Genomic DNA, 230,686 nt, shown 5'->3' with positions numbered 1-230,686 from the left:
CAGGGCGTCTCGGTGGGCCGCATGTTCTCGATCTCATGGGCGATCGGTGGGTCGCTGGCGGCACTGGCGGGCGCGCTGCTCGGAGCCAACGGCTCGGTGGTGCAGGCCACCGATGCGCTGTTCGCCCTCGTCGCGCTGCCGGCGATCATCATCGGCGGGCTCGACTCGCTCAAGGGCGCCGTGCTCGGCGGCCTGATCGTGGGTATCGCGATGGCGCTGACCAAGACGTACCAACCGCAGTTCGCCCCCTGGCTGGGCACGAACTTCGACAACGTCGTGCCGTACCTGCTGATGATCATCGTGCTGCTGGTACGCCCCTACGGCATCTACGGCACCAGGGAGGTGCAGCGGGTATGAACCAGTCATCGCGCGGCCAGTCACAGCTCAGCGCCGTGGCGCACCGACTCACCGGCTCGGCACAGGAGTACGACTTCGCCGGCGGCACCGGTCGCGTCTCGCGCGCCGTGCGGCGCGGGCGCCCGTCGCTGTACACCAGCTACACGGCCGATCAGGCGCTGCTGAACACCCCGGTCAAACGCTTCTGGTTCGTCGTGCTGCTGGTGATCGCGGTCGCCGCGCCGTTCCTGATCGCCGCCGACCTCACCTACCTGCTGACCATGGCCGTCGTGTACGCCATCGGCGGCATCGGCCTGAACCTGCTCACCGGCTACGCCGGACAGGTCTCGCTCGGTCACGCGTTCTTCCTGGGGCTCGGCGCGTACACCGCAGCAGTACTGGGCGGCGCCCCGGGCAACACCACGTGGGGGCTGGGGCTCGACCTGGCGATCGTGCTGCCGGCGGCCGCGGTGATCCCCGGCGTGATCGGCCTGATCGTAGCGCCACTGGCAACACGCGTACGCGGGCTGTACCTGGCCGTTCTCACCCTGGGGCTGCTGATCCTCGGCGAGCACCTGTTCAAGATCATGACGCCGATCACCGGTGGGCAGGGCGTCGGCCGCGGCGTGGCGCAGCGCACGCTGTTCGGCGCCGACCTATCGGCCACCTACGCGATCGGCCCCGTGATCGTCACGCCCGCGGCATCCCTCTATCTGCTCTGCCTGGTCTTGCTGGTGGCTCTGGGCTTCGCGGCACGCAACCTGATGCGCGGCCGGTACGGGCGCGCGTTCGCGGCCGTGCGCGATCGCGACATCGCCGCCGAGGTGATGGGAGTGAACCTGCTGCGCACCAAGACGCTCGCCTTCGCCCTGTCGTCGGCGTACGCGGGTGTTGCCGGTGCCCTGTTCTCGATGCTGATCGGACGCATCGCCCCCGAGCAGTGGAACCTGTTCCTGTCGATCGATTTCCTCGCCGTGATCGTCATCGGCGGCATCGCGACCATCTCGGGCACGCTGATCGGCGCCTGCTTCGTCGTACTCGTGCCGCGGCTGCTCGAAGAGCTCACCACCGTCATCCCGTGGATCACCGTCTCGAGCGGCGGCGTGCTGAACGTCTTCCAGCTGCAGACGATCGTGTTCGGTGTGCTGATCATCCTGTTCATCACCCTCGAACCCCGCGGCCTGTTCGGGCTGTGGGTGCGCGTACGCAACTACTTCAAGGCCTGGCCATTCTCGTACTGACCCGGCACCCACAACTGAACACCACACACAATCGAAGGAGCACAGCATGACCATGCGTCGAAGAGGCCGCGCGGCAGTGGCCCTTACCGCGGCAGGGCTTCTCGTCCTGACCGCCTGCACCCAGGTGTCGCCGGACGGCGACACCCCCGACGACACCGCAGACGGCGAGATCACCGTCGGCGCCGGCGTCACCGCCGAACCGTGTCCGGATGCGGTCAACGCCGACAACGGATGCATCTATCTCGGCGTCCTGTCGGATCTCACCGAGGGGCCGTTCGCCGCCCTCGCCGTACCGATCACCGACGCTCAGCGGGCGTTCTGGCAGAAGGTCAACGAGGACGGTGGCATCTCGGGGTACGACATCGATATCGACACGTACACGCGCGACACGAAGTACCAGGCGGCTGAGCACGCGGCCCAGTACCAGCAGATCGCCGGCAATATCGCCGGTATCGCACAGTCGCTCGGTACGGTCAACACCGAGTCGGTACTGCCCGACATGATCGAGCGCAGTCTGGTGACGGTGCCGACGTCGTGGTGGTCGGGCTACGCGTTCGATGACAACGACGGCGGTCTGCTTCTGGAGACCGGCTACTCGTACTGCACCGAGGCACTGGTGGGCCTGGACTGGTTCAGCGAGAACCACGACGCGCCCGCGACCGTGCAGGCCGTCGGCTACCCCGGCGACTACGGCGGGGACTCGGCTGAGGGCGTCAAACGCTGGGCCGAGGTGAACGGTGCGACCGCGCTCGAGGCGATCGGCACCGGCCCGAACCAGGTGGTCGGAAACCAGGATGCCGTCGTGTCGGCCGTGCTGGCCGGCTCGCCCGATGTCGTCGTGCTCGCCATCGGCCCGGCCGAGACGGCCGAGATCGTCGGCAAGCTGGCCGCGGGCGGATTCTCGGGGCGCTTCCTCGGGGCACTGCCCACGTGGAACCCGGCGCTGCTGGACTCGGCGGCCGCGCCCGCGCTGATCGGACTGTTCAACCACATGTCGCCCTATGAGAACTGGGACGGCACGAGCGCTGCGATGGACGAGATCCGCGAGTCGCTCGGTGGCGAGCTGCCCACCAACGGCGGGTACATCATCGGCTGGGGAATCGGGTATCCGCTGAAGGCGGCGCTCGAGGCCGCGGCTGAGGCCGGCGACCTGACGCCCGAGGGCATCGCGGCCGTCGTCGAGGGCCTGACCGTGGACTTCTCGGGTCTTCTGCCCGAACACACCTACGGCGGTGACCCGCAGGCCAACGCCAACCAGGCTGTGAACATCGGCACGCCCGATCCCGAGGTCGACCTCGGCATCCGCACGGTCGACAGCTTCTACACCGGCACGTCGTTCGACCAGACCGACTACTCGGCCGCCTGCGTCGCGACCGGCTGAGCGCGTCGCACCGAGGGGAGGCGGATGCCCGGCATCCGCCTCCCCTTTCCTGTGTCTTCGCGGTATCCGGCCCCGGGGTGCTGCGCACCCCGCAGAATGTTGCTCATGACCGACAACGCCAACGCCCCCACGCAGCTGCGCCTGATCATCGAGACCGACGACTTCGATACCGCACTGCGGTTCTACCGCGATGTGCTGGGGATGCCCGAGCAGCTCGCGTTCGCGACCGAGGGCGACGACCGCGTCGCGATCCTGCACGCCGGCATCGCCACGATCGAGCTCGCCACCTCGGCGCACGCGCGCAACATCGATGCCGTCGAGGGGGCGCCGCACTCCCCCGGCACCCTGCGTCTCGCTCTCGAAGTGGCCGACACCGAACAAGCGGTGGCGGATGCTCGCGACGGTGGCGCCGAGGTGATCGCCGAGCCCGTGCGCACGCCGTTCCAGAGTCTCAACGCGCGCGTGCAGGGTCCTGCCGGCTGGCAGGTGACGTTCTTCCAAGAGCTGGAAACGCTGCAGCAGCGCTCCGAACGAGAGGGCTTCGTCACCGACGACGAGCGTCCGCGATAGGTTGTCGCTCATGACAGACTCTTCTCCCGATCGGCGCAGCTCAGGACCGGATCTGATCGTGACCGGTCGCATCCGCACGATGGATGCCGACCGCCCAGAAGCCGAGGCCATCGCGGTGACCGGCGGCAGGATCACGGCGATCGGGACGACCGACACCATCCGCGCGCTCGCCACCGCCGACACCGAGGTGCTGACCGTCACCGACGGCGTCGTCTACCCCGGGTTCGTCGAACCGCACATGCACTACTGGGCGTCGGCGATGCAGCTCGACTGGGTCGACTGCAGTACGCGCGACGGCGCCACGTTCGACGACGTGCTGGCTCGTCTGCGTGAGGCGAAGCCGGCGCAGGGCGACTGGGTGCTCGGCCGGTTGTACGACCCCGCGCTCGTCGACGGCGAGCGCGAGCTCACGCGCGACGTGCTCGACGAGGTCAGCCCCGACCGCCCGATCATGGTGATGAACGCGTCGCTGCACTTCGCGTACGTGAACTCGGCGGCACTGGCCGCGGCGGGCATCTCTGAAGACGTCGAGGATCCCGAGGGCGGCACGTTCGGCCGCGACGACAGCGGGCGCCTGAACGGCAGCCTGGGCGAGATACCCGCCATGATGGCGATGATGCGGGTCGTGCCCCCGCTGAGCCAGGAGCGACTGCTCGACAACATCGTGCGCATCAATCAGCATGCGGCCGAACGCGGCTACACGCGCACGCACGACGCCGGCACGGGCCTGGCCATCGGCCCGCAAGAGGTCGACCTGCTGCTGCAGCTCGCGCCTCGCTTGGCGGGGCGTGTCACCTTCGCGGTGCACGACTACGCCATGGACGCCGCGATCGCCAACGGCCTGACGCCGTTCACCGGTGACGACATGTGCCGCGCGATCGCCTGGAAGATCATCAGCGACGGATCGAACCAGGGGCGCAGCGGTTTCCAGCGCGAGAACTACCAGGGACGCGACTTCCGCGGCGCACCGAACTACGACCACGCGGCGCTGGTCGACCGCATCCGCACGGCGCACGCGCACGGCTGGCAGGTGATGGTGCACGCCAATGGCGACGCCGCGATCGACGAGACGATCGACGCCTACGAGCAAGCGCTGGACGGGCGCAGCGGCATGGACCATCGCGATCGCATCGAGCACTGCTCGTTCGCGCACGCCGAGCACCTCGACCGGATGGCGGCGCTCGGGCTCAGCCCGAGCTTTCTGATCGGCCACCTGTACTACTGGGGCGATGCGTTCGAGGAGCGCATCGTCGGCGCCGAGAAGGCACAGCTGCTCGATCCGATCGCGGGCGCGCGACGCCGGGGGCTGCGCGTGAGCACCCACAGTGACTACACGGTGACCGACTTCGAGCCGCTGCGCGAGGTGCAGACGCAGGTCACCCGCATCCGCCGTGGCAGCGGGCTGCCGCTCAACGCGGCCGAAGCCGTCGACGTGCACACGGCACTGAAGGCGAAGACGGTCGACGCGGCCTGGCAGGTGCACGCCGACGACACGACCGGCACCATCGAGGTCGGCAAGTTCGCCGACCTGGTGGTGCTCGACGCCGACCCCGCCGCGGTCGACCCGAGCACGATCGCCGACATCACCGTGCAGCGCACGATCGTCGGCGGGCGCACCGTCTATCAGGCGTAAGAAGAGAGGGGCGGGCCCGGTGGGACTTCCGCCGGGGCACCGTTGGCTCTAGTGTGTGGCGATGGACACGCGCGCCGATGACCGCCCGCTCTCCGAACAATCCGACGCGGACTCCTCCCTCGCCCGGGTCGTCCGGTGGGAGGACCTCACCGCGTGGCCGCTGTTCGCCGCTGCGGTGGTGATGCTCGGCGCCTCGACCTGGGTCGTGGCGGTGCAGGACTCGTCGGTGCTGGCGCGTGCGGCCGCCGCACTGGTCGCGGTCCTGCTGTGGCTGGGCTTCATCGCCGACTACCTGGTGCGGCTCGCGATCGCGGGCGCTGCCCGACGGGAGTTCGTGCGTTCCCGAGTCTTCGAGCTGGTGACGCTCGTGCTGCCGTTCATCCGCCCCCTGCTGATCGTCGTCTACGTGTGGCGACTTCCGGTGTTCCGCTACGGCAGCCCCGCCAAGCAGCGCATCCGCTACATGGTCACGCTCACACTGTTCACCCTGATGTTCGTCTACCTCGCCTCGTGGGCCGTGTGGCTGGTCGAACGCAACGCCGCCGGCGCGACCATCCTGAGCTTCGACGATGCTCTCTTCTGGGGGTTCACCACCATCACCACCGTCGGATACGGCAACCTCGTGCCGATCACCGCACTCGGCCGCATCATCGCCGTCGGGCTGATGCTCGGTGGCCTCGTCGTGATCGGCGTGACGAGCGCGACGGTCGTCTCGGCACTCACCGATCGCATCCGCCAGGCCGCATCGCACGAGCCGCCCGCGCGGCCCACGCGGCGGGAGCGCAGCGAGTAGCCGAACCGCACGCGCCCGTTCGCCGGTCTCCATCGCTATCGTGTTGTGCATGCGCGACGCAGAGAAGCCCACGCAGCCGAGCACCAGCCCCTTCCTGAGCGTGCTCCGCCGGCTACCGGCGACCATCGCGTTCGTCGCGATCCTGCTGGCTTGCGGCATCGTCTCGCAGGGGCTCTGGCGACCGTTCGAAGACAGCGCGGCATTCGAAGCCGTGGCCTATGGCCTACCCGCGTTGGAGGCGGGACGCTGGTGGACGCCACTCACCGGAACCTTCTTCGTCGTGCAACCGCTGGTGTACATTCCCACGCTCCTCATCCTGTGGGGCTTCGCGGTGCTCGAGTACCTGCGCGGGTGGAAGGTCGCCGCGGCGTACTTCGCGATCGGCCAGCTCTTCGCGATCTTCACCTCCGCACTGCTGCTGTGGATGTTCGCACTCATTCCGAACTGGGCGTGGGCGGCAGAGCAGGCGGCGACCCTGGATGTGGGCCCCAGCGGCGGAGCGTTCGCCTGCATGGCCGCTGCCGCCGCACTGTTCGCGTCGCCCTGGCGGGTGCGGGTGCTTCTGCTGCTGATCGCCGTGGCCACGATCGGACTGCTGTTCCTGGGCACCGTCGCCGACCTCGAGCACGCGGTCGCGCTCGCTCTGGTCCTGCTGGTCGACCGCTCGCTGCACGTGCAGCGTGCAACCGTACGCGAGCAACGGTTCATCGCCTTCATCGGTGTGCTCGCGTTCGCGGCGATTCAGGTGATCTTCGCCTTCGTGCCCACCGACGGCCCCTTCGGCACCTCCGCACCGCTGGCCGGCCCGTGGTGGACGACAGCGGTCGAGACGTTGGTCGTCGTACTCATCGCCGACGGATTGCGCCGCGCACGTCGCTGGGCGTGGGTCGTCTCCCTCGTGCTGCTGGGCATCAACGCCCTGCTCGGCGTACTGCTGCTTGCGTTGCTCGCGGCCGCAGACCAGGCCGATGTCCACGCGGCGTTCGACGGTGGCGTGGCGCTGACGATCGCCACGGCGGGCGTCGCTCTCGCCGTATTCACCTACCTGGTGTGGGTCCGCGCCGCCTTCCCGCCGCGCCGCAGGCGCACGCTCTCTCCCGGGCACCCCACCGACCACGACGAGACGAAGAAGCTGCTGCGCGCCCATGGTGGCGGCACGCTGTCGTGGATGACGACGTGGGAGGGGATGTCGACGACCCACACCGAGCACGGGTCCGTCGCGTATCAACAGCGCGCCGGTGTCGCGCTGGCCCTCGCCGATCCTCTCGGCCCAGAAGAAAGGCGCGCCGCGTCGGTCGCGGAGTTCATCGACGACGCCGAGCGTGCCGGCCTCGCACCCTGCTTCTTCAGCGCCGGGGAGGCCACCCGCGCTGCCGTTCCTGCGACGTGGCGCAGTCTCGTCGTGGCCGACGACACCATCGTCGACCTGCCCGGCCTGGAGTACACGGGCAAGCGATGGGCATCCATCCGCACCTCGATGAACCGGGCCGGACGCGAAGAGATGACGTTCCGCATGTCGACGCTGCGCGACGAGTCGTGGGGCGTGCGCGCGCAGCTGCATGCGATCTCGGAGATGTGGGTCGGCGACAAGGGGCTTCCCGAGATGGGCTTCACCCTCGGTTCGCTGGAGCAGGCCGAAGACCCCGAAGTGCGAATCGCCCTCGCGCTCGCTCCCAACGGCGACGTCGACGGATTCCTGTCGTGGCTGCCGGTCTACGGCGAGGGTCGGGTGCGCGGGTGGACGCTGGATCTGATGCGTCGCCGCGACGGAGGGTTCCCGCCGGTCATGGAGTACCTCATCGGCATGTCGGCCGCTCACTTCCGCGACGAGGGGGCCGAGATCCTGTCACTGTCGGGTGCGCCGCTGGCGCACGAGTACCCGCCGGATGCCCGAGTGATCGCCGATCTCAGCGACAAGCTCGCCGACATGCTCGAGCCGGTGTACGGGTTCCGGTCGCTGCACCGCTTCAAAGAGAAGTTCCATCCCCGCTACGAGACGCTCTACCTGCTCTACCGCGACGAGGGCGATCTGCCGCGGATTGGACTCGCGCTCACGCGCGCGTTCCTTCCGGATGCCACCGCGCGCCAGTTCGCCAGCGCAGGCCTCGAACTCGTTCAGCGCGGCGGTGAGCATCAGTGAGGCAGATGAAGAGAGCCCCGAGGACCGAAGGTTGAATTCCCTCCGTCTCCGCCAGAAAAGCCCCGGTTGTCCTGCCGTAGTGATTCACTCAGCAACGCGTTCGAGCCACACAGCTTCACTCTCAGGATCGCCCGCATTGGAGCCGGTTGGGAGGACGAAGGCTTCGATGGACTGGACCCCGTCCTTGTCTCGATAGAAGTACAGACTCCAACTACAGCCTTGTTCACTGTCTGTCAGGTAGGCGATGGCCGCGTACGGCATGCCACTAAGTGACTCCCAAACGCCCTCATAATCGACGAGCGTCGAGTAGTCGAAGTCCCCCCAATCCTCGGGACGATCACTTGCACAGAAATCGGGTGACCAGTCCTCCGCAACAAATATCCCATTCGGTTCAAAGCTCAGTTTCGAGGCAACGGGCAGGTTCACAGCAACCCACGCACCCTGAACGTCGCTCGACTGCAGAGTTTCGTCAAACTGCTTCGTTGAAGCGCACCCTGCGAGCAAGACTCCACAGAATGCGAGCACCAAGAAACGTACCGTCGGAGCTTCTCTCACCACGTCACAGTCTCCTGCCACGTGAAATAGGTCGTGACTTCAGAGAATCCTCCGGTGCGACCCGGAATCGCGCTGGCTAGATCACGAATCGGAGAGAGCAACGAGCCCAGGCTTATGACATTCTCTGCCTGGATCTGCACGACGACCGAATTGGCGGTCACACTTTCAACTACCGTTGCGGTGTAGGTATGCGAGCCGATGGCAGCCAATGACCGAGCACTGTCCGTTGCGTTTCCCCAATTGCCCATCGTCTCGATGTCATTTGCAAACAGCGGGTTATCAGCGTTGGGTTTGCCGGCCGCATAGTGCCACCTCTCCGGTGCGTTTCCCACACTCAGATTACTCCGGAGTATGTTTCGGTAGTCTTCTGCTGCTGCGGAGTCACGCAGCCCCTGGGTGATCCTCGAGCCGCCTCCGAACGAAATTTGCTGTGGAAGGCGGCCGGTCGCCCAACTGTAGAGCAGGGCACCCTGTTCTGTGCCGATGATGCTCCCCCCCTTCTTGGCAACGGTCCCTACATCACGAAGAAACTTTCGGGATTCAGGCATCAAAGCCCTGTTCTTCGAAGAAGAAATCATAGATTTACCTCTTCGAACCCATTCTTTCCCGACGCCCATCGCGTGGTTGTAACCCGGGGCCACCACGTATGGCGTCGTTCTGCCGCCGCATCCACAGTCGACCTTGAACGCAAGACCACTCGGGTCGGTGTAGGTGGTGGGGTTGTTGCCGGAGTAGGCGTACCCGGTGTTCTGCTGCGGGAGATTGGAGTCGATGATGGGGTCGACGCTGGTGAACTTGCCCAGCACAGCGTCGTAGACGCGCGCGCCGACGGTGGTGAGCTTGATCGACGGCGTGACCGGCATGTTCATGTATCCGGTGCCATCGCCCCAGTTCTGCGCGGTACCAGTGAGGGGCACCCCGAAGGGATCGCGATAGGACTGCACCGTTGCACCCGAGGTCGCATTCGTGGTCACGTCGACGGTGCCTTCGATGTTCGTGAACAGCCAAGACAGCGTGTTCCCGGGAGTCCCGGTCTTGGCGTTTCGCTGCGCGACGGGCTTGCCGCCGGCAGCAGCGTAGGTCCGATACCCGGCGACGACCGTCGAGCCCTTCGCCTGCGTCAACACAGTATCCCCCAGCAGCAACATCGCACCGCTAGTCGCCGACACACGCAGCAACAGCGTTCCAGATGCGTCGTACACGTTCGACACCGACTCCGCTCCCGCGGTGATCGTGGCTGGCTTCCCGACGTCGTTGAACGTCAGGGTCTGGCCTGGACGCGTGGTCTGGTTGCCGGCGGCGTCGTACCCGTACGATCCCGCGCCGGCGCCGCCGGTGACCGTGAAGACAGCGTGCGGGCGGGCGTCACCAGCAGCGGGGTAGGCGTACGTGCTGGTGGTCGTGGTCCCTGCCGTGGTGGTTGACGTCATCGACGTGCGGTTCCCCGTCTCAGTGTCGTACGTGTAGTCGTGCCAGTACGGTGCCACGCCTCCCAGCGCCCCGGCGGACGGTGTCGCTGTGCATGCCGTCGACGCGTTCGGCGTCCATGCCCGCGTGAGCTGCCGCAGTCCGTCATAGCTGAAGCACGCCTTCTGCGTCTTCGCAGACGGATACGCCGCGGTGCTCGACGAACTCGTCACGTTGCCAGCCAAGTCCCGCGTGTACGCGCGGCTCGCGACATAGTGCCCTGTGTTCGCAAAGACGGCATTATCGAGCACACTCGTCACATCCCCGGTTGCCGGATCATAGCCATATGTCGAGTATCCGCCATTGCCAGACAGGTACCTGTTGAACTGGGAAATCTGTCCGGTGGGCGTGTAGATCGTCGCATTGAGCACCGACGTGACACCACGCACGCTCGAGAGCCTGCCCCACGCGTCGTACCCGTTCCGGACGACCTCGGCCGGCAGCCCGCCTGCGGCCGGCAGGCTCTTCGTCGAGAGCGAACCGTCCGCGAAGTAGGAGTACGAGACCGCATAACTCGTCCCAGCGAATGCGGGCGCCCCGGCCGGGATCGCCGTGGTCGTCTTCGTCGGGTTCCCCATCACGTCGTAGGTGTTCACGGTGGACGTGTACGCCAGGCCGGGGGTACCTGCCGTGGACCCGCTATAGGACGTCGTCGTCGTCACGAAGCCCTTCCGCACCGTGTCATACGTCCATGCTGACAGCTTCGCTCCCGATGCGGTGCCGGCGTACGTCGCCGTCTTCCGATTCAGGTTGTCGTATGTCGTGGTGATGGTCTTTCCCCGCGCATCCGTACTGGTCAGCTGGTTGCCGAGGAGGTCATACGTCGCAGTGGAGTCCCCTGAATCCGGGTCGGACTGAGAGGTCTTCTGCCCGAGGATGTTGAATCCCCACCGCCACTCGTTGCCCGCGGGATCGGTCATCGACGTCATCCGCCCAGCACCGTCGTACGCGTACGTCGTCGCCTGCCCGGTACCCGAGACGGTGCCGTTCAGGTATTGCACGAGCTTCGTCTTCTGGCCGAGGGAGTTCGTGTACACGCTCTGCGCGGTGCCGCCCGTCGGAGGCAGGAAGTCCGTCCGGTCAGCGCCGGGGTAGGAGGTCACAGTCTGCGACGTGTCCGTGCCAGTCGAGCGCAGCACCGCCTTCGTGACACGGCCGATCTGGTCGTAACTGGTGACGACCTGCGACGGAATCGCGTTCGGGTTGTCAGGGACGAAGAACTCCTTGGACGGGTTCACTGAAGCTGTCCAGTACTTGTTGTCGGCCCAATAGGCGCGCCCCAGGGCATCAAAACTCGTCGTGGCCACGGCGGCGCCGCCGCCTTCGACGGATTCCTGCGTCTGCACAGACCGGCCGAGGCCGTCGAACAGCTCGAACGTGGTGACGTTGCCCCCGCCGGTGAGCCTGGTCGTCTGGACGGAGTTCACCGCAGTCTGGGACAGCGTGTACACGTACGACATTGACGGCGCGGTCGGATTGGCCGCCTTCGGCTGAAGCGGCAACCACACCTTGCTGATCCGTCCCAAGGCATCCGTGCTGATGGAGGTCGTGGCACCGTTCTGGTCCACGATCTGCGACTCGGCACCAGTGGACGGGTCATATGTTCTCGTGGTCACCCAGTTGAACGGCGCCGTGTTCTTGACGGTGGATCCAGTCATCGGCAACGCCACCGATGGGGTGTACGCACTCGTACTCGTGCGTCCCATCGCGTCGGTAGCGACCAGCGTCCGGCCCAGCGCGTCGTACGTGCTGGATGTCACCGGCGCCCAGTGCGCCGTCATGCCGTCATATCGGTCGACTTGGGTTGTCAATGTTGGCAGGCCGCGCGTGGCAGCAGCCCCCCACGCGGCACCGTCATAGACCGTCTTCACGTCGCTGACATGGTCACGCGGATACTGCGCGGCGCCGAGGCTGTCGCACGCGACGGCAACCGTGCGCTGCTGACTGGGAAGACCGATCAGCCACGCGGTCGTGTTGGGAGCGGCGTAGCTGGTGGATGTGCACGTCGCCGGGGCATCCGAGGGGTCAGTCGACACCGTCAGCGGATACCCGTAGGTGCTGTCGAAGGTGGTGGCCGTGTCGACCGTGCGGGTCCCGCCGGTCGAGGTGGGTTCGGTGACGACGGATCGGGCATTCCGCACGATCCTCGCTTTCAATGCTCCCGCGCTAGCGGTGACCGGAGAGGCCCACGGTGTGTTCACGTTCGTGCTCACGACCGATCCGCCCACGCCAAGGAGCGTCTGCTGCTTGTAGACCATCCCGCCGAACCAGCGCTCGTCGGCGATGCTGGCACCTGCCACGTTCACGGCTTTCGTGCCACCTGACGCGGCAGCGCGGTCACCGTTCATACCCTGGTAATAGGTACTCTTCGTCACCTTCTGCGCCGCGGGAGCTCCTGAGTCACCTTCTCGAACCTCCACGGTGTCCACACCGGCAAACACATTCCAGGTTCGGCTGGCAGTGGGAACCATGGGGCTGTCGTTGTATCGCCAGCGGGGAGTGCCGTACACGAACTTCGTGTACATCGGCTTGCTCAGCGCGCTACCCGTGGTCGCGTTCACGGTCATATCGGAGACCGGGTACTTGTGGAACAGGTCCGTTTGCGCGGGCAGCGGAGGCGTGATCTCCGGCACCCAGCGTTGCGGGAAACACCACTTCGTGTTGGATTCGGGCGCGGCGAGGATGGTCGATGCCTGCTCCGGTGTGCACTGTGCGCCCTGATAGTTGACGCTGATCACCGCACCGAGTCCGGTCTTGATGGAACTGAGGCGCCACTTCACCAACGGAGCGACACCGTCGTACACCCAGACACGGTTCTGCATCGACGTTCCATAGAACACCGTGGCCGGCTCAGAAATCGCCGCCTGACCACCCGCGGTACCACTGCGCTGCACCTTGGCGAGCCACAGGGCCGGGCTCGTCCCGTCACCCGTTGCCGGAAACGAGTGTGAGAGCGTCCACGTGTTCACCGTCTGGTAGGCGGTGCCGACCTTCACGAGGGACTGCACCGTCGCAAGACGCCCGTTCGTGAAGAACGTGGGTGAGATCTGCGACGTCGTCGAGCAGGATGCGGCCATGCACTGCTGATCCCACGGCACATCCGGATATGCCGACGGCGTCGTCGGTACCGTGGCCGAGCCGGGAGCAGCAACTGTGCAGGTAGCCCCGGAGGTGTCCGAGCAACGCCCCTTGGAGTCGTAGTTGAATTTCACCTGATAGCCGGCAGCGTTCGCGCCGTAGATGTTACTGGCGCGCAGGCCGTAGTCGATTCGTGCCAACACACCACCTCGGACGTATGCGGTCGCTCCGCTACGGTTCTTGGCGTACTTGTTCGCCTCGGTCGTGTAGTACAGGGCTTGCGCGTTGCCGTGCACGTCGACGATGTAGTCGAGGTTCCACCGCCACGCCTGCGTGCAGGACGAAGCAGCGAAGGTGGAGGCGTGGCACGGCTCCCCGGTGTCGTTGCCGAATACCGGCACCGTCCATGTGGAGTTGGTCACCGCGTTTCCCGTTGCCCATCCGGGCAGCCGCTGCTTGCCGAAGTAGTACTGCGTGCCGTCGGTCGTGGTCATCCGCCAACACTCGGACGAATTCGTACCGTTGGTGCATCCACTCCCCCCGCTGAGCAGCTCAAACCGTGTGCCGTCGTCGTTCTGCAGCCGATACACCGCGGACGCGCCGATCTTGACCAGCGGCCCTGAGTGTCCGGCGAACGACACGGTGGCGTTGTCAGACTTCCAGCACAAGTCGCCAGAAGTGTTCACCGACCCCGATGCTCCGTCATCCAAGGAGCATGGCACGTAGGTGCGCTCGATGAACCCGGTCGCAGACAGTTCCCACCCTTCGCCGACGACCGAGGGCTGGTTGTTGCTTGAGCCCGTGAGCCCGTCCACAGCCTGCGAGTTGTATGCCAGACCCAAGTCCGGCACCGGGCCGACGCCCGGATCTGTCACCGCCATGTCGTACGTCCAACTGAACGCGCCGGTCTGTTCCGTGACATCCCAGCTCGACGAGTCTTTAAGGGGCGTGGCGGAGTAGGTCCCCGCACCGTTCGCCGCCGTCGGACCGGATGCAGCAACGAGCATCGTGGGCGCGTCCGAGACCATTGGTGTCAGCACGACGCCGTCCTTCGACTGCACGGAGGCCACCGGAGTCGGTTCTGCCTCGTGGTCCCCGACCGGTACCTGGATCCATTGGATGCGACTGGCGTAGTCGGCGCCGAATTGCCCCAACATCAGCTCGTCCGGAACTCGCACACCGACCGGCGCAGCCGAATCCTCTCCACCGTCTGCTCGAGTGAGCTCAAGCGCGAGCCCCTGCACATCGGCCTTTGCCGATTGTTCTGTGGAGAGGAGCTCCACCGTGACCGACTCCACGGGTGCTTTCGCATCCCCGCTGGTTGCCACCTCGATACCTGTGTCGCCGACGGCCTGCCACATACCAGTCACGGTGGCGCTGGTGGCCCCCTTCGCCCCCTTCGTCTTCGGACCATCGACGGCGTCGTCCGGGGTCTTCACTGTGACGGGCTTGGCACCCTTGAGCGCCTTTGCCTTCGGCGGCTTCACCGAATCAGAGGACTTCGGTTCTGCCCCCTTCCCCAGCGCCGACTGTGACGACCCCGGAACCGGATCTTCGAACTGCGGCTTCGGGTTCGTCGGTACCGCAGCGGCAGACGCAACCATCGGAACGCTGACGAGCACACTAGCCGCCAAGGCTGCACAGGCAAGGACACCGATAGCCCGGGAACGGGGGTTACGCAACATCGCGTCGTCCAATCTCAAGAACGAAAGAATCGAATGGGATGGTGAGTCAGAACGGGGTACCGAATTGGCTCAATTCGTACAGCTGGTTGGACGTGAGCACCGCCGGCACGATTGCCGGATTGGTGATCATCCCGTAGAAGCGGGAGCTGTCGGGATCCGGGGCAAGCTGGAGGGCACTGTTCGCCGTCCAGTCACCACTTCCGACCTTGTGTGGGGTGACTGCCGTCGGAGTCGCCTTGTCGCCAATCACCAGCCGTAGCTGCTGATTTGCAGTGTCCAGAATTCCCGTGAGAAGCACCCACTTCCCGCTCACTGCGGCCGACGCAGCAGTCGCACACCCTGACACGAGCGTGGCATCCTCCCCGGATGCAGCGGTCCCGGTGATACAGAACGCGTACTTTCCACCCGCCAGCTTCAACTGCACGACCCCCGAAGCGGCTGTCCCCTGCGACATGATGACCTGATTGCGTGTTGCGTTGTCGGGCTTGACCCACAGGCTCACCGTGAAGCTGTTCTCCGCGTTGAGAGGCGCCGACCCGGTTCCGATGGTCGAGCCGGCAGCACGACTCTGCGCCTTGATCACGGGAATCGCGCCGAGCTGTGCGTCCACGACATCCGTCACGGACTTGTCCACAGACGCCGGAAGGGACAACGACAAGGCACTTGCACCACCGCCCGGATTCGCGTCCGAGATGGACGTCGGTAGCGGGCTGCTCTCCGACGACAGCGACCACATATGGCCATTGCTCGTTCCCGCACCGACAGCAGCAGGCGTACCGTCCGACACTCGATACAACGGCAACGCCTTGGCGACCGAAACATTGCCCGCGCGGTCATACGCTGACACCCACAATGTGGAGAATGAGTCGGTCGGCGCTACCGTGATGGTCGTCGCCGACTTGCACGCGAAACGCACCGCGCCCGAGCGCTTGTTGCAGTCCGGCATCGCTGCCGTCCGAGCAATCGCCACCGGGCTCGGCTGAGCCGCAGCATTTGAATCGAAAGCGGAGTACTGCACCCAGTACTGGTACCCGAGCACATCCGCAGCGCTCGTCAGGTTGACCGTGACCGGCTTTCCGACTTCGAACGTTGTCGCGCTGGTCGACAGCCCCGGTGCTGCCGGCGCCGTATTATCGACGACGAAGTAGCAGAAGCTCGTGAACCCGCTCTGCAGCCGGGTATCGTTCGCCAGCGCCCGCCACGCGTAGGTCTGCCCCTCTGCCAGGCCCGTGAACGTACCGCTCTGCGTCCCCTGCGCAACCGCCGGCCGCGCCACCTTCTGCACGGGGTTGGACAGATCTGATGACTTGTAGACGTAGAAATCAGTGCCGACGTTGCCCGCGTCAGGGTCGGTGGACTTCACGCTGACTGTGACCTGTGGGCCGGGGACCCCGACTGCGGTCGCGGCAGTCGCGGCGCAAGGCCTCGGCGGTGCGGTCATCGTCTGTGCGGTCGGAACGTTGGGGCGGGAATTGTAGCTGACTTTCAGCGTCGCATCCCTGCTGTAGTGGCGGCGGGAGGGGGCATTCGGGTCGGCGTAGGTGACGGCGAATTGGATCAACGATGCCCCGACTTTCGCTTGCACGCCCTTGGTGACATTCCAGTTCACGTTCAGGGCTGCCGACCCGCAATCCGGTCCGGTCCACGTCGCCTGCAGGGGTCCACTCCACCCGGCCGTGCCCGCGGCGTTCCACGACTGCTCCTGGTTCCAGGTGAACCCGGCGGTCTTCGGACCGAACGTGTGGATGCCGATAGCCTTTGCGCCGCACGCGTTCACGCTCAGCTGTCGGGTGTTCAGATGCGCCGCGATGATCTGCTTGCCCGCCAGGCCGCTGATCGGCACCTGGAAGAACATGTCGGATCGATACTGCTGATAGATCCCCACACGCAACCGGTCAGAGACACCGGCGCTCAGGTAGGACTGGTTCGGATAGGCCGCATCCGTATACCAAGACGCCGATTCACCCGAGGACCAGTCCGGGTCCACGAAGATCGGGTACTGCACGGTCGGCGCCTCCACGCGCTCCTGCACAGCCGCCAGAGACTCGCCGATGTCCATTTTGACGCTGTTCGTCGTGACCTCGTGCTCGACCGGCATCGGCGGAGCTTCCCCACCCGGCTCACGGTACGTTCCCCCTTCGGAAGAGTCCCACCACAACGGCTGACCGGCCACCAGGTCCGCATCATTCGGAGTGGCGGCGCCGGCAGGATCGGCGACGACCGTGCCTGCAGCATCCTTCGTCAGCGTTGCGCCGCCTATGGCAACGTGCAGGCTTTCCAGCGGCGCTGAAAGAGCTGCCTCCTCTGACCACACCACGTAGATCGATGCCATGCCCGTCTTCGTTGCCGCGAGCTTTAGATCGACGCCGGGGAACACGGCCTCGTAGGTCGCCGTATCGCCTTCGACGGTCGGGGTCGGCAGGTCACCATACGGCCATGTTTCTGACACCCAATCGCCCGAGGCCGACTGGACCTGCGCCAGCGCATCCGACCCTCCAGTGGAGAAACGCACCGGCACCGCAGATGCTTCCGGCACCAGCCACTCACCGTCGCGGACGAGATCGGTGTCGACTGGCACCCACGCACCATCCTTCTCCGCGCGCACAGGCCTCGTCGCCACCTCGTACTGCATCGTTCCGTCTGGCATCGCGGAAGTGAGCTCGGTGGGTGAAGTCATCTCGTCAACAACGACCGGCTCACCGGTCGCTTCCGCCTCGGCCTGTGCCGCCGCAATGGCCGCGTCAGGGTCAGCGGTTGCAGTCGCCACTTGACGACCCGCGGCCGTCTGCATGGCACCGGCCGGCGACGCCGTCGCCGCGCCCGCCGAAACCACTGCGCCCGCAACCAGTACGCCAGTGCAGGCGATCCCCAGCACCGCACGCAGACCCCATCGGAGCCGGTCACCGGACCCCATTCCTGAAACAAGACTCATGCGTCGGAACGTACTCGCGCGCCATTCAGCAAACCAAGAACAAACTCTGTGCTGATTCACCGCCCCGACCATGTCCACCCATCCCGGCGAAGCGCATCAAGACGAGAGTGGGCATTACCATCCCCATCGCGACGACGCCTCCTTTGCGACGAGAAGCCGTCAAGATCCCTGCACTTGACGAAGCTTCGCGCGTCCGCATCACTGTGGCGCCGGCATTGCCGCGCTCCACGACCATCACTGCGACCACAAGCCCTACCGGTCCAGATACCTGGAGTTCTCTCTGATTCACGGCGGCCGCGACCACGGCACGAGCGAGCCGATCCGGCCCACTCAGGAAGTTATCCGACAGGGCGGCACCAGCTCTCGCGCCATGCGTTCTCTCCTGCCGGCCTGGCAAATGTGGAACCTTTAGCTCGATGGCGGACATATCGTCATATGAGGGCTATCGACTCCGACACACTTCGCCAGAGATGCCTCGCGTTGGTCGAGGAGCATTATCGTGATGCGCACGTCAGCCCGACGTGGTTGGCCCGCACCTTGTATGTGTCGCGACGCCAACTGGACAGAGCGTTCGTCGAGGGGGCCAGTGTTGCTGAGATCCTCGCGAGACGGCGTCTACGGCAGGTGCTCGTCGTCGCTGCACTGAACGTCCCCGTCCCGATGTCCGACATAGTGACCAGTTGTGGATACTCGACGTACGAGACGTTCCGTGCGCAGTGCCACCGGTACTTGAAGCGCAGTCCGCGTGCGGCGCGTGCTCACTTCACCAGTGTCCTCCGCATCAGTCCCGCGCCGACGCAGGCGGCCTAGGCTCCACTGGCCCCGGTAGCCGCGTACATGCCGCGGCGTTCCAGGGGGGACTACAAGGATCTAGACTTCGTAGGAGTGGTCGGGCTGTCACGCCGGCCGTGAGTTCGAGGTGAGATCGTGCAGGACGCTGCTGCCCAAGGCCCCCAGGGTGACGGAGAACTCCTTTTCCGCCTCTCGCGCGGCGATGAACCGGCATACCGCCTGTTACACGATAGACATCAAGCAACTGTCTTCCGAGCCGCACTTGTTCTCATGCGAACGACTTGGGATGCAGAAGAAGTCGCTGCGACGGCGTTCTTCGAGCTCTGGCGAAAGCGCGACAAGGTCCGAGTCGTCGATGGGTCCGTGCTTCCGTGGCTGCTGGCTACGACCTCCTACGTGGCGAAGAACAGTCTTCGAGCTCGCCGCCGCTACCAGCGCCTCCTGAATCGAATTCCACATGACGAGGACGTATCTGATCATGCGGACAATGTGGCACGGGCGATGGACACGCTAGAGATATCCGCTCAAATACAACAGGCTCTCTTGGAGCTGAACCAGCGGGAGGCCGGCATCGTCATGCTCTGCATCGTTCGCGAGCTGCCAACCTCCGAGGCGGCCGTCGTGCTGGGCATCCCAGAGGGCACAGTGAAGTCGCGTCTGTCACGCGTGAAGGCACGACTGCGCGGCAGACTGGATCACCTCGCGCCGACAGCATCGGAGATGAGAGCATGACCCGCAAGGCAGACGGCATGCCTCACCATGACGTGGTGCAGGACCTTCTCATCGAGCAGATGCGGCGTGATCTCTCGCGCGTCCCTTGGTGGAAGACGCTATGGGGCCGGTTCTCCATTGCCAGCGGGGCACTGCTTATCGTCGGGCTGGGAGTCGCCGCCGTGGTGATCCTCGAAGAGCGCCCTGTCAACGAAACCAGCATTGTGCACTGCATGGAGCGTCCTCGGCTCAACGCCGACGGGACGCTGTCCGGCGCGGCGGTCAGTATTGCCACGCCAGACGGCGTCGTCGCCATCGAGGATGCCGAAGCTGTATGTACTCAGATGTGGGAGTCTGGCGCGTTCGGCGAAACCGATCCGTTGTCACCGAGTCCGGCGCCAGGGGTCGCGCCCCAAGAGTTCACCATCTGCGTCACAGACGACGGCGAGGCCGCTGTGGCCCCGGGGCTTATCGAGTGCTCGGTCCTCAAGCTGCACCCTCATCAACCGAACGTGCCTTTGGGGCGGTAGACGATGGACGAGGTCTTGGCTGCCATCGAACCCAAAGTGGAGCAGTACGGTGCGCAGGTCAGCACAGTTCCGGCATAGTTCGCGCCGTCGTACTGCGATGACCAGCAATTGCTAACACCTTCCGCGGAGCGGATGTTGTTGTTCCAGCTGGACGCGAGACTCGGGAACCCATACGTAACGCCATAGCATCCCGTGCCAGTGCCCCAGTGAATAAGCACCGAACCGGTGCGGGACGTCCCCGTCCACGCCTTGCCGATGGTCACCGTCGCAGCCGCCGCCATCGCGGACTGACCCACAGCCGGCTGAAGCTGCTCGACATCGCCCGGCGCCCCATCCGCGATGAACCGCTCGGCCTCCTCGAGGGTGTCAAAGCAGGACACGACCGTGGGGACGGCCTCTGGCATCATTTCACCTTCGGGCACAGCGACTCCACCAACAGTGCAAGCCACGGGCTCGCCTGTAGCTGACGTCGATGCGAAAGCTGGCGTGGGGATTACTGCTAGCGCTAGAACGAGCGCTGCGGAAGCGGACAAGGTACGCCAGAGCATGGGAAGCTCCTCCGATAGGGATTGGGGTCGTTTCGGTATGTCCAGACTCCATCGAGTAGTTCCTGGCAATAATGCACCGCCCGCGCAGTTCCCCGGAAACACGGGGAACCTCCCACCTCAACTTGGCGCATTCTCTGTAGTTCACGACGCTCAACAACCTACGCTTGGAGGCGTGCATCGTGCAGGGACGGGTCACACCTAGTCTGAATGCTCTGAGGGGACCGGAAAGAGGAAACTGCCGCGCAAGTCTGTCCCCGTCCGACTTCGATGACAAACCTCGTACGCGGCGCGAAACGCCGTCGGCCCGGAGTGGTGACCGCGCCTGCGGAGCCCGCTCCGATGAGGCTGGATCGCGCAAACCGATCGCCAGGGCCGCCTGTCCCGCCTCAGCCGCTTAATGCCATCATGAACACGACCGTCGCGCGGGCGGCGTGACTAGAACTGTCACCTATCCGTGCAGCAGTCCCGCGTAGATCTTGAGCCCGTCGAAGGAACGAGCGCGATAACGGCAATGCTAGCTGTAGTTCCTCGGGAGGTTGTGAACGCGTGACATAGAGAAGACCTCCGGCAAGGATGTGGGTGACCACACTCCAGAATCAGTGCGCCTACGGATAATCGCACTGCGCGACGAACTCACCGCGCGGGGACTGGACGCCGGAGCCGACACCATCGCCGCGCACCTCTCACGCGAGAAGACCCGCCTGTCCCGGACCACGATCTGGCGTATCCTCACCGCCACCGGAAAGGTCAGCCCGCAACCCCAGAAACGACCCCGCTCATCCTGGCGCCGATTCGCCGCCGACCGCCCTAACGAGCTCTGGCAATCCGACTTCACCCACGTCACCCTCACCGATAACGGCGTGGTCTACACCACCCGCCTCGCCCGCGGCGGACGCGGACGCGGAGACGGCGCCGGCAACGGCAACGGCTTCGAAACCCTTCTCGCCGGCCTCGGGATCACCCAGAAGAACGGCAAGCCCTTCAATCCCACCACCCAAGGCAAGATCGAACGCTTCTGGCAGACCCTGAAGAAATACCTCCACGCACATCCCGCCGCGTCCCTGACACAACTGCAAACCACGCTCGACACATTCCGTGACTACTACAACAACACCCGCCCGCACCGCGGCATCGGACGCCGAACACCCGCCTTCGCCTACGAGCTCATCCCGAAAGCGGCCCCCACCCGACCCGCCGACCCAAACATCTGGCGCGTCCGCTACGACACCATCGACAACGACCGAAAAATCACCCTGCGCCGCTCAGGACGACTCCTCCACCTCGGCATCGGACGCGCCCACGCCCGAACCGAGATCATCTGCCTCGTCCACAACAGCAACGCCACCATCATCACCCTGAACACCGGCGAACTCATCGCAGAATTCACCCTCGACCCCACCAAGAACTACCAACGCAAAAACGGCTGAACCCCCGAAAACCGGGGGTTCAGCCGTTCGCGATGTCTGAGACATCACACCGCGGAGACGGAGGGATTTGAACCCTCGGTCCCCTTGCGAGGACTCCACCTTAGCAGGGTGGTGCACTAGGCCTGACTATGCGACGTCTCCGTGCGTCCGTTCCGAAGAGTGGACGCGCCTAGCCATCATAACGGTTCGCCGGGCCAGTCACGAATCGAGCACCGCGGCACTCGACGAACGAGCGATCAGCTCGGGCCGAAAGCGCACACTGCCAGCGCTACCCGGAGCTTCGAGTTCCTTCAGCAGCAGGTCAACGGCGGTCCAGCCGATCAGGCGGGCAGGCTGACGCACCGAACTCAGGGGCACGACGGCAGCCGCAGCGAAGTCGATGTCGTCGTATCCCACCAGGGCGATGTCGTCGGGCACCCGCACCTGCGACCCGAAGCTCAGAGCCTGCAGCAATCCGACCGCGAGCAGGTCGTTCGCCGCGAACATGGCATCCGGCCGATCCGCAGCATCCCGCGCCACGAGCGCCTCTCCAGCAGCGCGCCCCTGCAGCACCGTCAGCGACGGGCGCTCGATCACCTCCAGCACTGCATCGTCGACCTCGGCCACGGCGTCACGCGCACCCTGCAATCGGTCAGCGACCTGCCGCACCGACGACGGTCCGCCGACGAACGCGAGGCGCCGACGGCCGGCGGCGAGCAGATGCGCCGCAGCAAGTCGACCACCCTCGACGTCGTCGACCGACACCGACGGAAATGCGCCACCACGATCCTCACGGTCGACGAGCACGGCCGCCATACCCCCGGCATCGAGGCGGTGCAGCACGGCGAGATCGTCGGATGCCGGCGTCAGCAGCACTCCGTTGACGCGCTGCTCGAGGAACAGGTCGAGGTAGGCGCCCTGTCGCTGATCGCTCTCGTCGCTGTTGCCCAACAGCACGGTCATCCCTGCTTCGGCGGCGCGGTCCTCAGCCCCGCGGGCGACCTCGGCGAAGAACGGGTTGCCGATGTCGGGCACGACGAGGCCGATGCTGCGACTGCGCCCCGCGCGCAACTGGCGTGCCGCGTCGTTGCGAACGAACCCGAGCTCGTCGATGACCCGCTGCACGCGCTCAGCCGTGCGAGGCGAGACCAGCTCGGGCCGATTGAGCACGTTCGAGACGGTCCCCACCGAGACGCCGGCCGCAACGGCAACATCCTTCACGCCCACTGCCATCCGTCTTCCCCCTCCACCGCGGCCTCCCCACACGCTACTCGACAGGCTTTCCACCCGCCGCGCACAACGGTTTTGACTTCCCCGATACGGGCACCTAGAGTGCTCTGAAACGATTCAGACACGCCGGACTCAACGAGGAGATTCACCCATGCCCCGCGTCGCCTTCCAACTGCAGGTGCGCCCTGAACTGCTCGACGAGTACCTCGAGCGCCATTCGCCGGTCTGGCCCGAGATGCTCGCCGAGATCGCCGCATCCGGCCGCCGCAACTACTCGCTCTTCCTCGGCGACGGCGGCCGCCTCTTCGGCTACTACGAGACCGACGACGACGAAGCCGCGCAGGCCTACCTCGCCGATTCCCCCATCGCGACGCGCTGGGAGGCCGAGATGAGCCGGTTCTTCATCGAGCTCGACGGTCGTCCCGACCAGGCCGCGACGCGCCTGCCCGAAGTCTTCAATCTGGACGCCCAGCTCGCCTCGGCATCCGACGTTCCCGCATCCACCCCCGACAACGAAAGCAGTCCATCGTGAGCATCCTCACACCCGACATCCGCTCTCAGCTCGAGCGGCAGTCGATCGAACTCCCCTCGTGGGCGTTCGGCAACTCCGGTACCCGCTTCAAGGTGTTCGGCACGCCCGGCACCCCGCGCGACCCCTTCGAGAAGATCGCGGATGCCGCACAGGTGCACAAGCACACCGCGCTCGCCCCGGTCGTCGCACTGCACATTCCGTGGGACATGTGCGACTTCGACGCCCTGCGCACGCACGCCGAAGACCACGGCGTCGCACTCGGAACCGTCAACTCGAACACCTTCCAGGACGACGACTACAAGTTCGGTGCGCTGACGCACGAAGACGCGGCGATTCGCCAGAAGGCGATCGATCACCACCTCGCATGCATCGATGTGATGGATGCCACCGGCAGCCGCGACCTCAAGATCTGGCTCGCCGACGGGTCGAACTACCCCGGCCAGGCAGACATGCGCGGCCGCCAGGATCGCCTGCAGGACTCCCTCGAGAAGATCTACGCCCGTCTCGGCGCCGAGCAGCGCATGGTTCTGGAGTACAAGTTCTTCGAACCGGCGTTCTATCACACCGATGTTCCCGACTGGGGCACCAGCTACGCGCAGGTCGCCTCTCTCGGCGACAAGGCCATGGTCTGCCTCGACACCGGCCACCACGCGCCCGGCACAAACGTCGAGTTCATCGTCATGCAGCTGCTGCGCCTCGGCAAGCTCGGCTCGTTCGACTTCAACTCGCGCTTCTACGCCGACGACGACCTGATCGTGGGCGCGGCCGACCCGTTCCAGCTGTTCCGCATCCTGTTCGAGGTGGTGCGCGGCGGCGGGCTGAACAACCCCGATGTGGCGTTCATGCTCGACCAGTGCCACAACGTCGAAGACAAGATCCCCGGTCAGATCCGCTCGGTGCTCAACGTGCAAGAGATGACCGCGCGCGCCCTGCTCGTCGACCGCGACGCGCTGAGCAGTGCCCAGAAGAGCGGCGATGTGCTCGCCGCCAACGCCGTCTTCATGGACGCGTTCTACACGGACGTCCGCCCGGCACTGGCCGAGTGGCGTGAGTCGCGGGGACTGGCAGCCGACCCGATGGCCGCGTACGCCGCATCCGGATACCAGCAGAAGATCGCCGCCGATCGCGTCGGCGGAACCCAGGCAGGATGGGGAGCCTGACATGACCACCACCTCCATTCGCCGGCCGCTCACGGCCTGGAAGGCGACCATCGCCGTCGCCATGTCGAACTACATCGAAGCGGGCGCCATCATCGCCCTCGCCACCAGCCTGACGCTGTGGCAGGCCGAGTTCGGCTTCGACAACGCCGCCGTCGGTCTCGTCGCGGCCCTCAGCGCCAACGCGTTCGGCGCCGCGATCGGTGCCGCCATCGGCGGTCCGCTCTGCGACCGCCTCGGCCGCAAGTTCATCTACACTTACGACCTCATCCTGTTCATGGCCGGTGCACTGGTGGTGACGTTCTCGACGAACTTCACCATGCTGCTCATCGGCGTGATCATGATGGGCATCTCGGTCGGTGCGGGCGTGCCCGCTTCGTGGACCTACATCGCCGAAGAGGCCCCCAGCGAGCAGCGCGCCGCACACGTGGGCACGGCCCAGCTGGCCTGGTCGATCGGCCCGGCCGTGGGCTTCCTGCTCGCCGTGATCGTCGGCCCGCTCGGCATCGTCGGCGCGCGTCTGATCTTCTTCCACCTCTTCGTCATCGCCGCGATCACGTGGTGGGTGCGTCGCGGACTCCCCGAGTCGCGCCGTTGGAAGGAGCAGCGCGAGGCCGAACGTGCCAGCGGCCAGAAGGTGTCGCTGTTCTCGGGCATCGGCGGACTGCTGTCGAACAAGAAGAACCTCGGCGCACTGGCCTTCTTGCTCGGCGTGTACGGCCTGTGGAACACCGTCGCCGGGCAGGCCGGTATCTTCCAGCCGCGCGTCTACGAGGCGGCCGGGCTCGAGGATGCCACGCAGCAGAACCTGCTGCAGGTACTCGTCTGGTCGCTGACGGCCGCAGCCACCTACTTCGGCTTCATGCGCTACGGCGACAAGGTCAGCCGTCGCTGGCTGTACTTCGGCGGCGCGCTGCTGGGCGTCATCGCCTGGATCGTGCTGATCTACGCCCCTCCCGGAATGTTCTCGCTGCTGTTCTTCGCCACCGCCTGGGGTATCTCGGCCGGTGTCGGCGCGCAGGCCTTCTACGGCCTGTGGACGGCTGAACTGTTCGCGACCCGCTACCGCGCCAGCGCCCAGGGCATGCTCTTCATGCTCGCCCGCGTCATGGTCGGCCTGCTCAGCCTGGTGTTCCCCGTGCTGCTGGAGTCGATGGGCCTCGGCAAGCTCGGCCTGCTCATCATCGGTCTGCTGGTCGCCGCTCTGCTGATCGGCACGATCTGGGCGCCCAAGACCGAAGGCAAGTCGCTCGACGAGATCGAGCGCGAGCGCTACGGCGAGCCGGTGGCCACCGCACGCTGATCACCACGAGGGGGCGGGCGCCACGCCGCCCCCTCGCCCTCATCCTTCTCACCACCGCATCCTCAAAGGACCCCGCATGACCACCCCCACCCCCGCCGCACTGATCGCACGGTCGAACCGCCTCGGTGCCGATCCGAAGAACACCAACTACGCCGGGGGAAACACCTCGGCCAAGGGCGTCGACACCGACCCGGTCACCGGACAGCCGGTCGAGCTGATGTGGGTGAAGGGGTCCGGGGGCGATCTGGGAACGCTCACCGAACAGGGGCTGGCAGTACTGCGCCTCGACCGCATGCGCGCGCTCGTCGACGTCTACCCCGGCATCGACCGCGAAGACGAGATGGTCGCCGCGTTCGACTTCTGCCTGCACGGCAAGGGCGGTGCAGCGCCGTCGATCGACACGGCCATGCACGGACTGGTCGATGCCGCGCACGTCGACCACCTGCATCCCGACTCGGGCATCGCGATCGCGACCGCGGCCGACGGCGAAGCGCTGACCGCGAAGATCTTCGGCGACAAGGTCGTGTGGGTGCCGTGGCGACGCCCCGGCTTCCAGCTCGGTCTCGACATCGCCGAGATCAAGAAGCAGAACCCGCAGGCGATCGGCACAATCCTCGGCGGGCACGGCATCACCGCCTGGGGCGACACCTCGGACGAGGCCGAGGCGAACTCGCTGTGGATCATCGACACCGCCGCGGCCTACATCGCCGAGCACGGACGCCCCGCCCCGTTCGGTGCAGCGCGCGCCGGTTTCACCGCGCTGCCCGACGCCGAACGCCGCGCCCGCGCCGCTGCCCTCGCCCCCACCATCCGCGGGATCGCCAGCCACGACAAGCCCATGGTCGGTCACTTCACCGACGGTGACGTGGTGCTCGACTTCCTGGCATCCGAGAAGGCCCCGGCGCTGGCCGCCCTTGGCACCAGCTGCCCCGATCACTTCCTGCGCACCAAGGTCAAGCCGCTGATCCTCGACCTGCCGGTGACCGCCACCGTCGATGAGCAGATCGCACGGCTGCACGAGCTGCACGCCGAGTACCGCGCCGACTACCAGGCCTACTACGACGCGCACGCGACCGCTGACTCCCCTGCGATCCGCGGCGCCGACCCGCTGATCGTGCTGATCCCCGGCGTCGGAATGTTCTCATACGGCGCGAACAAGCAGACCGCTCGCGTCGCGGGTGAGTTCTACGTCAACGCCATCAATGTCATGCGCGGCGCCGAGGCGCTCTCGACGTACGCCCCGATCTCGGATGCTGAGAAGTTCCGCATCGAGTACTGGGCGCTCGAAGAGGCCAAGCTGCAGCGGATGCCCAAGCCCAAGAGCCACCAGGGCCGGATCGCCTTCGTCACCGGCGCAGCCTCGGGCATCGGCAAGGCCATCGCCACGCGCCTGGCCGCCGAGGGCGCCTGCGTCGTGATCGCCGACCTCGACCTCGCCAAGGCGCAGGCCGCGGCCGCCGAACTCGGCGGCACCGATGTCGCGATCGGCGTCGCCGCGAACGTCGCCGATGCGGATGCCGTCCAGGCGGCTCTCGATGAGGCCGTGCTCGCGTTCGGTGGCGTCGACCTCGTGGTCAACAACGCCGGCCTGTCACTGTCGAAGCCGCTGCTGGAGACCACCGAGAAGGACTGGGATCTGCAGCACGATGTGATGGCCAAGGGCTCGTTCCTGGTGTCGAAGGCCGCGGCGAAGGCCCTCATCGCTCAGCAGCTCGGCGGCGACATCATCTACATCTCGTCGAAGAACTCCGTCTTCGCCGGCCCCAACAACATCGCCTACTCGGCGACCAAGGCCGACCAGGCGCACCAGGTGCGACTGCTCGCCGTCGAACTCGGCGAGCACGGCATCCGCGTCAACGGCATCAACCCCGACGGCGTCGTTCGCGGGTCGGGCATCTTCGCCTCCGGATGGGGCGCCAACCGCGCTGCCACCTACGGCGTCGCCGAAGAGGACCTCGGCCAGTTCTACGCCAACCGCACCATCCTCAAGCGCGAGGTCGTTCCCGAGAACGTCGCCGACGCCGTGTACGTGCTGACCGGCCCCGAGCTGAGCCGTACGACCGGTCTGCACATCCCCGTCGACTCGGGCGTCGCGGCGGCATTCCTGCGATGACGGCGTCAGCAGCCGTCCGCTCGTTCGCCGCCGTCGACCTCGGCGCGACGAGCGGACGGGTGATGATCGGGCGCGTCGGCACCGACGCGCTCGATCTCGAACTCGTGACGCGTTTTTCGAACGGACCGGTGCAGCGGGCCGACGGCCTGCACTGGGACTTCGGTGCCCTGTACGAGCACGTGCTCGACGGACTCGCCGAGGCCGTGCGGCGTGAGCCCACGATCGAGAGCATCGGCATCGACTCGTGGGCGGTCGACTACGGTCTGCTGCACGATGGCGATCTGCTGGCCGAACCGTTCCACTACCGCGACGATCGCACCGCGCGCGGCGTCGAGGCGGTACACGCGGTCGTCCCCTTCGAAGAGCTCTACCGTCGCAACGGTCTGCAGTTCCTGCCGTTCAACACGCTCTACCAATACCGGGCGGATGCCCCGCTGAGCGACGCCGACACGGCGCTGCTCATGCCCGACCTGCTCGCCTTCCTGCTCACGGGACGACGGGTCGCCGAGCGCACGAACGCCTCGACCACCGGGCTGCTGCGCGTCGACGATGCGCAGTGGGATCTCGAGCTGGCAGAACGCCTCGGCATTCCCGCCGGCGTCCTGCCGAGCCTGGTCGATCCGGGTGAGACGATCGGTCGCGTCCGCCCCGAGCTCGCGGCGCGGATCGGCCGCGACCTTCCCGTCGTCGCCGTCGCCTCGCACGACACCGCTTCGGCCGTCGCCGCGGCCCCCTTGTCAACGCCGCACGCGGCCTACATCTCGTGCGGCACGTGGGGCCTGGTCGGCCTGGAGCTCACCGAACCGGTCGTATCGGACGCCGCCCGCGCCGCGAACTTCACCAATGAGCTCGGCGTCGACGGGCGCATCCGCTTTCTGCACAACGTCACGGGCCTCTGGCTGCTCAGCGAGACGCTGCGCGAGTGGGAGGCATCCGACGGCGCCCCGATCGACCTGCCAACGCTGCTGGCAGAGGCCGCCGCGACCGCCGGCGCGATGCCGCTGTTCGATGCGAACGACCCATCGCTCAGTGCTCCGGGCGACATGCCCGCGCGCATCAGCGCACTGCTCGGCGATGCCGCGCCGTCGTCGCGGGCGGCGTTCGTCCGCACCATCGTCGAATCGATTGCGCAGGCCTTTGCGGATGCCATCGCCGACGCCGCGACCCTGGCCGGTCGCCCGGTCGACAGCATCCATCTCGTCGGCGGCGGTTCCCTCAACCGCCTGCTGTGCCAGGCGACGGCCAACAGATCAGGGGTTCCCGTCATCGCCGGCCCCGTCGAGGCGACGGCGCTCGGCAACGTGCTGGTGCAGGCGCGCGCAGCCGGTGCCGCTCCCGCCGACCTCGCCGGTCTCCGCGCGCTCGTCGCGGCAACGGCGGACGTGCACCGCTACGACCCACGCTGACCCTGGTACGCGAGGCGCGTCACTCCAGGATGCCGCCGAGCAGCGACACCGAGGTGGCCTGCGCCTCGCGGCCGCGTTCGCCACGGTAGGCGATGAACTGCTCGACGAGCTGTTCGAGCACGAGCATCATCGCCGCCCGCGACGTGTGGATGAGTTCGTCCTGGAAGGTGTCGTTGATCGGCGGCACCACCAGGGTCACATCGGCGATCTCGGCGACGGCCGAGCGCGCGAACGATGTGATCGCGACGATGTTGGCGCCACTCGCGCGCGCGGCCCGCATGCCATCGAGCGTGGCCCGGTTCGCCCCGGAGCCCGAGACGACGACGCACAGCGAACCGGCGCCGAGCTGCCGCGCCGAGATCTGCTGCGACAGCGCGTCGGGCAGCATCTCGGCCGGACGCCCGGCCGAGTTCAAGCGCAGCACCAGGTCGATGCCGAGTGCGCCCGAGAGCCCATTGGCGATCACGAGCACGCGCTGCGATCGGTCGAGAAGCTGCAGGAACCGCAGCATGTCGTCTTCGTTGAGCGCCGCAACCGTGTTGCTCAGTCTCGCGGCGAAGCGTCCCACCCCGGCGCGCACCGCGCCGACCATGGTGCCGTCGCCCTCTTCGAGCGGCACGCTCTCGGTCGCGAGTTCCTGAGCGAGCGCGACGCGCAACTGCGGGTACCCCTCGTAGCCGAGTGACTGCGCGGCCCGGATCACCGTGGTGCGGCCGACGCCGACAGCATCCGCCAGGTCCTGCGCCGTGCGCTCGACCGTGCTGTCGCGGTCGGCGAGGATCGCGTCGGCGACCTTTCGCTCCCCCCGTTGCAGCGACGGCAGCAGCGCGGCGATCCGCGCCGATGGTGAGGCGTCAGACGCTCCGTGCCAGCTCACTCGAACGGGCTCCCTCCATGATCCGACGACGCACTGCGCCGGAGATCGCATCGATGGTCATCGTGACGACGACGATGACGATCAGCAGCATGCCGACAGTGTCCCATTCGCGGAACTGCGTGTAGTTGGTGAGCATACTGCCGATGCCACCGGCGCCGACCATTCCGAGGATCGCCGAGGTGCGGATGTTGATCTCGAACCGGTACAGCGCGAACGACATCAGCGCCGGCGAGACCGCCGGCCACAGCGCCCAGCGCGTCACCTCGGCGGTGGTGCCGCCGGCCGCGCGCACCGCCTCGGATGCCCCTTCCTCGGCCGATTCGATCGCCTCGTACACCCACTTCGCCTGCGTACCGATGCCGGCGATCCCCAGCGCCAGCATGCCAGTGAACGGGGTGAGGCCGGTGACCGTGAGCAGGATCAGGGCGATGATCACCTCGGGCACGGCGCGGATGACCGCGAACACGCCACGCAGCGACAGCCGCAGCCACGCGGGCCCCACACCGCGCGCGGCGAGGATGCCGAGCGGGATCGAGATCACGACGCACATGATGGCGCCCAGCCAGGCCATCGAGATCGATCGCCACATCTCCATCAGGGCCCGCGGCAGCTTCTCCCAGTTGGGCGGACCGAACATCAATCCCAGGTACTTGGCGACGTTCTCGGGGATCTTCGGGATGTCCGACCACGAGATCGGCAGCCCTGCCGCGGCGATGAGAATCACGAGCCCCACGAGCACCGCGGCCACCGTCTGCCACAGGCGCGAGGGTCGGGCTGGAACGTTCAGCGCGGTCATGTCAGCTTCTTTCGCAGGAAGTTCGAGAGCAGCTCGATCAGCACGACGACGACGAGGATCTCGAGGATGATCACCGACACGTCACCGTAGGCGTAGAAGCCGCGTCGTTCGTCGAGGATGCGACCGATGCCGCCGGCACCCACGAATCCGAGGATCGCCGAGATGCGCACGTTGAGTTCGAGGGTGTAGAGCCACTGATTCGCGAACAGCGGCAGAGTCTGCGGCAGCGCGGTGACCCGGTTGATCTGGAACTGGGTGCCACCGGCGGCCTTGCCCGCCTCCATGTAGTCATGGTCGGCCGAGTCGATGGCCTCCGAGACCAGCTTCACGATGATGCCGATATCGAACAGCACGAGCGTGATCATGCCGGGCAGCACTCCGACGCCCACCATCGCCACCAGCACCGATGCGTAGACGAGGTCGGGCACCGAGCGGATCACGTTGATCACGGTGCGCACCGCGGTGCGGCCGAACCGGTTGCCGTTGGTGGGCTTGGACGCCCACAGGGTCAGCGGCACCGAGATGCACGCCGCGATGACCGCACCCACGAGTGCCATCTGCAGCGTCTCGAGCATCGGCTCGATCGTGCGCGGCAGGAAGGCGAAGTTGGGCTGCATCAGCTGCGCGAGCTTCTGGGCGCCGTTCTGCCAGTGCTTGGTGATCGATGAGAGGTCGATCTCGACGCCGCCGATCGCCGGGATGCACGTGGCGACGGTGAAGGCGACCAGCACGGTGACGATCAGCACCGTGCGCCGCACGTTGCGCGGGCGCGGTGGCAGCACCGGCGCGACCTTCACTGCTGCGGGCGCCTCGACCACGGGTGCGGGGGCGCTCATCCCGCGGCGCCCAACTGGTCGCGCACCTGGATGGGACGCCCGTAGATCTGCTCGAAGTCGGCGTCGGTCGCCTCGTGCGCCGGTCCGTCGTAGACGATCTCGCCGCCGCGCAGTCCGATCATGCGCGTGGTGTACTCACGGGCGAGGTCCATCAGGTGGATGTTGACCATGACCGTCAGGCCGCGCTCCTGGTTGATGCGGCGCAGATCACTCATCACCGCGTGCGCCGTGGGCGGGTCGAGCGAGGCGACGGGCTCGTCGGCGAGCATGATGCTCGGCTCCTGCGTGAGTGCCCGGGCGATCGCCACGCGCTGCTTCTGCCCGCCCGAGAGCGCACCGCCGCGGGCCCAGGCCTTCTCGAGCATGCCCACCGAGTCGAGGGCTGTGAGAGCGAGTTCGCGGTCGTGTGCCGAGGGCATCCCCAGCAGGTTGCGCCAGGCCGGCGAGTGCGCGAAGCGCCCGACGAGCACGTTCTGGTAGACGCTGGTGCGTTCGGCCAGGTTGAATCCCTGGAAGATCATGCCGACGTGGCCGCGCAGTTCGCGCAGACCGCGTCCGCTCAGGGAGGTGACCTCGTGCGGGCCCACGGCGACAGAGCCGTCGGTGGCCCGCACGAGGCCGTTGATCGTGCGGATCAGGGTGGATTTTCCCGAGCCGGAGAGACCGACGATCGAGACCATCTCACCCGCGTCGATCCGCAAGGACACATCCTTGAGTGCCCGGGTGCCGTTCGGATACGTGACCGAGACACCGTCAAGGGCTACGTGCCAGGAGCTGTTCATGGATGTGTCCTCTGGGTGATCAGTTGGCGAACTTCTGCAGGATCTCGCCGTAGCGGTCGATCTCGTCCTGGTTGGTCTCGGCGGTCCAGTCGGTCAGGCTGACGAGGTCGCTCATAACCTGCTTGGCCTCCTCGGACGAGTCGACGTAACCGTCCATCAGCTCGGTGAGCTGGGCGACGAGGTCGTCGGGCAGCGAGCTGCTGACGGCGACACCACCGTTGGGGATCATGTCGGTGTAGGCGAAGGCGACGACCTTCTCGGCCACGTCGGGGGCCTCCGAGAGCACGCTGGAACGAGCGTCCCAGTAGCCGAAGCTCACCTCGGCGTCACCGTTGTAGACGGCGAGCACGGCGTTGTTGTTGCCCTCGACGGGAACCTGGGTGATGTCCTTGTCGGTGTCGATACCGGCATCCTGCATCGCCACGATCGGGTACTGGTACCCGGCGGGCGAGGTGGCCGCCTGCAGGGCGACCTTGGTGCCCGAGTCGATGCTCTTCAGCGCGTCGAGGCCTGCGGCGCCGGTACCGGTCGCGGCAGCATCCGCCTCTTCGATGCCGTTGCAGTAGCTCAGGGCGACGTCGTTGGCGGCGTACGTGGCCATCACCGGCTCGTCGTCGCAGTACTTGTCGGGGTTGTTCGTGAACGCGACCGAGGCGTACGAGCTGGCGCCGAAGCGCACGTCGCGCAGGACCAGCTTCGCGTCGTACTGGTTGATCGAGTGGTACAGCGAGCCGGCGTCGGTGATGATGACCTGCGCCTGGTCGGCACCGAGCGCCTCGACCGTGGCGGCGTAGTTGTCGGCGACGACACCGTTGACCGTGACCCCGAGCTCGTCGCTCAGGTAGGTGGTCAGCGGCTCGAGCGCCTCGGCGAGGTCGGCGTTCTCGGTCGAGGGCACCAGCGAGATCGTGATCTCTTCGGGCCACGCGGCGTCGCCGCTCGTGCTGTCAGCCGTGCTCTCCGCAGCACCGCAGCCGGTGAGTGCGAGGGTGGCGGCGGCGAGGACGCCGACCGCGGCGATGGACTTGCGCATGCGCAGATACCTTTCAGGAGGGGTGATGGGTGTGTACTGCGGGAGGGTCAAGCTGTGGGGGTGAGCACCGAGGCGGCCCACGCACGAATCGCAGGTGCGATGTCTTCGAGCGTCGTGCCGCGCATGGTCGGCGACTCGGGCGAGGTCTCGGCGGTGGCGCCGACGAGTGCCGTCGCCGCGCCGACGGCCTGGGCGGGCGCGAGATCGAAGGCGAAGATGTCGCCGATCGAGAGCACCGGTCCGTCGGCGAGTGCCGCGCGCAGGATCGGTTCGAGCCCGGCCGGCTTGCCGACCGTGAAATGCAGCGCGGCGAACCGGTCGGCGATGCCCCAGGCATCGAGCAGTTCGCGCACCCCCTGGTCGGGTGCGTTGGTGGCGAGGATGATGCGGATGCCGGGATCGAGCGCATCGAGCAGCTCGAGCAGGCCGGGGGCCGGCGAGACGGGGGCATCCGCCGTTCCCAGCCGGGTGCGACTGTGGGCGTAGGCGGCGTTGAGCGTCTCGTCGTCGACACCGTCGGCGCGGGCGAGGGTTCCGACGACGTCGTAGCCGTCGCGCAGATCGGACTCTCCCCGGGCGTGCCTGTCGAGTTCGACGTGCACGCGGGCCAGGTAGTCATCAGCAGCAGCTTCGGAGGCGTACCGTGCGTATGCGAGGACGGGGCCGTCGCCGACGGCGAGGGTGCCGTCGAAGTCGAAGATGATGCTGGGGGTCACACGCGCTCCTTTGTTTGGACAGTACGTCCAGACTAGACCGCAGTTGTGGACGCACCGTCTACTAGGAGGTGAACATTCGGTTACGCCCCCTCCGATGCGGCCGCATTCCAGCGCAGGCGCGGCTCCGCCACGAACTCCGCGACGACAGCATCCGCGTCGCCGGAGAAAGGGAACGTCGTGATCAGGCGCCAGACCCCCTCGACGCGGATGCCATAGATCAGCGCGTGCACGGACGATGCGTCCGCACGCACAAGCACCACACGGGCGTCCAGGCCGCCAAGGCGCACATCACCACGCGCGACCCCACCGTCGCCGGGCGCTTCGAGATACGGCAGCGCAGCCGCGGTGACCCGCTGCAGAGGCGTCGTCGCGCCGACATCGCTCAGATGAAAGGCATCCGGCGCATGACCGAGGGCGAGCGCCAGCTCGCCGTCCTGCCACCGGTCGCGCTTGCGCCCATAGGGCGTCATCACCTCAGAGAACCAGTAGCCGTACACGTGCAGCACACCCGCATTGCCGACCGGGTAGTGCGCGTCGATGCCGGCCGCGGCGTGCAGCGCATCGAACACATCGACCTCGATGACGGGTCCGCCGGTGTTCTCGTCGATCACCGTCGACAGCCCCCAGGTGGCGAAGCGTCCGTGTCGCGCGTCGGCAGCGATGAAGGCCAGCGCCCGTGCGAGTTCAGGGCGCGACGAAGCAGGGTCCAGCACGGTGATGATCAGCCGCGCACGTTGCCGTTCGAGCAGGTCTGCACGGCCGCGGAGTTGCCCTTGATCGAGTCGGGCAGGGCGACGACGTCCGTCGGCTCGCCGCTCGGCGCAGGCGTCGGCGTCGCGGTGGCGTCACCGCCCTCGACGGGATCCTTCACCACGACACCGTCGCTGGCCGTGTTCTCGTGCGTGATCTGCAGCTGCTTGTTCGCCGAGATGGCGTCCCAGAGAGCCGTCGCCGCCGCAACATCGGGAACAACCTTGTTCGGGTCACTCGGGTCGTCGACGGCGGGGTACTGCACGAACACGATGTCTTCGAACGGCACGCTCTTGACGGCCAGTGCGATCTGCACGATCTTCATCGGGTCTGCCAGCGATGTGGAAGCCTCGACGTTGCTGAGCGCCGTATCGGCCAGTCGAAGCATGACCGGCACATTGCCGAGCACCTCGCCGCTGATCATCTTGCGCGCCAGACTCGACATGTACTGCTGCTGGTTGCCGATGCGACCCAGATCACTGCCGTCGCCGACGCCCTTACGGGTGCGCAGGAACTGCAGGGCCTGAAGACCCTGCACGGTGTGCTCTCCCGCGGCGAGGTCCAGCCCCGTCGCGCTGTCCTTGATCGGGTTCGCGAGGCAGACATCGACGCCGCCGATGGCATCCGTGATCTCGATCACACCGCCGAAGGTGAGCTTCGCGGCGAACTCGATGTCCTCACCCGTCAGCGTGGAGATCGTCTTGGCGACGCAGTTCAGGCCGCCCTTCTCACCACCGTGCTCGTAGGCGGCGTTCAACGGCTGCTTGCTCATGGCAGATCGGGTGGTGCCGTTGGCGTCGGTGCACTCCGGGATCCCGACCATCAGATCACGCGGAAAGCTGACCGCGGTGACCCTGCGAGGCTCGGCCGAGACGTGCACCAGCAGGTTCACATCGTTGAGCGTCGCGTCTCCCGTGCGTTTCTCACAACGCTCGCCGAACAGGTGCGCGTACTTGTCCTCGCACGTGTCGACACCGGTGAGCAGGATGTCGAACCCGCCCTCGTAGGCGGCGATGTCCGGCGGCAGCTCCTTCTGCCCGTCCAGCTCGACGGCATTGGCGCTGACCGATCCGGTCAGACTCGCCGCGACGAAACCGAGCACCCCGACTCCGCTGACGAGCACGACGACGACGGCGATGCCGACCAGCTTCAGCAGCTGGTTGACCGCCGATGGCGAGTTCAGCTGACCGTGGCGCGCGACCGGGCGCCGACGTGTGCTCGACTTGCTCACTCAATGCCTTTCACCGGAGGGCAGGGATACCCGCAATGTAGCGCGCCACCCTGAGAGAAACCCCGTGACCGCGACCGGCCCGCCTCAGTCGGCGAAGGGCACCGGGTATGGGTTGCGGCGGGGAAGGATGGCGCCGACATCGAGCAACCAGGCATCGAGTCCCGCCGCGAGTTCGGCGACGGACTCGGGGTCGGATGCCGCCAGATCGGTCGTTTCGCCCGGGTCGGCGGCGATGTCGAAGAGGCGCTGTGCTCCCGTCTCGAGGTCGCGCACCAGTTTGAGTGCGCCGTGTCTCACGGCGACGGTCGGCTTCCCACCCTGGTTGGCGTAGTGCGGGTAGTGCCAGTACACGGGCGGCGCCACGTGCCCCGGCTCGTCACGCACGACGCGCGCGAGGCTGGTGCCATCGACGTGCTGCGCGGGTAGCGCATCGAGGCCGGCGAGCTCGAGCAGCGTGGGGTAGATATCGGGCGTCGAGGTGATGGCATCCGACGTGCGCCCGCTCCCCTCGACGCGCGGATCGACGACGATCAGGGGCACGCGCGTGCCGCCGTCATGGATCCACCCCTTGCCCTCGCGCAACGGCAGGTTGCACGTCGGCGACCCCTCGGCGGTCGACAGACCGCCGTTGTCGCTCGTGAACACGATGATCGTGTCGTCGGCCTTGCCCGTGCGCCGCAGTGCGTCCATCAGTCGACCGATGTTGTCGTCGAGGTTCTCGATCATCGCCGCATACCCGGTGTCGCTCTGCGCAATGCGACGGCGCACCCGGCGTCCGCGCAGATGCCATGCGGTCATCTCTTCGCCCTCGACGATGTCGCCCGCGACGTCGCGTCCGTTCAGCTTGGCCTCGTACTTGTCGATGAGGGACGGCGGCGACTGGATCGGGGTGTGCACGGCGTAGTGCCACAGATTCAGGAAGAACGGTCGATCATCGGCCGATTCGATCAACGCGATGGCCTCGTCGGTGAGCCGATCGGTGAGGTACTCGCCCTCGGGGCCGTCGGCGAGCCCGCCCAGACCGTAGGGGCTGAAGTACGACGGCGGATGCCCCACGTGAGAGCCCCCGATGTTCAGGTCGAACCCGTGACGGGTGGGCGCACTGCGGCCGTCACCCAAGTGCCACTTGCCGACGTGCCAGGTGCGGTAGCCGGCGTCGCGCAGCGCCCGTGCGACCGAATACTCGTTCTCAGGCAGCGCGTGCAGGTAGGGCACGTCCGCGAGTGCGCCCACCCCGTGGCCGCCGATCCAGTCGGTGATCCCGACGCGGGTCGGATGCTTGCCGGTGAGCATGCTCGCCCGGCTCGGCGAGCACACCGACGACGCCGCATACGCATCGGTGAACCGCACGCCCTGCGCGGCGAGCGCGTCGATGTGCGGCGTCTCGTAGAAGTCGCTCCCCGTGCAACCGAGGTCACGCCACCCGAGGTCATCGATCAGGATCAGCACCAGATTCGGGGTGTTCACGCGGGACTCCTGTCGTCGTGGGCACGGGTGTTCAAGCGTTGTAGATGTTTGCGCCCCCAGAGTACATCTCCCCTGCGACACGCGATCCTCACATCCAGACTTGCAGTTGCATTTCGTGTGTGTTTATCGTTTAACTAATCACAAATGATCACCGTCGATCAGACTCCACATGCGGGAGCAACGTCGCCGGGCTCGACCGACATCAACGTAGAGAACAGGCGGCACCGTGACTCCCACGAGATCGAACGACGCCCCCGGCGTCGCCCCTCGCACGCCCCCGACGGACGATCCGCAGCAGGCGCTCGACGCCCCGGCACCGCAGAAGCGGCGCAAGGCGGGCGGCTTCCTGCGCAGGCGCGCGGGCTTTTACCTGGTCACGGCGTGGGTCGCGATCACGATCAACTTCTTCATCCCGCGCCTGATGCCCGGCGATCCCGCTCAAACACTGGCTTTGCAGATCACCCGCCAGACCGGGGCGAGCCTCACACCCGAGATGATGGCATCGATCCGCAACCTGTACGGAGACCCGAACGCCAACCTGCTCCAGCAGTACATCGACTACCTGACGAGCATCTTCACACTCGACTTCGGGCTGTCGGTGTCGCGCTACCCCGTTCCGGTCCTCGACCTGATCGCCGAAGCGCTGCCCTGGACCCTCTTCCTTGTCGGCGTGTCCACGATCGCCGCGTGGATCATCGGCACCGCACTCGGCATTCTGGTCGGCTTCCGACCCGGTTCACGCCTCGACACCTGGCTCACCCCTGTGTCGCAGTTCTTCTCGTCGACACCGTCGTTCTGGATCGCGCTGATTCTGCTCTGGGTGTTCGCGCTCACGCTCGGCTGGTTCCCCTCATCGGGCGGCTACGACCCCAATGTGCCGTTCCAGATCAACAACTTCTGGTTCGTGCTGTCGATCTTCGAGTACGCCGCGCTGCCGATCCTCACCGGAGTGTTCGTCGGGTTCTCGGGGTGGATGTTCTCGATGCGCAACATGATGGTCACCACCACCAGCGAGGACTTCGTCACGCTGGCACGCGGCAAGGGCCTGTCGAACAGCCGAGTGATCTTCCGCTATGCGGCTCGCAACGCGATGCTGCCGAACGTCACGGGCCTTGCCACCGCCATCGGCGGCATCATCGGCGGCGTCGTACTCACCGAGATCGTCTTCACGTACCCCGGCATGGGATACCTGCTCTACCAGGCGATCACCACCAAGGACTTCCCGCTGATGCAGGCGATCTTCCTGATCATCGTCCTTGCGGTGCTGGTGGCGAACTTCATCGCCGACTCGCTGTACGTGCTGCTCGACCCGCGAACCAAGGAGTCCTGAGATGCCTCGCATCATGCGCAATCCCAAGGTCGCCGTCGGCATCGGCATCCTGGGCTTCTTCGCCCTGCTGGCGGTGCTCGGTCCGTGGTTCGTCGAGAGTGTCCTGGGCATCAACCCCATCGCCGTCGACTACGAGGCCATCGCCTCGCCGCCTTCGTCCGACCACTGGCTCGGCACGAACATGACCGGCCAGGATGTGTTCGCCCAGCTCATCATCGGAGCCCGCGGCTCGGTGGTGGTCGGCGTACTCTCGGGCACCATCGCGACCGTGCTCGCCGTGCTCGTCGGCACCGCATCCGGGTACCTCGGCGGCAACACGGACCGCACCATCAATGCGATCGTCAACATCCTGATGACACTGCCCGGCTTCGCGCTGCTGTTCATCATCGCCGGCTACGTGCAGAACCCCGGATATGTGCTCGTCGCGATGGTCATCGGCCTGCTCGCCTGGCCCGGCGGCGCCCGCGTCATCCGCTCACAGACGCTCAGCCTGCGTAGCCGCGATTTCACTTCGGCGCTACGCACATCCGGCGAGTCGACCTGGCGCATCATCGTCGTCGAGGTGATCCCGCACCTCTACGGCATCATCTCGGCGATGTTCCTGACCGCGCTCGTCGGGGGCATCTTCGCCGAGGCATCGTTGGCGTTCCTCGGGCTCGGCGACACGTCGGGGATCACCTGGGGAACGATGATCGCGCAGGCTCAGTCCTCCGGGGCGATCCTCCGCGGCCAGTGGTGGTACTTCCTGCCGCCCGGGTTGTGCATCGCTCTGATCGGCTTCGCCACCGCGATGATCAACTTCGGTCTCGACGAAGTCACCAACCCTCGCCTGAACGCGACTCTCGCCGCACGCACCCGGGCCTACACCGCCCGCCAGCGGGCCGAGCGCCGCCGCAACAAGGAGGTCACGGCATGACCGACGCACCCATCCCCCTGCTCAGCGTTCGCGACCTCGATGTCATGTACCTCGGGGTGACCGACGACCAGAACGTCAAAGCGTGTTCCGACATCACCCTCGACGTGCACCGCGGAGAGATCCTCGGAATCGCCGGCGAGTCCGCTTCGGGCAAGTCGACCCTGCTCACCGCGATCACCCGCCTGCAGAACCCACCCGCGGTCACCCCCAAGGGCGAAGTGATCCTGTACGACGAGAAGCACCCGAACGGCATCGACCTCGTGCAGGCCGGCGAGCGCGAGATGCGCGCGCTGCGCTGGTCGGACATCTCGATCGTCATGCAGTCGGCAATGGCCTGCCTGAACCCCGTCACGCGGCTCATTGCGCAGTTCGCCGACACACTTCGCGCCCATCAGCCGCGTATCAGCCGCGCGCAGATCCGCACCCGCACCGCCGACCTGCTGCAGATGGTGGGTATCGCGCCCACCGCGATGGACAAGTACGCCCACGAGCTCTCGGGCGGAATGCGCCAGCGCGCGCTCATCGCCCTGGCTCTCGCCTGCGAACCCGACCTGATTGTGATGGACGAGCCGACGACCGCGGTCGACGTCGTCATGCAGCGCCAGATCCTGACGCACATCCTGCGCCTGCAGGAAGAGCTGGGGTTCGCCGTGATCTTCGTGACGCACGACCTCTCGCTTCTGCTGGAGATGGCCGACCGCGTCGCGATCATGTACGCGGGACGGATCGTCGAACTCGCGCCCGCGCGAACGATCGCCGAGAACCCGCAGCACCCGTACACCCAGGGGCTGCGCAACTCGTTCCCCTCGCTGCACGAGCCGCGTCAGGTGCGGCACGGCATCCCCGGCAGCCCGCCCGATCTGCGCGCGCTGCCGAGCGGCTGCCCGTTCCGCGCACGCTGCCGCGAAGCCGTCGAACAGTGCGGCACAACGCGCCCGGAGCTCGTCGATCTCGGAGTCTCCCGCACGGCATGCCATGTGCGGCACGAGGAGTTCGTCGCGGGCACCGCACTCGCCTCGACAGGAGCCACCCGATGAACACCGCAGAGAGCCCCGTTGTGCTGGCGGCCGACGATGTGACGATCACGTTCGATGGCCGTGACGAACAGGGGCGCCGCACAACGGTCAAGGCCTGCGACGGCGTCAGCCTGGCGCTGCACGCGGGCGAGATCGTCGCCCTCGTCGGCGAGTCCGGTTCGGGCAAGACCACCATCGCCCGTGCGCTCGCGCGCATCCTCACTCCCAGCGACGGCGAGATCCGGCTGCACGGCGCTGCGATCACCAAGCGCACGAAGCGCCTGGAGTACGCCAAGCAGGTGCAATTGGTCTACCAGGACCCGTTCGCCTCGCTGAACTCCCTTAAGACGCTCCGCCACATCCTGGGGCGCGTCATTCGCATCCACCACCCGCAGCTCTCGGGCCGTGACGTCGACGCACGCATCCACGAGCTGCTCGAGCTGGTGGCGCTGACCCCGAGCAAGGACTACATCGACCGCTATCCAACCTCGCTCTCGGGCGGGCAGCGCCAACGCGTGTCGATCGCGCGCGCTCTGGCGGTCGAGCCGAGCGTGATCCTCGCCGACGAGCCGACATCGATGCTCGACGTCTCGATCCGCCTCGACGTGCTGAATTTGCTCGACCGCATCCGCCGCGAGCAGGGCGTCAGCATCCTCTACATCACGCACGACATCGCGAGCGCGCGCTACGTCTCGGATCGGATGTGCGTGATGTATCACGGCCGGATGGTCGAGACCGGTCCGACCGAGGAGCTGATCTCGAACCCGCAGCATCCATACACCCGGCTGCTGCTGGATGCCGCCCCCGATCCCTCGCGCGTGAAGCCGACGCGCGATCCGCAGTCCGTCTGACCCCACCACAACCAGGAGATTCAATGAAGAAGAACAGACTCATCGCGACCGCGGGCGTCGCACTCGCGGCCTCGATCGCGCTGACCGGATGCTCGTTCGACGCCGGTGCCACGACCTCCGACGCCGATACGCCGACCGTGATCAACCAGATCGGCTGGGGCGGCACCACCTGGACGCAGAACTTCAACCTGTTCTCGCCCACCGGCGTGGCCGTGACTCCGGGAACCGCGTACGTGTACGAGCCGCTGATCCGCATGAACCGCGTGTCGGCCGGTGAGATCATGCCGCACCTCGCCACCGAGTGGGGGTTCAACGAAGACGGCACCGAGCTGACCTTCACGCTGCGCGACGACGTCACCTGGGCCGACGGCGAGCCGTTCACCGCGGCCGACGTGGCGTTCACCTGGAACCTCGTCCTGGCCGGCGAGACCCCGCAGGCGTACCCCTTCACAAGCGTCGAGGCGACCGACGAGCACACCGTCACCGTCACGTACGACAAGCAGTCCTTCGCCGACCTGGCGTCGTTCGCCACCCGTCAGATCGTTCCCGAGCACATCTGGTCGGAGCAGAACGTCCGCGAGTGGACGAACCCCGAGCCGATCGGCACCGGGCCCGCCGTGCTCGACAAGTTCTCGCCACAGCAGATCTCGTTCACGCTGCGCGACGACTACTGGGGTGGTGAGTCGGCAGGCGTCGAGACCCTGAACATGCACGCGGTGACCGGCGACGCACGCATGAGCCAGCTGATCTCGGGCCAGATGGACTTCGGCACCTTCGGATGGTCGAACGCCGATGAGGAGTTCATCGCCAAGGACCCCGAGAACAACCTCTACGGTTTCTACCCGACCGGCACGTCGGACGGACTGATCTTCAACACCGAGGTCGCACCCTACGACGACCCGCACGTGCGTCGCGCGCTGCGCGCAGCGCTCGATCTGCAGATCGGCGCCGAGATCGCCGCCGTCGGCTACGACGTCCCGACCCAGGCCGGCGTCTCGGATGTCGTCTACGCCGACCAGCTCGCCGAGGGCACCGAGCAGAAGCAGGACGTCGACGCGGCACTCGCGGAGCTCGAAGACGGCGGCTGGAGCGTCGAGGACGGCAAGCTCGTCAAGGATGGCGAGAGCTTCGAGCTGCGCTACGACGTGTACCAGCCCTACGAGGAGTGGGTGCGCACCGGCACGATCATGGCCGACCAGTGGCGGGAGAACCTCGGACTCGACGTCGCGATCAACCAGATGGCGGATGCCCCGTTCACCGAGGCGAGCAGCACCGGCCAGTTCGGGATGCTGTCGGGCTCGCCGATCTTCGGGTCGACTCCGTACGTGGCGTACAGCTCGATGACCGCTCTCGCCTACAAGCCGATCGGTGAGGCCGCGGTCTACAACCAGGGCCGCTGGCAGAACGCCGAGTTCGACGCTGTCGTCGCCGAGCTGGGTGCGATCGCCCCCGGCTCCGACGCGGCGCGCGCTGCAGAGCTGTCGGCTCAGGCCCAGCAGATCATGGCCGACGAGGCGCCGTTCATCGCCACGGCGACCGCGGGTTGGAAGGCTGTCGCGAACCAGACGCGGTGGACCGGATTCCCGGTCCCCGGCGAGGACGACTACGCCCCGAACCCGACGCTGCCGGCCGACGCGATTCTCACCATCATGAATCTCGAACCGCGCGGCTGATGCCCGCACGGTCGATGGCGGGGCGGTCTCGACTGCCCCGCCATCGGCATACCCGCTCTGTTCTTCCCCGTCATCCCCCTGAGAAAGGCCATCATGTTCACCACCTCCGGCACCCGCTTCCTGCGGGACGGCGAGCCGCACCTGATCGTGTCGGGAGCGTTCCACTACAGCCGCGTGCACCCCGATCAGTGGGCCGACCGGCTGCGCCGTCTGCGCGCGATGGGCGCGAACGCCGTCGAGACGTACGTGCCGTGGAACTTCCACGCGCCCGCTCCTGGCGTGTACGACTTCTCGGGGGCGGCCGATCTGGAGCGCTTCCTCGACACCGCTGCCGCCGAGGACCTCGACATCCTGGTGCGCCCCGGCCCGTACGCTTGCGGTGAGTGGGAGAACGGCGGCTTCCCGGGGTGGCTGCTCGCCGACCCCGGCATGCGCCTGCGCACGAGCAACCCGGCGTACCTCGCCGAGGTCGACCGCTGGTTCGACGAGGTGATCCCGCTGATCGCCGCCCGCCAGTATCCGGAGGGCGGACGCGTCATCCTCGTGCAGATTGAGAACGAGTACGGCTCGTTCGGCGACGACCTGCAGTATCTCGAGCACCTGCGCGACGGATTGCTGGCCCGGGGCATCACCGTGCCGCTCGTGACCAGCGACGGCCCCCGGATGAGCTGGTTGCTCGCCGGCACTGTCGAAGGCGCTCTGCCGACGATGAACTTCGGATCGCGCACCGCCGAGCACCTCGAGACCTTCGCCGCGGAGTTCCCCGACACTCCTCCGATGTGCATGGAGTACTGGCACGGCTGGTTCGACCACTGGGGCGAGCAGCACCACACGCGCGCCCCTGAAGAGGCTGCCCATGAGCTGCGCACGATGCTCGCCGGCAACATGAGCACGAACTTCTACATGGCCGTCGGCGGCACCAACTACGGGCTGTGGAACGGGTCGAACCACGACGGTGTAATCCAGCCGACCATCACCTCGTACGACTACGACGCACCGATCGGCGAGGACGGCTCGCTGTCGCCGAAGTTCCACGCGTTCCGCAGCATCATCGCCGAGTACCTTCCGGTGCCCGAGATGCCCGCCGACCTCGCCGTCGCACCGCCGGCGCTGACGCCGCGAGACCTCCCGCTGACGACGTCGGGCGTGCTGACGTGCGACGACCTGCAGGAGCTCTCGCTGGCCACGGCACCGCAGGTGCCAGGGCTGCGCACCGTCACCGAGCCCGTGCCCGAACCGCCCACGTTCGAACAGCTCGGGTTGGAGCGCGGGATGCTGCTGCTGCGCTCCGAGGTCGCCCACGCGGGCGGCACGGTTCCGGTGCGCCTGCACGACCTGCACGACCGTGCGCACGTGTTCATCGACGGGCGGCTGGTGGGCATCGTCAATCGCGATGAGGGCACTCCCGAGACGCTTGAGATCACCGCCGAGCGGGGTGTGCTGCGTATCGACGTGCTCGTCGAGTCTCAGGGACGCATCAACTTCGGGCCGCTGCTGGGCGACCGCAAGGGGATTCTCACCGGCGTGTGGTGGGGCAACCGCTTCATCAACGGCTGGCGCGCGTACCCGCTCGCCCTGGATGTCGTCGGCGCAGCCGTCTCCGCGCTGTGCACGCAGGACCGCCCGGCGCCGCAGGCCGACGGCCTGACCTATCGACAGTATGAGCTGGCGGTAGGTGCCGACGAAGCGGGCACGGATGCCAACATCTCGACGGCGCAGCGCGGTCGCGGGTTCCTGTGGATCGACGACAGCATGCTCGGGCGGTTCTGGCACATCGGCCCGCAGCAGAGCCTGTACTGCCCCGGCCCGCTGCTGGCATCCGCCGGGTCCCACACCGTCACGGTCCTCGAAACCGACCCCTCACCGACGGTCACGGACGGCGGCATGAGCCTGCTGGCGCGCCCCGACCTCGGCGAACCGGCTCAGCCATGACCGGCGGCCGGCGCCCGAACGTCGTCCTGATCGTCGCGGACCAATGGCGCGGAGACGCGCTCTCTGCGGCAGGGCACCCGGTCGTGCGCACCCCCGTGCTGGACGAGCTCGCCGCACGGGGCGTGCGGTTCGACCGGGCGTACTCCGCGACCCCGACATGCGTCCCCGCCCGTGCCGCGCTGCTGACCGGGCAGTCGCAGGAGCGACACGGTCTGGTCGGCTACGTCGAAGGCGTCGACTGCACGCTGGCCCAGCCCGTCACCCTGCCCGGCGTCTTCCGCGATGCGGGCTATCAGACTCAGGCGATCGGCAAGATGCACGTCTGGCCGCAACGCGCGCGTCTGGGCTTCGACGATGTGCAGCTGCACGACGGGTTCCTCCACCACGCACGTCGGGAGCACGGCGGTCACCTGGAGCCGATCGACGATTACGTGCACTGGCTGCGCCGACAGCCTGGGGTGAGCGCCGACGAGGAGTACTTCGACCACGGCGCCGGATGCAACTCGGTGGTGACCCGCCCCTGGGACAAGGCCGAGCACCTGCATCCGACGAACTGGGTGACCTCGACGGCGGGGCGCTTCCTCGAGCGACGCGACCCCACGCAGCCGTTCTTCCTGTACCTGTCGTACCACCGTCCGCACCCTCCCTACGACCCGCCGGCATGGGCTCTGGAGCAGTACCTGGCGGCCGAACCGCACGCCCCGGTGCGCGGCGACTGGAACGGGGTGTGGGACGCGCATCGCAACGATGGCGGGCATCAGACATCGCTGGGCGACATGCCCGACGACGTCATCCGGCGGGCCAGGGCGGGCTACTACGGGGCGATGGCGCACGTCGATCTGCAGATCGGCCGATTCCTCGAACTGCTGGCGCAGGCGGGCGAGGCCGAGAACACCGTGGTGCTGTTCACCAGCGACCACGGCGAGATGCTCGGCGACCACGACATCTACCGCAAGGCGGTTCCCTATGAGGGTTCGGCCCGCGTCCCGCTGATCGTGGCGGATGCTCCCGCGCGCGCCGTCGGCGCGGCGACCAAACGAGTCAGCTCGGCGTTGGGCGAGCTGCGCGACGTCATGCCCACCCTGCTGGAGCTCGCGGGCATCGAGGTACCCGACACCGTCGACGGAGCCTCGCTCGCCAGCATTGTGACGGGCACCGCGGATGACACCGCGCACCGCGACTGGCTCCACGGCGAGCACGTCTACTGGGGCCAGTCGCTGCAATGGGTCACCGACGGGCGCTACAAGTACGTGTGGGCATCCGGTGACGGGGTCGAGCAGCTGTTCGATCTCGTCGAGGACCCCGATGAGACGACGGATCTGTCGCACGACGAGAGCGCGCGCGACGCGCTGCTCCGGTGCCGTGCGCAGTTGATCGCGGCGCTTCAGGGCCGTCCCGAGGGCTTTGTGCGCGACGGGATGCTGCAGACGGGCGTCGCCGTCTCTGCAGTGCTGCCGCATCTGCACGAGGTGCTCGACGCGGGGTGACCGCCTCGCACCGCACCGCCCGATGAATGAGTGAAGCGCCGCCCCACCGGGCGGCGCTTCACTCGTCTTCTGCGGAGGGTGTGGGATTCGAACCCACGGGACATCTCTGCCCACTGGTTTTCAAGACCAGCTCCATCGGCCGCTCGGACAACCCTCCATCGCTCGATTCGCATCGGGCGATCAAGGGTCGAGTCTATCCGTTTCCCGGCGATGCCGATGCCAGACGGTTCAGAGCAACGTGCGCAGGGCGACGGCCAGTCCGCCGTCCTCGACCATGCCGGTCAGCTCTCCCGCGGCGTTCTGCACCTCGTCGACGGCCTGCCCCATCGCGACGGCTCGTCCGCCTCCGGCGAGCGCCCACGAGAACATCCCCAGATCGTTGCGACCGTCACCGGCCACGAGCACGCTGTCGCGGGGCGCCTGAAGCTGTGCGCACACGCGCTCGAGCGCCGTGCCCTTGTCGACGCCCTGCGGGGCGATGTCGAGCCACGAGGTCCAGCCGATGGCGTACGAGACCTCGTTGAGGCCGGCGGCAGCGACGACGCGTTCGAAGTCGGCCTCGTCATGTTGCGGCGAGACCACGACGACGCGCGAGACCGGCTGGGCGCCGAGCTCGTCGAACCCGACCTGGTGGCCGCTGTCGGGCGACCACTCGTCGATGCGCCCGGTGTAGAGCCGCTCGCCCGACGCGAGCTCGACCATGTAGTTCGCCTCGGGCAGGTGCGAGCCGAGCAGCTCGAGAACTGTATTGGGGTCGAACACCTCGACCCGCCAGCGCTGCCATTCACCGTCGACCCGACGCATGATGACGGCACCGTTCGAGCACACCACGTATTCGCTGGTCAGTCCCAGCATCTCGTGCACGTGCTGGGTACCCGACCAGCTGCGACCGGTCGCGAGCATCACCTCGTAGCCGGCTGCACGCACCTCGGCGACGGCGTCGAGCACACCGGGGCTGGGGGTCTCGTCCTGCAGCAGGATGGTGCCGTCGATGTCGAGGCCGACCAGGCCCCGCGGCGTCACGCCTCGCCCTCGTCAGCCGGGGGCGTCCATCCGAGCGGGCGCAGCACGTCGATGCCGCCCAGGTACGGGCGCAGCACCTCGGGTACGGTCACCGAGCCGTCGGCCTGCTGGTGGGTCTCCAGCAACGCCACGATCCACCGGGTGGTGGCGAGCGTGCCGTTCAGGGTGGCGACGTTCGTCGTCTTGACCGTCTCGCCCGCGGCATCCGATGCCGGACGGTAGCGCACGTCGAGGCGACGCGCCTGGTATGTCGTGCAGTTCGAGGTCGACGTGAGCTCGCGGAACGCACCTTGGGTGGGCACCCACGCCTCGATGTCGAACTTGCGGGCCGCGCTCGAGCCGAGGTCGCCCGCGGCGACGTCGATCACGCGGTAGGCCAGCCCGAGTGCGGTGAGCATCTCTTCTTGCAGAGCGACCAGGCGGTCATGCTCGGCCTCGGCCTCACCCGGCGTCGTGTAGACGAACATCTCGAGTTTGTTGAACTGGTGCACGCGGATGATGCCGCGGGTGTCCTTGCCGTGCGAGCCCGCCTCGCTGCGGTAGCAGGTCGACCAGCCGGCATAGCGCAGGGCGCCGTCGCCGTCGCCGAGGTCGAGGATCTCGTCCTTGTGGTAGCCGGCGAGCGGCACCTCGCTGGTGCCGACGAGGTACAGGTCGTCCTTGTCGAGGTGGTAGACCTCGTCGGCGTGCTCACCGAGGAAGCCGGTGCCCTGCATGATCTCGGGGCGCACCAGCGTGGGCACGATCATCGGCGTGAAGCCGTTCTGCAGCGCCTTGTCGAGCGCGAGGTTCATCAGCGCGATCTCGAGGCGCGCACCGATGCCCTTGAGGAAGTAGAAGCGGGCACCAGAGACCTTTGCCCCGCGCTCCATGTCGATCGCCCCGAGCAGTTCTCCCAGCTCGAGGTGATCGCGGGGCTCGAAGTCGAACGCGGGCACGTCGCCGACGCGGCGCAGCTCGACGAAGTCCGCCTCGCCGCCGGCCGGGACACCGTCGATGATCACGTTCTCGATGCGGTCGAGAGCGGATGCCGCGGCCTCGGCGGCCGCACCGGCTGCCTGCTGCGCCTGCTTGACGCGATCAGCGAGCTGCTTGGCCTGAGCGACCAGCGCCGCCTTCTCGTCTTTGGGTGCCTTGGCGACGGTCTTGCCGAAGGCGTTCTGCTCGGCGCGCAGCTCTTCGAACGCGCTGAGCGCGCTGCGGCGCGATCGGTCCGCCTCCAGTGCCGTATCAACCGTCTCAGGCGCGTTTCCGCGGGCGATCTGTGAACGACGGACGAGCTCGGGCTCGTCACGGAGAAGGGCGAGATCGATCATTGTGCAAGTCTAGCGAGCGCGTCCGAGGGGCGTTCCGCCGTAGAGTGGCCGCATGACGGCATCCGGGAGCGAGCAGCGGCACGCGGCTCTCGTGCTCAACCCCATCAAGGTCGACGTCCTCCGCCTGCGCACCTCTCTCGAATCGCGTTCTGCGCTGCACGGCTGGGAGCCGCCGCGGTTCTACGAGACGACCGTCGATGACCCCGGCACCGAGGCTGCCCGCCGCGCCCTGGCCGATGGCGCATCGGCCGTCCTCGTCGCCGGCGGCGACGGCACGGTGCGGGCCGTCGCCGAGGCGATGGCGGGCAGCGACGTGCCGTTCGCGGTGCTGCCCGGAGGAACTGGCAACCTGTTCGCACGCAACATGTCTCTGCCGCTCACCCAGCCCGAGTCGATGATGAATGCCGTCTTCACCGGCTTCACGCATCCGGTCGACATGGGGTGGGCGATGCTCTCCCGCGACGATGGCTCCGAAGACGAGCACGGCTTCGTCGTTCTCGCGGGCATGGGGCGGGACGCCGACATGATCGCCAAGACCAACCCCGACTTGAAGAAGTCGGTCGGCTGGGTGGCCTATCTCGACGGCGCCGCGCGGTCGTTGCCGGGAGCGAAGCCGTTCCGGATCGTCTTTCAGGTCGACGACGGCAAGCTGCATTCGGCGAAGGTGCAGAGCATGCTGTTCGCGAACTGTGGCGCGCTGCCGGCGGGGATCGCACTGATGCCCGACGCCTCGCTGGACGACGGACAGCTCGACATCGCGGTGATCCAGCCGAGTGGCCCGCTCGGCTGGCTGGGCCTGTGGCGCAAGATCTGGTGGGACAACTCGGTGCTGCGCCGCAGCCGCGCCGGCCGACTCGTACTGCAGCGTCGCGGTCGCGACGCCTCGATCCGCTATCTCAACGGAGGCACCGCCGAAGCGGCGATGGTGTCACCGACCTCGATCGAACTCGACGGCGACGAGTTCGGTGCGGCGGTGCGCATGCGCTGCCGGGTGCAGCCCGGCGCACTGAAGATCGTGCTGCCCAGCGGGCACGACACGTCGGGCTTCTGACGGGCGCGACTCTCGCGAGGGCTGGGGCGGATGCCCGTGATCAGTCCTGCACGGGCACCGTGGCGTCGAGGTTGTCGCCGACGAGCGTCAGCTCGAACGGGCCGTCGACGTGCTCCATCGGCAACGTGATCGTCGTCAGGCGCGGCACGAAGTCCATCGTGCACGGGCGGTCGATGGTCTGGAAGGTCACGGTCGCTCCAGCCGACTGCTCGATGTCCTCGATGATCGGCTGGCAGGTCGACGATCCCCACGTCAGCAGCACGATGCCGTCGTCGGCGAACCATCCGGCCGATGGCCCGTTCTCGCTCATACCGTCGGGGGCTTCGGCGAGGCCGTCGAGGTCGGCGTCTTCGGTACCGGTGCCGTAGGCGATCGCGATCTCGACGTCCTGGGTGACATCCACGCCCTCGGGCGCGGCGACGAACGTCGCGCGGGGCACGAGATCGTTGGTGCACGGCTGGTTCTCATCGCCGTCGCTGAGCGCGACCGAGATCATCTGACCGTCCGCCGAGACGTCATCGACGATCGGAACGCAGCTGGACGATCCCCAGGTGACGACACCGATCGCTCGTCCGCCGTCGAGCCAGGCGGCCTCGACATCGTCGCCGATGACGTCGTCATCGGGCGCCGTGGTGGCCGCACCGCCGTCGGTGCTGGTGGGAGCGGGCGACTCGGGCGTTACGGTGCACCCCGCGACGAGCAGCGTCGCCCCGGCGAGGGCCAGAGCCGACAGGACGATTCGCATTCGAGAGGCGGTCATGCGCTCAGAGTACCCGAGCGGTTCCGCGCCGCACTGAACGGGCTCACTGCAGTGCGGAGGTCAGCCGGGCGAGGTTGTCGAGCACCGTCGAGCGCAACGGCTGCTGCATCCACTCGTCGAGCGTCAGCTCGCGACTGAGCGTGCGGTACTCGTCCTCGACGACGCGCATCTCATCGACGAACTCCTCGCCGCGCACGAGCATCGACACCTCCAGATTGAGGCCGAACGAGCGCATGTCCATGTTGCTCGACCCGATCACGGCGACCTGATCGTCGATCGTGAGGCTCTTGGTGTGCAGGATGTACGGCTTGGGGTAGAGCCAGATGCGCACACCGGCGCGCAGCAGGGCCTCGTAGTAGCTGCGCTGCGCGTGATAGACCATCGCCTGGTCGCCCTGTTCCGAGACGAACAGTTCGACCTTCACCCCGCGGTCGACGGCCGCGGTGACCGCCAGCAGAAGTGCCTCATCGGGCACGAAATAGGGACTGACGATCATGATCTTGTCGTTCGCCGCATACAACAGGGCGAGGAACAGTCGCAGGTTGTTCTCGGCCTCGAACCCTGGGCCGGACGGCACGATCTGACAGTCGAGGTCTCCGGTGCCCGGCTCGACCCGGCTGATGTGGATGCCCTCGGGCACCCGATCGGTCTCGGCGTAGTAGTCGCTCAAGAAGACGGCGTTCAGGCTCGAGACGACGGGGCCGTCGACGCGCACCATCAAGTCGATCCAGTGCAGCCCCTGGCGGATGTTCTTGGGGAGGTTGTACGACGAGTCGGTGACGTTCTGCGATCCGAGAAAACCCGACCGTCCGTCGATGACCAGGAGCTTGCGGTGATTGCGCAGGTCAGGGCGCTGAATGTGGCGGCGCAGCGGTTGTACGGGCAGCATCAGGTGCCAGTCGGCACCCATCGCCTCGAGACGCCGCAGGGTCTCTCGATAGCGTGGCTTCCAGCGGTTCGCCCAGTAGTCGAGCAGCACCCGCACGGGGATCCCGCGGGCAGCCACCTCTTCCAACGCCAGGAAGAAGTTGTCGGTGGACTCGTCGCTCTGCAGGATGTAGAACTCGACGTGCACGTACTCCTGCGCCGTGCGGATCTCGGCGGCCATCGCGTCCAGCGACTCCTGGTAGTCACTGATCAGGTGCACGCCGTTGTCGCCCGACAGCGGCAGGGCGCCGAGGTGCTTGTTCATCGCCACCAGCGGCGGGAACCAGTCGGGCGCATCGGGCCGCAAGGTGCCGAAGTTCAGAAAGCTGGCCGCCTCGGCGATGTACGCGTTGATGCGCTCCTGCTTGCGGCGACGGGCACGGGGCAGCTTGGGGTTTCCGATCAGCAGGAACAGCAGGACGCCGATGACCGGAATGAAGAAGATCGCCAGCAGCCAGGCCATCGCCGACGTCGGCTTGCGGTTGCGGGGGACGACGATCACGGCGACGACGCGCACGGTGAGGTCGATAACGAGGTAGATGGTGGTGAGCCACAACGGCCAGGCGCTAGTGTTCACCGACCCTCCCCCGTCGCTCCGCTAGCCATCAGAGTAGCGGGCGCGGAGAGAATACGAGCCAACGCCGCGTCAGCTGCGCGGCGGAAGTCCGCGCGCCGCGCGCTCCTGCGCCTCGATCTCGGCGTGGACGCGACGCTCGGTGCGGTCGAAGCGGAGGATGCCACGGAGCACGATCACGAAGACGATGCTCACGCCGATGGTCGGCAGCAGCGACCAGGCGGCAGCGATCCAGAAGTTGTCCATACCCTCCATCGTACGCGTGGTCACTGATCACTTGCCCTACACAGCCAAGCGAATCCGACGCGTTGTACTCAGCCTCTGGGATTCGCGGGACCTCCACCGCCCGGCGACGCTCACACTCGCTTCATGACCACGATCATCCACGCGACACATCCCGCCGAGTTCCTCGGCCTCGTCCCGGCCCTGGCCGGCTTCACTCCACGGCAGAGCCTGGTGCTGCTGCCGTTCCAGGGCTCGCGCACGCGCGGCGCGATGCGCATCGATCTGCCCGTCGACGGCGCAGACGCCGATGACTTCGCGCACGCCGCGCTACAGGCGCTGCTGCAGGTGCAGAACGTCGACGCGACAGCCCTGGTCGCCTACACAGACACCCCGGCCCAGTCGGTGCCCGACGGGATGCTGCTGCCTCACCTGGCCACCGTCGAGGCTGTGCTCGACGTCGCCACGCAGGCCGGGTTGCGCATCGTCGAGGCGCTGTGCGTGACACCCGACGGATGGAGCGACTACCTCGCCGAGGACCCGGCGCTGCACCCGCTCGACAGCATCCCCCGCCCCGACGGCGTGCCGGGCCTCGGCGATGTCAGCGGCGACCAGACCGCCGGCGCCGATCTGCCGCCCAGCAACCTGGTCGAGCGGGAACAGGTGGGCCGCGCGCTGCGCGAGCTCGAACACATCCTGGAACAGCACCGGCTGGGCCAGGGCCACACGCTCGGCACGCAGAACCCGCTGGCCCTGATCACCGCCGAAGACGTGCTCGATGACCTGCCCGCCTTCGCCGAAGGGCTACTGGAATCGCCCTCAGGGGACGACGCCTACGGCTGCGCGGCGCTGCTGTGGTGTGTGAACCGCCCCGTGCTGCGCGACGCCGTACTGGTGCAGTGGGCCACAGATCTGGCCATGGGCGAGTACGCGCTCGACGCGCAACTGCAGTTCGCGGCCGGCGCGGGCGCGGTTCCCGACGCCGTCGGGCAGATCTTTCTCGGCAAAGGCCCGCGCCCCGATGCCGACCGGCTGGGCTGTGCTCTGCAGGTCGTGCGCTCGGCTGCCGCCCGGGCGCCACGCGGGGCCAAGGTCGGCGCGCTCACCGCGGCCGCCTGGCTGGCGTGGGCTTTGGGCCGGTCGTCGCATGCCGGCGCATACATCGACCAGGCCCTGGCCATCGACCCCGAACACAGCATGGCGTCGCTGATCTCGACCATGCTGTCGGCGGGGATGCTGCCCGAATGGGCCCTGAAGCCTGCTACTTGACCAGCGGGAACAGGATCGTCTCGCGGATGCCGAGGCCGGTGATGGCCATCAGCAGGCGGTCGATGCCCATTCCCATTCCGCCCGACGGCGGCATGCCGTGCTCGAGGGCGCGCAGGAACTCCTCGTCGACCGGCATCGCCTCGACGTCACCGCGCGCGGCCAGCTTGGCCTGCTCGACGAAACGCTCGCGCTGGATGACAGGGTCGACCAGCTCGGAGTAGCCGGTGGCCAGCTCGAAGCCGCGGATGTAGAGGTCCCATTTCTCGACGACGCCGGCGATCGAGCGGTGCTCGCGCACCAGCGGCGACGTGTCGACCGGGAAGTCCATCACGAAGGTCGGACGCACCAGGTCGACCTTCACGAAGTGCTCCCACAGCTCTTCGACGAGCTTGCCGTGCGTGGGGTGCGGCGGGATGTCGACGCCGTTGGCCTCGGCGAAGGCGATGAGGTCCTCGACCGAGTCCTGCGGGGTGACGGTGCGGCCCGACGCCTCGGAGAGCGAGTCGTACATCGACACGCGGTCCCATTCGCCGCCGAGGTCGTACTCGGTGCCGTCGGCCCAGGTGACCGTGGTCGAACCGGCCACGGCGATCGCGGCGTTCTGCACGAGCTCCTGTGTGAGGGCTGCCATCTGGTTGTAGTCGCCGTAGGCCTGGTAGGCCTCGAGCATCGCGAACTCAGGGCTGTGGGTCGAGTCGGCACCCTCGTTGCGGAAGTTGCGGTTGATCTCGTACACCCGCTCGATGCCACCGACGACGGCGCGCTTGAGGTACAGCTCGGGCGCGATGCGCAGGAACAGCTCGGTGTCGAACGCGTTCGAGTGCGTGATGAACGGACGAGCGGATGCCCCACCGTGCTGCACCTGCAGCATGGGCGTCTCGACCTCGAGGTAGTCGTGCCCGGTGAACGTCGCGCGCAGGCTGGCGTTCACGGCCGCACGAGCGCGGACGGTGCTGCGAGCACGGTCGCGCACGATCAGGTCGAGGAAGCGGCTGCGCACACGCGTCTCCTCGTTCAGCTCGCCATACACGTTCGGCAGCGGCAGGATCGCCTTCGACGCGATCTGCCACTGGTCGACCATGATCGACAGCTCGCCGCGACGGCTCGAGATCACCTCGCCGTGCACGAAGACGTGGTCACCGAGGTCGACGAGCTCCTTCCACGCCGCCAGCGACTCGTCGCCGACGTTCGCCAGCGACACCATCGCCTGGATGCGTGAGCCGTCACCGGCCTGCAGCGTGGCGAAGCAGAGCTTGCCGGTGTTGCGGCTGAACACCACGCGCCCCGCGACGCCGACCATCAGACCGGTCTGCGTGTCGGGCTCGAGATCACCGTACTCGGCGCGCAGCGCCGGGATGCCGTGCGTGACGGGCACACCCACCGGGAACGCCCCGCCACCGGCATCCGCACGGTTCTCGATCAGCTTCTCGCGCTTGGCCAGCCGCACCGCCTTCTGTTCGAAGACGTCGTCTTCGAGAGCGGGTGCGGGGGTCGGCGCGGGCGCGTCAGTCATGGGTGGGGCTCCTTGATGAAAAGTCAGCCCCAAGTCTACCGACCCCGCTGTCGCACGCCGGAGTCGGATCGGCCGCGCAGGCTAGCCTCGTTGCATGCGTCGTCTCACCGCCCTGATCGCCGTCGTGCTCGGACTGCTGACCGTGGCGCTGCTGCCCTCTTCCGCCGTCGCGGACGTCGACGACTTCTCGTACTCGTCGTGGGATGTGCGATTCGACGTGTCTCTCGACGACGAGGGTCGCGCGGTCGCCCACGTCACCGAGACTCTGGTGGCGGCGTTCCCCGATTTCGATCAGAACAGGGGGATCGTGCGCGGGTATCCGCAGCGGTACGAGGGCGCGAGCGTGAGCCTCGACATCGTCTCGGTGACGGATGCCGCGGGCCAAGACGTGCCGTACGAGACCGAGGTCGATTCCGACAGCGAAGTGCTGTACGTGCTCACCGGAACGGACGACTACGTCCGCGGCGCGCAAACCTACGTCATCGAGTACACGATGCGCGACGTCATGGTCACCGGTGAGGAGTCCGGCAACGACGAGTTCCACTGGGACATGCTGGCGCTCACGAGCACCCAGGCCGTCAACCGCTTCCACGCGGAGATCGCCTTCTCGCCCGACCTCGCAGCACAGCTCACCGGCGACACGGCCTGCTACGAGGGCTTCGAGCACGACAGGGCACGCTGCACGCTGTCGGGCCCTGTCGCGCAGGACGGCGCCCAGGTGTTCTCGGTGTCATCGGGCGCCCGTGCCGCCGGCGATGGCGTGACCGTCGCGATCGGCTTCGCCCCTGGCACGGTGGCCCAGCCCGCTTCGCGCCAACCGAGCCCGCTCGCCGACCACGGCACCGCCACTGTCGGCGGCCTCTCGGCTCTGGCAGCCGCGGGCGCATGGGTGTCGGTGGCCCGGCTCGCACGACGGCGGCGCACAGCGACGGGAATCATCATCGCCCAGTTCGATGTTCCAGCGGACCTGCCGCCGCTCACGGCCGCAGCGCTGCTGCCGGGATCACAGAACCCCGTTCCGGCACAGCTGGTGCACCTCGCAGTGCACGGCGCCATCCGCCTCGAGGGCGAAGCGGACGACGACCGCCCCGCGGTTCGACTGATCGACCGCGACCTGGCTCCGACGGCGCTTGATCGGACGGCAATCGACGCAGTGTTCGAGGGCGAGCGCGCACCGGGAGCGTTGCGCTTCATCCCGCGCAAGAGCACGGAGTTCGCCAAGCGCATGACGAAACTCACGAAGAAGGGCACCGCCCAGGCGGCCACGCGCGACTTGACGACCAAGGAACGCAGCCGCGCCGCCGTCGTGTTCGGGTGGATCTCGGTGGGACTCTTCGCCGCGGCGCTCGGCCTGTTCATCTGGTCGGCGACGCTCGACCGCGAACTGCTGATCCTGGGAATTCTCGCGATGATCGTCACGTCGGCGGTCGCGTTGGTCTCGGCGTTCGTGGCGTTCTCGAAGCACACGGTGCTCACCCCGGCAGGAGCCGAGATGTACGAGTACCTGCTCGGCGTGAAGGAATTCATCCGCGTCGCCGAGACCGATCGGCTGCGCATGCTGCAGTCGTATCGGGGCGCAGAGCGTCGCAGCGACGGCAGCGTCGACGTCGTGCATCTGTACGAGAAGCTGTTGCCGTACGCGATGCTGCTCGGCGAGGAGAAGACCTGGGGCAAGGTGCTCGACACCGCGTACGAGAACGATGATCGCAGCCCGGGTTGGATCGGCCTCTCGACAGGCATGTCGATCAACTCGCGACTGTCGGACTACTCGTCTTCGGTTCACTCGGCGTCGACCTACACGCCTTCGTCGAGCTCGGCAGGCGGCTCGACCGGAGGCGGGTACTCGGGCAGCGGCGGTGGCGGCGGGTTCTCGGGCGGGCGCTGACGCACCGTTTCAGAGAAGAAGTCGTGCTCGGGCTCGCGCCGTCAGAGCTCGGGCGGCGTGCCCAGCGGGTCGGACTCATCGCGCAGCGCGCGCTCGACCGCCGACGACACCAGCGCCGACAGGTAACCCCCGGGATTGTCTACGCCGATACCGCGCAGCAGGCCCGTCGCCTGCTGCACGATCGAGCGCGAGAACTCGGATGCTGTCGCGATCGCTTCGGCGTAGGCGGCGCGATCGTGTTCGGCGATGATCACCGGTTCGCACCCCATCTCGACGGCGAGCGCCTGCGCGATCGGCAGAACGGCAGCGGGTGCAGTGACACCCGCGAAGGATGCCTGCAGCTGACGCAGGTCGACCGACGTGCCGTTGAAAGTGATGGCGGGGTGCACGGCCAGCGGGATCGCGCCGCGCTCGGCAGCGGGGCCGAGCACATCGGTGCCGTGGGCGGGGTCGGTGTGCAGCACGAGCTGACCGACCTGCCAACCTCCGACGTCGGCGATGCCCTGCACGAGCCCCGGCAGTTCGGCGTGCGGCACGGCGATCACAACGAGCTCGCTGCGGCGCACGATCTCGACCGCGTCGAGCACCGCGACGCCGGGCAGCACCGCGGCGGCACGGTCGTCATCCGATCCGCTGGTGATGCCGGTGATCGCGTGGCCGACCCCCGCGAGCGCGGCCCCGATGACGGGCCCGACACGGCCCGCGCCGATGATGCCGACGCCGAGGCGTCCCGGTGCCGCCATCTCAGTTCTGCTCCGGTGCCGGCGACGTCACCGGCGGGTAGGGCGCGACCGGCGGTGGCAGTGTGACCGGCTGCTGCGATGCGCTCCCCGCCGTATTCTGCTCGCCCCAGCGGTGGCTGTGGTCGCTGGTGACAGCATCCACCGCCGCGCGGGCGACCTCGTCGATCAGCGCCTGCGCGTCGTCGCGTTCCAAGGCCGACAGCGTCGCCGAGACGGGGCCGGTCACCGTGTGGGCCTGCATCGAGGCCACGTTCTGCGCGCGCGAGATCGGTCCCTGCGCCACCGAGATGCCCTGCATGCGGGCGAGGGGGAAGATCGCCAGCTGGCGCCACATCCAGCCCTTGCGCAGCAGCAGCGCGCCGGGAACGACGGCCCAGCCGTGACGCTTCCAGCTGAACGGGTGCCGCCAGGCGGCACGTCGCGGAACGGTGCGAAACGCATCGTCGGATGCTGTGCCGATGACCCCGTGCTCCCACAGGTGCGCGAGTTGCTCAGCAGTGATGTCGGGGAAGATCAGTTCGAGCACCCGCTCGACGTCGGCGCGCTTGCCGACCGGCAACACCACGTTGAACTGTTGGGCACTGCTCGACTGCGCCTGCGACGCCGATTTGCCGGTCATGCGGTTGATGCGCACGGTCCACCAGCCGAACGGACGCCACAACAGTGACTGCGATACCGAGACGGCGAAGATGCGCCCCGGTGGCAGGGTCTCGGTGATCGTCGTGAGCAGACCGAAGGTCAGGCGGATGCCATTACTGGTCGGCGCGATCGAATAGCGCAGCGAGCGCGAGATCTGCGCCCAGGTGATACCGACCACGGCGATGACCAGCGGGATGCCCATACCGAGGGCGATGCCGACCATAGCGATGACGATCTCGACTCCAGTCTCACCATCGGCGGTCATGCCGAAGTAGGCCGCGGCGAGTGTGACAACGAAGATCCCGCCGAAGAAGAGCACCCACAGTGCGGCCGAGATCAGTTGGGATCCGACCAGTCGTCCGGTGGGGATCTTCACGACGCTCTCGGGCGCGACATCGGCCAGGTCGACGCCCTCGATCATGCCGGCGACGCCGGCGTTCATCGACCCCACGAGCTGTTCGCGTACGCCGCCGTGACCCGCCGGCGCGGGCGCCGCCGGGCCTCCGGCGGCCGCCAGGCGTGCCGAGCGCGCGCCCGAGGCGAGACGCAGAATATCGGCCCGCACGGATTCGGCCTTGGCCGTCGCGAGGTATTCCAGGTCGACGTTCGAGTCGGCGCCGGCGCCGACAACCTCGACCTTGGCGAGTCCGATCAGGCGCGCGGGGAACGGGCGGGTGAGGTTGACGCCCTGCACGCGGTCAAGCGGCGCGCGGCGCTGCGAACGGAACAGCATGCCCTTGCGCACCTCGACGTGCGAGCCGGTGATGCGGAACTGGTGAAAGCGCCACACGACCCAGAAGGCGATGATGAAGACCACCACGACCCCAGCGACGATCAGTAGCGCGAGCAGCACGAGGTTGTTCGCCAGCACCCAGTCGACGGGGTCGCCCGGGTAGTCGGTGTAGTCCACTTCGTCGGGCGCGAACCGCTGCACGAAGAAGTTGATGATGCGGTCGCGCATGTTCGAGATGATGATGCCGGCGACGACGATCAGCACCAGCCCGCCCTTGAACAGGGGCGTCAGCGGATGCATGCGATGCCAGGCACCGTCGGCGAGGCTGGAGTCGCCGCCCTCTGGAAGCACGGTGGCAGGTGCCGGCGATGCCTCGGGGCCGGGAGCGGAGGGAGTGCTCACAGGCCGGTCCGCCTCGTCTCGGCGACCTCGATCAGCGTGTCGCGCAGCGTCTCGGCAGCGGCCTGGGTGAGTCCCGGGATCTGCACGCCGGTGGTGGCCGCGGCCGTCACCATCTTCAGCTGCGAGACGCCGAAGGCGCGGTCGAGCGGGCCGTGCGTGATGTCGACCAACTGCAGGCGACCGTAAGGCACGGCGACCATGCGCTGCCAGATGATGCCCCGACGGAAGACGATGTCATCGGCGCGCAGCATGTAACCAACGGCCTTGGCCTGACGCGGCAGGATGACCATGGTGATCAGCGTGATGAGGATCACGATGCCGGCGGGGATCCACGCCCAGGTCTGATGGAATACGAGCACCAGCACGAGCGCGGCGGCTGCGACGCCCACCACGAGCAGCGCGTTCTGCAGCAGCTGCGAGACGACGTAACGCGGCGAGATCTGGTGCCAGGTGCCGTCCAGCGCGAGCGCCGACGCACTGCGCGGCGTGCGCAGCTCGGGGTAGGTGCCGTCGTCGAGACCGGCCGGCACGGCAGGTGCGGCCGGCGCGGCGGGGGCGGCAGGGGGTGCAGGTGCGGCGGGGGCGGATGCCGGTGCCGAGACCTCTGGTGCCGCGGGCGCGGGCGGCACCGTGGGCGCAGCCGGCGGAACCGGTGGTGCGCCGAACGGGTTCGGGTCACTCGGTGTGGGCGTCTGGCTCTCGGTCATCAGGGTCCTTCGGCAGCGTGCAGAACTGTTCCGCGACGAGCGCGACCCCGACCAGCACCAGCGCGCCGACGACGAGGGCGATCATCGCCACCACCGACCCTACCGGCGCGGGGATCGGTCGGGTGAGCAGGAACGTCAGCAGGCCGGTGCCGAATCCGGCCAGAAGTGCGCCGAGCAGGCTCGACGCCCGCGCCAGCGTGGCCGCGCGCACGGCACGGAACGGATCGATACGCGTGCCCCCGCGGGTGCTGCGGCGCACGGGCCAGGCCAGGGCCAGCACGGCTGCAGCGATCAGCACCAACAGCACCGGCAGGAACGGCGAGGGCGTGAACGTGGCACGGCCGGTGATCGTCAGCAGGTGGTCGAAGCCGAAACCGGCGCCCGCGCCGAGCAGGGCGAGCACCGCCAGGACTGCGCCAGACGTGCGCTTCACTGGCCGCCGTCCTTGAGGCGCCTGACCAGTTCGTCGACCCGACCGGCCCCGGGCAGCACGGCCTCGGGGTCGAGGCTGAGCCAGGGTTCGAGCACGAAGAGCCGCTCGGCGGCACGCGGATGCGGCACCATCAGGTGCGCGGCGGTGCTGACGAAGTCGCCGTAGGCGATCAGATCGAGGTCAAGGGTGCGATCGCCCCAGCGCTGCCTGCGCACGCGACCCTGTTCCTCTTCAACGGCGTGCAGCATGCCCAGCAGCACGGATGGCGCGAGTCTCGTCGTCATCAGCGCCGCAGCGTTCAAGTACGGGGGCGCGTCGGGGTCGGGGCCGTCGGGGCGGATGGCGACGGTCTCGATCGGCTCCGACATGCGCAACGCGTCGACCAGGGGCAGGCGCCGCAGACGCTCGGCGGCGCTGCGCAGCATCTCGCCGCGGTCTCCCTCGTTCGAGCCGAGGGCGATGACCGCGACCTCGGGCTCCCTGCCCGGTCGCGGATCGGGCATCCCCTCCAGGTGGGTGAGGCGACGATCCATCAGGCCCTCCCCCGGCGCACGGTCACCGAGACGTCGGTGAATGTCTGGGCGATCGGGGCATGCGGCTTGTGCACGGTGACGGTGACATGCTCGACGCGCGCGTCTTCGAGGGCGGCGTCAGCGATGCGCTGCGCGAGCGTCTCGATGAGGTTGACGGGTTCGCCGGCGACGATCGCGGCGACCCGATCGGCGAGTTCGCCGTAGTGCACGGTGTCGGTGACGTCGTCGGATGCCGCGGCGCCGGCCAACGGCACCCGCAGGGTCAGGTCGATCGTGAAGTCCTGACCATCGCGCCGTTCGTGCTCGAACACCCCGTGCCGACCGAACACGGTCAGTCCGGTGAGCGTGATCTCATCGGCGGTCATGCGTGTCTCCCTCCCAGGCGCGGGCGACGCCGAGCGCATCGCGGGTCGCGGCGACGTCGTGCACGCGCACGGCCCAGGCCCCGGCGCGGGCAGCCAGCGCGCTGGTCACCGCGGTCGCGAGGTCTCGGCGCTGCTCATCGGCATCCACGCCGAGCACCTCACCGAGGAATCGCTTGCGCGAGGTGCCGATCAGCACCCGGTGTCCGAGTGCGGCGATCTCGTCGAGATCGCGCAGCAGCTCCCAGTTCTGCGGGCCCGACTTCGCGAAGCCGACGCCCGGATCGACGATCACTCGGGATGGCGCGATGCCCGCCGCTGCGGCGGCGGTGACGCGCTCGTGCAGTTCGGATGCCACCTCGCGGGCCACCCGGCTGTACTGGGCCCGTGCGTACATGTCGGCCGACGGCCCGCGCCAGTGGCCGAGGGCGACGTCGGCATCGAGGTCGGCGATGGCCGACAGCATCCGCTCGTCGGCGAGGCCGCCGGAGACGTCGTTGACGATGCGCGCGCCCGCGCGCACGGCGGCGACGGCGGTGTCGGCGTTGAGCGTGTCGATCGAGGTCGGCACGCCGGCGTCGGTGAGCGCCTCGATGACCGGCAGCACGCGCGCCTGCTCGACGGCGACCGGCACGCGTTCGGCGCCGGGCCTGGTCGATTCGCCGCCGACGTCGATCACTGCCGCGCCCTGCTCGCGCAGACGGAGAGCATGGGTGACGGCGGCGTCGAGGTCGACGTAGCGTCCGCCGTCGCTGAACGAGTCGGGGGTGGTGTTGAGGATGCCCCAGATGATGGTCACGACGACACCCCGTGGGCGCCGCCCGACCCGATCAGGGCGATCAGCTCTGCCCGGGCGATCGGCTCGGTGTAGGTGCCGCGTGCGGCGATCGTGACGGTGGATGCCACGGGCTGGCGTCCCCCGCGCATGGTCACGCACCCGTGTGAGGCGTCGAGCACGACGAGCACGCCACGGGTGTCGAGGTGCTCGTCGATGGTATCCGCGATCTGCTCGCCCAGGCGCTCCTGCACCTGCGGGCGGGTCGCGAGGGTCTCGACCACCTTGACCAGCGCGCCCAGGCCGACGACCTGCTCACCGGGCAGGTAGGCGAGGTGCGCCACACCCGCGAACGGCAGCAGGTGGTGCTCACACACCGAGCGGAAGCGGATGTCGCGCAGCAGCACGGCACCCGACGGCAGCGTGTCGGGCGCCGGGCCCCGCGAGATGCTGATGGTGCGTTCGAGGTGCGCGGCGGGGTCTTCGCTGACGCCGGCGAAGAACTCGGCGTACAGCTCGGCCATGCGTCCGGGGGTCTGCTTGAGTCCTGGCCGGTCGGGGTCCTCACCGATCGCTTCGAGCAGTTCGCGGGTGAGTCGCTCGATGCGGGGCTTGTCGACGGTCACGTCACGCCGTCGCGGGTCGCGCCTGCCCGCCACCGGCGGGCGCCTCGGATGCGCGCGGGGCGTCGTTGCCGGCGGGGGTCTGCGCGGCGATGCCCTGCTCGGAACGGCGGGGAACCTCGATCGGCGGCACGGTCGATACCGGGCGCTCCTCGCTCGAGAGCCACAGTGGGCGCTCAGGCAGCTTGCGCACCTCGGTGAAGATCTCGGCGATGCGGTTGTGGTCGAGGGTCTCCTCTTCGAGCAGCGCGAGGGCGAGGCGATCGAGGATGTCGCGGTTGGCGCTGATCACCTGGTAGGCCTCGTTGTGCGCCTGCTCGATGAGGGCGCGCACCTGCGCGTCGACGCGCTCGGCGATCGTCTCGGAGTACTCGCGTCCGCGGCCCATGTCACGGCCGGCGAACGGCTCGCCGCCCTCGGAGCCGAGCTTGACCGGGCCGAGCTCGGTGGTCATGCCGTACTCGATGACCATCTTGCGGGCGATGCTGGTGGCCTTCTCGATGTCGTTGGAGGCACCGGTGGTGGGGTCGTGGAAGACGAGTTCTTCGGCGACGCGGCCGCCCATCGCGTAGGTGAGCTGGTCCTGCAGCTCGTTGCGGGTGACCGAGTACTTGTCGTCGAGAGGCATGACCATCGTGTAACCGAGGGCCTTGCCACGGGGCAGGATGGTGATCTTGGTGACCGGGTCGGTGTAGTTCATCGCGGCCGCCGCGAGCGCGTGTCCGCCCTCGTGGTACGCGGTGATCAGCTTCTCTTTGTCCTTCATCACGCGGGTGCGGCGCTGAGGACCGGCGATCACACGGTCGATGGCCTCGTCGAGGGCACGGTTGTCGATCAGCTGCGCGTTCGAGCGTGCGGTCAGCAGCGCGGCCTCGTTGAGCACGTTGGCCAGGTCGGCACCGGTGAAGCCGGGGGTCTTGCGGGCGACGACCTCGAGGTCGACCGACTGCGAGAGCGGCTTGCCCTTGGAGTGCACCTCGAGGATCTGCTGGCGGCCCTTGAGGTCGGGGGCGTCAACGCCGATCTGGCGGTCGAAGCGGCCCGGGCGCAGCAGTGCGGGATCGAGGATGTCGGGGCGGTTGGTCGCCGCGATGACGATCACGTTGGCGTTGGGGTCGAAGCCGTCCATCTCGACGAGCATCTGGTTCAGGGTCTGCTCGCGCTCATCGTTGCCGCCGCCCATGCCGGCGCCGCGGTGACGACCGACGGCGTCGATCTCATCGATGAAGATGATCGCGGGGGCGTTCTCCTTGGCCTGCGTGAACAGGTCGCGCACACGGGAGGCACCGACGCCGACGAACATCTCAACGAAGTCCGAACCCGAGATCGAGTAGAAGGGGGCACCGGCTTCGCCGGCCACGGCGCGGGCCAGCAGGGTCTTTCCGGTGCCGGGAGGGCCGTACAGCAGCACGCCCTTGGGGATGCGCGCGCCGATCGCCTGGAACTTGGCGGGATCCTGCAGGAACTCCTTGATCTCGTGCAGTTCCTCGATGGCCTCGTCAGACCCGGCGACGTCGGCGAAGGTGACGGTCGGCGTCTCTTTGCTGACGAGCTTGGCCTTCGACTTGCCGAACTGCATGACCTTGCTGCCGCCGCCCTGCATCGACGAGAGCAGCCACCAGAACAGCAGACCGAGCAGCACCAGGGGCAGCAGCAGTGACAGGAAGCCGTCGAACCAGGTGGCGCGGGGCACGACGTCGTTGGTGTCGGCGGCCTCGATACCGGCCGCGTCGATCGCCTCGACGACCTGGTCGGCGCGCGCCTGCACGTAGTAGAACTGCACGTTCGTGGCGCCCTCGAACTCTTTCGAGAGGGTGAGGTCGACGCGCTGATCACCGTCGGTGTTGACCACCTGCGTCACCGTCTTGCCGCCGAGCAGGTCGAGGCCCTGTTGCACCGTGATCTGCTTCGGTGCGGACAGGTTCGAGATCAGCAGGAAGCCGGCGAACAGCAGAACGCCGATCAACGCGATGTAGATCAGCGGATTCTTGGAGACCTTCTTGACACCCATGATGGGTTCAGCGTACCGCCCGCGCCATTGGGGGCCGCTGTGCGTTCACCGACGGCGTAGCGTCAGGAGTAGACGTGCGGTGCCAGCACGGCGACGTCGCGCAGGTTGCGGTAGCGCTCGGCGTAGTCCAGGCCGTAGCCGACGACGAACTCGACCGGGATGTCGAAGCCGACGTACTTGCAGTCGATCTCGACCTTGGCCGCCTCGGGCTTGCGCAGCAGGGCAAGCACCTCGATCGACTCGGCGCCGCGCGAGGCGAAGTTGTCGAGCAGCCAGCTGAGCGTCAGCCCCGAGTCGATCACGTCTTCGACGATGAGCACGTGCTTGCCGTTGAGGTCGGTGTCGAGGTCTTTGCGGATCTGCACGACACCGCTCGACTTGGTGCTCGCGCCGTAGCTCGACACGGCCATCCAGTCCATCGGAGCGTGGCAGGGCAGAGCGCGGGCGAAGTCGGCCATCACCATGACGGCCCCCTTGAGCACACCGACGAGCAACAGGTCCTTACCCGCGTAGTCGGCGGCGACCTGCTCGGCCAGCTCGGCCAGCTTCGCCTGGATCTGCTCCTCGGTGACGAGGATCTGGGTGAGGTCGTCCTGAATATCGGCGGCGCGCATGCCTCGAGTCTAAATCGGATGCGCGCCGATTCCTGTCGTCTTCCGCATGCGGGCGGCTACTGTGAGCACGACAGGAGCGGGCGTGCGCCCGTGGGGAAGGTGGAACACATGAACCTCGACGACATCCTCAAGCAGGTGCCGGTCGATGACATCGCCGAGCGCTTCGGCGTGAGCCCCGACGTCGCCCGCCGGGCGGCGGAGGAGGGTGGTGCGGCTCTGCTGGGCGGCCTCGCCAAGAACGCCGAGACCGCCGAGGGCTCTTCGGCGATCGAGAAGGCGCTGAGCCGCCACGAGGGGTTCACCGGGGCATCCTCGGTCGACGACGTTGACGCGGCCGACGGCGAGAAGATCATCGGTCACGTGTTCGGTGGCGACGAGAAGCAGGTCGTCGAGGGCCTCACGGCTTCCGAGAAGACGGCCGGCGGCATCGACTTCGGCAAGCTGCTGCCCGTTCTCGCCCCCATCGTGATGGGGCTGATCGCGAACGCGAACAAGGACAAGTCCGGCGGCGGGGGCATCGGCGATCTGATCGGCGGTCTGCTCGGTGGCGGTCAGAACGGCGGCGGTCAGAACGACGGCGGGCTGGCCGGCAGCATCGGCGATCTGCTGGGTGGGCTGCTCGGCGGACGCAAGTAGGACGTCAGCTTCGTGCGGTGAACACGATGCGCCCGCCGTGGCGGCGCGCCGTGCAGGCGGGCAGGTCGATGGGGCCCTGCCCGCTCCAGTCGGTGGCCAGCCGGGCGACCTCCAGGGTCTGCACCCGGGTGAGGCTCACGCCGAACTCGCTGTCGACGACCAGGCGGATGATGCGGTTGCGCAGTGCGGCCGGGTTGGCAGCGAGCGCGGCAGCGCTGACCGAGATGCCCGCTTCGGCGTGCTCGACGATGTCTTCGATCGTCTCGTGGATCATGTCGTCGAAGGCGGCGGTGTCCTCGCGCAACTGCTCGGCGGTGCGGGCGAGCGCCTCGGCGATGCCGGGTCCGAGTTCGGCTTCGAGCACGGGCAGCACGCGCTGGCGCGCGCGCACCCGCGCGAAGCGTTCGTCGGTGTTGTGCGGGTCGTCCCAGACCGCGATGTCGGATGCTGCGCAGAACGCCCGCGTGGTGGCGCGGCGCACGCCCAGCAGCGGGCGCATCCAGCGCAGCCCGTCGTCGTCGACACGCACCGGGGGCATGCCCTGCAGGCTGGCCGCGCCGGCACCGCGGGCGAGACCCAGCAGCACAGTTTCGGCCTGGTCGTCGAGGGTGTGTCCCAGCAGCACGGCGGCGGCGTTCTCGGCGCGGGCGATCCCGCCGATCGCGGCGTAGCGGGCGTCGCGAGCGGCGGCTTCGGGTCCTGCCCCGGTCGCGGTGGCCTCGACTTTGGTGCTCAGCGCGTTATCGACGTCCAGGTGTTCCGCGGCGACGGCGGCGCTGGCCGCGACCTCACCCGATGTCGGTTGCAGCTGGTGGTCGACGGTGAGGCTGAGCACGGTGATCTCGCGCGCCCTGGCCTCGAACACCGTGGCGGCGGTGAGTGCGAGCGAGTCGGCACCCCCGGACAGCGCGACGACCACGGTCGACCGCTCGGGGAGCTCGGCGATGGCAGTGCGCACCGCACGGCGGATCTCGGCGACGGCGGGATTCAGCGAAGGCACCTTCCCACGCTAGCCGCCCGAACGAGCGCGGCGCTCATCGCGAAGTAGGCTGGTCACCGGCATCCACCGCTTTTTTCATCGTCTTTCAAGGAGAGCACCCATGGGCGCACACGACGCCGTCATCGAGATCCCCCGCGGCAGCCGCGTGAAGTACGAGGTCGACCACGAGACGGGGCGCGTGCACCTCGATCGCGTGCTGTACACGACGTTCGGCTACCCGGCTGACTACGGCTACTTCGACAACACGCTCGGTGAGGACGGCGACCCGCTGGACGTGCTCGTGCTGCTCGACCACGCGATCTACCCGGGCGTCGTCGTGAACGTGCGCCCGGTGGCCGTGCTGAAGATGAGCGACGAGGCCGGTGGCGACGACAAGCTGGTCGCCGTGCTGTCGAAGGACCCGCGCTGGGCGCACATCCAGGACCTCGGTGACCTGGCCGAGTACACGAAGAAGGAGATCGAGCACTTCTTCGAGCACTACAAGGACCTCGAGCCCAACAAGTGGGTCAAGGTCGACGCGTGGGGCGATGCCGCTGAGGCCCAGCGCATCCTCGACGAGGCGATCGAGCGTTTCGGCGCCGAGGGCCACTGATCTTCGCGGGCCGCTGAGCCCGAACGACGAAACCCCCGGCCGAGCGGCCGGGGGTTTCGTCGTTATCGCGGGTGGACGCGATCAGATCGCGCCGCGGGCTCTGAGGAAGTTGTAGGGGTTGGCGGTTCCGCCGCCCGTGTAGACCTCGAAGTGCAGGTGGCACCCCTGCGAGGCGCCCGTGTTGCCGGCGTAGCCGATGAGTTGCCCGGCGCTGACCTGCTGGCCGTAGCGCACAGCGAACCGGCTGAGGTGCGCGTAGCCGGTGGCGACGCCACCGCCGTGCTGGATGCGGATGTAGTTGCCGTAGCCACTGTTGTAGAACGCTGCATCGACGCGCCCGGATGAGGCGGCGTAGATGCCTGCGCCGCATCCGTTTGCGAAGTCGGTTCCGCGGTGGAACGTCGAGCGGCAGACGCCGTTGACGCAGCGCGGGGGGCGCGGGCCGTAGTGCGACGAGATGTAGCCGCCGTGCGGGCGGCGCCAGGCGCCGGAGCCCGATCCGCCGGTGCCACCGCCACCTCCTCCGCCACCGCTGGAACCGCCGCCACCACCGTTGTTGTTGGCGGCCTCTTCCTGCTTGCGACGCTCTTCTTCTTCGCGGCGGCGACGCGCTTCTTCTTCCTTGCGCTTGCGCTCGCCCTCCTGGTAACCGGCGACCGTCGCGGTCGTGGTGTCCTTGAGCGCGGCGAGTTGCGCTTCGAGCGTGAGCAGGTTGTCTTGCTTCTGCTGCAGGGCCGCCTGGGCGGCATCCGCGGCCTGCTGCGCGGCGATCATCTTCTGCTCGGCGACCTTCTGCAGCCGATCGCGTTCGTCGCGCGCCTTGACCGCCTGGTCGGTGAGCGACTGCGCCGAGTCGCGGGCGGCGGCGGCGCGGTCGGCGACTGCACGGTTGTACTCGAGCAGCTTGTCCATGCTGCCGAGGCGTTCCAGCAGATCGTCGGCGCCGTCGCCCGAGTTCGAGAGGAACATCTCGAGAGCGGCGTCGTCTCCGTTGTTGCGGTAGATCTGGTTGGCGACCTGGCCGGCTTTCTGCGCGCTCTCATCAGCGATGGCAGACTGCTCGTCAGCCTGAGCCTGCAGGTCTTCGGCCTTGTCTGCCTGCTCGAAGTACGCCTGCTGGGCGGCGTAGAACTCCTCGCCGGCCTTGCGTGCGGCTTCTTCGGCGGCGGCGGCCTGCTGAGTGAGCTGCTCGATCAGACCCTGGATGCGAGTGATCTCGCCGGCCTTGGCGGCCTCGTTGGCCTTCGCGCGCTGAACGTCATCCCAGCTCGGGTAATCGGCGGCGTGAGCGGTGGGACTGCCGGCAGAGATTCCGAAGGCGGTGACCGCGATGGCGCTGAGTGCACCGACGGTGATCGCGCCGCGGCGCGACACCTTGGCCGAGGGCCAGAGGGAGCGTCGCTCTGCGGATGTGGGCGCGCAGTCGCAGTCATCGGATGCTGCAGGCGCATCCTTCAGCACGTCATCGTTCACACGGCATCGTCCCCCGTTTCACAGTTGCCACACTAACAACATTCGTCACAACTGCAACAGGCCTCGTCGGTCTCGCGCGTGCGCGCGAGGCACCTCCATCCTGCCTCGAAACGCCCGGGATACAAGCCGAACCGCCCTCGATTTCACTTTTGGAGGAAAAACCGCTTATGCTTGAGCGTCGGCAAGGGAACCCCCCGGGGATCTCATCCGGCCCCATCGTTTAGCGGCCTAGGACGCCGCCCTTTCACGGCGGTAGCACGGGTTCGAATCCCGTTGGGGTCACTCTTTCCGATACAATTTAACAAGTATGGCCCTGTAGCGCAGTTGGTTAGCGTGCCGCCCTGTCACGGCGGAGGTCGCGGGTTCAAGTCCCGTCAGGGTCGCTCCAAGCGACGGGCCTTCTTTCGAGAAGGCCTTTCGTATCGGACGCGGCAGTTCCACGAAGTGCCGCGCGGCTCTGTAGCTCAGTTGGTAGAGCGTTCGACTGAAAATCGAAAGGTCACCGGATCGATGCCGGTCGGAGCCACAAGGATCATCATTACAGTGATCCCAGAAACCCTCGCGTAGCTTCTACATCGCGGGGGTTTTGCTTTGCCCCCCGGTCGTTGAGCGAGCGCAGCGAGACGAAACGCCTCCACCCACCCCGGTCGGTGAGCGAGCGCAGCGAGACGAAACGCGCCACCCACCCCGGTCGGTGAGCGAGCGCAGCGAGACGAAACGTGTGCCGCCGGATGCGGAGATGCGTCCGATCTGTGCCACTCGGCCGGTCTGGGGCCGGTGGGCCCTCATTCTTGGTTGCTCCCGGCATCGTCGGTCGGGTCGTCGCCGTCGAGATTCACGCCAAACTGACGAGCCAGCGAGTCGAGCGAATCGCTCTCCACCGAAGCCGTGCGCGCTCTGACTATCGCGGCGATTTCTTCTTCCTCGCGGCGCAGACTCTCGAGCCAAGCATCGATCAGCTTGAACGGGATAGGCGCGAAGTCGAACGCATCGACTCCGACGTGGAACTCGCGGTAGTTGTGCGGGCCGAACTCGTGCTCGTGGGTGTGCCCGTGGATGAGTGGGATGCCGTCGTCAATCGGTCGATGCTTGCTGTGCCGGTCAGCTCCCGTGGTGTCGCCGGAGTACGGATAGTGCGAAGCGAGCAGCCGAACACCGCGTCGGGTGCCGTGCAGGATCTCAGGGAGCACCGTCCACCCTGCATCCTCATACAGCGGGCGGAACCGCTCGACTGCGCGATTCGATTGCATTGCAGGCGAGACGCGATCGTGGTTGCCCGGCACAAGCAGCCGACGTCCGTTGAGCCTGCTCGTAAGTCCGATGCTCGTCTCGATCGGCCCGAGCGCAAGATCGCCGAGATGCAGCACGACGTCGTCGGGCCGGACAAGAGCATTCCAGCGCTCGATCATGGTGACGTTCATCTCGTCGACGGACGTGAACGGCCGACTGGCGAGCTCACTGATCCGAGCATGCCCGAAGTGGTTGTCGCTGGTGACGAAGTCGACGGCGTCGAAGTCGAACTCCAGTTGCCTCATCTGCGCAATGCTCCCGTTCATTTGAGCCTCCGAAACACCGTGGACAAGGTGCTCAGCCTAGTCTTCAAGCCAAGCTCGCTGAGAATCTCAGCAGGTGCATCAGCGATGTTGCGACCCGCCATGGCACTGAGACCGATGCGAACGGCGTGCGCTTGGGCACAGTATTCGACCAGCCGAAACGTGTCGTCCAGGCAGCGCTCGATTGTGCGTCCACGTGTAGCTACCGCGATCTGAAGGTGGAAGCCCCCGATGCCCCACCCTTCATCCGCAATCCAGACGGCGGCGACTTCGCCTTGCTGGGCCAGGTCGGTGCCAAGGTCCTCCATGACTTTCTTGTCGAGATTGAGCTGGTTCGACCGATCAACCTCAAACATCAGCATCTCGCGCATTGTTGTACTCCATCCCATTCGAACGCACGTGCGCTCTCCCATATAGGCCGTCAGGCGTGATGTTCGCGGACAAGCTTCGTCAAGTGAGATTCACGGCCAGCGATAGAAGATGTCACTCAGGGCTTCCGCGAAGCGGATGCTGCGCGGAAAGCAGGTTGCCTCCGCATCGTCGAAGCGACTCTCGCACTTGGCTTCGAGGTCACCGATGTAGTCCCCGAGCGCGCTGACCAGTACCGCATGGCCGTGCGACTCCTTGAGAATCAAGTCGAGGTCCTGCTTCGCGTCCATCACGGGCCCTCCCTCAGGTCGAGCAGCGAGTCTATGGCTGCTGCTGCACGCTTCGCGACATCGGAGCGTGCGCGGCTGTAGCGCTCAGTCATCTGCATCGTCGAGTGGCCGAGCACGGCCTGCACGTCATTGGCAGACGCGCCCGCATCGAAGAGAAGCGTGGCCAAGGTGCGCCGAAGGTCGTGAACCCGAAGGTCTCCTCGACGCATCTTTTTGCGCAGTGCTCCCCAATCGATCGCACGCCGGACGTTCGAGGCGTTGAGCCGGCCACCTCGTGGGCCTGTGAACACCGGCTCTCCACGTTGCTTACCTTCCATGGCCTCCGTCAGCAGTCCAACGAGCGCACTCGGAATCGGCACGTCGCATCCCTTGTGCCCCTTGGGGGTGAGTTCGACGCCGCGACCGTCTAGTCCAACGCCGTAGGCACGGCGCACGTGAATGGTGCGATGCGCCAGATCGACGTCTTCAAAGCGCAGTGCAGCCGCCTCGTGGGCGCGCATACCGGTGTACACGAGCCCAGCGATGTAGCGCCGGTAGTGCGCTCCATCAATCGCTTCGAGCAGGATCGTGGCTTCCGCAGCTGTCAGAGCGCGAAACCGAGGGCCAAGCCCGGACTCGACCCGCGGGCGACGCGCAAGGCGTGCCTGGTTCATCGGGATGATTCCTGCCCTGACTGCTCCATCGAGGAGGCGGCTCAGAATGGAAAGCGCGTCGATACGAGTCGAGGCGCTCCCGTTCCATTCCGACATGGCCGTGTCAATGTCGCCCGCAGTCAGCTTTTCGAGTAGCAAGTGCCCGAGCCATGGCTTCACGCGAAGCCGCCATCCGCAGTCGTACGCCCGGACGGTCGAGGCTCGGATGCTGTTCTCTATCACCGGCCAGTAGCGTTCGTGGGTCAAGTCCCGCGACGCCAGCAAGGAACAGTCGCGCGAAGAGTCGGACAAGCTACGCCGTTCACGCGCCGCCATGCGAAGAGCGACCGGTGAGCTGTGAGAACTTTCTTTACTCGTTCAAGACCGACCTCCGGCCGGCTAGGCGGGCTGAAGCGCCGCACTGCGGTGCGTCCGGTCCTCGGCGGCGCTTCAGCCCTACCTCACATGACCGCTACATTCGGAGTATGGGTGTACTCCAGCTTCGACAGCTCGCTACCAACATCGAGAACGCAGTAGGCCCGCACATTGATGTGTCGGACGCCAAGGGCGATGTTGACATGGTTCGTCGAAGCCGAGGCCTGGCCGCATGGACGCTCATGGAGCGCTGCCGCTTACAGCCCGAAGACGCCGCCACGGCTGTAACCGATGGCTTCAACGATCAAGGCATCGATGCGGCCTGGGTCGATCAGGGAACAAAGACGATCTTCCTCGTACAGTCAAAATGGTCGAGCAAAGGAACCGGCTCGATCAGCGCAGGAGACATGCACAAGTTCTTGCAAGGTGTGCGAAATTTCGTCAACGCGGAGTTTGGCCGCTTCAACGCAAAGTTCCAAGACCAGCGGGAGCATTTTGAGGCCGCGTTGGAGGATCTCGACGTGCACATCACATTGCTCGTCGTGCATTCCGGAGCGGACAAGATTTCGGCCGACGCAAGCGCAGCTGTATCAACCCTGCTGGCGGAAATGAATGATCCGATCGAGACGGTGACTTTTGAGTACCTTTCTCAGAAGGAACTTCATAACATCCTGCGCGCGGCCGCGACCGGCAGAAAGCCCGACGTCGATGCAACGCTCTATGACTGGGGCGCGGTAGAGGATCCTTATCGTGCATTCTACGGCCAGGTATCTGCGCAGGAGGTGGCATCGTGGTACAGGGATCACGGAACAAATCTCCTTGCCAGCAACATCCGACAATTCCTCGGCGATTCCGAGGTAAATGCGTCGATCAGCGACACCTTGCTTGAGGCACCGGAGCATTTTTGGTACCTCAACAACGGCATCACGGTCCTGTGCGACAGTTTCACCAAAGCGGCCGCCCAAGGCGCATCGAGGAAGTCAGGTAGATTTCGGTTCTCCGGTGTCTCAATTGTCAACGGGGCTCAGACAGTTGGATGCCTCGCTACGATGGACGTCGAGCACGCAGAGAAAGTCGCCGATGCACGAGTCACAGTCCGCTTCATCTCACTGGAGGGCTGCCCGCCTGGCTTTGCGCAAAGCGTGACTCGAGGCACAAACACCCAGAATCGGGTCGAGCGTCGTGATTTTGTCTCCCTGGATCCGCTTCAGGATTCACTGGCGGTCGAGCTTAATTTGTCTGGCATTCGATATGTGATCAAGAGCGGTGCCGAGACACCAGCACCCGTCAAGGGCTTCACTATCACCGATGCGACTGTTGCACTCGCATGCGCCAACGAGAACGTCGATCTTTCAACCCAAGCCAAGCGCGAAGTTGGACGCCTGTGGATCGGCGCCGAGTCCGAGGACACTTCCTCGCAGTATCGGCGACTCTTTGACTCCACACTCTCCGCACAACGACTCTGGCGCTCAGTTCAGTTGCTTCGAGCTATCGACGGTCGCCTTGCGAACCTAAGAAGCGAGAACACAGGACGCTCTAACCTCGTCGCGGTGCATGGCAACCGATTGATCGCCCACGTTGTGTACTCTCAGCTCGACCCTTGTTGGCCGACAATCGAAGAGGACTCGTTTGCGGCATCCGTGGATTCCGCCAAGGCACTCACGTCGTCAATCTACAAAGAGCTCGTGGCGCTCGTCGACAGCAAGTACGAGGGCAACTACCTCGCCAGCCTCTTCAAGAACGCGACGAAATGCCGTCATCTGGCCGAGGAGATCCAAACACGTCTCAACCACCAATGATGGCGGGAGTGTGCCGGTGCCGTGCCGGTAGCTCCGCTGAAACCACCCTCAAGCAGCCGCGACTAACCATGACGACTTCCGCGGGATCACGCGGCAAACGGCGACCAACAAGCGCCCGCTGGCCCGCCGAATCTAACTGAATATCGAAAGGTCACCGGATCGATGCCGGTCGGAGCCACAAGGATCATCATTACAGTGATCCCAGAAACCCTCGCGTAGCTTCTACATCGCGGGGGTTTTGCTTTGCCCTCCCCCGGTCGTTGAGCGAGCAAAGCGAGACAACACGCGCCACCCACCCCGGTCGTTGAGCGAGCGAAGCGAGATGAAACGCGCTGTCCGTGAGGCTGTACGCGCTGTTGCTGGAGGGGTTGACCGATGCCCCCGGGCTCAGCCTTGAGTCGGCAACCCCTTGACCATTTCGGTCTGGATGCGCCGATCGAGATCGTCGAGCTCAGCCAGAAGCTCAGACGCCACCCAGACCCGGTCGCGCTTGCGTCCTGTGATCTCGCGGATGAAGCCGGCATCCTCAAGCCGGTCAATCGCCGTGTAGGTCGCCTGCGTAGAGGCTCCGGAGTACCGTTCGATCTCCGAGACCGTCATCACCGGATTGTCATAGAAGGCGGGGATGAGAGCAGCGGCCGCAGAGCCCGTGCGTGGCTGGACCTCTGCCATCCACTCCCCCGGGAGCGCCTTGATACGCGCGATGGACACGCGAGAGCACGTCGCCGCCGCGCGAGCGGAACGTGCGAACAGCTCGACCAACGGAGCGGGGTTGCCGAGGCGATATGCCCCGAGGGCTGCGAAGTAGCTATCGCGTTCGGCGAGCAGACCGCTGGCCAGCGGAACGACAGCGTTTCGCGTCACACCTCGCCGACGAAAGACAGCGGAGACCAAGGCTCGGCCGATACGGCCATTGCCATCGGTGAAGGCATGGATCGACTCGAACTGGGCGTGCACGATCGCCGCCTGCGTCAGCACGGGCACATCATCGCGGTTCAGATAGGCGAGCAGGTCGTCCATCAGTGCGGGGACACGCTCGGATGCGGGCGGCACGTGCAGCGCATCTCGAGGCGAGTAGTCGCTTCCGCCGATCCAGTTCTGCATGTCACGCAGGCGGCCGGCGTAGGACGCTTCCTGCGGGTCGTCCTTCATGAGCGCGTGGTGTGCGGCGAGGACGTCGTCCAGTTCGAATCGACCACGATCTCCGGTCACGGTGACGAGCTCGTGCAACGCTGTGCTGGCCGCCACCATGCTCGACGCGGAAATGTTCGAGCGGTTGCCGGCCAGAGCTTTGGCGTAGTCGACCGCATCGGCCGTGATCCGCTCGATCTTGGACGAGGCAACCGATTCCGTACGCATCATGAAGCGGCTCATCGCCGCAGAATGCCCCTCAGCATCCGTGTCTGCCTGAGCAACGGCCAGCAACGCGTGCTCGGATGCCACGATGACCGGCATCGGAGGAAGATACTCCGCGTGCTCGATCATCGGAGGGATCGTCGCCTGTACGACAGTCAGCATCCGGTCGGCGCGGGTTCCTCCACGCACCTGCTGACGCCAAGGCAACACCTCCACCTCGTGGGGCGGCCACTGATGCCCGGTGAACTGTGACGCGTGCATGCTTGATTATGGCAGGTAATACTCAAGAATATGCCATATAAACTGGAATAAGCGCGAGAGTACTTCAGACCACCGTGGCGGTCAACCATGCGCGAGTGTCCCCACCCCCTCCTACGATTAACTGTGCGCTGCCACCCGAGCAGCGCGTTGCACCCCGAGGCACGGGGTCAGTATCCGATCGTGCGCCCGGCGCACCTGATCGCCGGCCTTCCATGCGCGGTGCGCGTGCAGCGGTGCGCCGGCAGAGCGGTGAACATGATGGCAAGCGCGCGCACGGCATCGAAGAAGCTCCTCCGACGGGGCCGCACGACGCTCAGCCTGGTGGCGCTCGGCGTGGCCGTGCTGCTCATCGGCAGCCTCGCCAACGTCGTGTTCGGCGACGATATCGGGCATCCGCCGTCTCTCACCGCCACCCCGACGCCGACCGAACCAACCACCGCACCGTCGCCAGACGCTCCCGCAGGCACACCCGACGACCTCCAGAACGTCACCGCGCTGCAGACACTCGACACCCTGACCGTCAAAGGCCGTGCACCCAAGACCGGCTACTCCCGCGAACAGTTCGGCCCCCGCTGGCAGGATGTCGACCGCAACGGCTGCGACACCCGCAACGACATCCTCGCCCGCGACCTCACCGACATCACCCGCACAGGCACCTGCCGCGTCACCACGGGCACACTCGACGACCCCTTCACCGGGCAGAGGATCGACTTCATCCGAGGTCAAGGAACCAGCGAACTCGTGCAGATCGACCACGTCGTCGCCCTGTCGGATGCCTGGCAGAAAGGCGCCCAACAGCTCAGCTCCGACCAGCGCGCATCGTTCGCCAACGACCCCCTCAACCTGCTCGCCGTCGACGGCTCAGCCAACGCGCAGAAGGGCGACGGCGACGCCGCCACCTGGCTGCCCAAGAACCGCGCCTTCCGGTGCGACTACGTCGCACGCCAGGTCGCCGTGAAGGCCGCCTACAACCTGTGGGTCACGCCCGCCGAACACGACGCGATCACACGAGTGCTCAACACCTGCCCCGACCAGCCGCTACCGACGTCGACGTTCTCGGTTCCGTCTTCCTGACCACGCACCACAGCAGCCGAACCAACCGCCGTGGGCACAGAAATCGGCCCGGACCCCGCCTCTCCGAGGGGAGGAGACGCAGGATCCGGGCCGATTGGACTCAGCCGCGATTCGGGTTACGCAGCGAGCCAGAGGGCTGCGCCCTCGCGCCACCCGAGGCCCGCAGGCCCGGCAGGCAGCAGAACTTCGTGACGCGGGGCCACGACACGCAGACGGCGCCCGGCCAGCTCGACGACGTACACGACATCCGCACCGCGGTACACCGAGGTGACGATCTCGACCGGCACCGGTGCGTCAGCATCCACCGCCGCACGCACGTGCAGGTCTTCCTGACGCAACATCACCTGGCCGTCTTCACCGTCGACCGTTGCGACGGGGGCGGCGCCCCCGATCGTCACCGCGACGTCACTGCCCTGCAGGTAGGCGGTGGCGCCGGAGCGCGTCGCGGGCAGCAGGTTCGCCGAGCCGATGAAGTCGGCCGCGAACGACGAACGCGGCGCGCCGTACAGGTCGGTGGGCGCGCCCTCCTGCTCGATCACTCCCCCGTTCATCAGCACGACGCGGTCCGACAGGCTCATCGCCTCTTCCTGGTCGTGCGTGACGAAGATCGTGGTGAGGCCGAGCGTGCGGTGCAGCTCCTTCAGCTCGATCTGCATGTCTTCGCGCAGACGGGCATCCAGGTTCGACAGGGGCTCATCCAGTAGCAGCACACGCGGCTCGAACGCGATCGCCCGCGCCAGCGCCACGCGCTGCTGCTGTCCGCCCGAAAGCTGCGCCGGATGCCGGTCGGCGAGGTGCCCCATCTGCACGCGTTCCAGCGCACGATGCGACAGCTCGCGCTGCTCGGCCTTCGGCTTGTCGCCCGCCATGCGCAGACCGAAGCGCACGTTCTCGACGACGGTCATGTGCGGAAAGAGCGCGTAGCTCTGGAACATCATGCCCAGGTGGCGCTTCTCCGGAGGCAGGCGCGTCACATCGGTGCCGCCGATCTCGATCGTTCCGCTCGTGGGCGATTCGAGGCCTGCGATACAACGCAGCAGCGTCGTCTTTCCGCATCCCGACGGCCCGAGCAGCGAGATGAACTCACCGGACTCGACCGCCAGGTCGATGCCCTTGAGAACCTGCGTGCTCTTGAAGTCCTTCGTGAGCGAAGAGATGGTGAGCGTAGTCATCAGACGAACAACCTTCCCAGGCCGATGATGCGCTCCAGCACGATCATCAGGGCCACGGTGATGAGAACCATGAGGGTAGAGACGGCGGCGACCGTCGGCGAGGTGCTGAACTCCAGCTGCCCGTAGATCGCGATGGGCAGGGTCTCCAGCTGCGGGCTGCGCAGGAACAGGGCGATCACCGCGTCGTCGAACGAGATGTTGAAGGCGAAGAACGCCCCCGCCGCGATACCCGGTCGCGCAATGGGGAGCACGACGAGACGGTAGCGGTTCCATGCGTTGGCGCCGAGGGTGCGCGATGCCTCTTCGGTGAAGTGGTCGGCGCGGGCCATGACCCCGGTGACGGTGCGCATCACATACGGGATCGCGATCACGACGTGCACCACGATCAGCACACCCACGTTGGGGGCACCGATCGTCATCGAGGTCAGCGACAGCGCACCGATCGCGAGGATGATCGTCGGCAGCGTCAACGGCGACATCAGGAACGCCTGGATCGCGCCGGCCCCGGGGATCGGGAACCGGGTGAGCGCAAGCGCCGCCGCGGTGCCGATCGTCGCGGCGAGGATCGCAACGACGACGCCGACCATCAGGCTGAGACGGAACGGCTCAAGATACGTGTCGGATGTCAGCGCGTCGACGTACCACTCCAGAGTGAACCCCTTCGGGGGGAACGTCAGGAAGCGGCTCTCGCTGATGGAGGCACCAGCCACCACGAGCAGCGGCACGAGCATGTAGAGGGTGATGAAGATCCCCAGCAGGATCGCGAGGATCTTGCCGACGATCGGCACTGAGCGGATCATGCGCGCACCGGTGCCTTTCCGATTCGGGCGGTGGCGGCGAGCACCAGCATGACCCCTGCGAACAGGAGCACGGCCTGGGCGGCAGCGAACGGCCAGTTCAGGTTGGTGGTGGCGTCGACGTAGATCGTCTGCGCGAACACAGGGATCTGCGGCCCACCGATGAAGCGGGGGGTGATGAACGAGCTCACCGAGAGCACGAACACCAGCGACGCTCCCGCAACGATCCCGGGGATCGACAGCGGCAGCACGACGTGCCACAGCGTGCGCCAGAAGCCCGCACCGAGAGTGCGTGAGGCCTCTTCGAGCTGCGGACGGATGCCCGAGATGACCCCGAGGATGCTGAGCACGGCGAACGGCAGCAGCACCTGGACCATCGCGATCACGACGCCCACCTCGGTGCCGAGGAAGCCCTGCGCACTCTGCGCGATCCACTCGGCACCCGGAATCTGCATGAGCAGGCCCATCGGGCCCATCAGCACGACCCAGCCGAACGTGCGCACCACGACGCTCGTCATGAGCGGAAGGATGATGACGATCAGCAGGAACGACCGCACCTTCGCGCCGGCCCTGGCCATGATGTACGACAGTGGTACGGCCAGCAGCAGGGTGACGAGCGTCTGGATGACCCCCAGGCGGAGTGAACGCCACGCCGCCTGGAGGTGGTACTCGCTGGTGAACAGACGAGTGAAGTTCTCCAGAGTGAACCCGCCTGCCGACGCCTGAACGCTCATGAGAAGCATGCCGGCAACCGGGGTGACGAAGCCGATCGTGAGCAGAGCCAGCGCCGGCAGGAGGAGCAGCCAGGGCTCCTTACGGGTTCGGATACTCATTGGGTGATCAGTGCGTTCCAGGAGTCGATCCACGCCTGACGCTCACCGGCGATGTCACCGGGGGCGTAGACAACGGCCGCGTCGAGGGCTTCGCCGGTGAGCACCGACTCGGCAGCCTCTGCCGACAGCTCGGTGGCCGAGTTGACCGGCGAGTAGCGCATCTCTTCGGCGAACACCTTCTGCGCCTCGGGGCGCAGCTCGAAGTCGACGAACAGCTTTGCCAGCTCGGTGTTCTCACGGCCCGAGACCACGTTGGCGGTGATCAGCGAGGCAGTCACGCCCTCTTCGGGAACGATGAACTCGACCGGAAGACCCGCGTCCTGCAGGGTGCCGGCGTAGTCCATGGCGTACGGGGCGAGCCACGTGCCGCGCTGGGCGAATGCCGTCTGCAGGTCGGGCGACGTGGGAACCACGATCGCGTCACCGGATGCCGCGAGTGCACCGAGGTCGGCGATGGCCTGCTCGGTGTCGTCGATGCCGCCGCCGAGCACGTCTGCGACGCGCAGCATCGACAGAACGCCGTACGAGTTGCTCAGGTCGGGCAGGGCGACGTGACCGGCGTAGGCCTCATCGAACAGGTCTTCCCACGAGGTCGGCGCGGGTGCACCGGACTCGGTGTTGTAGACCAGGCCGATCGGGGCCAGCTGGATCACGGGGCCTTCGCCGCGCTCCAGGCCGGCGGTTGCGACCGAGACGAGGTTGTCGTACTCCGACAGGTCGTCAGCGGCGATCGGGTCGATCAGCCCCTCCTGCGCGGCGGTGTACTCCTGGCCGCCCGAGAAGTGGACGACGTCGATCTGCGGGCTGGCCTTCTGCGCGGTGACCTGGGCGAGCGCGTCGGCGCTGTACAGCGTGACGAGTTCGACGTTGGCACCGGTCTCGGCCTCGAACGGGTCGACGACGGCGGTGACGAACGCCTTCTCCCAGTCGCCACCGAACGTGGTGACGACGATGGTCTCGCCGGCGTAGGGCTTGTCGGCGTCGCCGTCGGCGCTCGGGGTGTCAGCGGCGCCGCTGCAACCTGTGAGCGCGAGCGCTCCGATGGTCGCCAGGGCACCGAGGGTCATGAACTTTCGGGTTTTCATGCATACTCCTTCGTATCAATCATCGGGGACGGAGAGGTCCTCGGGTCGCGTGCTGTCAGGCGACGCGGCCGATGGTGAGGTTCTTGGCACCGTCGATGCGGATCGCGGCGCTCTCGGTGGCGAATTCTTCAAGGCCCTCGGTCACGCGGGCCCAGATGTTGACCGGGGTCCAACCGAGCGGGCCGAAGACGCGTGCGCCACCGGCGTAGAAGACACCGATCTCGTACCACTCGAAGGGCAGGCCGCCCATCTGCATGGGACGCTGCCAGTACCACATGAGGTCTCCGGGGGCCGGAACGACCTGCTGGTTCTCGTGCGGGATCGCCTCGGGGTCGAAGCCCTGTGCCTCTTCGGGCAGGCCCACCATGACCTCGGGGCCGGCGTACATGGCGTGCATCGCCTGCATCGTCACCGGCTTCTCGAGTGCGCCCCACAGCGCGGCGCAGGTCTCGGGCGCCAGGTCCTCAAGGAGCGTGGCGATGGCGCGCGTGCCGTTTTCGTACTCGAGGAAGATCTGCTTGGTCATGCTGTTCCTTTCTTTGCGGCGCACGCGCCGGCTGCTCGTTCCTGTGCTGCGGCGATCAGCGCCGCGTACAGGGGGGTCTCTTCGGCGCTTTCCGCGCCGGCAAGCTTCTCGGGGTGCCACTGCACGCCCCAGTAGGCCCAGTCGTCGTCGGGCTCGATCGCCTCGACGATGCCGTCGGGCGCCCAGGCGACCGCCCGGAACCCCTCGGCGAGGCGGTCGACCGCCTGATGATGGATCGTGTTGACGGTGCGCTCGGTCACCCCGTAGGCACGACTCAGACGACTGCCGGCGTCGAGGCGCACCGGGTGGCGCTCATCGAGCTGCGCCGCACCGGTGGTGGGGCGGTGGGTGGTCGTCGCATCGATGTCGACGATCAGACTGCCACCGAAGGCCACATTGGTCACCTGCATGCCGCGGCAGATGGCCAGAACCGGGATGCCGCGTTCGCGCGCACCGCGCACAAGGGCGATCTCGTACTCGTCGCGGGCGGGGTCGTAGGTCTTGCCGGCTTCGGGGGCCGCACCGTAGCGCGACGGGTCGAGATCCTGCCCACCCGAGATCACCAGTCCGTCGATCCGGTCGAGCACCGTATCGACAGCGGCGGTCGGGGGCAGCAGCACGACGGCACCACCGGCCGCTTCGACCGGAGCGGCGTACTCGGCCCCCAGCGTGTGCATGGGGCGGGCGTCGCCGAGCTCGGTGTCGAAGGTGCGGCGCCAGGTGCTGATGCCGATGAGCGGGGCGGTCACGACAGCTCGATCCACGTCGACTTGAGGTCGGTGAACTTCTCGAGAGCGTGCAGGCTCTTGTCGCGCCCGTAGCCGGAGCCCTTGACTCCGCCGAACGGCATGGTCATGTCGCCCTCTTCGAAGCAGTTCACCCACACGACGCCGGCCTTGATGCGACGCGAGACCCGGTGCACGGCGTTGAGGTCGTTGCTCCAGAGCGCCGCGGCCAGACCGTACTCCGTGCCGTTGGCGATCGCCAGCGCGTCATCGAGGTCGTCGTAGGCGATGACCGAGAGCACCGGGCCGAACACCTCGCGGCGTGCAACCTCGTTCTCGGGAGTCACACCGACAACGACGGGAGCGAAGTAGCTGCCGCCCGCGACGGCGTCGAAGCGCTCAGCGCCACCGGCGGCGATCTCGGCGCCTTCAGCATCCGCACGCTCGACGAAACCGGCGATGCTGCGCAGCTGGTTCTCGCTCACGATCGCTCCCATCGAGGTGGTCACCTCGAACGGGTCGGCGGGCAGCGTGGTGCGCGCCACCTCGGCGGCGATCTCGAGAGCACGATCGCGGTCGGCGCGGGGCACGAGCAGCCGCGACGAGGCCGTGCACATCTGGCCCTGGTTGTAGAAGCACCCATCGGCGGTGGCGCGCACGGCGCGCTCGAGGTCGGCATCGGGCAGCACGAGGCTGGCGGTCTTGCCGCCGAGCTCGGGCCAGACGCGCTTTCCGTTGGAGAGACCCGAGTAGGTGAGGAACTTGCGTCCCACCTCGGGCGAGCCGGTGAAGGTGATGACGTCGACGTCGTTGTGCTCGCCGAGCGCGCGGCCGGCCTCGTGGCCCCGGCCCGGGGTGACGTTGAGCACGCCGGCGGGGATGCCCGCTTCGAGGGCGAGTTCGGCCAGACGCAGCGCCGAGAAGCTGGAGTTCTCGGCGGGCTTGAGCACGACGCTGTTGCCGACGGCGAGCGCGGGGGCGAGCTTCCACGCGGTCATCGTGAGGGGGAAGTTCCAGGGCACGACGGCGGCGACGACACCGGCGGGTTCGCGGGTAACCAGCGCGAGGCTGTTGGGCGAGGTGACCGGAAGCTCGTCGAGCACCTTGTCGACGGCTTCGCCGTACCAGCGGAAGCAGTTGACGACGGCGCGCATCTCGGTCTGCAGCGCTTCGCGGATCGGCTTGCCCATCTCGAGCGAGATCAGCAGGGCCAGTTCTTCGGCGTTGTCGTGGATCTTCTGCGCGAAGGCGATCAGCGCCTGTCCGCGCTCGCGGGGCGCGCGCTGCGACCAGCATCCGCTGTCGAAGGCGGCGCGTGCCGAGCGCACGGCGCGGTCGACGTCGGCATCGGATGCCGCCGAGATCGCGGGCAGTGCACGTCCGTCGCGCGGGCTGATCGGGGTGAGCGGCTCCGCCGATCCCTGCACCCACTCGCCATCGATGAGCAAGCCCGTCCGGAGGTGAAGTGCCGCTGCGCGCTGTTCCCAGTCGCTACCCGTTGCCGTGAACACGATGATCCTTTCATCTGTGGAAGTCCCACAGATGATGATAGTCGCCGGTTTTCGCCAGAAATGCAACCGTAGATGAACTATCTCGCCACTAGGGCGGGATTTGTGAGCGATCTCGCTATATTCGGATGGCCCCCGTAAGCGGCTCCTCATCGGCGTCGATCAGAGTGTCGACCATCAGCGAACCGCGCAGAACCGGCGCGATCACCACGAGCGAATCGACAACCTCCAGGCCCTCGTGCTGAGCGATCGTCGGACCGGTCAGGAACTCGTAGAACTCCGCTTCGTCCCGCACGAGCACGTTCAACAGCAACTGCGAGGTTCCCGTGGTCGCCACGATGAACTTCACCTCGGGGGCCGTGGCGAGCGCCGACCCCACGGCCTCCATGTCTGCCATCGGCACACGGAACCAGACCAGAGCCTCCAGACCCAGACCGAACAGTGACGGCAGCACCTCGGTTCGCGGATGCATGAGCCCGCGCCGCTGCAGCGACTCCATGCGGCGACGCGTCGTGGTGACATTCAGGCCCACGTCGCGCGCGAGCTGCGCCACCGGCATCCGCCCGTCGCGCAGCAGCAGCTCGATGAGCGCATGCTCATCGGGAGACAACGAATCACCCGGATCCAAGGGGCCGGACGGGCCCGGGTCGAGCATCCGCACCTGCTCGTCGCTGAGAATGTCGACCCTCCAGTCATGCCCGGAACGGAAGAACTTCAGCACCGTGGTGACGTGAATCGACTCCACTCCGCGCAGTTCGCGGAAGTCGGTGAACAGCAGTTCGCGGATCGCCGCATCATCACGCGGCAGCAGCATCCCCGTGACGTCACTGCTGCCTTCGAGCACCGACACCGACGACGCATCGGGCCGCCGCGCCAACGAACGAGCCACACTCCACAGCGCCCGCGGCTGGGTGGTGATGCGGAACAGCACGGCGCGCGCATGCAGTACGCGCGCCGGATCGACATAGGTCGACACCCGTACGAGGCCGCTGTCGAGAAGGCGCTGACCGCGCCGGGCGACGGTGCGCTCAGGCAGATCCAACGCCCGCCCGATCTCGCCCCATGAGGCTCGGCCGTTCACTTGCAGGGCGGCGGCGATCAGTCGGTCGGAGTCATCGGCCTTAAGGTCGTTCACAGTTGAAGGCTACCGAAACGGCCAAGCAGGACCCTGGCATGGGAGATCGCACATGGTCGGGGCACCAAGTGTGGCGATTAGCACATTGTCGGGATGGTGACGGTTCCGTAGCGTTGCTTCCGTGAGCGACGACGCGACGACGACCCGCACCGCCCGGCCGCAGGCCGAAGCGGCCGCTCGGCGCATGCTCTCGCTTCTCGCCAGGGGCGCTGCGCTCTCCGACTTCCAAGACGAGATGCGGGCGGTCAGCGAGGCCCTACCGGACGGCGAGCGCGCCGCCGTCGACGAAGTCTTCCTCGAAGCGATGCAGATCCGGATGCACCAGAGCGAGCGCTCCACCCGTGAGAACGCGCTCGAGAACCTGCTCGCGACCATGCGCGAAGTCGCCCAGGAGGAAGATGCCACGAGTGTGCTCACAGCCATCGTGACGCGCACGCGCCGCCTGCTGCTGAGCGACTCGGCCTACTACCTGCGCTACGACCCGCCCAAGGGCTTCGTGATGCACGTGTCGTCCGGTCTCGTCTCGACGACATTCGCCACCGTGCGGTTCTCCGACCAGTACGGCATCTGCGGCCGCGTACGTCGTGAAGGCTCCCCTGTCAGCACGAGCGATTACCTCAACGACGCCTCGTTCGACCACTCCCCAACGATCGACGTCGGAGCCCATGAAGAGGGCTTGCGTGCGGTCATCGCGGCACCAGTGATTCACCAGGGCACCCTCCTCGGCATTCTCTTCGCCGCAGACCGGCACGAGCGCACCTTCTCACGTCACGATCTCGCCCTACTGCGCGAGCTCGCCGAGCACGCCGGCATCTTTCTCGGTCGCAGCGAACGCACCGCCGCGACGACACCCCGCACCGCAGCAGCCTCACTCGCTTCGCTGGAGCGGGTCGATGATCGCACACGGCTAGCGGTGGAGTTCCAGGACCGTCTCTTGGCCGTACTGATGCGCTCGGGAACGCCCCACGAGGTCATCGACCTCTGCCGCGAGAGCTTCGCCGGACATACCCGAATCGAAGACCCGTTCGGCCGGGTCATCGCAGGCGACCCGCCATCACCATCGGTCGATACCAGCTCCGAGCTGGAGTTTCCTCTCGGCTCGACGAGCGCACGCCTGGGGACGCTGATCTACCAGCACAGCTCCGACCCCGACCCCGTCGTGGAACTCGCGCTGGGCAAGGCCGCTCACGTGTCCGCATTGCTCCTGTTCCCCTCACGAGCCACCGAACTGCAGAATGCCTCCACGGCGTCAGCCCTACTTCGCGGTGCGCTGCACGACAGCGCAGGCTCGTACGATGACGCCGTCGCCGACGCCCTTGGCCGTCGGCGTGCCGAACTCGACGTCGCCGCACTCGACGTCGCCAACCGCGATCCCGCCGAGCTGTTGGGCGAATTCACCCCGCTCGTCGCCCGGCGAAGCGGCGCCGTCGTCGACCGCGGCGACCACCTGCTGATCGTTGCGCCCGCCGTCACCGGGCTTCTCGATGAGATCGTTGAGCGCCTCGCACACACAGGCGCGGCGGCCCCGACAGCAGCGCTGCGAGCGGCAGATGAGAGCATCCTCTCTGTCGCCGCTGAGGAAGCCGATACAGCACGCCGCCTGCTACACGCGCTCGGCGCCACGGGAACCACCGCCGACACCCGCACTCTGAGTGCTTTGCCCAGCGTGTTCGCCCGTGCCCGCCCCGGCGAACTGGCCGAACTCATCCGCAATGAGCTCGGCGCGATCCTCGACTACGACCGGCGTCACCACACCGACCTGCTCGACACGGTCCGCGCGGTTCACGCCGCCGGCCGGGACCTGCGCAGCGCAAGCGCAGCGCTCGGCATCCACCCCAACACACTGCACCAGCGCCTCCAGCGCATCGACACGATCACCGGTGCCGCCTGGGACGACGAAGACACCCGCTTCCGTCGAGCCCTGGCGTTGCGCGCACTCGACGCGCGACGCCGCAGCCCATCCCGCTGACCGCGCTCCATTCCACTCACCTGAAGTCCCTCCGGGGCCGACACCCTTCGGCCCGGATACCCCTTTGCCCGCGCCCGCCTCTTCGAAGGAGAACAATGACCGCCCAGACCACTCCGCGCACCGCTCCCCGCGGCGGCCCCAACCCGGCCGCACGCCGCGCCTTCGCCGGTTCCGTCGCCGGACACCTGATCGAGTGGTACGACTACGGCGTCTACGGCTACCTCGCCGTCTACATGGGCGCTGCGTTCTTCCCGAGCGATGATCCGCTGGTCAGCGTGCTCAGTTCGTTCGCCGTCTTCGCCCTGAGCTTCTTCATCCGCCCACTGGGCGGCCTGTTCTTCGGTCCGCTCGCCGACCGCATCGGACGTCGCCGCACGTTGCTGATCGTGCTCACGGTGATGGCGTCGAGCACGTTCCTCATCGGGCTGCTGCCCACCTACGCCGCGATCGGTGTCGCCGCGCCACTGCTGCTGGTTCTTGTCCGTTGTGTACAGGGCTTCTCGGCCGGTGGTGAGGTCGGCACCGTCGCGAGCTTCATCGCCGAACACGCGAGTGGTGCCCGCCGCGGGTTCGCCACGAGCTGGCTACTGGCCATCTCGGCGGCCGGCCTTGTGATCGGTGCCCTCGTCGTGAACGGCCTCACGTGGTGGCTGGGTAGCGAGACGATGGCGGAAGGCGGCTGGCGTATCCCCTTCCTCATCGCAGGTCCCCTCGGACTGATCACGCTGTGGCTGCGCATGCGCCTCGAAGACAGCCCGGCGTTTCTGAGCATGCAGGCCGCCTCTGAAGGCGCGAAGAGCCCACTGCGCGCCGCATTCGCCCAGCCCCGCGCCCTGCTGTTGGTGTTCGGCGTCGTGACGCTGGCGACGTCGTCGTTCTACCTCGTGCTGACCTACTACACGACCCTCATGCGCACCGCACTCGGATTGGACGCATCGACCGTGTTCTTTGCGAGCATCGGGGCTGCCGTGCTCGCCGGCGCCTTCATGCCCGTCGGCGGTCTCATCTCAGACCGCTTCGGCCGCCGGCGCCCCATGATCGTCTACGCCGTGATCGCGATCGCCCTGTGTCTGGCGGTCTTCTACGCAGCGGCAACGACCTCGATCGCCCTGTTCCTCGTGTTCGCCGTCGCGCTGGCCATCGTGTCAGGACTCTACGGCGGATCGGTCTACGCGCTGATGAGTGAACTGCTCCCCACCCGCATCCGCGCCACCGGGCTGGCCATCTCGTACAACCTGCCGGTCGCGCTGTTCGGCGGAAGCGCGCCATTCGTCGCCACGCTACTGATCTCCGCCACGGGCTCTCTCGCCTCACCCGGCTACTACTTCGCCGCGACCGGCGTGCTGTCGCTGATCACGCTGCTGATGATCCGTCCGCGCGATCAGGTGGGCATCGACGCGTGACCCACCAGCACTCAGAGCAGATCCAGCGATACTTGCGCTGGCGTGCCGAACGGGCCATGAGCCCGCTCGGCACGGGCGGGCTAGCCCAGGCACGCGCCGACCGCACGCGAGTCAACGACATCGTTGCCGGCCCTCCGAGCGGCACCCGATTCTCTCGCTCCTCCGGCGATCCCAGCAGCGGCACCCCGCCGATGCTGATCGCCCACCCGGCGCAAGTGCGCCACAGCGCCTTCGCCGTCTATGCCCACGGCGGAGGCTGGTCGATCGGCACCGCCGACGACTACGCTTCCGTGGCCGCCCATCTCGCCGCGTCCGCGAGCATGCCTGTAGTCGTTCCCGACTACCCGCTCGCGCCCGAGCATCCTTTTCCTGCAGCACCGGATGCCATCGACCGCGCTCTCGAGGCGTGCGAGCGCGAACCTGAGAACCTCGGCCTGAATGACGGCGCGCGCAGCGTGCTCATCGGTGACAGCGCAGGCGGAGCGCTCGCGATCACTGCCGCACTGGCCGCACAGCGGCGCGGTCGACCCGCATCCGCCCTGTTACTCGCCTATCCGGCGACGACCACACTGCTGCCTCCCACCGAAGTCGAGACGGCGTGGATGGCCGGGCTATCGCGCTCGGCGCTGGAGTGGTTCCTCAACCTGTACTTCACCGGGACGGCAGACCGGACAACGCCACGCGCCAATCCGATCGGTGACGACCTATCTGCCCTTCCCCCCATCGCCGTCGTCACGGCAGAGCACGACATCCTGAACCAGAGCATCGATGAGTTCGTGCGCATGGCGCGTCAGGCTGGCGTGGCCGTGCGGCACCGCCGGTACGCCGGCCAGATCCACACGTTCTTCCAACTCGTCGGAATCACCGATGCAGCGGCAGAGGCCTACGCGTACCTCACGCGCGATCTCGACCAGATACTGCAGCCGCACCACCGTCATCACCCGGCTGGTGCGCCAGATCGGGCCAGCCCACGGTCAGCGGCACGATGAGCGTAGCGACGATCCGCGACCCCACCGACGCACCCGATGCCCACGGGCGCAGCCGTGGCATTCGCCGTGCCACACTGACTGCATGCCCCAGCATCCGAACGATCCCCGGCAGGCGCGGCGTCTTCCCGAGACGCTGAACGAGTTCCAGCGGGCCGAAGGGCACCCGCAGTTCCGGGTCGACGTCGAACGCATCCGCTTCTCGCCCTTCTACTCACGCCTCTCGGCCGTCACGCAGGTGATCTCGCAGGCGGGCGCGGGGCTCGCCGTGCACAACCGGCTCACCCACTCGATCAAGGTCGCCGCCGTCGCACGCGCCATCGCCACGCACCTATCGACACGCGACGACGAGGCAGGTCGCACCGTCGCCGAGCTCGGCGGCGCGCACCCCGTCGTCGTCCAGGCCGCGGCCGCGGCGCATGACCTCGGGCATCCGCCGTTCGGCCACCTCGGCGAGCAAACCCTCGACCACCTCGCCCGCACCCGCTTCGGGCTGAGCGAAGGCTTCGAGGGCAACGCGCAGACCTACCGCATCCTCACCCGCCTCGACGAACACGACCGCCCCGGCGTCGGCCTCAACCTCACCGCAGCCGTGCGCGCCGCCGTGCTGAAGTACCCCTGGCGCCGCGGTGACGGCGGACGCCGACGCGGCGGAGCGAGCAAGTTCAACTACTACGCGATCGACGAGCAGGATGCCCGCGCAGCTCTCTCTGCCTACCCGCTCATCGAGCCCGGCCAGCAGACCGTCGAATGCTCGATCATGGACATCTCCGACGACATCGCCTACTCACTGCATGACCTCGACGACTTCTACCGCGCCGGGCTGCTCAACCCCGCCACGCTCTCGGCCGAGTTCCACTCCTGGCACCGCGACCTTGCCCGACTTCGGGCATCCGATCGCGACGCACTCGAAGCCGACACCCGCACACCCGGCCACTCACTCGAGCTGCTCTGGCGCCGCCTGCAGAGCAAAGACACCTGGATCGCCGATGCGGATGCGTTCAGCGAAGCCGTCGCAAAGGTCTCGGCCGAGGTCATCGACGGTCTCGTCGCCGAACCGTTCGACGGTTCACTGGCCAGCGAACGCGGCCTGGCGCGCTTCACCACCGCATGGATCGCGCGCCTGCAGTCGTCGATCGAAGTGCACCGGCATCCCGATGAGCGCTGCGGCCATGTGAGTCTCAGCCGCCAAGCGTGGCATGAGGTCGCCGTACTGAAGTTCTTGCACGAGCGCTTCATCCTCGAACGCCCCGACCTGACCGTCTACCAGCGCGGGCAGGCGAACATCCTCGTGCGGCTGGTCGACGGCTTCACCGCCTGGCTCGACGACCCGGGCGACGCACGTCGCGCTCCCCGCCGGCTCATCGACCTGGTCGAACTCGCCACCGACGACTACCGTCGCCTGCGGCAGGACGCCCCCGACCTGGTCGGGGCGCGCACTGACGACGACCTCGACCGGCTCGCCCGTGGACGCGGGATCATCGACTACGTCGCCTCGCTCACCGACGCGCAGGCTTCATCGCTCGATGCCCTGCTGGCCGGTCAGACCGAACGCCTCTGGGACGCCGGCCAGGGCCTCTAGCCCATTTCTCGCCGTCTCTCTCGCCGTCTCGTTCGCCGTCTCTCTCGCCGGTGAGAAACCACTTCCCGTTTGAGACACCACGTGCGGAGGTGTTTCTCGAACAGGAAGTGGTTTCTCAGCGGATGCTGTCGACCGGCGGAGTCAGATGACGTCGTCGGGGCCGGGGGAACGGGTCGAGCGGCGCGTCTGCTGCGTGCCGTCGGGGGCCGTCTCAGTGCGGGTGACGACGTCGGTGCGACGACGGCGTGCCATCAGCACGATGCCGATGAGGAAGACGACGACGCCGGCACCCATCAGGATGTACCCGATCAGGTCGAGGTCGAGCCACGCGACGTCGACGTTCACCGCGAAGGTCAGGATGGCGCCGATGACGACGAGGGCGATTCCGGTTCCGATGCTCATGGCAGGGCTCCTTTCGCGCCGCGGGGTCCACCGCGACAGCCCCCAGGCTCTCGGATCCAAACCGGCGGATGCAAGGGGTTGACAGCACCCCCTGCGATCGGCAACGCCCCCGCCCGCCTGCTGGCGTATTGGCCCGCCGCTGGCGTACTGGCCCGCCGCTGAGAAACCACTTCCCGTTTGAGACACCACGTGCGGAGGTGTTTCTCGAACGGGAAGTGGTTTCTCAGCGGAGGGCACGGCACGCGACGACGCGACGACGCGACAGCGGCAGCAGCAGCGGGTCAGAGCTCGCCGGGGCGCATGGCCTCGGCGTCGATCGCTCGCAGCACGCGCATCGCCGCAGTGTCGACGGCCGGTTCGGCGACAGCATCCGCTGTCTTGCGCTTGCGCGGCGCGTAGACGACCAGCGCGTGGAACAGGAACCGGGCGAAGAAGGCGACGACCAACGAGATCGCCGTGGCGAGAACGCTGGAGATGTGCCAGCTCTCGACCATCCATGCCATTACCGGAATACGCAGTGCGGCCTCGATGCCGTTGAACGATACCGAGGCGGCAAAACGCACCCACAGCCGTGACGCATCGTGGCGCTCTGCACGGAACACGAACAGCTCTTGCAGGACGAAGTTGCCGATGATCGTCGCGGCCGCGCCGATCACCGCGGCGATCAGGTAGTCCATCCCGGCCTGGGTGAGCACCCACATGATGCCGATGTTCGCGACGGCGCCGATGCCACCGATCAGGGCGAACAGGCCCATCTTGCCGAATCGCAGTCGGGCCAGGTGCGCGAGGAATGTCGCCCCCTGACGCAGCGTGGCCTTCGAGTTGCCATGCTGGCGCGCACCAAAGGCCATCGGCACCTCGGCGATCCGCAGGTCGTGACGTTCGCCCGCCCGCACCAGGATCTCGAGCAGGATCTTGAACCCCTGCGGGCGCAGCACATCGACGTCGACCCGGGCGCGGTCGACGAGAAAGAAGCCCGTCATCGGGTCGGTGCTGCGCCACAGCCGGCGCAGGAACATCGCCTTCGTGACGGCGGTCGCCGCTTTCGAGACACCCAAACGCAGTGTGGTCCCGAGCCCTGCGGAGTCACCACCACCGATGTAGCGCGACGCCGCGACGACGTCGGCGTCGCCCCGCGCGTAACGTGCGAGCATGGCCGGCAGAAGCTCGGGCGGATGCTGCAGATCACCGTCCATGACGATGCATACGTCGTACGCCGCCTGCTGCAGCCCCAGCACAACCGCACCGCCGAGACCGCCGCTGTTGCTCTCACGATGGATGACTCGTACGGGAAGAGGCGCGGATACCGCGACCCTGGCCACCTCGTCGGCCGTGCCGTCGGAGCTGTCGTCGACGAAGAGGATCTCAGCGCGGTACCCGCCAAGCGCCGCGCCGATGCGCCGCACGAGTTCGGCCACGTTCTCGCGCTCGTTGTAGGTCGGCACGATCACGGTGACCGGTGCGACCGCGACGGGCGGCTGGGCGGTGGCGCTCACGTGATCCCTCCCCCGATCTGCGATCGGCCGTGCGTTGACGCGTGCGTTCAATCGTGCCATCTTTCGCTTGGAGCCGGGTGTCCGTGGCCGTCGTAGGCTGGAGGCATGAGCACCCCTGCATCCGACTCCCTCACCATGTTCGGCGCCGACTGGTGCGGCGACTGCCGCCGCACCAAGAAGCAGCTCGACGACCTCGGCATCGAGTACACCTACATCGACCTGGTCGCCGACCCGGCCGCCGCCGACGTCGCCAAGGAGATCTCGGGCCGCATGAACATCCCGGTGGTCGTGTACCCCGACTCGAGCCACCACGTCGAGCCGTCGAACGCCGACGTCGAGGCCAAGCTGCGCGAGCTCGCCCTCATCTGACCCACCGCTTCCCGGCGATACGCTGGGGCGACGCTGAAGGAGACGACGATGACTTCCACGACCGCGCCCGCCCCGGCATCCGCCCTCGACGACACCGAGCGCGCCGAACTCGACGCGCACATCACCGTGCTGCGCAAGGGCGCGGCCACGTGGTCGAGTCTGACGCTGTCGCAGCGGGCAACCCTGTTGCGCGCGCTGCGCGACTCGGTGTCGGCGACGATCGAGGACTGGGCTGACACAGCCGCCGATTCCAAGGGGCTGCCTTCGGGGCATCCGCTGCGCGGTGAGGAGTGGCTCAGCGGGCCGTACTCGACGCTGGGCGCACTGGATTCCTACACCGACACCCTCACGAAACTCGCCGGCGGTCGCAGCACGCTCGACGGGCTCACGATCGGCCGTGCCCCCGGCGGGCGCACCCGTGTAGACGCATTCCCGTTGACCCGAAGCGACCAGATCCTGCTGGCGGGATTCAGTGGTGAGGTCTGGCTGAAGCCCGGCACCACCCCGGCCTCCGCGCGACGAAACGCCGGCCTCGCCCAGCTCACCCCGGATGCCCCCGGCGGCGTCGGCCTGGTGCTCGGCGCCGGCAACATCACCTCGATCCCGGTGCTCGATGTGTTCTACGAGCTGCTCGCGAACAACCGCGTCGTGCTGCTGAAGGTCAATCCCACCCAGGACGCCCTGGTGCCCGTGTACGAGCGGGCGCTGGCCCCGCTGATCGCGCCCGGATTCCTGCGGATCGTGCGCGGTGGCGCCGCCGTGGGCTCCTACCTGACCGGTCATCCCGACCTCGACCATGTGCACATCACCGGTGCCGCGGCGACCTTCGATGCGATCGTGTGGGGCCCGTCGAACGGCACCGGAGCGCAGAAGGCGGCGACCACCCGGCGGCGGCGTGAGAACCGACCGTTGCTGAAGAAGCCGATCACCGCCGAGCTCGGAGGGGTCTCGCCGATCATCGTCGTCCCCGGTGAGTGGACCGATGCCGACATCACCTTCCACGCCGAGCACGTCGCGACGATGCGACTGCAGAACAGCGGGCACAACTGCATCGCCGGGCAGGTCGTGATCATGTCCCGCGACTGGGCGCAGGCCGACCAGTTCCGCGCCGCGTTGCGGCGCGCCTACGCCAGCGCTCCCGAACGTCCGATCTGGTACCCCGGGTCACCGAAGCGCATGGGTGCGGCCGCCGAGGACTATCCGGATGCCTTGGTGCTCGCCGATCGTCTGCTCGTCGAGATCGATGAGAACGCGGATGCCACCGCTCTGCAGTCCACCGAGTACTTCGCCCCGGTGCTGGGCGTGGTCGAGCTCGACGGCACTGGCCAGGCGTTCCTCGACGCGGCCGTGACGTACGCGAATGACGAACTCGTCGGTACCCTCGGCGGCAACATCATCATCGATCCGGCGACCGAGAAGGCGATGGGTGCCGGGTTCGAGCGGGCGATCGCCGAGTTCCGCTACGGGTCGATCGCGATCAACACCTGGACGGCGCTCGGTTTCATCGTGCCGACCATGACGTGGGGGGCGTTCCCCGGCAACACCATCGACGAGGTGGGCAGCGGTATCGGCGTCGTGCACAACGCGCTACTGCTCGATGACGTGGAGCGCTCGGTGGTGCGCGGGCCGTTCCGTCCCTTCCCGCGGTCGTTGCCTGTACTCAACGGCGGCGGGCGCTTCAGCATCCTGCCGAAACCGCCGTGGTTCGTCTCGGCACGCACGGGCACAGAGGTGTCGGCGGGCCTGACGCGTTTCCGCGCCCGCGGCGGCGCACTCGGCCTGGTGCGTACCCTGCTGGCGGCGCTGCGCGCCTGACCTCACGCTGCACGCCTGCCTTCATTCTGCGCACCTGACTTCGCTCTGCGCGCCTGACTTCGCTCGCCGACACCCCCATTTCGCGTCCACACCCCCAGGTATGGACGCCCGCAGGTGGGGGTCTCGGCGGCAGGTGGGGGTCTCGGCGGAAACGGCGGGCGTGGGTCAGAGCCGGTCGCCGGGAACCGCGAAGGTGTCGCAGACGCCAAGACCGTTGGTGTAACCGTTCGCGAACCAGTACTTGCGCTGCTCGCTCGAGCCGTGCGTGAAGCTCTCGGGGCTGACGAAGCCGCCCGACTGCTGCTGAATGTGGTCATCGCCCACGACGTAGGCGGCGTTGACCGCATCCCGCAATTGCGTCTCGGTGGGCGGCTGCAGGTAGGGCACCCCGTTGTCGTCTTCGAGCGTGGTGACATCACCGAGCCACGCGCCCGCGTAGCAGTCGGCCTGCAGTTCCATGCGCACACCGTTGCTGTCGGGGCCGGTGCCGTTGTTCGGGTACTCGCGCATCACGCCGGTGATGTTCTGGATGTGGTGGCCCCACTCGTGCCCGACGATGTACAGCTGAGCGAGCTCGCCCGCTGAGGCGCCGAACTGCTGGCGCATGATGGCGAAGAAGTCGGGGTCGATGTACACGCCCATCTCGGGCGGGCAGTAGAACGGACCCACTGCGTTCGACGCGGTGCCGCACTGGGTGGGCGTCTGCCCCTCGACCACGGTCATCGTCGGCGCGACGTAACCATCGACATGCGCCTCCCAGTAGTCGTTGAGCACGACCTCGGCGCCCGCCATACGGCAGTCGTCATTCTCGTTGGCATCCGCCCCGGTGCGGCACTCGGTGAGAGAGCCCTCGACGCTGGTACCGCCTCCCGACGGCACCGTGCCGCCACCGACCAGGCCCGACAGATCGACTCCGAGCATGGGCCCGATCAGTAGCGCGAGAATGCCGATCACCCCGACACCGACGCCACCGCCGATGGCGGCATTGCGGCCACGCCTGCGGGTGGTGTTGCCCGAGATGTCGGCGTTCGGGTTGAAGGTCATGCTCCAAAAATACCGCTGATGACGTCGGCGCACCGCAATAGGCTGTGAGACATGGCGACGACGATCACGATCACGGGGGCCGGCGGACAGATCGGCTACGCGCTGCTGTTCCGCATCGCGGCGGGCGACATGCTGGGGCCGGATGAGAAGGTTCGGTTGCGGCTGCTGGAGATCCCGCAGGGAATGGGTGCGGCCGAGGGCGCCGCACTCGAACTGCAAGACGGCGCCTTCGAACTGCTCGAGCACGTCGAGGTGACTGACGATCCGGCCGTGGCCTTCGATGGTGCGAACGCCGCGCTGCTGGTCGGCGCACGCCCCCGTGGCCCCGGCATGGAGCGGGCAGATCTGCTGGCCGCCAACGCCGGGATCTTCGGACCGCAGGGCGCGGCGATCGGTGCGAACGCGGCCGATGATGTGCGCGTGGTCGTGGTGGGCAACCCCGCCAACACCAACGCCCTGATCGCGGCCTCGGCTGCCGACGGCGTTCCCGCTGAGCGGTTCACCGCACTCACCCGGCTCGACGAGAACAGGGCGCGGGCGCAGCTGGCACAGACCCTCGGCGCGCCGGTGGGCGGCATCCGCCGTGTACCGATCTGGGGCAACCACTCGGCGACGCAGTTTCCCGATATCTCGCATGCGACGATCGACGGCCGCCCGGTCGGCGAGGCTCTGATCGCGCAGGTGGGTGACGTGCGCGCCTGGCAGGAGCAGACGTTCATCCCTCGGGTCGCGAAGCGCGGCGCCGAGATCATCCAGGTGCGGGGATCGTCGTCGGTCGCCTCGGCAGCCAACGCCACGATCGAGCACATGCGCGACTGGATGCTCGGCACCGACGACTGGACCAGTGCGGGCGTCGTCTCGCGCGGCGAGTATGGCGTGCCTGAGGGGCTGGTCTGTTCGTTCCCCGTGCGATCGGTCGACGGCGCCTGGCAGATCGTCGAAGGACTCGAGCTCGACGAGTGGGCACGGACGCGCATCGATGCTTCCGTCGCCGAACTCGCCGACGAACGCGACGCGGTGCGCGCGCTCGGGATGCTCTGAAGCCCGGCCGCTCGGGCAGAATGGTAACGGGAGGTACGTCGATGAACGAGGGGATGAGTGTGCCGAAGACTCACGCGGATGCTGCTCTGACGAGTCCGCTGACACTGCCGCACGCGGCCGCGTCATGCCCGAAGTGCCTGGCCCACGATGACCACGGCTGGTGGTCCATGCGCCCCGAAAGCGCCCGACTGGTCGGCCTGGTCGTCTCGCGCGAGGGGATGCCCTCGGTCACCCAGCAGCGTGAGGACCTCACCCGCTTCGGTGTGCCGATCGAGGGCTTCCGTCATCCCGCGCCCGAGATCCTGGAGAGCTGGGGCGACCGCCTGGCGCGATTGATCGAGACGCTGCAGCGCGGTGACGTGCTGGTGGTCGCGAACGTGCATGCATTGGGCCGCGACCGTGACGAGGAGTCGCGCACGGTCGCCGAGCTGCGTCGGCACGGAATCATGGTCAAGATCCTCGGGCACCAGTCCCGCCACCTGGTCGACGTCGAGGCCTGAGCGCCGCTACCGCGCGGTGACAGATGACGAGCCCATCAGCTCGTCGCGCAGAGATCCGGAACTGACAAAGCGGGCGGCGGCTACGAACTCGTCGAACAGAGACAGCATGAGGTTCTCGAGGTCACCGAGCGGGGTCGAGAACCTCGCCATCAGCAGGCGCTTGGATGCGGGCACGGGCACCCAGTAGTCGGCGATCAACCGCGTGATCCCCTGCGATTCGCTGCCGTCGTCGATCGTCTCAACGCGATGCGTGCGCAGCGCCGGATTGCCCGGCCCCCGCACCTCGGCCAGCGACGCGTGCGCGGCGGGATCGATCTGCTTCAGCCCTTCTGCCATGACGCCGAGCACCGCCTGCGGCGCCGTACCGATCGCCGGGCTCATCCGCAGATCGGCCGGTTCGAAGACCAACAGCGTCACCGGCAGTGGCGTGCCGGGCGCGATCTCGGTGGAGAACATGATGGCGCGGGTCTCTCCCCGCGCGCCCGCCGACACCGCTTCCTGCAACTGGGTGCGCACCCGTGCACGTTCGGCGGCACGATCGTCGGCGACGCCGATGGCTTTCTTCGCGATCGCCTGAATGGATGCCCGTGTGGCCTCGCCCCCGGAGAGATCCACCGAGAACCAGCGTCCCGGCAGACGAAACCGCAGCTCTGGACCGGTCACTCCGGTCCCGTCCACGCACCGTAGCGGGCATCCATATCGGTCAGGCTGACTCCGCCCTGACCGGCGTTGGTCACGCCGAGCGGGCTGAGCTCGGCCGCCGCCGCTCGGAGATCGACCGGTTCCTCCCCCTCGGCTGCGCTCGTGCCCGCGACCACCTTGATCGTGTTCGGTTCCCAGGGAAGCGCGCGCCACACGGCCTCGAGGAGCGCATCGAGCTCATCGCTGGTGAACGGCTCAGGCGAATCGGTGACCACGCCGATGCTGAGTCGATGCCCGAAGCCATTGCGCGATCGTTCCAAGCCGTCAACAGCAGTGACGCGAGGCACGCCCGCCACCACCGCACTCGACACGTCACCGTAGTCCACAGTCTGCTCCTCTGTCTGTCCGCCGCTCGGGGGCAGCACCCCACACCCCGCCACGCTGCCGGAGAGCAACGCTCCTGCCACAGCCGCAGCGAGCAATCGCCGTCCGCGCACGCTTCGATGCTGCATTGTCATTCGCTCCAGTGGTAGTACGAGACGTCGGTGTAGCCATCATCGTTGAAGAAGTCCGCCAGCCCAGGATGCCTTGCCTGCACCTGGTCGAGGTGAGCCTGGTAGGTCTGGGAGTACTTGTCGGCGTTGTGCGCGCCGACGTCGACGCCGAGAACAGCGTTCGGGTTCGGCGGGTCGACTCGGATCGATGTCCAGTTCGCCCCGTGCTCAACGCTGTCGAAGTCGCCGGTAATCGCATCCAACCTCGGCACCGGGTCGCCGTTGTGCTGCACCGAGACGACGTCGATGTCGCCGGGAATCGGCATGTGATCGATGGGAGCCCCGGCTGCGACAACGGCCTGCCAGTTGTAGTCGGAGTTGTACGCCGCGAGATGCCCGGCCATGATCCCGCCCTGGCTGAAGCCGACGAGCATGACCGGATCGTCCGGGCCGACTCCCGCCTGGCGCATCGCATCGAGCACAGCGCGCTCGTACTGCGTCTGCAGCGCTGGCGTCAGCATGAGCGCGAGGTTGCTGTCGAGGTCGTTGACCGCTCCCTTATCACCGAATCGCGAGAGCCACTCCTGCGTGCTCGGCAAGGTGACCGTGTAGTGCCAGCCGTCCGGGCCCAGCACCTTCGAGATCTTCACCACGCTCTCGTCTTCCAGGCCGAGGGCATCGACCTCACCGGCGCCATCGAGCACGTTGGCGAGGCTCGGGTCGTCGGGTATCTGCTTCTTGCTGGCATCCGCGTAGGGGTTCTTGCCCGCCACAGCGGGCGTGTCGCGCAGCACGTCTGATAGCACGCTCCAGATCAAGAAGGCGGCGAGCGCGACTGCGATCACCGCGCCGATGACGAGGCCGACCGTGCCGAACAGTGCTCCGACGGCGACGATCAGCACGAGCACGGCCAGCACACCCAGAATCGCCACCAGCGTGTCGGCGATCGCCTTCAGCAGGTTCACGACGTCTTGCAGGAAGTCGCCTATCCACTCACCGATCCCCGAGAGGAAGTCCCCGACCCCGGCGAAGAAGTCACCCACGCCGTCCCAGAACCCCTCGTTGGACGGGTCGATGGCGGCGTCGATCCGGTTCATCGCGGTCTCGGCGGCGGCATCCATGTCGTCCCGCGCAGCGCGGATGCGCGCGAGCGCATCGTCCATGGCGGCAACAGCGGCGTCGACGGCCCGCTGGGCGCCGGGTACCTGATCGGTGAGCGCGGGCGGCGGATCGTCTGCGGCGCTGACACGTGCAGTCAGATCTCTCAGTGCCGAGCTGGCGTTGCCGTGCGAGACAAGCGCATCGTCCAGGTCTGCCTGAGCGCTCTCTGCGCGAGCATGGGCGTCGGTGAGCACCACGGCGTACTCGGTGATCGCATCGGCCGTGCCGCGGTAGCGCGGATGAATGCGCTCCAGATCAGCCGAGATCTGCTCGTTCTGTTCGTAGAGCGCGTGAACGGCCTTGCCCTCGTCGTCGGCGACGATGCCCCGGAGCGCACCGATGACCTCGAGGATGACGTCGGCCGAGGCAACGAGGGTCGTCGCGCGAGCACTCAGTTCTTCGGGATGCCCCGGAAGCACCGTCATGTTCTACTCCCCCTGAGCCATCTTCGCGTCGAGGTCACGGAACGTGTCGACGATCGCCTGAATGAAGTCGGCTTGCGAACGCAGGCTCTCACTCAGGTCCTCCCTGGCGATGTCCCATTTGCCGCCGAAGTCGTCGACCTTGGCGCTCAGCCCGCTGTGCCCTGTGAGCGATCCCACGTCGGCAGCGAACGATTCCGCTCCATCGAAGGTCGTGGCGAGTCCCTTGGCGGCCTGGGCGGTCGACTCGAGCTGGGCAAGATCCATCCGGACGTCGCTCACGTCTGGTCCTGTCCTCTCTCGGATGCCGGTGCCTCCGCCGGCATGGTGTGAGCGCGTCGCCGGTCGGCAGCGCGCAATGCGGCGCCGAGGGCGGCATCCGCCGCGCGCACCTCTGCGCGCAGCTGCGCGGCATCCGCTTCCGATCGGGGAATGCGCACGTGCAATCCGGTCAGTGCCCGCTGGAGCGCATCATCGTCGATCGTCATGCGATCTCTCTCCTTACCCCGCGGCGTCGGACTCCGTCAGATGCAGAAAGGGCCGACCGAAATGGTCGGCCCTTTCTGGAGAAGACTCTGTTGGTGTTCAGCCGCCGGCGAGCTGCTGATCCAGGTCCTGGATCGCGCGCATCATGCCCAGCAGCGACTCCGACATGTCATTGATGCCATCCACCGCCGTCTTCAGACCGGTGGTGAGTTCGCCATAGCCCTCACCGAACTTGCCCGACGCGTGCTGCGTCTTGAAGTCCTCACCCAGCAGCGTGTCCACCTGACCCTTCAGGGTGTCCAGCTGACCCTGAATGTCATCACGAGCCTGCGACAGCGACGACGCCACCTGCTCCATCTCCGCATAAGACGCACCGAAATCGGCCATCAACAACACCTCCGAAAATCACCCGAACCGGACCACCCCGGCCCGACAACAACCACACTACGGGCCGACCACAGAACCCGTCGATGGGGAGAACTCCCCATCGACCTCACGCCTGGGGAGGAGCGCCGGCGGGCGCGTCAGGCACATGTCTGGCCAGTTCGGGCGCCATCGTCAGACCGAGCTCACCCATCGGCGCGGCATTCGCCCGCGCGGCGACCCCAGCGTCGATGAGGTCGCGCGAACGCAGCAGCTCGATCGCGGAACGGCGCCGATCTTGGATTTCATCGAGGACGTGCTGCGGCGTCTCGGTGAGGCCCTGTCTGATGTTGTCGACTTCGTTCTGCGGACCACCTGGTCGCACCGGACCGCGCACCAGGAGTACGACGTGTAGGAGCGCATCTGCCGCGATGACGACGATCCACAGCACGTCAGGCCCGGTCAGCTGGCTCCGGCCCGCAGTTGCGGCGATGAGAAGTGACACGGCCGCCGGGATGATGTGCAACAGCGCAAGCGTGCGCAGGCTGGCTGCCATGACCGCCCGCGGGTGCCTGTGTTCCTGGATCTGACCGTAGACGCCGACGATGAGAGCGAGGGCTGTGAGAATGCCGGCCGCGGCCAGAGGCAGGTCGAAGTTGTCGCCGCTGGTCCACGCCCACCGGATCATCATCGCCGCGCCGACGAGCGGGCCGACGATCGCGTACAGGTAACTGAGCGAGCGCAGGCAGCTGGCACCCGTGATCTTCGTATACTCAGCCTGCACGGCCTCCTGCGGCGCGATGATCGACAGGTCGCGGACAACGGCAGGTGCCACGATGAAAGACCTGATTTCGAGCTTCCACCAGGCCAGCGGTGTCCATTCCTCGGCTTCTTCGATCAGGGGAGCGAGCGGCCGACTCTCTGCATCATGCCCTCCTGGAGAGCTCGCCTTCGCCATCAAGCTGCGGGCGCGAGCGCAACGCCCAGCAGGCCGAGCGGCGCTTCCCGCGCACGATCGGCGGTTTCCCGGTCAATGAGGTCGCGTTCGAGAAGGACATCGATCGCGCCGGCGAGCTCTGCGCGCACCTTCTCTTCGTCCGCCGCAACCAGCGTCGCCATCGCGTTGCGCCAGAGCGCACGCGCACGCTCGACCCGCGCTGCAGCGCGATCCTTCGGCCGCGGTGTGAGCACGAGGTAGAGAACACCAACGATGGCGTCAAGCGCGAACACGACGACCATCCACGGCTGCGCATCGGCCGAGCGGCCGGTCGCCAGCGCCTGAACGACGAAGACCAGCAGAATCAGCGACGGAACGAGGTGGGCCCAGCCGATTATGATCGCGGTGCGCGGTTCGACCTCATCGCGATGACGCACATTGCCGATCAGGCTGATCGTTCCGAGCAGCACCGCGATCGCGATGAGGATCACAGCCGGCAGAAAACTCGCACCGTCCGGACGCGGAAGGTGAAGGGAGGCGAGCACGACGAGCGCGACCGCCGGCAGCACCGGTGCGGCGAGGTGCATGAGCGCGATGATCGGCTGCAGAGGATCGATCCTGCCCTTGGCGAAGTAGCGTCGGGCCGCAGTCGGCGACATCGTGCTGAGTGCGCTGCGGATCTTCGGATGATCGCGGAAGAGCCCGGCCTCGAGCTCCCACCAGTTCAGCCCGTCCCAGCGATCGGCGTTCTCGACGATCTCCCGACTCACGTCCGCACTCACAGCGCTCATGGGTGCCGCTCAGCTTCCATCGTTCTCGACCGCGACCAGCAGGCCGTCAGCGAAGCAGCAGGGAGACATCCAGGTCGCCGTCGTACACCGTCCAGACGAGCCAGGCCACCGGCCCGATTTCTGCCGCCTGGTCCGCGGCCTCGGTGTGCGCGCCGCGCTGCTGCAGCGCATGCGCCCACTGCTGTCGGAGTTCATCCCGCGCTGCGGCGGTGGCTGGCGTCAGGTTCGCCGCTCGCCGCGCGGACTCCCTCACACGACGAGCGTCGGCCTGCGCCTCGCGATTGCCCTTCGGGATGCCTCCTTCGGCAAACACATCGCTCCGGCGAAGGCGGTCGAGCCGCCAGGTCAGGGCGATCAGGAGCACGAGCAGGATGCCTGCGCCAGCAAGCCAGGGGCCGAGCTGCTGGGCCGTGAAGCCTCTGTCCCCTCCTCCACCGACCAGGCGGAACAGGAAGACGGCGGCAAGCAGAATGGTGACGATGGACGAGAGCACGGTCGCGACTGCGGCGCGTCCTCGTGCGGGTCGCAAGATCAGTGCACCGACCCCGGCGATCGCGGCGATGATCAGCGCCGGCATGGCGATCTGCACCGCGACATCAGGGGCCACCCATTTCGTGCGCGGACCCAGCGGAGAGAGCATCGCAACGGCGACGACTGCCGCCACCAGGCTCACCGCGAACAGGAAGGTCCACACGATTCCGCGCCCCCGGGCATCGGTCTCTGCGGACAGCATCTGCAACTGCGGATGCGGAGTTGTCATCTCGCGCCGGGCTGCGTGCAGCGCGCTGAGCTGCGGCATCAGCTCACGCTGCAGGTCACGGTGGGAGGCGACGGCCCGCTTCGCCGCGACGGCGATCGCGACCACCTCTTCGTCTTCGCCCTTCAGACGCACGATTCCTACCGTAGCCATACCGATCATGCCTCCTGGTCGACCCAGACCATGGCCAGGGCGATTGCGTCGTACAGGGATTGCGCCGCCACCCGCGCCGGGTCTTCCTGCGGAGCATCCGCTGCCACGAGGTTCGAGCCGGTGAGCAGCAGTGCACGGCGTCGGTCCGCGCGGGGCACCGGGATCAGATAGTTGTACTGATCAGTCACGGTGCCGGACATCTCACCCGTGCCGAGGGTCGACGCGCTCCAGGTGAGGATGCTCTGCTCGTCGTCGAGGAACTCCGCGCGCCCACCGCGCAAGCGGTTCGCCACCCAGCCGTCCAGCTGAGAGCCGTCGTGCTCGGCGACGACCGAGACGACCAAGGACATCGGCAGGACGGTGTCCACGTCGCTCGGGAGGATGGCGAACAGACCGCCCTGAGCCCGAAGCTCCGTCAGCCAGCGGTCGATCAGACCCGAGACGTATGCGTCCAGATCGGGCCGATTCGCGCGCATGAAGACCGGGCGAAGTCGCTTCGTGAGGTCTGCCACATGCTCGTCGTCCAGCGGAAGCGCCTCCCAGCCGCTCGGCAGCAGCAGCCGGATGCCGGGATCTTGGGGAAGACCGAGAATCTGCTGGCGAAGCGACGTCATGCGTGCGCCGCCGCGTCAGCGGGGCGGCAGGAGACCGCGTTCACCAGCGCTTCGAAAGCCGGCATGCCCGCGCCGAGTGCGGTCAGATCGGATGCGGTGACACTCATGTCCACGAGTATGCCGTGATCCAGATGCTGGTACCGGATCTGGCCCAGCGCGGTGCCATCTGGAAGCTTCGACAGCGACGAGATGGCTCGCCCAGTGCCGAACGATGGCGAGTAAATCGGATGCTCCCGCTGGGGCAGCGCCACCGGGTAGGACACGGTCACGTCGGCCAAGGAGGTGCGCTCGGTGCGTCCGATGAAGACCTCAACTAGCGCCGACCCCGGGAGTCCGCTGGGGCAGAACAAGAACGCTGCGAATGCCTGCGGGGACAGCAGCGAGGCCTGACCGGCCAGTTGCGCGATCACGCCGTTGAGGTCGGACACCCGGTCGGGCTGCACCTGTAGCGTCTCGATCTGCTCACGCGCCCACTGCGTGCCGTCGGCCGAGGGCCCGCGGAGTTCGATGGGAACTGCCAGGAAGAGGTGCTCGTCGAACGGGACCTCGATGGCGACGTCGCCCCTCGATCCGTGCATCAGGTCCAGCCCATGTCGTGTGCGAAGCCGGCGCCGCTCTTGCCCATGCCGTCGACGAAGTTCAGCACGTTGTCGACTGTCCCGCCACCTGCCGTCATCAGATCCGCGATCGGCTGGCTGCCGTTCGGACCGGTGAGGAACTGCATCAGGTTGTCTCCTGCTTTATTTGAGAGGGTGGATGCCGCGTCGGAAAGATGCGCACCAGTGGCACCATCGAAGCCCTGCATCAGCCTGTTGAACACGCTCGGTCCGCCGGTGTTCGAGAACCACTCCTGCAGCACCCGGCTGCCGTTGCGGTTGACGGCGCCGGATCCGTGGAAGACTTCTGCGACGTTCCCCCTGCTGAGCAGGCCGTTCAGCGATCGGATGCTGGAACCGCCGCCGAGCCCGAAGACGTCGCCGAGCATCGAGAGTCCCCCTCGGCCGGCGGCGGAGAAGCGACCCACGAAGCCGGACGTAGCGGCCACACCCTTGATCGCTCCGAACGCCTTGCCGAACGGGAATACCCCGACTGCGGCCCACATGATGTCCTCACCGGTCGCACGTCCGCCGGCGGCGCGCAGTAGCGTCACGCCGAGAGCCGCGAGACCGACCAGTGCGGCGGCGAGGATGAACGGGCCGCCCAGGATGCAGGCGGCGATGGCCAGAGCGATGCCCGCCCAGGTCAGCACCACGGAGATGACGTCCAGCGCTGGAAGCATGTTGTCCAGGAGCGAGTCCTCGACACCATTGTCATTGGCGTCCTGCAGCCCTGATCGGGCGTTCTCGTACGCGGCGCTCCACGTGTCGTAGTGAGCGTTGTATCTGCGCGCCTCCGCGTTCCAGGCCCACACCGCCTCGTCGAATGCCGTCTGAAGCGCTGCCGTGTCGTCGCCCGCGTTCTCGGCCTCATCGAGCGCGGTCGACGCGGTGCGCACCGTGTGCCACAGCGACTCGCAGTTCGACACGATCGTGACGATCGGCGTTTGCACGGTGGTCAGAGCCTCGCCGTACGCGGTGATCACCTCGCCGCTCGGCGAGTATCGGATGCCGGCCTTCTTGAGGTCGGCGTAGACGCCCTCAGCGCTCTCCTGAAGCTTGTCGATCGACAGCCCCTTGCCGACAGTGCCGTCAGCGAGATGCTTCAGCGTGTTCGCTGCCTTCTGCATCTGATCGCCGAGGGCGACCATCTCCCTGCCCCTACTGATGATGTCATCGGCTTCACCGTAGATGGTGACGAGGTCGTGCCCGCCCCCAGGTGTCGGCGGCATGGCGTGTGCGCGGTAGTGCGGACCGTTCTGCGTCATTTCCCGTCGTTTCCGTCTGAGACCTCTGATGCGGTGGCAAGCTCGCGATCCAGGTCCTGCCAGGCATTCTTCGTGTCAGTGGTGCGGGTCTTGAGGTCGGCGAGGTGGTCGCGCAACGTATCGCGCTTGTCATTCCACGCCTTTTCGAAGCGCTGCGCCTCAGAGCGCAGTTCCGATCTGCCGAGCGGGCTGCCGATCGCCGACTCGAATGACTCGCTTCGCCCCCCGGTCCCCTCGAACTCGGCGATGATGTTCGTCAGAGCTGTCTCCAGCTCCTGCATGCTGTGCAGCGGGATGTCAATGTCGTCATATGCCATGGTTCCTCCGGTGCCCGACCCCTGGTCCGGCTGAATCACTCTACGAAATTCGGTCAGTGCCCTCGATGGGGAGAACTCCCCATCCGAGTCATCCCAGCCGCTCCCCCTCGATGAGCGGCATCTGCACCGTCACCTGGCGGCCGGCCTGCACGAAGATGCCTCGACCTTCGGGGAAGTCGGTGCGCTTGACCTTCGGGAACGGCACCTTGAACACCGAGTCACCGTCGAAGGCGTCGGGCTTGAGGATGATGCCCTTGCGGCCGGACTTGAAGTCACCGATGAATCCGAACCCACTGGTGACCTGCGTGACATCCGCATCGCCGACGAGAAAGTGATCGCTGCGGCCTATCGCCTGGAACATCGCCTTCATGTCGCGCTCGGCGGGACTGTCGGCGAACTGCGGCACATCCTCGATGACGATCATCAGCCGCATCGGGATCGACTCGTCGGCGACGAGCTCGGCGATCTCCTTCGCCAGCTCCTTGGCGGCATCCGGCGTGACCGCACTGCGGGTCCAGTCGGCCCAGTCCTTCAGCTGTGCCCGTCGACCGCCGAAGTGGAACAGCTTCACCTCGGGGTCGAAGCGGCGCATCGACGTGACCATCGCCTTGAGCGCGTTCGTCTTGCCCGACAGCGGAGGGCCCGCCACCACGAACGTTCCCACCGGATCGAAGTCCCGCGCGGCCAGGGTGTCCTCGGCCACACCGAGCACCGGGAACTCCCCGACGCGGTCCGGCAGCTCGCGCGCCGAGAGCCTGGTCGGCAGTGCGCCGATCTCGGCGACCTCGCGGGCACCGGCCGCCCGCAGGTCGGCGGCGAGCTTCTCAAGCAGCTTGGTCTGCTCCGCCACATTCGGCGTTCCACCCAGCGTGGCGATCTGCGTCTCGAGACCGTCGACGATCGCCCGTCCGGGCGCGGAGCGCTCATCGAGCACATCCTTCGGCACGTTGAGCATGCCGTACGCGGACTCCTCGGCAAGACGCAGCACGACGCGTCGCGAGACGTTCGCGCTGACGGCCGTCGGCACCGACCCGGAACGATCGGCGGTGGCGACCACGTGCACACCGAGCGGTCGCCCCTCGCCGAGAATCCGCATGAACGTCTGGTAGAACGGCATCCGCGCGGTCGTCGACTCCCATTCGGAACGGAACTGCGCGAATCCGTCGATGAGCAGCAGGATGCGCGACTCGTCGCGCCCGGTCAGCTCACGGTACTCGGTGAGGTTCGCAGCATTCGCCGCACTGAAGCGCTTGCCGCGCTCGTCGAGCACGCGCGCGAGCGAGCGCAGGACGCGCTGCACACGCTCCGCATCGTCGCCGGCGATGATCGAGCCGACGTGCGGCAGCACTTCGAGCGCGCGCAGCGCCCCCGACCCGAAGTCGAGCCCGTACACCTCGACGTGCGACGCCGGGTCGTGACCGGCCGCGGTCGCCATCGTGCGAAGCACGGTCGACTTTCCCGATCCGCTGGTGCCGTAGATCAGCAACGAGCCGTCCTTATCGGGCACGAAGTACGTCGGCTCCTGCAGCTGCCGCGCCGGGACGTCCGTCTTGCCGAGCACGATCTCGCCGTCGCCGCGCAACGGCAGATCACGCAGGTCGACGGCGTGCTCGAGGTCGTCCAGCCAGGGGCGGCGCGGCGCCGGGATGCCGGCCTGCGATGCGGCCTTCACGAGCGACGCGACGATGCGCTTCTGATCGGTGGGTCCGAGATCCTCATCGTGCGAGTCGGACTCCGGCTCCTGCTCGGCCTCCCACAACTGGGTGGATCCGAAGCGCAACTCGGCGACCTTCACCTCGGCGACCTGCTCCTCGTCGGTGGTCCAGCCGCCGGCGTACGCCGACTGGAACGGCACCAGCCGCCCCGGCCCGGTCTTCGCGATACCGCGCCCCGGGATCGACGGGGGGAACGACGCGGCGATCGGGTCGTCGACGACATCCTTCGAGTCCGACTCGTCGGCCATGCGCAGTGCGACGCGCAGGTTGGTGTTGGCGCGCAGGTTGTCTTTGATGACGCCGGCGGGCCGTTGCGTCGCCATGATCAGGTGGATGCCGAGAGACCGGCCGCGCTGGGCGATGTCGACGACGCCATCGACGAACTCCGGCACCTCCCCGGCGAGCGCGGCGAACTCGTCGATGACGAGCACCAGCGCGGGCGGCGTCTCGGGGTCGCGCCGCTTCTCGAGCTCGAGCAGGTCCTTGGCCTTCTTGCGGTTGAACAAGTGCTCACGGTGGTGCAGCTCGGCACGCAGGCTGGTGAGCGCCCGGCGCACGAGATGCGGGCTCAGGTCGGTGACCAGGCCCACCGTGTGCGGCAGGTCGACGCAGTCGGCGAAGGCCGAACCACCCTTGTAGTCCACGAACAGGAACGTGACACGGTCGGGGCTGTGCGCCGCGGCCATGCCGAGCACCCACGCCTGCAGGAACTCGCTCTTTCCCGCACCCGTGGTACCGCCGACCAGGGCGTGCGGGCCCTGGGTGCGCAGATCCAGCGTCATGGCGTCGGTCTGCGACTGCCCGATGATCGCGCGCAGGGTGCCGGCCTTCTTCAGGCGCGGCTGAGGTTTGCCCGAGCGGTCGATGATCGTGTTGTTCTGTCGCCAGCGGTCGATGACCGCGGCGGGGTCGGATGCCACATCCGAGCCGACCAGCGAGAGGAACATCACCGAGCCCGGGATGTCTGAGGAGTCTTCGATGACGGTGCTGGAATCGACCACGGGCGCGAGCCGCTTGGCGAGCATCGTCATGTACGCGTGCGAGACGCCCTCGACCTGCACCTGCTGGTAGTCGACGCCGTTGCGCACCGTGCCGACGGTGGCATCCGCGAGTCCGCCGGTGACATCGATGAAGCTCCGGCACGCCGCGGGGAGCGCTTCGACGACCGGCGCCACGAACAGGGCATACACGCCCACGTCGGCCCCGCGCTCGAGGATCTGCGTGAGGCGGGCGCGGTCGACGGGGGCGTCTCCTGTGACGATGACGAGCACGGCCGTCTGCCCGGGAAAGCTCGCTTCCTCGGCCGCGCGCTTGACGTCGGTGCCGAAGTACGTCGGATCCCAGTCGTCGCCGTAGGGCGGGCGGGGCGAGCTCGCTGCCTTGGCTCGGCGCATGATCAGCTCTTCGAGCCCGCTCAGCAGGGCTGTGCCGGTTGATGCCGAATCGGCCAGCGGCACGTCCTTGAACGGGTTGCGTTCGCTGGAGGTGTGCGGAAGCCACTTGAGCCAGTCGAGTTCCTGAGCCCAGCCGGGTTCGGTGAGGGCGACCGCGACGAGTTCATTGGGCGAGTGCATGCCGAACAGCTGCACGGCCAGTCCGCGCAGGGCATCGCTCGCCACAGAGGTGGGTCCGGCGACGCCGATCGACCCCACGCTCTGCAGCGATTCGAGGATCGGCACGTCACCGATCATCTTGTAGCGCTCTTCGAGGCGGTCGACGCGCTCGACGTACTCCACCAGCGCCTCGGGCGTCTCCGCCCGCTTGATGCGCGTCCGTGCGAGGTCTTCGCTCACCCCGAGACGCACCGCGAGGAAGTTCCAGTGCTCGGGTCGTCGGGTCCACAGCAGGGGTCCCAGACGCATGGCCTCGTCGAACACGACGGCGACGGCGGGCACCTCGTTCTGACGAACCTCACGCTCATGAGGATGCGCGTGGTACAGCTTCTCTTCGAGCCGCTCGAACTGCTCTTCGAACGATTCGACTTCTTTGCGCAGTCGCTGGCCGATGTGTGTGCGCTGCGAGATGAAGTTGCCGAACATCATCATCGGCGACATCACCATGATCAGCAGCGAGCGTGGGCTGTCGAAGATGAAGAACATCGCCGCGCCCAGCAGGATCGGCGCGATGAGCATCGGCCAGGGGAACAGCCGCTGCACCTGGTCTTTCGGGTAGCGCGGCTCGGGCAGGTCGTCGCCCACGTAGCGTTCCTCGACACGGGGGCTGCGGTTGAACAGCAGTGCGCCACCGCGCTCGAGCACCGGGTCGGTCTCGGCCGAGCCGTCGAAGTCACCGACGAGGCGCAGGACGAGCTCGCAGTCGCCGATCGTGAAGCTCTGCCCGGGGATCACACGCAGTCGCTGCACGAGTCCGCCGTCGACGAGGATGCCGTTGGCCGAGTTCAGGTCGACAAGTTCGACGAAGGTCGGGGCGACCTCGATGCGGGCGTGGCGCTTCGAGACGAGCGGGTCGTTGAGGGTGACGTCGCTGGCCGCATCGCGCCCGATGAAGAAGTGCCCCACCGGCAGCGGGAACTCCTGCCCCGCCGCCGGCCCGGAGAGCACGGTGAGCAGCGCTGCGGGTCGGTTGCTCGTCGGGGCGGTTGCCGCGCGATTCGGCCCGAGGTTGACGATCTCGGTGAGAAAGCCCGAGCCGACCGGGGCGTCGCCGATCAGCAGGTCGGGGTTCAGCGTGACCAGATCATCGCTCGTCGGCGGTGCGACGGCGAGGCTCAGCACATCGCCGTCGCGGCTGGCGATGGTGCGCTGGGGGTCAGCGGTGGCGATCTGCCCCGCGACGTCGGCGACCGTCGCTGTCGAATCGGCCATGATGACGATGTCCGTCAGCGGTGCGCCGGGCCGGCGCAGGGTGAGCTTGACCCTCATCGGTTCTCCTGGATCTTCACGATTGTCATGCGCGCTCGACGCTCAGCGAGCGATCGCCGAAGCGCACGATGTCGCCGGTCTGCAGTGGTGTCGGGTCTCCGGGTGTCAGCGGGATCTCGCCGCCGGCGCGCAGCAGGCTGCTGCCGTTGGTGGATCCTCGGTCGACGACGAGCACTCCCCGCCGTGCGGGCAGGAACGCCAGGTGGGTCTTGGAGACCGAGAGCGTGTCGTCGGGCACCGGCACAAGTTGCACCGGCCCCTCGCCCGCGACCGGTGCGGGGCCGCGACCGAGCAGTGTCGCGCCGCGCACCTCGACGCGTACGCCGGTGTCGAGAACGAGCACGGCGCGGGCGGCGCTGACCGCACCGCTCGGCGTGGGGTCGGATGCTGCAGACGCGGCCTCGGCAGGACTGGCCACGGCGGGTGCCGGCGCCGGGGCGGGTGCCGGCACCGGGGCGGGTGCCGGCACCGGGGCGGGTGGCGCAGCGGGCGCGGCGGTCGGTGTAATCGGCGCAGCGGCAGGCATTGCCGGTGCCGGCGCATCGGATGCCCGCGAGGCGAACGAGTCCAGAAGCTGCCCCGATGCGAGCGGCGGGGGTACAGCATCCACCATCCCCGACGGTGCGGCGGGTGCGAAGCCCGCCCCAGAATCCGACAAGACCGGGGCCGCGGAGACAGCGTCCGTGGATACAGGGGCCGGCGCGCCCGGCGGGATCGCACCGGCCTCCCCCGTCCGCGGGGCGGAGGCGGTGCGGTGCGCGCCGATCACTCCGCCCGAGAATCGTCCCGTGGGGATGTACTCGGACGGCGCATCGCGGTCCACCGGTGTCGCCAGCGACGGCAGCGCGGGCTTCTGGCTGTGCTCCGGGGTCCTCAGCGTCTTGCGGGCGATGCGCATGCGCTTGACGTCGTAGGGGTTCAGCCCCTGCCGGGTGTCGACCAGCCAAGTCGCCGCCGCCTGGTCGAGCCAGCCGCGACCGCGGCGCTCACTGTCGAACAGCGGCGAGAACGCTACGACGAGCAGAGGTCCGAGCAGCGGGATCAGGAACGACGCGCTCAGCACCAGGTACCGCACGACGGCGCCGCGCCAGAACCCGGGGCGCTCCAGCGTGCGCACGTTCACCGTGCGGATGCCGCAGAGAGCCTTGCCGACCGTGACACCCTTACGGCCGTGCAGCAACAGCTGCACCACGACGAAGATCGTCACCAGGACGCTCGAGATGATCATCGCCGTGATCGGCCATGCGAACTCGGCCCGCGCCAGCATCCGCTCCAGGTCGGCATCGCCCGACGCCACCCGCACGGCGACCGGTGCCATCGCCAGCACACCGGGGAGTGCCAGCACCAGCAGAATGCACACCTCGATCAGTGCGGCCAGGGCGCGGCGCCCGCCCGGCGCGGGGCGCAGCCCCAGCGCGGCGGCGTAGGCGGGGTCGGCGCGGCCGTACGCGTCAAGCCCCTCGATGGCCTTCGCGCCGTCGTCGATCTCCCAGATCACTCCAGTTCTCCTTCGGGGTCGGCCTGGGGCGCATCGAGCATCGTCAGATCGGCGCGGGTCACCAGCCGCGTGGCCACGGCATGCTCGACCAGTCGAGCCCTGCGGTTGGTGGCGAAACTGCGCTGGCCGCCCCGCATACCGGGCACGCCGACGCGGTCGAGCTTCTGGCACACGTTGTCGAGCTTGCGGTTGAACCGTGTGACGGTCCAGCCCAGACGCTCCGCGGCCTTCGCCGTCGTGGGGATCTCGCTCATGCCGGTGCCGTCCCGACGCAGTTGCGGTTCGGCGAGCGCCAGGATGAGCAGCTTCTGACTCTCGGTCAGCGGCACCTCACCGATGGTCGACACGCCGTCGCCGTCTGAGGCCCGACGCGTCGCCCGGAATGCGGGCTCGGCCGCGTGCACGGTCAGCTCGTACGTGGTCGGCCCGGCGGCGAAGACCACCGTGGTGCGTTCGAAGACGAGCGGCAGCCGCGCCCCGGGCGCGAGCCAGGCCTGCACCCCGCCCTGGGAGTCGGTCACCGTCGCGGTGAGCCGGCTGCCGACGTTCGCCAGCCACCACAGGTCGCCGTTGTGCACGATCTCGAGGAAGTTCCGGTGCAGGTAGAGGTTCTCATCCAGCGCGAGGTCGCCCTCGCGCCCCACGGTGAATGACGAGTCCGCCTCCACCGTGAAGTACTCCCCCGCGAACTCGATCGTCACAGTACTCAATCGACGCACCCCCGAACAGGCTGCGATGCCCTGGCATCGCTGCGCACCAGCGTGACCTCGATGCACGTGCGCGCGGGATGGGCGCCGTCGAGCGTCACCGTCGTCGTCTCGGTACTCATCGGCGACTCACCGCCGTCGAGCGTGACCTGCTGCCAGATGTAGGTGTCACCGTCCTGCGGTTCGGCGTTCACCCACGAGAACGTCACCTGGTCACCCGACCGCGTGCCCTGCACATCGTCGACCGGGGGGACGATCTTCGACACGACGTCCTGCGGCTGCGGTTCGTCGGATGCCACGGGCTGCGGTGCGGGGATCAGCGCGCCGGTGATGGCATCGCTGAACACCAGGAAGACGCCGAGTACCACGACCGCCACAGCCGCGGCGGTCCAGCCGATCCAGCCGCGTCGCCGTGGTCGTGCCGGTTCTGCCGCCGCGGGAGCCCCGTCGGCGGCGTGGGCCGCGGGCCGTTCGGCAGACGCCGCTGGAGCGGCCGGGCCCGTCGGAGACACCACGGCCGGCGCACGCAACTGCGTACGATCATCGGCTTCCGGCGCCACGGGGGCGGGCGCGCGCACCTGCGTCTGCTCGAGGGGCACCGCCGCGGGCGGACTGTCAAAGCGCGGCGCCTCGGGCACGGGCTGATAGCGGGGTTCGGTGGCTGCCGAGGGGCGCGTCTCGCCGGGGGCGTTCGGCTGGATCGACGTGACCTCGCGTACGCGCGTGAGTCCGTCGTCGTCATCCTCGTGGTCGTCACCGGCGTGGTGCTCGTCGACGATGTCGATCGGCGTGACCGAGTGGGCGAGCTCGATCTGCACCTTCTGCAGGGCGCGGGCGAAGGCGACGGCGCTGGGATAGCGGTCATCGGCCTTCTTCGCCATGGCGCGCTCGAGAACGGCCTGCAGGCTGGCCGGGGAATCGGGGCGTCCGAGTGGCGGCACCGCCATCCGCTCGATGCGCTCGATCAGATCGGCGCTGGTGTTGCGCTCCCCCGGCCGCTCGAACGGCGAGCGCCCGGCCAGCAGCGTGTAGACCGTGGCGCCGAGCGCGTACACGTCGGTGCGGGGTCCGCTGCGCGGCGGCTCGGCGAACGATTCGGGCGGCGACCATGGAATGGACATCCCGGCCGCCTCGGTCACGGCCCCGGCGGTCGAGGCGATGCCGAAGTCGGTGAGCGCGGGCCGGTTGTACTCGGTGACCAGGATGTTCGCCGGCTTAATGTCGCGGTGCAGCACGCCGGCGCGGTGCGCGGTCTCGACCGCACCCGCTACTTGGATGCCGACGCGCAGCGCCTCGGCCACCGAGAACGGCTCCTTGCGTGCTCGCACCTGCAGGTTCGGACGCGGGCAATACTCCATCACCAGGTACGGGCGTCCGTCGCCGGCAACGCCCGCCTGGTAGATGGTGACGATCGCGGGGTGCGTCGACAGCATCGCCATCACGTTCGCCTCGTCGGTGAACTCCTGCGCGGCGCCGGTGGTGATGCGGTCGGCGAGCAGCACCTTGACCGCGACGCGACGGCGCGGCATCTGCTGCTCGTACAGGAACACATCGGCGAAGCCGCCGGCCCCCAGCGGTTGGACGAACGTGAACCCCGGCAGCTGGGGCGGGACGGACGGCGGCCTGCTCATGCAAGCCCCTCGAAGGTGACCGTGACGCCGTCGCCGAGGTCGACGACGTCGCCGCCGAGCACCAGGGTGGGCTCACCCGGGTGCAGGCGCACCGGGTCGGTTCCAGGCCGGATCAGTGTGGACCCGTTGGTCGTGCGCAGGTCGATCACGACGACCGAGTCGCCCTCGGGGCGGATCTCGAGGTGGCTGCGCGAGATGTCCTGCTGCGGCGAGTCGACCGCGACGAGGTGCGGCATCGACTCACCGCTGGCACGCGTCGTGCGTGGACGGCGCCCGATGATCACGGTGCGATCGAGTTCGACGACCTGGCCGGTGGACAGCCGCGCCGTCCCGTGTGCGGCCGCGGGTTCGTCAACTGTCGGGATCATCTCGGTCGGCGCTTCGGGGTCGGCGGGCGCAAGGCTCCCCTCGGCGCGCAGCCGACGCGCCTCGGCGAGCGAGATCGTCGCCCCGTCGTGGTCGCCGAGACCGACCGGCGCGGACGGCGCGGGCGGTGCCGGTGGCAGGGGCGGGGCGATGGTCGGGAACGGAGCGGATGCCGCGGGCGCGGGCGGCGCGGGAGGCGGAGCGACAGGGGGCGCCGGAGGCGGCGAAGCGACACCGGGCGCCGGAGGCGTCGAATCGACAACGTGCGCCGGAGGCGGCGGGGGCGTCGGTGCCTTGTGGATCGTCTGCTCGAGCGCCGAATCCGACAGTGCCTCCGGCACGGGAGCCGCATCGACCGCCGGCACGGGCGCGGCCGGCGCATCCTCGGTGGCGGGCTCATCAGCGGCGGGTTCGTCTGCGGCATCCGCCCCGAGAAGCGCTTCGGTCTCCGAGCCGAAGGTGTACTCCGCCGGGATCAGGGTGTGCTGCGCGTACGCGCCGTCGGCGGCGACGACCGGCGCCGGGGGTAAGGCCACAACGTCGGATGCCGGCGCGGATGTTGCGCCCGTGGCATCCGCCGTGGCAACGACGGATTCTGCGGGGGCGTCCTGCCCCGTCGTGATGGACGCGGCGAGCACCACTCCGGAGCGGATCGGCAGCGCCGTGTGGCCGCGCGCCTCTTCCAGCGTCAGAGCGAACCCCTTCGGGTCGACGACGAAACGCTCGCTCCAGGTGCTGACATCCGCACCCGAGACACTCTCGGTGCCCGTCTCTGCCTCGATGCTCACCGAGACAGAGCCGCGCACGGCGAACCGCACGGAACCTCCCGGTGTGAGCGCGATGGCGAACGAGCCCAGCGAGGCGATGGAGCCGGCAGCGAGCACATCGATGACGTCGGTCAGCGCCGGGGTGCCCTGCTGCAGCATCCGCGTCAGGCGCACGACGCGATCGATCGCGACGTCGCCCGGGACGGCGACCACGCCGCCGTCCTCCACGACGACCTGCCAGGTACCGGATCGATATGAGAAATGAGTCATCGAGCCCCTCCGTTCAGAACTTCACGCGGACGAGTGGCTTCATCCACCTCATCCGACAGCACGACCGCCCCCGGTCGTGCGGCCACCGCCGTCGCGTCGACGACGATGACCGTGATGTTGTCGCGTCCGCCCGCCTCGACTGCCTCGGCCGTGAGCACGGCCGCCGCGCGCTGCGGGTCGCGCTCCTGCGCGAGCACCTCGCGGATGCGTGCATCGGGCACCTCGGCGGTGAGACCGTCCGAGCACACCAGCATCCGATCACCCGCATCGGCCGGGAACAGCCAGAAGTCGGCGTCTCCGCTGCTACCGCCCCCGATCGCGCGGGTGATGACGTTGCGCCGGGTGTCGTGCATGGCCGTCTCGGCCGTCAACTCGCCGGCATCGATGAGCTCTTGGATCACCGAATGATCGACCGTGATCTGCTCCAGCTCACCACCGGCGAACCGGTACGTGCGCGAATCACCGATGTTCAACGCCAGCCAGTAGCCGAGACCGTCGACCGACGAGATCACCACACCGCTGAGCGTCGTACCCGCGCGGGAGGACGTCGTCGTGACGAGGGCATCGACCGCCCCGCGGGCACGCGCGAGCGCCTGACGTACGTCGTCGAGACCTAGCGCCTCGCGCCCGATCAGCGCAGCGAACGCTGTCGTGACTGCGGCGCTGGCACGCTCACCCGCCTCGTGTCCGCCCATGCCGTCGGCGACGACGAAGACCGGCGCGCACGCCAGAGAGGAGTCCTCGTTGAGCGCTCGACGTCGGCCGGTATGCGTGGATGAACCGGCGACCACCGTCAGCGGTGCGGTCATGCGAAACCGCCGATGGTGACGATGCGGTCACCGATCTCGATCGCATCCCCGAGCCGTACCGGGATCCGCTGCCCGGGAGGGCATGCGATGCGCACACCGTCGCGCACGACGGTGGTGCCGTTGGTCGATTCACGGTCCATGATCCAGCCGCCGGTCGGTTCGGCTACGGCCTCGAAGTGCGTCTTCGACAGCGAGAGCGTCTCGTCGCGCACGGCGACGACCGCCGCGCCGGATTCGGCCTCGGGGTTGCGTCCGAACAGCGTGCGGCCCGAGACCGTCGCGCGCTGGCCGTCATCCCAGGTGAACACCAGCCGGTGCCCGGGGATGCTGATACGGGTCGAGTCGAGATCGCCCTCGGCGTGGAACGACGCCGGCTCCGGAGCGGATGCCACGGACTGCTCGGGCGCCGGGGCGGGAGCGGGCGCGGAATCGGAAGCGGGCGCGGTAGGGGTCGGCGGAGTGGCCGGGGCTGCGAGCGCCGGCGGTGCTGGGGCCGCTGCGGGCCTCGGCGCTACTGGGGGTGCTGCGGTCGCGGGCGGTGCTGAGGGCGCCGCGGGCGGCTGCTGTGTCACGCCGGGCACGAATGAGATGAGCGGGTCATCGGGCAACGCCTCAGTACGGTGCGGAGCAACGACGGTCTCTTCCGGAACGCCGGGTGCTGCCGCATCCGACGACGCGGGACGCGCGAACGACTCCGGCGCGATCGGCTGGCCGACCGAGGCTGTCGGCAGCGGCGGAGCGGGCATCGGTGGCATCGGCGGGGTCGCGAACCCGGCACCGGGCCGGGGCAGCGGGGCGCCGGTCTCGGGAACGGGCATCGCCATGGTGCTCAGGGACGCCTCCGGCACCGCCGCGCGGGCGTTCAGCATCACGGCATCCGCCGCCTTGTCGTGCCACCCCTGATACCGCCCCGAACCATCGAACAGCGGCGAGAAGTACCCGACCACGATCGAGCCCGCCAGGGCGAACACGATGTTGCGCAGCAGCGCGCGCCAGAAGCCGATCGGTTCGCCGTCCCGCGCCGAGGCGAGCCGTAGCCCCTGGGCGCGCATGCCGATCGACCCCGATCCCGCCTGCATCAGCGTGTAGACGATGAGCCAGGCCAACTGCGCCAGCCCGATGATCGGCATGACGACGAATGTCGCCGCGAGCACCCCTGCCGTCGGGTCGTCTGAAGTGGCCGCCGCAGTCAGCATGCCGACGACGATGATCGCGCCCACAACCGGGATGACACCCGCGATCAGAGCGTCGAGGATGTACGCGATGACGCGTCGCTGAATGGGTGCGACCTCGCCGAAGGGAAGCATCGTCATCGGGTCTCACTCTCGGAGCTCGGGCGGTTCGTATCGATGTTGCCAGGTTCGCGGCGCATGCGCGCGGCAGCAGCCGCGCGCAGATCCTGCACGCGCTCGACCAGACGGGTGCCGCCCGCGAGGGAGCGGATGCTGAGGCGCGCCTTCACCCGCGCCCAGAACCCGACGCCGGCGCGCATGCCGCCGACCGCCTCGTCCACTTCGCGCCAGAAGAGGTCGACCTCTTCAGCGGTCGGCTCGCCCGGACCGAAGACCTGTCGGTCTGCCCGGTCGGCGAGCGCCGTGGCCGCGGGTACCGTGACGGCCGAGGCGACGACGGCCGCTTCCTCACCCCGCGTCGCCCCCGGCGTGAGCCGGGCGCCGTGGTCGATGGCGCGGTCGGTGAGCTCGTCCCATCCGCCGCTGATACGATCCGTGGGCGTCCCCGCGGTGCGGCGAGCGCGGCGGCGCGCCGCTTTCCACGCCCCGATCACGATGAACGGCGACAGCAGCAGCAACAGTGCGCCCAGCGAGAGTCCGGCGATGGCCAGGATCATCCCGAGGATGCCGAGGATGTTGTTCTTCTCGTCCTGGGGTTCGCGCTCGTCGGGCACCGTCGGCGGCAAATCGACCGGCTCCTGCGGTGGAGGCGGCGGCTGCAGTACCTGCGGCTTCGGATCGACCCGGGGCTTGGTGTTCTGGTTCCTGGGCACCTGGTCCTCGGGCGGCGTCGGGTCGAACGCCACCCAGCCGAGGCCCTCGAAGGGCACCTCGACCCAGGCGTGCACGTCGTCGCCGGTCGCCTCGAACACGTCCTTGCCCGCGCGGTCGTCGCCCGGGTAGTAGCCCATCACCACGCGGGCCGGGATGCCGACCTCGCCCGCGGCGAGCGCCATGGCCACCGCGTACTGCTCGTCATCGCCGACCAGCTGATCGCCCCCGAGCAGCGTGCTGATGCGCTCAGCCGTGTGGCCGGCCCGCGACAGCACCTCTCCTTCAAGACCGTGGCTGAAGAAACCCTCCTTCGAGAAGTGCACCTCCAGCGCACGCACCTGCTCGATCGGTGTCTCGGCGTCGGCGACAGCATCCGCCGCGATCTTCGCGAGGTCCTCGGGGGCGTACGCGGGCGTGTGCGGCTTGACGTTCGCGAACGCCGCATCCTTCAGCTCCGCATCGGTCGGCGTCACGGGCACGATCGCCTCGATCGTGTACGTGTCGCCCTTCTCGAGGCCGGCGGTCGCGACCGCCGTGTCGGTGGTGGTGTTGACGTAGCTGCTGCGCCGCAGCTGCTCGCCCCGCGACCCGGTGTAGGTGATGTCGTCGATCGCCGGGGCACCGGGCACCCAGACCCCGGCGTACTGATCGATGGTGAAACGCAGCGTGGTGGGAACGCCCTGCGCCTCGGGCGCCATGTCCGAGCGCAGTGGGGTGAAGGCACTGGACGAACCGGGCCCACCATCGGTGACGTTGTACACCACGCCGTCCCAATGGTCCATCGCGCCGATACGGACGCGTGCGCCCTTGGGCAGGCCCTCGACGGCGAACAGCGTCTCGGTCTTCTGGTCGCGTACGTTCTTGCGGAACGATTGCAGAGGGCTGGCGTAGTCGCGGATGTCGAACGGCGGGATGATCGCGTCGCGGAACACGTGACGCGGCTGCGACGGCTCGGTCACCGCGCTGATGCCGATACCGACGCCGGCGGCCACCGCGATCACGGCGACACCGCTGATCAGGCGGCGCGTACGCATCTGCCGGGTACGCCTCGGGTCGGCTTCGGCGACGTCGACAGCCGACGCCTGCGGAGCCCACCAGGCGCGCAGCGAGAGCCAGACGACGGCGACCGCCGCCATGACGATGCCCTGCACGATCGGGAACGCCGGCTGGGGAACGCCGAGGGCGATCACCAGCACGATGGCGCCGACGACGGGAATCAGCGCCCAGACGGCGCGCTGCAACCGCAGTGCGAGCGATGCTGCCGTGACCGCACACACGAGACCGATCAGGAAGGGCACGAGCAGATGCCCGTCGTGCGCCGAGACCGGGGCGACCGTCGTCAACAACTGCTTCCACGAGGTGATCGCGCCCAGCGCGAGCCCGCTGAGGGTGTCCCACGTCGGCACGACCCCGGCGATGGTCGTGTGCGGCAGAGCCAGCGCACCACCGAAGACGAAGTACACGACGATCGTCAGGCCCGAAACGATCAGGATGCCCCACCGCCGCCACGCGCACACCGCCGCGACGCCGAGCCCCAGCAGTACTCCGCCGATCGCGGCGATGAGGAAGGACGGACCGGCGAACGTCGACCAAAAGCCGATCAGGGCGACCAGCAGCAGCACGCCGACGCTGACGAGGTCGAGTGCCAGGCGGCGCACCGGCAACGCGGGCGTGACGGGGGCGGTCATGCGAGAACCTTCTGAAGTGCGAGGGGCAACTGGTCGAGGGCACCGATCGTGACGACGTCGGCCTCGCCGATACGGCGTAGCGCGGGCTGCTCACGCCCCGACTCGACAACGACCGCGAGTGCTCTGGCTCCGAAGGGCATCCGGGCACACGCCTGCCGCAGATCCTCGGCGCGCACGCTCGAACCACACACCAGCACGACGATGCTCGCCAACGGCATCGTGGCGGCCAGCACACCGGCGAGGTCGGCGATACCGCCCTCGCGGGGCTTGGACTGCTCGACCAGCGCGAGCGAGTCGAGCAGGCGCTTGCCGGTGCTCGCCGGAAGCTCCCTGCCCTGCACGCGCACGTCCACCGGCTGCGAGTCGCGCAGCGCGCGCAACCCGATCGAGCCGGCAGCCGAGATCGCGAGCTCGAATTCGTCGTCGGTGCGGTAGTCGGCCCGCGAGCGCGAGAGACCGATCACGAAGTGTGAACGCCTGGTCTCTTCGAACTGCCGCACCATCATGACGCCCGTGCGTGCAGTGGAACGCCAGTGCACATGCCGCAGGTCGTCACCGGGCTGGTACTCGAGCAGCGCGTGGAACGACACGTCATCACGCGACAGATCGGCGGCCGGAAGCCCCTCCAGGTCGCGCAAGAAGCCGAGTGACTGACCGCCGAACAGCACCGTCTTGGGATGCACGTACAGATCGACCGGCTCATCACGACGATGCGCCCGCTCGAACACGCCCAGCGGGTCGCCGCGCACGATGCTGACCGGCCCCACCTGCACCACACCGCGACGCTGAGTGGGGATCGTGAACAGTTCTTCGGTCTCTTCGCCCGCAGCGAGTCGCTGGATTGAGAAGTCGCCGCGCCCCGTGCCGACCGGCAGCACCACGCGCGAGGGCAGGATCGCCCGAGTGCTGCGGTTCGCCAGCGTCAGTGCGCCGATCGCCCGCTCCCCGACCACCACCCGCGTGCGCGCCAGATCGAGCGTCACGTCATAGGTGGTGCGACCGATCAGGAACACCGCGCAGATCAGCAGCACGATGCCCAGCATCCACGCCGCGACGATCAGCTCACGCCAGCCCCACACGGCGCCGACGGCCCAGAACAGCACGGTCAGGCCGATCAGCGTCCATCCCAGAGGGCGTACGGCCGAAGCGATGAGTTGCAGCCGGCGCAGCGCACGCGCACCGAGCAGGGCGGCGACATCGCGCCACCCCGCCTGCTGCTCCCCCACCGGGGCCGCCGTCGCCTGCGTCATCAGGCTGCGGTGCGCGCCTGCGGAGCCGCGACGCCCTCCAGGACCCGGGCGATGACGGTCTCGGCCGTCGTGCCCGCGAACTCCGCCTCGGGGTCGAGCAGCAGTCGGTGTTGCCAGACCGGACGCGCGAGCATCTTGATGTCATCCGGGAGCACATAGTGGCGCCCCTGCGCCGCAGCCCACACCTTCGCGATACGGACCATCGCGATGGCACCCCGCACCGAGACACCCAGTCGGATCGCCGGGTCGTTGCGGGTCGCCTCGGCAAGCTCCGCGGCGTAGCGCAGTACAGCGCCCTCCACGTGAACGGTCGCGGCAAGATCGGCCATGTCAGAGACAGCACCCGTCGTGATCACGGCCGACAGCGCCGCCGAGGGGTTACGCTGCGATGCCCCCGCGAGGATGCGCTCGGCGACGGCCAGATCGGGGTAGCCGATCGACGTCTTGATCAAGAAACGGTCGAGCTGCGCCTCGGGCAGCTTGTACGTGCCGGCCTGCTCGACGGGGTTCTGCGTCGCGATCACCAGGAACGGGCGGCCCGTCTCGTGAGTGACACCGTCGACCGTGACCCGCGACTCCTCCATGACCTCCAGCAGCGCCGACTGGGTCTTCGGCGAGGCACGGTTGATCTCATCGGCCAGCACGATCGACGCGAAGATCGGCCCCTTATGAAACTCGAACCGGTGAGCCTGCTGGTCGTAGATCGTCACTCCGGTGACGTCGGAGGGCAGCAGGTCGGGCGTGAACTGGATGCGAGAGCTGGTGCCCTGCACGGTGGCGGCGAGCGCCTTGGCAAGGCTGGTCTTGCCCGTACCCGGGGCGTCTTCGAGCAACACGTGTCCCTCGGCCAGCATGGCCGAAACCACCAGCCCCACCACGTCGCGCTTGCCCTGCAGCGCCTTGTCGACGTTGTCGACGAGGCGGGTGAAGGTGCCCTGGAACCAGGCGGCCTGTTCGGGGGTCATGCTCATGCGTTCGTTCCTGTCTGTGTGCTGAAGTGCTCGGGTCGCGTTGTCACTAGTCCCACCTGGTTCCTGAGGCCGTTCCCCATCCTTCGATGCGGACCGAGAGCTCGTACTGACTGTTGTAGCCGCCGTGCCAGCACCCGGTGTCGACGTAGCCATTCGCTGGAACGTTGTGCTTCCACCCGCCGGCGAACTTCACGCCGTTCTCCAGGCAGGTCAGCACGTACTCGCCGGCTGGGAAGTTACTCACGTTCAATCTCAGGTAGTAGCAGGTGTCTGGTGAGCACTTGCCCGAGTTAGGCCCACGGCTGGTCCACGCCGATGCCGGCGGAGGCGTCGGTTTCGGATCGGTCGTCGCCGACCGCGTGGGCGACTCCGGTGAGGTTCCTCCGGGATCAGCAACCGCGCGCGCTTTGATCGAGTGAGTCTTGCTGTAGCCACCGCCCAGCCGCCGCTCGTCCGTCGTCGACACGGACTGCCACCCGCCGCCGTCGATGCTCACCTGCACGGTCACGGGACGGCCGTTGTCCGAGTTGCTGCCATTCCACGACAGCACGACCTCGCTGCCCGCATTTCTGGCTGATACCTCGGGAGCCCGCGGCGTACCGTACGGCTTGGCGCTCGCAGCCCCGGACGCACCGCTGGCGTAGGTCGAACCGTCGACCGTCGCGACCGCACGCAACCGGACGGTGTAAGTGGTGTCGTTGGACAGGCCGCCGATGGTCTTCCCGTCCCAGTTGCTCTTCCAGCCACCGCCGATGTCGTACTGGATGCTGATCTCGGTGGCCTTGGCGCCGTTGCGTGCACCCTGGGTGTACCCGACCTTGATCGCGCGGTCCTCTGCCGTCGCTGTCACCGCGGTGGGCGGTTCCGGCGCGACGACGCCGCGACGCGCGGCCGATGCGTCACTCCAGTCGCCCCAGCCCGCCTTGTTCTCGGCCCGAACCTTGAAGGTGTAGCCGTTCTCGCTGGTGTTGACGACGATGGCCTGCGAGCGCGCATCGGCGCCTGCCGTGACGACCGCACCCGGCGCGCCGCCGTTGAACACCTGGATCTGGTAACCGCGGATCGCGTCGCCGTTCGTGTTCGGCTGCTGCCAACTGACCTCCAGCTGGGCCTGCTTACCCACGGGCGAGAGCTCTTTGGTGGTCGGCTGCGCGGGCGGCAACGGCGGCCCCGCCGGAATCTCGTTGACCGACCACGGGCTGAAGCTCGACGGGTCGGGCGCGCGATTGTGCGCCTGGACGCGCACGCTGTAGCTCGTACCGTTCTCGAGGCCCTCCCACACCAGTGAGGTTCCCGTCACGCCGGTCTTCTCGGCGGAACCTGATGGCGGCGCGGGCGAGATCTGCAGCGTGTACGACTCCACCGGCGAACCGTTGGACTTCGGCGCCGTCCACGACACATCGAGCGATCGGTCGCCGAAGACGAGCTTGGGAGCCAGCGGGGTATCGGGTCGCACGTCGGGACGCGCCGGCGGGTTCGACGCAGGTGAGGCGGGCCCCTCGCCGACCCGGTTGGTCGCCGTCACCTGGAACGTGTATTCGACGTTGTTCGTCAGGCCGTCGAGGGTGCACGTCGTCGATGCGCACGTCCGCGTGTACGCGTTACCGCCCACCGAAGAGACCGTGTACTCAGTGATCTCAGCGCCGTTGTTGGCCGGGGGTGACCACGACAACACGACCGTGCGGTCCTGAATGCTCGATACCGTCGGCTGGCCCGGGGCATCTGGAACACCCTGCACCATGACCGTGACACGGCCGTCGACCTCACGGTCCGGGTCCTCGGTCGCATCCTGAATCCGGTAGCGCACCACCATCACTCCGACGAAGTCGGAGTCCGGTGTGATCTCGATCTCATCACCGACGATCGTCTGCTTACCCTGACCGCCCTCGAGCGTGGACGCGGTCAGTTCAAGCGGCGTCTCCGGGAACGGGTTGATGTCGTTGGCGAGCACCGGCACCCGGATCGTCTCGCCCTGATCGGCACGCTCGACGGTGTCAGGGCTGGCCACAGGCAGGCTCCGAGTGGATGCCGTCACCATCACGGTCACGCGGCCCCGCACCGGTTCGGTGGTGCCGTCATCGATGCGCAGCTCGATGACCGTGGATGTGCCCTTGCGCGCATTGGACTCGGCCTCGGCCAACAGCGTGGTTCCCTCGATGCGCGCCGAGACGCCACTACCGGGCTGCCCCGTGATCGTGTACTCGATCTTGTCGACGTCTTCGGGGTCGGGATCGGTGGTCAACGCCGCCAGGTCGATCGAGGCGGCGTCCTCGCCGGGGGCGACCTGCATCTGCCCGTCGACGAACTGCGGCTGCTGGTTCTCGGGCGGAAGCACCTCGATCGGAATGGTCAGGGTCGCTTTGCGCCCATTCGGATCGTCGGGGCCGGCGCCGTCGGTGACCTCGAAGGTCAGCGCATCCGGACCGAAGTAGCCTTCCTTCGACGTGTACACCAGCGTGTGTGGATCCTTGATCAGCTCGGAACCGTCCGAGTGAATCGCACTGACGGTCGCCGCCTCGGTGATCCGCGCCGTCCCTCCACCGGCCACCGTGACGTACTCCGACAGCGGCAGCTCTTTAGTCTCGCCGCTCTTCACCGTCACCGGTGTGGTGCTGCTGGGGGTCGGGCTGAGCTCCTTCAGTGCGGGAACGAACACGAATGCCGACGACGACAGGTCGTCCTGGTCTGTGACGGTGTAGCGGATCAACTGCCGCTTCTCGCCGATCGTGACCCTGACCTTGCCGCCGGGCAGCGCTGTTGCGCCCTCCTCGATATCGATCTTCAACCCCTCGGCGGTGCCGTCCGGGTCCTCGTCATTGGCGATGATGTCGAGGTCGACGCTCAGCGTGTCCTTGACATCCGACACCATCACCCGGTCATCGCGAGCGATCGGCGACAACAGCGGGACGTCCTCGTCGACGGTGACCAGTACCGGCGCCATGGCCTCGGCACCGCGCGCATCGCGAATCGTGTACTGCAGCGACGTCTCCAGCTCGCGCTCCGGCACGTCGATGACGACCCGGTCGCCCGAGACCTCGGCGGTGAGTCCGTCGGCATCGGGCAGCTCGAGTCCCCCGTCGACGAGGGCGATCTCGTCGCCGTCGGGGTCGGAGTCGTTGGCCAGCACCGGCACCGCGACCGAACGACCGGGGCGCACCACGACGGCGTCCTTCACGGCGTAGGGCGCCTGGTTGACCGTCTCGGGCGGGGCGATTCCCACGCGGATGCTGGCGATGCCCTCTTTGCCGAGCCGGTCGCGCACCTTGTAGGTGAAGGTGTCGAGGCCGGTGGCGTCATCGAACGCCTCATACACGAGGTGGTCCTGGGCGACCTCAACAACACGTCCCTTCGATGGTGCCGTCGCCAGCCCCAGCAGCTCGACCGAGTCGCCGTCCTGATCGATGCCGTGCAGCGGGACGATGATGTTCGCCGTCGTGCCCGAGACGGTTCGCGCGGTCAGATCGCGCGGGTTGGGCGCGGCATTGCGGTCGTCGTCGATCGGCAGGATCTGCACGGTCACATAGCCGGCGTCCTTCTGGCCCAGCGAATCGACGACCTCGTACGTGATGTAGGCGGTGCCGGGTTCTGCGCCGGCACGGAACCGCACGACGTCCTGTGAGACGAACGCCTCGCCGACCTCGGGATCCACGAGCGGCTCGATGAGGTCGGGCGCGACGTGCATAGCGTCGTCGTTCGGGTGGGTGTCGTTGTCGAGCACGGGGATCGTCACCACGTCGCCCACGCGCACGAAGGCCTCATCATCATTCGCCACCGGGGGCAGCAGCTTCGATGGCGCGGGGATCGGAACGACGATGACGTCTCCCTCGGCCGTGTGCGTGCCGTTGGAAATGCGGTAGCGGATGCGCACCTGCTCGTCCAGGGCGCCCTGATCGGTGATGCGCAGCGTCTCGTGGTTGAGCACCGAGACCGAGATGCCGCTGCTGGGCGGCACGGTGACCGACTGCACCACCAGGACTCCACCGCCGGGGTCGGAGTCGTTGGCGAGCACACCGATCAGCGCTTCCTTGCCGCTGGGCAGCAGCGCGACGTCGCGGACGGCGACCGGCGGCTGCTCGCTCTCGTTCTCGTCGAGCACGTCGACTCGGACGATGCCGATGGCGCTCTTCGCGCCGGCGGATGCCAGGTACTGCACGTAGTACACACCGGCCGTCGGGGCCTTGAAGGTGAACTGCTTGTTCGGGTAGTCGGGGGTCATCTCGGCGCCCTCGACCGCATCGACGTTGGTCAGTCGCAGCAACTCACGGCCGGCGCTGGAGTCGTTCGCGAGCGGCGACACGGTGACCGACTCACCGACCCGGGTGACGACATGGTCAGCGTTGGTCCGGGGGTCCATCGTGCCCTGGGGCTTGACGGTGATGTAGATCGAATTGCTGGAGACCTCACCGAGGGCGTCGGCGACCGAGATCTCGACCTTCTTGCGTCCCTGCAGGCTCGCCACCGCACGATAGGTGATCTGCCCATCGGTGGTGAAGTCGACCTCGTCGCCAGACGCCGGGGTCACCGAACGCAAGTAGATGTCGTCCCCGTCGGGGTCGATCCAATCGGGCAGGATGTTGTACGACACCGTGCCACCCGACTCGACGGCGAGCTTGGTCACGCGTCGCGGTTCGGGTGCCCCGTTCGTGTCCCAGTCGTGTACATCGACGGTCACGTTCGCGGTGTCGGTTCCGCCACGGCCGTCATCGACCTGGTATCGGAATGTGGCCGAGCCCGTGGCATCCTCGTCCGTCATGATCTGCAGGGCGCCGCCGCCCAAGATCGGTTGCACGTCGCCGACCGTCGGCTGGCTGTCGGCCAGCGAGGCGACAAGGACGTCGCCGTCGGGGTCGTTGTCGTTGTCGACGGCGGGTAGCATCGTCGTCCCACCCGGACGCACGCCGAACCGGTCGTCTTCCGCCGTCGGCGGGGTGTTCTTCTCGCTGCGCTCGGGAAGGGTCGTCTCCACCGTCTCTTCGGTGGTGTTCTCTTCGTCCTCTTCGTTGCCCTCCGGCGGCGTCAGGACGCTCCAGTCATCAACCTGCTTGAGGCTCTCGTCGGCAAGCCACGCCGCACCGGTCAACACATCGTTGAGCACAATGACATCGCGGTTGACCCGGAACACCAACTGCTCAGCCTTGTCGGCGCCCGGAATCGTCTCGTCGACGTCGGCTGAATCACCGACGCAGTCGCGCACGAAGCGGGCGGACCCCGCCCAGGCGCCGTAGGTGCAGCCGCGCAACGAGACGGGAGCTGCGGGATTGCCCTGAGCGTTGGTCGAGATCGTGCGCACATCGCCGCCGTCGAGCGGCACGTGCACGAGGTGCGACGTCGTGGCGAGCGTGACGGCATCCGCCGCGGCGGACGGATGCTGCAGAACCGCCGATTCAGCGCCATCGACCTCGGTACGGAACCCGCCCGGGGTCTGTACCACCCCGCTCGTGGCGTCGAGCACCACCGGAGTACTGCCCACCGCGGTGATCGTCGGCACGGCCCCCTTGCCGAGCTCCTGAAGTCCGTTCTCGGCCGTGCTGATCTCGCCCTGCGGGTCGATCGTGGCGCTGAAGACCAGACTGTCCTCGGCAGAGACGGCATAGACCGTGCCGTCACGGCCGACCGTGGCATCCGCGTTCTTTCCGAGCTTCGCGACCGGGTCGGCGACCTTCAGGTCGAAGCCCGACAGCTCATCGACGGGGGTGACCCAGAGAAAGCCGGAGGTGCGGTCGAGGATCGCCGTGGTCGTGCCGCCCAGCGTGACCTTCGCGTTCCCGGGGATCGGAGCCGAGTCCGACAACGAGACGGTCGCCGGGTCGACCGCCGTGACGGTGGCGTTGCCCGAGTCGACGACGAGCACGTGCTGCTCGTCCTGCACGATGTCGAACTCGTCACCGCTGGTGCGGAGGCCGCCGTCGATCACCGTCGAAGCGTTGTTGAAGTGTCCCACGAGCAGGCTCGACGACTTGGTGAGCCACACGCCCGCGTCGTTCAAGTCGACCTTCGTGGTCGGCAGGCCGTCGTAGGCCACTGCCATGCCGGTCAAAGCGACGGCGCCGATCATGACGCCTGCGGTTGACGCGAGAGTCTTGGGGTGCGTGCGCATCCACGTCAGGGCTCTCATCGCGGTCTCCTCCGGCTGTCATCGTCAGCATGATGGCGGCGAGCGCGGACGGGTGACCCCGAGACCTCGACGGTCCTACTAGCAAGTTCCCCCCGCTATGCATGCACGACGCGCCGGGGCAATACTACCCGCGTAGAAGTTCGCGGCTGCATCGTCAGGATGGGGAGAACTCCCCATCCCCCGATCGGCTCACCCGTGGGCGCGCCAGCAGCCCGCCACGTGGTCGTCGACCATGCCCGTCGACTGCATGAGCGCGTACATCGTGGTCGGGCCGACGAAGCGGAACCCGCGCGCGCGGAGCGCCTTGCTCATCGCCGTCGACTCGGCCGTGACCGCGGGCACGTCTCCGAGTTCGCGCGGACGCGCCCGCCCTGCGCCAGGCGCGAACGACCACATCAAGGAGTCGAGCTCACCGTCGGCCATGTCGCGCACGAGTGCCGCGTTCGAGATCGTCGCGACGATCTTCGCCCGATTGCGGATGATGCCGGCATCCGCCATCAGACGCTCCACATCGTCGGCACCGAACTGCGCCACCGCCTGCGGGTCGAACCCCGCGAACACCTCACGGAACCGCGGACGCTTGCGCAGCACCGTGATCCACGACAGCCCCGCCTGGAAGCCCTCCAGCGCCATCTTCTCGAACAGTGCGCGGTCGCCGTGCAACGGCTGGCCCCACTCGTCGTCGTGGTAGCGGCGGTACTCGTCGTCGTCACCGACCCATCCGCAGCGCAATCGATCATCGGGGCCGGCGTGCAATGAGCTCATCTCCTCACGCTATCGCCGGCCGCCGACAGCGGCGCACTCAGCGCTTGTTCTTGGCCTTGAGGTCCTTCTCCGAGATCGGCGCGCGACCGGATGCCTCCAACTCGGCGTAGTACGCACGGGCCTCATCCTGACGCTGCTGCTCGGCGCCGCTCGCGATGGGTGCGCGGATGTGCTCGGGCTCCCACCCGAACGCGTCGACGAGGTCGAGCGCGTGCGGACGCAGCCGCCGGCACAGCCGGTCGATGTAGCGCGAGACGGATGCCGCCCGCTGTGCCGACAGGCGACCGTTGATCAGGTACCACGCGAGGTGCTTCTCGATCAGCTGCAGGCCGAACAGGTCACGCAGCCAGGTCAGTACCTGCTTCGTGTCCTCGTCGTCGACGTCGTTGACGGCGTCGGTGAACGCCTCCCACTGCAGCAGCTCGCCGTGCGCGCGGGCGGCTTCGATGAGCTCGGCCTGGTTCTCGTTGAACAGCTTCTCGCCGAGCACCTTGTCTTTGCCGGCGGGGCGCAGGCGCCCGGCGATATCGGCGACCATCTGCTGCACGCGATCGGCGAGCATCTCGTGCTGCTGCTCCTCGCGCAGCCCGTACTCGACCGAACGCGCCGTCGAACCGAGGTCTGCCACGGCCTGACCGAACTGACGCAGTCCAGCACCGTGGAACACCCTGCCCGCCGTCTGCTCAACCGCGTAGCGGGCCAGAGAGGCAGCGTCCTTGTCTTTGAACTGAGCCGCGAAGTCGGTGAGCAGACGCTTGCCGACCAGCTGAAGCAGGATGTTGTTGTCGCCCTCGAACGTGACGTAGATGTCGAGGTCGGCGCGCAGACCGACCAGACGGTTCTCGAACATGAAACCCGACCCGCCGCAGGCCTCACGCGCCTCCTGCAGGGTGTCGAGGGCGTGCCACGTCGACAGCGGCTTGAGCGCCGCGGCGAGGGTCTCGAGGTCTTCGCGGTCATCCGGTGTGTCAGAGCGGCCCGAGAAAACGGCGTCGAACTTCTGCAGGAACTCGTCGTGCGCGAACAACTGGGCGTAGGTCGTGGCCAACCGCGGCAGCAGCCGCCGCTGGTGCTTGCCGTAGTCGAGCAGCACGGTCTCGTGGCCGTCGGCTCCGTCAAACTGCCGACGCTGCGTCGCGTAGGTGATGGCGATCTTCAGCCCGAGCGCCGACGCCCACGAAGCGGCCCCATCGAGTGAGACGCGGCCCTGCACGAGCGTGCCGAGCATGGTGAAGAAGCGGCGGCCGGGGCTGTCGATCGGGCTGGAGTAGGTGCCCGAGGCGTCGACGTCGCCGTACTTGTTGAGCAGGTTGGTGCGCGGAACGCGCACCTGGTCGAACGAGAGACGCCCGTTATCGATGCCGTTCAGGCCACCCTTGTGTCCGTCATCCTCGCGAGTGATGCCCGGCAGGTCGACGCCGTTCTCATCGCGCAGCGGTACGTAGAAGCAGTGCACGCCGTGGCTGACGCCGTTGGTGATCAGCTGCGCGAACACCGTCGCGGCGATACCGTGCAGCGCGGCGTTGCCGAGGTACTCCTTCGTCGCACCGCGGAACGGCGTGTGGATGACGAACTCGTCGGTCTCGGGATCGTACGTGGCCGTCGTGCCCAGCGACGCCACATCCGACCCGTGCCCGATCTCGGTCATCGCGAAGGCACCGGGGATGTCGAGGTTCATGATGCCCGGCAGCCACTTCTCGTGGTGTTCGGCCGTGCCCAGCTGCAGCACCGCCGACCCGAACAGCCCCCACTGCACGCCCGCCTTGATCTGCAGGCTGGGATCGGCGACCACCAGCTCTTCGAAGCCGGCGATGTTCGCCCCGTTGTCCTCTTCACCGCCGAAGGCCTTGGGGAATGCGCGGTGCACGGCGCTGTTCTGCACCAGCAGGTGCAACTGCGAGAGCACGCGCTCGCGGTGCGCGTCCATGCCGAGGCTGTCGTCGCGCCAGAACGCCGAGTCCTTGATCATCTCGCGGGACGTGCGGCGCGTGTGCGCCCACGTGCCCATCAGCAGATCGTTGACCCGCTGCACGTCGATCGCGGGCTCGGCCTCGGTGTGCTCGGCGGCGTTCGAGGTGGATTCGCTGCGGACGGCTGCGTCGACCATGACGGGTCCTCTCGGTTGGGGTGGGAACACCCAACGGTAGAACTCCGACAACAACTCCGGAAGTCGCATGTGCAGCATCCACAATCGGATGCCGTCGCGACGGCATCCGACGTTGTCACCTCACCACAGATGCGGGCGCGCGTTCGCACTCAGTGTTCGGCGATCACGGCGATCACGGCATCGCCGTACGCCTCTTTCTTCTTGGCACCGATACCGCTGATGCCGTCGAGTTGCCCGGTCGTTGCCGGCCGGTGCTCGGCAAGCGCGCGCAGGGTCGCGTCGCCGAAGACGATGTAGGCGGGTACCCCTTGCTCGCGAGCGGTCTCCGCACGCCACGCGCGCAGCGCCTCGAACAGCCCCCGGTCGCCCTCGGCGAGCGCGTCAGCGGCCGACGCCTTGCGCTGACGGGTCGCGGTGGTGCGCCCGATCGTGTCGCGGCGCAGCGGCACGGGAGTCTCACCGCGCAGCACTCCCCCGGCCGCCTCGCCCGGCGCGAGCGTGCCGTAGTCTCCCTGGGCGAGCAGGATGCCACGGGCCAGCAGCTGCCTCACGATGCTGCGCCAGTCCTGATCAGACAGGTCGGCCCCGATCCCGTAGGTCGCCAGTTGATCGTGGCGCATCTTGCGGATGCGATCGGTCGAGGCCCCGCGCAGAATGTCGATCAGCTGCCCGGCGCCGAACGCCTGGTTGCGCTCACGCTTCAACCGCACGATCGTCGAGAGCAGCTTCTGCGCCGGCACGAGCCCGTCGAAGGTATCGGGCGGCTGCAGACACGTGTCGCAATTGCCGCAGGCCCCGCTGTCCTGCCCGAAGTAGCCCAGCAGATTCTGCCGGCGGCACGTCACCGTCTCGCACAGCGCCAGCATGGCGTCGAGGTGCTGCCCCATGCGCATCTTGAACGTGCGGTCGCCGGGACTCTGCTCGATCAGCCGGCGCTGCTGCACGACGTCGCCGAGCCCGTAGGCCATCCATGCGACCGACGCCTCACCGTCGCGGCCGGCGCGACCGGTCTCTTGGTAGTAGCCCTCGACCGACTTGGGCAGGTCGATGTGGGCGACGAAGCGCACATCGGGTTTGTCGATGCCCATTCCGAACGCGATGGTCGCCACCATGACGATGCCGTCCTCGCGCAGGAAGCGCGCCTGATTGGCCGCACGCACCTCGGCGGGGAGTCCGGCATGGTACGGCAGCGCCTCAATGCCGCGGGATGCCAGATACTCGGCGGTCTGCTCGACCGACTTGCGGCTGAGGGCGTAGACGATGCCCGCCGCGCCGGCGGGCTGCGCCTGGATGAACTCGACCAGCTGCTTGCGCGGATCGACCTTGGGCACGATGCGGTACTGGATGTTCGGACGGTCGAAGCTCGCCACGAAGTGCTCAGCGCGCTCGAGGTGCAGGCGCTCGGTGAGCTCACGGTGCGTGGCGCGGGTGGCGGTGGCGGTCAGCGCCATGCGCGGCACACCGGGGAACCGCTCTGCCAGATCGCCCAGCGCCAGGTAGTCGGGGCGGAAGTCGTGCCCCCACTGCGACACACAGTGCGCCTCGTCGATGGCGATCACGCTGAGCACGCCGCGCTGCAGCAGCTGCGTGGTCTGCGGCGACGACAGGCGCTCGGGGGCGACGTAGATGAGGTCGAGTTCGCCAGACACGTAGGCGCGTTCGACCTCGCGGCGCTCGTCGATCGACTGCGTCGAGTTGAGGTAGGCGGCGCGCACGCCGTTGGCGCGCAGCGCATCGACCTGATCGTGCATGAGCGCGATGAGCGGGCTGATGACCAGCCCCGTGCCCTCGCGCACCAGCGCCGGCACCTGGTAGGTGATCGACTTGCCGCCACCCGTGGGCATCAGTACGACCGCATCGCCACCGGCGATGACGTGCTCGACGACGGCCGCCTGGTCGCCGCGAAACGCGTCGTAACCGAACACGGTGCGCAGCGCATCGATTGCCGTCGGATGCTGAGCCGGCGTCGCCACCGTCGCCACCGTCGCCGGCGGCGCCGCCGGGGTCATCGGCGCGGTTCCCCAGTCGAGCGGTGGCTCCCAGCCGTCGGCCGGCGGTTCCCAGTCCATCGGCTCGGAGGGATCGCCGGGCTCGGTGTCCCACGGCTCGTCCGGGTACGGCAGCCCCTCATAGGGGTCACGAGGGGTCTGCGGCATGCTTCCAGCGTAGCCAGCGCGACAGACACCGCGGATGCCCTCCACAGCCCATCCACCCCGGATCCGGCATAGGTTGGGTGGGACATCGAAGGAGGAGCCATGCCCGAACTGACCGTCACCCGCAACGATGACGCCTCACGCTACGAGATCCACTCCGACACCGTCCTCGCCGGCTTCGCCGAGTTCGAACGGCGCCCAGGCGAGATCCGCTTCACGCACACCGAGATCGACCATGCCTTCCAGGGCCGCGGCTTCGCCGGCCGGCTCGCCGGCGAAGCCCTCACCGACGCCGCGGCGTCCGGCGACACGATCGTGCCGTACTGCCCCTACATCGCCCGATACCTCAAGAAGAACGACGTTCCCGGCGCGCAGGTGCGCTGGCCCAACACCTGACGGGTTCGCGCCCCTCGTGCCGGTAGCCTGAGAGGGTGGCATCCCGACCCGCTCTGAGCACGCGCACACTCCTCGTCTGCGCCGCCATCGGTGTCGCCACGGGCATTCTCGGCGGCATCGCCGGGGCCGTCACGCTGGGCGTGCTCGCCGTGGCTCCGTACCTGTACGGGCTGGTGCTGGGGTCGCACGTGCTACCGGGCATCATCGCGCAGGAGGTGCTGCGACGCCCGCTGGTCGCCCTGATCACGCACGTGTTCGCGGCGCTGATCGCCAGCGCATTCAACCCGGTCTGGGCGCTGCGCTTCATCGGCACCGCGCTGCTGTTCGGCGCGATCCAGGAGGGCGTGGCAGCGCTCACCCGCTACAAGGCCTGGGGGCGCTGGCGCTTCTTCGTCTCGGCGTTCGTGATCGGCGTGATCGTCGCCGTTGTGGTGTGGTTCGCCGCGCACATGGACGCCCTCGACCCCTGGGCGAAGGTGATGTACCTCACGGTGTCGGTGCTAGGGCCGGTGGTGTGGACCGCGATCGGCATCGCCGTGGGCAACGCCCTGCGTCGCGCCGGCGTCGCCCCGAAGTAATCCTCCTCAGCCGAGGTCGCTGGTCGAACGCAGCACCAGACTCGCCCGCCGGTGACCGGCCAGAAGACGCTCGGATGCCGAAGCACCGGCCAGCAGCGCGGCCAGGTAACCGGCCGCGAAGGCATCCCCCGCACCGACCACCTCGACAACCTCGGTCGGAATCGCCGGGACGAACACCTCACCGGCATCCGAGAACTCCGTCGCGCCGACGTCGCCGTCCTTGACGACGAGCGTCGGTACACCGGGGAGGAGCGCCCTGGCATCCGCCGCCGTCTCACACCCCCACAGCGTCTCGGCCTCGTCACGACCGACGAAGACGAGGTCGGCGCGCTCGGCGAGCCGCCGCAGAACAGGGGCTGCCTCGGCGGCCGACCACAGCGCGGCACGATGGTTCACATCGAAACTGACGATGCCCGGTGCATCCGCCATGCGGTCGAGCACCGCATCGACGAGTTCGGCGCACGACGCCGACAGCACGGGGGTGATGCCCGAGATGTGCACGATCTCGGCCTGCTCAAGCGGAACGCCATCGAGCGAGGCAGGGCGCATCCGCGACGCCGCCGACCCGGCCCGGTAGTACTGCACACCGCGGCCGGGATCCTTGAAGTACACCCCGGTGGGCGCCGTCGCATCGGTCGCCACCCAGCGCGTGTCGACGCCGAAGCCGTCGATCGCCGCGCGCACGCGCTCGCCGAGCACATCGTCACCGAGAGCGCTCACCCACGCCGTCGGATGCCCGAGCGCGGCGACATGCACCGCGACGTTCGACTCGGCGCCGCCGATCCCCAGGCGGAAGTCCTGGGCGGTGAGCAACGGCTCGGCAGCCGTCGGGGCGACGAGCGCCATGGTCTCGCCGATCGTGATCAGGCGCGGTGCGGGGGGCTGTGCAGTCATCCGGACGATCCTCTCATCCCACGGGTCCTGGAAAGGTAAGGCCCGACTAAGTTAGAAGATGACCCGACGCTGAGAAAGGCCCGCCGTGCCGGCATCCGACCCTCTCCTCCGCGTGCGCGACCTGAGCGTCACGCACGCGGGCAGCGCGCATCCCTCCCCGCGGAACGTCTCGTTCGACGTGCATCCGGGTGAGGTCGTACTCGTGCTCGGACCGAGCGGATCCGGCAAGTCCACCCTGACTCTGACCTTGAACGGGCTCATCCCGCAGTCGGTGACTGCCGAGGTCGCCGGTCGCGTCGAGACGGCGGGGATGGATGCCCGCGTGACCCCGGTCGCCGAACTGAGCCGGCACATCTCGATGGTGTTCCAGGATCCGGACTCGCAGCTGGTGACCGGCTCCGTACTCGACGAGGTCGCCTTCGGTCTGGAGAACCTGCTGCTGCCGGTCGATGAGGTGCTCACCCGCAGCGAGCAGGCGCTGCGACGCATGGGCCTGTGGCACAAGCGCTCATGGAACCCCGACCTGCTCTCGGGCGGCGGACGCCAGCGCCTGGCCATCGCGTGCGCCCTGGCGATGCGTTCGCGCGTGATCGTGCTCGACGAGCCCACCGCAAACCTCGACCCGCAGGGAATCGACGACGTCTACGACGCCCTCGGCGAGCTGGCGCACGACGCCGACCGCGCCATCGTGCTGGTCGAGCACAACCTCGACGCCGCCATGCGCTTCGCCACCCGGGCGGTCGTCCTCGACCACGACGGCCGGGTCGTGCTCGACGGCCCGGCACGAGACACAATCCGCAACAACGCCGACGCGCTGCTCGAGCTCGGCGTGTGGCTGCCGTCCAGCACGCTGGCAGCGCTGCGCCTGCGCGCCGCGGGCGCCGACATCCCGGTGCTGCCGGTCACGCCCGACGAGTTCGCGCACCTGCCCGCTGACCTCTTTCCCGCCCCTGCGCAGATGCCGCTCGCCGATGCTCCGAGCGCGATCACGGTGCGCGATATGACCATTGTCAAGCGTCGCGAACCCGTGCTGATGGTGCCGCAGCTGCAGATCCCCGAGGGCTCGTTCACGGCCATCGTCGGGGCGAACGGCGCGGGCAAGACGACCCTGCTGCAAGCGCTCGCGGGCGTCGTACCCGCCCCGCGCCGCACCGTGATGATCGGCGACCTCGACGCCGGTCGGGCAGCTCCCCGCCAGCTCGCGTCGCGCGTCGGATTCGTCTTCCAGAACCCCGAGCACCAGTTCATCGCCGGAACCGTGCGGGAGGAACTCGCGCACGGCCTGCGCATGCAACGGCTGCCCGCGACCGAGATCGACGAACGCGTCGACGGGATGCTGGCCCGCTTCGGGCTGATGCACAAGGCCGACGTGCACCCGTTTCTGCTCTCCGGCGGCGAGAAGCGGCGCCTGTCGGTGGGAACGGCGCTGATCGCACGCCCCGGCGTACTGGCCCTCGACGAGCCCACCTTCGGACAGGATCGCGCACGGGCGACCGAACTGCTGACCCTGCTGAAAGAGCTGCAGGCCGAAGGCACCACGGTGCTGATCGTCACGCACGACCTGCAATTGGTCGCCGAGTACAGCACGCACACCGTGATGCTGCGCGACGGCGCCCTGCACGCCGCCGGACGCACAGCCGACCTGTTCGCCGACCCGGCCGTGTTCGCCGCCGCCGGACTGCGACTGCCGCCCATGCTGCGGGTGCTCGCTGAGGGGAGGGCGGCATGACCGGTATGCCCGTCTCGGTCGCCACCGCCCCGACCCCGGTCGATCCGTTCGCGACTCCGGTGGCCGCGCCGTCGCACTTTCTGCACCACCTAAACCCGCTGACGAAGATCGCCGCCGTCGTACCGGCCATGGTGCTGCTCGCGTTCACCCGCGACCTCGACACCCCGTTGGCGTTCATCGCCCTGTCGTATCTGCTGCTGCTCACCGGCGCTCGCCTGAGCCGTGGAGTCGTGGCGCTGCTGTTCCTGGCCGTGCCCGCCGGCGTCGCCCTGCTCACCTTCGGCTTCTCGATCTGGATCGACGACACCCTGGTGTCAGACACCCCCGCCGTGCTGCGCATCGGCGACTGGGTGCTCTACGAAGGCGCCCTGGCGATCGGCCTGGCCACTGCGCTGCGCCTGTGCGCGATCCTCGCGCTCGCCCTGATCGGCGGACTCACGACGAACGGCCCCGACCTGGTGCGCGCCGCTGTGCAGCAGTTGCATGTTCCGTACCGCGTCGGCTACACGGCGCTGGCCGCCTACCGGTTCGTGCCCCGGTTCGGGTACGAGCTGTCGGTCATCCGAGCGGCGCACCGTGTGCGCGGCGCCGGCGGACGGTGGGGCGGGCGCGGACCGATCGCCCGTCTGATGCGCGGATGGGGGTACATCGTGCCGCTGCTCGCCTCGGGCATCCGCCACGCCGAACGCGTCGCACTGTCGATGGATGCCCGCGCCTTCGGCGCCCACCCCACGCGCACCGAGCGGCACCTGGTGCCGTGGCGCGCACGCGACACGGTGTTCCTGGTGGCTCTGCTGGCAGCATCCGCCGCCCTCTTCACCCTCACCTGGCCCTGGCTCGCCGTCTGATCCCGCCCGCAGCGGCCGCTGAGAAACCACTTGTCGTTTGAGAAATCACGCCGCAGGTGGTTTCTCGTACGGAAAGTGGTTTCTCAACGGGGGCGAGGGTGCGGCGGGGGCGCGCGCGGGCGCGGACGCGGGCGCGGAAAGGGCCGCTCGTTTCCGAGCGGCCCTTTGTCAGCGGGAGGTCAGCGCTTGCCGGCGATCTGGCGACCGACGAGATCGCGCATGATCTCGTTCGTGCCGCCGTAGATGCGGTGCACGCGAGCGTCGGTGAACGCCCGGGCGATGGGGTACTCCATGATGTACCCGTAGCCACCGTGCAGCTGCACGCCGATGTCGAGCAGCTCCCACTCGCGCTCGGTCGCCCAGTACTTGACCTTGGCAGCATCCTCGGCGGTGAGCTTGCCATCCTTGTACGCCAGCAGCGCACGGTCGATGTAGGCCCACATCACCTCGGTGGTGGTGACCATGTCGGCCAGCTGGAAGCGGGTGTTCTGGAAGTCGGCGATGCGCTCACCGAACGCCTCGCGCTCCTTGGTGTAGGTGATCGTCCAGTCGGTCGCGGCCTGCGCGGCGGCCGCCGCGGCGACACCGATCGACAGGCGCTCAAGCGGCAGGTTCATCATCAGCTGGATGAAGCCCTGCCCCTCCTTGCCGCTGATCAGGTTCTCGTCGGGCACGAACACGTCGGTGAAGCTGAGCTCAGCGGTGTCCCACCCGTGGAAGCCCATCTTGCTGAGCTTCTTGCCCTGGTCGAAGCCCTCCATGCCCTTCTCAAGGATGAGCAGGCTGAACGCGTCGGGGCGGTTGCCCTCGCCGGTCTTGACGAACGTGACGACCATGTCGGCCGTGGTGCCCGACGAGATGAACGTCTTGGCGCCGTTGACGATGTAACCGCCGTCGACCTTCTTGGCGTTGGTCTTGATGCCGCGCAGGTCGGAACCCGCGCCGGGGTCGGTCATGGCGAGCGCACCGAGCACCTCACCGGTGGCCATACGCGGCAGCCACTTCTCCTTCTGCTCCTGCGTGCCCATGTGCACCAGGTAGGGCACCGCGAGGTCGTCCTGGATGCCGAACGCACCCGCGAGCGAACCGGCACCGGCCGCGATGACCTCTTCCATGACGATCGTGCGGAAGCGGTAGTCCTGCAGCATGCCCGCGCCGCCGAACTCCTCGGGCACCGACAGTCCGATCAGACCCGCTTCACCTGCGGCGAGCATGGTTGCGCGGTCGATCTCGCCCGCAGCATCCCACTTCTCGATCGACTCGTTCGAGACATGACGCTTGACGAAGTCCTTGACCAGGTCGCGGAAGGCCTCGTGGTCCTCTTCGTAGATGTCGCGTTCCATTTCGTCCTCCTGAACGTCGTGGGGGTAGGTGCGTCTTCGCACCGCGAGTCTACGGCGAGACACCGACGCGGAACAGTCCATTGTGGGAATGCGTCTCACCAAACGTGACACTGCGTTCCGCATTTGTGGGATGCCGCAACAGCGCCGTCAGTGCGCGTAGTCGGGCGCCGCCGGCAAGCCGAAGAACTCCTCCAACGTGCGGAACCCGCCGTGATGATATGCCGCCGCGAGCTCGGGTCCGATGTAGCGGATGTGCCACGGCTCAGGCAGATAACCCGTCGTTCCGGTCTCACCCTGCACGTAGCGCACGATGAATCCGAACCGCCACGCGTTCGCGGCCACCCACTCCCCCTGCGAGGTCCCGCCGAACTCCTCATGCACGCCACACTCGACCGTGCACGCGATCAGATCGAACGCGAGCCCGCTCTGGTGCTCCGAGTATCCAGGGCGCGCAGAGACAGCATCCGCTCCCGGCTGCCCGCGCGCGATCACGTGCGACTCATAGGTGCGGGTCTGCACGTCGTACGAGCGGTAGCCGTTGTTGATACCGAGGGTTCCGGCACCCTCGGCGGCCGAGGCCGCCGCCATGCGCTCGAGCGCGACCGTCACCTCGGGAAGCATCTCGTTCGAACGCGACGTCGCGCGCAGGTCGGTGCCGGAGAGGGATGCCGGAGCGAAGCCCTCTGGCTGCAGTGGACGCTGCTTGTTTACGACGACCCAGATGCGGTTCGGATCGTCGAGCGAGACGCACGGGGCGCTACCCGCGGCGACGGCGGCGCGGAACTCGGCACCACCCCCGAACGCGCGGACAGCGGCATCGTCATCATCCGCGGCGAGCGCGGCGATCACCACCTCGTCGGCGCACGGATCGACCGCCTCGGCCGCCAGCACATCGACGGCGGGCAGGCGCAACACGGCAGCCGGAGTCGGAGGCTGTTGCGCCGCCGCGGGTTCGATCTCGATGCCGCCGAGAATCGTCGACAACGACGCCAGCGCGGCGAACAGCACGCCAAACGGAACAGCGATCCGGACGGCGAGCGATTCACGCGCCGCATGGCGGGGCTGCACGGCACTCACCGCTCCATTGTGGCCCACGTTCATGGCTGAGGGGTGACGAAAGCCTGTTCGATTCAGGATTGACAGAGCCTCGATTGTTTGTTCGAATGAATGCATGCGATGGCAGGGACAGACGCTCGACGACACGGATGCCGCTGCGCTGCCCGGGCTGGAGAACCGCAGCGGCATCGTGCGCTCGGTCACGACGCCCGAATTCGCGGGGATGACCTTTCACGAGGTGCTGGCGAAGTCGGCGCTGAACAGTGTTCCCGGACCATCGAAGATGCCGTTCCGGTGGACGATCAACCCCTATCGCGGATGCAGCCATGCCTGCGTGTACTGCCTAGATCCGGCAACCCTGATCCTCTGTGCGGATGGCCGACAGCGCGCACTCAGTGCGCTTGAAGTCGGCGACGAGGTTATCGGCACCGTGAAGCAGGGCTCCCACCGTCGCTACCAGAAGACGCGTATCGAAGCGAAGTGGCAGACAACGAAACCGGCTTTCAAGGTGACACTCGCGGACGGAACGACGCTGACCGCCAGCGGTGATCATCGGTTTCTGACGGATCGCGGATGGAAGCATGTCACGGATGCTGAGGTCGGTAAACGCCCTCACCTCACGCTGAACAACAGGCTGATGGGCTTCGGCGTCGGTCCGTCATCGGAGAACGCGACGCTTTGCCGAGATTATCGCCGCGGCTACCTTGCTGGGATCATCCGAGGCGACGCTGCCATCTTCCACGGCGAGTACCGTGTCGGCAAGCAGACCAGAAGGATCAACTCGTTCCGGCTGGCGTTGATCGATGACGAAGCACTCACACGAGCGCGTGAGTACCTCGAACAAGAAGGAGTGAAGACGCATGCGCGACAGTTCGCGCCGGCGACTGCCAAGCATAGGGCGTTGAACGCGATTCACACCGCGGCTGCAATGAACGTTGCAGCGATCGAGGCACTCGTGCTGACCCCGGCCTCGCCGTCTGTCGAGTGGCACCGAGGTTTCCTGGGAGGCATCTTTGACGCTGAAGGGAGTTGTTCACGCGGGATCCTTCGCATCAGCAACAAGGACCCCGAACTGCTTGACCTGATCGGCTCCAGTTGCGACCTTCTCGGGGTGACGCACACTCGGGAGCGTGCGCGTACGAACGGAGTCACCGACATACGGGTCACGGGAGGGCTACCGATGCGACAGCGGTTCTTTCTTGTCGCCGATCCAGCCATCACGCGAAAGCTCGACGTGGTGGGGAGCGCTGTCAAGACCGCGGCAGACCTGAGGGTTGTATCCATCGAACCGCTCGACGGCGATCGCGAACTCATCGACATCACCACCGGAACAGGTGACTTCATCGCGAACGGAGTAATCAGTCACAACTGCTTCGCCCGCGGCACACATGAGTACCTCGATCTGGATGGCGGCGCCGACTTCGACACCCAGGTCGTCGTGAAGACGAACGTGGTCGACGTGCTGCGGCGCGAGCTGCGCCGCGGATCATGGCAGCACGAGACTGTCGCCCTGGGCACGAACACCGACCCTTATCAGCGCGCCGAGGGCCGCTACCGACTGATGCCCGGCATCATCGCGGCTCTCGCCGAGTCGGGCACACCGATGTCGATCCTCACCAAGGGAACGCTGATCCGCCGCGACATCCCCGTGCTGACCGAAGCAGCCCGGCGTGTGCCGATCGACGTGCAGATGTCGATCGCGATGTACAACGATGAGCTGCAGCACTCGATCGAACCGGGCACCCCATCGACACAGGCACGACTCGACACCGTGCGCGCGCTAACCGACGCGGGCTTTCGGGTCGGCGTCTTCCTGATGCCGGTACTGCCGCACCTCACCGACTCGATCGCGGCCATCGATGAAGCACTGCGGCGCATCAAAGAGACTGGCGCCGACCATGTCGTCTATGGCGCGCTGCACTTGCGCGCCGGAGTGAAGCCCTGGTTCTTGCAGTGGCTTGAGCGCGAGCATCCGGAACTGCTGTCGTCGTACCGCGGACTGTACCCGGGCAGCTCGGCCGAAGCACCGAAGGCGTACCGGCAGTGGCTCGGCCGGCGGATGCGCCCGTTGATCCGTGTGCACGGGCTCGAGGTGCAATCCGAACCCGAGCACGACCGGATACGCGGCATGCGCCGGGTGCAAGTCGGGGCTGCGGCCGCCAAGGTGGTGAGACCGGCGGCGCCGATGCTGTTCTGACGGTCGCGTAGGCTCGATCACCATGGCAATCGGTTCGACGATCATCACCTTCGAGGTGCAGCTGGCCGACACCGATCGGGGTGTGTACGAGGACTACTCGCTGCGGGTGGCGCAGCATCCGTCCGAGACAGATGCGTACATGCTGACGCGTGTGCTCGCTCACGCGCTCGAGCACACCGAGGGCATCGACTTCGGCGGCGGCATCTCGCAGGCCGAAGAACCCGCGGTACTCGTGCGCGACCTCACCGGCAGCGTGACCGCATGGATCGAAGTGGGCGCACCCGACGCCGAGCGCCTTCACCGCGGCAGCAGACTCGCCGAGCGCACCGTCGTCTACACCCACCGCGACCCGGCGAAGGTCATCGCCGCGTGGGCGGGCAAGCGCATCCACCGCTCCGACGAGATCAAGGTGTTCAGTTTTGACCCGGGCTTCATCGAGCAGGCGACGCCCCAGCTCGAGAGGCGTAACACCTGCTCGATCACCGTGACCGAGCGGATGCTCTACCTCGACCTCAACGGCACGATGCTCACATCCGCAGTGCACGAGCACTCGCTGAGCTGAGCACGCGCCCGGGCCTGTGCGTACCCGGCCCTGTGCACGCAACTCCGGAAATTCTTCGGGATATCGGCTGATCCTGGCAGCTGCGCCCAGATTCCGGTGGTTCTTCCGGAGTTGCGCGCACGCCCACCCCCGCACGCGCGCAAGCCTGCGCAAGCCCGCAAGCCCGCAAGCCCGCAAGCTGCCAGACGAACGCACGAGGGGTCAGAATCCGTCGTGTCGGAAGGCTCCAACGCGACGTTTTCTGACCCCTCGTGGGTGGGGTGAGTTGAGGTCGACGTCAGCTGGTGAGTTCGGCGGCGGTGGGCACGCGGCCGGTGATCTCCTCGATGACCTCATCGCCCGGCTCGACGGTCTCGAACGGCGCGTCAATCTCGGCGCGCGAGAGCAGGTCCTCCATGCGACGACGACGGTGGCGGGTGATCAGCGTGACCACGCGACCCGAACGACCGGCACGACCGGTGCGGCCCGAACGGTGCAAGTACGTCTTGTACTCGTCAGGAGCGTCGGCCTGCACGACCAGGTCGATGTCGTCGACGTGGATGCCACGGGCTGCGACATCCGTCGCGACCAGCACCTTCACCTTGCCCGACGTGAGCTTCTGCAGGTTGCGGGTGCGCTTGCCCTGATTCAGATCGCCGTGCAGCGAAACCGCGGCGATACCGGCATCCTCGAACTGCTCCGCCAGCATCTCGGCGTACGCGCGGGTGCGCGCGAAGACGAGGGTCTGGCCGTCGCGGTCGACGAGCGAGGTCAGCGTCTCGGCCTTGTCGCGGTGCTCGATCACGAGCACGCGGTGCTCGATCGTGCCCGAGTTCTGGTCTTCACCGGCGACCTCGTAGACGGCCGGGTCGACGAGGAACTCATCGACGAGCGACGCGACCTCGCGGTCGAGCGTCGCCGAGAACAGCAGCTTCTGGCTGCCTTCGGCGGTCTTGCGCAGGATGCGCTGCACCGGCTCGACGAAGCCCAGCTCGGTCATGTGATCGGCCTCATCGAGCACGGCGATGCGCACCTCCGACAGGTCGAGCTTGCGCTGCTCGATGAGGTCCTCGATGCGCCCCGGGGTTCCGATGATGATGTCGACGCCCTTACGCAAAGCACCGACCTGACGCGCCTGCGGCACACCACCGTAGATCTGCGTGGTGAACAGACCGACGCTGCGCGCGATCGGCTGGATCGTGCGGTCGATCTGCAGGGCGAGCTCACGCGTCGGCGCGAGGATGATCGCGCGCGGCTTGCGTCCGATCTCACGGCGGGCACCCGCCTGCGACTTCAGGATGCTCTCCACCAGCGGTGCACCGAAGGCGATGGTCTTTCCCGAGCCGGTGCGACCGCGGCCGAGCACGTCGCGTCCGGCGAGGATCGAGGGGATGGTCGCCGCCTGAATCGGGAACGGCGTCTGGGCGCCCATGTTGCCGAGCGTCTCGGTGATGTTCGAGCCCAGGCCGAGGTCGGCGAAGGTCACATCGGCGACCTCGGTGGCCTGCACGGCCTGCGCCTCGAGGCGCTCGTGCACGACGTCGACGTGCTCCTCGTGCTTCTTGGCCGTCTCGGTGCGGTTCCAGTCGCTACGGCTCGGACGGTCCTCACGAGCGGGTCGCGCGGGCCGGTCGCTGCGGTCGAAGCGCGGCTTCTCGTCGCGGTTCGGGCGAGAGAAATCACGGTCGTCGCGGCGCGGGCGCTCATCGCTGCGCTCGAAGCCCCGGTCGTCACGGCGCGGACGGTCGCTACGCGGCGCGCGGTCATCCCGGTCGAAGCGCGGACGCTCGTCGCGCCCGTAACGCGGACGGTCGCCACCGCGGTCGAAGCGCGAGCCGCCGTCGCGCGAGAACGAGCGGTCATCGCGCGAAGGACGGTCGTTGCGGTCATACCCGCCACGGCCTCCTGCACGCTCGTCACGACGCGGACGATCATCGAAGCGGCGGTCGCCGCGGTCATCCCGACGCGCACGGGCGTCGCGGTCGTAGCGCGGACGCTCGTCGCGCCCGAAACGGGCGCGGTCGCCGCCACGGTCGTTGCGGTCGAAGCGCGAACCGCCATCGCGCGAGAACGAGCGGTCATCACGCGAAGGGCGGTCGTTGCGGTCATAGCTGCGAGGCCCGCCGCCACGGTCGTCACGGCGCGGACGGTCGTCGAAGCGACGCTCGCCACGGTCGTCACGGCGCGGACGGTCGTCGAACCGCCGCCCCGCATCGGGGCGCTGCCCGCCCTCGAAGCGGCGTCCGCCGAAACCGCGATCACGGTCGTCGCGGTGGTGCGGCGCCTCACGGCGTCCCGACTCGGCGCGATTGCGGATGCTACGGGCCTCGTCGCGTCCGGCACGCTCGGAATCCGTCCACCGGCGCTTGGGCGCAGCCGCGCCCTCCTCAGCCGCACGGTATCCGCGGTGCTTGGGGCTGCGGCTGCCGGGGCGGTTGCCCTGACGGGCATCCGCGTAGCGCCGGTCACCGGCATCCGACCGCTCGTCGCGACCGCCCTCGCGCACGGGGCGACCGCCGTCACGTCCGCCGGCGTGGCGGTCGTGGAACGAGGTCTTCTTCGCGTAGCGCGGCTCGAAGTTGCGGGACGGACGTCCGCCCTTGGGCTTGCCATTCTTGGGCATGGTGCTTCCTGACTGTCTCTGACACGAGAACAGCGTCCGCGACGGCGCACAGAGATCAGCGCACGGCGGACATACCCGGGCAATCGTCGGCCGGGGCCATTCATGTGATGGTTATGAACCATCGGCCCCTGGGCTCACACTCGTCACACGCCCGCGTTCCGCACAGGAACCGCGGCTGCCCGAAGCCGACCCCGCCATGTTACCGGGCCCACCTGGGAGAGCCCCCAGTCGTACGATGTGCAGATGAGTTCCCCCACCGGCGTCCAGATCCACCTCCGCCGCGGCGCGGTTACCGCGCAGATCGCCCAGGTCGGTGCCTCGCTCCGCCACCTCGTCGTCGCGGGCACCGAGATCGTGCCGCCGTACCCCGAGGATGCGGCAACACCGTCATGCTCGGGTGTCGTGCTCGCGCCCTGGCCCAACCGCATCCGCGACGGCATCTGGCAGGACGGCCCCACCACCCGCGCGCTCGCGGTGACCGAACCCCAGCTGCGCAACGCCAGCCACGGCCTGCTGCGCTTCACCGCCTACGAGATCGCGTCGCAGTCCGACGAGAGCGTCACCCTGCGCGCGTCGATCGTGCCGCAGACCGGGTACCCGTACCTCGTCGAGACGAGCGTGACCTACACCCTGACCGACACGGGCATCGATGTGGCGCACACGCTGATCAACGAGTCGACGGCATCCGCTCCCGTCGCCCTCGGAACGCATCCGTTCCTGACCATCGGCGGCGTCGACCCGCGCGATCTCGTGCTGCGTCTGCCCGCCGAGACCTACTTCGAGACGGATGATCGGATGCTGCCGATCGGCGAATCTCCCGTGTCGGCCGCCACGGATCTGCGCGACGGACGCCGCCTGGGCGACGTCGAGCTCGACACCGGCTTCGCGAACCTGCACCGTGACGCCGACGGGCAGGTGCGCACGACGCTGTCGGCGCCGGACGGACGCACGGTCACGCTGCATCAGGGCGAGGGGTTCGACTACATCCAGGCCTATACGACGACCGGGTATCCGGGGCAGTCGCTGACCGTGGCGGTCGAGCCGATGACGGCGCCCGCCGAGGCGTTCAACTCGGGTCGCGGTGTGCGCCGCCTCGGCGCCGGCGAGTCGTGGACGCTGACCTGGGGCATCCGCTTCGCCTGAGCGGTCGCGCACGCGCGCGCACGCGCCACGCCCCCACCACGCACCCCACGCCCCCACCACGAGGGGTCAAAATCTGTCGCCTTATCTCGCGGGAAGGCGCATTTTCTGGCCCCTCGTGAGGTGGGACGTTGCGCCCTCACCACGAGGGGTCAAAATGTGTCGCTTTATCGCGCGGGAAAGCGTTCTTTCTGACCCCTCGTGGGAGCGGAGGCACCAAGTACGCCAGGCGCCAAGCGCGAAGCGCCAAGCGCCCGCACGAACGATCAGTCGACGTGGTTCGCTGAGGGCAGGCCACGGGAACGCAGCTCGCGGCGGGTGGGATGGTACTCGCTTTCCTCCGCCGCAACCGACGCCACCACCGACGCCGCAGCAGCAGCGGCCGACGCAGCGGCAGCCGCCGCCGAAGCTGCCGCGGCGGCCGCCATCATCGGATGCCCGCTGCGCGCGCTCTGCGGAACCACGACCGCCGTCTCCGTCGTGCGCGGGGCGACGACACCGGCCGTCTCCTCTTCCGCAGCATCCGACGCAGCATCCGACGCCGGCGCCGCCGGAGCAGCCGACACGGCCGGCTCATCAGCACCGTCACCAGCATCCGCAACCGGCGGCTGCGCGAGCGCAGCACCACCGGGTGTGACACCCGAACCATCACCCGAGTCACCAGAGTCCCCAGAGTCCCCAGAGTCACCAGAACCACCACCCGAGTCACCAGAGTCACGAGCAGCCCGACGTGCCGCACGACGTTCGCGCGCCCCCTCGACGAGGTTGTACAGCGTCGGCAGCACGATCAGCGTGAGCACCGTCGACGACACCAGGCCACCGATCACGACGATCGCCAGTGGCTGCGAGATGAACCCGCCGTGCCCGGTGATGCCCAGCGCCATCGGGGTCAGCGCGAAGATCGTCGCGAGCGCGGTCATCAGGATCGGGCGCAGACGCTTCTCGCCACCGGCCATGACGGCGTCGTGCGTTGTCAGCCCCTTCTCGCGGTACTGGTTGACCAGGTCGACGAGCACGATCGCGTTGGTGACGACGATGCCGATCAGCATCAGCACACCGATCAGCGACGGCACACCGAGTGGCACACCGGTGATGATCTGCAGCAGTATCGCGCCGGTTGCCGCGAACGGCACCGAGATCAGCAGCAGCAGCGGCTGACGCAGCGACTTGAACGTCGCGACCATGACGACGTAGACGATCAGGATCGCCGCGAGCATCGCGAGTCCGAGCTGCGAGAACGATTCGGCCTGCTGCTCGGCGACGCCGCCGATCTCGACGTCGGCGCCGGCCGGAAGGTCGACCGCCTCCATGGCGGCGGTGACCGAGGCGGTCGCGACCGCGAGGTCGTCGGATGCCGGTGGCACGGTCACCGTGGCGGTGCGCACCCCCTGCTGGGTGGTGATCGTCGTGGGGCCTTCGCGCTCCTCGATCGTGGCGACGTCCTGCAGCTCGGTCGGTCCGAGCGGTGTGAGGATCGTCAGTTCGCGCAGCGCGGCGACGGTCGTCGGCGGTTCCTCGGATGCGAGGTAGACGGTCAACGCGGTGTCGTCGATCTCGACCGAGCCGATCTGCTGGGGACGCATGGCGTCAGAGACCATCGAGCCGACCGCGACCTCTGAAAGCCCGCGCTGAGCGGCGGCCTCACGGTCGACGACGACGGCGATGTAGGGCAGCGACGCGGCGAGGTTGTCGGTGACCTGTCCCACACCGTCGCGACCTTCGAGCTCTGCAACCAGGGCGTCGGTGGCCGTCTGCAGGTCCTCGCCGTTCGAGGCGGTGACCGTGACGGTGATGTCTGACGACCCGAACCCGGACGAACCGGCGACGCTGATCTCTCCCACGTCGTCGAGCTCGTTCACGGCGTCCTGCACATCGGCGCGCAGCTGCTCCTGATCGACGTCGGAATCGGTCAGGATCGAGTAGGTCACGCCGGCCCCACCTGAGAACGCGTCCATCAGCGCCGAACCGCTCGAACCGACCGACACCTGCACGTGCTCGATGCCGTCGACGTCGTCGAGTGCCTCTTCGACGCGCAGCGCGGCGTCGGACTTCGCCTGCAGGCTGGCCGTGGGGCCGAGATCCTGGGTGACGGTCATGGTGTTCTGGCCGGAATCGCTGAGGAAGTTCACCTTCATCAGCGGTGCCATCGCGAGCGTGCCGACGAGCACGACCACAGCCAGGGCGACGGTGGTGAGCGAGTGCTTCAGCGTCCAGCTCAGGATCGGCCGGTACATCCGCTGCAGCGGCGTCGGTGGGGCGGCGGGGTCCTCGGGGTCGATGCGCACGCCGTTGTCGTCGACGAGCGGCTTGCCCGGGCGCAGGAACCAGTAGGCCAGTACGGGCACGATCGTCAGCGCCACCAGCAGCGAGGCGGCCATGGCGATGCTGACGGTCATCGCGAACGGACGGAACAGCTCGCCGACCATGTCGCCGACGAACACGATCGGCAGGAACACCGCAACCGTCGTCAGGGTCGATGCGGTGATGGCGGATGCCACCTCGCGCACGGCCAGTCGGATCGCGTCGCCCTTGTCGGCGCCTTCGACGTAGTGCCGTTTGATGTTCTCGATGACGACGATCGAGTCGTCGACGACGCGTCCGATGGCGATCGTCAGGGCCCCCAGCGTGAGCACGTTCAGCGAGTAGCCGAACGCCTGCAGGCCGATGAAGGTGACCAGCACCGAGGTGGGGATCGAGATCGCGGTGACCAGCGTCGAGCGGATCGACATCAGGAACACCAGGATCACCACGACGGCGAAGACCAGGCCCAGCAGGCCTTCGACGGCGAGGGTGTCGATCGACTGCTGGATGAACGGCGCCTGGTCGAACACGACCGTGAACTCGGCGTCGGGGAAGGTCTTGCGCAGGTCGTCGATGGCGGCGAGCACACCGGTCGAGACCTCGACGGTGTTGGCGGCCGGCAGCTTGGTGACGGCGATCGAGAGGGCATCCTCTCCATCGACGCGGGAGATCGAGGTGACCGGGTCGGTCTCCTGAGCCACGGTCGCGACGTCGCCGATCGTGACGTCGGTGCCCACCAGCGGCAACTGGGCGATCTCGTCGGCCGACGTGAGCTTGGCACCGGTCTGCACCGTGAGGGTCTCGTCACCCTCGGTGATGGAGCCGCCGGGGAACAGCACGCCGTTCTGCTGCATGGCCTGGGTGATCTGCTGCGCGGTGGCCTGGTGCTCGGCGAGCTTCGCGTCGTCCGGGGTGACGGTGATGCGCTGCCCGGAGCCGCCGACGACCTCGGCGGCGTTGACCCCGTCGACATCCTCGATGTTCGGGATGACGACGTTCTCGAGGTCGGCCTGCGCGGTGTCGACGTCATCGAATCCGGTCACGGCGATCTGGATCACCGGGAAGTCGTCGATCGACACCGACAGCACCTGCGGGCTGACCTCTTCGGGCAGCTGCTGCGCGATGCGGTTGATGGCCTGCTGCATCTTCTGCTCGGCGGTGGCCAGGTTGGTGCCGTAGGTGAACATCGCCTGCACGATCGAGGCGTTGGTGGTGCTGGTGGCGGTGGTCGATTCCAGCCCTGGCACCCCCTGCACGGCCTGCTCGATGGGGGTCGAGACGTCGTTCTCGACGACCTCGGGTGACGCACCGGGATAGCTGGTCATGACGACCAGCGCGGGCAGCTCGAGCGAGGGGATGAGCTCCTGCTTGAGGTTGGTGAGCGCGAGGCCCCCGAAGACGGCGGACACGATCGTGATGAGAGCGATGAGCGCGCGGTTCCGCAGGCTCAGGACGGCGAGTTTCGACATGTGCGTTCTCTGGGTCGGTGTGCGTGGACGGTGGTGTCGGCGGGCGGGGCGGGCGGATCAGTCGGTGGGCACGCCGAGGATGTCGGCGAGGGAGCTCTGCAGAAAGTCGCGCGTGAGCGGTTCATCGCTGATACGCGCCTGCCAGAGCACGCCGTCGATGAAGATCGCGGCGGCGGTGGCGCGGTCACGGCCGTAGTCGTCGACGAGGAAGTCGCGCATGCGCTGTGACCAGCGGCGGGCGAGTTCCCGCAGCGGCGGGTCGTTGACAGCGGCGGTGACGACGGCACGGTCGGCTTCGAGCGCGCGGGCGTCGTCGAGTCCGCGCTCGATGAGTTCGGCGAGAACTGCCGGGGTGGCGCCGTGCTCGGCGAGGACGGTGCGGATGCGATCGACGCGGTCATCCACTTCGGATGCCAGGAATCGCAGCGCTTCGGCACGGAGGTCATCGAGGGTGGCGAAGTACTGCGTGGTGGCGCCGAGCGGTACGTCGGCGCGAGCCGCGATGAGGCGATGGGTGACGGCGCCGACGCCGATCTCGACGATCAGTTCGGCCGTCGCGGTGACGATGGCGCGACGTCTGCTCTCTGGGTCGCGCCGTCGGCGCGGTGCGGTCTCGGGCATCCCCACCCCCTTCTGTACATTTGTACATTTGCAGAGCTTGGAGGTCGCTGGGAACACCAGCCGCAGCGCGTCAGTTCACAGCGCCCGACCGATGAGCAATCCGCCGCCTGCCGCAAGGACGGCCAGAATCAGCATCCCCACCGCGTTGAGAGCGGATGCCCGTCGCGCACCGTCGCGCCACAGTGCGACGGTGTCGACCATGGCGGTGCTGAAGGTCGTGTATCCGCCGAGGAATCCGGCGCCGATGACGAACGCGGATTCCGGCAGCGCACCGACCACGACCCCGAGAGCGAGTGATCCGGTGACGTTGATCAGCATCACGCCCCAGGGGAAACGGGTGCCCGCGTACCGCGCGACCATCGTGTCGACGAGATAGCGCACGCCGGCTCCCAGACCTCCGCACGCGGCCGCGAGCGCGAACAGCAACGGAGTCATGCTGCACTCCCCCGCATCGGCCGACGTCCGAGCCGCAGCCCGAGGGCGGCTGCCGCGAGACCGAGCGCGATGCTCACGACGACGTAGCCGACGGCGAGCGCCGGGGCGGTCGCCCACAGCGTGACGGTGTCGACGGCGAACGCGCTGTAGGTGGTGAACCCGCCGAGCATGCCGGTGCCGACGAAGATCCGCAGATCCGAGAACGGCAGGCGGGCGACGAGTACCCCCAGCAGCAGCGAGCCCAGCACATTGGCCACGACCACGCCGGCGGCCGCCCCGTGCGCCAGAGCCCCCGGCACCAGCATCCCGACTCCCAGCCGCGCGGCGGTGCCGATCGCACCGCCCGCCGCGGCGAGCGCGGCCCGGCGCACGACGGCGCGCGGGGGCGTGGGGTTCGTCACCTGCGCCACTCTAGCCGCGGCGGGTGACGGCCGGGGCCCGGGCGTCGGTTCCGTAGACTCGGGAGACGCCCGCGCGGACGAGCGACAGCGTCAGGAGGACGACGACCGAGTGCTGACGAGACGGATCTTCGGGTGGTCGCGACTGCTCGCCGCGGTCGTGTGCGTCGTCGCGCTCGTGCATCGGATGCTGTGGGGCATGGGCGCCCAGACGGTCGCCGGCGACAACTTCTTCGCCTATCTGACGATCCAGTCCAACACCGCTTTCGCGGCGCTCGCCCTGGTCGCCGGCATCATCGCTCTGCGCGCGGATGAGGATCCGGCCTGGTTGACCACGGCACGCGCGCTGGTGCTGAGCTGGACGATCACCGCCGGCCTCGCCTTCGCCCTGATCGTCTGGCAGGCGGGTGTGCGGGGCATTCCGATCACCGTTCCGTGGTCGGATGTCGTACTGCACTTCGTACTACCCACCTGGTCGGTCGCGGCCTGGGTGCTCGGGCCGGGCCGGCGCGGCGCCCCCTGGCGCGTGGTGCCGTTCGTGCTGCTGTACCCGCTGCTGTGGGGAGCGTTCACGATCTGGCGCGGCAGCGTGATCGGCTGGTACCCGTACTACTTCCTCGACCCACGGCAGGTGTCTGGCCTAGTCGAGATGGTGCTGAGTTGCCTGGTCGCACTGTCGATCTTCGCACTCGTGGCGACCGTCCTGGTGCTGCTGAGCCGGCTGCGTCCGACCGCGGGCGACGGGGCGGTCACTGCTCTTGCGCGTCCGGGACCGGCGCGAAGAACGCCAGTGACGCCCATGCGGCGTCCTTCGCATCCTGGTCGCTGAGCCCGGCGAACTTCTGCGCGGGGGCACCGCCGACCAGACCCACGAGCACCGGCTCGCCCGTGATGGGCAGCAGGTTGAGCCAGGTGCGGATCATGCCATCGCCGCCGATGACGTGCCAGATCGTCTGTTCGGCGTCCCAGAACGGCTCGTCGAAGCGCATCCACACCGTCTCGACGTACCCGGCCACGAGGTCGGCGATCGCGCCGCGGTGCGCGAACGGCAGCGCGGGCGCGAACTCGATGCCCTGCTGCTGCAGCACGCCGAGCGGCGCAGTGACGATGACGCGGTCGAACGACAGCGATTCGCCCGTGCCCATGCGCAGACTGACGCCGCGCTCGTCGTAGGCGGCGCGCACGACCGGAGAGGCGAGCGTGACGGCGATGCCGGTGAGGCTCTCGTCGATGAAGGCGCTGAGGTCGCCGGTCACGCCGGTGAGCGCATCGGGCGCCATATCGGGCGCGTACCAGCTGGACGCCCGTTCCGGGTCGGCGCCGGTGGTGGCAGACATCCACGCCAGTGCCGCGGCGAGTGCGGGATCGGTCGGGTCGGCGCCGCTGAGAGTGACGGCCTCGGCGACGGGGACGTCGGTCGGCAGCTCGCCCGCCTGCTCGATGGCACGAACAACCGGCTCGACATCGAGCGTGTCGGTCGGCCCGTCGGCGGTCCACCCGGTGGCGCTGTCGAACGCGATCCGCCCCTCACCGACGGTGATCAGTCGCGCTTCCAGTGCCGCGACGTCCTCGACGGAGAGCAACCAGGCGCCGAGCTGTACGGGAAACGGCCAGCCGTCGTCGTCCCCGCGGGTGAGCAACCGCCCTCCGGTGCGCTCGCGAGCCTCGAAGATCGTGACGGTGTGGCCGGCGTCGGCGACGGTGCGTGCCGCGGCGACTCCGGCTGCGCCGGCGCCGATGACGGCGACGCGTTCGGTGTCGGATGCCCGTGTCAGCACCTCCTGGCCCGCGCGGCGCCCGGAGTCGACGGCCCCCAGCACGGTTCCCGGGTACGCGGCATCAGTGGCCTCGCCGGCGAAGAAGAGCCGGTCCATGACGGGAGCGGCAAGGGTCTCGCGGCGCTGCGGATCGGAGCCGACGGGCAGGTAGCTGACCGCCCCGAGGGAGTACGGGTCGGTGGACCAGGCGGATCGCGCCCATGCCGCGGGTGCGGGGACGCCGACCGGCGGCGACGGCTTCGGCCCCGGGGTGCTGGTGCGGGTCGGCGCCGGCGCCGGTTCGGGCGTGCAGGCCGCGAGGAGCACCGCAACGGCACCGGTACCGGCGCCGGCGAGCAGGGTGCGGCGAGTGATGCTCATCGTCCTGACAGACTACCCGCGGCCCTCACCGACGACCGGAACGTTGCCTATCCGAGACGCGGTTGCCTAGAATTACAGGTAAGCGCTTTCCAACTATCGAGAGGCCGCCATGCCCGTCGTTCTTTCCCCCTGGACCGATCGCCGCCGCGACGAAACGGCCGCACGGCCGGTGCAGTACGGTCCGCTCGTGACCCGCCGGGACGATGAGGCCATGCGCCGGTTCCGCGCCTACGGGCTCGGCCAGTTCATCCACTTCGGCCTGTACTCGATCCCCGGCAACCAGTGGAACGGCAAGACCTCGACCTCGCCAGCTCCGGAGTGGATCCGTTCCTGGCGCGGACCGGACGCCCCCGAGAACTGGACCGAGACGTACGACCGTCTCAACGAGGTGTTCGACCCGACCGAGCTCGACGCCCGCGCGTGGGCACGGCAGGCGAAGCAGATGGGCGCCCGGTACGCGATCTTCACGACCAAGCACCACGACGGCTTCGCGCTGTGGCCGTCGGCGTACTCCGAGTACACCGTCGCCTCGTCGCCCTGCGACCGCGACTTGGTCGGCGAGGTCGTCGACGCGTACACGGCCGAGGGCATCGACGTCTTCCTGTACTTCTCGGTACTCGATTGGTCGCATCCCGGATACACCCGCACCGTGCCCGCCTGCGACGACAGTCGGGCCGGTTGGCAGGACTTCCTGGACTACACCCGCGCACAGCTGCTCGAACTGCTCGATCGGTACCCCGCCGCGCGGGGCCTCTGGTTCGACGGCACGTGGGACGAGTCGTGGATCGCCTCGCACGAGTTCACCCACCGTCTCGAGCAAGAGCTGCGCGAACGCCGCCCGGGACTGATCATCGGGTCGCGGTTTCGCAACGACGAGCACGGCGCCCGCCACTTCGATTCGGCCGGGGCGCTCCTCGGCGACTACGAGCAGGGTTGGGAGCGCAAGCTTCCGCGAAACCGCGAGATGCTCGACGGCAACGACTGGGACTGCGCCATGACGATCGGTCCGAACGCGTGGGGGTACATGCACGACACCTCCGGGCACTACCAGAAGACCGCCGACGACCTCGTCGATCTGCTGATGCGGTGCCGATCGATGGGCGGCAACCTGGTCGTCAACTTCGGCCCCGATGGCTCGGGTCGCATGACGGCGCACGAGACCCGGGTTGCCGAGCATCTCGGCGACTGGGTGGCACAGAACGCCGCGGCCGTCTACGACGCCTCGCACGTCGACCTCGAGCCCACCGGCATGGGGCACCTCACCGGCAACGACGACAGCGTGTACGTCACCGTGACGCACCGGCCGGTCACAGGCGTCGCCCGCCTGCGCTTCCCCGCCGACGCGGCCCTGGTGCCCGTCTCTGCCCGCCTACTCGCCACCGGCGCCGCGCTCGAGCTGCACCGCCGCGACATCGGGTACGACCTCGACTCCGCGATCCACTACGACGTGCTCATCCCGGCGGACTTCGCCACAGGCCGCGCCTTCGTGATCGAGCTCGCCCTCGGGCGGCCGACCGCACAGAACGCCGACCGCGCCGACGCCTTCATGTGACACTCCTGTCACGACGATGCCCGCATCGGCCGATGCGGGCATCGTCAGGAGAGGCGGATGTCAGACCCGGGCGCCGCCGATGCGGCCGGGCTGGCCGTCCCACGGCACCACCGTGCACAGATCGAGATCCACGCGGATGCCGTCGTCGGGCCACTGCACGCAGATGCGCGTTCCGTCGACAGACACCTGCAGATCCCGACGCGCGGCGACCGGATCGTCGTCGGCGCCGAGCAGTTGATGCAGCGCGACGTGCACCGTCTGCGCCGAGGAGCGCGTCGCCCACAGGGTCGGAATGGCCGAGTACTCGCCCATGGCGTTGACGCCGCGGTGTTCGACGACGGCCGGTTCCTCCCAGCCGTGCAGCCCGGTGAGCACGACGCGATGCGCGTCGCCCACGGCTTCGGCGGTGAGCGCGCGGGCATCCGACGACACCGCCGGCGGCGCGTCCGCGGCGAGCGCGAACGCGCCCTCGCGCAGCCGGTCGTGGGCGAGCGGAGCGGTGACCAGGTGCGCGCGCACCTCCATGCCGCGGTTCACGACCGAGGCGGTGACGATATGGGCGCCGGGGATCAGTGCCCCGTCGATCTGCGGCAGATGCACCGAGGCGCTCATGGCCCCTTCGGCCGCCGTGCCGCGGATCTTCACCCGTCGACTTGGGCGCCCCTGACCGTCGAACAGCGCGATGTGCCCGTCGACGGCCTGCAGCCACCCCGCACCGACCTCGGGGGCGGTGTGCGTCGAGTAGGCGAACGACGCGTAGTGCGGGTCGTCGCCGTCGGGGATGCCGTGGTTCTGCACCGGCAGGTCGGCGTGGTCTGAGCCGTGGTTGATCAGCACGACCGGGGCGTCGCCGCCCGCCGTGCTGATGCTGAGTCCGGTGTCGTCGAACGCGCGGGTGCGCGGCGGGGCCGCGACCGGTTCGGCAGGTGCGTTCCACACCGGATGCCCGTCGCCGAGGCTCAGTCCGAGAAAGCCGATGCCGGCGAGATAGGGCGAGCCGAACCCGCTGTAGTCCTGCATGCTGTCGAGGCACTCGTCGTACCAGCCCAGGCTGAGCTGACCGTCGGCGCCGACGCCGTGGTCGACGAAACCGTCGAGTACCGAGGTCGCGAGCTGCCGAGTGCGGCCAGCAGAGAGCGGGCTCACACCCGAGATCTCGGCGCACCAGAGCGGCGCGAGCGCGGCGGTGCGGTATGTGAGCGAGCGGCCGAAGTGCACCAGGGCGCCGTCGGAGGCGATGAACGTCGACAGCCCATCGACGAACTGTGCCAGCCGTTCGAGATGCCGTTGCCCGTCGGGCGTCTGGGTGCGGTCGGTCATGCGGTACCAGGCCCACAGATACGGGTGGATCGCCCACGCGTTGTAGTAGTCGATCGCATGGCCCGGGCCGTCGGTGTACCACCCGTCGCCGAGGTACCACCCCTCGACCCGCGCGATGTTGCGCTCGTTGCGCAGCCCGCGGGTGTCTCCGCCGCGGTGCCGGATGAAGGCCTCGGCCATGGCCGGGAAGAGCTGCCAGTTGTTCTGCCACACCTCGCGCTGAGCATGATGGCGCAGCCACCCGAGCACCTGCTGCTGCTCGGCATCGCTGAAGCGCTGCCAGAAGCGGTCACCGGCCGTGTAGAGCCCGAAGGCCAGGTTGGCAGCCTCGACGATCGAGTTCGTGATCCCCGTCAGCGGAGGCCGGCATGTGACGCCGAGCGGCCAGCGCGAGGGATGCTCCGGGCTGGTGCCGTCGACGATGGCCTGGGCGTAGAACTCGATCAGGGCGTCGGCGGTAGCATCCGACGGCTCTGCTCCCGCGATGCGGGAGGATGCGAGCAGAAAGCTGCGCCCGATCGTCTCCATCGATTCCCGGCGCACACCGTCGGCCGTGACCCGGCCGGGGAGGATCACCCCGGCCGGGTTGTGAGCGCCACGCTGCAGCACGGCGCTCAGCCAGAGGTCGGCGATGCCGTTCCAGTGTGCGCGTGCGGACGCGCCGTCTGCCGCGTGGCGCATGATCAGGCGCCCAGCGCCTTCTCGTACTCGCTGCGGGCCTTGTCTCCGCCGCCGGTGCGCCACGACTCGACCGAGGCCTTGACGTCGTCGAACGACTTGCGGCCGGCGATGTAGCTGATCGCGGTGTCCATGATGCCCTGGCGCATGGTGCTGCCCTTCTTGGCGAAGGTCGGGCTGAACAGGGTGGCGGTCGGGTTCTCGACGCCCATCGGGATCAGCGCGGAGTATGCCTCGTGGGTCGTGCGGATCACCTGCTCCTGCTGCGGCAGGTACAGCACCGGGCTGGGCGCGGCGATGTACTTCCACGGCACGGTCGTGTTGGCCAGCGCATCGGCGGTGGCCAACGGGTTGCCGTTGCCGTCGAGCGTGTAGTCGGTGCCCTCGACGCCGTAGTTGACGAGCAAGTACTCCTCGCTGCCGAACGGGGCGGCCAGCAGGTTGGCGATGCCGAGCAGCTTCTTGATCGACGCTTCATCGTTCTTCTTGAACATGGTGCGGCCGAACACGACGTTGTCCAGCCACGCGGTGGGCTTGCCACCGGCCGCGGCGAACGGCACGAACGGCGCCGAACCGGGCACGGTGACGCCGTAGCCGTCCGACTTGAAGTACGCCGGCAGCCCGTCGTAGACCTGTGCGACCTGACCGTTGGTGAACGCGTTGACCATCTGCGACTTCGTCCAGGCCTCGCTACCGGGCACGATGTAGCCGGCTGCGGCAGCCTTCTGCACGAACTGGATCGCCTCGAGGAACTCGTCGGTCTCGGCGAAGTACGTCAGTTTGCCGTTCTCTTCGCGCCACACGTTGGGCACGCCGAACAGCTGCTGGAACACACTCAGCCCGAAGCTGCTCGATCCGAACGCCCAGCGGTTCGCCTTGGCGTTGGTGAGCTCCTTCATGATCGACAGATACTCGTCGGCGTTCTTGATCTTCGAGGTGTCGCTGACGCCGACCTCGGCGAAGCGGTTGCCGTTGTAGAAGCCGAGGCCACCCGCGCCACCGCGCGGGATCGGGATGAAGTAGATCTTGCCGTCGCGCACGGTCTGACGCCAGTACAGCTCAGGGATCGCTGCGAGGTTCGGGTAGTCCTTGATGGCGTCACCCGACAGGAACGGCGTCAGGTCCTGGCACTTGGCCTGCAGGAACCCGATGATGTCCGGGATCGAGTAGCCGTTGTCGAGCAGCATGTCGGGCACGTCATTGCCGGCAATGGTGGTGTTGATCTTCGCCGTGAAGTCGTCCGATGAGACCGCCGAGATGTCGAGCTTGCCACCCAGGCGGTTCTCGATCTGCTGCCAGGCCGGGTTCTTGTCGCGCCCGTTCGGGGGCGGTCCGAAGATGTTGGTGATCGCCGAGAAGGTCTCGCCCTTGAGCGGCGGGGTGCTGACCGTGCGCACCGGGTTCTTCGGGTAGTTGAAGAACGCGGCGGGTACGCCCTCGGCGGTGCCTGCCAGGTCGGCAGCCAGACCCTCCGCCTTCACGAATGTGGGCAGTTTCACGGCGTCGGCGCTCGAGACGACGAGCTCCTGCCGCGTTCCGCAGCCGACCAACGACCCCGCCGCAGCGGCGCCGAGGATGCCGAGGCCCGCGACCTTGAAGAAGGTGCGCCGGTCGGCGGTGAAATCACTGATTGACATGTTCAGTCCTCTCTGACGAATGGGTGTTCAGCCCTTGATGGCTCCGGTGAGCACACCCTTGGTGAAGTACTTCTGCAGGAACGGGTAGACGCACAGGATCGGCACGATGCTGATCACGATGACGGCCATCTGGATCGCTTGACTGGGGGCGGCGATCTCGGCCGCGGCGCTCTGGTCGATCGATGAGCCCAGCAGCACGTATTGCCGCAGCACCATGGCGAGCGGCCACTTGTCACTGTCGACGTAGAGCATCGCGTTGAAGAAGGCGTTCCAGTAGCCGACGGCGTAGAACAGACCGACCACCGCGATCACGGCCTTCGACAGCGGCAGCACGACGTGCCACAGGATGCGCAGGTCACCCGCCCCGTCGAGGCGTGCCGCCTCGGTGAGTTCGCTGGGGATGCCCATCATGAACGAGCGCACGATGACGAGGTTGAAGGCCGAGAGCGCCGTCGGCAGGATCAATGCCGCATAGGTGTCGAGCATGCCGAGTTCCTTGACCACCAGGAACGTGGGGATGATGCCGGGCGTGAACAGCATGGTCAGCAGTGCGGTCATCAGGAAGAATCCGCCGCCGAGCAGGCCACGGCGTGAGAGCCCGTAGGCCATCAGCACGGTCAGTGTCACCGACAGCGCCGTGCCGACGAGCGTGATGCCGATGCTGCGAAGCAGCGCCTCGGTGACGATGCCGCCGGCGAAGATCGTCTGATACGCCGCGAGGGTCGGTTCGGCCGGAAACAGCACGAAGCCGTTGTTGCGGGCGATCTCCTCCTGCGTCGACAGGCTGGTGCCGATCACGATCATGAACGGATAGATCACGGCGATGCAGATCAGCAGCAGCACCAGGCCTTTGACCCCCTGCGTGGCGGCGGAGGGCTTCTCCATCCATACCGGTCGCCGACTGGAGGTGAGCTTGCGGGCCTTCTTCTCGCCGAGGTTCACGACGGTCGTCTGTGCGTCAACGGTCACGGGAGTACACCCCATCCTGTCCGAACATGTGAGCGAGCTTGTTGGCGCCGAGCACCAGGAACAGTCCGACGACGCCCTTCACGAGTCCGACCGCGGCGGCTGTGCCCCATTGGCCGTCGACGATGCCGTGGAAGTAGACGTAGGTGTCGAGCACTTCACCGGCCTCGGCGCCGACGTTGTTGCGCTGCAGGATGATCTGCTCGAAGCCGACCGACAGGGCCGTGCCGAGGTTGAGGATCAGCAGCAGGATGACGATGGGCATGATGCCGGGGATGGTGATCGCCCACATGCGCCGCCACGGCCCCGCGCCGTCGACAGCGGCGGCCTCGTAGAGCTCCTCATCGATGCTGGCGAGGGCCGCGAGGAACATGATGGTGCCCCAGCCGGCGTCCTTCCAGATCGTCTGCAGGGTCACCAGCAGCGGGAAGGTCTCGGGGTTGGTCATCGGGCTGATGCGCGGCAGCCCCATCGAGTCGAGCAGGTTGGGGATCGCCCCCGTGGGCCCCAGGATCTGCGTGAAGATCGAGATGATGATCACCCAGCCGAGGAAGTGCGGCAGGTAGATCACGCTCTGCACGAACTTCTTCAGCCCGGGCGACATGATGCTGTTCAGCAGCAACGCGAGCATGATCGGCACCGGGAAGAAGAGCACCAGCTGCATGAGGGTGATCACCAGCGTGTTGCGCAGCGCGTACCAGAACGCAGGGTCCGTGAACGCGACGGCGAAGTTGTCGAGGCCGACCCAGACGCTGTCGAAGAAGCCGAGGTAGGGCTGATAGTCCTCGAAGGCGATGATGTTGCCGGGGATGGGCAGCCAGTGGAACACCACGAAGTACAGGAATCCGGGCAGCACCATCAGCAGCATCATCCGGTCGCGCCGCAGGTGCGCGCGGAAGCTCAGCTTGGTGTCGGCCCTGCGGCCGCGCCGCGGTCGTTTCGGCGCGCCGGGCGGCGGGGTGTTCTGCGGCAAATCAGGCGCAGACGGTGCAGGTCTGCTCGCGACGGGTGCTGATGTCACCGCGATCCTCCGAACGTCGTCGTGGGGTGGTACCGAGTAGTAAGCGATTTCTATGCAACGTAGCCCAGATCCTCACAACCTGTCAAAGCCGGCGATCATATGCGCGTTTGAACCCGTTTCCAGCGGCGCGGTTTGCCCCAACGCTCGAAACCCTGATAGAAAACGGTTACTATTTTCGATCGATGGAGATGTACATGAACCGGCCGCCCCGCGTCGCTTTCGCGATGGACCCGGCAGCGCACGCCGCGGCTTTCCTGCCCGACACGCTCGAGCGCCTCGCTCGCATCGCGACCGTCGTCGACCCCGCGCCGCTCGGCGACCTGCGCTCCGACCGCGCGAGAGCGGCTCTCGCGCAGACCGATCTGTTGATCACCGGCTGGGGGGCACCGTCGATCGACCTGACCACCCTCGACGACGCCACCGCGCTGCGCGCGATCGTCCACGCCGCGGGCACTGTGCGCCTGTTCCTCGACCCTCTCGTGCTCGAGCGGGGCATCCGCGTCAGCAGCTGCGCCAGCGCCAACGCCGTACCCGTCGCCGAGTTCGCGTTCGCCTGCACGATCCTCGGGCTCAAGCGCACCAACCGCTTCGTCGCCCAACTGCACGCCACCAAGGGCACGCGGGACACCCGGCGGATGCCACCGATCGGCGCCTACGGAGTGACCGTCGGCGTGGTCGGCGCGTCCCGCGTCGGCAGGGAGATGCTGCGGATGCTGCGCAGCATCGACGCCCACGTGCTGCTCAGCGATCCCTACATCTCGGCCGAAGAGGCACAGGCGCTCGGCGCAGAGCTGGTCGGCCTCGACGAGCTCTGCCGGCGCAGCGCTGTCATCAGCATCCACGCCCCTCTGACCGACACCACCGCAGGGATGATCGGCGCACGGGAACTGGCGCTGATGCGCGACGGTGCCGTACTGATCAACACCGCCCGCGGCGGGCTGATCGACACCGACGCCCTGACCCGTGAGGCGGTCGCCGGGCGCATCGACGCCTACCTCGATGTCGTCGCCCCCGAACCGCTGCCGGCGGACTCGCCGCTGTACACGCTGCCGAACGTCACCATCACGCCGCACATCGCCGGCGCGCTCGGCAACGAGGTCTCGCGGCTGGGCGAGCTGGCCGTGGCAGAAGTGGCCCGCTTCGCCGCCGATGATAGATTCGACCACGAAGTGCGCCCCGCAGACTTCGCGATCATGGCGTAGCCGCTTCGTCTCGAGGGAACGTGTCATCACCAGCTGACCCCGCACAGCGCACCGCGCACCGACGCGCAGCCACGATCAGCGACGTGGCCGAACTGGCGTCGGTGTCGACGGCGACGGTCTCGCGCGTTCTCAACGGCAACTACCCCGTTGCCGCCGCCACCCGCGACCGGGTGATGCGGGCCGTCGCGAAACTGGGCTACGCGGCCAATGCCAATGCCCGAGCGCTCACCAGGGCCGGCACCGAGATCATCGGCGTCGTCGTGCCCGAGATCGTCGACCCGTTCTTCGGCTATCTGATCCATGGTCTCGAGCAGGCAGCCGCAGAGGCCGGGCGCCTGCTGATCGTCGCGACCACCAGCGGGGAGCCGGAGCGCGAGATGGCGCTGATCGACCGCATGCGCGAGCAGCGCGTCGACGCCGTCATCGTCGTCAGCGGCGCCCGCGACGAGCCCTCGTACCACCGCCTGCTGGCGCAGCGCGCCGAGTCGCTGGAGGGCATGGGCAGCCGTCTCGTGCTCTGCGCGCATCCGCCACTGCCCCAGCCGAGCCCCAGTCGCACCGTCGCCTACGACAACGAGGGTGGCGCGTTCGCGATCACCGAGCACCTGATCGGGGTCGGGCACCGCCGGATCGCCCTGGTGGGCGGACGGCGCACGCTTCCCGCCATGCGCAGCCGCCTCGACGGCTATCTGCGCGCACTGACGGCGCGGGGCGTCGAGGTTGACGAGACGCTTATCCGCATGGACGGATTCGGTCGGCACTCTGGCCGCACTTCCACGGCGGCCCTGCTGGGCGAGAGCACCGGCGCCACGGCGATCCTCGCGGTCAACGAGACCATCGCCGCGGGCGTCTACGAGGCCCTCGCCGAGGCCGGTCTGCGGATTCCCGACGACATGTCCGTCGCCGCATACGACGACACTCCCCTGGCCACCGATCTCACGCCGAAGCTGACGACCGTGCACGTGCCGCTCGAACAGCTCGGCCGCGAAGCGCTGCGCGCGGCTCTCGCCGACCGCGACGCCTTCTCGCGCGACCCCGACGAGGTCGTGACGCTGGGCACCTACCTGGTGCACCGCGACTCGGTGGCTGCCCCGGCGCACTGACGCCGTCGCCCACCGCACTGCCTCCGCCTCAGACCGCAACGCTCCCGCCGAGGAATGCAGAACGGCCCCGCCTCCGTCTGCACGGGGCGGGGCCGTTCGCGGCTCAGGCCTCGACCTGGCCGCGGGCGAAGTAGGCGACGAGATCCTCGTCGAGCGCCGGCACATCGATCGCGGAGCCGTCGGCACGCAGCGACTGCGTCGCGAGGATGCCCGCGGCGACCGACTCGCGCGCGGCGACCGGCGACGTCTCAGTGAGACCGCCGTCACGCACGAAGCGCAGGAACTCGGCCACGAGCAGACCATCGGCGCCGTCGTGTCCGGCATCCGGGGCCGACTCGATCGGGAACGTCTCGTCGGCTTCGGCGTAGCCGCGGTGACGACGGTTCCACAGACGCACCTCGCCACCCGACGAGTCGCCGATGTTCTCGATGCGCCCCTCGGTGCCGATCACGGTGTAGTTGCGCCAGTAGTCGGGGGTGAAGTGGCACTGCTGGTACGAGGCCATCACACCACCCGCGAGGCGCATGTTGACCATCGAGATGTCCTCGACGTCGACCGTGGGGTGCAGCCCGTCGAGCGAGGTCGGCGGCCAGTTGTCAAGGCTGAACCAGTCGGGCATCCGCTCGCCCGTGCGGTCACGACGGTCGTCGATGCCGCCGTACACACTCAGCTCACCCATCGCGGCGACCTGCTCGGTGTACGCACCGGCGAGCCAGTGGATCACGTCGATGTCGTGCGCGCCCTTCTGCAGCAGCAGCCCCGTCGTGCGGGTGCGGTCGGCGTGCCAGTCCTTGAAGTAGTAGTCGCCGCCGTGGCCGACGAAGTGCCGGCACCACACGGCCTTCACCTCACCGATGCGTCCCTCTTGGATCAGTCGGCGCATGAGCGTCACAACGGGCATGTGGCGCATGTTGTGCCCGATGTACAGGCGGGTGCCGGTGCGGCGGGCGGTCTCGAGCATCGCGTCGGCGTCGGCGAGGTCGATCGCCAGCGGCTTCTCGCAGAACACCGGCACGCCCGCCTCGAGGGCGCGGATGCTGATCTCGGCGTGCGTGTTGTCGGGCGTGAGCACCATGACGGCGTCGACGCCGGATGCCAGCAGCTCGTCCAGTGAGTCGGTGATCAGCGCGTCGGGCAGTTCACGACGTGCGTCTTCACGGGCGCGTTCGGCGGGATCGCAGACCGCGGTCACGCGCGATCCCTCTTCGGGACGATGCACTTCTCTGCGCAGCGATGCGCGGGCACCGAATCCGATGATGCCGATCTTGAGGTCCAAGAGTTCTCCTTCTGATTTCTTCGTCACAGCCGTGTCGCGCCCGGGGCGTCGAGGTCGGTGGAGCCGCCGGGGAACAGCGACCACGGGAATTCATGCAGGCGCGTCGGGTCGGTGTCGTCGGCCAGGGCCCGGTCGACGATCACCTTCGCCTGACGTGCGTAGAAGTCGGTGGGTCCGACAGTGGTGAGCGTGGGAGCGACGGATGCCGCATGGGGCGTGTTGCCCACACCCGTCACCGCGAGGTCGTGCGGCACGCGCAGGCCCAGCATGTGGGCGGCGTTGATCACCGCGATGGCCGCGAAGTCGGTCGTCGCGTACACCGCGGTCGGGCGCCGCGGCGACGACAGCAGCGCCACCGCGGCCTCGAACGCACTCGCGTGCGTCGTGGTGTAGCTCTGCACCCACGACGGGTCGACCGTCAACCCGTGCGCGGCCATCTTCTCCTGGTACACGCTGTACCGGGAGCGGTCATCGGTGGCCAGCATGCTCTCGGCGGCCAGGCAGCCGATCTCGACATGCCGCTCAAGCAGGTGATCCATCGCCAGTTCGCAGCCCGGCAGCGCCTCGGAGCGGATCACATCGAACCCGTTGGGCTCGAGCGTCTCCGAGAACACCACCAGGCGCTGACCGCGCTCGACCAGGTCTGCCAGGTGACGGCGACCGGGCTCGGTGTCGGGAGCCTGATCGAGATAGGCCACATCGCACTCGATGCGATCGAGCGCCGCGTGCCAGTCGCCGTCCGCGAGGATCAGCGTCGTCAGGTCGTGCTGCTTCGCCTCGGCGTTGACCGCGTCGGCGACCGCGAGCGCCCACGGATCGCTCAGCATGTGCAGGGCCAGCTGCACCGTCTCGGTGCGCCCGGTGCGCATGGCGCGCGCCGAGCGGTTCGGCCGGTAGTTGAGCTGTTCGGCGGCTTCTCGCACGCGCCGGATGGTGTCCGGGGCCACACCGGCCCCGGACACCCCGTCACGGCCCGAGAAGACGTACGACACGGTCGCCGTCGACACCCCGGCCCGTTCGGCCACCATCCGCAGAGTCGGCCGTCGACGTGTCGTCGAGACTCCGTCAGCGCTGAGAGAATCCGCCATGTTTACCCCTTCGATCCTGAGAAGGCGATGCCCTGAATGAACTGCTTCTGCAGGATCATGAAGGTCACGAGCATCGGCAGGGTCGCGAGCAGCGCTCCCGCCATCAGAACAGGGTAGTCAGTGCCGTGCAGTCCGACGAGCTGCGCCAGACCGACCGACAGGGGCATCTTCTCGGGATCGGTGGTGACAACCAGCGGCCAGAGCAGGTCGTTCCACGACCACAGCACGGTGAACACCGTCAAGGCGACGATGCCGGGCTTGGCCAACGGCACCATGATGCGCCAGAAGGTCTGCCACGGGTTTGCGCCGTCGATCCGCGCCGCCTCTTCGAGTTCCGCCGGCAGTGACATGAAGAACTGCCGCATCAGGAACGTGCCGAACGCGCTGAAGATGCCGGGCACGATCAGCGCCTGCAGGGTGTTCAGCCAGCCGAGCGACTGAATGATCTCGTACTGCGGCAGCAGGTACAGCTGCGAGGGCACCATCAGCACCGACAGGAACAGCACGAACACGACGTTGCGACCGGGGAACGGGATGCGCGCGAACGCGTAGCCGGCCATGGTGCACAGCACGACCTGGCCGACCGTGCGGCCGATGGTCAACAGCACCGAGTTGGTGAACATCTGCGCGAAGGGCATCGAGTCGAAGACCTCGCCGAAGTTAGTGAACACCCACGGGTCGGGGATGACCACCGGCGGCACCTGCACCGAGTCCTGGAACGTCTTGAAGGCGGTCAGGGTCTGCCAGATGAACGGGAACACCATCACCACGGCGCCGAGGATCAGCACGATGTGCACGATCCAGACGCCGCGGTTCTTCGGCGAGCGCCCCGCCTGCTGCGAGACCCCGGAGGCGTCGACCACGGCGCGTGTGTCCAGCGAGATCTCACTCATAGTGCACCCACTTCTTCTGCAGACGGAACTGGACGACCGTCAGGACGAGGATGATCAGCAGCAACAGGAACGCGATCGCGGCCGCGTAGCCGCGCTCGTTGTCGATGAAGCCGGCTTCGTAGAACAGGTAGACGATCGTGCGGGTGTTCGGCATGGCCGGGTTGTTCACCCCGAGCATCATGTAGATCAGGTCGAAGACCTGCAGCGCGCCGATCACGCTGATGACCGAGACGAAGAAGATGCTCGGCGACAGCAGCGGGATGGTGATCGAGAAGAACTTGCGCACAGGGCCGGCGCCGTCGAGGTCGGCGGCCTCCATGATCGTGTCCGGGATGCCCTGCAGCCCGGCGAGGAAGATCACGACGTTCGTCCCGAGGCCGGCCCAGATGCCGACGACCGCGATGGCGACCAGCGCCGTACTCGGGTCGGTCAGCCAACTGCGCCCCTCGACGCCGAACCAGCCGAGCATCGTGTTGAGCACACCGAAGTCGCCGTTGTAGATCATGCGCCAGACCAGCGCGATCGCGGCGGGCATCGTGACGACGGGGATGAAGTACAGGGTGCGATAGACGCTGCGGCCCTTGAGGCCCGCGGTGTTCAGCAGCGCGGCGATCGCCACGGCGACGGGGATGCCGATGAGCGCGATGCCCGTGTAGATGGCGGTGTTGCGCAGCGCCCCGATCAGTTCGGGGTCCTGGAACAGCCGCTCGTAGTTGGCAAGCCCCACCCATTCCGAGCCACCGAAGGGTCCGGACTCGGTGAACGACATGAACATGGTGCGCACGGTGGGCCACAGGTAGAACACCAGCAGGCCCAGTGCGGTGGGGCCGATGAAGACCAGTGCCCACCAGGGTGAGGCACCGGGATTGCGCCGACGGCGGCGGATGCCGGAGGTCTTCGCCTCCGGCATCCGCTCGGTCGACGTGTCGGCGCTGCGCGCGACGACGTCGGTCATGCTGTGTTCCTTACTCGGAGTCGAGGGCTGCCTGCATCTTCGATGCAAGCTCCTGCAGGCCATCTGCCGGGGTGACGTTGCCCGCCCAGACCTGGGAGAGGATCTCGCCCTCGACACTGGTCCAGGCGGCGGTGTTCTGCGATGCCGGGTAGGCGACGGCCGTGTCGAGCGCGTCGATGTACGCCTGCAGGTTGTACTGCGGGAGCGCGTCGACCCAGACCTGCTGCTTGCCGTCGAATGCGGGGATCACGGTGCCCGAGTCGGCCATGATGTCGGCCGCGGCCTCGCTGCTGGCGAAGACGGCGAACTCGGTAGCCGCCTCGACGTGGTCGCCCTTGGCGTTGACGACGTTCGCCAGACCGTGGATCACGCTCTGGTTGCCCGCGGGGCCGGCGGCCAGCGGGGCGACGTCGACCTTGTCGGCGATGTCGGCGTTGTCGGCGTAGGTGTGCGCCGCCCACGAGCCGTTCTGGAACATGGCGACCTTGCCCGACAGGAAGAAGTCCTGCGCCGAGGTATCGGTCATCTGCTGCGCGGTCGGCGACGAGCCCGCCTCGATGAGGTCGGTCCACAGCTCGATACCGGCGAGCGCCTCGGGCGTGCCGTAGCCGCTGGTGGTGCCGTCGGCACTGATCACCTCGCCGCCGGCCTGGGCGATCGAGTTGTAGTAGTTCTCCTGGCCCGCCTGCGCTGCAGCGATGCCGAACTGGCCCTTGGCGGGGTCGGTCAGCTTGGCCGCGGCGTCCTTCATGTCATCCCAGGTCCAACCGGCCGTGGGGTAGGCGACGCCCGCCTCGTCGAAGAGTTCCTTGTTGTACCAGAGGCCGATGGTGTCGAAGTCCTTCGGCGCACCGTAGAGGGCGCCGTCGAAGGTGTACAGGTCAACGAGCCCCTCGGGGTAATCGGCGGGGTCGAGGTCAGCGCCCTCGAGCGGTGCGATCACACCGTTGGATGCGTACAGCTGGAAGTTCGGGCCGTTCATCCAGAACACGTCGGGAGCCGCGCCGCCCGAGACCGAGGTCTGGAGCTTCGTGAAGTACTCCTTGTACGGAGTGGTCACGAGCTTGATCGACACGTTGGGATTCTCGGCGGTGAACGCGTCGGCGATCGCCTGCATCGCCGGCTCCTGCTTCTGGTCCCAGATGCCGTATTCGAGAACGATCTTCTCGTCCGGATCGGCGCTACCGGCGTCGGAGCTGCTGCAGCCGGTGAGGGCGAGTGCTGCGGCTGCGGTCACCGCGAGTGCGGTGCCTCCCCGTCGGGTCAATGCTGTCGATCGCATGCGATCCTCCCTTGGATCTGTTGGGGTCGGGCTGTGATGCCGGGATACGTGTTAATCGTTTATCTAAACGATTAACAGCAGTGTAATCACAGCATCCCGACGATCACAACACACTCGGCCGCGACCTCAGCCGCGACCGACGCCGGCGAGGTCCATCTGCGAACGCCAGGCAGCGCGCGCAGCCTGGAGCCGTTCGACGACCTCGGGGTGCTCAGCGGCGACATCGCGCTGCTCGACAGCATCCGACCGCAGGTTCACCAACGAGAGTCCGGCACCGGGCTCGGTGTGCTCGGTCCTGCGGATCTCCTCGGCGTGCCCGGACGCGTCGTCGACGTACCGCAGCTTCCAGTCCCCCTGCCGCACGGCCCACTGCCAGCGGCAGTCCCAGTGCAGCTCGTCGCGCACAGCATCCGCCTCGCCGCGCAGGAAGGCGCGCAGATCGCGCCCATCGAGGCCCGAGTCGTCGGCGCCGGCGACGGCGACGGCGGTGCCGGCGATATCCATCGAACTCACCAGCCCCCGCCGGTGCGCACCCGCAGGCAGCTGCCCCGACCAGCGCATCAGGAAGGGCACGCGGATGCCCCCTTCGAGCAGCGTGTACTTCGACCCGCTCAGCGGTGTGTTCACGCCGTAGTTGCAGTTCGAGCCGCCGTTGTCGGTGGTGTAGACGACGATGGTGTCCTCGGCGATACCGAGATCGTCGAGCAGATCGAGCAGGCGGCCGATCTGGGCATCCATCAACTCGAGCTGCGCAAGGTAGTACTCGCGTCCGTTCGGCAGGTTCGGGCTGATCGCACCGTCGTACCAGTCGAGGTACTCGGCTGCGCCCGGGTACCAGTCCTCGAAGGCGGGCAGCCCGCGCGCCTCGAGCTCTTCGGGCGGCAGCTGCCAGCAGAAGTTGTGCACGGCGTTGAAGGCGACGGTTGCGAAGAAGGGACGCTCGTCGTCATCGGCGATGAACGCCGCCGCACGATCGGCGATCTCGTCAGTGAGAAAGCGCTCGACCTCGACCGGCTCGCCATTGGCCGACAGGGGTTGCACGGCCATGGCGCGGGTCGCCTCACCGTACTCGGCGACCGCGGCGTCGGAATGGCGCAGGTAGTTCAGGCGCCCCATCGACTGACCGGCCAGGCCGTAGAACGAGTCCTCGAAGCCATGCTGGGGCGGGGTACCGCGGTCCCCCTCGCGTTCGCCCCCGTAGTGCACCTTGCCGTAGTACCCGGTGCGGTAGCCGGCATCGCGCAGGCGCTCGGCGACCGTCAGGTGGTCGGCTCCCGGCACGGCGGAGTCGTCGAACCAGTGCGCGCCCCAGCGCTGCTGATAGGCCCCGCCGATGAGTCCGGCCCGCGAGGGGGAGCACACCGGCGCGGTGACGTAGGCCTCGTCGCAGGTGACACCCTCGGCCGCCAGGCGGTCAAGTGACGGCGTGCGCACCGCCGGGTCGACGCCGAGCGCGGACCTGTCGGCATAGCCGTGGTCGTCCGAGACGATCACGAGCACATTGGGGCGGCGGGACTCGGGCATGGACATCGGACTCCTCATCGAACCTGAAACGTTTAGCAATCCGACGCTAGCCCCTGCCCCGCACGTTGCACAAACGCTCACGATCAGACGCGCACGACGGGGGTGCGGACGCCGCCCGCACCCCCGCGATGTGGACTACAGCGCCGCCTCGGCGTAGACACGCAGGGCGTCGCGCACGAACTCCGCACCGGCGGTGCCGTCGCGGGTGGCGTAGTTGGCCGCGAATCGCGGGTCGGCGGCGTACATGTCGGCGAGGCCGAGCACGTACACCTTCGTGTCACCCCCGTTCTCGGATGCCGGCGTGCCGGGCACACTCATGAGCCATGCGACATGACGGCGCGCGAGGTCCTGCGCGGCATCGGATGCCGGATCGACCCCGCTCTCGGCCGCGGCCACCCAGTCACCGGCCAGATCGGCGACGCGCTGCTGCCACTCCCGCCGCTCATCGGCACTCATGCCGCGCCACCAGCGATCACCCGCCGCGTAGGCGTTCTTGCCCCAGCGCTGCTCGACCTCGTCCTTGTAGCGGGTGTGGTCGAACCCGTCGAACATGTTCTCGGCCATGATTGGCCCTCCTTCTCTCAACGCGTGAATGGTGCTCTCGACCGAAGCGATCTGCCGCAGCATCCGCTCCTGTTCCTGGCGCAGCCAGGCCAGGTGCGCTTCGAGCGCACCTTCCTCGGATTCGCCGCGGTCGAGCACGTCGGCGATCTGCGGCAGTCCGAGCCCGAGCTCGCGCAGCAACAGGATGCGCTGCAGGCGCACGAGCGCCGCCCGGTCATAGTGGCGGTAGCCGTTGCGCGCGACGCGTGACGGCGCGAGCAGTCCGATGTCGTCGTAGTGCCGCAGCGTTCTGCTCGTGGTTCCGGCGAGTCGCGCGATCTCTTGGATCGACCAGTCCATGGCATCCCTTCCGTCATTGAGGACCACGCTAGAAGTTGACGCTGCGTCAAGGTCAATCCTTCTCGGCAAACCCCCAGGCGCAATCGAGATATATCGTGTTATTCTCGCTTCAACGCGATATATCTCGATATCGCCGAACTCAGGAGAGAACGACATGACCGAGAAGTGGCTCATCGCCCCCGGCGAGGAACGCGTCATCGACATCGCCTCGGCGTCCCGGCTCAAGGTCGGGCTCGTCGGCGGCCAGGTCGACGTCGTGGCGCACGACGAACCCGGCATCCGCATCGAGGTGCACGGGGTCACCATCAAAGACCTGCGCATCGAATCCGACGGCACCCAGGTCGAGATCGACCACCCCCAGATCGGGTGGGACAACTTCCTCGACGTCTTCCGCAACTTCGGTGCCGGTGGCCCCAAGGCCGAGATCAGCATCGCCGTACCGCGCAGCATCGCCCTCACCCTCGGCGTCGTCAGTGCCGGAGCCCTGATCTCGGGCATCCGAAACGACGCGCGACTGAACACCGTCTCGGGCGACATCATCGCCGACAACATCTCGGGCGACCTGACGCTCAACAGCGTCTCGGGCGACGTGCAGGTGCGCGCGCTCACCGGCTCGATCAACGCCAACAGCGTCTCGGGCGACATGGCCGTCACCGGCACCATGCACAAGGCAACCGTCGACACCGTCTCGGGTGACGTGCTCGTCGAGGCCATCGGCGACATGAACACCATCAACCTGAACACCGTCTCGGGCTCCACCCGGATCCGCCTCGACGAGACCCTGCCCGCCAACTACGTGCTGCGCAGCATGAGCGGCAAGCTCACCGTCGACGGCATCGAGCGCTCGGGCGGTGGCCCCGCCACCTACACCGGACAGAAGGGCGAGCTCGCCGGCAGCTTCGTCGACGTGCGCGCCAACTCGGTCTCGGGATCGATCGCGGTACTGCGCCGCCCGCAGGTGTCGGTCGCCGACGACGCGGAGTGGGAATCATGACCCCCGCGGTCTTCTCGCACGGCGACCTGCGGCTGTATCTGCTGTCGCTGCTCGCCGAGTCTCCGCAGCACGGCTACGGCATCATCCAGGCGCTCACCGACCGCACCGGTGGCACCTACACCCCCAGCGCCGGCACCATCTACCCTCGACTCGCGAAGCTCGAAGAAGAGGGCCTGGTGTCGAAGACCGTCGACGGACGCACCACGATCTACGCGATCACCGACGCCGGCCGCGCCGAGCTCACGGCCCGCGAGGGCGAGCTGGAGGGCATCGAAGAGGGGCTGTCCGACTCGGTGCGCCTGATCGCCAGCGAGGTGCGGCACAGCGTGCAAGAGGCGATGCGCAGCCTGCGCGCCGACCTCGCCACCGCCGCGCAGAAAGAGAAGCGGGATGCCAAGGAGCGCGCACACGCCGACTCGATGAGCGACGAGCGCACCACCAGCCGCGAGCAGCTGGGCCGGGCGGATGCTGCCATCAACGCCTTCCGCGCACAGGTACGCACCGATCTGCGCACCCATGTGGCACGGGGCGGCGCGCTGCCGGCATCCGTCGTCGCAGACCTCGAGCAGGCACTGGACGACGCGGCCCGCGCGGTGACCCGCGCCCTGGCCGCTCCGCCGCAGGACTGACCCCGCGTCTGGGTCGGGCCCGCGTCTGGGCTGGCCCGGCGTCGCGCCCGGCCCCTGCCGCCGAGACCCCCACCTATCGTCGAGACCCCCACGTATGGACGTCCATTCGTGGGGGTCTCGACATGAACTGGGGGTGTCGGCGCGAGTGCGCGCGGCGTGGCTACTCGGTCCAGACGTCTTCCTGGTCGTCGGGCACAGGCTCCTCCTGCGGCACGACGAGCACCGAGCGGTGCTGCCGATGCGCCAGGCGTGCCGCGACCGACCCGGTGAAGAACTCCCGGATCGACTCCCCCAGGCCGCGCTTGCGCGTACCCACGACGATCAGCTGCGCATCGAGCCGCTCGGCGAGCTGCTTGATCGCCAGGGCAGGGTCACCCACCAGCTGGCGTGCGGTCCAGACGACATCAGCCTTCTTCAACAGCTGCTCGGCGGCCTGCTGCACTTCTTCGAACTCGGCGATGCCCGAGTCGATGTTCAGGTCGATGGGCGCCGAGTGCACATAGCCGTCGGGGTCTTCGTACGTCACGAACCGCGTGACGTCGACGTGCACCACAACGAGCGGCGAGCCGAGCAGCTTCGCGTACTTCACTGCCTCATCGAGAACGTGCCCGGGTTGGCCGGGTTGCAGGCCGACGATGACCGCCTTCTGCAGGGCGGCGTTCTGTGCTGCCTCGTCGGATGCTGCGGGCGTGGAATCCGTCATGTCGATCCTTCCGCTCGAAGGCCGCAGGACGGCCTGGTGGTCTGGCGTGCGTGCTATCCTGAATGCTACTCTTACCGGCCTCGAGCCGGTGCCGTGAATATCATCGGGCATGCACCGCCCGCTGCTGAACTCGTAAAAGGGGGTCTCGCGCATGGGCCGTGGCCGTCAGAAGGCGAAGCACACAAAGATTGCTCGCGAACTCAAGTCGTACAGTCCGGATGTGAATTTCTCCGCCTTGGAGAGTGAACTCGGGCATCCCTCGTCCGAGGACCAGTACGTCGACAAGTGGGCCGACATGTACGAAGACGAAGACGAGGACGAGCTCGAGCGAGCCTGATCCGCTTCTGTGCACGACAGACACCCTGGCGACCAGCATCCGCTGCGTCGACCAGGGTTTCGTCGTTGCCACTCGCGGGAGTACTGAAGTCTGCCTGCCGCGCACGAGAACAGGACGGTTGACGAGAACAGGCTGAATCGCTCCGAATCATCCTGTACTGGGTAAAGAGCCTGTTGCGGATGACGTCTGCGCGCCCGGGCCTGACCCGGCCCGCATCGCCCTCACCACTTCCCGTGCCGGCGCTCCCATTCGTCCTCCACCGTGACGCGCCTGCCGGCGATCATCCCGGCCGGGAACGTCACGACGAGCACGCCGGCCACGATCAGCAGCGGCACCGTCCACGCATGCGTCAGGTCGTGCAGCACGCCGATCAGCAGCGGGAAGACGGCGGCGAACGTGTAGCCGACGCTCTGCACGAAACTCGACAGTACGACGGCACTCTCGGGCGTGCGCGAGCGGATGCTGATGAGCACCAGCGACAACGGGAACAGCACGCCGACCAGGCCGAACAGCACCATCCACAGCGGCAGCAGCCCCGGCAGCGGGGCCAGGAGCAGTCCGATCAGACCGATCAGCCCGCCGATCGACCCGAACGCGAACAACGGACGCGTCGCCTGGAACCGCACCACGAGCACCGGAACCAGCAGCGATGCCGGCAACGACACGGTGGCGAACAGCGACAGCAGGAACCCGGCGGTCGCCGCGCTCACTCCCGCCAGATCGACGAGGATCACCGGCATCCACGCGAAGGTGACGTACGCCATCGTCGATGACGTGCCGAAGGTGAACGCCAGCGCCCACACCAGCGGAATCCGCCGCAGCCGCCCGAAGATGCGCCGTGTGGCCGGCGCCGTCGCGATCGGGCCGGTCAGCGCCGGCTCGTCGCCGCCCGAGGACGGCCGGGTCACCGGCGCCGTGCGCGGCGCCTCCTGCGGCGTGGAGTGGCGGATGCTGTCATCCGCCGGGCGCAGCAGCATCAGCATCCACGGAATGGCCCCGGCCAGAGCGAACGCACCCCACATCGCCAGCGAGAACCGCCAGTCGGTGGCCTCGGCCACCGGCACAGCCACCATCGGCGGTAGGAACGTCGAGAACGACATCGCCGTGGTGTACAACGTCATCATCAGCCCGATGCGATCGGGGAAGTACTTCTTCACCAACGGGGGCAGCAGAATGTTGCCCATCCCGACGCCGGCGAACGTCAGTGCCGTCGCCATGAGCAGCCCGACCGAGTCGCCCACCAGCCCACGCGAGACGATACCGGCCGTGATCGTCAGCAGAGCGATGACGGCAACCCGTTCGATACCCAAGCGCTGCTCGAGCATCGGAGTGATCAGACCGAACAGCGCGAAGCAGACCGGCGGAATCGTGCCGATGATGCCGAGCACCGTGGGCGACACAGTGAAGTCGGCACCGATCAGTTCGATGACCGGCGACAGCGATGCCACGGCCGAGCGCAGAGAGAACGCGCACAGCACAATGCCCAGCATGGCGAGCGCGCGGCCCCGCCAGAGCGGGCGCGCACTCACCCGGGTCATGACGTCTGGGACTTCTCGACCCAGTCGAGGTACTCGTCGGTGACGGTTCCGGTGACGTAGCGCCCGTCGAAGCAGCTGAGGTCGAGGTCGGTCAGATCGGTGCCCTCGATGATCGCCGCCTTGAGGTCTTCGACCTCTTGGTAGACCATGCGATCGGCGCCGAGTTCCTCGGCGATCTCGGGGATGGTGCGCCCGTGAGCAATCAGCTCGTGCTTGGAGGGCATGTTGATGCCGTACACGTGCGGGTAGCGCACCGGCGGCGCAGCCGAGGCGAAGATCACCGACTTGGCGCCGGCGTCGCGCGCCATCTGGATGATCTGCTGGCTGGTGGTACCGCGCACGATCGAGTCGTCGATGAGCAGCACGTTCTTGCCGCGGAACTCGGTCGACATCGCGTTCAGCTTCTGCCGCACGCTCTTCTTGCGCACCGCCTGCCCGGGCATGATGAAGGTGCGACCGACGTAGCGGTTCTTGTAGAAGCCCTCGCGGTATTCCTTGCCGAGCTTGCGGGCCACCTCCATCGCCGCCGGACGCGACGAGTCGGGAATCGGCATGACCACGTCGATCTCGTCGAGCGGCACGTGCTTGGCGATCGTGTCGGCCAGCTTGTCGCCCATCCGCAGGCGCGACTCGTAGACCGAGACGCCGTTCATGACCGAGTCGGGACGGGCGAGATAGACGTACTCGAACGCGCACGGCGTGAGCTGCGTCTGCTTCGCGCACTGGCGGGTCGACAGCTCACCGTCGTTCGAGATGAACACGGCTTCGCCGGGGGCGACCTCGCGCACGATCTCGTAGTCGGCGTTCTCGAGCACCAGCGACTCGCTGGTGACGACCCACTCATCGGCATCGCCCGGCGCCGCGCTCGTGCGTCGGCCGAGGATGAGCGGGCGGATGCCGAACGGATCGCGGAACGCGAGCAGACCGTAGCCGGCGATGATCGCGATGACCGCGTACGCGCCCTCGATGCGCGCGTGCGTGCGCTCGACGGCGTCGAAGATGCGATCCGGGTCGAGGTCGACGGTCGAAGTCGAGGTCTGAAGTTCGCCGGCCAGCACGTTCAGCAGCAGCTCGGTGTCGCTGGACGAGTTCAGGTGCCGACGGTCGCGGTAGGCCATGTCGGCAGTGAGCTCACGCGTGTTGGTGAGGTTGCCGTTGTGGATGAGCACAATGCCGTACGGCGCGTTCACGTAGAACGGCTGCATCTCTTCTTCGTTGGAGGCCGTGCCCTTGGTGGCATAGCGCACGTGCCCGAGGCCGACATTACCGAGCAGCGCGCGCATATCGCGCGTACGGAACGCCTCGCGCACCATGCCCGAGGCCTTCGCCATGTGCATGACGCCGCTCGACTCGACTGTCGCGATGCCGGTGGCGTCCTGACCGCGATGCTGCAGCAGCAGCAGGGCGTCGTAGATGTCCTGGTTGACGGGGCCGTTTCCGACCATTCCGACGATGCCGCACATGGAGTGTTACTTCATCCGTTCTGTCAGTGAGCGGTCTCGGCGTATGCACCCACGAGGCGCACCGCTCCACCGTCGACGCCCTTGGCGCCTTCTTCGTACTCGCCCTCGGGGCGCGCGCCGGTGTGCACCGTCGCGACCTGCCAGGCGGGGATGCCCTGGGCCTCGATGTTCGCGATCGCGGCGTCCTTGTGCTCGGCCGCGACGACGGCGAGGAACCCGATGCCCAGGTTCCAGGTGCCCTCGGTGTCGACGATGGGCGTGCCGGCGATGTCGGCGAGCACGCGGAACACCGGGCTCGGCGACCAGGTCGACCGGTCGACGTCGGCCCAGCTGCCCTGCGGGAGCACACGGGCGAGGTTGGCCGCGATGCCGCCGCCGGTCACGTGGCTCAGCGAGTGGATGCTACCCGCCGGAAGGTTCTCGATGAGCTTCAGCAGCGGTGTCGTGTACAGGCGCGTCGGCTCGAGCAGGGCCTCGCCCCAGGTCGTGCCGAAGTCGGCGGCGGTGTCGCCGTAACCGATGCCGGCATTCGCGACGATGTGACGCACCAGCGAGTACCCGTTGGAGTGCAGACCGCTCGAGGCGAGCGCGATGACGGCGTCACCGTCGCGCACCAGGTCGGCCCCGAGCACAGCATCCGCCTCGACGACTCCCGTCGCGGCGCCCGCGACGTCGTAGTCGCGCGGGCCGAGCAGCCCCGGGTGCTCTGCCGTCTCTCCCCCGACCAACGCGGTACCGGTCGCCGAGCAGGCCTCGGCGATACCGCGGACGATGTCGGCGATGCGCTCGGGAACGACCTTGCCGCACGCGATGTAGTCGGTCATGAACAGCGGCTTCGCACCCACCACCACGATGTCGTCGACGACCATGCCGACCAGGTCTTGCCCGATCGTGTCGTGCTTGTCGATGGCCTGCGCGATCGCGACCTTCGTGCCGACACCGTCGGTGCTGGATGCCAGCAGCGGGCGGCGGTAGCCGAGCAGGGCGCTGGCGTCGAACATGCCGGCGAAGCCGCCGACACCACCGAGCACCTCGGGCCCGTGGGTGGCGCGCACCGAGGCCTTCATGAGTTCGACGGCGAGGTCACCGGCAGCGGTGTCGACACCGGCTTGGGCGTAGGGATTGGTGGAGGATTCTGCCACGGCAACAGCCTACCGGCCCGCAGGGACATCTCAGGTCGGAAGTCACCCGGCGTTCACCGGCAGCATCCGACGCCGCGCCGAGATCTGCTAAAGTAGACGGTTGCGCAATGTTTCGCCGCATCTCACCGGCGCAGCGCACACCCCGGCCGGGGCCGTGAAGGCCGGAACCGCACCGAAGCGGATCCGCTCGCCCAGGCCGCATGACGGTGGCAACCTGCCGCCCGCACACGAATCAAGAGACATGAGCAGTACCGACACTTCCGCGCGCTCCGGCGCGCCCATCGAAAGCAACCCCATCCCTACATCCGCAGACCTGGCATGGCGCCAGGCAGACCACGACGTGTTCGTGGCGACGAACAGCGGCGAGTTCGCCGGCTTCGTCACCGTCGACAACAGCACCCATGTGGTGCACGACCGTCACAGCCGCCGGATCGGCAGCTACCCGACGCTCGCCGCCGCCCGGCAGGCGCTGGTGGATGCCACCCGTCCACCGTCGCGCAGCAGAGAACGTCTGCGCCGCCGCATCCTGTCCCGCCGCCGCTGACCTGCACCCCTGACGAGTCGTTCTGCGGGCCCTTTGACCGATCAACCCCCATATGCGAGGGGTGATCACCCTACGATGGGGCCATGGTCGACAAGCCGCAGTGGCTGATTCGCGAAGACGCCGGCACATCGGTGCTCGTCGCGCTCGCACTGCGCCAGCTGATCGGCATCCGCGAACCGTCCGACCTACCGGCCCTGCGCGGACTCGCCGTCCGTCCTCCCGAGGCCGCCGACGTCGACGATGCGCTCGAGGCGCAGTGGCGCGACTACTGGGATATGACCGTCGAGCCGCGCGCACATCGATCCGAGGTGCCGCTCGACCTCGTCGACGGTTTCGACACACTCGTCGCGCTGCCCACCACCGGAGCCGAAGAACTGCGCCGCGCCATCGCCCCGCACGCCGACACGGCCCTGCGGTACGCGCAGAGCACCCACAACCGGTATGTCGACTCAGTCAGCTCATCGGGCGGCGCCTACCGCGCCTATGCCAGTGCGATCGCAGAGTTCGAACGCGAAGTCGGACGCCGCGCCCACTCGTTCGAACTGAACGTGCAGGTGCTGCCATTCACGCAGCGTGGGATCTGGTGGATCGGCGCTCTGAGCGTGGCCGTCACCGACGGGCTGCGACGCGACGTGGTCGCATTCGACGCGGCGATGCGCCCGGTGATCAGCGAGCTTGCCTGACCGGTGGGTCAGGCCGCGTCGTCGTCCACTTCGGCGATCCGCTCGTGCTCGACCCGCACGACACGGGCGTGACGACGCGCGACTCGATCCAGGATGAGGGCGACGGCCCCGCCGAGAGCGATACCGATCGGCATCATCCACAGCAGCGCGAACCCGAAGACCTGACCCGGAGGGTAGACGACATCGAGCGTCCGCGAAGGCTCGTAGCTGCCCATCGCCGTCAGGATGCCCGCGGCGATGATGCCGAGCACGACCCCGATGCCGATGAACACGCCGTAGCGCGGGACGGGACGAACCGTGGCCTCGACGGTCTCAGGCGTGGAATGGCGGGACATGCCCTCATTCTCCCACGGCGACGCTATGGGCGGGGTGTTCAGCGGACAGCCAGCGACCAGGCACCGGCGCCGCCGTCGCTGAAGGCCGAGGCGGTCACGGCATGCACAGTGGCATCGCCAATGCCGGGATTCAACGTCTTCGGGCCATCACTGCAGAGCACGTCGACCGCCGCTGTACCGACGATTCCGGCTTCCGTGTGCATATACACGCTCACGTCCATGGTCTCGGCCCCGAAACAGGAGAACTCGAACTCCGTGAGTTGCTCGGGCTCCTCGAATTCGACGCGGAACTGTTCGCCGAGGTCATCGAGCGTGGAGTCGGCACTAGGCACGAGAGCCAAGGCCGTCACGCGCGCCTTCGCGTCACCGGATGCCGCGTGCTGATCATCCATCCACTGCTGCAGCTCGTCCGGTGTCGCCGTCGCGCTCGAGCATCCCGCGAGCGCCATTGCTCCGATGATGGCGAGCACGCCACCGATGATCCGCTTCATGCCTCACACCATAGGGGCTCTCAGGGGCGCAGCGGCAGCAGCGCAGAGATGTCGGCGCGGGTGCCCGAGGCGACGATGCGACCCGCGGCGATAGCATGCGCCCACTGTTGTGCCCCGGTGGCGACGCCGATCCAGGTGGATGCGTCCATCTCGACCACGTTCGGGGGTGTGCCGCGCGTGTGGCGCGGCCCCTGCACGACCTGCACCGCACCGAACGGCGGAACCCGCACCTCGACGCTGTTGCCGGGCGCCTTCTCGTCAAGAAGCTGCAACAGGTACCGCACAGCGGTCGCAAGCTGCGGCCGCGCCGCGGCACCAGAGCTCACGGCGGCCAGCGCGTCGCGCCCCGCCCCGACGTCGATCTTTCGCCCGGCCATGTCTTCAGGCTACGCCGTTCGCAACTCCGGAGATTTCTGGCTGCGGCCGGGCGAACAGCCCGGTTCTGCACCCTGCTGGCAGGTTTCTCCGGAGTTCCGTGCACCGCCTCGCGTGCCAGGCATAGGCTCGACCTCGATGAGTGCTTCCGCCGAGACGATCCGCAGCGCCAGGGACGACCTGCTCGCCGTGACGCGTCGCGCGGACTGGCTGCCGTCCTTCCCCTTCGACACCGTGAACCCGCTCCCGGCATCGGTGCTGGTGCTGTTCGGCCGGCTCGACAGCATCCCCGCGCGCAGCGACGAGCTGACGGTCCCGGCCGATCTCGACGTGCTGCTGCAACGGCGCGCGGCGACGCTGTCGTCGCATCCTGGGCAGGTGTCCTTTCCCGGCGGGAGGCAGGACGACGGCGATGCCGACGTCGTAGCCACAGCGCTGCGCGAGGCCGAGGAAGAGACCGGCCTCGACCCGCACGGCGTCGAGGTGCTGGGGGCGCTTCCCGAGATCCCCCTCGCGGTGAGCAACTACCTGGTGACGCCGGTGCTGGGCTGGTGGCGGCGCCCGTCTCGGGTGGCCGCAGTCGATCACGCCGAGACCGTGGATGTGTTCCGGGTGCCGGTGGCGCAGATGCTCGATCCCGCCAGCCGCTACACCGCCACGCTCACTCGCGGAGGGCAGACCTATCGCGGGCCGGCGTTCGACATCGACGGCACCGTGGTTTGGGGGTTCACGGCGGGCATCCTCGACGCCCTGTTCGATGCGACCGGCTGGGCGTTGCCCTGGGACCGGGCGCACGAGCGCCCCGTCTCGCCGTCCGACGTCGGCTGACGCGCGGGGCGTCGGCGCGCAGGGCATCCGTACGCCGTGTTCCGGTCGCAGTTTCTCCCGCATCACCCGGCTCGATGCGGGAGAAATTGCGACCGGAGTGGCGACGCCGCGCCGAGACGCGTGCAGAACTGCGACCGGAACACGGCGGATGCCCGCACGCGACCGCCGGTAGGCTGGCCGCATGAAGATCCTGGTCCTCGGTTCCGGCGCGCGCGAGCACGCGATCATCCTGTCCCTGCGGTCGGAAGAGGCCGAGCACGAGATCTTCGCCGCACCCGGCAACGCCGGGATCGCGCAGGACGCGACCCTCGTCGACGTGGATGCCCTCGACGGTTCGGCCGTGGCGTCGTTCGCCAACGAGCACGGCATCGACCTGGTCGTCGTCGGCCCCGAGGCGCCGCTGGTCGCGGGCGTGGCCGATGTGCTGCGCGAGCGCGGCATCCCGGTCTTCGGCCCGGGCAAGGCGGCCGCACAGCTTGAGGGATCGAAGGCGTTCGCGAAGCGGATCATGGATGCCGCAGGCGTGCCGACCGGGCGCGCGGTGCGCGCAGCATCCGCCGCCGAGGTCGAAGCCGCATTCGACGAGTTCGGCGCACCGTACGTGGTGAAGGCCGATGGCCTTGCCGCAGGCAAGGGCGTGATCGTCACCGCCGACCGTGCCGCGGCGCTCGCCCACGCCGAGCAGTACCTGCCGAGCGGTCCGGTGCTGGTCGAGGAGTTCCTGACGGGACCCGAGGTGTCGCTGTTCTTCCTCAGCGACGGCGACACCGTGCGCCCGCTCAGCCCCGCGCAGGACTTCAAGCGCGCACTCGACGGCGACGGCGGCCCGAACACCGGCGGCATGGGTGCATACTCGCCGCTGCCGTGGCTGTCCGAGGACTTCGGCGGCGTCGACGAGTTCGTCGCGCAGGTGACCGAGACCGTCGCGATGCCGGTGATCCGCCAGCTCGACGCCGAGGGCACACCCTTCATCGGCCTGCTCTACGCGGGCCTGATCCTGACTCCCGCCGGTGTGCGCGTGATCGAGTTCAACGCCCGTTTCGGCGACCCCGAGACGCAGGTCGTGCTGCCGCGGCTGCGCACGCCGCTCTCGCGCCTGCTGCTCGCGGCGGCATCCGGCCACCTCGAGGACGAGCCGATGCCGGAGTTCTCCGACGACGTGGCGATCACGGTCGTGCTTGCCAGCGAGGGCTACCCCGAGGCACCGCAGACGGGGCGCCTGATCGAGGGCCTCGCCGAGGCGGCGGCCGTCGAGGGCGTCACGCTCGTGCACGCCGCGACCGGCGCGCCGGACGCGCCGGGTGGCTCGCTGGTCGCGACGGGTGGACGTGTGCTGAACGTCGTCGCCACCGGGTCGGACTTTGCGGATGCCCGCGCGCGGGCGTACGAGGCCATCGGCCGCATCGCACTGGACGGCGCCCACTACCGGCACGACATCGCCGCGCGGGTCGCCGGCTGACAGCATCCGGTCCAGCGGCTTTCCCGGCCCTGCGCCGCACCTGGCGCCGCTCCCTCGCCTGCGCCGCTCCCGCGCCGCTAACCAGAACAGGACGGTTCCCGAGAACAGGCTCTTTTCTCGGAAACCAGCCTGTTCTCGGCAACGAGCCTGTTCTCAGTGACGCGCGCACGCCGGGGCCTCACAACAGCAACCCACCCCGTCACCCCGTCACTGAGAACAGGACGATTCCCACAGAACCAGCCTGTTCTCGGCAACCGTCCTGTTCTCAGTGACGCGCGCCGAGGCCGGAGGCCGGATGACGGCACCGGCACCGGCACCCGGATGCCTACGGCGCCGCGACAGGCCGCGGAGAGGCGACCGGCGCGACAGAGGCCCGGCGTTTCGGGCCGGTGAGGGCGCGCAACGCGTAGAGGATCGTCGCGAGATCGACGAACTCCTGGATGAATGCGCCGGCGACGGCCGGGATCACGCCGGTCGTCGCGATCAGCATGAGTCCGACGCTGAGGACGATGCCGATCCAGATCGCCGCGTACGCGACGTTCAGGGTATGCCGACCGACCTCAGCCGCACGCAGCACAGGCTCGAGCGAGTCCTTCAGCACGACGGCATCCGCCGCCTCACCCGCGGCCGTCGAACCGCGCGCGCCCATCGCGATGCCGACGTCCGCCGCCGCCAGCACGGGCGCGTCGTTGACCCCGTCGCCGATCATGAGCATGGGCCGCGGCGCCATGTCGGCGGCGAGCGCCACCTTCTGCGCCGGCAGCAGCTCGGCGTGCACCTCGGTCACGCCCAGGGGCGCAGCGATCGCGGATGCCGTCGCCTCGGCGTCCCCGGTGAGCATGGCGATGCGCTGCACGCCGTGCTCGCGCAACCCGGCGACGACGTCACCGGCCTCGGGCCGCACGGCATCGGCGAGCACGAGCGCACCGGCGAACCGACCGTCGACGGCGACGTAGGCGGCGAGCTGACCCGAAACCAGCGGGGTGCGCACGGTGTCGGGGGCGAGTGAGGCGACGTAGGCCGGCTTGCCGACGACGACGGTGCGCTGCTCGATGACGGCGGTCACGCCGTTGGTCGCGACCTCCTCGGCGTGCTCGGCCGGCGCGAGCGCCAGCCCCCGCTCGGCTGCAGCCCGGCGCACACCTTCGGCGAGGACGTGGCTGGAGTACTGCTCTGCGGATGCTGACAATCGCAGCAGTTCGTCGGCATCCATGCCTCCGGCCGGACGGACCTCGATCAGCTCGGGGCGGCCCTGCGTGAGCGTGCCGGTCTTGTCGAAGGCCACCGAGCGCACGCGGGCGAGCTGTTCGAGCACCGCGCCGCCCTTGACGATCACGCCCTCCTTCGCGGTGCGCGAGAGTCCGCCGAGGAAGGCGACCGGCGCGGCGATCAGCAGGGGGCACGGTGTGGCGAGCACCAGCACCTGCGCGAAGCGCAGCGGGTCGCCCGAGAGCGCCCAGGCGACACCGGCGATCGCGAGTGAGACGAGGGTGAACGGGATGGCGAAGCGGTCGGCCAGGCGCACGGTCGGGGCCTTGCTCTGTTGCGCCTCGTGCACAAGGGCGATGATCTGCTGGTACTGGCTGTCACCGCTGCGGCGCAGCGCGCGGATGCGTACGGCGTTGGAACCGTTCACCGAGCCCGAGAGCACCTCCTCACCCGCCTGACGCGTCACCGGGACGCTCTCGCCGGTGAGCGACGACTCATCGAAACTCGACTCGGCGCTCAGCAGCACGCCGTCGACCGGCACGATCTCGGAGGGCCGCACCAGCAGCTCCATTCCGGGCTCGACCTGGTCGACCGGGACGTCGCGCGGGTCGGACTGCGCGGCATCCAGCACGTGTGCGATTTGCGGCGAACGATCGAGCAGCGCCGTGAGGTCACGCGCAGCGCGCCGCTGAGCGTAGTCCTCGAGCGCCTCGCCGCCAGAGAGCATCAGCACGATCACCAGGGAGGCGATGTACTCGCCGACCACCAGGGTCGCGATCATGGCGATGAGGGCGAGCACGTCGAGGCCGAAGTGCCCGCGCAGGATGTCCTTCAGCATCCCCCACGCCGTCCAGACGATCACCGCGATGACGACGATCGTCGCGATCCAGCGCGCCGGCTCGGGCAGAGCGGCCAGCGACAGCACGATGACGGCGAGAGTGGCGATCAGTCCTCCGGTGAGGATCGGATACCGCTTCGCGAGACGCAGCAGGGTCATGGCTCCACTCTGCCCCACGCGGCGCGTCTGTGTGCGGCCGGCGGCCGCGGGAGTGCCGCCTACAGCGTGATCCAGTACTGGCGCATGGGACCGTGTCCGGCATCCGGTCCGTCGATCGTGTCGACGTGCTCGCCGCCGGCGCCCTCGATGGTGCGCGCCGAACCGACGTTATCGTCGTCGCCGGTGAGCATGACGCGGTCGTAGCCCTGTTCGCGCGCGCGATCGAGGACGAGGCCGAGCGCGGCGCCGGCGACGCCCTCGCGACGCCGGGACGGCCGTACCGAGTACCCGATGTGGCCGGCGTAGGTGCGCAGCCAGTCGTTCAACTCACGACGGAACGCGATGAAGCCGATGACGTCGGGGCCATCCGTGATCCAGAAGTACTCGCAGGGCACGTGCCCCTCGGGGAGCTCCGCGCCCGGGCGCGCGTACAGCTCGGCCTTGGCCACGAAGTCCTCGCAGGCCTGCTGATCGGGCACGGTGCCGCGCTCGAGACCCGCGCCGTGGATGTGCACGTCACCGTACTCGGTGACGGCTTCGGCCCAGGGGTCGAAGAGTGACAGCGACGGGACGGCGAGTGTGATCGGCATCCGTCGATTAGAGCACGATCTGCGCGGGCTCATCCGCGGCGCACGAAGTACCAGTTGGCGAACAGCCACCCGAACGACAGCGCGAGAACCAGCCCGGCACTGAGCAGACGGGTCAGCGGATCGGCTTCGATGATGACCAGCACGATCAGCTGCACGAGCGCGAGCACCAGGGCGAGCACGCCCACGGCGGCGAGGGCCTTGGTGGCTGCCGCACGGTCTCTCTCGTCGGCGTATTCCAGGGCGTTGATCCGTTCGAGGTCGCCGGCGCGACCTCGACGTGCGAACACAGCCCCGACGCCGGCGGCGATGGCCGCCAGCGTCACCACTACGCCGATGTACGTCTGCCCCAGAATGAAGCACACCACCGCGGCGATCAGGCAGCCCGCCACCAGGATGGTGTTGTGCGGCGAGAGCGGCCAGCGTCGGCTTTTCCTGGCAGACGTCGCCTGAGTCGAGCCGGGGTCATCCATCGACATCGAAGACCTCTTCCACAGTCGATCCGAAATGGCGGGCGAGGTGCACGGCGAGCGTCAGCGACGGGTCGTAACGGCCCGTCTCGATGGCATTGATCGTCTGCCGCGAGACGCCGACGGCGCTCGCGAGCGCCTGCTGAGACAGCCCCTGCTGGGTTCTGAGCTCTTTGACACGGCTGCGCACGTGTCAACCGTAGGACAGGAGACACACCTGTGTAAAGCGAGCTTGACAGGGCCCACTCGTGTCAAGCACACTTGTCACGTCAAGTACGCTTTACACTTCCGGAGGCCGTCATGAGCGAAGCGCTCGTCGATTTCACCCAGTCCCTTCCCACCTGGCTGCAGTGGGCGGGTGTGATGCTCGCCGCGGCGATTCCGTTCATCGAGTCGTACTTCGGCACCCTGATCGGTGTCGTCGCCGGCGTACCCCTGCCCATCGCGGTCGCCGCCGCCGTCATCGGCAACACCCTCTCGATGCTCGCCTTCGTCTTCGTCGCCGCGACCGCACGGCAGAAGGTCCTGGCCCGCAGGGCGCAGGGCGAGGAACTGCCCGAACCCTCAGCGCGCCGCCAGAAGGTCAAGCGCATGTTCGACCGATTCGGAGTACCCGGCGTCAGCCTGCTGGGGCAGACCGTGCTGCCCAGCCAGATCACCTCGGGAATGATGGTCTCGTTCGGCGCCAACCGCAACGCGGTCATCTTCTGGCAGATCGTCTCGATCATCATGTGGGCGCTGATCTTCGCCGGCATCGGCCAGGCGGGCATCGCGTTGCTGCGCTGAGGCTGAACGAGCGTCAGACCTCGGCGGGTCCGAGACCAGCGCGTTCGAAGATCACCCCGACCTGCACACGGTTGCGCACACCGAGTTTGGCGAACACCTGCTCAAGGTGCGTCTTGACCGTTCCAGCAGAGATGTGCAGCGCGGCCCCGATCTGCTGATTCGTCGCTCCGCCTGCCACCGCCTGCGCCACGTCGCGTTCACGCCCCGTCAGCACGGCGACGCGCTCAGCAGCCGCGCGGCGCCCCTCGCCCCCCTCGTTCGCCACCGCGCTGCGCACCAGCTGCGCCGTACTGCGGCCCGAGATGACTGTCTCTCCGGCGGCAGTACGGCGAACACCATCGACGATCCGATCCGGCGCCTCGTCCTTGAGCAGATACCCGCTGGCCCCGGCCGTGAGCATGCGCAACAGCTGCCCCTCGGAGTCGAAGCTGGTCATCGCCAGAACGTACGCATCGGACTGAGCGACGATCGCAGCCGTCGCCTCGGGCCCACCGACGCCGGGCATCCGCACATCCATCAGCACGACATCGGGGCGATGCAGGCGGGTGAGTTCGATCGCCGCGGCCCCATCAGCGGCCTCACCGATCACGTCGATCGACGGGTCGACGCCCAGCACGAAGCGGAAGCCGCTACGGATCAACGGTTCGTCGTCAACAACCAGCACGCGCACGGGGGAAGGGACGTCGGGCGGGGACACGCCCCTGAGCCTAGCCGCGACTTCAGACGCTCTCGTGCCAGGGCAAGGTCACATCGACGATGAACAGACCCTCGTGCGCGCCGATCCAGGCGGTGCCGTCGAGCGCCTGGGCGCGTTCGCGAATGCCCAACGTGCCGTTGCCGCCGCCCGGCACCGGGTAAGCAGGCGCCGCATACGCTGGCACCGTTGCCCCGTTCATCCCCGAGACCAGCGGATTCTCGATGCGGATGCGGGCACCATCGGCGGGCCGCACCTGAACGAACACATCGATCCGCGCACCGGGCGCATGCTTGAGCGCGTTCGTCAGAGATTCCTGCACGATACGGAACACCGCGCCATCGAGCAGAGCGCCAGCACGCTCGGGCGACTCGAGGACGACGTACGGCACGACCGGGGCTCCGCCGGCACGCAGATCGGCGAGCAGCATCCCGATCGCCCGCATCGAGGCGGGAAGGGCCGGCGGTGCCTCGTCGCCGCGTCGCAGGTCTCCGATCAGTCCCCGCATGTCTTGCAGCGCGGCGTGCGTCTGTTCCCGCACGGTGCGGGCGATATCGCCGGTACCACCGCCATCGCCTTGCCCGGCCGCCGCGGCAGCCTCCAGAGCGCCCGCATGCAACGAGACGACCGAGAGCCGGTGCGCCAGGGCGTCATGCATATCGCGCGCGATGCGTTCGCGCTCAGCCTGCCGCACCACCTGCTCGGTCGCGGCATCCGCACGCCGGTGCTCGCGATCGGCGCGGATCTCGCTCTGCGCGGCGCGCGCCTTCACCCGCGACTGGGCCATCACCGCGGCTGCCACGCCCAGCGCGAGCAACGCCCACACGAATGACATCACGATCCATGCGGGTTCGTACTGCGCGCCGAGGCTGCGGCCGAAGTACCAGGGCAACGCCGACCCCCAGTCGGTCACAGCCTCACGCACAGCGAACAGGAGCACGGCCCCCGCGGTGACAAGCGCGATCGGTCGGAGCCGATCGGGACGCCGACGAGCCAGCGACACCGCTCCGATGAGCAGCAGCACATACGAGATGCCGACCACGGCGAGCAGGGCCCCGGCGATCACCGTGACCCAGGGCGCCGTCCGGCGCCATCGCACCGTGATCCACGCCGCAACTACCAGGAGCGCCAACCCGGTACCGAAGTCGGTGACGCTGATCTCGCCCTCAGCCTCGGCGACCTCCCATGCTCCGGGAACGTTCACGAGCGCGGCGATATCGAACAACGTTCCCGCGACGATCAGCCCGACGTCGCCACCCCATGACAGCGCACGGCGGCGCGGGGGTACAGGAGTGTTCACGGTGGCCACGGTCCGAGCGTAGGCCCGACGTACGACGTTACGCGTCCTCCGAGCGGCGTCCGTCGTCTCTGCCGAACGGCAGAGACGACTGTGCCCGCTCGGCCGATCCCGCGAACCGCGCGCAGTCGCCATGCTGAGACGACGGTGCGGATGCCGGTGGCCGGTTCCTCCGGTCGCTGGGGACCGGCATCCGCACCCTGTCCCGAACCCGCACCTGCGTCATCCAACGAACGAGAGGGCTCCACCATGAGCTTCCAGAACGACACCCCCGCCCCTCCCCCGCCGCCCGGAGCCGGCAGCCCACTCGGCGCCCCCACCGCGGCACCGGTCGCGCCGCCCGCCATGGCCTCCACCGCCCCCGTGGGCGAGAAGTCCTTCCTGCTCACCTGGCTGTTCGCACTTCTGCTCGGGTTCTTCGGCGTGGACCGTTTCTACCTCGGTAAGGTCGGCACCGGCCTGCTCAAGCTGATCACGCTGGGCGGCATCGGCATCTGGGTGCTGGTCGACCTCGTCGTCGTGCTTACCGGCGGCACCAGGGATTCCCAGGGCAGGGCGTTGAACGGCTACCAGGAGCAGCGCAAGATCGCCTGGATCGTCACCGGTGTCGTCGTCGCGATCAGCCTGATCAGCGGGGCCATTGGCGGAGGCGCCGACAGCCCCGCATCCGACGCGCCCGCACCGGTCGTCGCGCAGACCGACGACGCGTCCGAACCGGAGCGGGCCGCCGAGCCCGCGGCATCCGAGGAACCCGCCGAAGAAGAGGAACCCGCCGAAGAAGAGCCCGCCGAACCGGCCGTGCCCGTCGAGCACATGTCAGCGCTGAAGAAGGCCCAGACGTACTCCGATCTCATGCACATGAGCAAGGCGGGACTGTACGACCAGCTCACCAGCGAGTACGGCGAGCAGTTCACCGCCGAGGCCGCGCAGTACGCGGTGGATAACGTCGACGCCGACTGGAACGCGAATGCACTCGCCAAGGCGAAGACCTATCAGGAGACGATGTCGATGTCGCCGGCGGCGATCCATGACCAACTCACCAGCGAATACGGCGAGCAGTTCACCACTGCCGAGGCGGACTACGCCATCGCGCATCTGAACGACTGACAGCCGGGGCCGGGCTCAGCGAGCACCGAACCGACTCGGTGGGCGGCGCGTCCTCGGACGCGCCGCCCACCGCTTCATGTGCGCCCGCACGTGCCGACGGGGATGGGATGATGTCGTGGTGAGCGAAGCACAGAGCATCCCCGGCTGGCGGCACATCTACTCGGGCAAGGTCCGCGACCTGTACGCGTCGGATGACCCTGCCGACACCCGCATCCTCGTCGTCGCATCCGACCGGGTCAGCGCCTTCGACTCGGTGCTCTCGCCCGGCATCCCGCACAAGGGCGAGCTGCTCACGTCCCTGAGCATGTGGTGGTTCGATCAGCTCGACGATGTGCCGAACCACATCGCCGAAGGCGAGATCCCGGATGCTGTCGCCGGCCGATCGATGCTGGCGATGGCCCTGCAGATGCTGCCGATCGAGTGCGTCGTGCGCGGCTACCTGACCGGATCGGGCTGGGCCGAGTACGTCGAGCGGGGCACGGTGTGCGGCATCCCGTTGCCTGCGGGCCTGAAGAACGGCGACCGCCTTCCCGAACCGCAGTTCACCCCGGCGTACAAGGCGCCGATGGGCGAGCACGACGAGAACATCACCTTCGAGCGGGCGGTCGAACTCGTCGGTGCTGAGCGCGCCGCGCAGCTGCGCGACACCTCGCTGGCGATCTACCGGCGTGCAGCCGAGATCGCCGAGTCGAAGGGGCTGATCCTCGCCGATACGAAGTTCGAGTTCGGCGTCGATGCCGATGGCGTGCTGCGCCTGGCCGACGAGGCGCTCACCAGCGACTCGTCCCGCTACTGGGACGCCGAGGCCTGGCGCACGGGCAGCACCCCCGACGAGCGCATGGCCAGCTTCGACAAGCAGATCGTGCGCGACTGGATGGCCGCCAACTGGGACCGCCAGGGCGAGCCGCCGGCGCTGCCGGAGGACGTGATCGAGCGCACCGCCGACCGCTACCGCGCACTGATCGAGCGTCTGCGCGGCTGACCCGCGCCGGTCACCGCGCGCGGTCGCGCCCCGCGCGCCGTAGTTTCCTCGGATGCCAGGACTGATGAACCGATAGTGTTTCGTCAGCCCTGACCCCGATCCTGACCCGAGGAGCCATCATGCCGCTGTGGAAGATCCATGGCAATGGACGCACCGTCGCGCCCGACGCCGTCGTCCGTCCCGAGGAACGCCTCAACTGGCCCGCCACCATCGCCATCGGCGTGCAGCACGTCGTCGCCATGTTCGGCGCGACGTTCCTTGTGCCGATCCTCACCGGCTTCCCGGTGCCGACCACGCTGCTGTTCAGCGGTATCGGCACGATCCTGTTCCTGCTGATCACCCGCAACAAGCTGCCCAGCTACCTGGGTTCGTCGTTCGCGTTCATCGCCCCGGTGACCGCCGCGACCGCCACGGCCGGTACAGGGTCGGCCCTGGCCGGCATCGTCGCCGTCGGTCTGCTGCTGGCGATCATCGGTGTGGTCGTGCACATCGCCGGTGTGAAGTGGGTCGACCGCTTTCTGCCGCCCGTGCTCGCCGGCACGATCGTCGCGCTGATCGGGTTCAACCTGGCCGGCGCCGCACGCGGCAACTACGAACTGGCTCCGATCACAGCGACGTTCACGCTGGCCGTGACGATCCTGTTCGCCGTGGTGTTCCGCGGTTTTCTGGGGCGCATCTCGATCTTCCTCGGTGTGATCGCCGGGTACATCTTCGCCGGGTTCCGCGGAGAGCTCGACTTCACGGCCGTCGAGAAGGCCCCCTGGCTCGGCTTCCCCACTTTCGAACTGCCCGACTTCGTCAGTCCGAGCACCTGGTCGGCGATGGCGATGTTCCTGCCCGTAGTGCTGGTGCTCATCGCCGAGAACGTCGGTCACGTGCGCGGTGTGGCGACGATGGTCGAAGACCCGGCGATCAACAAGCAGACCGGCAAGGCTCTGATCGCCGACGGCATCTCGACGTCGCTGGCCGGATTCTTCGGCGGGTCGGGTACGACCACCTACGGCGAGAACATCGGCGTGATGGCATCCACCCGCGTCTACTCCACCGCCGCCTATTGGGTCGCCGGATTCACGGCCATCCTGCTGAGCATGTCGCCGAAGTTCGGTGCCGTCATCAACTCGGTGCCCGCCGGTGTGCTCGGTGGCGTCACGACGGCCCTGTACGGTCTGATCGGTGTCATCGGCATCAAGATCTGGGTCGACAACAAGGTCGACTTCTCGCGCCCGGTGAACCAGTACACCGCCGCGGTGGGCCTGATCGTCGCTGTGGGCGGCTTCCAGATCATCGACCCCGACTCGGGCTTCCAGCTCGGCGGCATCGTGCTCGCCACGGTCGGCGCGATCCTGATCTACCACCTCGGAAACCTCATCGCGCGTCTGCGCAAGACCGGCGCCGACGACCCCAAGCCGCTCGCGGCCGTCGGACCGCTCGGTGGCGACCCGGCCTGACCGCCGATCTGATCACGCTGTGAGGGCGGCGCTTCCTGCGGGAGGCGTCGCCCTCTCGGCATTCACCCGAAACCGCACCCGCGCGCCCGGCGGAAGCTGCCCGGCCAGGTCAAGGCTCGCTTCCGTGAGCGCAGCGATCACCGGGTACCCACCGGTGACCGGGTGGTCGGCCAGGAACAGCACCGGCTGACCGTCGGACGGCACCTGGATCGCACCCGTCACGACCCCTTCGCTGGGCAGTTCGCCGGCACGAGCACGTTCGAGAGGCACGTCGCCCTGCAGGCGCATGCCGACGCGATCCGATTGCGACGTCACGCGCCATTCCTGCGCGGTGAGCACGCGCAGCGCACCATCCGTGAACCAATCGTCGCGCGGCCCCACAGTGATGTCGAGGTCGACGAGATCACCGGGTGCGGGCAGCATCCGCTCCCAGGAGAAGACGTCGACCGCGTCGATGGCATCCGCACCGACCGCGACGACATCGCCCGCGGTGAGCGGCGCGGGTCCCACCCTGCCCAGGGTGTCGCTCGATCGACTGCCGAGCACCGCCGGCACCGCGAGTCCGCCGCGCACGGCGATCGTGTACCGCAGTCCCCGTGTCGCACTTCCGAGCACGAGTTCGTCGCCATCGCGGGTCGCGAACGGAATGCCGTGCGCGATGGGACGCTCATCGCCGCGGGCATCCGTCATAGAGAGTTCGCCGGTCGCGCCGGTGACGGCCGCGACACCCTCGCCGCGGAACCGCAGCGCGACGGCCCCGACGCTCTCGAGGGCAGCGGCGCCCGGTGGGTTGCCGACGGCGCGGTTCGCATCGCGCAGGGCGGTGCGATCGGCGGCGCCGGATGCCGAGACGCCCTGCGCCGCATACCCCGGACGCCCCAGATCTTGCACGAGCAGTTGCAGGCCGGGCCGCACGACCTCGATCGCACGCCCCACTGCGGGCGCTACTCCAGCGTCGGATGCTGTCGGAACCACCAGATCGTCGGCGCCGGCATCCGCGTGTCGGGCCGCGGCACGCCGCTCGACGGGCGCTTCGTCTGGGATTTCCGACGCTGAGATCTCCGACGCTGAGATCTCCGACGCTGGGCCTTCCGACGCACCGACGACCTGATCACGCCCGGATGCCCGCACGAAACGCACCCGGGTGCCCGGCGCCAGCAGGGCCGGCGGGTCGCGCTGCAGATCCCACAGCACGGCATCGGTGCGTCCGATCAGCTGCCAGCCGCCGGGACTCTCGCGCGGATACACCCCGGTGAATCCCCCGGCGAGCGCCACCGAGCCGGCCGGCACGCGCGTGCGGGGCGACGACCGGCGAGGCACATCGAACAGCGGGTCGTCGCACACGAGGTATGCGAAACCCGGGGCGAAGCCCGTGAAGGCCACCCGCCAGCCGGCGGCCAGGTGACGACCGACGAGCTCATCGGCCGCGATGTTCAGCGCACGGGCGACGTCATCGAGGTCGTCGCCGTCGTAGCGCACCGGGATGGTCACCTCTGCTCCGGGCGGCATGTCACGGGCATCCGACGCCGTCGCTCGCAGGGTCTCGGCCAACCTCTCGGCCGTCACCTGTCGCGGGTCGAACCGCACCAGCACGGTGCGGGCGCCCGGCACCCGTTCGATCACCCCCGGCACGCCCGCCCACGCGGCGTTCAGCCGCACCGCCTCGTCGAGGTCGGTGGTCTCGACCAGCAGTGCGGTCTGCGACGCGGTGAGAATGCGCACGTCAGGCTCCGCGGCCGGCGAACGGGGCGATCGTCACACCGGACGCCTCGAGGCGACGGCGGATGCCGGATGCCATCGCCACGGCATCCGCGGTGTCGCCGTGCACACAGATCGACTGCGCGTCGATGCGCACATCGGTTCCGTCGAGGGAGCGGATGGTGCCGGTCTCCAGGAAGCGCAGCATGCGCTCGGCGACGTCGCCGGCATCATGCAGCACCGCACCGGGCTGCGTGCGGGGCACAAGGCGGCCGTCGGGCAGGTAGGCGCGATCGGCGAACGCCTCGGATGCCACCGCCAGCCCGGCACGCGATGCAACGTCGAGCACGACGCCGCCGGCGAGCCCCAGCAGCACCAGGCGCGGGTCGACCGCGCGGACGGCCGCGACGACAGCACCGGCCTGCGCGGAGTCGCGCGCGATGGTGTTGTACAGCGCGCCGTGCGGCTTGACGTAGGCGATGCGTCCGCCGGCATCCGCGGCCTGCGCGGCGAGCGCGACGAGCTGCCGCTCGACCAGCGCCTGCAGCACCCCCGGTTCGAGGTCCATCGGCCGCCGCCCGAAGGTGTCGGGGTCGTCGTACGAGGGGTGCGCGCCGATGATGACGCCGCGTTCAACAGCGGCGGCGAGCGTGACGAGGATGCCCTCCGGGCTCCCGGCGTGCACCCCGCACGAGACGTTCGCGCTGGTGACGATGCCCAGCATCGCGGCGTCATCGCTGACGACGCGCTCGGCGGTGTTCTCGCCCAGATCCGAGTTCAGATCGATGACCGGCATGAACCCACCGTAGGCGGTCGGATGCGGCTATCCGGCCAATCCGGTGATCATCGACACCAGCTCGTTGTGGGTGGTGCGATCACCCGCCGATCGCCGTCGCCTGCAGCGGCGCCGCACCGTTCGATGCCCAGATCCCCTCGACCCTCGGCGTGCCGGCGGAGAGACCTCGGATGCCCGCGGTCAGCCCCCTGCTGACGAAGACCTGCGGGCGGAACCCGAAGACGACCGTGTCGCCCTCGGCCGCATCGGCACGACCGTCGAGCGGGATGCGCGCGTAGTAGTCGATCGCCTCGGGTGCGGGCATCTCGACCGGGCGGGCGGTGACCGTCGCCGGGTCGTCGCCGTCGCGCACGATCAGCGCTGAGGTCTCGGGGATGCCGTGCACGGGGTCGACGTAGAGCCCGCCGCCGAAGACGTAGGCGCGGTCGTCCCAGACGTGGGAGACCTCGGTGACGTAGGCGATGGCGGGATCCTCGGGCAGATCGATCCGCGCATGCAGCGGCGTCGTGCCGGTCAGCCCGTGACCGGGTTCGACCTGCGTCGCCCCGGCCTCGGCCAGGCGCTCGAGCGTCACGGTCGAGGTCGTGCCGGGGGCGTTCATCTGCGCGTCGTCGAACCCGGCGCTCTGCAACGCGCGCTTGGCCGCCGCGAGCGTCTGCAGGTTGGGGGTGGTCTGTGCCTCGCCGCTCTCACCGTCGACGAGCGTGGCCGGGAACGTCGTCACACCGGCCACGCGCACGCCGGGCAGGGCGTCCACGACGCGTGCGTGCTCGACGATGCGGTCGGCGGTGAAGCCGCCCTCGTGGCCTGTGTAGAAGCGGTCACCCGGTGCGACCACACGCAGCAGCACGTCCTGCACACGTCCCTGCGCGAGGGCAGCGGCTCCCGCCTCGCGCGCCTTCTGCTCCGAGAAGACGGTCCAGTACCGCGGATGCAACGCGGCCGCCTCGGCGGCGCGGTGGCGAGGGATCTGCACCAGGTGGCCGAGGTGCCCCGTGGCGAGCCCACCGGTCGCTGCGGCGACAGCGCATTCGAGGTCGACGCCGACCGCCTCAGTGATGCCGCCGCGGTGGATCGCACGCGACGCGTCGGGGTTGCGGCCGATCTGCTTTGTCATGGCGAAGGACCTCAGCCCCAGCCGGCTCGCCTCAACCGCGATCGTGCGCGCGTTGCGCTCGACAGCATCGAGGTCGATGACGAAGGTGTTGGCGGGGATCTCACCGCGCCGGTGGAGCTGCGCCGCGGCCTGCAGCAGAGGGGCGTTGCGACGCTGAAGGATGGAGAGGAACATCGGTCATTGACCTTTCTTGCCGCGCAGCGACAGGGTGACGGCGAGCAGGATGATGACACCGCGCACGATCATCTGCTGCGCGACGGTCAGGCCGCCCAGCAGCAGGCCGTAGTTGATCATGCTCATGAAAAGGCTGCCCACGACCGCGCCGATGATCGATCCGCGACCACCGGTGAGGGCGGTGCCTCCCACGATCACGGCGGCCAGCACACTCATCAGGTCGGCGGTGCCGAGCGTGTACGTGGCGCCCGCCAGGCGACCGGCGTACAGGATGCCCGCGAGAGCGGCCGCGGCGCCGGATGCGGTGAACACGAGAAGGCGCACGCGGGCGACGTTGATGCCGCTCACACGGGCCGCCTGGGCGTGGTTGCCGACCGCGAGCACGTGGGCGCCCGCACGGCGCTGCCTCAGCACGTGCCACCCCAGCACGGCGATCGCAAGCGACCACCAGATGAGGATCGGCACGCCCGCCAGAGTTCCGCCGCCGAAGATCCAGACGAATGCCGGATCGGTGACGGGGACCGACTGCAGGTTGGTGATCTGCTGGGCGAGCCCGGCGACGAGCCCCATCGTGGCGAGCGTGACGAGGAACGACGGCAGACGGAACGCGGTGATGAACACCCCGTTGATGAAGCCGACGAGAGCCCCGACCAGTAGTCCGGCGAGCGCGCCGGCCCACCACCAGCCGGTGACCTGAAGGGCCACGGCGGCAGAGAGGGCGGAGAGCGCGACGGTCGAACCGATCGAGAGGTCGATCTCGCCCAGGCTCAGTACGAACACGGTGGCGACGGCCATGATCGTGATCGGTGCCGCCTGCGTGGCGATGTTCACCAGCGTGGTGACGTTGAGGAAGTTGCTGCCCTGGGTGATGGCGAAGAAGCAGAACACGAGCACGAAGCCGATGTAGACGACGTACTTGCGCCAATCGTGGCGGATCTGCTGCAGCGCCGGGGCGGGGGTGATGACCGCGGTCATTGATGTGCTCCTGTCGGCATTGACACTGAGGGTGAGCGTCGAGCGAGCTCGATCGCTCCGAGAACGGCTCCGGCCGAGCCCAGCGTGGAGATCCGCACGGGCACGTCGGGGTGGCCCAGGCGCTCCAGCCAGTGCTGGATCGGCGCGCGCAGCTCTTCACGCGAGCCGATGCCACCACCGAGTACGAAGGCGCCCGGATCGACGACGGCGATCACCGTCGCGAGGGCGTACGCGACCCAGCGTGCCTGCGCGTCGAGCGCCTCACGCGCTTCGGGCACGCCGGCCGCTGCCCGTTCGAAGATTTCGCGCACGGTGGACGCCCCGGGGTCGCGGGCGGCCAGTACATCGCCGGCCACCGCCTCTTCCAGGGCTCCGCGGCGGTGGTTGGCAGCATCCAACGGGTCTGCTCCCACGGGGATGTAGCCGATCTCACCGGCGGCGAGCGAGGCGCCTCGGATGAGCCGGCCTTCGAGGATCAGCCCCATGCCGATGCCCGTGCCGACGGCGACGTAGCCGAAGGAGGCCTGCTCATCGCCAAGGGCCACCAGCTCACCCAGCGCGGCGACGTTGGCGTCGTTGTCGATCTCGACCGGGGCTTCGAAGCGGCTGCTGAGAGCCGAGCCGAAGTCGAACGCGGTATCGCCCAGGTTGGGCGCGGCCGTGAACCCGCCGTCGGCCTGAGGAACCCCGGCACCGCCGATGCCGATGCCGATGAGCCGGTCGGTCTGGGTCTGCCGCATCAGCTCGTCGATGGTGGCGCCGATCACCTCGCACAGCTCGGCGCCGCCGGCGCGCGGCGTCGGCACGACGCGCTCCGCGGTCAGCGAGAGCGGCGCATGACCGCCGTCATCCAGAGGCGCGATGCCGATGTGCGTCTTGGTGCCGCCGAGGTCGATTCCGATCCATGCCCGTGTCATGCGGCCACCTCCAGCATGCGCACCGGCGTAGCCGCCGTCATCATCTCGATCGCCTGCTCGCCGACGCCGCGTTCGCTCAGCATCGGCAGGAAGACCTCCGACAGATACGAGTAGCCCTGCACGCCGTGCGTGCCGGGGTTCATCCAGACCTCGGCACCGGTCAGATCCTGTGCCAGCAGGATGCGTTCCGCATAGCCCTCGGCGACGAGTGCGGCGACCAGGTCTGCCCGCCCCACATCGCTGCGGGCGAAGGAGTGCTTCACGAACTCGCCGTCGGGCCGATGCGGGGGTGCCGGTTCCAGGAAGAAGTCCCAGGTCTCCTTGCCGATGGTGTCCACGGCGATGAGAGCGCCGCGATCGAGCACGGCCCGCACGACGTCGATGCTGAGCTGGGTGTCCATGTGCCCGATCACGACCCGGTCGAGGTCGGCACCCTCGGATTCGAGGATGTCGAGCTGCTCCTGCGCCATCGTGCCGTGGGTGGTGTGGGTGAACACTGCCAACCCGTTGGTCGCGTGTGCGCGGGCGACGGCCCGCAGCATCCGCTCTTCGAACGGCGTGATCTCGCCCAGGCTCGTGGCCTGTTCTCCGTAGACGCCGGCGCGCACGTCCGTGTCACCGATGCCGGTCGCCGCGTCGGCGATCAGGCGTGCGACGAGCTCGTCGAGCGTCGCTTCGCGCGCCCACGCGGGCGCATAGGCCTCGAGGTAGATCGACGTGCCCGCGATGATGTCGATGCCACTGCGGTGCGAGATCTCCTTTAGCCGTGCGACGTTCGACCCGTCGGCGCTGCGGCCGACGACGCCATAGGGCGAAAGATCGACCACGGTGCCGAAGCCGGCGGCGTGCAGCCCGCCGAGTGCGTCGACGGCGAGGTCGACCTGGGTGTCGGTGCGGCCGCCGGTGAGCCACGGACCGGGCACCAGAGACAGCAGGTGCTCATGCGGCATCACCCGGCCGAGGTCGGCTGAGGGCACGGGCCCGAAGACCGTCATCACAGAGGACATGGACTCTCTTTCAGGGAGTGGGCGGGCGGCAGGGGGCGGAGTACCGCCCCCTGCCTTCGAGGATCACTTTCCGGTGACGCTGGCGGGCGGTTCGACTCCGTAGTCGGCGAGCCACCCCTCCTCGAGGTTGTCAGCGCTGACCTTGGTGGGGTCACTCGCCACGAGAGCGGGTGCCGGCTTGTCGAGAACCCCGTAGGCACCGGCCCGGGCAAGGCCGACACCGATGTCGATCGAACCGTTGCCCACCATTCCCGCGACGTTGTTGCCGGTGAGCATGGCGGCCGCAATCGTCGTGTCGAGATCGTTGGTGACGACCTGGATGTCGGAGCGGCCCGAGGCCTTGATGGCGGCGAGCACACCCTGCGCCGCCGTGGCCCACGAGACGTAGATGCCGGTGAGGTTTGGGTTCTTCGCGATCATCGCCGACGCGATCGCCTGAGTGTCGGTCTCCTGCGCGAAGCCCTGTTCCTCGACGATGGAGATGTCGGGGTAGGAATAAGCCATCCAGTCCTTGAACGACTGGTCGCGCTGGTTGGTGAACCAGAAGTTCGCGTTGTAGCTGAGGTAGCCGATCTCTCCGGCGCCGTCGAGGGCATCACCCAGGATCTCGGCGTTCGCGCGCCCGGCCTTGGCGAGATCCTCGGTCACGATCGAGACGAAGTCGGTGCCGGCCTCCCAACCCGCGGGCGGCGTGGTCATGATCACCAGCTGAGCACCGGCGTCCTTGATCGGCTGGAACGATGTGGCTGCCGAGGTCGGGTCGACCGCGATCGCAACGACGATGTCGGGGTCGAGCGCCATCACCGTCTGCACATTGTTCGCCTGGGTGGCCGCGTCGAACCCGGCCTGGGTGCTCGCGACGACGTCGACGCCGAGGCGTTCGAACTCCTGGCGTGCACCCTGCTCGACCGCGGCGACGAAGTCTCCGGACGTGTGCCAGATGAAGGCCGCGGTGAGCTCGCCGTCGCCGATCTGCTTCTCTTCGTCGGCGGTGAGGGTGACCTCGGCGAGCGCGCCGGGCTTCTCACCGTTCGGGCCGACGAACTCGAGGCTCGGTTCGGCAGCCGGGGCGGAGGACTCGGTGGCCTGCGTGTTCGTCTGCGCGGGAGCGGAGCATCCCGTGAGCAGCAGTGCACCGGCGGCGATGCCGGCGAGAGTGGCGTGAACGCCCCGACGGGCGATTCGTGAGGTCATGAGGGGTGCCTTTCGTATCTGCGATGCGAGGGAGGGCTGATCCCGAGGTGGGCGTCGCCGTTGACTCCCCCTATTTGATTGCACGACAAAACCAAAGTCAAGAGAAATCTCAAGAATCTGCCGACGCGCGGGGGCGAGAACCCGACTCACCGACGGACTCGCCCCTTTTTTGAACTCTTCATGATGCGAATATGGAAGTATGGTCAGTGCAGGCGACAGCCCATGCCCGAGGAGACCCGTGGTTCACGACACACGCGACATCAACCGCACCACCGTGCTCGCCGAACTGCTGCGCCACCGGCCCATCACCCGCAAGCAGCTCGCCGATCTCACCGGCATCTCGGCCGCCACGGTCACTCGCACCATCGACCAGCTGATCGCCGACGGGATCGTGCACGAGGTCTCCGAGCTCGTGTCCGAGCAGCGAGGACGCCGTGCCGTGCTGCTCGACGTCGTCGCCCCCCGCAGCGTCGTCACCGGCATTGACCTGGGCGCCTCGAACACCCGCATCGTCACGGCAGACCTCGTCGGTGGCATCCGCGCGCAGGTCAGCCTGCCCACGCCCCAGGAAGCCGGGCCCGACGCTCTCGCCACCTGGGTGGCCGACGAGGTCGCGCGGCTCGCCGGCCCCGACCGCCCCCACCTGCGCAGCGCCTACGTCGGACTACCCGGCGCCGTGAGCAGCGACGGCCGCACGATCACGAACGCCCCCAACATGCCGCAGCTCGAGCGCTCCGAGTTCATCGCCACGCTCTCGTATGCCCTCGGCTTTCCCGTCGCCGGTGACAACGACGCCAACCTCGCCCTGCTCGGCGAGCAGCACTTCGGCGCCGCACGGGGCGTACCGACCGCGGTCATGATCACGATCGGGGCGGGCCTCGGCGCCGGCGTGGCCGTGGACGGACGCATCCTCCGTGGCAAGCGCGGCGTCGTCGGTGAATTCGGCCAGTTGCCCGCCGGCCCCCTGGGCACCCGCCTGGAGCTCATGGTCACCGGCCCCGGGCTCACGCACCTCGCCGCCGAATCGGGCATCCGCATCGACTCCCCCGCCGAGGTCTTCGCGCACGACGCCCCCCAACCGCTGCGCGCACTGCGCGCGCACTTCGATCAGGCGCTGCTCATCGTGCTCACCGCCGCGACCGTGTCGTGCGAACCCGAGCTGATCGTGCTCGGCGGTGGCGTCTCAGCCTCGCTCGCCGATGACCTCGAACGCTACGAGACCATGCTGACCCACCACCTGGGCGTCGCCCCGCGGCTGGTCTTCTCGACCCTGGGCGAGTACGCCGGGGCGCACGGCGCAGCCGTCGCCGCACTGCACGACCGGTACCGCGCGCTGGGCGTCCGCGAAACCGAACTCGCCACCCTCCCCGCCTGAACGCTCAGGCCGAAGCGCGCACCACCAACTCGGTCGCCAGCGTCGTCGTGCGGTTCGGCGTCTCGCCCCCCAGACGTGCCAGCAGCACATCGGCCATCGCCACGCCCTGCGCGTGCATCGGCTGGCGGATCGTCGTGAGCTGCGGATCGGTGCTCTGCGCCACCGGCGAGTCGTCGAAACCGACGATCGCGACATCGTCGGGAACGCGGATGCCCGCGGCCTGCAGCACCGTCAACGCGCCGCGAGCCATCAGATCGCTGGCCACGAAGATCGCGTCGGGTCGCCCTCCCGCCAGGATGCGGCGTGCGGATGCCGCCCCACCGGCCTCGCTGTAGTCACCCTCCTCCTCGGCGAAGGGCTCGAGTCCGGCATCCGCCAGCGCGGCACGGAAGCCCTCGCGGCGGTCCATGCCCGACCCCATCATCAGCGGCCCCGTGATCGTGGCGATCCGCGTGCGCCCGCACTCGATCAGGTGCTGCGTCGCCCGACGCGCGGCGGCGACGTTGTCGACGTCGACGACGTAATCGCCGTCGCGGCGCTGCAGAGGCCGGCCGCCGTAGACCACCGGCACGGCATCGGCGATGCGATCGACGAACGCGTCGCCCGCATGGTGCGAGACGATGATCGCGGCGTCGACACCGCCGTTGCGCACGAAGCGGGTCATCTTGCCACCCGGATCGGCACTGGCGATCAACAGCGTCAGCACATAGTCGGACTCAGCCAGCCGTTCGCCGATCCCCGCGACCACCGAGGCCAGGAACGGGTCGCCGAAGAAACGCGTGGTGTCTTCGGGGATGACCAGGCCGATCGCATGAGTGCGCCTGCTCGCCAGAGAACGCGCCGCACGACTGGGCGCGTAGTTGAGGTCAGCGATCGCGCGCTGCACAGCCGCGAGCGCCGCGGGGCTGACAGCCGTCGAACCGTTGACCACCCGCGACACGGTGGAACGCGAGACGCCGGCACGCGCGGCGACCTCTTCGATGGTCGAACGTGGCATCCGTTCCTCCCGCCGGTCAGACGGCGCGCGCCGCGATGATGCGCGCGTACTCGCGACCGCTCTGCTTCACCGTGCGCTGCTGCGTCTCGTAGTCGACGCGCACGATGCCGAACCGCTTGGCATATCCCCACGACCATTCGAAGTTGTCCATCAGCGACCAGTAGAAGTAGCCGCGCACATCGACGCCCTGCGCGATGGCATCCACCACCGCCGCGAGGTGCGCGCGCACGAAGTCGGCCCGATCCGCGTCGGGCACCTGGCCCTCGGCATCCACGGTGTCGTCGTAGGCGACGCCGTTCTCGGTGACGTACAGCGTCACCCCCGGCGCGTATTCCTCGGCCACCCGCACGAGCAGTCGGGTGAGCCCCTCGGGCTGCACCTCCCAGCCCATCGCAGTGCGCGGCAGGCCGCGCTCAACCCAGTGCACGTCGGCGTCGGCGGGGAACGGCGACGCCGTCTCACGCAGATCGAGTCCGTCGGTCTGGTGCGGGTCGCCACCGCCCGGCTGCGGATGCCCCGAGAGCAGCTCACCGTGGTAGTAGTTCACGCCGAGCGCATCGAGTGGCGTCGAGATCGCCTCGAGGTCACCGTCGTGCACGGCCTCCTGCCAGGCGCTGACCGCGTCAGCATCCACCTCGCGCAGGTCGCGCACGATATCGGCAGGGTACGCGCCGCGGAAGAGCGGGTCGAGGAACCAGCGGTTGAACTGCCCGTCGATGCGCCGCGCGGCATCGACGTCGCGCGGGTCGGTCGGATCGGCCGGGTCGGCGACGGTGAGGTTGAGAGTGATGCCGAGGTCGAGGCCGGCATCGCGCTCGCGCAGCGCCTGCACCGCGCGACCGTGCGCGAGCAGCAGGTGGTGCGAGGCGAGCAGGCCATCGCGGATGCTCGTGCGCCCCGGCGCGTGCACACCAGCCGTGTACGACAGGAACGACGAGCACCAGGGCTCGTTGAGCGTGGTCCAGTGCTGCACGCGATCGCCGAGGGCGTCATGCATCGTCAGCGCGTACTCGGTGAAGCGGTCGACCACCTCGCGGCTGGCCCAACCGCCGCGTTCTTCGAGCGCCTGCGGCATGTCCCAGTGGTGCAACGTCAACCAGGGCACGATGTCGGCGGCGAGCAGTTCGTCGACGAGCCGGCTGTAGAAGTCGACGCCCTTCGGGTTCACCGGTCCGGCATCGGGGCGCACCCGCGACCACGACGTCGAGAAGCGGTACGCCTGAAGCCCGAGGTCCTTCATGAGGGCGACGTCGTCGGCGTAGCGGTGGTAGTGGTCGCAGGCGACATCGCCGTTCTCGGCATTGATGACGGCGCCGGGCACGCGCGCGAAGGCGTCCCAGATGGATGCCGTGCGGCCGTCCTCGAAGGCCGCGCCCTCGATCTGATAGGCGGCCGTCGCCGCGCCGAACAGGAAGCCATCAGGGAAGGACCGGGTCATGCGCTCCATTCTCACACGATCCGGGGGTCTTGTGGGAGCGCTCCCACACTGGACCCACTTCCATCTATTTGTCACGAACCCGCGCTATTCGGGACCGATAGCTCGGGTTTGTGACGAATAGACGGGTGGAGCTCCGGGGAAGGGCAGGCGCAGGGGCGGGCGGTAGCCTGAACGGGTGAACCCCGAACTGGCCCGCGCCGAGTCACTGATCCGCTCCATCCCGGACTACCCGGAACCCGGCATCCTCTTCCGTGACATCACCCCGCTGCTGGCCGACCACGACGCACTGCACGCGACCACGCGCGCACTCATCGAACCGTTCGAGGGAACCTTCGACGTCGTCGCCGGCATCGAAGCCCGCGGATTCATCCTGGCGGGCGCGGCCGCCATCGCCGCAGGCGTCGGCCTGGCCCCCATTCGCAAGGCAGGAAAGCTCCCCCAGCCCGCAGCCTCCGTCGACTACGCCCTCGAGTACGGCACGGCGACCGTCGAGATGCATGACGACCTGCCCACCGGTACGCGCGTGCTGCTGATCGACGATGTGCTGGCCACCGGTGGCACCCTGGCAGCCGGCCGCGCACTGGTCGAGACCCTCGGCTACGCCGTCGCCGGAATCAGCGTGCTGTTCGAGATCGACGGCCTCGGCGGACGCGACCTGATCGGCGATCTGCACACCGTTTTCCACTCCGCGTGACCCACACCGCGCGCGGGCACAGCGTCCGCGCGCGATCACCTAGAATCATGGGTATGCCCACCATCGTCGTCGACGTCATGCCCAAGGCCGAACTGCTCGACCCGCAGGGAAAGGCCGTTGCCGGCGCTTTCTCGCGCATGGGTGTTGAGAGCTTCAGCGGTGTCCGCATCGGCAAGCGGTTCGAGCTCACCGTCGACGGTGAGGTCACCGAAGAGGTGCTCGCCGAGGCGCGACGCCTCGCCGAGGACGTGCTCTCGAACTCGGTGATCGAAGACGTCGTGGGCGTCGAGGTCGCACCGTGACCGTACGCGTCGGGGTCATCACTTTTCCGGGCTCCCTGGACGACCGCGACGCGCAGCGCGCCGTGCGGATGGCCGGCGCCGAGCCCGTCGCCCTGTGGCACGGCTCGCACGACCTGCAGGGCGTCGACGCGCTCGTGCTGCCCGGCGGGTTCAGCTACGGCGACTACCTGCGCTCGGGCGCGATCGCGGCTCTGTCGCCGATCATGGCCGAGGTGAAGGATGCCGCCGCCAAGGGCATGCCCGTGTTGGGCATCTGCAACGGCTTCCAGATGCTCGTCGAGGCGCACCTGCTGCCCGGCGGGCTGATCCGCAACGACCACCAGCACTTCGTGCGACGCGACCAGCGCCTGACCGTCGAGAACGCCGACACCGCGTGGACGAGTGAGTTCGACGCGGGCCAGGAGATCGTCATCCCGCTGAAGAACGGCGAGGGCGGCTACATCGCCTCGGAAGACACCCTCGACCGCCTGGAGGGCGAAGGCCTGGTGGCGTTCCGCTACGCCGGCGTCAACCCGAACGGCTCACTGCGCGACATCGCCGGCCTGACGAACACCGCGGGCAACGTGGTGGGCCTCATGCCGCACCCCGAGCACGCCATCGAGGCTGGTTTCGGCCCCGACACGAGTGCCGCGATGCGCTCGGGCGTCGACGGCCTCGACTTCTTCACCAGCGCCGTCGCCGCGGTCACTCGCGCAGCCGCGTAACCGGTCGCGCCTCGCGCAGTAGCGCGGTGCTTGCTGCGCCGTAGCGCGGTGCTCGTCGACACCCCTAGTTCGCGTCGACACCCCCAGCTGGGTGCGCCCGTAGCACGGGGTGTGGATGCCACGTAGGGGTCTCGGCGGGGACTTTCGGATGCCCGATGCCGACGCTTCGCCGACACCCGGGCCCGCGCGGCACGCCCTCCCGCTCCCGCACACCCGCCCCCTCCCGCGCACGCACGCCTCCCGCACCCCACGAGGGGTCAAATTCTGCGGCATCCGAGTGCGCGAACGCGACGTTTATTGACCCCTCGTGCTTGGGGAAGGGGCAACCCGCATGCTTGGGGAAGCCGCAACGCGGCGCGACGTGGCGCAACGCCGCGGCAATGCGACGCACGCCACGCGACGCAACGCCAAGGCACCACCGCGCCCGCTCAGATGCCGGCGGGCGGCCAGACGCCGATGATCACGGCCATCACGACGACCGTCACCAGCTCGTGCGCGATGTTCAGCGTCGTGAGCTTGGTCGAGCGGCCCTCGAATGCGTCGTGCGTGATGAAGCGCGCGGCCGTGAACCCCGCCCACAGTGCGACCGATGTCACCACCGCGGCCCAGAAGTACGACCCCTCATAGAAGTGCCAGGCGATCGATGATGCGCCGGCGAGCACCCACGCCGTGATGAAGCTGACGATGACCGTGGTGATGATCGGCACGATCGCCGTGGCGCCGGGGCGGTTCATGTCGACGCCTGCCAGTTTCGACCACCGCGTGCCGAAGACCTTCGGCGCGTACCAGATCGACCCGACCACCATGCTCGACGCGGTGGCGATCAGCACCGCCCAGTAGTTGATCTCAGGAACCATCATGTGTCCTCCTAGGTCGGCTAGACCTGACGCTACTCCTCCACCCCCTGCGGGTCGATAGGCTCGGCGAGTGAGCCTTCTCGTGACCGTCCCCACCGAACGCCTGGCCCAGAACCTCGGCCCCCTACCCGAGGGCGTGTCCGTGAAGATCTGGGACATGCGTACGCCCGCGCCCGCCGAGCACATCGACATCGTCGTGCCGCCGTACATGGACGGCACCGGAGCCCTGCGGGCGCTGACCGGCATCGATGTCACCCTGGTGCAGGGGCAGTCGATCGGGTACGACGGGGTGGCGGATGCTCTTCCGCCGGGCATCCCATTCGCCAATGCCGCGAGCGTGCATGAGGCGTCCACTGCGGAACTCGCCGTGGGGCTCACGATCGCCGCGCAGCGCGCACTGCCCCGTTTCGCGCTCGCGCAGGAGCGCGGTGAGTGGTCGCCCGCGTTCACCGAGAGCCTTGCCGATCGGCGCGTGCTGCTGGTCGGCTTCGGCGGTGTCGGCAAGGCCATCGCGCAGCGCCTGGCGCCGTTCGAGGTGACGATGTCGGCCGTGGCGCGCAGCGCCCGCACGGCCGAGCTCGACGGCGTCGGCGAGGTCACCGTGCACGCCCTCGACGAGCTGCCCGAGGTGCTGCCCGATGCCGAGATCGTGATTCTGAGCCTGCCGGCGAGCGCCGAGACCCGGCACCTGTTCGATGCAGCGATGATCGCGCGTATGGCGCCGGGTGCGCTGCTGGTCAACGTCGGGCGCGGGGCGCTGGTCGAGGCCGGGGCGATGCTGGCAGCGCTGCGCGAGAACCGTATCCGGGTAGCATCCGATGTCTTCGAAGAGGAGCCACTGCCGGCCGGGCATCCGCTCTGGGACGCCCCGAATCTGCTGATCAGCCCGCACTGCGGCGGCGCTTCGACGGCGATGAATCCGCGCATCGCACGGTTGCTGCGGGTGCAGATCGATCGGATGCTGGCCGGCGAGCCACCACTGAACATCGTGCTGCCGGCATCCTGAGTCCACCCGGGCACCTCAACTCGGCAGGACGATTGCACTTCTACAGGAGACTCTGCCGCCCGACATCCTGCGGAAGTGAAATCGTCCTGCAAACCTGAGCGACACTCGCGCCCCGCAACAGATTCGAACCGTTTCGATCCGACTCTTCCAAAACTGTAAGCGCTTGCAGTAGCCTGGGTCGCATGGCACAGGTCGAACAGTTCGCAGCCCCCGGTTCCGAGTGGTGGCGCACAGCAGTCATCTACCAGATCTACCCGCGCTCGTTCGCCGACGCGTCGGGTGACGGGATCGGTGACCTGCCCGGCATCACCGCCCGACTCGACGATCTGCACGCGCTCGGCGTCGACGCCATCTGGCTGAGCCCGTTCATGACGAGCCCGCAGAAGGACGCGGGCTACGACGTGGCCGATTACCGCGACGTCGACCCGATCTTCGGCACCCTGGCCGACTTCGACGAGATGCTGGCCCAGGCGCACGCCCGTGGCATCCGCGTCATCGTCGACCTCGTTCCGAACCACTCCAGCGATCAGCACGTCTGGTTCCAGCAGGCACTGAAGGCCGCCCCGGGTAGCCCCGAGCGCGCCCGCTACATCTTCCGCGACGGCCGGGGCGAGAACGGCGACCTGCCGCCGAACAACTGGGAGAGCGTCTTCGGTGGCGGCCAGTGGACCCGCACCACCAATCCCGACGGCACGCCCGGCCAGTGGTACCTGCACATCTTCGACCCCACCCAGCCCGACTTCGACTGGACCAACGAAGAGGTGCGCGAGGAGTTCCGCAGCATCCTGCGTTTCTGGCTCGACCGCGGTGTCGACGGCTTCCGCGTCGATGTGGCGCACGGAATGGTCAAGGCCGAGGGCCTTCCCGACTACACCCCGCCGATCGAGGCCGACTCGATGGGCGGCGGTGAGGAGAACGTGCCGTACTGGGGTCAGGACGGTGTGCACGACATCTACCGCGACTGGCACAAGCTGCTCGCCGAGTACGACGGCGACCGCGCCCTGTGCGGTGAGGCCTGGCTGCCCACGCTCGCAAAGACGGCGCTGTGGGTGCGCCCCGGCGAGATGCACCAGACCTTCAACTTCCCGTATCTGATGACCGCGTGGGACGCCGAGGCGCTGCGCGGGGTCATCCGCGACTCGCTCGACGCGTTCGGCGGCGTCGGCGCTCCGAGCACCTGGGTGCTGTCGAACCACGATGTGGTGCGCCACGCCTCGCGCCTGGCGCTGACCGCCGACAACCCGCAGGGTGAGGGAATCGGTCCGCTCTCGCCCGGCAAGCCCGACCAGGCGATCGGCCTGGCGCGTGGCCGTGCGGCCACGACGCTGATGCTCGCGCTGCCCGGCTCGTCGTACCTGTACCAGGGCGAGGAGCTCGGCCTGCCCGAGGCGATGGAGATTCCCGACGAGTTCCGCCAGGACCCGACGTGGTTCCGCACGAACGGCGAGCGGTACGGACGCGACGGATGCCGCGTGCCGCTGCCCTGGTCGGCGGATGCTCCGGCGTACGGCTTCAACACGACCGGCGCCTCGTGGCTGCCGCAACCGGCGGAGTGGGCGGGCTTCGCCCGCGATGTCGAAGAGGCCGACGCGGAGTCGACGCTGAACCTCTACAAGCGCCTGCTCGCCGAGCGCCGCGAGCGCGGTCTCGGCGGCGGCTCGCTGGTGTGGGAGGACGCCGGATCGGATGCTGTCGCCTTCCGCCGTGGTGACCTTCACGTCGTCGCCAACCTGGGCGAGACGCCGATCGAGCTCGGTGGGAACGTGTCGTTCGTGATCCAGAGCCAGCGCTTCAGCGGCACGGCCCTGCCCCCGAACACTGCAGCCTGGTTCACGCGCGCATAGCATCCACCTACCCCGCGAGAAACCACGTGCCGTATGAGACACCACGAACGACGTGGTTTCTCACGCGGGATATGGTTTCTCGCGGGGTGTGAACGGTGTGAACCGCCACAGAACGGTTGCAGAACAACAGAGGGCGAGTGAGATGACGAGCATTGACGAGGTCGCGAAGCTCGCCGGGGTATCGACGGCGACCGTCTCACGCGCGCTCAGTGGGCGCGGGCACGTGTCACCGGCCTCGCGCGAGCGTGTGCGCATCGCGGCCGAGACGCTGGGCTACGTCGTCTCGTCGCGGGCGTCGAGCCTCGCGTCGGGGCGCACGCAGAACGTCGGCGTGATCGTGCCGTTCCTCGACCGCTGGTTCTTCAGCACGGTGCTGTCCGGGGCATCGAGCGCGCTGATGCGCGCCGGCTACGACATCACCCTGTACAACATCACCGCCGACGCCGACGTGCGCAAGGACGTCTTCTCGACGTTCCTGCGACGCAAGCGGGTGGATGCCGTCATCGCCGTCTCGATCGAGCTCGACGACGATGAGACGGGACGGTTGCAGGCGCTCGGCCTGCCCGTGATCGCGATCGGCGGTCCGAACCCGCAGCTGCGCACCCTCACGGTGGACGACACGGCGGTGGCGCGCCTGGCGACCGAGCACCTGATCGGGCTCGGCCATCGGGCGATCGCGCACATCGGCGCGAATCCCGAGTTCGATATCGACTTCCACATCCCCACGCGTCGCAGGCTCGGCTTCGAGCAGGCGCTGGCGGATGCCGGCATCACCCCCAACCCCGATTTTCTCGAACCGGCCGACTTCACCGTCGATGGCGGTTTCCGCGCCGCCAAGCAGCTGCTCGGCCGACCCGGTCCGCGCCCGACGGCGATCTTCGCGGCATCCGATGAGATGGCGATCGGGGCGATCCTCGCCGCGCGCGATCTCGGGTTCCGGGTGCCCGAGGACCTGTCGATCGTCGGCATCGACGGTCATGAGCTGGGCGAGTTCTTCCAGTTGACGACGGTCGACCAGTTCCCGCTCGGGCAGGGTGAGCGGGCCGCGGGCGCGGTGCTCGCTCAGTTGGAGGGCGACACCGAGGCCGCTGTGGGCGGCGAACTGCCGTTCGAGCTGATCGTGCGCGGCACGACCGCGCGCGTCTGAGCGGCGCGTCAGGCCGCGGCGCGCACGCCGCCACGGGTGGCGCGCGAGACGATCAGGTGCAGCAGCATGGTCGCGGCGAGGACGACGGCGGATGCCGGCACGAGCCCGTCCGGTTCGACACCGGATGCCAGCAGTGCACCACCCAGAATGCCGCCGAGCGCCGAGCCGAGCTGCATGCCGCTGCCGTTGAGCGCCAGCACCAGTGACATCGAGTCGGGTGCCAGGTCGCCCAGGCGGGACTGCAGGGCGACGCCGGAGCCGCCGTTGAAGAACGCGCACGCGAAGAACCACACGAAGGCGGCCACCGCCCCGGCGAGACCGGGCAGCATCAGACCGAACGTGCCGAGCACGGCGACAGCGATCAGGATGCCGATGATCAGCGTGATGACGTGCACCGGGTTGAAGCGGTCGGTGGCGCGTCCCGAGATGATGTTGCCGATCAGGCTGACCACGCCGTAGCCGAACATCGCGGCGATGATCGGCAGCCCCTCGCCGACGCGGGGGCCGAAGATCAGGGTCGCGTAGGTGAAGCACAGGTAGCTGGCGCACATGATGCCGGTGGCGACGAGGATCGCCCCGATCAGCGCGGGCTGCGTGAGTGGCTTGAGCGTCGCGCGCAGCGACAGGGCGGGCAGGTGCAGCCGGGGCACCTTGATGAGGATGCCGACAAGGGCAACCGCGCCGACACCGGTGACGAGGAACAACGGCATGCGCCAGTCGTCCTGGCCGATCACCAGTCCCACCGGCACACCGAGGGCGGTGGCGGCGAGGAATCCGCCCAGTACGAACGACAGCGCGCGCCCGCGCCGTTCGGGTGCGGTCTTGGCGAGCACGTAGGCGCTGACAACGGCGCTGAGCAGGGCACCGCCGACGGCCGAGACGATGCGACCGGTCATCGCCATCGCGTAGTCCACGGCCAGAGCGATGATCAGGTTGCCGACCAGGAACACCGCCAGCGAGAGCGAGATCACCAGTTTGCGCTCCCAGCGCCCGGTGAAGGCGCTGAGCACCGGACCGGCGATCGCGGCGGTGAGGGCGAACACCGCCACCAACTGCCCGGCTGCCGCGTTCGACACGTCGAGGTCTTCGGAGATCTGCGGCAGCAGCCCGGCCAGCACATAGCCGTCGATACCCATCGAGAAGGTCGCCAGGGCGAGCCACAGCAGGGCGCCGAATCCGGCGGGACGAGCCTCGTCGCTTTTGTTCACCGCACTATCCAATCAGACATCCGACCTGTGGTCGCCTGTTTGCGTCGAGCGATCGGCACGGCACCGTGTTTCCGGGCATCCGCGGCGTTACTGTTTCCCAATGGAAGCCCTCAACGACATCGTGCTCTTCCTCGGTGACCGCCTGTGGACGTGGGCCGTGCTGCCTGTCGTCGTGCTGCTCGGCGTCTACTTCACGGTGCGTTCCGGGGTGGTGCAGTTCCGCCTCATCCCTGAGATGTTCCGCACGCTGACCAACCGCACGCCCACCGACGCGGACGGTCGCCCGCAGTCGGTGTCGGCCTTCCAGGCGTTCACGATCTCGGCGGCCTCCCGCGTCGGCGTCGGCAACATCGCCGGTGTCGGCACGGCGATCGCCATCGGCGGCCCGGGGGCCGTGTTCTGGATGTGGACGATGGCATTCATCGGCGGCGCCTCGAGCTTCATCGAGTCAACCCTCGGTCAGCTCTTCAAGGTGCGCGACCCCGATGGCTTCCGCGGTGGTCCGGCGTACTACATGCAGCACGGTTTGAAGGCCCGCTGGATGGGCATCGTCTTCGCGGTGATCCTCATCGTGTGCTTCCCCTTCGCGTTCAGTTCACTGCAGGCCAACACGATCAGCGCGACGGTGTCGTCGAGCTTCGGCGGCGACGTGGGCTGGATCCCCTGGGTGGTCGGCATCGCCCTGGCGGTGCTGACGGGCCTGGTGATCTTCGGCGGCGTACGCCGCATCGCCCACGTGACGCAGGCGGTGGTGCCGTCGATGGCGCTGCTGTATCTGCTGGTCGGGCTCGTGATCGTCGCCCTGAACATCGAACAGCTCCCGGCGGTGTTCGCGTCGATCTACACGCAGGCGTTCGGGTTCAACGAGGTCGTCGGCGCGGCGCTGGGCACGATCATCATGACCGGTGTCAAGCGCGGCATGTTCTCGAACGAGGCCGGCCTCGGTTCGGCCCCGAACGCGGGCGCGAGCGCCGCCGTCACGCACCCCGTCAAGCAGGGACTGGTGCAGACGCTGGGCGTCTACTTCGACACGTTCCTGGTGTGCACCATCACGGCGTTCATCATCCTGGTGGCGACGCCCGACCTGGCCGGCGCCGAGCGCGGCATCGTGCTGACCCAGGCCGCGATCGTGAACAGCCTCGGCGAATGGTCGAACGTGCTGCTGAGCGTCATCATCTTCCTGCTCGCGTTCAGCTCGATCCTCGGCAACTACTACTACGGCGAGTCGAACATCGAGTTCATCACCACGCGCCGCAGCGTGCTGACCACCTACCGGTCACTGGCGGTCGTGGCGATCTTCGTCGGCTCGATCGCTTCGGCCGATCTCATCTGGAACACGGCCGACGGCGTGATGGGCATCATGGCACTGGTGAACCTCATCGCGATCGCGCTGCTCTCGGGCGTCGCGTTCCGTCTGTTGCGTGACTTTCTCGATCAGCGGCGCGCCGGGCTCGATCCGGTGTTCACCCGGGAGCGGATGCCGGATGTCACGGGCATCCAGTGCTGGGAGGACGAGCTCAGCGTCACCGGTCCGATCCCGGTGCAGCGCCGGCGCTGACAGCATCCGCCGCCCGCGCGTCGCTCAGAGGCGGCGCGCGGTGATCGCTTCGCGATCGTTGTTGCGGCGCAGGGTGCGCAGGCAGCGCGAGCACAGGATCTCGACGGCCCTCGGATGCCCTTCACCGCATTGGCAGTCGATGCTCACCCGCCAGCGGGCGCGGCGCCCGCACGGGATGTACTCGGTCTCGGTGCCGTGATCGCATTCGCACCGCGGAGCGTCGCCGCCGTCGAGCGAGGGCATCTCGCTGAGGTCGACGTTCTGCGCCGTGTCGGTGTGCTCGGCAGATTCGATCTCGGTGTCGACGGGGGTCGCGGTGGCATGCATCACCGTTATCTTCCCATCCCGCGCCCGGGCGGCGGTATCAGGCCTCGATCACCCGCTGGTTGACCTCGTGCGCCTCACGGTGCAGCCGCTCCATACGGTCATCGAGCTCGCCGGCGGCATCCGCGGCCTCGGTCAGACTCTGCACGAGGTGACCGGGCACGCGTCCCGAGAACTTGTAGTGGATCTTGTGCTCGAGGCTGGCCCAGAAGTCCATCGCGATGGTGCGGAACTGCACTTCGACGGGCACGGCGACCGTTCCGGTCGACAGGAACACCGGCACCTCGACGATCGCGTGCAGGCTGCGGTACCCGTTGGGTTTGGGTCCGGCGATGTAGTCCTTGACGATACGGACGGTCACATCGTCCTGCGCAGTGAGCAGGTCGAACAGACGGTAGACGTCGCTGACGAAGCTGCACGTGACGCGTACGCCGGCGATGTCGGTGATCTCACGTCGGATGCTGGGAAAGTCGGCCTCGATGCCTCGGCGGGCGACCTTCTCGACGATGCTGTCGGGCGACTTCAGGCGGCTCTTGACGTGCTCGATCGGGTTGTACGCGTGCATGTGCGTGAACTCGTCCTGCAGGATCGAGATCTTCGTCTCGATCTCGCGCATGCCGAATTCGTACTCGCGCAGGAACCGCTGGAACTCGTCGCGCAGCTGCCGGGCCTCGGCGATCGCCGCGTCGTCGACGGGGAGCGTTGTCATGTCTCGACGCTACCTCTCCGGGTTCAGAAACGGCTGGGTGATTCACTTGCGGGCACGCAGCGTCGGCATGGTGCATGGATTCGCGCCCCGGGCGTGAGGATCTCGTGAGGATCGGGTTCGGGCGGACGCCGGGACGATGGGATCGGTGAGTGCTCGATCTCATCTACCTCGCGCTGACCGCGCTGATCTTCGTCTTCGTCTCTCTCATCGCGAAGGGGGCTGAGCAGCGATGATCATCTTCGAGATCGCGGCCGCCGTGCTCGGTGTCGCCGCGATCGCCTACCTGTTCGTGACGCTCGTGCGACCGGAGAAGTTCTGATGGGCGCCGTGGGACTGGGCGTGCTGCAGGCCGCCACCGTCGTCCTCATGCTGGTGCTGCTGTGCCGCCCGCTGGGTGACTACATCGCCCGCATCTACTCCAGTGCGAAGCATCTGCGCGTCGAACGCGGGCTGTACCGTCTGATCGGGGTCGACGCGGCCTCGGAGCAGACCTGGCGATCGTACGCACGCAGCGTGCTGCTCTTCTCGGCGGCAGGCATGCTGCTGGTCTACTTGCTGCAGCGCACGCAGCACCTGCTGCCCCTGTCGCTCGGTCTGCCGCCTGTGCCCGAGGGGCTCGCGTTCAACACCGCCGCCTCGTTCGTGGCCAACACCAATTGGCAGTCGTACTCGCCCGAGCAGACCATGGGTCACCTCGTGCAGGCCGCCGGGCTCGCCGTGCAGAACTTCCTGTCGGCGGCGGTCGGCATCGCCATCGCCATCACGCTCGTGCGGGGTTTCGCCCGCCACGGCTCGACCACCATCGGCAACTTCTGGGTCGACATGACCCGCGGTCTGCTGCGGCTGCTGCTGCCGATCTCGGTGGTCGGCGCGCTCGTGCTCATCGCCGGCGGTGTGGCCCAGAACCTCGCCGGATTCACCGAGGTGCAGACCCTCAGCGGGGCGACCCAGCAGATCCCGGGCGGCCCGGTGGCCTCTCAGGAGGTCATCAAGCTGCTCGGCACCAACGGCGGTGGCTTCTACAACGCCAACTCGGCGCACCCGTTCGAGAACCCGACGCCGTGGACCAGCCTGTTCGAGATCCTGCTGATCCTCGCGATCCCGTTCTCGCTTCCCCGCGCCTTCGGCCGGATGGTCGGCGACGACCGCCAGGGGTACGCCATCGTGTCGGTGATGGGCGTGCTGTTCCTCGCCTCGACGACGATCCTCTCGATCGTCGAGTACGCCGGCCGCGGACCTGCTCCCGAACTGGCCGGTGCGGCGTTGGAGGGCAAGGAGGTGCGCTTCGGCATCCTCGGTTCCACCCTGTTCGGCAGCGCCTCGACGCTCACCTCGACCGGTGCCGTGAACTCGATGCACGACTCGTACACGGCCCTGGGCGGGATGATGCCGATGCTCAACATGATGCTCGGTGAGGTCGCCCCCGGCGGCGTCGGCTCGGGCCTGTATGGCATGCTCGTGCTCGCCGTGATCACCGTCTTCGTCGGCGGCCTGTTGGTCGGCCGCACCCCCGAGTACGTCGGCAAGCGGATCGGCCCGCGCGAGATGACCCTCGCCAGCCTGTACATCCTCGTCGTTCCCGCGCTCGTGCTGTGCGGCACCGCGCTCAGCTTCGCGATCCCCGCGATCCGCGACGACGTCGTCTCGACCAGCATCCTCAACCCGGGTCCGCACGGGCTCAGCGAGGTGCTGTACGCCTTCACCTCGGCGGCGAACAACAACGGCTCGGCATTCGCAGGGCTCACCGCCAGCACCCCCTGGTTCGCCACCGCACTCGGTGTGGCGATGCTGCTCGGGCGGTTCATCCCGATCGTGCTCGTGCTGGCTCTGGCCGGATCGCTCGCCGCGCAGCGCCCGGTGCCCCAGACCGCCGGCACCCTGCCCACGCACCGGCCGCTGTTCGTCGGGATGCTCTCGACGATCGCCGTCGTCATCACTGCTCTCACGTACTTCCCCGTGCTCACGCTCGGGCCTCTCGCAGAAGGACTGGTCTGACATGACCCTCACGCACCCCCGCCCGGACACCCGGGCATCCGAACCGGCCCCGGCCCCGTCACGGGCATTCAGCGGCGCCCAGCTCGCGGCCGCCGTGCCCGGCGCTCTGCGCCGGCTCAACCCGGCACGCCTGCTGCGCAATCCGGTGATCCTGCTGGTGTGGGCAGGCGCCGCGTTCACCAGCGTGCTCGCCATCGCCGAGCCGCTGCTCGGCGGTGCCGATCCGGACGTCCCGGCGGGCTTCACGTGGGCGATCGCCGGCTGGTTGTGGCTGACCGTGCTGTTCGCCAACCTGTCGGAGGCGGTCGCCGAGGGGCGCGGAAAGGCCCAGGCGGCCAGCCTGCGCAAGACCCGCACCACGACGACCGCACGGCTCGTGCTCGGCTACAACTCGTCCGACCCGCTGGCTGAGCGCACGCCGCTGACCGAGACCGCATCGTCGGCCCTCGCGGTCGGCGACCTGGTGGTTGTCGCGGCCGGTGAGGCGATCCCCGGCGACGGCGACATCGTGGCCGGCATCGCGACGGTCGACGAGTCGGCCATCACCGGCGAGAGCGCCCCGGTGATCCGCGAGTCCGGAGGCGACCGCAGCGCCGTCACCGGCGGCACGCGCGTGCTCTCGGACCGCATCGTGGTGCGCATCACCTCCCGCCCCGGCGAGACGTTCGTCGACCGCATGATCGCCCTCGTCGAGGGAGCGAACCGTCAGCGCACGCCCAACGAGATCGCGTTGAACATCCTGCTGTCGAGCCTGTCGATCGTCTTCGTGGTGGCCGTGCTGGTGCTCAACCCGCTCGCCGCGTACGTCGCGTCGCCCGTCGGCATCCCCGTGCTCATCGCCCTGCTGGTGTGCCTGATCCCCACCACGATCGGTGCGCTGCTGAGCGCGATCGGCATCGCCGGGATGGACCGCCTCGTGCAGCGCAACGTGCTGGCGATGTCGGGGCGCGCCGTCGAAGCCGCCGGCGATGTCTCGACGCTGCTGCTCGACAAGACCGGCACCATCACCTACGGCAACCGCCGCGCCGATGACGTGCGACCGGTCGACGGCGTCGACGCCGACGAGCTGCTGCGCGCCGCCGCGCTGTCCTCGCTCGCCGACCCCACCCCCGAGGGTGCGTCGATCGTCGACCTCGCCGTCACCCGTGGCATCCACGTCGCCTCGCCCGAAGGTGCGGTGACCGTGCCGTTCACCGCCCAGACCCGCATGAGCGGCATCGATCTGCCCGACGGCACCATGATCCGCAAGGGTGCCGGGTCGGCGATTCGCGCCTGGCTCGCGACGCAGGGAGCGGATGCCGGTGATGCCGCCGCCGAGGCGGCCCGCCACGCCGACGAGATCGCGGCGGCCGGCGGTACGCCGCTCGTCGTCGCGGTGAACACGCGCATCCTCGGTGTCGTGCACCTGAAGGACATCGTCAAGGACGGGCTGCGCGAGCGGTTCGACGAACTGCGTGCGATGGGCATCCGCACGGTGATGATCACGGGAGACAACCCGCTCACCGCGGCCGCCATCGCGAAAGAGGCCGGCGTCGACGATGTGCTCGCCGAAGCGACACCCGAAGACAAGCTGGCGCTGATCCGTCGCGAACAGCAGGGCGGACGCATGGTCGCGATGACCGGCGACGGCACCAACGACGCCCCCGCGCTCGCCCAGGCCGACGTCGGCGTCGCGATGAACACCGGCACGTCGGCCGCGAAAGAGGCCGGCAACATGGTCGACCTCGACTCCGACCCGACCAAGCTGATCGACATCGTGCGCATCGGCAAGCAGTTGCTGATCACCCGCGGCGCGCTGACCACGTTCTCGCTCGCGAACGACATCGCGAAGTACTTCGCGATCATCCCCGCCCTGTTCATGACCGCATTCCCCGGCCTGAGCGCCCTGAACATCATGCACCTGCACTCGCCGGCATCCGCCGTGCTCAGCGCCGTGATCTTCAACGCGATCGTCATCGTCTTCTTGATCCCGCTCGCCCTGCGCGGTGTGAAGTACCGTCCGGCGAGCGCGGAGCGGATGCTGCAGCGCAACCTGCTGATCTACGGCCTCGGCGGCGTGATCGCCCCCTTCATCGGCATCAAGCTGATCGACCTGGTCGTCAGCCTGATCCCCGGCTTCTGATCCCCGGCTTCTGAACCTCGCAAAGGAACGACCATGTCGAAGACCCGCACCACCACCCGCACCGCCGGGGTCGCCATCCGCGCCGTCCTCGTGATGACGGCCCTGCTCGGACTCGCCTATCCGCTCGCCATGACGGGCGTCGGCCAGCTCGCCTTCCCGTGGCAGGCGAACGGCTCGGTCGTCGCCCACGACGGCGAACCGGTCGGCAGCGCCCTGCTGGGCCAGACGTTCGCCGACGCGGACGGCAACGCCCTGCCGCAGTACTTCCAGCCCCGACCGTCTGCATCCGACTACGAAGGCGCCTCCTCAGGAGGCAGCAACCTCGGACCTTCGCACCCCGACCTGGTCGCCGCGATCGACGCGGGCCGCCAGCGGATCGCGGCCCGCGAGGGCGTCTCGCCCGATGAGGTGCCCGCGGATGCCGTCACCGCCTCGTCATCGGGACTCGACCCGCACATCAGCCCGCAGTACGCCCTGCTGCAGGTGTCGCGAGTGGCCGCGGAGCGCGGCATGAGCGAAGATGACGTGCGGGCGATCGTCACCGCGCGCATCGAGACGCCGGACCTCGGCTTCATCGGCGCGGAGCGCGTCAACGTGCTCGACCTCAACGTCGCCCTCGATACCGCACAGGAAGAGATCCGATGACCCGAGGGCGTCTGCGAGTACTGCTCGGCGCGGCTCCCGGCGTCGGCAAGACGTACGAGATGCTCGCCGACGCCCATCGGCTTCAGGCAGAGGGGTACGACGTCGTGATCGCCGTCGTCGAGGATCACGGACGCACCGCAACGGCGGCGCAGACCGTGGGTCTCGAACGCGTGCCGCTGCGCACCGTGATGCACCGCGGCGTCACCCTCGGCGAACTCGACCTCGAGGCCGTGATCGCGCGGGCGCCGCAGATCGCCCTGGTCGACGAGCTCGCCCATACCAACGCCCCCGGATCGACGAACGAGAAGCGCTGGCAAGACGTCGAAGCGCTGCTCGATGCCGGGATCGACGTGATCACAACCGTCAACGTGCAGCACATCGAGTCGCTCGGCGGGGTCGTCGAGCAGATCACCGGTATCGCTCAGCAAGAGACGGTGCCCGACGCCGCGGTGCGCGCCGCGGACGACATCGAGGTGGTCGACCTGGCCCCGCAGTCGCTGCGCGACCGCCTCTCGGCCGGGTCGGTGTATCCCGCCGAGCGGGTGGATGCCGCGCTGTCGAACTACTTCCGCCTCGGCAACCTGACCGCGCTACGCGAGCTGGCGCTGCTGTGGCTCGCCGACGAGGTCGACTCGGCACTGCGCCGCTACCGAGACGAGCACGGCATCGCGAGCACCTGGCAGGCGAGAGAGCGCGTCGTCGTCGCCCTCACCGGTGGCCCCGAGGGCGAAACGCTACTGCGCCGCGGTGCGCGAATCGCCGCCCGCTCGGCCGGCGGAGAGCTGCTCGCGGTGCACGTGCTGACGCAGGACGGCCTGCGAGGCAGCCCGCCCGGGGCGCTGTCGGCCCAGCAGCGGCTGGTGTCCGCGCTCGGCGGAAGCTACCACCAGATCGTGGGCGACGACGTGGCCGAATCGCTCGTCGAGTTCGCCCAGACGTCGGATGCCACCCAGCTCGTCATCGGCGTCAGCCGACGCAGCCGCCTGGCCGCCGTGTTCACGGGCCCCGGCATCGGGGCCGAGGTGATCCGCCGCTCGGGCGACATCGATGTGCACATGGTGAGCCACGCCGCTGCTGGCACGCACGCCGCGCTGCCGCGCATCACCGGTGGCCCCCTGGGCTGGCGCCGGCAGGCTCTCGGCCTCGCCATCGCCCTGGTCGGCGGTCCGCTGCTGTCGTGGCTGCTGTACTCGTTCCGCTCCCCCGCATCGATCACCTCGGACGTCCTGGCCTACCAATTGCTCGTCGTGGTCGTGGCGCTGATCGGGGGCATCCGCCCTGCCCTGTTCGCCGCCGTGCTCTCAGGCCTCACCCTCGACTTCCTGTTCGTCGCACCACTCTTCACGGTCACCATCGCCGACCCGCTGCACACACTGGCGCTGGTGATGTACGTCGTAAGCGCCGTACTGGTCAGTATCGTCGTCGATCAGGCCGCCCGCCGCGCCCGCACCGCGCGCCGAGCCTCGGCCGAGGCCGAGCTGCTGGCCGCCGTGGCCAGCAGCGTACTGCGCGGCGACAGCGCCCCCCTGGCGCTGGTCAGCAGAGCACGCGAGGCCTTCGGTTTCAGCGGTGTACGACTGCTCGACCATGACGGGCGCGTGCTCGCGACCGACGGCGAACCGCTGCCCGACACCACCCCCGAGATCGTGCCTGTCGGCGCCGACGCCCTGCTCGAACTGCACGGATCGACCCTCGATGCTCCGGCCCGGCGACTGCTCGACGCGATCGTCGCCCAGCTGGCGGCCGCGATCGAACACACCGACCTGACCGCTACCGCCCGACGCGCCGACGTGCTCGCCGAGACCGACCGCGTGCGCAGCGCCCTGCTCTCGGCCATCAGCCACGACCTGCGCCGCCCCCTCGCGGCGGCCATGGCCGCCGTCGGCGGGCTGCGCGGATCCAGCCGACTCTCCAGTGCCGACCGCGCCGAACTGCTCGAGACCGCCGATGAGAGCCTGGGCACCCTGTCGAAGCTCGTCACCGATCTGCTCGATGCCAGCCGCGTCGAAGCCGGCGTGCTCGCCGTATCACTCACCGACGTCGACGCGGGGGCGGCCGTCGTCAGCGCGCTCGATGAACTCGGCTTCGGCCCCGATGACGTCGAGCTCGGCCTCGATCCCGCTCTGCCCGCGCTGCGCGCCGACCCGGTGCTGCTGCAACGGGTGCTCGTCAATGTGCTCGCCAACGCCCACCGGCACACCCCGCCCGGCAGCCGGGTACTCGTGACGACCAGCCGCCTGGGCGAGACCGCCGAGATCCGCATCGTCGACCGCGGCGAAGGTGTGCCCCTCGAACGGCAGCAGAGCATGTTCGCCCCGTTCCAGCGCGAAGGCGACCACGACAACACCGTCGGCCTCGGCCTCGGGCTGGCCCTGTCGCGCGGGTTCACCGAGGGCATGAGCGGTAGCCTGAGCCCCGAGGACACACCAGGAGGGGGCCTGACGATGGTGATCGCCCTGCCGGTGGCATCCGACACCACACACCCGACCGGTGCCGACGCATGAAGCTGCTGATCGCCGATGACGACCCGCAACTGGTGCGGGCGCTGCGCATCACCCTCGCCGCCCACGGCTACGACGTCGTGGCGGCGCCCGACGGGGCCGCGGCGATCCAGCTCGCAGCACAGGAGCACCCCGACATCGTGCTGCTCGACCTGGGCATGCCGCAACTCGACGGCGTGCAGGTGATCCACGCGCTGCGCGGATGGACGACCGTGCCGATCATCGTCGTGTCGGGCCGCACCGGTTCGGCCGACAAGGTCGACGCCCTCGATGCCGGCGCCGATGACTACGTCACCAAGCCCTTTCAGATCGACGAGCTGCTGGCCCGTCTGCGGGCGCTGTCACGCCGTGCGGGCGCCGGCGCGGGCGAGGCGACCGTGGCGTTCGGCGACGTCGTCGTCGACCTGGCCGCGAAATCCGTCGCACGCGCGGGCGCGCACGTGCACCTCACCCCCACCGAATGGCGGATGCTCGAGCACCTGGTGCGGCACCCCGGCGCCCTGGTGACCCGGCAGGAGCTGCTGCGCGAGCTGTGGGGCACCGAGCAGGCCACCGACACCGGCTACCTGCGCCTGTACATGTCGCAGCTGCGCAAGAAGCTCGAGGCAGACCCGTCGGCGCCCGTACACCTGCTCACCGAACAGGGCAGGGGCTACCGACTCGTGCTCTGACGCTCAGGCATCGCGACCGATGACGGCCTCGGGGCGCAGGTCGAGGCGTCGCAGCGCCTGGGCGTTCAACGCCACCACGATCGTCGACAGGCTCATCAGAATCGCACCCACCGACATCGGCAGCACGAACCCGACCGGCGCCAGCACACCGGCCGCCAACGGCACCGAAATCAGGTTGTACCCCGCCGCCCACCACAGATTCTGCTTCATCTTGCGGTAGCTGGCGCTCGACAGCTCGATCACCGAGATCACCGCACGCGGGTCGTCCGAGGCCAGGATCACCCCGGCCGAGGCGATCGCCACATCGGTGCCCGCGCCGATCGCGATGCCGACATCGGCCTGGGCGAGCGCCGGCGCATCGTTGACGCCGTCGCCGACCATCGCGACCTTCTTGCCCTCACGCTGCAGTTCAGCGACCTTCGCGGCCTTGTCCTCGGGGCGCACCCCGGCGAACACCCGATCGATGCCGAGTTCGCGTCCGACCGCATTCGCCACGGCCTCGGCATCACCGGTGATCATCACCACCTCGACGCCGCGCGCATGCAACGCCTCGACCGCCTGCCGCGACTCCGCCCGGATCTCATCGGCCAGCTTCAGCCCGCCGATCACCTCCCCGTCGCGCACGACGTGCAGAATGATGGCGCCCTCAGAACGCCAGCCATCGGCATCCGCGATCTCTTCCGCACCCACCTCGGTCAGCATGTACGGGCCCCCCACGCGCACCTCGGCGCCGTCGACGGTGGCCGTCACGCCGACGGCCGGCGACGAGCGGAAGCCCGTCGCCGTGGCGACGGTCAGGTCGCGATCGGCGGCGGCGCGCACGATCGCCCTGGCCAGCGGATGCTCACTGTCGGCCTCGGCGGCCGCGGCGAGCGCAAGCACCTCCTCGGCGCTCCAGTCGCCCGCGGGAGCAATCGCCGAGACCGTCGGCTCGCCCTTCGTGAGCGTGCCCGTCTTGTCGAACAGCACCGCGTCGACCGTGCGCATGCTCTCCAGGGCCAAGCGGTCCTTCACCAGCACACCCGCACGGGCCGCCCGCTCGGTCGCGATCGAGACGACCAGCGGAATCGCCAGCCCCAGCGCATGAGGACACGCGATGACCAGCACCGTGATGGTACGCACGACCGCGGCATCCGGATCGCCGACCGCGGTCCACACGACCGCGGTGAGCGCCGCGGCGCCGAGCGCGAACCAGAACAGCCACGCGGCCGCCCGGTCGGCGAGGCGCTGCGCGTGCGAACTCGACGCCTGCGCGTCGGAGACCAGCTTGCGGATGCCCGCGATCGCCGTGTCGTCGCCGATGGCATCCACCTCGACGCGCAACCCCGAGTCGGTGGCCACGGTACCCGCGGTCACGCGTTCGCCGACACCGCGGCCGACCGTGCGCGACTCCCCCGTGAGCATCGACTCGTCCATGCTCGCGCGGCCGTCCACGATCACCCCATCGGCGGGAACACTGCCCCCGGGACGCACGATGACGACATCGCCGACGCGCAGATCGTCGGGACTCACCGTCTCGACACCATCGCCGGCAACGCGCTCCGCCTCATCGGGCAGCAGCGCGGCCAGCGAGTCCAACGCCGACGTCGTCTGCGCGAGCGACCTCATCTCGAGCCAGTGCCCCAGCAGCATGATGACGATCAGCAGCGCGAGCTCCCACCAGAACTCCAGCTCGTGATGCAACAGCCCCAGGCTCGCGCCCCACGAGGCGAGGAAGGCGACCGTGATCGCCAACCCGATCAGCAGCATCATGCCGGGCTTGCGGGCCTTCAGCTCACTGACGGCCCCGGTGAGGAACGGCCGGCCGCCCCACACGTACATCACGGTGCCCAGCACAGGGGCGACCCAGGCCACCCCCGGCAGGTCGGGGATCTCGTAGCCGAGCAGCATGGCGAACATCGGCGAGAGGGCCACCACCGGCACGGCGATCAGCAGGTTGATCCAGAACAGCCTGCGGAACTGGCCGACATGATCGCCGTGGCCCGCGTGGTTGTCGTGGCCGGCGTGATTGCCGTGGGCCGCGTGGTTGGCATCCGCTCCCGTTCGGGAGGAGTTCTCGCCCTCGGGAGGATGCCCGTGCGCGTGACCTCCTCCCGAACCCGGGTTCTCCTCCCGAGCGGATGCCGCGGGCGCATGCCCGCGGTGCGCAGCGTGCTGCTCGTGGCCCTCGTGTGCGTGCGGATCGGTCATGATGCTCCTCCGTCTACTTGATCAGCGAGCGGAAGCGGCGCAGCCGCAGGCTGTTGCCCACCACGAAGACGCTCGAGAACGCCATCGCCGCCCCGGCGAGCATGGGGTTGAGCAGCCCGAGGGCTGCCAGGGGGATCGCGGCCGTGTTGTACGCGAACGCCCAGAACAGGTTGCCCTTGATGGTGCCGAGGGTACGGCGTGAGAGGCGGATCGCGTCGGAGGCCGCGCGCAGGTCTCCCCGCACGAGGGTGATGTCGGATGCCTCGATCGCGACGTCGGTGCCGGTGCCCATGGCCATGCCGAGGTCGGCCTGTGCCAGCGCCGGGGCATCGTTGACTCCGTCGCCGACCATCGCGACGACGCGCCCCTCGGACTGCAGTCGGGTGACGACGTCGACCTTCTCAGCGGGCAGCACCTCGGCGATGACCTCATCGATGCCGACCTGCGCGGCGATGTGCTCTGCGGCGGCGCGGTTGTCGCCGGTGAGCAGCACGGGTCGCAGCCCGAGAGCCTTCAGCGACGCGATGGCCTCGGCGCTGGTGGGCTTGACCTCGTCGGCGACGACGATCATTCCGCGTGCCTCGCCGTCCCAGGCCACGAGCACGGCGGTCTGCCCCGAGGCCTCTGCCGCGGCCTTGCGATCGAGCAGGTCGCTCGATGGCCGGATTGCCCAGTCCTCGAGCAGCGATGCCCGCCCGACGAGCAGCGCGTGCCCTTCGACGACGCCGGTCACGCCGCGCCCCTCGATGTTCTGGAACGACTCGACCGCCGGCAGCGCCCGCGCCCCACCCCACGAGGGGTCAATTTCTGTCGTGTTGAGACCCTCCGACACGACGTTTTCTGACCCCTCGTGGGGGCGGGTCTGGGGAAGGGAGGGGCGGATGCTCGCGGCCTGGGCGATCGCGCGGGCGATGGGGTGCTCACTGGCATCCTCGATCGCACCGGCCAGGCGCAGCAGCTCGCCAGCATCCGTTCCGGCCTCGGGAAACACCTCGACGACGCTCATGCGCCCCTCGGTGACCGTGCCTGTCTTGTCGAGCACGATCGTGTCGACGCGACGCGTCGACTCCAGAATCTCGGGCCCCTTGATGAGAATGCCCAGCTGGGCCCCGCGACCCGTGCCCACCAGCAGCGCGGTCGGCGTCGCCAGACCCAGCGCGCACGGGCACGCGATGATCAGCACCGCGACGGCCGCGGTGAAGGCGGCGGATGCCGGGAAGCCGAGCGCCAACCAGACGCCGAGCGTCGCCACCGCGATCACGATCACGATGGGCACGAAGATGCCCGAGACTCGGTCGGCGAGGCGCTGCACCTCGGCCTTGCCGGTCTGCGCCTCCTCGACCAGCTTCGCCATCTGGGCGAGCTGTGTATCGGCGCCCACGCGGGTCGCGCGCACCACGAGCCGGCCGCCCGCGTTGACCGTGGCACCGGTGACGGTGTCACCCGCGGTCACCTCGACGGGAACGGACTCTCCGGTGATCATCGACTGGTCCACGGCGGATGCCCCCGACACGACGACGCCGTCGGTGGCGATCTTCTCGCCGGGGCGCACGACGAACTCGTCACCCACGTGCAGGTCATCGGTCGAGATGAGCACCTCGACGCCGTCGCGCAGGACCGCGACCTCTTTCGCTCCGAGTTCGAGCAGGGCGCGCAGCGCGGCGCCGGCCCGGCGCTTAGCGCGCTTCTCGAAGTAGCGGCCCGCGAGGATGAACATCGTCACCCCGGCGGCGACTTCGAGATAGATGTTGCCCGCACCGTCGGACGGCTCGATCGTGAAGCTGAACCCGTGCGTCATGCCGGGCATGCCCGCCGTTCCGAAGAACAGCGCGTACAGCGACCAGAGCAGCGCGGCGCTCGTTCCCAGGCTCACCAGGGTGTCCATGGTGGCGGCGCCGTGTCGCAGGTTGATCCACGCGGCGCGATGGAACGGCCAGGCCGCCCACACGACCACCGGCGCGGCGAGCACGAGCGATAGCCACTGCCAGTAGGGGAACTGCAGGGGCGGGATCATCGCCATCAGGATCACCGGCACCGAGAGCACGATCGAGCCGATCAGTCGCTGACGCAGGGTGCGCAACTCGGGGTCGTCGGGTTCACCCTGATCGGATGCTGTCGCTCCGACGGCATCCGGAGCCGGCGGCGCCGGCAGCGTGGCGGTGTACCCGGCGTTCTCGACCTCGGTGATCAGCCGCGCCGTGTCGAGGTCGCCGTCGACGGTCACCTGCGCCTTCTCGGTGGCGTAGTTGACCGTCGCGGTGACGCCGTCGATCCTGTTGAGCTTCTTCTCGATGCGCATCGCGCACGAGGCGCAGGTCATCCCGCCGATCTCGAGATCGATGCTGCTCTGCGCTGGGGTGGTCATGATGCTCCTGACGGTGGGGGTGGGCGGATGCTGCGGGTCAGGCCGAGACGGCCCGGTAGCCCGCTTCGTCGACGGCGGCGATGACGGCGGCTTCGTCGACGGGGGCCGCGGAGGTGACGACGAGGCGACCGGTGGTGTGGCTGACGTCGACGCTGTCGATGCCGGCGACCTGGGTGACTTCCTCGCGCACGGACATCTCGCAGTGGCCGCAGGTCATCCCGGTGATCTGGAACTCGGTGGTGGTCATGTTCTCTCCTTCGATTCGAGTACCCCCTGGGGGTACCTCCACCACGGTACTACAAGATACCCCCCTGGGGTATTCCCCAACTCAAGATCCCTGCATGGGAGCGTTGCCTAAAAAGTTCTGATACGTAGCGTTTCTCCCATACATCTCGTTTTGTGAGCGCAAACACTCTGATGTTTAATGGCCACGGAGATCCCCGCGCGCGGGCGCATCCACCCCTACCCCTACGCACTCACCGGAGAGCACAGCCATGGCATCCACCCCTCGCATCACTCGCACCGCCGCCGTCGTCACGGTCGGCGCCCTGTCGGCCTTCGGCCTGGCCGCGTGCAGCAGCGAATCCGGCGGCGCATCCGCCGGCGACGAGCCCATCACGATCGAGTACATGCACCGCCTGCCCGACGGCGAGGGCATGACGTCCGTCAACGAGATCGTCCAGCGCTGGAACGACGAGAACCCGAACATCCAGGTCAAGACGACGAAGTTCGACGGCGCCGCGACCGACATGATCCTCAAGCTCGAGACCGACGTCAAGGCCGGGAACGCCGCCTGCCTGGCGCAGACCGGGTACTCCGAGGTGCCGCAGCTGTTCGTCAAGGGCCTGCTCGAAGACGTCGCCGATGAGGCGACCACGTACGAGGACAACTACTCGGCAGGAGCCTTCAGCGGCATGCGCGTCGGCGACGCCATCGTCGGCCTTCCGCAGGACGTAGGCCCCCTGGTCTACTTCTACGACGAGGCCGCCTTCGCCGAGCTCGGTCTCGACGTGCCGACCACCGTCGACGAGCTCACCGCCGGTTCGGCAACGGCAGCGGCGGCCGGCAAGTACGCCACCGCCTTCACCCCCGATGAGGCCCACAACTGGCTCGCCGCGCAGTCGGCCGCGGCCGGCGACACCTGGTTCGGCACCGAGGGCGACGCGTGGACCGTCAACGCCCAGGGTGCCGGCTCCGAGACGGTCGCCGCCTTCTGGCAGGACCTCCTCGACAACGACCAGACCCTGGCCACCGAGCGCTGGGGCGAAGCCTTCACCGCTGCCCTGAACGACGGCACGCTGATCGGCCACATCGGCGCGGCCTGGGAGGCCGGCTTCCTGCTCGACTCGCTCGACGGCACCGACGCCGAAGGCACCTGGCGCGTCGCACAGCTGCCCGACTTCGGCGCCGGAGCGCTCAGCGGCCCCGACGGCGGCTCGGGCGTCGCCGTGCTGAAGGGCTGCGAGTACCCGGCCGAGGCCATGCAGTTCAACGACTGGTTCAACACCCAGATCGATGACCTCGCCTCGCAGGGCCTGGTGGTCGCCGCCCAGGGCGAGGTGAAGACGCCTGAGAAGATGCTCCGCCAGTTCGGTGGTCAGGACGTCATGGCCGAGCTCGCCACCGCCACGGCCAACATGAACCCGGACTTCCCGTACGCCCCCGGCTTCTCGACGCTGTCGAAGATGAACGAGACGGCCGCCGCGGCAGCCACGGGCGGCGCTCAGGTCGCCGACATCTTCGCCACCGCTCAGGACAGCGCCGTGACCGCGCTGACCGACCTCGGCCTTCCGGTCGCCGACTGATCGCGGATCGCAACAACACATGATGCCGACGGCGGAGGGCACCCCGGGCCCTCCGCCGTCGCTGTGAGTAGTAAGGACGCACTAGCCGTGACCGTTACCCTCAGTGCTACGCGCAACGCCGGGCCGCAGCCCGGCGGAGACCCGGATACCCTCCATCCGCGCAGACGACGAGGCAAGGGCATCCGTCGTGAAGGACTCACGGGCTGGCTGTTCCTGCTGCCCTTCGCGATCCTGTTCGCGGTCGTCTTCCTCGTGCCGATCATCGTCTCGATCCGCTCGGCGTTCTACAGCCAGATGCCC

General features: G+C 68.1%; 200 protein-coding genes and 5 tRNA genes (2 of these 205 cut by a window edge). 79 read left to right on the top strand and 126 right to left on the bottom strand.

Annotation, left to right across the window (positions count from 1 at the left end):
- The 7 genes from PTQ19_RS02340 to PTQ19_RS02310 all read left to right on the top strand — a co-directional run.
- On the top strand, positions 1-357 hold the final stretch of the coding sequence (locus PTQ19_RS02340) for a branched-chain amino acid ABC transporter permease (RefSeq protein ID WP_274368307.1). Its footprint begins 582 nt before the window's first position; 357 of the gene's 939 nt are visible here — the last part of the coding sequence; its start codon lies off the left edge, out of view; the stop codon is at positions 355-357.
- Positions 354-1,577, top strand: a complete 1,224-nt coding sequence (locus tag PTQ19_RS02335) for a branched-chain amino acid ABC transporter permease (RefSeq protein ID WP_274368306.1) — start codon at positions 354-356, stop codon at positions 1,575-1,577. Before PTQ19_RS02340 ends, PTQ19_RS02335 begins: the two co-directional genes overlap by 4 nt.
- A 46-nt stretch (positions 1,578-1,623) precedes the next feature.
- Positions 1,624-2,958 carry an ABC transporter substrate-binding protein gene (locus PTQ19_RS02330; protein ID WP_274368305.1) on the top strand — a complete coding sequence of 445 codons (1,335 nt, stop codon included), beginning with the start codon at positions 1,624-1,626 and terminating at the stop codon, positions 2,956-2,958.
- Positions 2,959-3,063: 105 nt separating this feature from the next.
- Positions 3,064-3,528 (top strand): VOC family protein, encoded by a 465-nt coding sequence (locus tag PTQ19_RS02325; protein WP_274368304.1) that lies wholly within the window; start codon positions 3,064-3,066, stop codon positions 3,526-3,528.
- A gap of 10 nt (positions 3,529-3,538) precedes the next feature.
- Positions 3,539-5,161, top strand: coding sequence for an amidohydrolase (locus tag PTQ19_RS02320; protein ID WP_274368303.1), 1,623 nt, complete (start codon positions 3,539-3,541; stop codon positions 5,159-5,161).
- Between the two features lie 61 nt (positions 5,162-5,222).
- On the top strand, positions 5,223-5,954 hold the full coding sequence (locus PTQ19_RS02315) for a potassium channel family protein (RefSeq protein ID WP_274368302.1): 732 nt from the start codon (positions 5,223-5,225) through the stop codon (positions 5,952-5,954).
- Between the two features lie 49 nt (positions 5,955-6,003).
- Positions 6,004-8,094, top strand: coding sequence for a bifunctional lysylphosphatidylglycerol flippase/synthetase MprF (locus tag PTQ19_RS02310; RefSeq protein WP_274368301.1), 2,091 nt, complete (start codon positions 6,004-6,006; stop codon positions 8,092-8,094).
- An 84-nt stretch (positions 8,095-8,178) separates the two neighbouring features.
- Here PTQ19_RS02310 and PTQ19_RS02305 read toward each other — a convergent pair whose 3' ends face one another.
- The 3 genes from PTQ19_RS02305 to PTQ19_RS02295 all read right to left on the bottom strand — a co-directional run bounded on the left by PTQ19_RS02305 (position 8,179) and on the right by PTQ19_RS02295 (position 17,646).
- Positions 8,179-8,520, bottom strand: coding sequence for a hypothetical protein (locus tag PTQ19_RS02305; RefSeq protein WP_274368300.1), 342 nt, complete (start codon positions 8,518-8,520; stop codon positions 8,179-8,181).
- A 125-nt stretch (positions 8,521-8,645) separates the two neighbouring features.
- A complete protein-coding gene (locus tag PTQ19_RS02300; RefSeq protein WP_274368299.1) occupies positions 8,646-14,891 on the bottom strand; it encodes an RHS repeat domain-containing protein in 6,246 nt (2,081 codons plus the stop codon).
- Between the two features lie 34 nt (positions 14,892-14,925).
- Positions 14,926-17,646 carry a LamG-like jellyroll fold domain-containing protein gene (locus tag PTQ19_RS02295; protein ID WP_274368298.1) on the bottom strand — a complete coding sequence of 907 codons (2,721 nt, stop codon included), beginning with the start codon at positions 17,644-17,646 and terminating at the stop codon, positions 14,926-14,928.
- Positions 17,647-18,246: 600 nt separating this feature from the next.
- On the opposite strand from PTQ19_RS02295, the gene PTQ19_RS15355 reads away from it, so the two are divergent.
- The 3 genes from PTQ19_RS15355 to PTQ19_RS02285 all read left to right on the top strand — a co-directional run bounded on the left by PTQ19_RS15355 (position 18,247) and on the right by PTQ19_RS02285 (position 19,844).
- On the top strand, positions 18,247-18,621 hold the full coding sequence (locus PTQ19_RS15355) for a helix-turn-helix domain-containing protein (protein ID WP_425313170.1): 375 nt from the start codon (positions 18,247-18,249) through the stop codon (positions 18,619-18,621).
- Between the two features lie 117 nt (positions 18,622-18,738).
- Positions 18,739-19,335, top strand: coding sequence for an RNA polymerase sigma factor (locus PTQ19_RS02290; RefSeq protein ID WP_274368297.1), 597 nt, complete (start codon positions 18,739-18,741; stop codon positions 19,333-19,335).
- Complete coding sequence (locus PTQ19_RS02285) at positions 19,332-19,844, top strand: hypothetical protein (protein WP_274368296.1); 513 nt, start codon at positions 19,332-19,334, stop codon at positions 19,842-19,844. The genes PTQ19_RS02290 and PTQ19_RS02285 overlap by 4 nt, the downstream gene beginning before the upstream one ends.
- Here PTQ19_RS02285 and PTQ19_RS02280 read toward each other — a convergent pair.
- A complete protein-coding gene (locus PTQ19_RS02280; RefSeq protein WP_274368295.1) occupies positions 19,817-20,266 on the bottom strand; it encodes a hypothetical protein in 450 nt (149 codons plus the stop codon). The two genes, PTQ19_RS02285 and PTQ19_RS02280, sit on opposite strands and share 28 nt — an antisense overlap.
- A 701-nt stretch (positions 20,267-20,967) precedes the next feature.
- Here PTQ19_RS02280 and PTQ19_RS02275 point away from each other — a divergent pair.
- The gene (locus tag PTQ19_RS02275) at positions 20,968-21,819 is read left to right on the top strand and encodes an integrase core domain-containing protein (RefSeq protein ID WP_274368294.1); all 852 of its coding nucleotides are present in this window, start codon (positions 20,968-20,970) and stop codon (positions 21,817-21,819) included.
- 52 nt (positions 21,820-21,871) lie between these two features.
- Here PTQ19_RS02275 and PTQ19_RS02270 read toward each other — a convergent pair.
- Both PTQ19_RS02270 and PTQ19_RS02265 read right to left on the bottom strand, forming a co-directional pair.
- Positions 21,872-21,960 (bottom strand) — tRNA-Ser (locus tag PTQ19_RS02270).
- A gap of 57 nt (positions 21,961-22,017) precedes the next feature.
- Positions 22,018-23,031, bottom strand: coding sequence for a LacI family DNA-binding transcriptional regulator (locus tag PTQ19_RS02265; RefSeq protein ID WP_274368293.1), 1,014 nt, complete (start codon positions 23,029-23,031; stop codon positions 22,018-22,020).
- A gap of 148 nt (positions 23,032-23,179) precedes the next feature.
- Between PTQ19_RS02265 and PTQ19_RS02260 the strand changes: the two genes are divergently transcribed.
- The 5 genes from PTQ19_RS02260 to PTQ19_RS02240 all read left to right on the top strand — a co-directional run bounded on the left by PTQ19_RS02260 (position 23,180) and on the right by PTQ19_RS02240 (position 29,539).
- Complete coding sequence (locus tag PTQ19_RS02260; protein ID WP_274368292.1) at positions 23,180-23,560, top strand: L-rhamnose mutarotase; 381 nt, start codon at positions 23,180-23,182, stop codon at positions 23,558-23,560.
- Positions 23,557-24,720 carry an L-rhamnose isomerase gene (rhaI, locus tag PTQ19_RS02255; protein WP_274368291.1) on the top strand — a complete coding sequence of 388 codons (1,164 nt, stop codon included), beginning with the start codon at positions 23,557-23,559 and terminating at the stop codon, positions 24,718-24,720. Before PTQ19_RS02260 ends, rhaI begins: the two co-directional genes overlap by 4 nt.
- 1 nt (position 24,721) lies before the next feature.
- Complete coding sequence (locus tag PTQ19_RS02250) at positions 24,722-26,020, top strand: MFS transporter (protein WP_274368290.1); 1,299 nt, start codon at positions 24,722-24,724, stop codon at positions 26,018-26,020.
- A 76-nt stretch (positions 26,021-26,096) separates the two neighbouring features.
- Positions 26,097-28,133 (top strand): bifunctional aldolase/short-chain dehydrogenase, encoded by a 2,037-nt coding sequence (locus PTQ19_RS02245; protein WP_274368289.1) that lies wholly within the window; start codon positions 26,097-26,099, stop codon positions 28,131-28,133.
- Positions 28,130-29,539, top strand: coding sequence for a rhamnulokinase (locus PTQ19_RS02240; RefSeq protein ID WP_274368288.1), 1,410 nt, complete (start codon positions 28,130-28,132; stop codon positions 29,537-29,539). The genes PTQ19_RS02245 and PTQ19_RS02240 overlap by 4 nt, the downstream gene beginning before the upstream one ends.
- Before the next feature lie 19 nt (positions 29,540-29,558).
- On the opposite strand, the gene PTQ19_RS02235 is transcribed toward PTQ19_RS02240, so the two are convergent.
- The 9 genes from PTQ19_RS02235 to PTQ19_RS02195 all read right to left on the bottom strand — a co-directional run bounded on the left by PTQ19_RS02235 (position 29,559) and on the right by PTQ19_RS02195 (position 38,027).
- Positions 29,559-30,416, bottom strand: a complete 858-nt coding sequence (locus PTQ19_RS02235) for a MurR/RpiR family transcriptional regulator (RefSeq protein ID WP_274368287.1) — start codon at positions 30,414-30,416, stop codon at positions 29,559-29,561.
- Complete coding sequence (gene phnE, locus PTQ19_RS02230) at positions 30,394-31,212, bottom strand: phosphonate ABC transporter, permease protein PhnE (RefSeq protein ID WP_206550566.1); 819 nt, start codon at positions 31,210-31,212, stop codon at positions 30,394-30,396. Before phnE (PTQ19_RS02230) ends, PTQ19_RS02235 begins: the two co-directional genes overlap by 23 nt.
- The gene (gene phnE / locus PTQ19_RS02225; RefSeq protein ID WP_274368286.1) at positions 31,209-32,048 is read right to left on the bottom strand and encodes a phosphonate ABC transporter, permease protein PhnE; all 840 of its coding nucleotides are present in this window, start codon (positions 32,046-32,048) and stop codon (positions 31,209-31,211) included. Before phnE (PTQ19_RS02225) ends, phnE (PTQ19_RS02230) begins: the two co-directional genes overlap by 4 nt.
- A complete protein-coding gene (phnC, locus tag PTQ19_RS02220; RefSeq protein WP_274368285.1) occupies positions 32,045-32,830 on the bottom strand; it encodes a phosphonate ABC transporter ATP-binding protein in 786 nt (261 codons plus the stop codon). The genes phnE (PTQ19_RS02225) and phnC overlap by 4 nt, the downstream gene beginning before the upstream one ends.
- 19 nt (positions 32,831-32,849) lie before the next feature.
- On the bottom strand, positions 32,850-33,863 hold the full coding sequence (gene phnD, locus PTQ19_RS02215; RefSeq protein WP_274368284.1) for a phosphate/phosphite/phosphonate ABC transporter substrate-binding protein: 1,014 nt from the start codon (positions 33,861-33,863) through the stop codon (positions 32,850-32,852).
- A gap of 47 nt (positions 33,864-33,910) precedes the next feature.
- Entirely contained in the window at positions 33,911-34,579 is a 669-nt protein-coding gene (locus PTQ19_RS02210) for an HAD family hydrolase (protein WP_274368283.1), read from the bottom strand.
- 80 nt (positions 34,580-34,659) lie between these two features.
- On the bottom strand, positions 34,660-35,292 hold the full coding sequence (locus PTQ19_RS02205) for an amino acid deaminase (protein ID WP_274368282.1): 633 nt from the start codon (positions 35,290-35,292) through the stop codon (positions 34,660-34,662).
- Between the two features lie 8 nt (positions 35,293-35,300).
- A complete protein-coding gene (locus PTQ19_RS02200) occupies positions 35,301-36,560 on the bottom strand; it encodes an LCP family protein (protein ID WP_274368281.1) in 1,260 nt (419 codons plus the stop codon).
- An 84-nt stretch (positions 36,561-36,644) separates the two neighbouring features.
- Complete coding sequence (locus tag PTQ19_RS02195; RefSeq protein ID WP_274368280.1) at positions 36,645-38,027, bottom strand: sulfatase; 1,383 nt, start codon at positions 38,025-38,027, stop codon at positions 36,645-36,647.
- A 226-nt stretch (positions 38,028-38,253) separates the two neighbouring features.
- Here PTQ19_RS02195 and PTQ19_RS02190 point away from each other — a divergent pair, with 226 nt between their 5' ends.
- The 7 genes from PTQ19_RS02190 to PTQ19_RS02160 all read left to right on the top strand — a co-directional run bounded on the left by PTQ19_RS02190 (position 38,254) and on the right by PTQ19_RS02160 (position 47,232).
- Positions 38,254-39,357, top strand: coding sequence for an ABC transporter permease (locus PTQ19_RS02190; protein WP_224817192.1), 1,104 nt, complete (start codon positions 38,254-38,256; stop codon positions 39,355-39,357).
- Between the two features lies 1 nt (position 39,358).
- Positions 39,359-40,273, top strand: a complete 915-nt coding sequence (locus tag PTQ19_RS02185) for an ABC transporter permease (protein WP_206821137.1) — start codon at positions 39,359-39,361, stop codon at positions 40,271-40,273.
- Positions 40,270-41,310 (top strand): ABC transporter ATP-binding protein, encoded by a 1,041-nt coding sequence (locus tag PTQ19_RS02180; protein WP_274368279.1) that lies wholly within the window; start codon positions 40,270-40,272, stop codon positions 41,308-41,310. The genes PTQ19_RS02185 and PTQ19_RS02180 overlap by 4 nt, the downstream gene beginning before the upstream one ends.
- Positions 41,307-42,140, top strand: a complete 834-nt coding sequence (locus PTQ19_RS02175; protein ID WP_224817191.1) for an ABC transporter ATP-binding protein — start codon at positions 41,307-41,309, stop codon at positions 42,138-42,140. Before PTQ19_RS02180 ends, PTQ19_RS02175 begins: the two co-directional genes overlap by 4 nt.
- 23 nt (positions 42,141-42,163) lie before the next feature.
- Positions 42,164-43,813 (top strand): ABC transporter substrate-binding protein, encoded by a 1,650-nt coding sequence (locus PTQ19_RS02170; RefSeq protein WP_274368278.1) that lies wholly within the window; start codon positions 42,164-42,166, stop codon positions 43,811-43,813.
- A 93-nt stretch (positions 43,814-43,906) separates the two neighbouring features.
- Complete coding sequence (locus tag PTQ19_RS02165; RefSeq protein ID WP_274368277.1) at positions 43,907-45,745, top strand: glycoside hydrolase family 35 protein; 1,839 nt, start codon at positions 43,907-43,909, stop codon at positions 45,743-45,745.
- A complete protein-coding gene (locus tag PTQ19_RS02160; RefSeq protein ID WP_274368276.1) occupies positions 45,742-47,232 on the top strand; it encodes an arylsulfatase in 1,491 nt (496 codons plus the stop codon). Before PTQ19_RS02165 ends, PTQ19_RS02160 begins: the two co-directional genes overlap by 4 nt.
- A 72-nt stretch (positions 47,233-47,304) precedes the next feature.
- On the opposite strand, the gene PTQ19_RS02155 is transcribed toward PTQ19_RS02160, so the two are convergent.
- The 3 genes from PTQ19_RS02155 to serS form a co-directional block, all read right to left on the bottom strand.
- Positions 47,305-47,389: transfer RNA gene (locus PTQ19_RS02155), tRNA-Ser, on the bottom strand.
- A gap of 71 nt (positions 47,390-47,460) precedes the next feature.
- Positions 47,461-48,255 (bottom strand): HAD family hydrolase, encoded by a 795-nt coding sequence (locus tag PTQ19_RS02150; protein WP_274368275.1) that lies wholly within the window; start codon positions 48,253-48,255, stop codon positions 47,461-47,463.
- Positions 48,252-49,571 carry a serine--tRNA ligase gene (gene serS, locus PTQ19_RS02145; RefSeq protein ID WP_274368274.1) on the bottom strand — a complete coding sequence of 440 codons (1,320 nt, stop codon included), beginning with the start codon at positions 49,569-49,571 and terminating at the stop codon, positions 48,252-48,254. The genes PTQ19_RS02150 and serS overlap by 4 nt, the downstream gene beginning before the upstream one ends.
- Positions 49,572-49,623: 52 nt before the next feature.
- Between serS and PTQ19_RS02140 the strand changes: the two genes are divergently transcribed.
- Positions 49,624-50,622 (top strand): diacylglycerol/lipid kinase family protein, encoded by a 999-nt coding sequence (locus PTQ19_RS02140; protein ID WP_274368273.1) that lies wholly within the window; start codon positions 49,624-49,626, stop codon positions 50,620-50,622.
- A gap of 40 nt (positions 50,623-50,662) precedes the next feature.
- Here PTQ19_RS02140 and PTQ19_RS02135 read toward each other — a convergent pair whose 3' ends face one another.
- The 3 genes from PTQ19_RS02135 to PTQ19_RS02125 form a co-directional block, all read right to left on the bottom strand.
- Positions 50,663-51,382 (bottom strand): hypothetical protein, encoded by a 720-nt coding sequence (locus PTQ19_RS02135; protein WP_274368272.1) that lies wholly within the window; start codon positions 51,380-51,382, stop codon positions 50,663-50,665.
- Between the two features lie 43 nt (positions 51,383-51,425).
- Positions 51,426-52,886 (bottom strand): cardiolipin synthase, encoded by a 1,461-nt coding sequence (gene cls, locus PTQ19_RS02130; protein WP_274368271.1) that lies wholly within the window; start codon positions 52,884-52,886, stop codon positions 51,426-51,428.
- 69 nt (positions 52,887-52,955) lie between these two features.
- Entirely contained in the window at positions 52,956-53,129 is a 174-nt protein-coding gene (locus tag PTQ19_RS02125; RefSeq protein WP_179409177.1) for a hypothetical protein, read from the bottom strand.
- Between the two features lie 123 nt (positions 53,130-53,252).
- Here PTQ19_RS02125 and PTQ19_RS02120 point away from each other — a divergent pair, with 123 nt between their 5' ends.
- Positions 53,253-54,374 (top strand): DUF4192 family protein, encoded by a 1,122-nt coding sequence (locus PTQ19_RS02120; protein ID WP_274368270.1) that lies wholly within the window; start codon positions 53,253-53,255, stop codon positions 54,372-54,374.
- Here PTQ19_RS02120 and lysS read toward each other — a convergent pair.
- Positions 54,367-55,887 carry a lysine--tRNA ligase gene (gene lysS / locus PTQ19_RS02115; protein WP_179409179.1) on the bottom strand — a complete coding sequence of 507 codons (1,521 nt, stop codon included), beginning with the start codon at positions 55,885-55,887 and terminating at the stop codon, positions 54,367-54,369. The genes PTQ19_RS02120 and lysS overlap by 8 nt on opposite strands.
- 94 nt (positions 55,888-55,981) lie before the next feature.
- Between lysS and PTQ19_RS02110 the strand changes: the two genes are divergently transcribed.
- On the top strand, positions 55,982-57,772 hold the full coding sequence (locus PTQ19_RS02110) for a DUF2207 domain-containing protein (protein WP_274368269.1): 1,791 nt from the start codon (positions 55,982-55,984) through the stop codon (positions 57,770-57,772).
- 41 nt (positions 57,773-57,813) lie between these two features.
- On the opposite strand, the gene PTQ19_RS02105 is transcribed toward PTQ19_RS02110, so the two are convergent.
- The 10 genes from PTQ19_RS02105 to hpt all read right to left on the bottom strand — a co-directional run bounded on the left by PTQ19_RS02105 (position 57,814) and on the right by hpt (position 66,347).
- Complete coding sequence (locus PTQ19_RS02105; RefSeq protein ID WP_274368268.1) at positions 57,814-58,515, bottom strand: DUF2520 domain-containing protein; 702 nt, start codon at positions 58,513-58,515, stop codon at positions 57,814-57,816.
- 1 nt (position 58,516) lies between these two features.
- The gene (locus tag PTQ19_RS02100) at positions 58,517-60,289 is read right to left on the bottom strand and encodes a PH domain-containing protein (RefSeq protein WP_274368267.1); all 1,773 of its coding nucleotides are present in this window, start codon (positions 60,287-60,289) and stop codon (positions 58,517-58,519) included.
- The gene (locus tag PTQ19_RS02095; RefSeq protein WP_338000580.1) at positions 60,286-60,996 is read right to left on the bottom strand and encodes a PH domain-containing protein; all 711 of its coding nucleotides are present in this window, start codon (positions 60,994-60,996) and stop codon (positions 60,286-60,288) included. Before PTQ19_RS02095 ends, PTQ19_RS02100 begins: the two co-directional genes overlap by 4 nt.
- Positions 60,965-61,429 carry a DUF3180 domain-containing protein gene (locus PTQ19_RS02090; protein ID WP_274368266.1) on the bottom strand — a complete coding sequence of 155 codons (465 nt, stop codon included), beginning with the start codon at positions 61,427-61,429 and terminating at the stop codon, positions 60,965-60,967. The genes PTQ19_RS02095 and PTQ19_RS02090 overlap by 32 nt, the downstream gene beginning before the upstream one ends.
- Positions 61,426-61,962, bottom strand: a complete 537-nt coding sequence (gene folK / locus PTQ19_RS02085; RefSeq protein WP_206550586.1) for a 2-amino-4-hydroxy-6-hydroxymethyldihydropteridine diphosphokinase — start codon at positions 61,960-61,962, stop codon at positions 61,426-61,428. Before folK ends, PTQ19_RS02090 begins: the two co-directional genes overlap by 4 nt.
- Positions 61,962-62,327 carry a dihydroneopterin aldolase gene (folB, locus tag PTQ19_RS02080; protein WP_179409185.1) on the bottom strand — a complete coding sequence of 122 codons (366 nt, stop codon included), beginning with the start codon at positions 62,325-62,327 and terminating at the stop codon, positions 61,962-61,964. Before folB ends, folK begins: the two co-directional genes overlap by 1 nt.
- Positions 62,314-63,123 carry a dihydropteroate synthase gene (gene folP, locus PTQ19_RS02075; protein ID WP_274368265.1) on the bottom strand — a complete coding sequence of 270 codons (810 nt, stop codon included), beginning with the start codon at positions 63,121-63,123 and terminating at the stop codon, positions 62,314-62,316. Before folP ends, folB begins: the two co-directional genes overlap by 14 nt.
- The gene (gene folE / locus PTQ19_RS02070) at positions 63,120-63,725 is read right to left on the bottom strand and encodes a GTP cyclohydrolase I (protein WP_274368264.1); all 606 of its coding nucleotides are present in this window, start codon (positions 63,723-63,725) and stop codon (positions 63,120-63,122) included. Before folE ends, folP begins: the two co-directional genes overlap by 4 nt.
- Position 63,726: 1 nt before the next feature.
- Positions 63,727-65,733, bottom strand: coding sequence for an ATP-dependent zinc metalloprotease FtsH (gene ftsH, locus PTQ19_RS02065; RefSeq protein WP_274368263.1), 2,007 nt, complete (start codon positions 65,731-65,733; stop codon positions 63,727-63,729).
- Between the two features lie 62 nt (positions 65,734-65,795).
- Entirely contained in the window at positions 65,796-66,347 is a 552-nt protein-coding gene (gene hpt, locus PTQ19_RS02060; protein ID WP_274368262.1) for a hypoxanthine phosphoribosyltransferase, read from the bottom strand.
- A 108-nt stretch (positions 66,348-66,455) separates the two neighbouring features.
- Between hpt and PTQ19_RS02055 the strand changes: the two genes are divergently transcribed.
- Complete coding sequence (locus tag PTQ19_RS02055) at positions 66,456-66,983, top strand: DUF937 domain-containing protein (RefSeq protein WP_179409190.1); 528 nt, start codon at positions 66,456-66,458, stop codon at positions 66,981-66,983.
- Between the two features lie 4 nt (positions 66,984-66,987).
- Here PTQ19_RS02055 and tilS read toward each other — a convergent pair whose 3' ends face one another.
- Positions 66,988-67,983, bottom strand: a complete 996-nt coding sequence (gene tilS / locus PTQ19_RS02050) for a tRNA lysidine(34) synthetase TilS (RefSeq protein ID WP_274368261.1) — start codon at positions 67,981-67,983, stop codon at positions 66,988-66,990.
- A gap of 100 nt (positions 67,984-68,083) precedes the next feature.
- Here tilS and ppa point away from each other — a divergent pair, with 100 nt between their 5' ends.
- Positions 68,084-68,575 carry an inorganic diphosphatase gene (ppa, locus tag PTQ19_RS02045; RefSeq protein ID WP_179409192.1) on the top strand — a complete coding sequence of 164 codons (492 nt, stop codon included), beginning with the start codon at positions 68,084-68,086 and terminating at the stop codon, positions 68,573-68,575.
- An 81-nt stretch (positions 68,576-68,656) separates the two neighbouring features.
- On the opposite strand, the gene PTQ19_RS02040 is transcribed toward ppa, so the two are convergent.
- Complete coding sequence (locus PTQ19_RS02040; protein ID WP_274368260.1) at positions 68,657-70,048, bottom strand: M23 family metallopeptidase; 1,392 nt, start codon at positions 70,046-70,048, stop codon at positions 68,657-68,659.
- Positions 70,049-70,257: 209 nt separating this feature from the next.
- Between PTQ19_RS02040 and PTQ19_RS02035 the strand changes: the two genes are divergently transcribed.
- The 3 genes from PTQ19_RS02035 (at position 70,258) to PTQ19_RS02025 (ending at position 70,574) form a co-directional block, all read left to right on the top strand.
- Positions 70,258-70,330 (top strand) — tRNA-Glu (locus tag PTQ19_RS02035).
- 27 nt (positions 70,331-70,357) lie between these two features.
- Positions 70,358-70,431: transfer RNA gene (locus tag PTQ19_RS02030), tRNA-Asp, on the top strand.
- 70 nt (positions 70,432-70,501) lie between these two features.
- Positions 70,502-70,574: transfer RNA gene (locus PTQ19_RS02025), tRNA-Phe, on the top strand.
- Positions 70,575-70,833: 259 nt separating this feature from the next.
- Here PTQ19_RS02025 and PTQ19_RS02020 read toward each other — a convergent pair.
- The 4 genes from PTQ19_RS02020 to PTQ19_RS02005 form a co-directional block, all read right to left on the bottom strand.
- A complete protein-coding gene (locus tag PTQ19_RS02020) occupies positions 70,834-71,583 on the bottom strand; it encodes a hypothetical protein (protein ID WP_274368259.1) in 750 nt (249 codons plus the stop codon).
- Positions 71,584-71,600: 17 nt separating this feature from the next.
- The gene (locus PTQ19_RS02015) at positions 71,601-71,972 is read right to left on the bottom strand and encodes a hypothetical protein (protein ID WP_274368258.1); all 372 of its coding nucleotides are present in this window, start codon (positions 71,970-71,972) and stop codon (positions 71,601-71,603) included.
- A gap of 90 nt (positions 71,973-72,062) precedes the next feature.
- Entirely contained in the window at positions 72,063-72,263 is a 201-nt protein-coding gene (locus PTQ19_RS02010) for a hypothetical protein (RefSeq protein ID WP_274368257.1), read from the bottom strand.
- Positions 72,260-73,159, bottom strand: a complete 900-nt coding sequence (locus PTQ19_RS02005) for a tyrosine-type recombinase/integrase (RefSeq protein WP_274368256.1) — start codon at positions 73,157-73,159, stop codon at positions 72,260-72,262. The genes PTQ19_RS02010 and PTQ19_RS02005 overlap by 4 nt, the downstream gene beginning before the upstream one ends.
- Positions 73,160-73,377: 218 nt before the next feature.
- Between PTQ19_RS02005 and PTQ19_RS02000 the strand changes: the two genes are divergently transcribed.
- Positions 73,378-75,066 carry an AIPR family protein gene (locus PTQ19_RS02000; protein WP_274368255.1) on the top strand — a complete coding sequence of 563 codons (1,689 nt, stop codon included), beginning with the start codon at positions 73,378-73,380 and terminating at the stop codon, positions 75,064-75,066.
- Between the two features lie 387 nt (positions 75,067-75,453).
- Here the strand turns inward: PTQ19_RS02000 and PTQ19_RS01995 are convergent, their stop codons facing one another.
- Positions 75,454-76,683, bottom strand: coding sequence for a Fic family protein (locus tag PTQ19_RS01995; protein ID WP_274368254.1), 1,230 nt, complete (start codon positions 76,681-76,683; stop codon positions 75,454-75,456).
- Positions 76,684-76,863: 180 nt separating this feature from the next.
- Here PTQ19_RS01995 and PTQ19_RS01990 point away from each other — a divergent pair, with 180 nt between their 5' ends.
- Positions 76,864-77,757 carry an HNH endonuclease family protein gene (locus PTQ19_RS01990; protein ID WP_274368253.1) on the top strand — a complete coding sequence of 298 codons (894 nt, stop codon included), beginning with the start codon at positions 76,864-76,866 and terminating at the stop codon, positions 77,755-77,757.
- Positions 77,758-77,873: 116 nt separating this feature from the next.
- On the opposite strand, the gene PTQ19_RS01985 is transcribed toward PTQ19_RS01990, so the two are convergent.
- From PTQ19_RS01985 to PTQ19_RS01950, 8 genes are all read right to left on the bottom strand, one after another.
- Positions 77,874-78,929 (bottom strand): ABC transporter ATP-binding protein, encoded by a 1,056-nt coding sequence (locus tag PTQ19_RS01985; RefSeq protein ID WP_206550594.1) that lies wholly within the window; start codon positions 78,927-78,929, stop codon positions 77,874-77,876.
- Complete coding sequence (locus PTQ19_RS01980; RefSeq protein ID WP_274368252.1) at positions 78,929-79,729, bottom strand: ABC transporter permease; 801 nt, start codon at positions 79,727-79,729, stop codon at positions 78,929-78,931. Before PTQ19_RS01980 ends, PTQ19_RS01985 begins: the two co-directional genes overlap by 1 nt.
- Positions 79,726-80,559, bottom strand: a complete 834-nt coding sequence (locus tag PTQ19_RS01975) for an ABC transporter permease (RefSeq protein ID WP_179409196.1) — start codon at positions 80,557-80,559, stop codon at positions 79,726-79,728. The genes PTQ19_RS01980 and PTQ19_RS01975 overlap by 4 nt, the downstream gene beginning before the upstream one ends.
- On the bottom strand, positions 80,556-81,644 hold the full coding sequence (locus tag PTQ19_RS01970) for an extracellular solute-binding protein (protein WP_206821152.1): 1,089 nt from the start codon (positions 81,642-81,644) through the stop codon (positions 80,556-80,558). Before PTQ19_RS01970 ends, PTQ19_RS01975 begins: the two co-directional genes overlap by 4 nt.
- A 55-nt stretch (positions 81,645-81,699) precedes the next feature.
- A complete protein-coding gene (locus PTQ19_RS01965) occupies positions 81,700-82,170 on the bottom strand; it encodes a DUF3830 family protein (RefSeq protein WP_179409198.1) in 471 nt (156 codons plus the stop codon).
- Positions 82,167-82,919 (bottom strand): gamma-glutamyl-gamma-aminobutyrate hydrolase family protein, encoded by a 753-nt coding sequence (locus tag PTQ19_RS01960; protein WP_274368251.1) that lies wholly within the window; start codon positions 82,917-82,919, stop codon positions 82,167-82,169. Before PTQ19_RS01960 ends, PTQ19_RS01965 begins: the two co-directional genes overlap by 4 nt.
- Positions 82,916-84,406, bottom strand: a complete 1,491-nt coding sequence (locus PTQ19_RS01955) for an aldehyde dehydrogenase family protein (RefSeq protein WP_206822788.1) — start codon at positions 84,404-84,406, stop codon at positions 82,916-82,918. The genes PTQ19_RS01960 and PTQ19_RS01955 overlap by 4 nt, the downstream gene beginning before the upstream one ends.
- A gap of 115 nt (positions 84,407-84,521) precedes the next feature.
- The gene (locus tag PTQ19_RS01950) at positions 84,522-85,538 is read right to left on the bottom strand and encodes an Lrp/AsnC family transcriptional regulator (RefSeq protein ID WP_206550600.1); all 1,017 of its coding nucleotides are present in this window, start codon (positions 85,536-85,538) and stop codon (positions 84,522-84,524) included.
- Positions 85,539-85,659: 121 nt separating this feature from the next.
- On the opposite strand from PTQ19_RS01950, the gene PTQ19_RS01945 reads away from it, so the two are divergent.
- From PTQ19_RS01945 to PTQ19_RS01930, 4 genes are all read left to right on the top strand, one after another.
- A complete protein-coding gene (locus PTQ19_RS01945; protein ID WP_274368250.1) occupies positions 85,660-87,507 on the top strand; it encodes a helix-turn-helix domain-containing protein in 1,848 nt (615 codons plus the stop codon).
- A 95-nt stretch (positions 87,508-87,602) separates the two neighbouring features.
- A complete protein-coding gene (locus PTQ19_RS01940) occupies positions 87,603-88,910 on the top strand; it encodes an MFS transporter (RefSeq protein ID WP_274368249.1) in 1,308 nt (435 codons plus the stop codon).
- On the top strand, positions 88,907-89,899 hold the full coding sequence (locus PTQ19_RS01935; protein WP_274368248.1) for an alpha/beta hydrolase fold domain-containing protein: 993 nt from the start codon (positions 88,907-88,909) through the stop codon (positions 89,897-89,899). Before PTQ19_RS01940 ends, PTQ19_RS01935 begins: the two co-directional genes overlap by 4 nt.
- Before the next feature lie 82 nt (positions 89,900-89,981).
- The gene (locus PTQ19_RS01930) at positions 89,982-91,478 is read left to right on the top strand and encodes a deoxyguanosinetriphosphate triphosphohydrolase family protein (RefSeq protein ID WP_274368247.1); all 1,497 of its coding nucleotides are present in this window, start codon (positions 89,982-89,984) and stop codon (positions 91,476-91,478) included.
- A gap of 141 nt (positions 91,479-91,619) precedes the next feature.
- On the opposite strand, the gene PTQ19_RS01925 is transcribed toward PTQ19_RS01930, so the two are convergent.
- Together PTQ19_RS01925 and PTQ19_RS01920 are read right to left on the bottom strand one after the other, a co-directional pair.
- Positions 91,620-91,880 (bottom strand): DUF6458 family protein, encoded by a 261-nt coding sequence (locus PTQ19_RS01925; protein ID WP_179409203.1) that lies wholly within the window; start codon positions 91,878-91,880, stop codon positions 91,620-91,622.
- 281 nt (positions 91,881-92,161) lie between these two features.
- The gene (locus tag PTQ19_RS01920; protein ID WP_274368246.1) at positions 92,162-93,376 is read right to left on the bottom strand and encodes a glycosyltransferase; all 1,215 of its coding nucleotides are present in this window, start codon (positions 93,374-93,376) and stop codon (positions 92,162-92,164) included.
- 105 nt (positions 93,377-93,481) lie between these two features.
- Here PTQ19_RS01920 and PTQ19_RS01915 point away from each other — a divergent pair, with 105 nt between their 5' ends.
- Both PTQ19_RS01915 and PTQ19_RS01910 read left to right on the top strand, forming a co-directional pair.
- Entirely contained in the window at positions 93,482-93,745 is a 264-nt protein-coding gene (locus tag PTQ19_RS01915) for a glutaredoxin domain-containing protein (RefSeq protein ID WP_206821157.1), read from the top strand.
- 48 nt (positions 93,746-93,793) lie between these two features.
- Entirely contained in the window at positions 93,794-95,560 is a 1,767-nt protein-coding gene (locus PTQ19_RS01910) for an aldehyde dehydrogenase family protein (RefSeq protein WP_274368245.1), read from the top strand.
- Positions 95,561-95,725: 165 nt separating this feature from the next.
- On the opposite strand, the gene ypfJ is transcribed toward PTQ19_RS01910, so the two are convergent.
- A complete protein-coding gene (ypfJ, locus tag PTQ19_RS01905) occupies positions 95,726-96,604 on the bottom strand; it encodes a KPN_02809 family neutral zinc metallopeptidase (RefSeq protein ID WP_274368244.1) in 879 nt (292 codons plus the stop codon).
- Positions 96,605-96,655: 51 nt separating this feature from the next.
- On the opposite strand from ypfJ, the gene PTQ19_RS01900 reads away from it, so the two are divergent.
- Both PTQ19_RS01900 and PTQ19_RS01895 read left to right on the top strand, forming a co-directional pair.
- Positions 96,656-97,645 carry a malate dehydrogenase gene (locus tag PTQ19_RS01900; RefSeq protein ID WP_274368243.1) on the top strand — a complete coding sequence of 330 codons (990 nt, stop codon included), beginning with the start codon at positions 96,656-96,658 and terminating at the stop codon, positions 97,643-97,645.
- 53 nt (positions 97,646-97,698) lie between these two features.
- Complete coding sequence (locus PTQ19_RS01895) at positions 97,699-98,145, top strand: recombinase family protein (RefSeq protein ID WP_425313168.1); 447 nt, start codon at positions 97,699-97,701, stop codon at positions 98,143-98,145.
- A gap of 6 nt (positions 98,146-98,151) precedes the next feature.
- Here PTQ19_RS01895 and PTQ19_RS01890 read toward each other — a convergent pair whose 3' ends face one another.
- From PTQ19_RS01890 to recQ, 27 genes are all read right to left on the bottom strand, one after another.
- Entirely contained in the window at positions 98,152-98,808 is a 657-nt protein-coding gene (locus PTQ19_RS01890) for a hypothetical protein (protein ID WP_274368241.1), read from the bottom strand.
- Entirely contained in the window at positions 98,805-99,173 is a 369-nt protein-coding gene (locus PTQ19_RS01885) for a hypothetical protein (RefSeq protein ID WP_274368240.1), read from the bottom strand. The genes PTQ19_RS01890 and PTQ19_RS01885 overlap by 4 nt, the downstream gene beginning before the upstream one ends.
- A gap of 128 nt (positions 99,174-99,301) precedes the next feature.
- Positions 99,302-100,867, bottom strand: coding sequence for a hypothetical protein (locus PTQ19_RS01880; RefSeq protein WP_274368239.1), 1,566 nt, complete (start codon positions 100,865-100,867; stop codon positions 99,302-99,304).
- A gap of 3 nt (positions 100,868-100,870) precedes the next feature.
- On the bottom strand, positions 100,871-101,146 hold the full coding sequence (locus PTQ19_RS01875) for a hypothetical protein (protein ID WP_274368238.1): 276 nt from the start codon (positions 101,144-101,146) through the stop codon (positions 100,871-100,873).
- Positions 101,143-101,352, bottom strand: coding sequence for a hypothetical protein (locus PTQ19_RS01870; RefSeq protein ID WP_274368237.1), 210 nt, complete (start codon positions 101,350-101,352; stop codon positions 101,143-101,145). Before PTQ19_RS01870 ends, PTQ19_RS01875 begins: the two co-directional genes overlap by 4 nt.
- 97 nt (positions 101,353-101,449) lie before the next feature.
- Positions 101,450-101,737 carry a WXG100 family type VII secretion target gene (locus tag PTQ19_RS01865; RefSeq protein WP_083428829.1) on the bottom strand — a complete coding sequence of 96 codons (288 nt, stop codon included), beginning with the start codon at positions 101,735-101,737 and terminating at the stop codon, positions 101,450-101,452.
- A 106-nt stretch (positions 101,738-101,843) separates the two neighbouring features.
- Positions 101,844-102,548 (bottom strand): hypothetical protein, encoded by a 705-nt coding sequence (locus PTQ19_RS01860; RefSeq protein ID WP_274368236.1) that lies wholly within the window; start codon positions 102,546-102,548, stop codon positions 101,844-101,846.
- 122 nt (positions 102,549-102,670) lie between these two features.
- Positions 102,671-103,441 carry a hypothetical protein gene (locus tag PTQ19_RS01855; RefSeq protein ID WP_274368235.1) on the bottom strand — a complete coding sequence of 257 codons (771 nt, stop codon included), beginning with the start codon at positions 103,439-103,441 and terminating at the stop codon, positions 102,671-102,673.
- A 46-nt stretch (positions 103,442-103,487) separates the two neighbouring features.
- Positions 103,488-104,351 carry a hypothetical protein gene (locus PTQ19_RS01850; RefSeq protein ID WP_274368234.1) on the bottom strand — a complete coding sequence of 288 codons (864 nt, stop codon included), beginning with the start codon at positions 104,349-104,351 and terminating at the stop codon, positions 103,488-103,490.
- Positions 104,352-104,356: 5 nt separating this feature from the next.
- The gene (locus PTQ19_RS01845) at positions 104,357-104,965 is read right to left on the bottom strand and encodes a hypothetical protein (protein ID WP_274368233.1); all 609 of its coding nucleotides are present in this window, start codon (positions 104,963-104,965) and stop codon (positions 104,357-104,359) included.
- Positions 104,962-105,543 (bottom strand): hypothetical protein, encoded by a 582-nt coding sequence (locus tag PTQ19_RS01840; RefSeq protein WP_274368232.1) that lies wholly within the window; start codon positions 105,541-105,543, stop codon positions 104,962-104,964. The genes PTQ19_RS01845 and PTQ19_RS01840 overlap by 4 nt, the downstream gene beginning before the upstream one ends.
- A complete protein-coding gene (locus tag PTQ19_RS01835; protein ID WP_274368231.1) occupies positions 105,543-106,829 on the bottom strand; it encodes a hypothetical protein in 1,287 nt (428 codons plus the stop codon). The genes PTQ19_RS01840 and PTQ19_RS01835 overlap by 1 nt, the downstream gene beginning before the upstream one ends.
- On the bottom strand, positions 106,826-107,110 hold the full coding sequence (locus PTQ19_RS01830) for a hypothetical protein (RefSeq protein WP_274368230.1): 285 nt from the start codon (positions 107,108-107,110) through the stop codon (positions 106,826-106,828). Before PTQ19_RS01830 ends, PTQ19_RS01835 begins: the two co-directional genes overlap by 4 nt.
- A gap of 124 nt (positions 107,111-107,234) precedes the next feature.
- On the bottom strand, positions 107,235-111,743 hold the full coding sequence (locus tag PTQ19_RS01825) for an FtsK/SpoIIIE domain-containing protein (protein WP_274368229.1): 4,509 nt from the start codon (positions 111,741-111,743) through the stop codon (positions 107,235-107,237).
- A gap of 25 nt (positions 111,744-111,768) precedes the next feature.
- The gene (locus PTQ19_RS01820; protein WP_274368228.1) at positions 111,769-113,241 is read right to left on the bottom strand and encodes an RDD family protein; all 1,473 of its coding nucleotides are present in this window, start codon (positions 113,239-113,241) and stop codon (positions 111,769-111,771) included.
- Complete coding sequence (locus PTQ19_RS01815) at positions 113,238-113,951, bottom strand: hypothetical protein (RefSeq protein ID WP_179409229.1); 714 nt, start codon at positions 113,949-113,951, stop codon at positions 113,238-113,240. Before PTQ19_RS01815 ends, PTQ19_RS01820 begins: the two co-directional genes overlap by 4 nt.
- Entirely contained in the window at positions 113,948-115,579 is a 1,632-nt protein-coding gene (locus PTQ19_RS01810) for a serine/threonine-protein kinase (protein WP_274368227.1), read from the bottom strand. The genes PTQ19_RS01815 and PTQ19_RS01810 overlap by 4 nt, the downstream gene beginning before the upstream one ends.
- Positions 115,576-116,982, bottom strand: a complete 1,407-nt coding sequence (locus PTQ19_RS01805; protein ID WP_274368226.1) for an FHA domain-containing protein — start codon at positions 116,980-116,982, stop codon at positions 115,576-115,578. The genes PTQ19_RS01810 and PTQ19_RS01805 overlap by 4 nt, the downstream gene beginning before the upstream one ends.
- Positions 116,979-117,791 carry a PP2C family protein-serine/threonine phosphatase gene (locus PTQ19_RS01800; RefSeq protein ID WP_179409232.1) on the bottom strand — a complete coding sequence of 271 codons (813 nt, stop codon included), beginning with the start codon at positions 117,789-117,791 and terminating at the stop codon, positions 116,979-116,981. Before PTQ19_RS01800 ends, PTQ19_RS01805 begins: the two co-directional genes overlap by 4 nt.
- Positions 117,788-119,104 carry an RDD family protein gene (locus PTQ19_RS01795; protein ID WP_274368225.1) on the bottom strand — a complete coding sequence of 439 codons (1,317 nt, stop codon included), beginning with the start codon at positions 119,102-119,104 and terminating at the stop codon, positions 117,788-117,790. Before PTQ19_RS01795 ends, PTQ19_RS01800 begins: the two co-directional genes overlap by 4 nt.
- The gene (locus PTQ19_RS01790; RefSeq protein WP_274368224.1) at positions 119,101-121,485 is read right to left on the bottom strand and encodes a transglutaminase-like domain-containing protein; all 2,385 of its coding nucleotides are present in this window, start codon (positions 121,483-121,485) and stop codon (positions 119,101-119,103) included. The genes PTQ19_RS01795 and PTQ19_RS01790 overlap by 4 nt, the downstream gene beginning before the upstream one ends.
- The gene (locus PTQ19_RS01785; protein ID WP_274368223.1) at positions 121,482-122,735 is read right to left on the bottom strand and encodes a DUF58 domain-containing protein; all 1,254 of its coding nucleotides are present in this window, start codon (positions 122,733-122,735) and stop codon (positions 121,482-121,484) included. Before PTQ19_RS01785 ends, PTQ19_RS01790 begins: the two co-directional genes overlap by 4 nt.
- Entirely contained in the window at positions 122,735-123,706 is a 972-nt protein-coding gene (locus PTQ19_RS01780; protein WP_222445112.1) for an AAA family ATPase, read from the bottom strand. Before PTQ19_RS01780 ends, PTQ19_RS01785 begins: the two co-directional genes overlap by 1 nt.
- A gap of 46 nt (positions 123,707-123,752) precedes the next feature.
- Positions 123,753-129,821 carry an Ig-like domain-containing protein gene (locus PTQ19_RS01775; RefSeq protein WP_274368222.1) on the bottom strand — a complete coding sequence of 2,023 codons (6,069 nt, stop codon included), beginning with the start codon at positions 129,819-129,821 and terminating at the stop codon, positions 123,753-123,755.
- A 189-nt stretch (positions 129,822-130,010) separates the two neighbouring features.
- Positions 130,011-130,586 (bottom strand): DNA-3-methyladenine glycosylase I, encoded by a 576-nt coding sequence (locus PTQ19_RS01770; protein WP_274368221.1) that lies wholly within the window; start codon positions 130,584-130,586, stop codon positions 130,011-130,013.
- Positions 130,587-130,623: 37 nt separating this feature from the next.
- Positions 130,624-132,693: an acyl-CoA dehydrogenase gene (locus PTQ19_RS01765; protein ID WP_274368220.1), complete on the bottom strand. Its 2,070-nt coding sequence runs from the start codon at positions 132,691-132,693 to the stop codon at positions 130,624-130,626.
- 149 nt (positions 132,694-132,842) lie between these two features.
- Positions 132,843-134,849 (bottom strand): DNA helicase RecQ, encoded by a 2,007-nt coding sequence (gene recQ / locus PTQ19_RS01760; RefSeq protein WP_274368219.1) that lies wholly within the window; start codon positions 134,847-134,849, stop codon positions 132,843-132,845.
- Positions 134,850-134,948: 99 nt separating this feature from the next.
- On the opposite strand from recQ, the gene PTQ19_RS01755 reads away from it, so the two are divergent.
- Complete coding sequence (locus PTQ19_RS01755) at positions 134,949-135,242, top strand: GNAT family N-acetyltransferase (RefSeq protein WP_179409241.1); 294 nt, start codon at positions 134,949-134,951, stop codon at positions 135,240-135,242.
- Positions 135,243-135,277: 35 nt separating this feature from the next.
- Complete coding sequence (locus PTQ19_RS01750) at positions 135,278-135,820, top strand: ECF transporter S component (protein WP_179409242.1); 543 nt, start codon at positions 135,278-135,280, stop codon at positions 135,818-135,820.
- A 6-nt stretch (positions 135,821-135,826) separates the two neighbouring features.
- Here PTQ19_RS01750 and PTQ19_RS01745 read toward each other — a convergent pair whose 3' ends face one another.
- Positions 135,827-136,714: a sugar kinase gene (locus tag PTQ19_RS01745; protein ID WP_274368218.1), complete on the bottom strand. Its 888-nt coding sequence runs from the start codon at positions 136,712-136,714 to the stop codon at positions 135,827-135,829.
- A gap of 85 nt (positions 136,715-136,799) precedes the next feature.
- On the opposite strand from PTQ19_RS01745, the gene PTQ19_RS01740 reads away from it, so the two are divergent.
- Entirely contained in the window at positions 136,800-138,443 is a 1,644-nt protein-coding gene (locus PTQ19_RS01740) for an ABC transporter ATP-binding protein (RefSeq protein ID WP_274368217.1), read from the top strand.
- Positions 138,440-139,291 (top strand): energy-coupling factor transporter transmembrane component T family protein, encoded by an 852-nt coding sequence (locus PTQ19_RS01735; RefSeq protein ID WP_274368216.1) that lies wholly within the window; start codon positions 138,440-138,442, stop codon positions 139,289-139,291. Before PTQ19_RS01740 ends, PTQ19_RS01735 begins: the two co-directional genes overlap by 4 nt.
- A 179-nt stretch (positions 139,292-139,470) precedes the next feature.
- Here the strand turns inward: PTQ19_RS01735 and PTQ19_RS01730 are convergent, their stop codons facing one another.
- A complete protein-coding gene (locus PTQ19_RS01730) occupies positions 139,471-140,634 on the bottom strand; it encodes an acyl-CoA dehydrogenase family protein (RefSeq protein WP_179409245.1) in 1,164 nt (387 codons plus the stop codon).
- A gap of 147 nt (positions 140,635-140,781) precedes the next feature.
- Complete coding sequence (locus PTQ19_RS01725) at positions 140,782-141,711, bottom strand: M15 family metallopeptidase (protein WP_274368215.1); 930 nt, start codon at positions 141,709-141,711, stop codon at positions 140,782-140,784.
- 94 nt (positions 141,712-141,805) lie between these two features.
- On the opposite strand from PTQ19_RS01725, the gene PTQ19_RS01720 reads away from it, so the two are divergent.
- Both PTQ19_RS01720 and PTQ19_RS01715 read left to right on the top strand, forming a co-directional pair.
- The gene (locus PTQ19_RS01720; RefSeq protein ID WP_274368214.1) at positions 141,806-143,887 is read left to right on the top strand and encodes an intein-containing Rv2578c family radical SAM protein; all 2,082 of its coding nucleotides are present in this window, start codon (positions 141,806-141,808) and stop codon (positions 143,885-143,887) included.
- Positions 143,888-143,909: 22 nt separating this feature from the next.
- Positions 143,910-144,449 (top strand): YaeQ family protein, encoded by a 540-nt coding sequence (locus tag PTQ19_RS01715; protein WP_274368213.1) that lies wholly within the window; start codon positions 143,910-143,912, stop codon positions 144,447-144,449.
- A gap of 277 nt (positions 144,450-144,726) precedes the next feature.
- On the opposite strand, the gene PTQ19_RS01710 is transcribed toward PTQ19_RS01715, so the two are convergent.
- Complete coding sequence (locus PTQ19_RS01710; RefSeq protein ID WP_274368212.1) at positions 144,727-147,051, bottom strand: DEAD/DEAH box helicase; 2,325 nt, start codon at positions 147,049-147,051, stop codon at positions 144,727-144,729.
- Between the two features lie 243 nt (positions 147,052-147,294).
- Here PTQ19_RS01710 and PTQ19_RS01705 point away from each other — a divergent pair, with 243 nt between their 5' ends.
- Positions 147,295-148,194: an aldose 1-epimerase family protein gene (locus PTQ19_RS01705; RefSeq protein ID WP_274368211.1), complete on the top strand. Its 900-nt coding sequence runs from the start codon at positions 147,295-147,297 to the stop codon at positions 148,192-148,194.
- Between the two features lie 263 nt (positions 148,195-148,457).
- Here PTQ19_RS01705 and PTQ19_RS01700 read toward each other — a convergent pair whose 3' ends face one another.
- From PTQ19_RS01700 to PTQ19_RS01685, 4 genes are all read right to left on the bottom strand, one after another.
- Positions 148,458-151,961, bottom strand: a complete 3,504-nt coding sequence (locus tag PTQ19_RS01700) for an efflux RND transporter permease subunit (protein WP_274368210.1) — start codon at positions 151,959-151,961, stop codon at positions 148,458-148,460.
- 57 nt (positions 151,962-152,018) lie between these two features.
- Positions 152,019-152,582, bottom strand: a complete 564-nt coding sequence (locus PTQ19_RS01695; protein ID WP_179409251.1) for a TetR/AcrR family transcriptional regulator — start codon at positions 152,580-152,582, stop codon at positions 152,019-152,021.
- Positions 152,583-152,657: 75 nt separating this feature from the next.
- The gene (locus tag PTQ19_RS01690; protein ID WP_274368209.1) at positions 152,658-153,017 is read right to left on the bottom strand and encodes a fluoride efflux transporter FluC; all 360 of its coding nucleotides are present in this window, start codon (positions 153,015-153,017) and stop codon (positions 152,658-152,660) included.
- Entirely contained in the window at positions 153,014-153,418 is a 405-nt protein-coding gene (locus tag PTQ19_RS01685) for a CrcB family protein (RefSeq protein ID WP_274368208.1), read from the bottom strand. Before PTQ19_RS01685 ends, PTQ19_RS01690 begins: the two co-directional genes overlap by 4 nt.
- Before the next feature lie 109 nt (positions 153,419-153,527).
- On the opposite strand from PTQ19_RS01685, the gene PTQ19_RS01680 reads away from it, so the two are divergent.
- On the top strand, positions 153,528-154,244 hold the full coding sequence (locus PTQ19_RS01680) for a Pr6Pr family membrane protein (RefSeq protein ID WP_274368207.1): 717 nt from the start codon (positions 153,528-153,530) through the stop codon (positions 154,242-154,244).
- Here PTQ19_RS01680 and PTQ19_RS01675 read toward each other — a convergent pair.
- Complete coding sequence (locus tag PTQ19_RS01675) at positions 154,165-155,553, bottom strand: flavin monoamine oxidase family protein (protein WP_274368206.1); 1,389 nt, start codon at positions 155,551-155,553, stop codon at positions 154,165-154,167. The genes PTQ19_RS01680 and PTQ19_RS01675 overlap by 80 nt on opposite strands.
- Before the next feature lie 109 nt (positions 155,554-155,662).
- Here PTQ19_RS01675 and PTQ19_RS01670 point away from each other — a divergent pair, with 109 nt between their 5' ends.
- Complete coding sequence (locus PTQ19_RS01670) at positions 155,663-157,105, top strand: alpha-L-fucosidase (RefSeq protein WP_274368205.1); 1,443 nt, start codon at positions 155,663-155,665, stop codon at positions 157,103-157,105.
- A gap of 60 nt (positions 157,106-157,165) precedes the next feature.
- Here PTQ19_RS01670 and PTQ19_RS01665 read toward each other — a convergent pair whose 3' ends face one another.
- Genes PTQ19_RS01665 through PTQ19_RS01650 form a run of 4 tightly spaced genes read right to left on the bottom strand, consistent with a single transcriptional unit; the run spans position 157,166 to position 162,733 of the window.
- On the bottom strand, positions 157,166-159,106 hold the full coding sequence (locus tag PTQ19_RS01665; protein WP_274368204.1) for a DUF2264 domain-containing protein: 1,941 nt from the start codon (positions 159,104-159,106) through the stop codon (positions 157,166-157,168).
- Between the two features lie 2 nt (positions 159,107-159,108).
- The gene (locus PTQ19_RS01660) at positions 159,109-160,740 is read right to left on the bottom strand and encodes an extracellular solute-binding protein (protein ID WP_274368203.1); all 1,632 of its coding nucleotides are present in this window, start codon (positions 160,738-160,740) and stop codon (positions 159,109-159,111) included.
- A 27-nt stretch (positions 160,741-160,767) separates the two neighbouring features.
- On the bottom strand, positions 160,768-161,709 hold the full coding sequence (locus PTQ19_RS01655; protein ID WP_274368202.1) for a carbohydrate ABC transporter permease: 942 nt from the start codon (positions 161,707-161,709) through the stop codon (positions 160,768-160,770).
- The gene (locus PTQ19_RS01650; RefSeq protein WP_425313201.1) at positions 161,699-162,733 is read right to left on the bottom strand and encodes an ABC transporter permease; all 1,035 of its coding nucleotides are present in this window, start codon (positions 162,731-162,733) and stop codon (positions 161,699-161,701) included. Before PTQ19_RS01650 ends, PTQ19_RS01655 begins: the two co-directional genes overlap by 11 nt.
- 188 nt (positions 162,734-162,921) lie before the next feature.
- Here PTQ19_RS01650 and PTQ19_RS01645 point away from each other — a divergent pair, with 188 nt between their 5' ends.
- Together PTQ19_RS01645 and PTQ19_RS01640 are read left to right on the top strand one after the other, a co-directional pair.
- Positions 162,922-163,929: a hydroxyacid dehydrogenase gene (locus PTQ19_RS01645; RefSeq protein WP_274368200.1), complete on the top strand. Its 1,008-nt coding sequence runs from the start codon at positions 162,922-162,924 to the stop codon at positions 163,927-163,929.
- A 20-nt stretch (positions 163,930-163,949) separates the two neighbouring features.
- Positions 163,950-165,032, top strand: a complete 1,083-nt coding sequence (locus PTQ19_RS01640) for a LacI family DNA-binding transcriptional regulator (RefSeq protein WP_274368199.1) — start codon at positions 163,950-163,952, stop codon at positions 165,030-165,032.
- Positions 165,033-165,135: 103 nt separating this feature from the next.
- Here PTQ19_RS01640 and PTQ19_RS01635 read toward each other — a convergent pair whose 3' ends face one another.
- From PTQ19_RS01635 to PTQ19_RS01605, 7 genes are all read right to left on the bottom strand, one after another.
- Positions 165,136-166,308 carry a Gfo/Idh/MocA family protein gene (locus PTQ19_RS01635; protein ID WP_179409259.1) on the bottom strand — a complete coding sequence of 391 codons (1,173 nt, stop codon included), beginning with the start codon at positions 166,306-166,308 and terminating at the stop codon, positions 165,136-165,138.
- Positions 166,309-166,331: 23 nt separating this feature from the next.
- Complete coding sequence (locus PTQ19_RS01630; protein WP_179409260.1) at positions 166,332-167,396, bottom strand: LacI family DNA-binding transcriptional regulator; 1,065 nt, start codon at positions 167,394-167,396, stop codon at positions 166,332-166,334.
- 2 nt (positions 167,397-167,398) lie between these two features.
- A complete protein-coding gene (locus PTQ19_RS01625; protein ID WP_179409261.1) occupies positions 167,399-168,289 on the bottom strand; it encodes a carbohydrate ABC transporter permease in 891 nt (296 codons plus the stop codon).
- A complete protein-coding gene (locus PTQ19_RS01620; RefSeq protein WP_179409262.1) occupies positions 168,282-169,244 on the bottom strand; it encodes a carbohydrate ABC transporter permease in 963 nt (320 codons plus the stop codon). The genes PTQ19_RS01625 and PTQ19_RS01620 overlap by 8 nt, the downstream gene beginning before the upstream one ends.
- A gap of 10 nt (positions 169,245-169,254) precedes the next feature.
- Positions 169,255-170,526, bottom strand: a complete 1,272-nt coding sequence (locus tag PTQ19_RS01615; RefSeq protein ID WP_206821200.1) for an ABC transporter substrate-binding protein — start codon at positions 170,524-170,526, stop codon at positions 169,255-169,257.
- 126 nt (positions 170,527-170,652) lie between these two features.
- A complete protein-coding gene (locus tag PTQ19_RS01610) occupies positions 170,653-172,050 on the bottom strand; it encodes a sulfatase family protein (protein WP_274368198.1) in 1,398 nt (465 codons plus the stop codon).
- Between the two features lie 135 nt (positions 172,051-172,185).
- The gene (locus PTQ19_RS01605; protein WP_274369012.1) at positions 172,186-172,953 is read right to left on the bottom strand and encodes a MerR family transcriptional regulator; all 768 of its coding nucleotides are present in this window, start codon (positions 172,951-172,953) and stop codon (positions 172,186-172,188) included.
- A 154-nt stretch (positions 172,954-173,107) separates the two neighbouring features.
- Here PTQ19_RS01605 and PTQ19_RS01600 point away from each other — a divergent pair, with 154 nt between their 5' ends.
- Together PTQ19_RS01600 and PTQ19_RS01595 are read left to right on the top strand one after the other, a co-directional pair.
- The gene (locus PTQ19_RS01600; RefSeq protein ID WP_274368197.1) at positions 173,108-173,947 is read left to right on the top strand and encodes a DUF4097 family beta strand repeat-containing protein; all 840 of its coding nucleotides are present in this window, start codon (positions 173,108-173,110) and stop codon (positions 173,945-173,947) included.
- Positions 173,944-174,576: a PadR family transcriptional regulator gene (locus tag PTQ19_RS01595; protein ID WP_222445096.1), complete on the top strand. Its 633-nt coding sequence runs from the start codon at positions 173,944-173,946 to the stop codon at positions 174,574-174,576. Before PTQ19_RS01600 ends, PTQ19_RS01595 begins: the two co-directional genes overlap by 4 nt.
- Positions 174,577-174,736: 160 nt before the next feature.
- On the opposite strand, the gene PTQ19_RS01590 is transcribed toward PTQ19_RS01595, so the two are convergent.
- Complete coding sequence (locus tag PTQ19_RS01590; protein WP_206821202.1) at positions 174,737-175,279, bottom strand: universal stress protein; 543 nt, start codon at positions 175,277-175,279, stop codon at positions 174,737-174,739.
- A gap of 151 nt (positions 175,280-175,430) precedes the next feature.
- On the opposite strand from PTQ19_RS01590, the gene PTQ19_RS01585 reads away from it, so the two are divergent.
- Positions 175,431-175,616: a DUF3073 domain-containing protein gene (locus PTQ19_RS01585; protein ID WP_179411688.1), complete on the top strand. Its 186-nt coding sequence runs from the start codon at positions 175,431-175,433 to the stop codon at positions 175,614-175,616.
- A 221-nt stretch (positions 175,617-175,837) separates the two neighbouring features.
- Here the strand turns inward: PTQ19_RS01585 and PTQ19_RS01580 are convergent, their stop codons facing one another.
- Genes PTQ19_RS01580 through purM form a run of 3 tightly spaced genes read right to left on the bottom strand, consistent with a single transcriptional unit; the run spans position 175,838 to position 179,759 of the window.
- Complete coding sequence (locus tag PTQ19_RS01580; RefSeq protein WP_274368196.1) at positions 175,838-177,154, bottom strand: CynX/NimT family MFS transporter; 1,317 nt, start codon at positions 177,152-177,154, stop codon at positions 175,838-175,840.
- Entirely contained in the window at positions 177,151-178,617 is a 1,467-nt protein-coding gene (gene purF, locus PTQ19_RS01575) for an amidophosphoribosyltransferase (protein WP_179409269.1), read from the bottom strand. Before purF ends, PTQ19_RS01580 begins: the two co-directional genes overlap by 4 nt.
- Before the next feature lie 23 nt (positions 178,618-178,640).
- Complete coding sequence (gene purM / locus PTQ19_RS01570; protein WP_274368195.1) at positions 178,641-179,759, bottom strand: phosphoribosylformylglycinamidine cyclo-ligase; 1,119 nt, start codon at positions 179,757-179,759, stop codon at positions 178,641-178,643.
- A 241-nt stretch (positions 179,760-180,000) separates the two neighbouring features.
- Here purM and PTQ19_RS01565 point away from each other — a divergent pair, with 241 nt between their 5' ends.
- Positions 180,001-180,303, top strand: a complete 303-nt coding sequence (locus tag PTQ19_RS01565) for a hypothetical protein (protein ID WP_274368194.1) — start codon at positions 180,001-180,003, stop codon at positions 180,301-180,303.
- 83 nt (positions 180,304-180,386) lie between these two features.
- The gene (locus PTQ19_RS01560) at positions 180,387-180,986 is read left to right on the top strand and encodes a zinc-binding alcohol dehydrogenase (RefSeq protein ID WP_179409272.1); all 600 of its coding nucleotides are present in this window, start codon (positions 180,387-180,389) and stop codon (positions 180,984-180,986) included.
- Between the two features lie 8 nt (positions 180,987-180,994).
- Here the strand turns inward: PTQ19_RS01560 and PTQ19_RS01555 are convergent, their stop codons facing one another.
- From PTQ19_RS01555 to PTQ19_RS01545, 3 genes are read right to left on the bottom strand one after another with little or no spacing between them, the layout of a single operon-like run.
- Positions 180,995-181,321, bottom strand: a complete 327-nt coding sequence (locus PTQ19_RS01555; RefSeq protein ID WP_274368193.1) for a potassium transporter Trk — start codon at positions 181,319-181,321, stop codon at positions 180,995-180,997.
- 38 nt (positions 181,322-181,359) lie between these two features.
- Entirely contained in the window at positions 181,360-181,812 is a 453-nt protein-coding gene (locus PTQ19_RS01550) for a hypothetical protein (protein ID WP_274368192.1), read from the bottom strand.
- A gap of 20 nt (positions 181,813-181,832) precedes the next feature.
- Positions 181,833-182,189, bottom strand: coding sequence for a sterol carrier family protein (locus tag PTQ19_RS01545; RefSeq protein ID WP_274368191.1), 357 nt, complete (start codon positions 182,187-182,189; stop codon positions 181,833-181,835).
- 136 nt (positions 182,190-182,325) lie between these two features.
- On the opposite strand from PTQ19_RS01545, the gene PTQ19_RS01540 reads away from it, so the two are divergent.
- Both PTQ19_RS01540 and purD read left to right on the top strand, forming a co-directional pair.
- Positions 182,326-183,015, top strand: coding sequence for an NUDIX hydrolase (locus PTQ19_RS01540; protein ID WP_274368190.1), 690 nt, complete (start codon positions 182,326-182,328; stop codon positions 183,013-183,015).
- Between the two features lie 181 nt (positions 183,016-183,196).
- Positions 183,197-184,474, top strand: a complete 1,278-nt coding sequence (purD, locus tag PTQ19_RS01535) for a phosphoribosylamine--glycine ligase (protein WP_274368189.1) — start codon at positions 183,197-183,199, stop codon at positions 184,472-184,474.
- 325 nt (positions 184,475-184,799) lie between these two features.
- Here the strand turns inward: purD and PTQ19_RS01530 are convergent, their stop codons facing one another.
- The 4 genes from PTQ19_RS01530 to PTQ19_RS01515 are packed head-to-tail and all read right to left on the bottom strand — an operon-like array spanning position 184,800 to position 187,927.
- A complete protein-coding gene (locus PTQ19_RS01530; protein WP_274368188.1) occupies positions 184,800-186,680 on the bottom strand; it encodes a heavy metal translocating P-type ATPase in 1,881 nt (626 codons plus the stop codon).
- A 59-nt stretch (positions 186,681-186,739) separates the two neighbouring features.
- Positions 186,740-187,270 (bottom strand): GNAT family N-acetyltransferase, encoded by a 531-nt coding sequence (locus tag PTQ19_RS01525; protein WP_274368187.1) that lies wholly within the window; start codon positions 187,268-187,270, stop codon positions 186,740-186,742.
- A 29-nt stretch (positions 187,271-187,299) separates the two neighbouring features.
- A complete protein-coding gene (locus PTQ19_RS01520) occupies positions 187,300-187,746 on the bottom strand; it encodes a hypothetical protein (protein WP_179409280.1) in 447 nt (148 codons plus the stop codon).
- The gene (locus PTQ19_RS01515; protein ID WP_179409281.1) at positions 187,733-187,927 is read right to left on the bottom strand and encodes a helix-turn-helix transcriptional regulator; all 195 of its coding nucleotides are present in this window, start codon (positions 187,925-187,927) and stop codon (positions 187,733-187,735) included. The genes PTQ19_RS01520 and PTQ19_RS01515 overlap by 14 nt, the downstream gene beginning before the upstream one ends.
- Before the next feature lie 110 nt (positions 187,928-188,037).
- Here PTQ19_RS01515 and PTQ19_RS01510 point away from each other — a divergent pair, with 110 nt between their 5' ends.
- Entirely contained in the window at positions 188,038-188,523 is a 486-nt protein-coding gene (locus PTQ19_RS01510; RefSeq protein WP_179409282.1) for a hypothetical protein, read from the top strand.
- A gap of 13 nt (positions 188,524-188,536) precedes the next feature.
- Here PTQ19_RS01510 and PTQ19_RS01505 read toward each other — a convergent pair whose 3' ends face one another.
- Together PTQ19_RS01505 and PTQ19_RS01500 are read right to left on the bottom strand one after the other, a co-directional pair.
- Positions 188,537-189,220 (bottom strand): response regulator, encoded by a 684-nt coding sequence (locus PTQ19_RS01505; protein ID WP_224818312.1) that lies wholly within the window; start codon positions 189,218-189,220, stop codon positions 188,537-188,539.
- 22 nt (positions 189,221-189,242) lie between these two features.
- Positions 189,243-190,526, bottom strand: a complete 1,284-nt coding sequence (locus PTQ19_RS01500; protein ID WP_274368186.1) for a sensor histidine kinase — start codon at positions 190,524-190,526, stop codon at positions 189,243-189,245.
- A 237-nt stretch (positions 190,527-190,763) separates the two neighbouring features.
- Between PTQ19_RS01500 and PTQ19_RS01495 the strand changes: the two genes are divergently transcribed.
- The 3 genes from PTQ19_RS01495 to PTQ19_RS01485 all read left to right on the top strand — a co-directional run bounded on the left by PTQ19_RS01495 (position 190,764) and on the right by PTQ19_RS01485 (position 194,051).
- Positions 190,764-191,621 carry an Ltp family lipoprotein gene (locus PTQ19_RS01495; protein WP_274368185.1) on the top strand — a complete coding sequence of 286 codons (858 nt, stop codon included), beginning with the start codon at positions 190,764-190,766 and terminating at the stop codon, positions 191,619-191,621.
- Positions 191,622-191,697: 76 nt separating this feature from the next.
- Positions 191,698-192,603 (top strand): phosphoribosylaminoimidazolesuccinocarboxamide synthase, encoded by a 906-nt coding sequence (locus tag PTQ19_RS01490; protein ID WP_274368184.1) that lies wholly within the window; start codon positions 191,698-191,700, stop codon positions 192,601-192,603.
- A gap of 119 nt (positions 192,604-192,722) precedes the next feature.
- Complete coding sequence (locus PTQ19_RS01485; protein ID WP_274368183.1) at positions 192,723-194,051, top strand: uracil-xanthine permease family protein; 1,329 nt, start codon at positions 192,723-192,725, stop codon at positions 194,049-194,051.
- 12 nt (positions 194,052-194,063) lie between these two features.
- On the opposite strand, the gene PTQ19_RS01480 is transcribed toward PTQ19_RS01485, so the two are convergent.
- The 7 genes from PTQ19_RS01480 to PTQ19_RS01450 all read right to left on the bottom strand — a co-directional run bounded on the left by PTQ19_RS01480 (position 194,064) and on the right by PTQ19_RS01450 (position 201,929).
- On the bottom strand, positions 194,064-195,773 hold the full coding sequence (locus PTQ19_RS01480) for an urea amidolyase family protein (protein ID WP_274368182.1): 1,710 nt from the start codon (positions 195,771-195,773) through the stop codon (positions 194,064-194,066).
- A gap of 1 nt (position 195,774) precedes the next feature.
- Positions 195,775-196,545, bottom strand: coding sequence for a LamB/YcsF family protein (locus PTQ19_RS01475; RefSeq protein ID WP_274368181.1), 771 nt, complete (start codon positions 196,543-196,545; stop codon positions 195,775-195,777).
- 79 nt (positions 196,546-196,624) lie between these two features.
- Positions 196,625-197,836 carry an alanine racemase gene (locus PTQ19_RS01470; protein ID WP_274368180.1) on the bottom strand — a complete coding sequence of 404 codons (1,212 nt, stop codon included), beginning with the start codon at positions 197,834-197,836 and terminating at the stop codon, positions 196,625-196,627.
- 3 nt (positions 197,837-197,839) lie between these two features.
- Positions 197,840-198,811, bottom strand: a complete 972-nt coding sequence (locus PTQ19_RS01465; protein WP_179409290.1) for an ABC transporter permease — start codon at positions 198,809-198,811, stop codon at positions 197,840-197,842.
- Complete coding sequence (locus PTQ19_RS01460; protein WP_274368179.1) at positions 198,808-199,728, bottom strand: ROK family protein; 921 nt, start codon at positions 199,726-199,728, stop codon at positions 198,808-198,810. The genes PTQ19_RS01465 and PTQ19_RS01460 overlap by 4 nt, the downstream gene beginning before the upstream one ends.
- The gene (locus tag PTQ19_RS01455) at positions 199,725-200,735 is read right to left on the bottom strand and encodes a phosphotriesterase family protein (RefSeq protein WP_274368178.1); all 1,011 of its coding nucleotides are present in this window, start codon (positions 200,733-200,735) and stop codon (positions 199,725-199,727) included. Before PTQ19_RS01455 ends, PTQ19_RS01460 begins: the two co-directional genes overlap by 4 nt.
- A 63-nt stretch (positions 200,736-200,798) precedes the next feature.
- Positions 200,799-201,929 carry a substrate-binding domain-containing protein gene (locus PTQ19_RS01450; protein ID WP_274368177.1) on the bottom strand — a complete coding sequence of 377 codons (1,131 nt, stop codon included), beginning with the start codon at positions 201,927-201,929 and terminating at the stop codon, positions 200,799-200,801.
- A gap of 238 nt (positions 201,930-202,167) precedes the next feature.
- Here PTQ19_RS01450 and PTQ19_RS01445 point away from each other — a divergent pair, with 238 nt between their 5' ends.
- On the top strand, positions 202,168-203,304 hold the full coding sequence (locus tag PTQ19_RS01445) for an ROK family transcriptional regulator (protein ID WP_274368176.1): 1,137 nt from the start codon (positions 202,168-202,170) through the stop codon (positions 203,302-203,304).
- Positions 203,305-203,308: 4 nt separating this feature from the next.
- On the opposite strand, the gene PTQ19_RS01440 is transcribed toward PTQ19_RS01445, so the two are convergent.
- Positions 203,309-204,301: a LacI family DNA-binding transcriptional regulator gene (locus PTQ19_RS01440; protein ID WP_338000579.1), complete on the bottom strand. Its 993-nt coding sequence runs from the start codon at positions 204,299-204,301 to the stop codon at positions 203,309-203,311.
- Between the two features lie 16 nt (positions 204,302-204,317).
- Positions 204,318-205,739: a glycoside hydrolase family 1 protein gene (locus PTQ19_RS01435; RefSeq protein ID WP_274368175.1), complete on the bottom strand. Its 1,422-nt coding sequence runs from the start codon at positions 205,737-205,739 to the stop codon at positions 204,318-204,320.
- A gap of 175 nt (positions 205,740-205,914) precedes the next feature.
- On the opposite strand from PTQ19_RS01435, the gene PTQ19_RS01430 reads away from it, so the two are divergent.
- Genes PTQ19_RS01430 through purQ form a run of 3 tightly spaced genes read left to right on the top strand, consistent with a single transcriptional unit; the run spans position 205,915 to position 207,439 of the window.
- Complete coding sequence (locus PTQ19_RS01430; RefSeq protein WP_274368174.1) at positions 205,915-206,433, top strand: adenine phosphoribosyltransferase; 519 nt, start codon at positions 205,915-205,917, stop codon at positions 206,431-206,433.
- Between the two features lie 53 nt (positions 206,434-206,486).
- Positions 206,487-206,735: a phosphoribosylformylglycinamidine synthase subunit PurS gene (purS, locus tag PTQ19_RS01425; RefSeq protein ID WP_179409298.1), complete on the top strand. Its 249-nt coding sequence runs from the start codon at positions 206,487-206,489 to the stop codon at positions 206,733-206,735.
- A complete protein-coding gene (purQ, locus tag PTQ19_RS01420) occupies positions 206,732-207,439 on the top strand; it encodes a phosphoribosylformylglycinamidine synthase subunit PurQ (RefSeq protein WP_274368173.1) in 708 nt (235 codons plus the stop codon). The genes purS and purQ overlap by 4 nt, the downstream gene beginning before the upstream one ends.
- A gap of 428 nt (positions 207,440-207,867) precedes the next feature.
- On the opposite strand, the gene PTQ19_RS01415 is transcribed toward purQ, so the two are convergent.
- Positions 207,868-208,296, bottom strand: coding sequence for a DUF1761 domain-containing protein (locus PTQ19_RS01415; RefSeq protein WP_274369011.1), 429 nt, complete (start codon positions 208,294-208,296; stop codon positions 207,868-207,870).
- Positions 208,297-208,366: 70 nt separating this feature from the next.
- On the opposite strand from PTQ19_RS01415, the gene PTQ19_RS01410 reads away from it, so the two are divergent.
- From PTQ19_RS01410 to PTQ19_RS01400, 3 genes are all read left to right on the top strand, one after another.
- Positions 208,367-209,302 (top strand): 2-hydroxyacid dehydrogenase, encoded by a 936-nt coding sequence (locus tag PTQ19_RS01410; protein ID WP_274368172.1) that lies wholly within the window; start codon positions 208,367-208,369, stop codon positions 209,300-209,302.
- A 182-nt stretch (positions 209,303-209,484) separates the two neighbouring features.
- Positions 209,485-211,146 carry a glycoside hydrolase family 13 protein gene (locus PTQ19_RS01405; RefSeq protein WP_274368171.1) on the top strand — a complete coding sequence of 554 codons (1,662 nt, stop codon included), beginning with the start codon at positions 209,485-209,487 and terminating at the stop codon, positions 211,144-211,146.
- A 142-nt stretch (positions 211,147-211,288) separates the two neighbouring features.
- Positions 211,289-212,293 (top strand): LacI family DNA-binding transcriptional regulator, encoded by a 1,005-nt coding sequence (locus PTQ19_RS01400; RefSeq protein ID WP_179409301.1) that lies wholly within the window; start codon positions 211,289-211,291, stop codon positions 212,291-212,293.
- Positions 212,294-212,301: 8 nt separating this feature from the next.
- On the opposite strand, the gene PTQ19_RS01395 is transcribed toward PTQ19_RS01400, so the two are convergent.
- The gene (locus PTQ19_RS01395; protein WP_274368170.1) at positions 212,302-213,501 is read right to left on the bottom strand and encodes an MFS transporter; all 1,200 of its coding nucleotides are present in this window, start codon (positions 213,499-213,501) and stop codon (positions 212,302-212,304) included.
- 100 nt (positions 213,502-213,601) lie between these two features.
- Between PTQ19_RS01395 and PTQ19_RS01390 the strand changes: the two genes are divergently transcribed.
- Entirely contained in the window at positions 213,602-215,059 is a 1,458-nt protein-coding gene (locus PTQ19_RS01390) for an alanine/glycine:cation symporter family protein (protein WP_274368169.1), read from the top strand.
- Between the two features lie 24 nt (positions 215,060-215,083).
- On the opposite strand, the gene PTQ19_RS01385 is transcribed toward PTQ19_RS01390, so the two are convergent.
- Complete coding sequence (locus PTQ19_RS01385; RefSeq protein WP_274368168.1) at positions 215,084-215,386, bottom strand: hypothetical protein; 303 nt, start codon at positions 215,384-215,386, stop codon at positions 215,084-215,086.
- A 37-nt stretch (positions 215,387-215,423) separates the two neighbouring features.
- A complete protein-coding gene (locus tag PTQ19_RS01380; RefSeq protein ID WP_274368167.1) occupies positions 215,424-216,092 on the bottom strand; it encodes a GTP pyrophosphokinase in 669 nt (222 codons plus the stop codon).
- A gap of 229 nt (positions 216,093-216,321) precedes the next feature.
- Between PTQ19_RS01380 and PTQ19_RS01375 the strand changes: the two genes are divergently transcribed.
- From PTQ19_RS01375 to PTQ19_RS01350, 6 genes are read left to right on the top strand one after another with little or no spacing between them, the layout of a single operon-like run.
- Complete coding sequence (locus PTQ19_RS01375; protein WP_224818294.1) at positions 216,322-216,411, top strand: potassium-transporting ATPase subunit F; 90 nt, start codon at positions 216,322-216,324, stop codon at positions 216,409-216,411.
- Entirely contained in the window at positions 216,411-218,087 is a 1,677-nt protein-coding gene (gene kdpA, locus PTQ19_RS01370) for a potassium-transporting ATPase subunit KdpA (RefSeq protein ID WP_274368166.1), read from the top strand. The genes PTQ19_RS01375 and kdpA overlap by 1 nt, the downstream gene beginning before the upstream one ends.
- 1 nt (position 218,088) lies before the next feature.
- On the top strand, positions 218,089-220,209 hold the full coding sequence (gene kdpB, locus PTQ19_RS01365) for a potassium-transporting ATPase subunit KdpB (RefSeq protein ID WP_274368165.1): 2,121 nt from the start codon (positions 218,089-218,091) through the stop codon (positions 220,207-220,209).
- Between the two features lie 33 nt (positions 220,210-220,242).
- On the top strand, positions 220,243-220,854 hold the full coding sequence (gene kdpC / locus PTQ19_RS01360) for a potassium-transporting ATPase subunit KdpC (protein ID WP_206822733.1): 612 nt from the start codon (positions 220,243-220,245) through the stop codon (positions 220,852-220,854).
- On the top strand, positions 220,851-223,358 hold the full coding sequence (locus PTQ19_RS01355; RefSeq protein WP_274368164.1) for a DUF4118 domain-containing protein: 2,508 nt from the start codon (positions 220,851-220,853) through the stop codon (positions 223,356-223,358). Before kdpC ends, PTQ19_RS01355 begins: the two co-directional genes overlap by 4 nt.
- Complete coding sequence (locus PTQ19_RS01350) at positions 223,355-224,026, top strand: response regulator (RefSeq protein ID WP_274368163.1); 672 nt, start codon at positions 223,355-223,357, stop codon at positions 224,024-224,026. The genes PTQ19_RS01355 and PTQ19_RS01350 overlap by 4 nt, the downstream gene beginning before the upstream one ends.
- 3 nt (positions 224,027-224,029) lie before the next feature.
- Here PTQ19_RS01350 and PTQ19_RS01345 read toward each other — a convergent pair whose 3' ends face one another.
- Genes PTQ19_RS01345 through PTQ19_RS01335 form a run of 3 tightly spaced genes read right to left on the bottom strand, consistent with a single transcriptional unit; the run spans position 224,030 to position 228,828 of the window.
- Entirely contained in the window at positions 224,030-226,216 is a 2,187-nt protein-coding gene (locus tag PTQ19_RS01345) for a heavy metal translocating P-type ATPase (protein ID WP_274368162.1), read from the bottom strand.
- 13 nt (positions 226,217-226,229) lie between these two features.
- On the bottom strand, positions 226,230-228,581 hold the full coding sequence (locus tag PTQ19_RS01340; protein ID WP_274368161.1) for a heavy metal translocating P-type ATPase: 2,352 nt from the start codon (positions 228,579-228,581) through the stop codon (positions 226,230-226,232).
- A gap of 37 nt (positions 228,582-228,618) precedes the next feature.
- On the bottom strand, positions 228,619-228,828 hold the full coding sequence (locus PTQ19_RS01335) for a heavy-metal-associated domain-containing protein (protein WP_179409314.1): 210 nt from the start codon (positions 228,826-228,828) through the stop codon (positions 228,619-228,621).
- 247 nt (positions 228,829-229,075) lie between these two features.
- On the opposite strand from PTQ19_RS01335, the gene PTQ19_RS01330 reads away from it, so the two are divergent.
- Both PTQ19_RS01330 and PTQ19_RS01325 read left to right on the top strand, forming a co-directional pair.
- On the top strand, positions 229,076-230,386 hold the full coding sequence (locus PTQ19_RS01330; RefSeq protein ID WP_274368160.1) for an ABC transporter substrate-binding protein: 1,311 nt from the start codon (positions 229,076-229,078) through the stop codon (positions 230,384-230,386).
- Between the two features lie 87 nt (positions 230,387-230,473).
- A protein-coding gene (locus PTQ19_RS01325; protein WP_274368159.1) for a carbohydrate ABC transporter permease crosses the window boundary here: on the top strand, positions 230,474-230,686 show its start. It continues 771 nt past the right edge of the window; 213 of the gene's 984 nt are visible here — the first part of the coding sequence; it begins with the start codon at positions 230,474-230,476; its stop codon lies off the right edge, out of view.

It is taken from the genome of Microbacterium esteraromaticum, from assembly GCF_028747645.1.
Lineage (GTDB): Bacteria > Actinomycetota > Actinomycetes > Actinomycetales > Microbacteriaceae > Microbacterium > Microbacterium esteraromaticum_C.
Note: the sequence above shows the minus strand (reverse complement) of the source record. Positions and strands in the feature narration are given on the sequence as shown.

Bases quoted from the DNA above. Each gene is read 5' to 3' on its own strand.
- PTQ19_RS01555 (WP_274368193.1), bottom strand. From the start codon at position 181,321: ATGTCCCGCCATTCCACGCCTGAGACCGTCGAGGCCACGGTTCGTCCC.
- PTQ19_RS01710 (WP_274368212.1), bottom strand. From the start codon at position 147,051: ATGCCCAAGAATGGCAAGCCCAAGGGCGGACGTCCGTCCCGCAACTTC.
- kdpA (WP_274368166.1), top strand. From the start codon at position 216,411: ATGGGCGCCGTGGGACTGGGCGTGCTGCAGGCCGCCACCGTCGTCCTC.
- PTQ19_RS02175 (WP_224817191.1), top strand. From the start codon at position 41,307: ATGAACACCGCAGAGAGCCCCGTTGTGCTGGCGGCCGACGATGTGACG.
- PTQ19_RS01610 (WP_274368198.1), bottom strand. From the start codon at position 172,050: ATGCCCGAGTCCCGCCGCCCCAATGTGCTCGTGATCGTCTCGGACGAC.
- PTQ19_RS02260 (WP_274368292.1), top strand. From the start codon at position 23,180: ATGCCCCGCGTCGCCTTCCAACTGCAGGTGCGCCCTGAACTGCTCGAC.
- PTQ19_RS01405 (WP_274368171.1), top strand. From the start codon at position 209,485: ATGGCACAGGTCGAACAGTTCGCAGCCCCCGGTTCCGAGTGGTGGCGC.
- PTQ19_RS01705 (WP_274368211.1), top strand. From the start codon at position 147,295: ATGAGTTCCCCCACCGGCGTCCAGATCCACCTCCGCCGCGGCGCGGTT.
- PTQ19_RS01995 (WP_274368254.1), bottom strand. From the start codon at position 76,683: ATGCACGCGTCACAGTTCACCGGGCATCAGTGGCCGCCCCACGAGGTG.
- PTQ19_RS01385 (WP_274368168.1), bottom strand. From the start codon at position 215,386: ATGCATGCCACCGCGACCCCCGTCGACACCGAGATCGAATCTGCCGAG.
- PTQ19_RS01895 (WP_425313168.1), top strand. From the start codon at position 97,699: ATGAGTGTGCCGAAGACTCACGCGGATGCTGCTCTGACGAGTCCGCTG.
- PTQ19_RS02095 (WP_338000580.1), bottom strand. From the start codon at position 60,996: ATGACCGAGAGCCAGACGCCCACACCGAGTGACCCGAACCCGTTCGGC.
- PTQ19_RS02265 (WP_274368293.1), bottom strand. From the start codon at position 23,031: ATGGCAGTGGGCGTGAAGGATGTTGCCGTTGCGGCCGGCGTCTCGGTG.
- PTQ19_RS01450 (WP_274368177.1), bottom strand. From the start codon at position 201,929: ATGACCTCACGAATCGCCCGTCGGGGCGTTCACGCCACTCTCGCCGGC.
- hpt (WP_274368262.1), bottom strand. From the start codon at position 66,347: ATGCGCGCCGCCGATATTCAGGACGACCTCACCCAGATCCTCGTCACC.
- PTQ19_RS01660 (WP_274368203.1), bottom strand. From the start codon at position 160,740: ATGTCAATCAGTGATTTCACCGCCGACCGGCGCACCTTCTTCAAGGTC.
- PTQ19_RS01785 (WP_274368223.1), bottom strand. From the start codon at position 122,735: ATGACGCAGGCGACGGCGGCCCCGGTGGGGGAGCAGCAGGCGGGGTGG.
- PTQ19_RS01475 (WP_274368181.1), bottom strand. From the start codon at position 196,545: ATGCCGGTCATCGATCTGAACTCGGATCTGGGCGAGAACACCGCCGAG.
- PTQ19_RS01615 (WP_206821200.1), bottom strand. From the start codon at position 170,526: ATGCGATCGACAGCATTGACCCGACGGGGAGGCACCGCACTCGCGGTG.
- PTQ19_RS01730 (WP_179409245.1), bottom strand. From the start codon at position 140,634: ATGGAACGCGACATCTACGAAGAGGACCACGAGGCCTTCCGCGACCTG.
- PTQ19_RS01770 (WP_274368221.1), bottom strand. From the start codon at position 130,586: ATGAGCTCATTGCACGCCGGCCCCGATGATCGATTGCGCTGCGGATGG.
- PTQ19_RS01355 (WP_274368164.1), top strand. From the start codon at position 220,851: ATGACCCGAGGGCGTCTGCGAGTACTGCTCGGCGCGGCTCCCGGCGTC.
- PTQ19_RS01510 (WP_179409282.1), top strand. From the start codon at position 188,038: ATGAGCGAAGCGCTCGTCGATTTCACCCAGTCCCTTCCCACCTGGCTG.
- PTQ19_RS02310 (WP_274368301.1), top strand. From the start codon at position 6,004: ATGCGCGACGCAGAGAAGCCCACGCAGCCGAGCACCAGCCCCTTCCTG.
- PTQ19_RS01925 (WP_179409203.1), bottom strand. From the start codon at position 91,880: ATGAGCATCGGAACCGGAATCGCCCTCGTCGTCATCGGCGCCATCCTG.
- PTQ19_RS02110 (WP_274368269.1), top strand. From the start codon at position 55,982: ATGCGTCGTCTCACCGCCCTGATCGCCGTCGTGCTCGGACTGCTGACC.
- PTQ19_RS01390 (WP_274368169.1), top strand. From the start codon at position 213,602: ATGGAAGCCCTCAACGACATCGTGCTCTTCCTCGGTGACCGCCTGTGG.
- PTQ19_RS01755 (WP_179409241.1), top strand. From the start codon at position 134,949: ATGCCCGAACTGACCGTCACCCGCAACGATGACGCCTCACGCTACGAG.
- PTQ19_RS01845 (WP_274368233.1), bottom strand. From the start codon at position 104,965: ATGACGTCGCTTCGCCAGCAGATTCTCGGTCTTCCCCAAGATCCCGGC.
- PTQ19_RS01330 (WP_274368160.1), top strand. From the start codon at position 229,076: ATGGCATCCACCCCTCGCATCACTCGCACCGCCGCCGTCGTCACGGTC.
- PTQ19_RS01965 (WP_179409198.1), bottom strand. From the start codon at position 82,170: ATGACCAAGCAGATCTTCCTCGAGTACGAAAACGGCACGCGCGCCATC.
- recQ (WP_274368219.1), bottom strand. From the start codon at position 134,849: ATGCCGCAGACCCCTCGTGACCCCTATGAGGGGCTGCCGTACCCGGAC.
- kdpC (WP_206822733.1), top strand. From the start codon at position 220,243: ATGTCGAAGACCCGCACCACCACCCGCACCGCCGGGGTCGCCATCCGC.
- PTQ19_RS01745 (WP_274368218.1), bottom strand. From the start codon at position 136,714: ATGACTGCACAGCCCCCCGCACCGCGCCTGATCACGATCGGCGAGACC.
- PTQ19_RS02140 (WP_274368273.1), top strand. From the start codon at position 49,624: ATGACGGCATCCGGGAGCGAGCAGCGGCACGCGGCTCTCGTGCTCAAC.
- phnC (WP_274368285.1), bottom strand. From the start codon at position 32,830: ATGAACAGCTCCTGGCACGTAGCCCTTGACGGTGTCTCGGTCACGTAT.
- PTQ19_RS02135 (WP_274368272.1), bottom strand. From the start codon at position 51,382: ATGACCGCCTCTCGAATGCGAATCGTCCTGTCGGCTCTGGCCCTCGCC.
- PTQ19_RS02170 (WP_274368278.1), top strand. From the start codon at position 42,164: ATGAAGAAGAACAGACTCATCGCGACCGCGGGCGTCGCACTCGCGGCC.
- PTQ19_RS01790 (WP_274368224.1), bottom strand. From the start codon at position 121,485: ATGACCGCCCCCGTCACGCCCGCGTTGCCGGTGCGCCGCCTGGCACTC.
- PTQ19_RS01810 (WP_274368227.1), bottom strand. From the start codon at position 115,579: ATGAGCAGGCCGCCGTCCGTCCCGCCCCAGCTGCCGGGGTTCACGTTC.
- PTQ19_RS01435 (WP_274368175.1), bottom strand. From the start codon at position 205,739: ATGACCCGGTCCTTCCCTGATGGCTTCCTGTTCGGCGCGGCGACGGCC.
- PTQ19_RS01520 (WP_179409280.1), bottom strand. From the start codon at position 187,746: ATGTCGATGGATGACCCCGGCTCGACTCAGGCGACGTCTGCCAGGAAA.
- ypfJ (WP_274368244.1), bottom strand. From the start codon at position 96,604: ATGACCTTCAACCCGAACGCCGACATCTCGGGCAACACCACCCGCAGG.
- PTQ19_RS01825 (WP_274368229.1), bottom strand. From the start codon at position 111,743: ATGAGGGTCAAGCTCACCCTGCGCCGGCCCGGCGCACCGCTGACGGAC.
- PTQ19_RS01775 (WP_274368222.1), bottom strand. From the start codon at position 129,821: ATGAGAGCCCTGACGTGGATGCGCACGCACCCCAAGACTCTCGCGTCA.
- PTQ19_RS01690 (WP_274368209.1), bottom strand. From the start codon at position 153,017: ATGACTCCGTTGCTGTTCGCGCTCGCGGCCGCGTGCGGAGGTCTGGGA.
- PTQ19_RS01795 (WP_274368225.1), bottom strand. From the start codon at position 119,104: ATGACGATGCTTCCCTTCGGCGAGGTCGCACCCATTCAGCGACGCGTC.
- PTQ19_RS01590 (WP_206821202.1), bottom strand. From the start codon at position 175,279: ATGACGGATTCCACGCCCGCAGCATCCGACGAGGCAGCACAGAACGCC.
- PTQ19_RS01975 (WP_179409196.1), bottom strand. From the start codon at position 80,559: ATGAGTATCCGAACCCGTAAGGAGCCCTGGCTGCTCCTCCTGCCGGCG.
- purS (WP_179409298.1), top strand. From the start codon at position 206,487: ATGCCCACCATCGTCGTCGACGTCATGCCCAAGGCCGAACTGCTCGAC.
- PTQ19_RS01840 (WP_274368232.1), bottom strand. From the start codon at position 105,543: ATGCACGGATCGAGGGGCGACGTCGCCATCGAGGTCCCGTTCGACGAG.
- PTQ19_RS02315 (WP_274368302.1), top strand. From the start codon at position 5,223: ATGGACACGCGCGCCGATGACCGCCCGCTCTCCGAACAATCCGACGCG.
- serS (WP_274368274.1), bottom strand. From the start codon at position 49,571: ATGATCGATCTCGCCCTTCTCCGTGACGAGCCCGAGCTCGTCCGTCGT.
- PTQ19_RS02020 (WP_274368259.1), bottom strand. From the start codon at position 71,583: ATGAGGCAACTGGAGTTCGACTTCGACGCCGTCGACTTCGTCACCAGC.
- PTQ19_RS01350 (WP_274368163.1), top strand. From the start codon at position 223,355: ATGAAGCTGCTGATCGCCGATGACGACCCGCAACTGGTGCGGGCGCTG.
- PTQ19_RS01645 (WP_274368200.1), top strand. From the start codon at position 162,922: ATGAACCGGCCGCCCCGCGTCGCTTTCGCGATGGACCCGGCAGCGCAC.
- PTQ19_RS01565 (WP_274368194.1), top strand. From the start codon at position 180,001: ATGAGCAGTACCGACACTTCCGCGCGCTCCGGCGCGCCCATCGAAAGC.
- PTQ19_RS02240 (WP_274368288.1), top strand. From the start codon at position 28,130: ATGACGGCGTCAGCAGCCGTCCGCTCGTTCGCCGCCGTCGACCTCGGC.
- PTQ19_RS01340 (WP_274368161.1), bottom strand. From the start codon at position 228,581: ATGACCACCCCAGCGCAGAGCAGCATCGATCTCGAGATCGGCGGGATG.
- PTQ19_RS01440 (WP_338000579.1), bottom strand. From the start codon at position 204,301: ATGCCACGTTCGACCATCGAAGAGGTCGCCGCGCGTGCCGGCGTCTCG.
- PTQ19_RS01345 (WP_274368162.1), bottom strand. From the start codon at position 226,216: ATGACCGATCCGCACGCACACGAGGGCCACGAGCAGCACGCTGCGCAC.
- PTQ19_RS01335 (WP_179409314.1), bottom strand. From the start codon at position 228,828: ATGACCACCACCGAGTTCCAGATCACCGGGATGACCTGCGGCCACTGC.
- ftsH (WP_274368263.1), bottom strand. From the start codon at position 65,733: ATGGGTGTCAAGAAGGTCTCCAAGAATCCGCTGATCTACATCGCGTTG.
- PTQ19_RS01835 (WP_274368231.1), bottom strand. From the start codon at position 106,829: ATGACGCAGAACGGTCCGCACTACCGCGCACACGCCATGCCGCCGACA.
- PTQ19_RS02055 (WP_179409190.1), top strand. From the start codon at position 66,456: ATGAACCTCGACGACATCCTCAAGCAGGTGCCGGTCGATGACATCGCC.
- PTQ19_RS02000 (WP_274368255.1), top strand. From the start codon at position 73,378: ATGGGTGTACTCCAGCTTCGACAGCTCGCTACCAACATCGAGAACGCA.
- PTQ19_RS02285 (WP_274368296.1), top strand. From the start codon at position 19,332: ATGACCCGCAAGGCAGACGGCATGCCTCACCATGACGTGGTGCAGGAC.
- PTQ19_RS01865 (WP_083428829.1), bottom strand. From the start codon at position 101,737: ATGGCCGATTTCGGTGCGTCTTATGCGGAGATGGAGCAGGTGGCGTCG.
- PTQ19_RS02105 (WP_274368268.1), bottom strand. From the start codon at position 58,515: ATGGCGGCACCGGGACGCCTCGGCGTCGGCATCATCGGCGCGGGCCGT.
- PTQ19_RS02165 (WP_274368277.1), top strand. From the start codon at position 43,907: ATGTTCACCACCTCCGGCACCCGCTTCCTGCGGGACGGCGAGCCGCAC.
- PTQ19_RS01600 (WP_274368197.1), top strand. From the start codon at position 173,108: ATGACCGAGAAGTGGCTCATCGCCCCCGGCGAGGAACGCGTCATCGAC.
- folK (WP_206550586.1), bottom strand. From the start codon at position 61,962: ATGGATCGTCGCCTCACCCACCTGGAGGGGATGCCCGATCCGCGACCG.
- PTQ19_RS01490 (WP_274368184.1), top strand. From the start codon at position 191,698: ATGTGCGCCCGCACGTGCCGACGGGGATGGGATGATGTCGTGGTGAGC.
- PTQ19_RS01670 (WP_274368205.1), top strand. From the start codon at position 155,663: ATGCCCGTCGTTCTTTCCCCCTGGACCGATCGCCGCCGCGACGAAACG.
- PTQ19_RS01830 (WP_274368230.1), bottom strand. From the start codon at position 107,110: ATGCAGGAGCTGGAGACAGCTCTGACGAACATCATCGCCGAGTTCGAG.
- PTQ19_RS01970 (WP_206821152.1), bottom strand. From the start codon at position 81,644: ATGAAAACCCGAAAGTTCATGACCCTCGGTGCCCTGGCGACCATCGGA.
- PTQ19_RS01855 (WP_274368235.1), bottom strand. From the start codon at position 103,441: ATGAGCGCTGTGAGTGCGGACGTGAGTCGGGAGATCGTCGAGAACGCC.
- PTQ19_RS01910 (WP_274368245.1), top strand. From the start codon at position 93,794: ATGACTTCCACGACCGCGCCCGCCCCGGCATCCGCCCTCGACGACACC.
- PTQ19_RS02250 (WP_274368290.1), top strand. From the start codon at position 24,722: ATGACCACCACCTCCATTCGCCGGCCGCTCACGGCCTGGAAGGCGACC.
- PTQ19_RS01715 (WP_274368213.1), top strand. From the start codon at position 143,910: ATGGCAATCGGTTCGACGATCATCACCTTCGAGGTGCAGCTGGCCGAC.
- PTQ19_RS02320 (WP_274368303.1), top strand. From the start codon at position 3,539: ATGACAGACTCTTCTCCCGATCGGCGCAGCTCAGGACCGGATCTGATC.
- PTQ19_RS01495 (WP_274368185.1), top strand. From the start codon at position 190,764: ATGAGCTTCCAGAACGACACCCCCGCCCCTCCCCCGCCGCCCGGAGCC.
- PTQ19_RS01545 (WP_274368191.1), bottom strand. From the start codon at position 182,189: ATGGCCGGGCGAAAGATCGACGTCGGGGCGGGGCGCGACGCGCTGGCC.
- PTQ19_RS01800 (WP_179409232.1), bottom strand. From the start codon at position 117,791: ATGACCGCACCGCTGACGGTGGTCGCCGGTTCATCCACGCATACCGGC.
- PTQ19_RS02120 (WP_274368270.1), top strand. From the start codon at position 53,253: ATGACCACGATCATCCACGCGACACATCCCGCCGAGTTCCTCGGCCTC.
- PTQ19_RS01940 (WP_274368249.1), top strand. From the start codon at position 87,603: ATGACCGCCCAGACCACTCCGCGCACCGCTCCCCGCGGCGGCCCCAAC.
- phnE (WP_274368286.1), bottom strand. From the start codon at position 32,048: ATGAGCGCCCCCGCACCCGTGGTCGAGGCGCCCGCAGCAGTGAAGGTC.
- PTQ19_RS01915 (WP_206821157.1), top strand. From the start codon at position 93,482: ATGAGCACCCCTGCATCCGACTCCCTCACCATGTTCGGCGCCGACTGG.
- PTQ19_RS01465 (WP_179409290.1), bottom strand. From the start codon at position 198,811: ATGACCGCGGTCATCACCCCCGCCCCGGCGCTGCAGCAGATCCGCCAC.
- phnE (WP_206550566.1), bottom strand. From the start codon at position 31,212: ATGACCGCGCTGAACGTTCCAGCCCGACCCTCGCGCCTGTGGCAGACG.
- PTQ19_RS01780 (WP_222445112.1), bottom strand. From the start codon at position 123,706: ATGAGCATGACCCCCGAACAGGCCGCCTGGTTCCAGGGCACCTTCACC.
- PTQ19_RS01930 (WP_274368247.1), top strand. From the start codon at position 89,982: ATGCCCCAGCATCCGAACGATCCCCGGCAGGCGCGGCGTCTTCCCGAG.
- PTQ19_RS01700 (WP_274368210.1), bottom strand. From the start codon at position 151,961: ATGTCGAAACTCGCCGTCCTGAGCCTGCGGAACCGCGCGCTCATCGCT.
- kdpB (WP_274368165.1), top strand. From the start codon at position 218,089: ATGACCCTCACGCACCCCCGCCCGGACACCCGGGCATCCGAACCGGCC.
- folB (WP_179409185.1), bottom strand. From the start codon at position 62,327: ATGACCGCCGATGAGATCACGCTCACCGGACTGACCGTGTTCGGTCGG.
- phnD (WP_274368284.1), bottom strand. From the start codon at position 33,863: ATGCGCAAGTCCATCGCCGCGGTCGGCGTCCTCGCCGCCGCCACCCTC.
- PTQ19_RS02015 (WP_274368258.1), bottom strand. From the start codon at position 71,972: ATGCGCGAGATGCTGATGTTTGAGGTTGATCGGTCGAACCAGCTCAAT.
- PTQ19_RS01585 (WP_179411688.1), top strand. From the start codon at position 175,431: ATGGGCCGTGGCCGTCAGAAGGCGAAGCACACAAAGATTGCTCGCGAA.
- PTQ19_RS01850 (WP_274368234.1), bottom strand. From the start codon at position 104,351: ATGGCTACGGTAGGAATCGTGCGTCTGAAGGGCGAAGACGAAGAGGTG.
- PTQ19_RS01455 (WP_274368178.1), bottom strand. From the start codon at position 200,735: ATGTCCTCTGTGATGACGGTCTTCGGGCCCGTGCCCTCAGCCGACCTC.
- PTQ19_RS01595 (WP_222445096.1), top strand. From the start codon at position 173,944: ATGACCCCCGCGGTCTTCTCGCACGGCGACCTGCGGCTGTATCTGCTG.
- ppa (WP_179409192.1), top strand. From the start codon at position 68,084: ATGGGCGCACACGACGCCGTCATCGAGATCCCCCGCGGCAGCCGCGTG.
- PTQ19_RS01720 (WP_274368214.1), top strand. From the start codon at position 141,806: ATGCGATGGCAGGGACAGACGCTCGACGACACGGATGCCGCTGCGCTG.
- PTQ19_RS01735 (WP_274368216.1), top strand. From the start codon at position 138,440: ATGACCGGTATGCCCGTCTCGGTCGCCACCGCCCCGACCCCGGTCGAT.
- purF (WP_179409269.1), bottom strand. From the start codon at position 178,617: ATGTGCGGCATCGTCGGAATGGTCGGAAACGGCCCCGTCAACCAGGAC.
- PTQ19_RS01870 (WP_274368237.1), bottom strand. From the start codon at position 101,352: ATGACGATCGACGATGATGCGCTCCAGCGGGCACTGACCGGATTGCAC.
- PTQ19_RS01695 (WP_179409251.1), bottom strand. From the start codon at position 152,582: ATGCCCGAGACCGCACCGCGCCGACGGCGCGACCCAGAGAGCAGACGT.
- PTQ19_RS02330 (WP_274368305.1), top strand. From the start codon at position 1,624: ATGACCATGCGTCGAAGAGGCCGCGCGGCAGTGGCCCTTACCGCGGCA.
- purD (WP_274368189.1), top strand. From the start codon at position 183,197: ATGAAGATCCTGGTCCTCGGTTCCGGCGCGCGCGAGCACGCGATCATC.
- PTQ19_RS01560 (WP_179409272.1), top strand. From the start codon at position 180,387: ATGGTCGACAAGCCGCAGTGGCTGATTCGCGAAGACGCCGGCACATCG.
- PTQ19_RS02245 (WP_274368289.1), top strand. From the start codon at position 26,097: ATGACCACCCCCACCCCCGCCGCACTGATCGCACGGTCGAACCGCCTC.
- PTQ19_RS01460 (WP_274368179.1), bottom strand. From the start codon at position 199,728: ATGACACGGGCATGGATCGGAATCGACCTCGGCGGCACCAAGACGCAC.
- PTQ19_RS01580 (WP_274368196.1), bottom strand. From the start codon at position 177,154: ATGACCCGGGTGAGTGCGCGCCCGCTCTGGCGGGGCCGCGCGCTCGCC.
- PTQ19_RS01550 (WP_274368192.1), bottom strand. From the start codon at position 181,812: ATGAAGCGGATCATCGGTGGCGTGCTCGCCATCATCGGAGCAATGGCG.
- PTQ19_RS01900 (WP_274368243.1), top strand. From the start codon at position 96,656: ATGGCGACGACGATCACGATCACGGGGGCCGGCGGACAGATCGGCTAC.
- PTQ19_RS02160 (WP_274368276.1), top strand. From the start codon at position 45,742: ATGACCGGCGGCCGGCGCCCGAACGTCGTCCTGATCGTCGCGGACCAA.
- PTQ19_RS01625 (WP_179409261.1), bottom strand. From the start codon at position 168,289: ATGAGTGAGATCTCGCTGGACACACGCGCCGTGGTCGACGCCTCCGGG.
- PTQ19_RS15355 (WP_425313170.1), top strand. From the start codon at position 18,247: ATGAGGGCTATCGACTCCGACACACTTCGCCAGAGATGCCTCGCGTTG.
- lysS (WP_179409179.1), bottom strand. From the start codon at position 55,887: ATGACTGACGCGCCCGCGCCGACCCCCGCACCCGCTCTCGAAGACGAC.
- PTQ19_RS02185 (WP_206821137.1), top strand. From the start codon at position 39,359: ATGCCTCGCATCATGCGCAATCCCAAGGTCGCCGTCGGCATCGGCATC.
- PTQ19_RS01485 (WP_274368183.1), top strand. From the start codon at position 192,723: ATGCCGCTGTGGAAGATCCATGGCAATGGACGCACCGTCGCGCCCGAC.
- PTQ19_RS01765 (WP_274368220.1), bottom strand. From the start codon at position 132,693: ATGGTCGACGCAGCCGTCCGCAGCGAATCCACCTCGAACGCCGCCGAG.
- PTQ19_RS01540 (WP_274368190.1), top strand. From the start codon at position 182,326: ATGAGTGCTTCCGCCGAGACGATCCGCAGCGCCAGGGACGACCTGCTC.
- PTQ19_RS02180 (WP_274368279.1), top strand. From the start codon at position 40,270: ATGACCGACGCACCCATCCCCCTGCTCAGCGTTCGCGACCTCGATGTC.
- PTQ19_RS01675 (WP_274368206.1), bottom strand. From the start codon at position 155,553: ATGAGCATCACTCGCCGCACCCTGCTCGCCGGCGCCGGTACCGGTGCC.
- PTQ19_RS01805 (WP_274368226.1), bottom strand. From the start codon at position 116,982: ATGACTCATTTCTCATATCGATCCGGTACCTGGCAGGTCGTCGTGGAG.
- PTQ19_RS01400 (WP_179409301.1), top strand. From the start codon at position 211,289: ATGACGAGCATTGACGAGGTCGCGAAGCTCGCCGGGGTATCGACGGCG.
- PTQ19_RS01375 (WP_224818294.1), top strand. From the start codon at position 216,322: ATGATCATCTTCGAGATCGCGGCCGCCGTGCTCGGTGTCGCCGCGATC.
- PTQ19_RS01980 (WP_274368252.1), bottom strand. From the start codon at position 79,729: ATGATCCGCTCAGTGCCGATCGTCGGCAAGATCCTCGCGATCCTGCTG.
- PTQ19_RS02325 (WP_274368304.1), top strand. From the start codon at position 3,064: ATGACCGACAACGCCAACGCCCCCACGCAGCTGCGCCTGATCATCGAG.
- PTQ19_RS01470 (WP_274368180.1), bottom strand. From the start codon at position 197,836: ATGTTCCTCTCCATCCTTCAGCGTCGCAACGCCCCTCTGCTGCAGGCC.
- PTQ19_RS01620 (WP_179409262.1), bottom strand. From the start codon at position 169,244: ATGACCGACGTCGTCGCGCGCAGCGCCGACACGTCGACCGAGCGGATG.
- PTQ19_RS01525 (WP_274368187.1), bottom strand. From the start codon at position 187,270: ATGCCGATCACACTCGCCGTCCCGTCGCTGTCACTCTTCGACCCCTGG.
- PTQ19_RS01630 (WP_179409260.1), bottom strand. From the start codon at position 167,396: ATGGCGGATTCTCTCAGCGCTGACGGAGTCTCGACGACACGTCGACGG.
- PTQ19_RS02125 (WP_179409177.1), bottom strand. From the start codon at position 53,129: ATGGACAACTTCTGGATCGCTGCCGCCTGGTCGCTGCTGCCGACCATC.
- PTQ19_RS02335 (WP_274368306.1), top strand. From the start codon at position 354: ATGAACCAGTCATCGCGCGGCCAGTCACAGCTCAGCGCCGTGGCGCAC.
- PTQ19_RS01605 (WP_274369012.1), bottom strand. From the start codon at position 172,953: ATGGACTGGTCGATCCAAGAGATCGCGCGACTCGCCGGAACCACGAGC.
- PTQ19_RS01985 (WP_206550594.1), bottom strand. From the start codon at position 78,929: ATGACTACGCTCACCATCTCTTCGCTCACGAAGGACTTCAAGAGCACG.
- PTQ19_RS01415 (WP_274369011.1), bottom strand. From the start codon at position 208,296: ATGGTTCCTGAGATCAACTACTGGGCGGTGCTGATCGCCACCGCGTCG.
- PTQ19_RS01380 (WP_274368167.1), bottom strand. From the start codon at position 216,092: ATGACAACGCTCCCCGTCGACGACGCGGCGATCGCCGAGGCCCGGCAG.
- PTQ19_RS01880 (WP_274368239.1), bottom strand. From the start codon at position 100,867: ATGACGGTGCTTCCGGGGCATCCCGAAGAACTGAGTGCTCGCGCGACG.
- PTQ19_RS01530 (WP_274368188.1), bottom strand. From the start codon at position 186,680: ATGACCCTGCTGCGTCTCGCGAAGCGGTATCCGATCCTCACCGGAGGA.
- PTQ19_RS01665 (WP_274368204.1), bottom strand. From the start codon at position 159,106: ATGCGCCACGCGGCAGACGGCGCGTCCGCACGCGCACACTGGAACGGC.